Below are 222,670 nucleotides of genomic sequence, written 5' to 3'. Positions count from 1 at the left end.
AGCGCCATGCTTGTGCTGGGCGCGGGGCGCTCAGGGTAACTGCTATATTGCAGTAGGTCTTCCAACTGCTATAGTGCAGTTGTCGGCATCGCGTAGTTTTCACCAGCGAACTTCGCCGGCTGAGCGAACCTCAAGGAGACGCCATGAGCACGAAGTCGAAGGCGCTGGCCATTGTGCTTGCGTACGTAGTGGGGATGTTGCCCGGTTTGTTGGTTCCCGCTCAGGCGGCCGGGGCGGATGTCGTCAAGATGGGGTGGTATGGCTCCCCACGGATATGGGTCATTGCAAAGGCCTCGGGGTTGTTCGAGAAGAGCATGAACGCCGAGATCGAATGGCTGCAGTTTCCCTCCGGCGCCGCGGCGTTGACCGCTCTGGCGTCTCGGCAGGTAGACATCATTCGGATGGGGTCGTCTCCCACCGTGGCCGGAATCTCCCGCAAAGTGCCCATCGATGTCATTGCGGTCGCTGAACTTATCTCGACGTCGGAACGCTTGATCGCAAAGCAACCGATCTCTTCCGTGGCTGACCTCAGGGGCAAGCGTATCGCCTACCCGCCGGGCTCGACTGCCCATTACGCCTTGATGGCCGCGTTGAAGGTCAATAACGTGGCAGTCGATGAGGTCACCCTCATGAGCATGGTTCCCGGCGACATGCTCGCCGCGTGGCAGCGGGGGGACATCGATGCAGCTTACGTCTGGGGGCCTTTCACCCAGTCGATGGAGGCCTCCGGGGGGACCGAGATCCTCACTACTCAGCAATTGCAACCGCATGGTTATTCGATCTTCAATACCTTCGTGGTGCGCCGCGATTTTGCCCGGGAGCGGCCTGAGGCCGTCGTGGGTTTCCTGCGAGCGCTCCAGCAGGCCAACGAGATGTACAAGAGCGACGCGGACGGAGCGGTCCGGCTCGTGGCGAACCATCTGAACCAGAAGGAAGATCAGGTGCGCAGCACCCTGGAGGGCCTGTCCACGCCCGGCTATGCAGACCAGATGCAGATGCTGGCGGCCGGCGGCAGCGTCGTAACGGCGATGGCCGATACCGCCAGGTTCCTGAGCGATCTTGGCGAGATTCGTGCACGAGACGTTCCGGACAGTTTTGACTTCGCGATAAACCCGACGTTCATGCAGCGCGCGGCGGACCGGTAGGCCCTGTCATGGCAGCCGTGAAACGTCGCCCGATTGTCAGTGCCATCGCCATATCGGCGGTGCTGGTCGCATGGCTGGTGATAGGCGAAAAGGCGCTGGTCGATCCATTGTTGTTGCCCGGTCCGCGAGAAGTGCTCGACACGTCCGGCGAACTCTTGATCGAAGGTTACAGGCAGGTTCCGCTCTGGGAGCATATTGCAGTAAGCCTGGCCCGGGCGATGTCGGCATTCGTGGCCGCGACCCTGACCGGCATACCGCTGGGATTGCTGATGGGTCGGTCCAGCACACTCAACGCCATCTTCGATCCGTTCGTACAGTTCTTGCGGCCATTGCCCAAGCTGGCGCTCATTCCCCTGGTGATTGTCTGGTTTGGGATCGGCGAATTCTCGAAATTCCTGCTCATCTACCTGTCGACATTTCTGACCATCGTGGTCAGCGCGACCGCTGCAGTGCAGAGCGTGCCGGATGATCGCATCAAGGCTGCTCAGTCCTTGGGTGTGGATCGCCTGCAGCTGTTCCGCCACGTCATTCTTCCCAGCGCGCTTCCGGAGCTGTTTACCGGGGTGCGCGTGGCGGTGGGCATCGGCTGGACGACGCTCATCGCCGCCGAAATGATCGCTTCAAGCTCAGGCCTGGGCTGGATGGTGATCAATGCCAGTTCCTACTTGCGCACCGACGTGGTCCTGCTGGGAATCCTGCTGCTGGGCGGCGTCGGCTATCTGCTCGATCTGGGCCTGGTGGCGGTGCAGCGGCGAATGATCCATTGGGCAGGAAGGGGATGACCATGCAAGCGTACGCCGAATCGGGCAGCCCCAAGGTGGCGCTGCAGGATGTAGTCAAGACATATGTCGACGTCAAGCGGGCGCGGGAGACTCAGGCGGTGTCGGACTTTACCCTTTCCATACCAGCGGGCGAGTTCGTCTGCATCCTGGGGCCCAGCGGCTGCGGCAAGTCCACCGTACTCAATATGGTCGCCGGTTTCGAAGCCGTCACGTCAGGATCGATACACGTCGATGGCCAGCCCGTTTGCGGCCCGTCGTCCGAGCGCGGAATGGTGTTCCAGCGTCCGACCCTGTTCCCCTGGTTGAATGTCATGGACAACATCACCTTCGGGCCACGGATGGCGGGTGCGCAAGAGAGCGCCTATTCCGGCAAGGCCCAGCGTTATGTGGATCTGATGGGGCTCGGCGGATTCGAAAAGCACTATCCCTATGAGCTGTCTGGAGGGATGCAACAGCGGGTTGCCTTGGCGCGCACCTGGATCTCGGAGCCCGGGCTGATTCTCATGGATGAGCCGTTCGGCGCGCTGGATGCCCAGACTCGCCTGCTGATGCAGGAGCTGCTGCTTCAAGTCTGGGAAAGGCTCAGAACTACAGTCATCTTCATTACCCACGACATCGACGAGGCGTTGTTTCTGGCTGACCGGATAGTCGTGATGAGTGCCCGGCCTGGGCGCCTGATCGACGATATTCCTGTGTCGCTGGCAAGGCCTCGCCAGTACGAGTCCGTCATTCACGACAGAAGCTATATCGAGGCCAAGCAGCGCATTCTTCATCTGATAAGAGGCGAATCGCCGCAACGTGCCCCTGGGATCGCCTCTCCCGCCCACTTCGATTGAGCGTGTTATGCCCAAGACTATGACTCGTATGGATCTCTACGCCCGCCTGCTTGCCGACCGGGAACCACTGGCGCAGCGGTGTGAAGCGTTAAGCCGGCAATTGGGAATCCCGGACGGCCTCAAGGGCGCCATCGGTACGTCGGGCGCAAGCTCGGCGATGCCCGGTTCGATCCGGCAGGATGTGATGCAGGCCATGCAGGCCGCCGCGGGGTCGTCCGCATCGCCGCGCGTGCTGGGCGACGAGGTGCGGCGCCTGGTCAAATCTGTTTACGGCGACGAGTACGATGCCGCTGCAACGAACAGCTGCGAGGCATCGCTCGGCCTGGTTTATGATGCGCTGCTGACACCGCCCCAGATGGGCAGGGGAGAGCCATACCGGGCAAGGTGTATTGGCTTGCTCGAGCGGCACGCCGAGCATCAGTTGAGCTATGGCAGGCCTTTTCCACCGAAATTCAAGGAAGTCTTTGCGGACCGCGGCACGACGGCGGGTGAATTCGGCCTTGGGGGACGGCGGGCGATCAACACTGACGTCGTGATGGTGCCGATGGCGGGCGCCCGCTATGAATGCCACGGCCCGAAAATGTCGCCTTGCCCGTTGTTGATGAAAGCCGATGCACACGACACCATTGGCGCATTGGAGCGGGCGGCGCAGATTCATTCCGGCGACCTCGCCGGATTCGTGACCCTGGGCTATGACACCCCGGGTTATGGCTACGGCCACAGGCACGAGCAGGGCGGCAGCCTGATCCACACGGCAGTGGGTAAGCTGGCCGCCGATTACGGTGTGCCTTACGTGGTGGACAATGCCTGGGGGGTTCCCTTCATCGGCAGCGATCCGCGGCCTATCGGCGCGGATGTGATGCTCTACAGCATCGATAAAGTGTCGGGCGGGCCTACCAGCGGGCTCATCATCGGCCGCGAGTCGGCCATCGTGAATGTACGACGTGCCCTGGGTGTGCAGAGTGAACGCTTCGGAGCCGGATCCGCTCATGGCAAGGGCGCATACGCCAGCGCCGATCCCGGCAAGTTGTCATTGGCGGGGCTGGTCCAGGTGCTGCGAGTCTTGCGCGACGAGCCTGAAAGACTGACGGGCCCCATCGATATCACCCACCAGATCGTCGTCGACGAGTACGCACGGTTTCACTCGCGCCTGGGGCCGGGGGTTGTCATTACCAAGTCCTACAACCTGGGGGGCGTAGAGATCAACTACGAGGGTTCCTGGGATGATGGGGCGCCGGGCATCCCGATCTTCAGCAACGAAGACCGCATCGCGGGCGCGCAGGTGTTGGGGCACATGATGGCGAAGATGGGCGTGCTGCTGGTGCAATCGGAAGACGCCAATATTGTCCTGACTCCGGGCTTTGGAACGGTCGACGACTGCGGCCGGCTGGACGAGGGCCGTATGCGGCTCGTCGTCAGGTGCATTTTCGAGACGTTGGTGATGCTGCGTGAATGGGTCAACGAGCAGGTCCAGGCCCAGGCTGTCTGCGAACCGTCATAGCGACTTTGCGCGAAAGCACCGTCTCGTCGCTGGGCGGACGCGGTTCGGCGTCGCCGGCCCTGCTTCAGGGCCCGCCGACTTCCCGCTTTATCAGTTCCGCTATGGTGCGTTGGCGGGCGGCGGGCATGCGGTCCAGAATGCACGAAACACTCACGGCCAGGCGGGGATAGCCCGACCGGTCTCGCAGGGCCACGCCCACGCCCAGCACGCCGGGCACGGCCGCGTTGCCCACCGCCGACCAGCCACGGTCGCGCGTGGCCGCGACCAACAGGCTCATGTGCGCCGCCGTCATGTTTCCATAGGACCGCAACGCTTCACGATTCTGCTGGATAAGCGCTTCGGCCTCGGATTCCGGCAGTGCGGCGAGTAAAGCCAGGCCTGCGGCACCTACACCCAAGGGCTGTCGATGGCCGATCGTTACGGCCAGTACCTGCACCGGATAGTTCCCGATTTCACGATGCAGGCACAGCGAATCGGATCCTACTCGGCAGATCAGGAACGACGAATCGCCCGTCTGGTCGCTGATACGCCGCATTGCCGGCGCAAGCTGCGCCACCGATAACGCCTGTTCGTCGGGCGCTGACATTGAGTTCAGTGCTGCGCGATAGCGCCCGCTTTGCGGGTCGCGCAGCGCATAGCCTTCCTCGACCAACACGGAGATGTAGCGGTACACGCTGGTTCGCTGCATGTTGAGCGCGCGCGCGATGCCAGAAACGTCCAGGCCCTCTGGCGACTGCCGCAAGGCCGCCAGCATGCGCAAGCCGCGTCTCAGCGTGCTGGCGCCGCTGGTTTCGGGATCCATCTTGTTCATTATTTGCACACATTGCCTTTCGGGCAGGCGTCAGCAGGCCGATGATACGGAAGACGCTCAGTATAAGCGTCCGAATAATAAACAACTTAGGAGACTCTCATGCAATCTGTATTGCGACGCTTTTTCCGGCCGGCCGCACTGCTGCTGGCCGGCTTCGGGCTGGTGCAGGGAGCCCAGGCGGCCGGCGATTAGCCGCAGCGGCCGATCAACCTGGTCGTGGGCTATGCGGCGGGCGGCGCCACCGATATCGTGGCGCGCCTGATCGCGAAGTCGCTGTCCGATTCGCTGGGCCAGCCCGTCGTGGTGGAAAACCGCACCGGCGCCAACAGCAATATCGGCGCGGAAGTCGTCGCTCGATCCAAGCCGGATGGCTACACGCTATATGTGGGTTCGATCGCCAACACCATCAACCGCACGCTGTACGACAAACTCAACTACGACTTCAAGAAAGACTTCACGCCCGTCGCCTTGCTGGCGACCATTCCCAACATCCTGGTGGTGCATCCCAAGCTGCCCGTCAAGACGGTGCAGGAATACGTGGCGTACGCCAAGAGCAATCCCGGCAAGCTGACTTGCGCATCGTCAGGCAGCGGGTCGTCCATACACCTGTCGTGCGAGATCTTCAAAATGGCGACCGGTACCGACATCCTGCACGTTCCTTATCGTGGAAGCGGGCCTGCGGTCGCCGATTTGCTGGGCGGTCAGGTCGATTCGATGTTCGACAATCTTCCGTCGTCGTTGCCCCATGTCCAGGCCGACAAGCTGCGCGCGTTGGGAGTTACGTCGCCTGAAAGGGCGCCATTCGCGCCCGACGTGCCGACGATGGGCGAGTCCGGGCTGGACGGTTTCTCGGTGCAGTCATGGTTCGCCATCATGGCGCCCGCCGGCACGCCGGACGCTGTCGTGGGCAAGCTCAATCGGGCCATCAACGAGGGGCTGTCCGGCGACTCGCTGCGCGAAGCCTACAAGTCGGGCGGATTCGTCCTTCCGGCTGCACCGAATACGCCCGAGACGCTGCAGAAGCTCATCGACAGCGAGATCGCCAAGTGGGGCCAGGTGGTGACATCCGCCGGACTCAAAGTTCAATAGCCGGAGCAGCGCCTGTGTATCCCATCGATTTTTTCTTGCGGGCGGCCGCCAGATATCCAGACCATGTTGCACTGGATACGCCGGGCGGCGTCTGGACCTACCGGCGATTGCGCAGCGAGGTGCTGGCCCTGGCCGCCGCCTTCCAGGACATGGATCCGGCACCCCAGAGCCGCGTCGCCATCTGCGCCGGAAATTCGGCGGAACACGTAGTGGCGCTGCTTGCCGTGCTGGCTGCCGGCAAGACATGGGTGCCGCTGAACTACCGCAGCACGGCGCCGGAGATCGCGCGCATCATCGAGGCCACGGAGCCCGGCATCGTATGTACGGATCGCAAGGGCGCATCGCTCGTATCGGCCGTGCATACCGCGCATGTCGGCCTCGATGAGACCGAGGCAAGCCGCTCGCTGGCTGCCCTGCTGCAAGAATATGCGGGGCGGCAGCCTGTGCGCTGCGAGCCCGGGGTCGACGGTACGCAAGCCATCAAGTTCACGGGCGGCACGACCGGCCTGCCCAAGGGCGTGATGCAACCGTATCGCGCATGGACGGCCGTGATCGTCAACCAGATCCACGCCTGGCGACTGACCCAGGCAGACCGCTACGTCGTGGCGGCGCCGGTCACGCATGGGACCTCAACCTATCTCCTGCCTGTGCTGGCGCAAGGGGGTACCCACCTGTTCCTGGAGGAGGCATCGCCGGCGGTGATCACGGCAGCGTTTCGCGATCGGGGCGGCACATTGACGTTCATGCCGCCCACGCTGGTGTACATGGTCATGGCGCAGACCGGAGTCTCGCGCGCCGATTTTCCGCATCTGCGCAACCTGATCTACGGCGGAGCTCCCATGCCAGTGGACAAGTTCGAACAGGTACGCGAATTTTTCGGCCCGGTTGTAGGCGCCACTTATGGGCAGACCGAGTCGCCCCAGATCGTCACGGCCATTACTCCGGCAGAGCTGGACGATCCCGCCAACCTAGGATCGGTGGGCAGCGCCACGTGGTTCTCGGAATTCGCGATAAAGGATCGCGAGGGCAGGTTCTTGCCCGCCGGAGAAGCTGGAGAAGTCGTGGTACGGGGCGACCTGGTCATGTCGGGCTATTGGCGCCTTCCCGAAAAAACCGCCGAAACCATCGTTGACGGCTGGCTGCATACGGGCGACGTGGGCGTGGTCGATGAACGTGGCTACCTGTTCATCAAGGACCGGCTGCGCGACGTGATCATCACGGGGGGCTTCAACGTGTACCCCATCGATGTCGAGAATGCGCTGGCCCAGCATCCCGCCGTGTACGAGTGCTCGGTGTTCGGCATACCGGACGATAAGTGGGGCGAAGCCGTGCAGGCGGCCGTGCAATTCTACGATGGCGCCTCGGCAGACCCGCAAGCGCTCATGGCCTTCGTACGCGAGAAGCTCGGCCCCGTACATACACCAAAACACATCCACGTGTTCGATAGCCTGCCGCGATCTTCGGTTGGCAAGGTACTGAAGAACGTGGTTCGCGAGAACGTCATCAAGGAGACCGCATGACCCGCCCCGTCACCCGCCTGTGCGCCCACCATCTGGAGGGCATGTCGTATCGCGACGCCGATCTGGTTGAAGACCTGATCGGCAAAAAGACATTCACCGAAGTCATGTTTTCGCAGATCATGGGGCGGGAAGCGCGCCCCGTGGATCTGCGCATCGTCGATGCGGTGCTCATCACGCTGATGGAGCATGGCCTGACGCCCAGTGCCATTGCCACCCGCGTGGTCTACATGAGCGCGCCGGAAAACCTGCAGGGCGCGGTGGCGTCCGGCCTGATGGCAGTTGGCAGCAGCTTCGTGGGTACGATGGAAAACTGCTCGCAGCTGCTGGACGCCATTGTGAAAGCAGATGACCCGCAGGCAGAAGCGAAGGCCATCGCGCAAGCGCACCGTGCAGGCAAGAAGCCGCTGCCCGGATTCGGCCACCATTTGCACAAACCCGATGATCCGCGGTCCATCAAGCTGCTGGCGCTGGCGCGCGCAGAACCGGATCTGGACGGAAACTGGCTCGACGCGCTGGAACTGCTGGCGCGCACCGTAGATGAGGTTTACGGCCGACACATCACCATCAACGCGACGGGTGCGGTGGCGGCGTTGCTGGGCGAACTGGGGGTGCCTGCCAGCTTGATGCGGGGGTTTGCAGTGATCTCACGCGCCGCCGGTCTGGTGTCGCATGTGGCGGAAGAACAGCAATGTCCCTCGGGCCGGTTCATCTGGGAAACCATCGATCGCGAAATTCCCTATGTGGGCGCGGGCAAGTCGGCCCATTCGCACGGAGACTGACCATGGCGCACGACAATGCAGTGCGCCCGGTTGCGCTGGTTACGGGGGGCAGTGCCGGAATCGGGCGCGCCATCGTCGAACGCTTGCTGAATGACGGCTATGAGGTCGTGAATTTCGACCTGCGCGCGCCACCTGACGTCCTGCCTGGGGAAACTCACTGCGCCGTGGACCTTTCCGATGCACAGTCCACGCGCGATGCGGCGGCGGCGCTGTCATCCGGGCGGGACGTTCTGCGCCTGGTGAACAACGCGGGAACCGTTCGTCCCGCCTTGCTGGAAGACGCCACGCCTGAAGACCTCGCCATCGTCACCGCGTTGAACATTCAGGCCCCCTTGCTGCTGTTGCAGGGTTTGTTGCCTGCCATGCGCAGGCACCGGTTCGGCCGGGTGGTCAACATCGCGAGCAGGGCGGCCCTGGGCAAGGCCGAACGTACCGTCTATGCGGCCACCAAGGCCGGCATCTTGGGCATGACCCGCACCTGGGCACTCGAAACCGCGGCCGAAGGTATCACAGTCAATGCCGTGGGGCCGGGGCCTATCGCCACCGAGCTGTTTGAACGCGTGAATCCGCCCGGCTCACCGGCCACCCGTCGAATCCGGGCCAGCATTCCAGTGCAGCGCATGGGCACGCCTGGCGACGTTGCCCACGCCGTTGCTTCGCTGCTCGACGATCGTGCCGGCTTCATCACCGGCCAGGTGCTGTACGTATGCGGCGGGATGACCGTCGGGCTCGGGAATGCAGCATGAACCGCGCCGAAGACTCTCAGGCCAGCCTGCCCCCGGCCAGCTCGCGCCTCGCCGGCAAGGTGGCGCTGGTCGCAGGCGGCGGCTCTTGCGGACCGGGCTGGAGCATCGGCAAGGCCAGCTGCGCCACCCTGGCTCGCCACGGGGCCGTCGTCTGTGTACTGGACGCGCAGCGCGAGGCGGCCGACGACGCGCTGCAGGCCGTGCAGGCGCTGGGCGGCTCCGGAATGGCGCTGCAGGCAGACGTCACCGACCCCATCGCCATGGAAGCCGCCGTACAAGCCGTCATGGCGCGACATGGCCGGCTGGATATTCTGCAAGCCAATGCCGGAATCGGCAAAGTGGGCGGTCCGGAAGATATTGACCTGGCCGACTGGGAACGCATACAGAAAGTGAACGTCGACAGCCTGGTGATTGCCAGCCGTCTCGTGTTGCCCATCATGCGGGCGCAGGGGGGTGGAGCGATCGTGGCGGTATCGTCCGTGGCGGGTCTGCGGTACTTGGGATATCCGCATCTGGCCTACAACGTGACCAAGGCGGCGGTGATCCAGTTCGCGCGCATGATCGCGCAGCAGTATGCACCTCAGGGCATTCGCGCCAACACGGTGGTGCCCGGCCTGATCGATACGCCGCGGGTGCGTGCCAACGTGGCGCGCATGTTTTCCGACGACTTCGAACAGGCCAGGGCCGCGCGTGACCGCCAGGTGCCATTGGGCCGCATGGGCACACCCTGGGAGGTGGCCAATGCGGTGGCGTTCCTGGCGTCGGACGAGGCTTCTTATATCACCGGCACCGAGCTGGTGGTGGACGGCGGACTCATCGGCAAATATGCCTGAACTCACAGGCGGTCGCAGGCACTGCGAACCAGGCGCTCGACCACCGGGCCGACGCGCGCGGCATCGACATCGCGCCATTCATACGGGTGGGCTTCATCCATATAAGTGGATTGGCACATCTCGAGCTGTATGGCATGTATGTTTTTTTGTGGCTCGCCGTACTGTCGTGTGATGTAGCCGCCCTTGAACCGGCCGTTGAGCGCCCAGGTGTAGGGGGTCTGCTCGAGTTCGCGTCTTACGGCGGCTTCCATGGCCGGGTCGCAAGCGGCGCCGCTGGCCGTGCCTATGTTCAGGTCGGGCAGCTTCCCGTCGAACAGGCGGGGAATATGGCTCGCGATGGAATGGGCTTCCCAGAGCAAAACTTTGCCGTGTTGCGCCTTCAGCCGATCGAGCTCGGCGCGTAGCTTGTCGTGATAGGGCTGCCAGTAAGCGACCCGGCGTCGTTCGCGTTCGGGGGTGGCAATCGCCGTGCGCGCATCGCGGTACAGCGCAGTTCCCTGGAACGTATGGGTGGGGCACAGCCCCGTCTTGGCCTGGCCCGGATAAAGTTCTTGATCGTCCGGCGGACGGTTCAGGTCGACGACGTAACGTGAATAGCGGGCCCACAGGAAAGAGGCGCCCAGCAGGCGCCCGAACGCGTACAGCCGATCCAGGTGCCAGTCGGTATCGCCTGACTGCAAGGCCAGCTCGGTCATCGCGGGCTGCAGGTCGGGGGGAATCAGGCTGCCCAGATGGGGGATGGAAATCAGCAGCGGCGCCGTGCCTGCCTCGAAGTGATAGATGTCGCTCATGGTAGTTCCTGGTGGGCGCGCCGCAGCAACGGCACGCGCACTCGCTGGGCGAGTGTCTTATATGTCGGTCAGTATATTTCAGCCGCTGCGCGCCTGCACCTGTCCCGCCGGACGGGTTGATTATGTATTGATTGGTACTTAAATGCTTGACATGCGCAACGCAGAGCTATTAATGTATCGATCGATATATAAATAGTCGTTCGCGGGGTAATCCTGGGCGCGGCCCGACATCCGCGTCTTGCACATCTATTTATGTATCGAATGATCCTCATATGGGTCCGGTGCACCGCTCCGGACTCCAGATTCACTAGTGAGATTACGCAGCGTGACCACCATTTCATCTTCCGCACGCGAAGCCGGCTCGGCACCTTTGCCGTGGGCGGCACTCCTGGCGTTGGCCATGACCGGGTTTATCTGTATCGTCACCGAGACCATGCCGGCAGGCTTGCTACCGCAAATGGCGGCCGGACTCGGGATTTCCTCTGCATTGGCGGGGCAGTCGATCACGGCATACGCGGCAGGATCGCTACTGGCCGCCATACCCCTGACCATTGCCACTCGTTCTTGGCGACGGCGCAATGTGCTGCTGCTCGCCGTGGCAGGTTTTTTTGTGTTCAATTCGCTGACCACCTTGTCGACGGACTACCACCTGACTCTGGTGGCACGCTTCTTTGCCGGCGTTTCGGCGGGCCTCGCGTGGAGCCTGCTGGCCGCGTATGCGCGCCGCATGGTACCGCCGCACCAGCAAGGGCGGGCGCTGGCCGTTGCCATGATGGGCACGCCAGTGGCCCTCTCGCTGGGTGTGCCCATTGGTACATGGCTGGGAACGGCTACGGGCTGGCGCACGGCTTTCGCCATAATGTCGGGCCTTGCCCTGGTCCTGATGGCGTGGGTCCTGGCAAGCGTGCCTGACTATCCAGGGCAGTCCCGCAACCAGCAATTGGCATTGCGCAAGGTGCTCGTGACGCCGGGCGTCCGGCCCGTGCTCGCAGTCGTTGTCATGTGGATGCTGGCCCACAACCTGCTCTATACCTATATCGCGCCTTTTGTCGCACTGGCCGGGCTCGGACCGCAGGTAGACAGCGTGCTGCTGGTGTTCGGCCTCGCGGCCCTGGCGGCCATCGGGGCGGCGGGCCGTCTGGTTGACAGTCATCTGCGCATCTCGGTGTTGGCCAGCGTCGCGGTGTTCGGCGCCGTCGCGGTGCTGTTCCTTCATTACGGTCAAGAGCCTCTCGCCGTGTATATCGCCGTCGCAATCTGGGGCCTGACATTTGGCGGTGCGGCGACATTTCTGCAAACCGCCCTGGCGGATGCTGCCGGCGAAGGGGCTGACGTCGCGCTGGCCATGAACGTCGTGGTATGGAACGGTGCGATTGCCGGGGGCGGGGTAGCGGGGGGGGTGCTGCTCGATAAGTGGGGTCCAGGGGCGCTGCCGCCCGCCGTGGCGCTGCTTTCGTGCGCGGCGTTCCTCGTCGCCTGGCGCTCCGCCAACCATGGCTTCCAGCGCGGTCCGCGCCACAGCAACGTGCCTGCCGCCCCGCATCATTGAGCGTCGGATGGCCGGTTGTGGGAGTCGCTGTTTCCGCCGGCCTCCCATTGCCCAATCACGCGCAACGGGTTGCGGCATGCGGCAGGCTCATCACCTCAGGCAGAACTGCAGGATGGCGTCGGCGACCTCTTGTGAGGCCTCGCGCTGCGGGAAGTGGCCCACGCCGTCAATGACCCGCCGCTCATAGCGGCCCGTAAAAAAAGCCTCCCGCCCCTTGGAACTGTCGGGGTGGTTGCAGGTGTCGGCCCTACCGTGCAGCACCAGGGTGGGCACCGACAGCGTGGGTGCGGGGGTGAGTTGCGCTTCGTCAGCTTCATAGGCCGGGTCGCCCTCGGCGTAGCCCCAGCGATGGCGATAAGAGTGCAGAACGATCTCGGCCCAGTCCTCGCCCTGGAACGCCAGCGCGGCCTCGTCGAAATCGCTACGGGCGTACCAGCCGGCCGGCGACCAGGTGTCCCACATCTGCATGGCGAATGCCTCGCGTTCTTCTTGCACTACGCGCGCGCCGCGGGGCGTGGCCATGTACCAGTGGTACCAGTAGTTGCGGGCCTGCGCCAAGGAGAGCGCCTGGTCCGGATCGTTGGTGCCGTAGCCGACCGAAAGCATCACCAGGTGCGAGGCTACACCCGGACGCAGGCCGCAGGCGTTGGCAGCCGCCCGGGCGCCCCAGTCGTGGCCGATCAGGGCGGGCTGTTGCAACCCAAGTGCGTCGATGAAATCCAGCAGATCGCGTCCCAGCGCCGCCAACTGGCCGCTGCGCGGCGTGGCGCGGTCACGCAAGCGCGTCGGCGCGAATCCGCGCAATGCCGGCGCCAGCACCCGGTACCCTGCTGCGGCGATGGCGGGCGCCACGGATTTCCAGCATCTCGGGCTGTCCGGCCAGCCGTGCAGCAGGATGGCCGTCCGCTCCCCTTGCGGATTCCATTCCAGATAGGCAATGTCCAGCCGGTCGGTGAGGGCAAGGCGGTAATCGGTCATGAGTTTGTCCTGTAGGTAGGTGGAAGCAGCCCAGCATAGATGGACACGTCAACGCGATTCACGAATAATCTTTATAAAATTAGTGAAATTTCACGTCGAATGAGCACGCACCCCGCCACCCCCGACGCGGACGGGCCTCCGCTGGATACCGTGCTGCTGCGCACTTTCCTCGAAATCGTGGACAGCGGCAGTTTTGCCGCCGCGGCTGACCGCCTGGCGCTGACGCCCTCGGCCGTGAGCGGGCATATGCGGCGCCTGGAGCAGATCGCCGGGGCCCGGCTATTGGCTCGCACGACGCGCCGCCTGGAACTGACCCAGGCGGGGGACACCCTGTATGCCTGTGCCCGGAATATTCTCGATCTCGAGCGCGAGGCCCGCGCCAAGTTACGCGGTGCAAAGTTGCGTGGGCGGCTGCGGATCGGCGCCTCCGAGGATTTCGCGGGCGCCTGGCTTCCCCAAGTGCTGCAACGTTTCCGTCAGTGGCATCCCGAGGCGACCGTTGAACTGAAGGTCGGTATTACCGCGGATCTGCTGCGCCAACAGGAACGCGGCCGCCTGGACCTCGTCTTCGGCAAGCAATGCAGCCGGGTCGATGAAAGCGGAACATTGCTGTGGGAAGAACCGCTCGTCTGGGTCTATGCGGTAGATCATCCGCTGTGCGCCGCAAGTCCACTGCCGCTTGCCGTCTTCCCCGAGCCATGCGTGTATCGGGAGTCAGCCGTCACCGCGTTGGGCACGACGGCTCGCAGCTGGCGCATTGTCTTCGAAAGCAGCAGCATGGCAGGGTGCGTATCGGCCGCGCGCTCTGGCTTCGCCATCACAGTCGTCGCCGAAAGCCAGCGTAGAGACGGCTTGCGCGTCCTGGGCCGCGAAGACGGCTTGCCCGCGCTGCCGCAAGTTCGCTTCTACGCTTTCCAGGGTAAAGAGAACCCGGTCAGTACTGCCTTGATCGAAGCGGCCCGGCGCGCGGGGCAGGGCAAGTTCACGGGCCATGGCCTGAGGGATTGATGCCGGCAGAAGGCATTTGTCGGGGCGCGGCGGCCCAGCCGCCGGCTATAGTCTGTCATGGAAGCCACCGGGCGCTCGCGGACATCGCCACTGCATTGTCGCGGGGCAAGCGTTGCGGCCGTCATGGGGTTGACTGGCGAGTGACCCCAGTGGGCGTCATGTGCCGCGTCATCCACCAGAATAGCCACGCCACCAGGCTGATCGATGCGCCCAGCACACAAACCCCTTGCCAGCCCGCGCTGGCATAAGTCATGGTGCTGCCGATGGCGCCCAATCCACTGCCTGTCGCGTAGAACAACATGTAAAGGCCGACCAGCCGGCTGCGAGCCTCGGGACGCTCGCGGAAAATGAGGCTCTGGTTGGTGACATGCAGCGCCTGTGCGCCCATGTCCAGCAACACGATGCCTGTCATCAGCGCCCACAGCGACCAGGCCATCAGCGACAACGGCCACCAGGCCAGCAGCAGAAGGGCAAGCGCCCCGGCAGTGGTGCGTTGCGCATGCCCCTGGTCGGCCCATTGCCCGGCACGTGCGGCGGCGAGTGCGCCGATCACGCCGACCAGGCCGAAAGCGCCAACGACGGTCTGAGAGAAGTCATGGGGTGGCGCGCGCAATGGCAGCACCATCGCGCTCCAGAATGAATTGAGCGCGGCGAACATCAGCCAGGCCAGCACGCCGCGAACTTGCAGGGCCTTCTCGGTGCGCAGCAGCGTCACCATGGACGCCATGAGACACAGGTAGCTCGTGGCGCCGGATGCGGGCGGCAGGGCGGGCAGGCGCCGCCAAAGCGGCAGTGCAATCGCCAGCATCAACAGAGCGGCAGAGAAGTACACCCCGCGCCAGCCGGCCAGGTCGCTCACCACGCCCGCGAACACCCTGGCCAGCAACAGGCCGACGAACACGCCCCCCTGTGCCGCGCCGACCACGCGTCCCTGTTCTTGCGGCGCGGCTGCGCTGGCAGCGTAGGCAATCAGGCCCTGGGTCATGGCCGTGCCGAGCAGTCCCACCGCCAGCATGCCTGCCAGCAGCGTGGGCGTAGAGCGGGCCATGCCGACCGCGATCAGCGCCACCACCAGCGCCATCCATTGCAATGCTGCCAGACGGCGGCGATCCATCCTGTCGCCCAGCGGTACGAGAAGTATCAATGCCAGCGCGCAACCGGCCTGGGTGGCGGTCACCACTGCGCCGACCGCGGCATGACTGATACGGAAGTCCCGTGCCAATGCGTCCAGTAACGGCTGTGCGTAATAGACATTCGCCACGCTCAAGCCACTGGTGACGGCGAACAGCCAGACCATGCCTCGCGACATGATCGCCGGCCCCGAGCCGGCGTTGCGTGCCGGAGGTGGCATTGCTGCAGAATTTGCCTTCATGATCGCGATCCATCCAATCTAGTTTCAAAACAAAACCGGTTGAATGCTAGGTCATGTGGTTTTAAAATGCAACTAAATAGCGTGCAGCCGCCAGCCTGTCAGGAGACCCCATGCAGCCCCGCAAACCCTTGAGTGAGCAACATTGCCCTGTCGCACGATGCGTGGACTTGATCGGTGACCGCTGGTCGCTGCTCATCGTGCGCGATGCGTTCGACGGCGTGCGCCGATTCGGCGACTTCCAGCGCAGTCTGGGTATGGCCCGCAATATCCTGTCTGACCGGCTGCGCAAATTGGTCGAAGCGGGCATACTCGAAATGCGCGACGCATCTGACGGTTCCGCATACCAGGAGTACGCGTTGACGGCCAAGGGAGAAAATCTGTTTGCCATTGTGGTCGCGCTTCGGCAATGGGGGGAACAGCATCTGTTCATGCGCGGTGAGCGGCATTCCCTGCTCATCGATAAACGCACGGGCAAGCCCATTCCTCGCATGGTGCCGCTGGCGAAAGACGGCACCGTGTTGCAAGCCGCCATTACCGAAGTGCGCAAGGTCAGCTAGCAGGGCGGGGCGCTGGCATCGCTGGCCCCGCCGTGGCCCCGCTCATGGGCGCGGCGAGCGAGGTAGCTAGGCTGTCGATAGGGGCAGATTTTTGGACGCGGCCAGTGGGGCGCGGAATTCCAGCCATGAAAAAAGGGGCCCGGAGGCCCCTGTTTTCATGAATTCGCAGAATGCAACGCTTCTACGCATTCGAAGTTGGAGCGGGAGACGAGTCTCGAACTCGCGACCTCAACCTTGGCAAGGTTGCGCTCTACCAACTGAGCTACTCCCGCTTTGCTGAGCCCGTTCAAGGATTGGGCCGATCAGCGAAGACCGGCATCATAGCGGTTTTCCGCGGCTCGTGCAAACGGTGATCGGGCACCCGTTAATATGCAGGTTTCCAGCAACATTGGCAGTCCCATGCCGGATCGTTCCCAGGCCCAGCCCGACCCCCCCCTGACGCCCGCCGCGCGAGATCTGACGTCGCTCAATACCTTGGGCCTTGCATCGCAAGCCCGTGCCTTTGTTCGCTTGCGCTCCCTGGCGCAGCTCGAAGCGCTATCGGATCTGGCGGCCCGTTTTTCCAGCCTGCTCGTCTTGGGCGGCGGCAGCAACGTGGTGTTGCCGCCGCAGGTGGAAAGCCTCGTGGCGCACGTGGCGATTGGCGGTATACGCCTGATCGAAGCCCGGCCCGACGCGTGGATCATCGAGGCGGGGGCCGGGGAGAATTGGCACGGGTTTGTCAGCCGCTGCGTCGCCCAGGGCTGGGACGGGCTTGAAAACCTGGCACTGATTCCGGGCACGGTAGGCGCGGCCCCCGTGCAGAATATCGGCGCTTACGGCGTCGAGCTGGCCGACCGGTTTCTTGGGCTCACCGCCTGGAATGTGCGTCGGCGCCGGCTGGTCGAAATGGACCGGGCCAGTTGCCGCTACGGCTATCGCGACAGCATCTTCAAGCACGAGGACCCGGGCGGATGGGTCATTGTGTCAGTGCGCTTTGCGCTGCCGCGGCCCTGGCGCCCGGTGCTCGAATATCCCGACCTGCAGCGCCAGGCCGAGTTGAATGCCGGCACGCCCACCGCCAGCGCTGTGTACGACGCCGTATGCCGCATCCGGCAGTCCAAGCTGCCGGACCCGGCCATCATCGGCAATGCCGGCAGTTTCTTCAAAAATCCGTTGGTCGATGCCGACGTGCGCAATGCGCTCGCCGCCCTGCATCCGGGCATGGTCTCGTACGCGCAACCAGGCGGCCGCTACAAATTGGCCGCAGGCTGGCTGATCGATCAGTGTGGCTGGAAGGGCAAGAGCCTGGGGCCGGCCGGCGTGCACGACAGGCAGGCCCTGGTGCTGGTGAATCGCGGCGGTGCAAGCGCCCGGGACATCATGGCGCTTGCCGCCGCCATACAGCGCGATGTCGCGGCTCGCTTCCAGGTAGACCTGGAGCCCGAGCCGGTCGTGTGGCGCGATGCGGCCGTGCCCGACTCGTTGTCTGGTTAAAGGCCCAATACTGCCTGCATGTCGAACAGGCCGCTGCGATGGTTGCGCAGGAAGCGCGCCGCGCGCAAGGCGCCTTCGGCGTAGGTGCTGCGGCTGCTCGAGCGGTGGGTGATTTCGATGCGTTCGCCGGCGCCGCAGAAGTACACGGTATGGTCGCCTACGATGTCACCCCCGCGCACCACGGAAAATCCTATGGTGCCGGGCTTGCGCGGCCCGGTGTCGCCATGGCGTTCCCAGGTGGCTACGTCGGGCAGGGCCACATCCCAGGCCGACGCAATGGTTTCGCCCATCTTCAGGGCCGTGCCCGAGGGCGCGTCGACCTTGTTGCGATGATGCGCTTCAAACACCTCGACGTCGTAACCCGAATTCAGGATGCGCGCGGCAATGTCGAGCAACTTCAGCGTGGCGTTGACGCCCACGCTCATGTTGGGCGCGAACACAATGGCGGTTTTCTGTGCCGCCACTTCAATGGCGGCATGGCCGGCCGGATCGAAGCCGGTGGTGCCGATGACCATGTGCGTGCCATGCCGTACACACGCCTGCAGGTGCTGCAGTGTGGCGTCGGGGCGGGTGAAGTCGATCAGGCAGTCGGCGTCGGCCAGTACGTCGAGCTGGTCGGTAATGGCCACTCCGGTGTCACGGCCGAGAAAAGCACCGGCATCCTGGCCGATGGCGGCCGAGCCCGTGCGGGCCAGGGCCGCGGCCAGGGTAAGGTCGGTATGGTTGAGGACGGCTTCGATCAGCATGTGGCCCATACGGCCGCTGGCGCCGGCGATGGCGATGCGCATGATATTTCCTTGTTGCCGGTGATCAGCGCAGCGGTTCGGCTCCGCCGCCTGGCTGGCCGATGGAGCTGGGCTGCGTCAGCGGCGAATTGATCAGCAATTCACGCCGAGGCGGGGGCGTGGTGTCGGGTGGAGACTGTGCCTCGGGATTCTGGGCATCAGACGCGTCTGGTTGCTCCGTGCCCGATCCCGATGCGGGCAGCATGCCTGCGGGCGGGGTACCCAGGGGCGGCAGTTGCGCCGCGTCCGGCACCGCGGCCGGCACGCGGTCGGCGCCGGCCGCATCCTGGCGTGCGGTTTCGGCGTCGATGGCTTCGTCGGCTTTCTCTTGCGCGGGATTGCCCTGCGCATCGAGCTGGAACGGCTGCAGTTCAGGCTGCCGATCGCCTTCCCAGCGCACCAGGCGGTCGTTGTCGAACCACACGGTGAATTTTCGTTCTTGAGCTTCGCCGTATCCTGGCTTGAAGTAATAGGGATAGTCCCAGCGGTCGGCGTGCAGTACGCTGGTAAGCGTGGGGCTGCCCAGGGCGAATCGGACCTGCTCGCGCGTCATGCCCGGCTGCAGCAGCGCCACTTGTTCTTGGGTGATCCAGTTGCCTTGCTGTACGGGCGCCTTGTACGGAAAGCCCCATTTGTCGGATGTGCAGCCTGCCAGGGCAAGGGCAATCGTCGTCGTGGCGAGCGCGGTTTTCAGAAACCGGGTCGGAATACGTGCAATCATGGACTCCAGGCGCCCCTATCTAAATTAAAGCCGGTAAAACCGTTATCATAAAGGTTTCATAATGCGGGAGTTCCGCGGACAGCAAAAAAGGCGGTGCGCTGCCCCGGTTTCTGCCGCGATCCTGCCCATGCCACATGGCGTACGGAGAGCGATTACACCATGACTACCGACCAAAGCGAACTGAAGAACATGGGTTTGAAGGCGACCTTCCCCCGCCTGAAGATCCTGGATATCTTCCGTAAGGCCGACCTGCGCCACCTGAGCGCCGAAGATGTGTATCGCGCCCTTATCAGCGAAAACGTGGAAATCGGCCTGGCCACTGTCTATCGGGTACTTACCCAGTTTGAACAGGCTGGCATCCTGAGCCGCAGCCAGTTCGACAGCGGCAAGGCCGTGTTCGAACTTAACGACGGCGACCACCACGATCACCTCATCTGCACGAATTGCGGCAAGGTCGTCGAATTCTCGGACCCGGATATCGAGAAGCGCCAGCACAAGGTTGCAAAGGACAACAACTTCGTCCTGGAAAGCCATGCCATGGTGCTTTACGGTATCTGCAGCAACTGCCACAAACGTTGATCTGGCGCGTTCCGCCCGGAGGCGGAACGCCGTTTCCGCTTTCGGCAATGCGATTGGCGGCGCCAGCCGCCAGAGCACCTGCCATGACCCACTTGCGCGCGACGGCTCAGGCCGCCTTCATTGAGCGGCCGGGCCTATTCAGCGTGACGGTTCGGCCAGGGTGCCCAGCATTTCACGGGCGTGTTCGCGAGTGGTAGCTGTGATTTTTATGCCGCCCAGCATACGGGCGATTTCTTCGACCCGTTCATCCGCATCCAGTTCGGCTATGTGCGAACGCGTGGTGCCAGCGGTTTCGGTTTTGCTGACCCGGTATTGCGCCGTGCCGCAGGCCGCGACTTGCGGCAGGTGCGTCACGCACAACACCTGGTGTCGTTCGCCGAGTTCACGCAGCAGTTTGCCCACGGCCTCGGCCACGGCGCCGCCCACCCCGCTGTCGACTTCGTCGAAAATCAGCGTGGGCACGCGCGCGGCGCGGCTGGCAATAACCGAAAGCGCCAGGGAAATACGTGACAGTTCTCCGCCCGAGGCCACTTTGCCCAGCGGCCGGGGCGAGGTGCCCGCGTGGCCCGACACCAGGAATTCGACATGATCGTTGCCATGCCCGGAAGCGGGTCCGGGTGATACCACGGGTTCGAAACGGCCGCCTTGCATGGCCAGCGTCTGCATGGCCTGCGTGACCTGCTTGCCCAGGCTCTTGGCCACCTTGGCGCGCGCCGCCGACAGCTTGCTCGCAGCAAAGTCGTATTCTTTGGCGGCCGATTCGGCGCGGGCTCGCAGGGCGTGGACGTCGGCCGCCGCTTGCAGATCGGCGAGCTGTGCCTGCACGGTGGACCGCAGGGCGGGCAGGGCTTCGGGGTCGGTCTTGAATTTGCGCGCCGTGTCGAACACGGCGCTCATTCGCGCTTCGACATCGGCCAGGCGTTGCGGATCGAGCTCGACGCGGCTGACGTAATTGTTCAGGTCGGACACGGCCTCGGCAACGGCGATGCGGGCGGACTCGAGTTCGTCGGCCACGCCATGCAGGCCAGGGTCGTGCCTGAGCATCTGCTGCAAGCGGTGGTGCGCGGCGTTCAGGCGGTGCTGGGCAGAATCGACTTCGCCGTCCAGCGCTTCGAGTATTTGGGTCGCGCCATCGAGCAGGCCCTGCGCGTGCGCCAGGCGCGACTGTTCGGCCTGCAGGGCGTCCCACTCGTCGGGCTGCAATGCCAGCTGGTCGAGTTCGTCGGCCTGCCATTGCAGGCGTTCGCGTTCGGCGGCAAGGCCGGCGGCGTCTTTTTCGGCGATTTCGAGCTGGCGCGCCAGCGTTCGCCATTCTTTCCAGGCGTTGGCCACTGCCTGCCGCAGATCGCCATGCCCTCCGTGGGCGTCCAGCAGGTCGCGCTGCGCATCGGGCCGCATCAGGCTCTGGTGCGCGTGTTGCCCATGGATATCGACCAGGCAGTCGCCCAGTTCGCGCAACTGCGCCAGCGTGGCCGGCATGCCGTTGATATAGCCGCGGCTGCGCCCCTGTGCGTCGACCACTCGGCGCAGGGTCAGTTCGTCGCCGGCGTCGAGTTCACGCTCGGCCAGCCAGCCGCGCAGCGTGTCAGGCGTGTCGAACAGGGCAGTGATGTCGGCGCGGGCGGCGCCATCGCGCAGGACGCCGGCATCGGCGCGGCCTCCCAGCGCCAGGGCCAGCGCGTCGATCAAAATGGATTTGCCCGCGCCGGTCTCGCCCGAAAAAACCGTGAAGCCCGCGCCGAAATGAATCTCGGTCTGTTCGACGATGACGAAGTCGCGAATATGCAGGGTGCGCAGCATGTGTTGCCGTTACTCCACGCTGTCCGAAGCCTGGGGCATCAGGTTCCAGTGCAGCTTGCGACGCAGGGTCGAAAAGAAGCTGTAGCCTTCGGGGTGCACGAATCGTATGGTGTGCGGCGCACGCTGTACCGAGATGCGATCACCCGGTTGCAGGTCGGACCAGGTCTGCATGTCGAAATGCACGCTGGCGCCGATTTCGACCCGGCCCATGCCCGTGAGGGTCATGTTGAGCACGCCGCCGCCGGGGATGACGATGGGGCGGTTGGATAGGGTTTGCGGCGCCACGGGGACCAGCACCATGGCATCGAGGCCGGGATGCAGGATCGGCCCGTTGGCCGACAGGGCGTAGGCCGTGGATCCGGTGGGTGTGGCGATGATCAGGCCGTCGGCACGTTGTCCATACATGAATGCGCCGTCAAGCTCTACGCGTACTTCGATCATGCCGCCGCGGCCGGCGCGGTTGAGCACGACGTCGTTCAACGCGGGCGCCGTATACATGAGTTGGTCGCCTCGCCACACGCTGCCGACCAGCAGCATGCGGTCTTCGGCCTGGTAGTTGCCCTCGATGACCCGCGCGAGCGCGGTATGGGCCTCCTGGAGCGGGACGTCGGTGATGAAGCCCAGGCGGCCATGGTTGATGCCCACCAGCGGCACGCCGTACGGAGCCAGCGTGCGGGCGGCCCCCAGCACTGTGCCATCGCCGCCCATGACCACGGCCAGCGACGCCTCTTCGCCGATCTCTTTGAGGCTGGCAACCGGGTATTCGTGCACGCCGGTATTGCCGGCGGTATCGGTTTCAACCAGTACACGGCGGCCGGCCTGCACCAACATGTGGGCCAGCGCGCGCAGGGGCGCGTCCAGGCCGGTGTCCTGGTGTCTGCCTATCAGGGCGACGGTGGGAAAGTGCATGGCAAGAGAGGCGATAATTTCAAGTACAGCGGATTCGGCGATTATATGGGGGCCGCTTATTCTGCTGCGGGACAAAATCGCTCATTTCCAAAAGTTTCCCTACAATAGCCCATATGGATGATCGTGCACGCGCATTGCTGAAAGCGTTGATTGAACGCCACATCGCCGACGGACAACCGGTCGGTTCGCGTACGCTTTCAAAGGTTTTCGACCTGTCGCCAGCCACTATACGCAACGTCATGGCCGACCTCGAAGACCTGGGCCTGATCCACAGCCCGCATACCTCGGCCGGCCGGGTGCCCACGCCGCGCGGCTACCGCATGTTCGTGGATTCGCTGCTTGCGGTGCAGCCCTTCGAATTCCAGCACCAGCAGATCCCTTCGGCGTCGTTGTCGGCTACCGAGCCGTCCCGCGCCGTGAATGCCGCCGCAGCCCTGCTGTCCAACCTGACCCAGTTCGCCGGCGTGGTGCTCACGCCCAAGCGCGCCCAGGTATTCCGCCAGATCGAGTTCATTCGCCTGTCCGACAAGCGGGTGCTGCTCATCATCGTCACTCCCGACGGCGATGTGCAGAACCGCATTCTCACGGTACAGCGCGACTACTCCGAAGCCGAGCTCATCGAGGCGGGCAATTTCTTCAACGTGCATTTCGCAGGCAAGTCGTTTGACGCCGTGCGCCGCACCCTGACCACCGAATTGGCCCAGCTGCGTGAAGACATATCCCGCCTCATGCAGGCAGCCGTCGAGGCGGGCGCCGAAGCGGCGGAGGACGGTGACGACATGGTCATCTCGGGCGAGCGCAAGTTGCTCGACGTTACCGATATCGCGTCCGACATGGATCGCCTGCGCAAGATGTTCTCGCTTTTCGAGCAAAAAACCGACCTGCTCCAGCTGCTCGACACCTCGAGCCGCGCGCAGGGGGTGCAGATCTACATCGGGGGAGAATCCCAGTTGCTGCCCCTGGAAGAAGTCTCGGTCATTACCGCGCCGTACGGCGTCGACGGCCGGGTGATCGGCACCCTGGGCGTCATCGGCCCGACCCGCATGGCGTACGAGCGTGTCATTCCCATCGTCGACATTACCGCGCGCCTGCTGTCCAACGCGTTCAGCAACAACCAATGAATCTGTAGCGGGCCGGCCTTCTTCCGAAGCGCGCCCCAGAGGGGTATTTAGTGTTCCTACGCCTGTTCAAATATTTGTGGCCCGAGCGTTACCTGCCCGAACCGCACCAGGCGGATCCATTCGACGAGAACCCTGCCCCGCGTCCCATGGCCGGTACCGGCGTGGTACTGGTCAACCTGGGCACGCCCGAAACCGCCACCCCGCGCGATATCAGGCGTTACCTCGCGGCTTTCCTGTCCGATCCCCGCGTCATTGAAATCCCCCGCTACCTGTGGTTGCCCATCCTGCATGGCATCGTGCTGGCGCGCCGGCCGCGGCGACTGCAACCGCGGTACGAAGGCATCTGGATGAAAGGCGGCTCGCCATTGCTCGTGTACAGCCGCAGGCAGGCCGAAGCCGTGCAGCGCGCGCTCGCCCAGCGCGGCCACGATGTCCAGGTCGAGCTGGCCATGCGCTACGGCGAGCCCTCGATCGAGCGGGCCATCGTCAATCTGCGCAAGCAGGGCTGCGAGCGCATTCTCGCCGTCCCGCTGTACCCGCAGTATGCCGCGAGCACCACGGCCACCGTGGTCGATGCCGTGGCGGCCTATGTCGGCCGCCTGCGCGACCAGCCCGAGCTGCGGTTCATCAAGCGCTTCCATGACGATCCGGGATATATCGCAGCGCTGGCCGGCCGCATTTCCGCCTATTGGCAGGCGCACGGACGTCCGCAGAAGCTGGTCATGAGCTTTCACGGCCTGCCCCGCTATTCGATCGAGCTGGGCGATCCTTACTATCGTGACTGCCTGGACACGGCCCGCCTGCTGCGGGAAAAGCTGCAGCTGGCACCCGATCAGGTCGAGGTCACTTTCCAGAGCCGCTTCGGCGCGGCGCGCTGGCTCGAACCCTATACCGAACCCACCTTGAAAGCCATGGCGGCCGAGGGTGTTACCGACATCGACGTGGTGTGTCCGGGTTTCGTCGCCGACTGCCTGGAAACCCTCGAAGAAATCAGCCAGGAATGCCGCGACGCCTTCATAGCGGCCGGCGGGCGCCAGTTTCGCTACATTCCGGCGCTCAACGACGACCCCGCCTGGACCGACGCCCTGGCCGCATTGGTCGACAATCACTTACAAGGCTGGCCGACGCGCGGCCCGGCAACACGTAAACTGGATGCTGGCGTATCCGGCAGCACGGAACGCGGCGGCTGACCCCAGCCGATTCCGATCGACCTTTCAGGAGCCAGCACATGAATACTGACGTAAAACCGGGCGTAGGCACTTCTTCGGAACCTGGGCACGGCAACTTGAAAGAAGATCCCGTCGAGCGCGACCTCGACGAGGCGCTGGAAGATACCTTTCCGGCGAGCGATCCCATCGCCATCACACCCGACGACGATCCTCAGCGCGTGCCCGAGTCTCAGGTAGACGAGGCGCTCGAAGACACCTTCCCGGCCAGCGACCCCCCGTCGACGTCCCAGCCGAACAAAACCTGAGTTTTATCGCCGTCGCCTCTTGAAATCACCAGATCGGCCCCCACCCTCGGGGCCGACGCTATTGTTTTTTGGAGGAATTCCCAATGACGGCATCCCAAGAGCCTGTCGATCAAAGCCCCGAGTCCGGCGAGTCGCCGGCCGTGCCCGACACCGTTGAAGCCCTGCAGGCCGAGGTAGCCGCGCTGCGCGCAGAACTCGAGGCCGCCCAGGCCACCGTCACGGGGCAGCAGGATCAATTGCTGCGCGCCCATGCTGATGCCGAGAATGTGCGTCGTCGCGCGCAAGACGACGTCGCCAAGGCCCGCAAATTCGGCATAGAGTCCTTTGCCGAGAGCCTGGTTCCTGTGAAAGACAGCCTGGAGGCGGCCCTGGCGCAGCCCGACCAGACCCTGGATGCAATGCGCGAAGGTGTCGAGGTCACGCTCAGGCAGCTCACCGCAGCCTTCGAGCGCAACCTGCTGAAGGAAATCGCGCCCGCCCCCGGCGACAAGTTCGATCCGCACCTGCACCAGGCCATTTCTTCGGTGCCGTCCGAGCACCCGGCCAATACGGTCAGCCAGATGCTGCAGAAGGGCTATGTCATCGCCGACCGCGTGTTGCGTCCGGCCCTGGTCATGGTGTCCTCGGGCCAGGGCTGATAGCCATGTCCGGCCCCAGTGCCTTCGACCCGGCGCAGGTGTTCCAGGCGTTCCCCATGCAGCCGGTCGGCACCGCCGATTTCGATTCGTTGGTGGTGAACGCGCCCGGCGACGATCTGCGCTGCGTGTTCCTGTGGGGTCAGGATTGTTACAATTGTAATTTATTCAAGCAGGCAGCGCTATTGCACCGGCAGGCGCTGCTCGGCCTCGGCCTTACCTGGTTCGAGGCCGACGTCTATGCCGACGAGGCCCTGGGGCGCCGTTTTTCCCTGCATGGCGTGCCCACCTTTGTGCTGTTCCGGGGCGGGCGTCGTCTGGGGCGCATTACGGGCTGGCCCGGTCTGCCCCGATTTACCGAGGCTATCGAGCGGCTCTTGAAAAACCCGCCTGGCAGCCCCAGTTAGGCTGGGACTGAGTTTTTATCCCTGTATTCCACGGATCTATATCAAGGTATTCCACCATGAGCAAAATCATCGGCATCGACCTGGGCACGACCAACAGCTGCGTGGCTGTGATGGACGGCGGCCAGGTGAAGATCATCGAAAACGCCGAAGGCGCCCGTACCACGCCCTCTATCGTTGCCTACATGGACGACGGCGAGACCCTGGTGGGGGCTCCGGCCAAGCGGCAGGCGGTCACGAACCCCAAGAACACGCTGTACGCGGTGAAGCGCCTGATCGGCCGCAAGTTCGACGAAAAAGCGGTCCAGAAAGACATCGACCTGATGCCCTACAGCATCGTCAAGGCCGACAACGGCGACGCCTGGGTTGAAGCGCGCGGCAAGAAAATCGCGCCTCCGCAGGTGTCGGCCGACGTGCTGCGCAAGATGAAGAAAACCGCTGAAGACTATTTGGGCGAAGAGGTCACCGAAGCCGTGATCACCGTGCCCGCGTACTTCAACGACAGCCAGCGCCAGGCCACCAAAGACGCCGGCCGCATCGCCGGCCTGGAAGTCAAGCGCATCATCAACGAGCCCACCGCGGCAGCCCTGGCTTTCGGCCTGGACAAAACCGAGAAAGGCGACCGCAAGATTGCGGTCTATGACCTGGGCGGCGGCACGTTCGACGTCTCGATCATCGAAATCGCCGACGTCGATGGCGAAAAGCAGTTCGAAGTGCTGTCCACCAACGGCGATACCTTCCTGGGTGGCGAAGACTTCGACCAGCGCATCATCGACTACATCATCGGTGAGTTCAAGAAAGAGCAGGGCGTCGATCTTTCCAAAGACGTGCTTGCACTGCAACGCCTGAAAGAAGCCGCCGAAAAGGCCAAGATCGAACTGTCGTCGAGCCAGCAGACGGAAATCAATCTTCCGTACATCACGGCCGACGCGTCCGGGCCCAAGCACCTGAACCTGAAGATTACGCGCGCCAAGCTCGAAGCGCTGGTCGAAGAGCTCATCGACCGCACCATCGAACCCTGCCGCGTGGCCATCAAGGATGCCGGCGTGAAGGTGTCCGAGATCGACGACGTGATCCTGGTGGGTGGCATGACCCGCATGCCCAAGGTGCAGGAGAAGGTCAAGGAATTCTTCGGCAAGGATCCCCGCAAGGATGTGAACCCCGACGAAGCCGTGGCCGCCGGTGCCGCCATCCAGGGGTCGGTGCTGTCCGGAGACCGCAAGGACGTGCTGTTGCTCGACGTGACGCCGTTGTCGCTGGGTATCGAAACCCTGGGCGGCGTCATGACCAAGATGATCCAGAAGAACACCACGATCCCGACTCGTTTCTCGCAGACGTTCTCCACTGCCGACGACAACCAGCCGGCCGTGACGATCAAGGTGTTCCAGGGCGAGCGCGAAATTGCCGCGGGCAACAAGAGCCTGGGCGAATTCAACCTTGAAGGAATCCCGCCCGCGCCGCGTGGCATGCCGCAGATCGAGGTCACGTTCGACATCGACGCCAACGGCATTCTGCACGTGTCTGCCAAGGACAAGGGCACGGGCAAGGAAAACAAGATCACCATCAAGGCCAATTCCGGCTTGTCGGAAGAAGAGATCCAGCGCATGGTCAAGGACGCCGAGGCAAACGCCGACGAAGACCGCCGCGTTGCCGAACTCGCCCAGACTCGCAACCAGGCCGACGCGCTGGTGCACGCCACCCGCAAGTCGTTGACCGAGTATGGCGACAAGCTCGAGGCCTCCGAGAAAGAAGCCATCGAGAACGCCATCAAGGAACTGGAAGAGGTTCTGAAAGACGGTGACAAGGCCGCCATCGACGCCAAGGTCGAAGCCCTGTCCACGGCTTCGCAGAAACTGGGTGAAAAGATGTACGCCGACATGCAGGCAGCCCAGGGGGCGCAGCAGGCGGCCGACCAGGCAAAACCGGCGGACGAAAACGTGGTTGACGCCGACTTCAAGGAAGTCAAGCGCGATCAATAACGCATGGCCGTCTCATGACGCCTGAATGCGCCCGGTAGCACGGAAAATCCGGCTACCGGGCGGATTCGTTCAGCAGCTACAAGATATCTGGCTCTTCCCTGGGGCCCATCCATTATGGCAAAACGCGATTACTACGAAGTCCTCGGCGTGGCAAAGAACGCCTCGGACGATGAACTGAAAAAGGCCTACCGCAAGCTGGCCATGAAATATCATCCGGATCGCAATCCGGACAGCAAAGAAGCGGAAGAAAAGTTCAAAGAAATCAAGGAAGCCTACGAGGTCCTGAGCGATGAGCAGAAGCGCGCGGCCTACGACCGGTATGGCCACGCGGGCGTTGATCCCAACGCGGCGGGCATGGGCGGCGCGGGCATGGGAGGCGGCTTCGCCGATGCGTTCGGCGACATCTTCGGCGAAATCTTCGGCGGCGCAGGTGGCCGTCGGGGTGGCGCACAGGTGTATCGCGGTGCTGACCTGAAATATGGGTTGGAAATCACGCTCGAGCAGGCCGCGAACGGTTTCGACACCGAGATCCGCGTGCCCAGTTGGGAAAACTGCGATACCTGCCATGGCAGCGGTGCCAAGCCCGGCACGTCGCCCAAGACCTGCCGCACGTGCGGGGGCTCGGGCGCCGTGCGCATGCAGCAGGGCTTCTTCAGCGTGCAGCAGACCTGCCCCACTTGCCACGGCTCGGGCAAGGAAATCACCGATCCGTGCGCGTCCTGCGACGGCGTGGGTCGTATCCGCCGCAACAAGACCCTGCAGGTGAAGATTCCCGCCGGCATCGACGATGGCATGCGTATCCGGTCCAGCGGCAATGGCGAACCGGGCATCAACGGCGGCCCCCCGGGCGATCTATATGTCGAGATCCACATCAAGCCGCACAAGATCTTCCAGCGCGATGGCGACGATCTGCACTGCGAGCTGACGATCCCGTTCACCACCGCGGCGCTCGGCGGCGAACTGCAAGTGCCCACGCTGGGCGGCAAGGCCGAGATCACCATTCCGGAAGGCACGCAGTCGGGCAAGACCTTCCGCTTGCGTGGCAAAGGCATACGTGGAGTGCGAGCCAGCTATCCTGGCGATCTGTACTGCCACGTGGCCGTGGAAACGCCGGTGCGCCTGAGCGATGAGCAGAAAGCCATATTGCGGCAGTTCGAGGCTTCGCTGAACGACGGCGGTGACCGGCATTCGCCGCAGAGCAAGTCGTGGACCGATCGCGTGAAAGAGTTTTTCAGCTGAAGCGATCCCGGGGCCGATGACCCGTCGCCGGCATCCGCGCACGGTTTGCCCATGAACAAACCCCTGGCCGCGTTGGCGGCCAGGGGTTTGTTACTTGTGGAGCTGGCCGGTGAGGCGGCCGGCTCTCGTTCAGTTGGCGCCGGGCGGGTAGTCGAGTTCGCCAAAGGAATAGTCACCGCGGGCTTTCGCGTCCGCCAGTTCGGCTCGCACCTCCATGCGCGTCTTGCCGGAACGGGTGCTCAGTTGCGCGGGCGGGTAGTCTTCCTCGCCGCTCGTCACCAGGCCCGCGGCCCGGGCTTGCGCCAGTTCCGCCTGCACCTGCGCGTGGCTGGGGGCCTGGGCATCGACGTGACCGTACACGCCTTGATAAGGAATATTGTTGGGTTCGATATTGGGAGACGCGGCGTAGGCATTGGCGCCAAGCACGCCCATTGTGGCGAGTAGTACAGCAATCGGCAGTTTCATGATGGGACCTATTGGGTTGGATTCATTTGAGAACGGGCCCGGCGGCAGTCCGTCGTGTAGCGCGTTCCCGGTGACTGAATTCTGCGCCGGCGCAACCCTGGGATAAACCCTGATTTTCTGAAAATATTTTTCCACCAGACGGAGTAATCCGCCGGCTTTATTGATTTTGTTGGGTTTTTTGGCGCCTGACGGAGGTCTCCGTCACGGCATGGATGTGTCTGGCATTCCCGCGGCGCGCGCGTTTAATCGCAGGAACGAGGCGGCGGGACCAGACCCTAGCGCTCGGGTAAGGCTCAGTCCGCCTTGGCGCTGCCGCTCAGTGGGTCGCCGGCGTGCGCGCTCACCGCTGTACTGCGGTACTAGCCCAGTTGCTTGATCAGGCGCTGCGCGGCGGCGGCCGACGAGGCCGGATTCTGCCCCGTGATAAGCAGGCCATCCTGGACGACGTACGAAGCCCAATCCGGCCCCTTGGTGTATATGCCGCCCTTAGCCTTGAGCGCATCTTCCACCAGGAACGGCACGACCTCAGTCAGGCCTACTGCGTCTTCTTCGCTGTTGCTGAAACCCGTGACGTGCCTGCCTTCGACCAGCGGACGGCCCAGCGCTGTGGTGGCATGACGCAGAACCCCCGGGGCGTGGCACACCAGGCCCACCGGCTTGTCGGCGGCCAGGAAAGCCTCGATCAAGGCGATGGAGTCGCGGTCTTCGGCCAGATCCCACAGAGGGCCATGCCCCCCGGGATAGAACACCGCGTCGAAATCCGCCTGCGAGACGCCGTCCAGCCGCACGGTTGCAGCCAGCCGGGCGCGGGCATCGGGGTCGGACTCGAAGCGGCGGGTGTCCTCGGTCTGGAAGTCAGGTTCGTTGCTCTTCGGGTCCAGCGGCGGCTGGCCGCCCTGGGGCGAGGCCATCACGATCTCGGCACCGGCGGCCGTGAGCGCGTAATAGGGCGCGGCCAGCTCTTCGAGCCAGAAGCCGGTCTTGCGGCCGGTGTCGCCCAGCTGATCATGGGAGGTCAGAACGATGAGGACTTTCATGATTGATTCCTTCAGGTGGCCGCCGGACTACGGCTTTGCCTCCTTGGTGAAGTCCCCGGCGACAGCGGTACTGAACTGATCGGGGCGCAGGTACTTCTGCAGGGTCCGGTTGACGGTATCGGCCGTGAGTCCGGCGATCTTCTCGTCGACCTCCGCCGACCATTCAAAGGTACGGCCCCGTTTCAGGTAGCTGATCCAGGTAGATGCAAGCACGCTATCCTGCGCGCGCGCGAGTTTGCGATAGTTCAGCAGCGCGGCAATACCGTCTTTGACCTCTTCGTCGGTATAGCCGTCTTTCACCACGCGCGCCAGCTCTTCCGAGATGGCTTTTTCCAGGCGCTCGCGATTCTGCGGTGCATAGATCGCGTAGATGGTCCAGTCGGTGCTGGGCTCGAACGACGACACCGACAGGTTGCTGCGCACGTTGTACGACAAGCCATCGGTCTCGCGCACGCGATTCCAGAGGCGCGACGTCTCGGAGGTGCCCAGCAGGAAGTTCCCCAGATACAGCGCCGGAAAGTCGGCATCGGTGTCCTGCAGCTCGAGCGGCATGCGCGAGATGTAGAACGCGTTGGCTTTGTCCGGTGTATCGATGGTGAAGCGCTCGGCCTTGACTGCCCGGTAGGGGTCGCCGACGCGAGCGTAGGCGGGGGCCACTTTCCAGCCTTGCAGTCCGGTGGTCAGCGACTGCTTCACTGCGTCCGCATCGAAGTCGCCAACGGCCGAGAATTTGATGTGCCCGGCGCCATAGTAGCGCTCGTGGAAAGCGGTCAATGCATCCCGGTTCAGCTTTTCGGTTTCGGCCAGCGCCTCGTCGAAGGTGGGCACGTAGCGCACGTCGTCGGCAGGCCAGGGATTGTCGTGTCGAGCCAGCGCACGCGAGGCAAGGGCGGTGGGCTCGGTCATGGCGCTGCGAATGGACGTGAGGGCCTGCCGCTGATATTCCTCGACTTGCTCCGCCGGGAAGCTTGCATGCCGCACGACGTCAAGGACCAGCGCGATGAGCTCGGGCAGATGTTCACGCGTGGTGGACATGGACACGCTGAGGTCGGTGCCCGAGCCCTGGAACGACACCTGCGCCTGCAGCGCGTCGAAGCGGTCCTGGATGTCCTGGCGGGTCAGCTTGTCGGTGCCTCGGTCGAGCAGGTCGGCCACCGCGGCTGCGTTCATGCGTTGACCGCGCAAGGTATCGGCATCGCCGAACTGCACCAGCAGCTCGGCCTGCACGCGGCCGCCCCGGGTAGCTTTGGGAAGCAAGGCCAGTTGCACCCCCCCATTCGGCAAATCGAGCGTGCTGCGCTGGGTCAGTTTGTCGATGTTGTCGGGCGTGGGATCGAAGGCGTCGGCCTGCTTGAAATCTGCATCGCCCTGATAGTCTTTCAGCAAGGCGGCAAGGTCGGGCCGCTGCATGGCCGGGGCGCGCTGCGGCTTCTCGGTGGGGATATAGCGACCCTCGGTGCGGTTGCTGGCAACCAGGTAGGTCGTGGCGGCGCGCTGCACGTCTTCAAGCTTGGCTTCGCGCACCCGATCGCGCTGCAGGAAGAACAAGCGCCAGTCGCCCGCGGCGATGGCCTCGGACAAAGCCACGCCGATGCGTTCGGGGTCTGCGTACACCTGTTGCCAGGCGGTCAGCCATTTGCTGCGCGCGCGATCCAGTTCGGCTTGGGTGAAGGGATGCTTGCCGAGAGATTCCAGGGTTTCCGTCAACCGGGCCAGCGCCTTGTCCTGGTCCATGCCGGGCTGCAACTGCGCGCCAAACATGGCCAGGCCCGGGTCATGCTGATCCATGGTGAAGCCAAATACATCGGCCGCCAGCTTGGTGGGCACCAGGGCATGGTACAGCCGGCCTGACGGCGTGTCGGCCAGGATGGTGGTGGCGAGATCGAACGGTACGTAGTCGGGACTGCCGGCTGCCGGAATATGGTACATGGCGGCCACCAGCGGAGTGCCTCCCGCACGACGCAACGTGACGGCGCGTTCGCCATCCTGGACGGGCTCCACCGTGTATTCTGGCGGCAGCTCCCGTTTCGGCCGGGGCACCTTACCCAAGGTTTCTTCAATGGCCGCGAGCGCGCTCTGGGGGTCGAACTTGCCCGCCACGATCAGCACGGCGTTATCGGGCTGGTAGTACTGATGATAGAACGCCCTCAGCTGGGCAACGTCGACGTTTTCGACGTCCGAGCGTGCGCCTATGGTGGTCTTGCCATAGCTGTGCCACTGGTAGGCGGCCGCCTGCATCTTCTGCATCAGCACGCGGAAAGGGTTGTTCTCGCCGCTTTCCATTTCGTTGCGCACCACCGTCATCTCGGAATCGAGATCTTCTTTGGCGATGGTCGAATTGATCATGGCATCGGCCTGCCAGCCCAGATACCACTTGAGGGTTTCGGGGTTGGACGCGAAGCTGGCAAAGTAATTGGTACGGTCGGACGAGGTGGATCCGTTGGCCTGCAGGCCCCGGCGCGAGAACTCGCCCAGGGCGTTGCGCACGCTGGGCGTGCCCTTGAACAGCATGTGTTCCAGCAAGTGCGCCATGCCCGTCTGGCCATAATTTTCATGGCGCGATCCCACGAGGTAGGTCATGTTGACCGTGGTGGTCGGCTTCGAGGCATCGGGCGCCAGAAGTACGCGCAGCCCGTTTGACAAGCGGTATTCGGTGATGCCTTCTACCGAGCTGCCCTCGATAGCGCTCGCCGGCGCGGGCGCGGCGCCCGCCTGGAAAGCCAGGAAAGACGCGACAAGCAAAACGTTAAGGCGGGCCGTCAGGCCGGAAAGCGAAAAACGCATGGCATGTGTCCGTTTAGCAAGCGATTGTCGTTGGAGTGTATACGCACAGGAAGGTTCCGATTTGAACCGCTTCCCCGGCCAGGTGTAAGCTGTTCAACAAACCCAGCTGTCCCGGACGAAGAGCGCGACAGCCTGCAGCGGCCGCTTCGTCTGGCCCCGCGCGTCTTGCCGGCGGGGCGCCCCGATCGCGCGTTTGCGCCGGCAGTCTGCCGGCCGACCAACCGGAGAACTGACGGCCATGTTGACCGATCTTGTCACCCGCGCCCTGTCCCAGCTCGTGGGCGCAACACTCGACCAGGACCACATCAAAGGGCGTTTCCGTTATGCCTATGCCAGTGACGACGGGCAATTCGTAGCCATTCTGGGGCACGACCACACGACCTATGTCGTGGACGTGCCTTCCCGGCGATACTTCATGGAGCGCGCCGGCTCGCCGCGCGGCTTCATGGGTCACGTACTCGAAATGGAAAGTGCGGGGGCGTGGCGTCAGCGCTGTGCTACGCAGGTGCCGTTCGACCTGGACATGGACGGCAATGACATTTCATGGCGCCGCTGTCCCGGGCCTCCGGCGCGCTTCGCCGTGCGCGGCCGCGCACAAACGGCCCGGGCTAGGCAGTCAGCCTGAGGCGGCCGGACCTGGGCCGGCCAGATCAGGCCCCGGCCTGAGGTCCCGGTTTCCATCCACCGCGCTCTGCCACGGCGGGGCGGTTCCCCGGGCCGGCCTGGCGGTTCCACGCAGGCCGCATTCTTTGCGCGCCGCCTGCGGGGCGTCGCTACAATGCGCGGCATGGAAACCCTTCCGTCTTCTCCGTCCCTGGGCGGCTCCCTGGTTGATTGCACGCACGCGCGGCATGCCGAGGCCATTCTCGCCGTATTCAACGATGCCATCGTCAATACCACGGCCCTTTATGACTATCGGCCGCGCACGGCAGCGTCGATGCAGGCCTGGTTCCAGGCCAAGCAGGCAGGCGGGTTCCCGGTGGTGGGCTACGAAGACAGCGCGGGCCGGCTCATGGGGTTTGCCAGCTATGGCACCTTCCGGCCCTACCCCGCCAATAAGTACACCGTCGAGCATTCGGTGTATATCGACCAGCGTTTTCGTGGGCGAGGACTGGGCGAGGCGCTGATGCGCGTCATTGTCGACCGTGCCCGTCAGCAGGAGTTTCACGTCATGGTGGGCTGCATCGATGCCGGCAACGCGGCGAGCGTTCGCTTGCACGAAAAGCTGGGCTTCGTCCATGCCGGTACCCTCCGCGAGGCGGCATTCAAGTTCGGCCAGTGGCGCGACCTGGCTTTCTATCAGTTGACGCTCGAAACCCCGGCGCAGCCGGCCGACGGCTGAGCCGGCGCTATTTCGACAACAGGCGCATCGCCTGTTCGAGCCCGGCCACCGTGACGGGGTACATGCGTTGCTGCATGATGTCGCGCAACAGCGCGATCGACTGCCGGTACTGCCAGGATGCCGTGGGCTCGGGGTTCAGCCACACTGCCTTGGGCCAGGCATCAAGCAGGCGCCGCATCCATACGGCGCCCGACTCCTTGTTGTAGTGCTCGACCGAGCCGCCAGGCTGCAGGATCTCGTAGGGGCTCATGGTGGCGTCACCCACGATGATCAGCCGCCAATCGGGGTTGTACTTGCGCAGGATATCCCAGGTGTCGAAGCGTTCGTTCTGACGGCGGCTGTTGCTCTGCCACAGGCTTTCGTACGGGCAGTTGTGGAAGTAATAGACGTCGAGGTTGCGGAATTCGCTGCGCGCGGCCGAGAATAGTTCTTCGACCCGGGTAATGTGATCGTCCATGCTGCCGCCCACATCCAGCAGCATCAGCACCTTGACGGTATTGTGGCGTTCGGGCACCAGGCGCAGGTCCAGGTGGCCGGCGTTGCGCGCTGTGCTGGCGATGGTGTCGTCGAGGTCGAGCTCGAGATCGGCCCCTTCGCGCGCGAATCGTCGCAGACGGCGCAGCGCCACCTTGAAATTGCGGATGCCGAGCTCCAGGCGGTCGTCGTAGTCGCGGAACTGCCGCATGTCCCACACTTTGACCGCGCTGCGGTTGCCCGCCGAGTCGCCGCCCACCCGTATGCCTTCGGGATGGTATCCGCTGTTGCCGAAGGGCGACGTGCCGCCCGTGCCTATCCATTTGCTGCCGCCGGCGTGCCGTTCTTTCTGTTCTTCCAGGCGCTGCTTGAACAGCTCCATCAGCTTGTCCCATCCGTGGCGCTCGATGGCGGCCTTTTCTTCGGGGGTGAGGCTTTTCTCGAATTGCTTGATCAGCCAGTCGATGGGAATGTCTTTGCCCGCCGGCAGAGCGGCCTCTATGCCGCGGTAGTACGAGCCGAAGGCCGCGTCGTAGCGGTCGTACAGCGACTCGTCTTTGACCAGGGTGGCGCGCGCCAGGTAATAGAAACTGTCGAGCGTGGGCGCCATGACGCCGTGGCACAGGGCGTCGAGCAGCGTCAGGTATTCCTTGACCGAAACCGGCAGCTGGTGCGCGCGCAGGTGGTAGAAGAAATCAGTGAGCATGGCGGCCGGGCCCGCGCCTCAGCGGCGCACGTTGCTGCGCGTCATGGCTGCCAGGCGCTCCAGCAATTGCACGTCCTGTTCGTTTTTCAGCAGGGCGCCCGCCAGCATGGGCACTGCGCCCGCCGCGTGTGCGTCGATCTCTTCCGCGGTCGCACCTTCGGCCAGCAGCAGGCGCAGCCAGTCGAGCAGTTCTGACGTGGACGGCTTCTTCTTCAGGCCCGGCGCGTCGCGCAGGGCAAAAAAAGTATCGAGCGCGGCGCGCAGTACATCCTGCTTCAGGTCGGGAAAGTGCACGCCCACGATGTCGCGCATGGTTTCGCGGTCGGGGAACCGTATGTAATGGAAGAAACAGCGCCGCAAGAACGCGTCGGGCAGGTCTTTTTCATTGTTCGACGTAATGATGACCAGCGGCCGATGCCGTGCCACGATGGTCTGGCGCGTTTCGTACACATGGAATTCCATGCGGTCGAGTTCCCGCAGCAGATCGTTGGGGAATTCGATATCGGCCTTGTCGATTTCGTCGATGAGCAATACCACGGGTTCGGGCGCCTCGAACGCCTGCCAGAGCGTGCCCTGCACAATGTAGTTGCGGATATCGCGCACCTTCTCGTCGCCCAGCTGCGAGTCGCGCAGGCGCGAAACCGCATCGTATTCGTACAGGCCCTGGTGCGCCTTGGTGGTGGACTTGATATGCCATTGCATCAGCGGCCGGCCCAGCGCCAGCGCCACCTCTTCGGCCAGCATGGTCTTGCCGGTGCCGGGTTCGCCCTTGATGAGCAGCGGGCGCTGCAAGGTGAGGGCGGCGTTGACAGCCAGCTTGAGGTCATCGGTGGCGACGTAGCGATCGGTTCCATCGAAACGGGGTGCGGCAGGGCTCTGGGCAGCGGACATGGGCAATGGAATAAGTGGTGGGCAGAAGGGCGACGCAAGGGCAATGGGTATGGGTTCGGAACAATTATCGTACAATCGCAGGGTTTTGTAGCTGGGCATAGACCCGGCGCTCATCCTTAGCCCAGTTTTCAGCCTTACCAAGAGCCATTCCAATGAAGTTGAGAACCTCTCTGTCCGCGCTGGCCATGGTGGCGTCCTGTTCGGTCGTCGGTCAGGCGGCCGCTGCCGATGCGGCACCGGTCGGCAATGCCCAGAACGCCCGCGACAAAATCTCCATGTGCATCGGTTGCCATGGGATCAAGGGCTACAAAGCCAGCTTTCCCGAGATCTACCACGTTCCGATGATTGCCGGCCAAAACGCCAAATACATCGAAGCGGCCCTGCATGAGTACAAGAAAGGCGCGCGCAGCCATCCCACCATGGATGCCATCGCCGGCAGCCTGAGCGACCAGGATATCGCCGACCTGGCCGCGTACTACTCCAATCTCAAGTGATGCGAGGGCACATCATGAAACGCTATACGCTGACCCTCGCGGGCGCCATCCTGGCTGCGGCCGGCTGCGCCGCGCAGGCGCAAGACCTCGCCGCCGGCAAGGCGGTGTTCGACAAGTTCAACTGCGCGTCGTGCCACGGCGCCGATGCCAAGACCTCGGTCGATCCCTCCTACCCCATTCTGGCCGGCCAGCATGCCGACTACCTGGAGCAGGCGCTCAAATCGTACAAGCGCGGCGCCGCGGGTTCGGCGGCCACCGCCAACGTGCGCAAGAACCCGATCATGGGTGCATTCGCCGCGCAGCTGTCCGATCAGGACATCAGGCAAGTCTCCGCGTGGCTGGCCGCCCAGCCCAGCGACCTGGGCGTGCGCCGCTGAACGCCGCCCCAGGAAAAAACGCCCCGGCCGGGGCGTTTTTTTTTGCCGGCGCCAGGGATCAGCGTTCGGCGCGCTGGCGGATCAATTCGATGTAAGCGTCGCTGTCGAGCGGCGTGCCCAGGCGCTGGGCTTCCCATACGACCTGCCCCAGGCATTCCATGATTTCGTGTGCGGCGTGGTGGGCGTCGCTACGGCTGACCATCTTCTGGTAGGCGGCGCGGATGCCGCGCGGATGGTCGATGGACAACTGCTCGGCGATGGCCAGATGCATCGACAGGTGCAGAAATGGATTGGTGCGCCCCTGTTCGACAGGGAACTCGGCCGTCATGGCCTCGGGATGTTCCAGGTCGGGATGGTATTCGGGATGCTCGATGACCCAGTCGAGAGCCATGGATTCGAGCGGGGTGAGCACCTCGGAGTCTCGGTGTTTGCGCCAGGTGTCGATGAAGAATTCGCGGACCTGGTCACGGGATGGATTGAACATAGGGGGCGCGCGCGGGCCTGATAAGCGTGGGTGTCCTATTTTACCGCTGCCGCGCCAGGCGGCCGACCTGCCCCGAGGTCCGGCGCCGCGATGCCGGGGTGCCATGCCCCGGACAGGCGCAGGAGCCGGCGCCTGCCGCTCTCGATGATGGGCCGGCATGGCGAGGCCGGGGGGCGGCGCCGGCCCCCTCGAACTGGCTCCATGCCGGCGCAGGCAGGCGCAGGGCACGGGCGGGGGTTTCGGGCGCTGCGCGCCAATGCGATATAGAATTGGGGGTTGTCCGCCATCCGGCCCGGTTGCTGCGCGGTTTACCGTCCGCATCCGCGCCCCCGGTCAGGCGAGCGCGCAAAACCACCCGGAGCAACTGGAGCATTCATGTCCTACCAACATATCAAGGTTCCCGCAGGGGGCCAGAAAATCACGGTCAATGCCGACTACTCGTTGAACGTGCCCGACCAGGCCATCGTTCCGTACATCGAAGGTGATGGCACTGGCGCCGATATCACGCCCGTCATGATCAAGGTCGTGGACGCTGCCGTTCAGAAGGCCTACGGCGGCAAGCGCAAGATCCACTGGATGGAAGTCTATGCCGGTGAAAAAGCCACCAAGGTGTACGGCCCCGACGTGTGGTTGCCCGAAGAAACCCTGGATGCCGTGAAGGATTACGTCGTATCGATCAAGGGTCCCCTGACCACGCCCGTGGGCGGCGGCATCCGTTCGCTGAACGTGGCCCTGCGCCAGCAGCTCGATCTTTACGTCTGCCTGCGCCCGGTTCGCTATTTCAAGGGTGTGCCTTCGCCCGTGCGCGAACCCGAAAAGACCGACATGGTCATTTTCCGCGAGAACTCGGAAGACATCTATGCCGGTATCGAATACATGGCCGAGTCCGAGCAGGCCAAAGAGCTGATCCAGTACCTGCAGACCAAGCTGGGCGTCACCAAGATCCGTTTCCCGAATACGTCGTCCATCGGCATCAAGCCGGTGTCGCGCGAAGGCACCGAGCGCCTGGTGCGCAAGGCCATGCAGTACGCCATCGACAACGATCGCGCGTCCGTCACGCTGGTGCACAAGGGCAACATCATGAAGTTCACCGAAGGTGGCTTCCGTGATTGGGGCTATGAGCTGGCCCAGAAGGAATTCGGCGCCCAGCTCATCGATGGCGGCCCGTGGTGCAAGTTCAAGAATCCCAAGACTGGTCGCGAGATCATCGTCAAGGATTCGATCGCCGACGCGTTCCTGCAGCAGATCCTGCTGCGTCCGGCCGAATACGACGTCATCGCCACGCTGAACCTGAACGGCGACTACATCTCCGACGCGCTGGCCGCGCAAGTGGGCGGTATCGGTATCGCCCCGGGCGCCAACCTGTCCGACTCGGTCGCCATGTTCGAAGCCACGCACGGTACCGCTCCGAAGTATGCCGGCAAAGACTATGTCAACCCGGGTTCGGAAATCCTGTCCGCCGAAATGATGCTGCGTCACATGGGCTGGACGGAAGCGGCCGACCTGATCATTTCCAGCATGGAAAAATCGATTCTGTCCAAGCAAGTCACGTACGACTTCGCACGTCTGCTCGAAGGCGCCACGCAGGTGTCGTGCTCGGGCTTTGGCCAGGTCATGATCGACAACATGTAATGCCCAGGCCGCGCCAACTGGCGTCGGTTTAATCAAAAACCGCCTTCGGGCGGTTTTTTTTTGGCGCCCGATCCCGCCGGCGCCGCTGCCTTCCCCGCATAGATGCAGCGGCGAGCGGGCTCGGCCTGGCAGCTGCAATGGGCGAGACTCGCCGTGTAACGTCACTGTTGCGTCGGCGCCATAAATCCATAGTTAACAAAAGTGTCTTCAGTAACAGCACGTGCGCGCAATTCACCAATTTGTGGCGGGCGCCCGGCAGCGACGAAATATTTGGACTCCTTGTGTTGTTCCTGGTTTTGGTGGGGAGCCGGCGATTCCCTACCTTATGGCTTGGAACTGTTTCTAGGGCGGAAACAGGCGGCCATCACTTTTGATCGGGATAAGGAAATGAAACTAACAAAAACCTTGCTCGCCGGCGCAATTCTTGCCGGTATCGGCAGTACGGCCTATGCAGAAACGTCGGTGACCTTGTACGGCCTGATCGACGTCGGTATTACATATCAGCGCGGCAAAGTCGGCACCGATGACGTAAACCGCGGCCAGTATGGTGGCGACTATTATTCGCGTATCGGCATGACCGACGGCATCCAGAGCGGGTCGCGCTGGGGCTTGCGCGGCACGGAAGACCTGGGCGATGGCCTGCAGGCGGTGTTCGTGCTGGAAAGCGGCTTTGGCGCCAGCAACGGCAACAGCCGCCAGGGCGACCGCCTGTTCGGTCGTCAGGCCACCGTCGGCTTGCAAAGCGATGCCTGGGGTCGCCTGGACCTCGGCCGTCAGACCAACATCGCGTCGAAGTATTTCAGCGACATTGACCCGTTCTCGCTCAGCTACCTGAACTCGTCGATGGGCAGCGCGTTCAGCGCCGCCGATACGGTCCGCTACGACAACATGGTCATGTACCAGACCCCCAGCTGGAGTGGCTTCCAGGCCGGCGTGGGTTACTCGTTCTCGACCGACGACGTCGAAGGCCCCACCAACTTCGAAGACGGCGACAACAACCGCGCCATCACCGCGGGTATCCGTTATACCGGCGGCCCGCTGCAGGTGGCCTTCACGTACGACCAGCAGTTCCGCTACCCCAGTCAACCGCAGCCGCAGCAGTTCATCCTTGGCGCGGCCTATGACTTCGAAGTCGTGAAGCTGTCGCTGGCTTATGGACGCACCAAAGACGGCGTGTTCGTGGGCCAGGACTTCGACCTGGGCGGCGGCGCCTTCAACGACAACACGCCCGCACGTGGCCTGGGCGACACCAACGATCGATTCACCTGGGACGGCCTGAAGATCAATTCGTACCTGGTCGGCCTGAGCGCTCCCATCGGCGGCGCCAGCAACGTGTTCGCATCGTGGCAGCGCGCCGATCCCAATCAGGGGCTGGAAAAAATGGACATCTACAGCGTAGGCTACACCTACGACCTGTCCAAACGAACCAACCTGTATGCGGTGGGCTCATACGCCGACGGCTACGCTTTCGTCGAAGGCAACAAGATGACCACCGTCGGCGTGGGCTTGCGTCACCGCTTCTGATCAGGGTACGGGTTGCCCTTTTCCGAGCGGAGTCGGGGCGCCTTGTTCTTGGCCATCCACGGTGTGGGTGGCCTTTTTTATGGAAGGCGGGGCTATCTCGTAGGCCGGCCCGCCTCTTTCGGCGATGCGGTGGCGGTTGAGCGCCTGCGCCTGCGGCGTGGGTACCCAGTCGCCCCACAACTGCGCGGGAATATCGGCATGGGCCTGCGCGAGCGGCGCGACGAAAGTCGGCTGGTAGCCGCGCCGCTGCATTTCCTGCACCAGTTCGGCATGCCGCTTTGCAAGGTAGCCCAGCCGAGTATAGAAAAACAGCAGGTGCCCCTTGCCCAAGGTGTAGTCGTCGGCGCGGGGTATGGGCCCGCGCTGCCACGCCTTGCGGGCAAGTGCAAAGACGCGAGGCAATTCGCGATACTCGGCCACGAGGTGCTGGCGTGTCAGTTCCTGCACGGGAATGCAATTGATGCGGGTCATGTTGAAACGAAACTTTGGGTCAGGCGTATCTTAGCCCGGACGCATCCCGGGCAAATGCACTATAATGGTGCATTCAATCACATGTTTTCGCGCCGGCTTAGGGCATTCCCCTAGTGTGACATTCCCGTTCATGGTGCAGAATCCTCTTCCATGCAGGTGAGGAGACAAACAGCCCTTAAAGGGCGGCCGGCGGCACCGGTATAAAAAACTGGCAGTACCAATAAAAGCAAAATGCACAACGGCTGGCACCATTTCGTGCCAGCCGTTGTCGCTTACAGGGTCCGCTTCAGTGCAAATCCGCTTTTCAAAAGGTGCGTAACCGGATACTAATCTCGCATGCCGGAACGCCGCCCAACCATCCCCGCAGCCTATCGCCGCTATTGGCGGCGCAACCTGATTCTGATCGCCGTTCTGGCGAGCTGCTGGGCAGCACTGACGTTCCTGCCTGCCTTCTACGCGCGGGAGCTGCGCTTCGATTTCATCGGTTGGCCGTTCTCCTTCTGGATGGCCGCCTACGGGGCGCCGTTGCTGTATCTGGTCCTGATAGGCATCTACGCGCGGATCATGAATCGGGCCGACGAGCAGGCCCGGCGCGATGAAGAGCAGGGCGACTGATGCCTTTCAGCGGCGATAACCCTCGCGAATTCGATATCCGGCTACGGCGTATCTACGTCCTGTACACGGCGGGTTTCGCGCTGCTGATCGTCCTTCTGGCACTGGCCGAAGTGGCGGGCATGCCGCGCAACTGGATTGGCTACGCATTCCTGCTGGTGACCGTGAGCCTGTACGCGGGCATAGGCATCGTCTGCCGCACTTCCGATCAGGTGGAATACTACGTGGCGGGCCGGCGCGTGCCGGCCTTCTACAACGGCATGGCCACCGCGGCTGACTGGATGTCGGTGGCCTCGTTCATCGGCGTGGCAGGCACGCTATACCTGACGGGGTACGGCGGGCTGGCCTACATCATGGGCTGGACGGGCGGCTATGTGCTGGTCGCGCTGCTGCTGGCCCCCTATCTGCGCAAGTTCGGCCAGTACACCATTCCCGACTTCATGGGGGCGCGCTACGGCGGCAACCTGGCTCGCCTGGCGGGGGTGGCCTGTGCGGTGCTCTGCTCGTTCACATACCTGGTGGCGCAGATCTACGGGGTAGGCATCATCACGACCCGCATGACCGGCATATCGTTCGAGCTGGGCATTTTCGTGGCTTTGGGCGGGATGCTGGTGTGCTCGTTCCTGGGTGGCATGCGCGCCGTGACCTGGACCCAGGTGGGGCAGTACATCATTCTGGTGGTCGCCTATCTGGTGCCGGTCGTGTGGCTTTCGGTGAAGCATACCGGCATGCCGCTGCCGCAATTGTCGGCAGGCACGGTGCTGCAGCAGGTGACCGAGCGCGAAGCCCAGTTGGGCAAGGACGTGTCCGAATTGCAGGTGCGGCAGTTGTGGCAGGCTCGCGCCGATCAGATGACGCAGCGCCTGGAGGCCCTGCCTCAATCGTGGGCGCAGGAAAAAGACCGTCTGCGCAGCCAGCTGGCGCAATTGACAGCGGCCAACGCGCCCATGGTCGAGATTCGCACACTCGAGCGCGAACTCGAGACTTATCCGGCGAACGTCGAGGAGGCGCGCGCCGTGTGGTCGCAAGCCCGCGCTGTCTACGAAGCCCGCGGCTCTCCGCCCATACCGCATGCCGAACCATTTCCCGCCAAATCCGCGCAGGAGCGGCATGACATGCGGGTGAACTTCCTGGCACTGGTACTGTGCCTGATGCTGGGTACCGCCGGCATGCCGCACATTCTCATGCGGTCTTACACCACCCCATCGGTCATCGAGGCGCGGCGAGCTGTGTGCTGGTCGCTTCTGTTCATTCTGTTGTTGTATTTCATGGCGCCGGCATTGGCGCTGCTGGTGAAGTTCGAGGTTTATACCCAGGTGGTGGGCACCGACTTTGCGTCGCTGCCCAACTGGGTGCATGCCTGGAGCACGGTCGACATCAACTTGCTCCATCTGCTCGACGTGAATAGAGATGGCACGGTCCAATTGGGCGAAATAAGCATGGGCGCCGACGTGGTGGTGCTGGCCATGCCGGAGATCGGCGGACTGCCCTACGTCGTGTCGGGACTCGTTGCGGCAGGCGGGCTGGCTGCTGCGTTGTCCACCGCGGATGGGCTGCTGCTGACGCTGTCGAATTCCTTGTCGCACGACATGTGGTACCGGCTCGTGTCGCCGCGCATGACGGCGGCGCGCCGGGTCATGGTGTCCAAGATCCTGCTGCTGGCCGTGGCATTCGCGGCGGCCTGGGTGGCCGCCCGCAAGCCGGCGGACATTCTGTTCATGGTATCGGCGGCGTTCTCGTTCGCCGCATCGTCGTTCTTTCCGGCGCTGGTCATGGGAATCTTCTGGCGCCGCGCAAACAAATGGGGCGCCACGCTGGGCATGCTGGCGGGGCTGGTGGTCACCTTCGGCTATATGGCGCACGCCCACCCCTGGCTGCGCGAATGGGTGTTCGGCATCGACCGTGGCCAGCCGGTAGACCTGTGGTGGGGCATACAGCCCATCGCCGCGGGGGTGTTCGGAGCCCCGGTGGCATTTGCGACGATTATTGTGGTGTCGCTGCTGACGCCTGCTCCCGACCGCGCCACCACCATGCTGGTGCAATACCTGCGCGAGCCCGATGGCCCGCCCTCGGCCTCGTCCTGATCAGTGCGCCACCGACTTCGAAAACAGGTTCATCACCACCACACCGGCAATAATGAGCCCGATGCCCAGTATCGCTGGCCCATCGAGGTGCTGTTTGAAGAACAGCGCGCCCACCAATGAAATCAGCACAATGCCCACGCCCGACCAGATGGCGTAGGCAATGCCCACCGGAATCTCACGCAGGGTGAGCGCCAGGAAGTAGAACGCGACCGAATAGCCCGCCACCGTGATCACCGATGGCAGCAGCCGCGTGAAACCCTCTGCGCTTTTCAAGGCGCTGGTGGCAATGATCTCTGCCACAATGGCCAGGCCCAGGTATACCCATTTCATTCGCGGCGGCCTCCGCCTTGCCGCAATAACACCAGCAGCGCGCCCGCGCCGCCTTCGCGTTCTGGGGCCTCGGAAAACGCCATGACTTCGGTTTTTTGTACCAGCCAGGTGCGCACCTTGTCTTTCAAGACGGGTTCCAGCCCCTGCGAACCATAACCCTTGCCATGCACGATGCGCACGCAGCGTATGCCGTGTTCGAGGCATTCGTCGAGGAATGCCACCACCGCGTGGCGCGCCTGCCCGACCCGCAAGCCGTGCAGGTCGAGTTCGGCGCCGGCTGGCCACTGGCCCCTGCGCAGGTTGCGCGCGGTATCGGGCGCCGCGTCGGCACGAACGTAGGCCGTGCCTCCTTCGGACAGCAGGTGCGCTACATCGCCGCCGTCGGATACGCCCGCGTCGGCGCGCGCGGCGGTCTCGCCGACGGCGGCCGCCCGGCGCAAGGCCACCGCAGTGCTGGGCGCGGTGGGGGCGGGGGCCGGCGGCACGCGCCGGCCCGACGGCTTCAGCGGCGTGACAGACTGGAAGGCGCGCCGCAGTGCTGCGGGATCGTCGTCGGCCGGAACGCTGCCAGCCGCGCCGGCACCCACGGCCCGGGTGGGCCGTGCCGTTGGCTGCAAGGGCGCCGTGGACGGGCGAACGGCCTGCTTGAGCTGCTTGAGATCGGCCAGGCCGATTTTTTTACTGCGCATTCTCCAGCCACCGTTGCGCGTCGAGGGCGGCCATGCAGCCGGTACCCGCGCTGGTAATGGCCTGGCGGTAGACATGGTCCTGTACGTCGCCGGCGGCGAATACCCCGGGCACCGAGGTCATGGTGGCCATGCCGGACAAGCCGCTCTTGGTGATGATGTAGCCGTCTTTCATGTCGACCTGCCCCTCGAAGATGCCCGTATTGGGCTGGTGGCCGATGGCAATGAACGCGCCGGTGACGGCCAGGTCTTCTGTGGCGCCGGTTTCGGTGTGGCGCACCCGCACGCCGGTGACCCCGCTGTCGTCGCCCAGCACTTCTTCAAGGGTATGGAACAACTTGAGTTCCATATTGCCATTACTGACTTTGTCCATCAGCTTGTCGACCAGGATGGGCTCGGCGCGGAATTTGTCGCGGCGGTGGATCAGCGTGACCTTGCGGCAGATATTCGACAGGTACAGCGCTTCTTCGACGGCCGTGTTGCCCCCGCCGACGACCACGACGTCCTGGTTTCTGTAGAAAAACCCATCGCAGGTGGCGCAGCCGGACACGCCGCGGCCCATGAACGCCTCTTCGGAGGGCAGGCCCAGGTATTTGGCCGACGCGCCGGTGGCAATGATGAGGGCGTCGCACGTATAGACGTTGCCCGTGTCGCCGGTAAGCGTGAACGGACGGCGCGACAGGTCGACCTTGGCGATGTGGTCGAAAATGATGTCGGTGTTGAAGCGCTCGGCGTGCTGCTGGAAGCGCTGCATCAGGTCGGGGCCCTGCACGCCGGTGGCGTCGGCGGGCCAGTTGTCGACGTCGGTGGTGGTCATGAGCTGGCCGCCCTGGGCCAGGCCTGTAACAAGTACGGGCGCCAGATTGGCGCGCGCGGCATAGACTGCGGCGGTGTAACCGGCAGGGCCTGAACCGAGGATCAGGACTTTGGCGTGTTTGGGCGTGGACATGGTTAAGTATCTTTGGGTGGATGCCCAATTATAATGAGCCGCATGCCGCGTATTTCAACTGCCTCCCCGCGCGCCTCGCGCAACACCCGAAATGGCCCTTCGCCCCTGCAGACCCGCATTTCGGCTCTGCTGCGCGAAGCGCGCTGGATTCTGTTCGCCGCCCTGGCAGCATGGCTGACGCTGGTCCTTGCCACCTGGTCGCCTGCAGACCCCGGATGGTCGCACTCGGTGCCCGGCGGGGTCATCCATAACCGCGGCGGCACCCTGGGGGCCTACCTGTCCGACATCCTGCTGTACTTGTTCGGGTATTCCGCGTGGTGGTGGGTGGTGCTGCTGCTGCACCGCGTCCGGGCGGGCTATCGGCGGCTGGCCAGCCACCTGCGTGCGTCCGATGCCCGGCAGCCCGAAGTGCTGCCCCGGGTGCACTGGGAAGAGGGCATAGGCTTTTTTCTGGTGCTGGTGGGGTCGCTGGGCATCGAAGCCCTGCGCCTCTACAGCTTGGGCATGCATTTGCCCGGCGGCACCGATGGAGCCAGCGGAGCCGGCGGAGTCATAGGCCAGATGCTGGCCGCCGCCCTGTCCGAGGGCGTAGGCTTTACCGGAGGCACGTTGGCGCTGCTGGTGATGATGGCGGTGGGCCTCAGCCTGTTCTTCTCGTTTTCGTGGCTGCAGGTTGCCGAACGCGTGGGCATCTGGATAGAAAACCTGGCCCGCCGTGCGCGTGACTCGTACACCGCCCGCCAGGACCGCAAGGTCGGCCAAGTCGCGAAGGCCGTGCGTACCGAGCAGGTGGAAGCCAAGCACGAAAAGCTTACCCACGAACAACCCGTGCGCATCGAGCCCGCCATTACGGTGGTGCCGCGCTCCGACCGGGTCGAAAAGGAAAAGCAGCAGACGCTGTTCGCCCCGCCCGCCGGCGAGGGCGACCTGCCGGCCGTCAGCCTGCTCGACGCCCCTGCCGCCAACCAGGAAACGGTCTCGGCCGAAACCATCGAATTCACGTCGCGCCTGATCGAAAAGAAGCTCGCCGATTTCGGGGTGAACGTCACTGTGGTCGCGGCGCAGGCAGGGCCGGTGATCACGCGCTACGAAATCGAGCCCGCCACCGGCGTGAAGGGCAGCCAGATCGTCAATCTGGCCAAAGACCTGGCGCGCGCGCTCAGCCTGGTCAGCATCCGGGTGGTGGAAACCATACCGGGCAAGAACCTCATGGGACTCGAGCTGCCCAATCCGCGCCGGCAGATGGTGAAGCTGTCCGAGATCCTCGGCTCACAAACCTACCACGCCAGCCATTCCATCGTGACCATGGCGCTGGGCAAAGACATCGCCGGCAACCCGGTGGTGGCCGACCTGGCCAAGATGCCTCACCTGCTGGTCGCCGGCACGACCGGTTCCGGCAAGTCGGTTGGCATCAACGCGATGATCCTTTCCCTGCTCTACAAGGCGGGCCCCGCCGAAACCCGGCTCATACTCATCGATCCGAAGATGCTCGAAATGAGCGTCTACGAAGGCATTCCGCATCTGCTGGCGCCGGTGGTCACCGACATGCGCCATGCTGCCAATGCGCTGAACTGGTGCGTTGGCGAAATGGAAAAGCGCTATCGCCTGATGAGCAAGATGGGGGTGCGCAACCTGGCGGGGTACAACGCCAAGATCCGCGATGCCATCAAGCGCGAAGAACCCATACCGAATCCGTTCTCGCTGACGCCCGACCAGCCCGAGCCCCTGACCACGCTGCCCACCATCGTCGTGGTCATCGACGAGCTGGCCGACCTGATGATGGTCGTGGGCAAGAAAATCGAAGAACTGATCGCCCGCCTCGCGCAAAAGGCCCGCGCGGCCGGCATACACCTTATTCTGGCCACCCAGCGGCCCAGCGTCGACGTGATTACCGGCCTGATCAAGGCCAACATTCCCACGCGCATCGCGTTCCAGGTGTCGTCGAAGATCGATTCCCGCACCATCCTCGACCAGATGGGCGCCGAAACCCTGCTCGGGCAGGGCGACATGCTGTACATGCCGCCCGGCACTGGTCTTCCGGTTCGGGTGCACGGGGCATTCGTCTCCGACGATGAGGTGCACCGCGTGGTCGAACATCTGAAAGCCCAGGGCGAACCCAACTACGTCGAGGGATTGCTCGAAGGCGCCCTCGAAGGCGAAACGGGCGACGGCGTGGGCAGTGTCACGGGCATGACCGACACGGAAAGCGATCCCATGTACGACCAGGCGTGCGAGGTCGTGCTGAAGCATCGCCGCGCGTCGATTTCGCTGGTCCAGCGGCATCTGCGCATTGGTTACAACCGCGCGGCCCGGTTACTTGAGCAAATGGAACAATCGGGTATGGTGTCGGCGATGCAATCGAACGGCAACCGCGAGATCCTGGTGCCATCCAAAGAGGAAGCCTGATGCCTGTGCTACGCCGGCTGGCCGCCACGGCCGCCTTGTTTCTGCTCTGCCCCATGGCTGCCCTGGCCGCCGACGCGCGTGGCCAGCTGAAGGCCTTCGTATCGGAAATCAAGAGTGCCACCGGCAACTTTACGCAGTCGACCACCGGGCCTCAGGGCGTCGCCCAACGGCCGCAGAGCGGAACCTTCGCCTTTCAGAGGCCCGGCAAATTCAAGTGGGCGGTAAGCCAGCCATACGAACAATTGGTCGTGTCCGACGGACAGCAACTGTTTCAGTACGATCCCGACCTGGCCCAGGTCACGACGCGCAAGGTCGACCAGGCCATCGGCACCTCGCCGGCCGCCATCCTTTTCGGGTCGGGCGACCTGGAGCAGGCGTTCGAAGTGAGCGCGCTGCCCGCTCGCGAGGGCCTGGAATGGTTGCGCGCCAAGCCGCGCAATGCCGACGCGGGCTTCGCACAGGTCGACATCGGCATGAAGGGCAATCTGCCGGCACGCGTGGAACTGCTCGATGCTTTCGGGCAGACGACGCGGGTCGAACTATCGGGCATCCAGGCCAACCCGGCCTTGCCCGCCGCCGAGTTCCAGTTCACTGCACCCGCGGGGGTGGACGTGGTGAAGATGTAGCCGTCGGCCGCATCTCTGCCTGGCTATGCTTGATTCCTACCGGACTGTAATCGGGCGCGTGCGCAGCATGGCTTGCCGCGCGTCGATGGCTGCAACATGATTCCATCGCACGTTCCCCAGCACGCTCATCCCGAAATTGTCAGGCTTGCCCGCCTGGTCGAACATATCGACATCCCCGGCCCTGCCGGCACGGTGCGCTGGCAGCGCCTGGGGCAGGGGAGTCCGTTGGTGCTGCTGCATGGAGGGCACGGAAGCTGGCTGCACTGGTTGCGCAACATCGAGGCCCTGGCGCGGCACCACACGGTCTGGGTGCCCAATATGCCCGGTTATCTGCATTCCGCCGACGTACCGCCGCCCGTCGGGGGCGATGATCTGGTGCCTTTGCTCGACGGGTTGCAGGCCACGCTCGACTCGGCGGTCGGGGCAAGTACGCCCATCGACCTGGCAGGGTTTTCGTTCGGAGGCCTGGTGGCGTCGCGCCTGGCAGCGCAGCGCCCGCTGGTGCGGCGATTGGCGCTGCTGGGCTCGGGCGGGCACGGCACGCCGCGCCCCCGCGAACTCGACCTGCGCCAGTGGCGCAACGCGAACCCCGGCGAGCAGCGCGACATACTGCGCCACAACCTGCACGAGCTGATGCTTTACGACCGCGAAGCCGACGAGCTCGCGCTGGACGTACACGAGATCAGTTGCCTGGCCACGCGTTTCCGCAGCCGCACGGCCTCTCAGGGCGGCGGCATGGTGCACGCGCTGCGCGAGTACGATGGGCCAGTGCTGCTGATATGGGGTGAGCAGGACGTCACGGCCCACGCCCGGCAAGTGGCGCCCGCCATTGCCGCCCAGGGCCCCGATCGCGAATGGCGCGTTGTGCCGCAGGCGGGGCATTGGGTGCAATACGAGGCCGCCAGCACGGTCAACGATCTGTTGGCGCGCTGGTATTCCGGCCTGCCGCTGTCGTAAAAGGCGATGCGGCGTCACGGTTCGGCCGGGCGCCGCGGTCCGGGGCGCTACGGCTTTTTGTACGCCACGCAATCGACTTCGACTTTCGCGTCGATCACCAGACGCGATTCCACGCACGCCCGGGCCGGCGGATGCGCGCCGAACGCTTCCTTGAAAACCTTGTTGAACGCGGCGAAGTCACGCGGGTCGTCCAGCCAGACGCCGCAACGCACCACGTGCTCGGGGCCGTAGCCGGCCTCGCGCAGAATCGCCAGCACATTGTCGATCGCCGCGCGGGATTGCGCCGTGATGCCGCCTTCGACGATCTCTCCGTCGTACATGGGCACCTGGCCCGACACGTACAGCCAGCCATCGGCCTGCACGGCTCGAGCAAAGGGCATGTGCTGACCGCCCTGGCCAGTGCCCCCGGCTACGCCATAACGGGTGATGCCGTTCGCGTCGGCAGTGGGTGTCGTGCTCATGAATACTCCTTCCTGGAACGGGTGGGCTAGGAAAACGCGTGGAAGCCGGGTCGCAGGTCGCCGGCGCGCGGCAGCCAGCGCCCCGCGCGCGCGCCAGTCGGGTGGCCTCCCTGGTATGACAGGGCGCCGTTGACCCAGACTGCCGCGATACCCTCGGCGGGCAGTTGCGGATCGGCGAAGGTGGCTCGGTCGGTCACGAGGGCAGGGTCGAACAGCACCAGGTCGGCATGATGTCCGGCGCGTACCAGACCGCGGTCCTGCAGTCCGAAGCGCGCCGCGGACAGTCCCGTCATCTTGTGGACCGCCTGCTCCAGTGGAAACAGGCCCAGCTCGCGGCTGTAGTGCCCCAATACGCGCGGAAATGCGCCCCACAGGCGTGGGTGAGGCAAGGGATCATTGGGCAGCCCGTCGGATCCCACCATGGTCAGGCGGTGCGACAGGATGCGCCGGACATCCTCTTCATGCATGCCGTGATACACCGCACCGGCCGGTTGCAGGCGGCGCGCCGCCTCGCTCAGCGATACGCCCCATTGCGCGGCGATGGCGGCCAGTTTCCGGCCGGCCATGTCAGGGTGCGGCTCCGACCACGTGATATCGATGTCGAACTCGTGGGTGACCTGCTTCAGGTCCAGGGTGGACGAGCTGGCGGAATATGGGTAGCAATCGCATCCCACCGGCAAGTGGCGTTCGGCATTTTCCAGGCTTGTCAGCACTTCATGGCTGCGGCCCCAGTTGCCCGCGCCCGCGCATTTGAGGTGCGACACGATCACCGGCACGCGTGCATGCCCGGCAATGTCGTAGGCTTCCTGCATGGCCTGGAGAATCTCCGCGAACTCTGAGCGCAGGTGCGTGGTGTACAGGGCCCCGAACGCGTCGAGCTCTTCGGCCAGCGCCTGGACTTCCGATGTGTCGGCGTGCTGCGCCGAAGCGTACGCCAGACCGGTGCTGAGTCCGAGTGCGCCTTGTTCGAGGGCGTCACGCAGCTGCGCCCGCATGGCGGCGATTTCAGTATCGGTGGCGCGACGATCCAGCCGGTCCATGTGATTGCTGCGCAGGGCGGTATGGCCCACCAGTGCGGCCACGTTCACCGTGGGCCGCGCGGCATTCACCGCCTGTGCGTAGGCCGCAAAGCTCGGGTACTGAAAGTCCTGCCGGCCGCCAAGCAGATTCATGGGGTCGGGAGGATCGCCGCGCAGTGTGACCGGGGCGGCGCTGATCCCGCAATTGCCCACGACCACCGTGGTCACCCCCTGCGACAGTTTGGGCAGCATGTCGGGAGTGCGGATGACATTCGTGTCGTCGTGCGTATGCACATCGATGAAGCCGGGTGCGAGCGCCATGCCGCGGCCGTCGACACGTTCGCGCGCGTCCGCGCCTTGCAGGTCGCCGATCGCGGCGATGCGTCCGGCGGTCAGGGCCACATCGGCGACGAAGCCGGCGGCACCGCTGCCGTCCAGCACTCGCGCGCCGCCGATCAGGGTGTCGTACATGCGTCAGTCTCCAAGCGGCAGGCGGTTCGGTCCGCCGCGGTATTCATCGAGGGCGAGCTTGATGCGCCGCAGCCGCTCGCGGGTGGTGTCCTGGCGCGCCAGGGCAAGTTCGGTCGAGAGGATGTCGATGGCCAGCAGCATGGCATAGCGCGATGACGACGGCTTGAAGATGAAATCCGTTTCGGCTGTACGGATGGGCAGTACGACATCGGCCATATCCGCCAGGGGCGACGCCGGATCAGTGAGGGACACCATCCGGGCACCGTATTGCCTGACGATGCGCGACGCGGCCAGAATTTCAGGCGTCAATCCCGAGGTCGACAACACCACTACGACATCGCGTTCGTCGAGCGTTGCGGCGATCATGCGCAGCAGGACCGCGTCGCTGTAGGCGGCCACCGGATAGCCCAGCCGCACGAGCCGCGATTGCAGTTCCTGTGAAAGCACGGCCGATGCGCCGCCCATGCCGAACACATACGTCATACGCGCATCGTGCACAATGGCGGCGGCTCGCTCGAACAGCGCCTCGGTAAAGAGCGGCAGGTGCTCGCGCAGCGTGGACTCGATGTCGGCATAGAGTCTGGCGTAGAAGGTGCTTTCCTCGGGCGTGGACGGGTCCAGGAAACGTTCGCCCACGGCACTGGCCTGTGCCAGCTTCAGTTTCAGGTCCCGGGTGTCATCGCAACCGACCGAGCGCGCAAATCGCGAGATGGTTGCAATGCTCACGCCGGCCTTGGCGGCAAGCTGGTCTACCGTGGCGCCTGCGGCCGCCGCGATATCGTCCAATATGGCGTCGGCCACCTTGCGTTCGGTGGCGCTGAGGGCGTCGCGGCAGCTGCGGATCTGGTAGACGATGTCAAGCGGGGTCGGCCGGGCGGAAGCGCTCTTGCCGGGTCGGGGTGGGGTGGTCATGATTTGATCTCATCCAGGCGGATACAGGCGGCGTAGTGCCCTTCGCCCAGGTCGCGGGCCACGGGCACGGCGGCGCCGCACGCCTCGGCCGCGTGCGGGCAGCGAGTACGAAACACACAACCCGATGGCGGATCGAGCGGGCTCGGGATCTCGCCCTTGAGCAGAATGCGGGAACGGGGGGCTCGCGGATCGGGCACCGGGGCGGCCGAGAGCAGGGCCTGGGTATACGGGTGGCGCGGATTATCGTACACGCGGCGCGTGGGACCGCGTTCCATGACGCGCCCCAGGTACATCACCACCACCTCGTCGCACAAATAGTCCACGACGGCCAGGTCGTGCGCCACGAACAGCATGGTCAGGCCCAGGTCACGCTGCAGGTCCTGCAGCAGATTCAGTACTTGAGCCTGCACCGAGACGTCGAGCGCCGAAACGGGCTCATCGGCCACGATGAATTCCGGCTCGACGGCCAGCGCCCGTGCAATGCCGATGCGCTGGCGCTGCCCGCCGGAGAACTCATGCGGATATCGCCTGCGCTGGTCGGCGTGCAGGCCCACGCGCTCGAGCAGTTCACCGATGCGGGCGCCGCGGTTTTCGCGAGCCAGGCCATGCGTGTCCAGTGCCTCGCCCAGGATCTCGCCCACCGACATTCGCGGGTTCAGGCTGGCGTAGGGGTCCTGGAACACGATCTGCATGCGCCGCCGCCACGGCAGCATGCGGGACTCGTCCAGCGTGGTCAGGTCAGTTCCATCGAACTCGATGCGGCCCGCGGTCGGCGGGAACAGGCGCAGCAAGGCACGGCCAGTCGTGGTCTTGCCCGAGCCCGACTCGCCAACCAGGCCGACGATGGACCGGCGGGGCACATCGAAACTGACGTCCTCCACGGCGCGCACCACTTGGCCTCGCCGGGCCGGCCCGACAGGAAAGTGCACCGTCAGGCCCTGCACCCGCAGCAACGGATGAGTTGAGCGAATATGGGTCATAGGGGCGATACCTTGATGCAGCGTGCCGAGTGCGCGGCACGCACCGGGGCCAAGGGAGGAACGTCGCGCAGACAGGCCGCTTCCGCCAGCGTGCAGCGTGGGGCAAAGGTGCATCCTGGCGGCAGGGCGAGTACGCTGGGCACGTTGCCGGGGATAGGCTGCAGTCGCTGGCGGGACGCCAGCAGGGCGGCCGTGGGTATGCACGACAACAGGCCGCGCGTGTACGGATGGGCAGGATGATCAAAGAGTTCGTGCACCCCAGCGTCTTCTACCACCCGGCCGGCGTACATCACGGCGACGCGGTGCGCGATCTCGGCCACCACGCCCAGGTTATGGGTCACAAACAGGATGCTCATGCCGGATTCGGCCTGCAGCCGTCGCAGCAAGTCCAGGATCTGCGCCTGCACCGTCACGTCCAGCGCAGTCGTGGGCTCGTCGGCGATCAGCACCGATGGATTGCACGCCAGGGCCAGCGCAATCATGACCCGCTGGCGCATGCCCCCCGACATCTGGTGCGGATACTCGTGCACGCGGCGGGCCGCTGCCGGTATTTCGACGCGTTCCAGCATTTCACGCGCCCGCTCCAGCGCGGCCGCGTGCGATCCGCCCTCGTGCTGCAGCACCGCTTCAGCGATCTGGTCACCCACTGTGTAGAGTGGGTTGAGGCTGGTCATGGGCTCCTGGAAGATCATGGCGATTTCTGCGCCGCGTATGCGCCGCAGCGTGTTCTGCGACACGCGCGTGAGGTCGTGCACGGTGCCGCGGCGGTCGCGAAACCGGATGCTGCCGCCCTCGATGCGCCCTGCCGGCTTGGGCAGCAGGCCCATGATGGAAAGGCTGGTCACGGATTTCCCTGACCCCGATTCGCCCACCAGGGCGAGCGTTTCACCGCGCGCCAGGTCGAACGTGACGCCGTCCACCGATTTGGCCACGCCTTCCCGGCCGTGGAACCAGGTTTTCAGGCCCTCGACGGTGAGGATGACGTCACGCGGCGGTCCCGGGGTGGGGATGTACTGTTGATGGTCCATGGGTTGTGCGCCCTACAGTTCGTTGCGCAGACGCGGATCAAGCACGTCGCGCAGGCCATCGCCGACGAGTTGCAGCGACAACACCGACAGGACGATGGCAATGCCCGGAAACACCATGATCCAATCGGCCGAGCCCATGTACTGCTGTCCGGCGTTGATCATGGTGCCCCAGGTGGGGATGTCCGGCGATACGCCCACGCCCAGGAAGGACAGGCCAGCCTCGGCCAGGATGGCATAAGCGAAGATGAACGTTCCCTGCACCAGCAGGGGCGACATCAGATTGCGCAGCACGTGCACGGTGACGATGCGCCAGGTCGGCACGCCCAAGGCGCGCGCGGCCTCGACGAACGGCAGTTCGCGAATCACCAGAGTGGAGGCCCGGACGACGCGCGCCAGCCGCGGCGCATAGACGATGCCGAGCGCGATGACCACGTTCAACAGCGACGGACCCAGGGCGGCCACCAGCGCGATGGCCAGCAGAATGTCCGGAAAGGCCATCATGGCATCGATCAGGCGAGATACGACTTTGTCTGCGCCGCGGAAGAACCCGGCGGTCAGACCCAGGGCAATGCCCAGCACGCCCGCCAGCAGCACCACCATGAAGCCTACCAGCAGGGACAGCCGACCTCCGTGAATGACCCGGCTGAAGACGTCGCGGCCGAAGTCGTCCGTGCCGAACCAGTGCGCCGCGCCGGGCGCTTGAAGGCGATTCATGATGGACAGCTTATAGGGGTCGAACGGGCTGATCCACGGGGCCAGCAGGGCGGCCAGCACCAGCAGCGCCAGCACCACCAGGCTGATCAGCACCGTCTTGCGGGCGGCCAGCAGGCGCAGGATCTGCCAGCGTTCGCCGCCGGCCGAAGAGGGGATTGTAGTGGCCATGTCAGTACCGGACTCTGGGGTCGACCAGCAGATACAGCAGGTCGATGAACAAGTTGATCAAGACATAAATCGCGGCGATGACGAGCAGCGCTCCCTGGATGACGGGGTAATCGCGCCGCAGCACGGCCGACACCACCAGATTGCCCACGCCGGGCAGGCCGAACACCGTCTCGGTCACCACGGCGCCGCTGACCAGCAGTGCGGTCGTCAAGCCCAGCACCGTCAGGATGGGGATCAGCGCGTTGCGGACGGCGTGCTTCAGAATGACTTTGACTTCGGGCAGTCCCTTGGCGCGCGCGGTACGCACATAATCGTCGCGCAGCACGTCCAGCATGCTGGCGCGGATGAAGCGCGTGATGAGCGCCGAGTTCACCAGCCCCAGCACGATGGCCGGCAGTATCAGGTGCGAAAGGCGGGTGGCGATGCTGGCGTCGGGGCCGCCGTAGCCCGCCACGGGCAGCCAGCCCAGCTTCACCGAGAACAACTGCATCAACAAGAGCCCGAGCCAGAAACTCGGCACACTCGACGTGAACATCGAGAAGCTCAGTACCGACTGGTCCAGCGCGGTGCCGCGCCGCACCGCCGACAGAATGCCCACGGGCACGGCGATGGCGCTGGCGATCAGCAGCGACATCAGCGTCAGCCAGAATGTCGGCTCGGCGCGATCGGCCAGGGCCGAGATGACGGGCTGATCCAGGAAGATCGACTGGCCCAGGTCGCCGCGGGCAAGCTGGCCAAGCCAGGTGGCATATTGCATGGGCAGTGGCTGGTCCAGCCCCAGGCGGGCGCGCAGCGTGTCGATATCCTGCTGGCTGGCCTGCGGGCCCAGCATGACGGCCGCGGGATCGCCGGGAGTCAGCCGCAGGATGACGAACGCGATGGTGGCCACGATGAACATCACCGCAACCAGCCCCACCAATCGGTTCAACAAATAGCGCAGCACGGTTCGATCCTTTCAGCGAGGCAATGCATCAGCGGGCGGCCTTCCAAGCATTCCAGAAGTAAGGCCAGGGCGAAGGCTGCACCCCTTGCAGTGCGCTTGACTTGGCCGCCAGCGAATTGAAGTCGCCCACCTTGATGAACGGAACTTCGTCGTACACGGCCTGCTGGACGTCGGCCCAGAGCTTGACCCGCTCGTCCTGCGTGCGTGCTTGATTGAATGCATCCAGCACCTGATTCCGGCGCGGGGTGTCCCACCAGCCGGGCGCGTCCCTGGAGGGGAAGTCGATCAGGGCGGGTTCGGGCAGGAAGGGGCTATGGGTAATGAAAATGTCCCAAAGGGCGGGGTCCTGGCGGCGCTGCGTCAGCGTCGCCCAGTCCACGACCTGCATGTCCACCTTGAACCCGGCGGCTTTCAGATATTCCGCCGCGACCAGCGCCATTTTGTAATGAAATTCGTATTGCTGGCTGGTCAGGATGCGGATGGTGCGGTCTTGCACCTGCGCCTCGTCCAGCAGTTTTCTTGCGCCGGCGGCATCGCCCTGGTTATAGACCTTTGCGCCCAGGCTCGTGGCCCAAGGATAGCCTTCCGGATACAGGTCGCCGTTCAGGCTGTAGAAGTCTTTGTTGCCGAACGCCGCGTACAACATGTCTTCTTCGTTGAGCGCACGCTGTACCGCCTGGCGCGCGGGCAGGCTCGACATGATGCCCTGCCGCGTGTTCAGCACCAGGCGGGGCCAGCCGAAAGGCTTGAGCAGCTGGGGTTCCGAGCGGCCGTTCTTCAATTTGGCTATCGACTCCACCGGCAGCGCGTCAACGTAGTCGTACTGGCCCGCCACCGCGCTTTCCACGCGCGTGTTGGCATTGGTGACGGGGGCGAACCGGATCTCGTCCAGGTACTGCTTGCGTGCACCGCCATAGCCATTCGGCTCGCCGGCGAGCGGCTGGTAAGCCTCGAAGCACGCAAGCTGGATGTACTGATCGGGCACGCGCGCCTTCAATTGATAGGGCCCGGTGCCCACGAACTCTTTCAGGGGCGTGGCCAGTTTTTCCTGCGGCATGATGACGGCCGCGCTGTTGTTCATGGCCAGCAGGGCGGTCAGCGGTGCATAGGGTTGCTTCAGCGAGATGCGCACCGTGTGGGCGTCCGGCGCGTCGATCGCGCTGATGAGCTTGGCCGCCTGCTTGCCGCGCGATGCCGTTTCCGTCCAGCGCTTCAGCGACGCGACCGCGTCAGCGGCGTCCATAGTGGAACCGTCATGGAACGTGATGCCCTGGCGCAATGCGATGGTGTAGGTCAGTCCGTCTTCGCTGATACTCGGCAACTCGGCGGCCAGCAGCGGCGTGGTGTTCCACTCTGCGTCGAAGGTATACAGCGTCTCGAAGATGTGCTGCGTCAGTATGCCGACCAGGTCGGCCGAGCTGGCCATGGGGTCCAGGGTGGGCGGCTCGCCGATGGTCGCTACCGTGATGGTGCCGCCCTTCACCGGGGTGGCGCCTGCTGCGGGAAGCGCCAGTGCGGTCAGGCCGATGACGCCAGCCGCGAGCGTGCTGCGCAAGGTGGCGCGGCGCCGGAAAGTACAGAAGTTCATGAGTCTGTCTCCAGTGGGTCTACAACGTGCCGTGGCAATCAGAAGCAGGTGGGCGCCACGCCGGTGATGCGGTACTGTTCATCTACCAGAAGCACCTGCCTCCATTTATCGAAGGTCAGGCACGGGTGGGATATGTCAAAGGCGATCATGTCGCCGACCAGGATGTCGTCGCCATCGCCGATGTCCATGAAAGCGTGCTGGTCCATCATGCTGCGCAATTGCCAATGCGGCGGGGCAGGCAAGGGGGCCACACTGCCCGGGCGGTAGTGCGCGGCGGGAACGGGCAGGCCGGCGTCGAATGCCGCATCGCGCTTGCCCATCGCGATAATCGCGCGCCCGGCCTCGGGCACCGACTGGACGTAGGCCCACACCTGCAAGGCGGGCACCAGGCCCGGCTCCATGCCTCGCGCCACCGGGTTTTGTGCGGCAATGCGTTCGGCCGCGCTGCGGTAGATTCCTACGTCGTGTGACAGATAACAGCCCGGGCGCAGCACCACTTCGAGCGGCATGCCGATATCCGCCGCGGCGAACTCCTCGGCGACCACATCGAACCACGCCGACCCGGCGCCAGAAAGCAGTGCCGGGCCGTCCTGGCGCAGCCGCCCCTGCCCGGCCAGCGCGGCCAGCGTACCGGTCGCGCGGCGCAGGAAATCGCGGATGCTGGCTTCATCCTGCAGTACGCCTTCGTAGAGTTCTATGCCAGCCAGCGACAGTGCCTGCGGCCAGCGTGCGATTTCGGCCAGCAAGGCCTGCAGTTGAGCGCTGTCGCGCACGCCGGTGCGGCCTCCGGCGACGCCCAGTTCAACCAGCACCGGCAGGCGCAGTCCCCGGCTCGAGAAGAATGCGCCCAGCCGGGCCGCGTTCGCGGCCGAATCCACCAGACAGAAGAAGCTGAACTCCGGATCGCGCAGCAACCCGGCGATGATGGCCATATTGGCCTTGCCGAGTAACTGGTTGGCCATCAGCACCGTTCTGATGCCATGTCGATACGCGGCCATGGTCTGAGGCGCCGTCGCCAGTGCAATGCCCCAGGCGCCGCCCTGGAGCTGGCGGTGAAAGAGCGCGGGGCTCATGGTGGTCTTGCCGTGAGGCGCCAGCTTCACTCGGTAGGCCTGCATGAACTGCTGCATCCATTGCAGGTTATGGTTCATGCGGTGTTCGTACAGCACGGCGGCCGGCAGGCTGACATCTTCCCTCAGCAGGTTCCAGTTCAGCTCAGCCACACGATTCACGGGCCATCCCTGCGGAAAAGCGCCCAACCCTTTGCCGTCAGCATCCAGCAGTAGCTGACCGGGAAGCGGAGGTGGCAGAGATTCCATAATGGGCCTCGTGAAAATAATTACCGAAAAAGTTTTACCGACGCATTATCCTGAAAATAATTTACAAATAGCAGTTGGGGCTTACCCGTATGCCCGCGAGGCAGGCGCCTTTCCGGCCGGTGCCGGCTGGCATGGTGTAATGGTTGCTTTGGCCGCTACGCGGCTTGTGCTGATTTCGCCGACATGAGCTCCGATCTGTTCGCCGCCGATCCCGCGCACCGGCCCTATGTGCCGCTGGCCGAGCGTCTACGTCCCCGCACGCTGTCCGATGTGGTCGGCCAGTCCCATCTTCTGGGGCCCGACAAGCCGCTGCGCGTGGCGTTCGAGTCTGGCCGGCCTCATTCCATGATTTTCTGGGGGCCACCCGGCGTGGGCAAAACCACGCTCGCGCGCTTGATGGCCGACGGATTCGACGCGCAATTCATTGCCATCTCGGCGGTACTGGGCGGCGTCAAGGACATCCGGGATGCCGTGGTAACCGCCCAGGTGGCGCAGGGGCAGGGCCGTCGCACCATTCTGTTTGTCGACGAGGTCCATCGGTTCAACAAATCGCAGCAGGACGCCTTCCTGCCCTATGTTGAAAGCGGCCTCTTCACGTTCATCGGGGCCACGACCGAAAACCCGTCGTTCGAAGTGAACTCGGCGCTGTTGTCCAGGGCGCGGGTTTATGTTCTGCAGTCGCTCAGCGCCGAGGAACTGCAGCAATTGGTGGATCGCGCCGTCCAGGCGCTGAACGAAGGGCGCACCGAAGAGCCCCTGGTGCGCTTTACCGACGATGCGCGCGAACAGCTGGCCGCCTGGGCCGATGGCGACGCCCGGCGGTTGATCAGTGCGGTCGAGGTGGTGGCAGAATCGGCCCAGTCTGCCGGGCGCGCCGCCATCGATGCAGAATGGCTCGAAACTTCGCTGTCGCAGAATCTGAGGCGCTTCGACAAGGGCGGCGACGCGTTCTACGACCAGATCAGCGCCTTGCACAAGGCGGTGCGTGGCTCTGACCCCGACGCCGCGCTGTATTGGTTCGCCCGCATGCTCGACGGCGGTGCCGATCCCAAATACATGGCACGCCGGCTGGTGCGCATGGCTATCGAAGACATCGGCCTGGCCGATCCCCGCGCGACCGAGCTCGCCATTCATGGCGCCGACATCTATGAGCGCCTCGGTTCGCCCGAAGGCGAACTGGCGCTGGCACAGGCCCTGGTGTACATGGCCTGCGCCGCCAAATCGAACGCCGTGTACAACGCCTATAACGCAGCGCGCAAATTCGCGGGCGAGCATGGCAGTGCCCCTGTGCCTCTGCACCTGCGCAACGCCCCCACCAAACTGATGAAGCAGCTGGGGCATGGCCGAGCCTACCGCTACGCGCATGACGAGCCTCATGGCTATGCAGCAGGCGAGCAATATTTTCCCGATGGCGTCAAAGCCACGTTCTATCGCCCGACCGATCGCGGGCTGGAGGCTAAAATCCAGCAAAAGCTGGCTTTCCTGCGCGACCTCGATGCCCAGGAACGCGCCCGGAAACGATAGCTGCGCGCCGGCCGCTCCCTCGTCAACCTGATTCCATCTTCCATGCTAGATCCCATACTGCTGCGCAAAGACCTGCAAACCGTCGTCGGCCGACTCAACAGCCGTGGTGTCGAATTCGACACGGCCCGGTTCAACGAACTCGAATCGCGCCGCAAGGCGGTGCAGACCGAAACCGAGTCGCTGCAGGCGCGTCGCAATGCACTTGCCAAGCAAATCGGCCAGCTCAAGGCGCAAGGCCAGGACGCTTCGGCGGTGATGGCTGAATCGCAGGCCATACCGGGCCGCCTGAAGCAGCTCGAAGAAGACCTGGCATCAGTGCAGCAGTCGCTGAACGACATGCTGATGGCTGTGCCCAATCTGCCGCATGCGAGCGTGCCCGTCGGCGAATCGGCCGACGACAACCTCGAGGTGCGCCGCTGGCTGCCGGGCCAGCCTGCGGCCGATGGCAATCCCCAGCCGCTGGCTTTCGAGCCGAAAGACCACGTGGCGCTTGGCGAACCCCTGGGCCTGGATTTCGACACGGCCGCCAAGCTGTCGGGCGCCCGTTTCTCGTTCATGCGCGGCCCCATGGCGCGTCTGCATCGCGCGCTGGCGCAGTTCATGCTCGATCTGCAGACCGAGCAGCATGGCTACACCGAGTGCTACACGCCGTACATCGTCAACAGTTCCACCCTGTATGGCACCGGCCAGCTGCCCAAGTTCAAGGACGATATGTTCTTCGTCACCAAGGGGGGCGACGATGACGATCCCAAGGTGGATGAGCGCGGCAATGTGCTGGCGCGGGAAGATCAATACCTGATCTCGACGTCCGAGATCACCCTGACCAGCGTAGCCCGCGACAGCATCATTGCCGAAGCCGACCTGCCTTTGCGGCTCACCGCCCATACGCCTTGCTTCCGGTCCGAAGCGGGCAGCGGGGGGCGCGATACACGCGGCATGATCCGGCAGCATCAGTTCGACAAAGTCGAAATGGTGCAGATCACCCATCCCGACGCGTCCTACCAGGCGCTCGAAGACATGGTGGGCCATGCCGAGCATGTGCTGCAACTGCTGGAACTGCCTTATCGGGTCGTGCTGCTGTGCACCGGCGACATGGGCTTCGGCGCGGCCAAGACCTACGATCTCGAAGTCTGGCTGCCTGCGCAGAACACCTGGCGCGAGATCTCCTCGGTGTCGAACTGCGAAACCTTCCAGGCGCGCCGCATGCAGGCCCGGTACCGGGCGGCGCAGGGCAAGCCCGACTATGTGCATACCCTCAACGGATCGGGGCTGGCCGTGGGCCGGGCGCTTGTAGCGGTGCTTGAAAATCACCAGCAGGCCGACGGCAGTGTGGTCATACCCAAGGTGCTGCAGCCCTACATGGGTGGGCTCACCCTGTTGCAGCCTTGATCACGCAGTTGTCCCCCGGAGCCGCGAGGCTCCATTTTTTTTGACGTCAGGCCGACGCCAGGAAACTTTCGTCACTCCGGTAACGTCATATTGGCGTCTTGTTAACAGACTATGCTGCGCGTCAATGCTCAGTCTTTGATGTCAGCAAATGTGTTCGCGTAAAAAAGGGCCGCATCTTTAGGGCACAATATGCGCCGTACTCGCAGCAGTTGTCGTCAATGATTGGGGAGATGATTTGACATGAGTTCCAGGATGATCGGTGATTTTCGCGTGCGTTGTGATGTCGTTGAAGACGGCCCACAAGGGTTTCAGGTCCGTATCTGGACCCGCCGCGTTGGGGGGAATGCCCCCGAGAAGAGCTGGACGGTACCCGGCCAGCAACCGTTCGCAACCCGCTCCGAGGCCGAGCAGCACAGTCTGCAGGTGTTCGAGGGCATCAACGGAGTGCGTTTCAATGGTGAACCTGAATTTGCGCATACGTCCGCATAATGGCTGGTGGCGCGCGCCCAGCCCTGCGCGGCGCATGCCCCTGCCTGTGCCGTCGCGGGGGGCACCCGCCAAGGACTGACGTGGGCGGTCTAGACCGCATAATCGGCTGCTGCCGGCGCAGCCGCTCGGGCGACGAATCCTAGCGCGGCCGGTCAGAACGCAGAAAGGGCGGCATATGCCGCCCTTTCTGCATCCGCCGACCGGCCCGGTCAGCGCCTGTGGTTATGATGGCCCTTATGGCCATGTTTGCCATGCTTTTTGTACTTGTGCTTGTGCTTGTGGTGACCGTCGCGGCCGCCGTAGTAATACACCGGCGCAGGGTGCACATAATGGGGCCGATAAACCGGAGCCGGCTGGTAGTACACCCGCGGCGGGGGCGTCACGTAGACGGGTTGGGGCGCCACGTAAACGGGCGCCGGGTAAATCACCCCGGGTATGCCGATGGAAATGCCGACGTCTACGCGGGCCATGGCCGAGCTTGCCATCAGCAGCCCCGCGGCGCTCAAGCCCGTGATCAACCATTTTTTCATGGATACCTGCCTTGCTGCGTACACAGCCGTATTGGATAACGACCTCATTGTCGGTGTTTTCCCTGCAACAGTCGTGTACAGGGGTACGGCAATGGCGACAAACCGCAACATTAGCGCCCTGGCGCGTCGGCTGGAATGCTGTGCTGCACCAATTTTGTGTCCCTCGGAGAGACTTGGTCCTGAAATCGGCTGAAACCGGGTTGCGCGTCCACCTCATCAGGTCGGACGTTACATTTGCACACCAAGGCGCATACCCGGCCTGCCGAGGGACGGGGCGGCGGTCTACGCACCCGGCGTTTGCCGATATACTTGACTGATGCAGAATTCTATCCACGATCTCAAGCCCGGCTATTACTGGTACACCATGGCGAATGACCCCTTGGCGGTCATTCACATCCATGCTGACGGCGGCGCAACGCTGATGGGCACCGATTTCCGCATGGAAGCCCAAGGAGTAGCGCAGATGATTCAACAAGGCGAGCGCTTCTTCTGGATCGAGCCTCCTGCCGTCTGAAACGTGCCAGACGGTGTGCAGCCGGGCGTGACGCAGACGACTGCGTCCGGCGGGCTAGCCTGGTGTAGGCTGGCCGATCAGTTCGAACACGCCGTTTATAACGAACTGCACGCCCACGCATATCAATAAAAAGCCCATGACACGGGCCACGGCGTCGATGCCGGATGCCCCCAGCACATGGAAGATCCGCTCTGCGCTGCGCAGGCAAATCCAGAACAGCAAAGCCAAGAGGATCGCTACTGTGATCACCGCCAGGTGGTGAATGATCTGGAGACCCTCGCCCTGGCTGTGCAGGGCCGACGTGCCGCTGACGATCAGCGCGATGGTTCCGGGGCCCGCTGTTCCCGGCATGGCCAACGGAATGAAGGCAATGTCGCGCGGTTTTGGACGTTGCGAGCCCCGTGGTGTCTCGAGTGCCAGGCTGGGTGCATCCGGAGCCATATCGAGCTGGACGTCGGCCTCGCTCTGACTGGGAAACAGCATGCCGAATCCGATGTAGGCCACGATGAGGCCACCGGCGATGCGCAAACCGGGTATCGAAATGCCCAGGCCCGACATGATGACATTGCCCGCATAGAAGCACACCAGCAGAATGACGGCCACGTAGAGCGTGGCACGGTCGATCTGGTGATTGCGTTCTTCGGTGGTGTAGCCTTTGCTCAGGGCCAGAAGCAAAGTGGTGCTGGCCAGCGGATTTGCCACGGGTAGCAATGCCACCAGTCCCAACCCGACGTACTTGAGATATTCGAGCAGCAAGCGAGCTCCTGGTGAAATTCCGTAGCAGGCCCGCGCGGGGCCGTGGCGGCTTCGGCATGTGTGGATCGTAGCACCGGAATCCCATGGGGAACATGCCGCCAGCGCGCCGCTGCGGTTAGCATTGCGGTCACCTGTCATTAAGTATCCGCATCCAAATGGCCAACCACGAATCGCGCGACTCGCCCTGGGCGGTGTTCATCGTGTTCCTGCGCCTGGGCCTTACGTCATTCGGCGGTCCGGTGGCGCACCTGGGTTATTTCCACGCCGAATTCGTGAAGCGGCGTGCCTGGGTGGGCGACCGTGCCTATGCCGATCTGGTGGCGCTGTGCCAGTTCCTGCCCGGGCCCGCCAGCAGCCAGGTCGGTATGGCGCTGGGGCTGGCGCGCGCCGGGTATCCAGGCGCGTTGGCCGCCTGGGCGGGCTTTACCTTGCCGTCCGCCGTACTGCTGGTGCTGGCGGCGCTGGGCATATCGCACTTTGGACAGTCCTTGCCTCTGGGCATACTGCACGGCCTGAAGATCGCGGCGGTGGCGGTGGTGGCCCTGGCCGTGTGGGCCATGGCGCGCACGCTGTGCGCCGAGCGGCGCAGTTTCAGCATCATGGTGGCCGCCGCCTGTGCGGCGACGCTTCTCCCTTACGCAGTGACGCAGGTGGTCATTCTGAGTCTGGCGGGTGTAGCGGGCCGCCTGTGGCTGGCGCAGCCCGACCAGGCCGCCGCGCAGGCGCTTTCCGTGCCCATCGGCCGTCGTGCCGGCGCGGGCTGGCTGTTGCTGTTCGCCGGACTGCTCATTGCGCTTCCGCTGGCTGCCGCCGCGTATCCCAGCCACGTCCTGGAGCTGATCGACGCGTTCTACCGCGCGGGCGCGCTGGTGTTCGGCGGCGGCCATGTCGTACTGCCGTTGCTGCAGGCGGAGGTGGTGGCGCCGGGCTGGGTCGACGCGGGTACGTTCCTGGCTGGCTACGGCGCGGCGCAGGCGGTGCCGGGGCCATTGTTCACATTTGCAGCGTTCCTGGGCGCATCGCTGCAGGGCCAGCCTACCGGCTGGCTGGGCGGCGCATTGTGCCTGGTCGCCATTTTCGTGCCGTCGTTCCTGCTGGTCGCGGGGGCCTTGCCCTATTGGAGTGTTCTGCAGCAGGGCCGGCATACCCGCGCAATGCTGGCGGGGGTGAACGCCGCGGTGGTGGGGCTGCTTGCCGCGGCCCTGTACGACCCTGTCTGGACCAGCGCCATACAGCGGCCCGTCGACTATGCGCTGGCGCTGGTGGCTGTGGCGGCGCTTGCGGCCTGGAAGCTGCCTGCCTGGGCCGTGGTGGCGGGCTGTGCCGTGCTGGGCGGACTGTCCGGGGCGTGGATGGGGTAGCCCGCCGGTGGTGCGCGGCGGCTACGCGGCAGTATTGCGCGGGAAATACAGGCACACGCATAGTCCGGGTTCTGCATTGCGCAGCTCGACTCGTCCACCGTGCAGACGCGCGATCGCCATGACGGTCGCCAGTCCGAGTCCGTAGCCCGGCACATGATGATGCGCGCGATAAAAGCGTTCGCCGATGCGCCCCATCTTTTCGGCAGGTATGCCGGGCCCGTTGTCGCTGACGGTCAAGCGCACTTCTTCGGCCGAATGGCTGGTCTCGATACGGATACGCGCCTGGGCGCCGGCGTATTTCAATGCGTTGTCCACCAACGTGGCAATGGCGCCTGCCAACAGATCCGGATCTCCTGACAAATCGGCAGGACCGTCGCCGGCATAAGTGAGAACCGCTAGCCTGTCGTCGGCGACCGCCTCGTACAGTTCGGCGACATCGCGGGCCACGGCGTCCAATGACACGGGTTCGAAACGCTGTCTGCGCGTGCCCGATTCGAGTTCTGCAATCTGCAGCAGCTTTTCCGACACTTTCACCAGGTCTTCGAGTTCGGCCGACAGGCCATCGACGCGCATCCGGATATCGGCGCGTGCGTCACGCTCCCAGTCGATGCTGCGCAGGCGCGCCAGCATGCGCGTCAGCGGCGTGCGCAATTGGTGGGCTACCGCGTCCGACACATTGCGTACGCCGCTCATCAGGACCTCGATACGGTCCAGCATGCGATTGATGTCGCGCGACAGCAATGCAAACTCGTCCTGCCGGGGGTGCGCGGGAATGCGCTGCCCCAGCTCGCCGGCGCCTATCTGCGCGGCCGTACGGCGGATGACCTCGACGCGGCCTTGCAGCACGCGCCGGAATATCGCGGCTCCCAGCAGAATCAGCAGCGCGATGACACCCGTGGCCACCAGGCTGACTTTACGGATCAGTGCGGTCAGGTCGTAAAGATCGCGCAGATCGTGCCCGATGATCAAAGTCGATCCGTCGGGCAGTTTGCGCGCCACCAGGTAGCCATGCACCGGCATGCCGCGCAGCATTACCGAGCGCATCACGCCGCTGCCGTTCAGCGGGGCATCCGACGGGTCCCATGCAATATTGCCCACCAGCATGCGGCCCAGGGGGTCCAGCAGCATGAACATCTCGGTATCGGTGTTGACGTGGTCTGCCATCTCGAGCGCGATCTCGCGTTGCAGGCCCGCCAGGCCGCTACGTTCGAAGTGCGCATTCATGCGTTGCGCGGTGATCTGGACCTGCCGCGAAAACTGCGATTCAAGAATCCTCACGCTCTGGAAGTAGACGAACATCAGCGACAGCAGCGACGTCAGGAGTGCCAGGATGCTGTAGTTCAACGTCAGCCGAAAGGCCACCGAACTCCAGATGGCCCGCAGCCAACGCACCATGCGGCTTATCATTTCGGATCCGGCGCTTCGGTGCCTTGCGCCGACAACCTGTAGCCGACCCCGCGCACTGTATGGATCAGCGGGGTTTCGCCTTCCGCATCGATCTTCTGGCGCAGCCGGCTGATATGCACATCGATCACGTTGGTCTGCGGATCGTAGTGATAGCCCCATACGGTCGCCAGCAACATCGTGCGCGTCAGCACCTGGTCGGCGTTGTTCATCATGTAGGCCAGCAGCTTGTATTCGCGGGGCTGCAACGCAATGCGCCGATTGCCGCGCGTGACCGTGCCGCTCACCAGGTCGAGTGCCAGGTCGGCCACTGCCAGTTGGCGCTGATCGTAGCCCGGCGAAGAACGCCGGATCAGCGCCTCGACGCGCGCGGCCAGCTCCGGAAAGGCAAATGGCTTGGTCAGGTAGTCGTCGCCGCCGGCCTTGAGGCCCCTGACTCGCTCGTCGAGGGCCGTGAGGGCGCTCAGCACCAATACGGGGGTTTTGCGGCCCAACGCGCGCAATGACCACAGAATCGAGAGCCCGTCGACGTCGTTGGGCAACATTCGGTCAAGAATGATGGCATCCCAGTGCTCTGATGTGGCTCTCTGCAACGCCGTAGGTCCGTCCATGCAGATCACGGGGTCGTAGCCCAGTTCTTTGAGCCCGTTGGCGATGTAGCGGGCATTGTCGGCATCGTCTTCCACGATCAGGCACCGCCACATGTCAATCTCCCAAGGCCTGGCCCATAGCCGCGCATTCTAGCGCAGCACTGCGCACCGGCTGGATGTGGCATGCGTGCACATTACGAATAATTAATGATCCCGTAATCCCCCGTTCGCGTTCGCGTGCGTACCATCGACGGGGTGATGAATGTACAGACGTCGATCCCTCCCATGACCTGCGCGGGCGCCCCTGCGCTGCAGCCCGCCGATTTCGCCGTGCTGGCCGACTTTCGCCACGAGCTGCGTCGATTCGCCCTCTACAGCGAAGCCCAGGCGCAGGCAAACGGGCTCGCGCCGCAGCAGCATCAGGCGCTGCTGGCCATCAAGGCTGGCGAGAAAGCATTGACGGTCACGGACCTGGGGCGGCAGCTGTGCATCAAACCGCACAGTGCCGCGGAGCTGGTAAGCCGGCTGGTGCACATGGGCATGCTGGCCCGGCAGCCTGATCCGCAGGACGGGCGCCGCGTGCTGCTGCGCCTGACCCCGCAGGCCGAGAACACCCTCGACGCGCTGGCGGCCGCGCACCTGCAGCAATTGCAGAATATCCGCCCCCTGCTGCGGGGCCTGCTGGAAAAATTCGGCGGTTCGCCCGCTGCCGCCACCCGCGGCGAATAAGTGTTGCCGCGGTTATCGGCCCGCTTGCCATCATCCGCGCGTGCTCCAGCCGCCTGGCCGCCTATTTCTGTTCGACCAGATTGGACAGGGCGTTGCCCAGTTCCTGGACCGCGCCTCCTACGCCTTCGGCCACGCCCTTGGCGCTGACGCCGATGGCATTGGCCAGGCCTCCCACCATCCGCATCGAGATGCTGTCGTCCAGAGAGAACTTGGGGTCGTCCAGGTTACCGGTCAAGGTGAAATCGAAGGAGACCTCGCCCTTGCGGTTTTCCAGCGCCGCCAGGACCGCCTTGCGCGGCAGCGACGCCAGGGAGTCGCCCTGGCCCCCGAACTTCAGGTTGCGCAGTTCAAGATGCCCGCTGGCGTTCAATTGGCGCTTTTCCACCCGGGTACGCATGTCCAGGTCGACGGTGCCGCCCGCCATGGTGGTGCCCGCGCCTTTGTACAGATATGGGGCTAGCACCGGCACCGCTACTCCCGACAGGCGCGTGCGCACGTCGGCGTCACGGCTGGCGGCCGACAGCCAACCCTCGACCTGCACGTTGCCCGTGTGCGACTTGGCGGGCGCACGGCCAATGACCTGCAATTGGGTCCGTTCGTTGCGCTTGGGAAAATACAGCGGCCCGATATCGGCCTGCATGCGGTCGAGCGTGATCTTGTGCGCCGGCTTGGAGATGACGGCATCGTAATAGTCCACTTCGCCATTGCGCAGCGTCGCCATGCCGATCTGGGTTTCCCAGCGTTCCGATGGGTCTTTGCCTTCGGCGGCGCTTTCCTGCCGCTTTTCGCGGGCGCGCGCCGAAAGCGTGGGCAGCAGTTCCAGGCCATCGGAAGTGCGGCGCACCGACAGGTAATAATCTTCGACGATGAGCTTGTCGAGCACCAGGCGGCGAGAGAACAGGCTGCGCCAGTCGGGGGTGCACACGATGCGGCTCGCGCGCAGCGTCTGCTTGGCGGGCCAGCCATCCGGGGCGCCAAGTGTCACGTCGTGCAGCACGACTTCGGTCAGTCCGACATCGATGCGAGCGGCTTGCCCGCTGGAACCCATGAAGTCGACGATACGCGCTTCGACGACGCGGGCGGCGAGGTGCATACCCAAGGCTCCGGCCGCCGCCAGGGCGAGCAGACACGCCAGGGTCACCAGCAGGATTTTCTTGCTTCGTGGGGTCATGGTGGTCGCCAGTGCAGTAGGGCCTGCCCGGGCAGGATTTCGCCGGGGATGCCAATAATACTAATCGCTTGAGCAGGGCTTGCGTTGCGACGCCAGCAAATTTCACGCCACGGGCTGGCCTGGTGCGCCGTCTACCGGGCGCGCGCGCAGGCGACGCGAAGGCGGCATGTGCAGGGGCGTAAAGCGGGGGGAGTGTGCGGGTGGCCTTGCCTCGTGGGCGGCCAGAAATGGCGGAGAGGGTGGGATTCGAACCCACGGTACGGGGATACCGTACGCCTGATTTCGAGTCAGGTACATTCGACCACTCTGCCACCTCTCCGGGTGTCCGTTTTCCTGGCCGGGTATGCACCCGGTGGGACGTTGCCTGCGGCGCGGGCGCCGTGGTCGTCTGGCAGACGTCTGGACCTTCGCTTGCCAAAAAAGCGAAGACCGCAACTATATCAGAAAATTTCCCGGCCAGGTGCATGGCCGATATCGCCCCGCGCCACAGCCCCGGCTGCGGCAAGCCCTGGCTGCATGTGGGGGCGCCTCTCGCGTGCCCACGCGCGGCGGCTACACTTGAGCCCGGTCTTCCCATGCGGGCACGGCCCGACCCAGACAGGAGAAACGCATGCTCAAAGGAAAAGTTGCAGTCGTTACCGGTTCCACCAGCGGCATCGGGCTCGGGATCGCCGCCGCATTCGCGCAGCAGGGCGCCAATGTCGTGCTGAACGGGTTTGGCGATGCCGCCCAGATCGAAAAGCTGCGTACCGATATGGCCAGCCAGTACGGGGTGCAGGTGCTATACGATGGCGCGGACCTGTCGCGCGGAGCTGCAGTGCGCCAGATGATTGATGGCGCGGTGCAATCCCTGGGGCGTATCGATATTCTGGTCAACAACGCCGGCATCCAGCACACCGCCCTGATCGAGGATTTTCCCGTAGAGAAATGGGACGCCATCCTTGCCTTGAACCTGTCCGCCGTGTTCCATGGCAGCGCCGCGGCGCTGCCGCATATGAAAAAGCAGGGCTGGGGGCGCATCATCAACATTGCGTCTGCGCACGGCCTGGTCGGCTCGGCCAGCAAGTCCGCCTATGTCGCGGCGAAACACGGCGTCGTGGGCCTTACCAAAGTCACCGCGCTCGAAACCGCCGGCACGGGGGTAACCGCGAACGCCATTTGCCCCGGCTGGGTACGCACCGCCCTGGTCGAGAAGCAGATTTCGGCGCTGGCCGAACAACAGCACATCGACCAGGACGCGGCGGCGCGCGATCTGCTCAGCGAGAAGCAGCCCTCGCTGCAGTTCGTGACGCCCGAGCAACTCGGGGGCACCGCGGTTTACCTGGCCTCGGACGCGGCCGCTCAGGTCACCGGCACGACGATCTCGGTGGACGGCGGCTGGACGGCCCGCTGATCCCGCAACCCATCAACCCGCCTTACCAATCAAGGAACCCTGCAACATGTTGTTCTTGCTTTCGCCCGCCAAGAAACTGGACTACGACACCCCCGTCCACATCGAGCAGCACACACAGCCTCTGTTCGTGGACCAGGCTGCGGCGTTGATCAAGGATCTTAAGAAGCTTTCGGCGGACGACGTGGCCGGGTTGATGAGCCTGAGCCCCGCATTGGCCGAACTGAATGTGGGCCGCTACGCTGCCTGGACGCGCAAGTTCACGCAGCACAATGCCCGGCAGGCCGTGCTGGCTTTCAATGGCGATGTGTATGAAGGGCTGCAGGCCGACACGCTGTCCGCGGCCCGGCTCGAATGGGCGCAAGAGCACGTCGCCATCCTCAGCGGCCTGTACGGCGTCCTGCGTCCTCTCGACCTGATGCAGCCGTACCGCCTTGAAATGGGCACGCGGCTCGCCACCGCGAAAGGCAAGAACCTGTACGAATATTGGGGAAGCACCATCGCCGACTACCTGAACGAGCGTCTCGCCTCCCGGAAGTCGCCCGTGGTGGTGAACCTGGCTTCGGAAGAGTATTTCAAGGCGGTCGACCAGAAGGTGCTGAAGGCGCGCGTGGTGCAATGCGTGTTTCAGGACTGGAAAAACGGCGCATGGAAAGTAATCAGCTTTCACGCCAAGCGAGCCCGCGGCCTGATGGCGCGCTTTGCCATCGAGCACAAGGTGGGCAAGCCCGAGGGCCTGCAGAAGTTCGATAGCGAAGGCTATGCCTACGACGCTGCCGCTTCGTCGGCCGACAAGCTGGTGTTTCGTCGCAAGGCCTGAGCACGCGCTCATGTCCGCCGGGCTGCGCACCTTCCTGGTCTTCTCGCTGGGATACCTGGTCTCTTATTTATTTCGTGGCGTCAATATTGGCTTCGGCCCATACCTGACCGACGAGCTCAACCTGTCGGCCGGCGATCTCGGCACGCTGACCAGTCTGTATTTTCTTGGGTTCGCCCTGATGCAGGTCCCGGCCGGGTTGTTCCTGGACACGTGGGGCCCAAGGCGCGTCAACGCATTGATGCTTCTGGTGGCCGCCCTGGGCACCCTGGTGTACGGCCTGGCGGACAGCCTTGCGGGGTTGATGGCAGGCCGCCTGCTCATTGGCGCCGGGGTGTGCGTGTGCCTGGGTGCGGCCTTCCAGGCACTGGCGCAGAATTTCCCCTTGGCTCGCCTGCCGCTGGTCAACGGGCTGGTGATGGCCGTGGGTGGGCTGGGCGGGGTGCTGGTTGGCTCCCCGCTGTCCTGGTTGCTGGCTCGCAGCTCGTGGCAGTCGGTCAGTGTGGCGCTGGCTTTTCTTACGCTCGCCGTGGCTGCGCTGATCTGGTTCGGCGCGCCTCGTGAAGCGGTGCGTCAACGCGCCGTGCCGGGGCTGGGCGAACAGTGGCGGGGCACCTGGGCATTGCTGTGCGATGCGCATTTCTGGCGGCTGGTGTCTTTGCCCGTCATGACAGGTGGAGCGTTCTACGGAGTGCAGTCGTTGTGGGTGCGTCCGTATCTCACGGACGTAAACGGCCTGAGCGCGGCGCACGCAGCGGGCCTGGTGTCCTTGATGGGCATTGCCATGATGGCCGGCAACGTCGGCCTGGGCGGACTGGCCCGGCGCATGGAACGCATGGGGCTGGGCCTATATGGTTTCGGCGGCGCCTGCATGGTCCTGTTCCTGCTGACCCAGGCGCTCATCATGGCGCAGGCTCCCATACCGCTGGGGGTGCTGTGGGCCTGTTATGGGGCCTTCGGCTCGGCGAATATCCTGGTCTACGCGCTGCTGGCCGGCGAGTTTCCCCGTGAGTTGCTGGGGCGGGTGGCATCCACCACCAACCTGCTGATGTTCCTGACCATCTTCCTGTGCCAGGTGGGCGTGGGCTGGATCGTCGATCTGTGGCCGCTCAACGCCGGCGCCTATCCGCCGCGGGCGCATCTGGCGGCCTGGGGCGTGGTGCTGGTGCTGCAGGTGGCGGCCGCGGCCTGGTATTTCTGGCCCGCGCGTCCGCGCCGCGCACCTGTGACGGAAGGCTCGGTTTAAACAGGCGCGGCCCGCCGTTGCCGCGGGCGTGACACCCGTTCAAGCCGCCGCCCCGGCCCCGCCCAAGCCGCGGCCCTGACTCCACTCAAGCCGCGGCTGCGACGGGACGGCTGCGCGGTGGATCGGCCACCGAGGCCAGTTCGCGCCGTATCTGCGTCGATGCCCGCAACATCTGCTTCAGCGGGTACGCCAGCGAGGCCAGTTCCCCCTCGGTGTCGAAATGGGTGGGCAGGTCCACAGGCGCCGGGCTGTCGTCGTCCAGCATGTCCACGATGCCGACCAGGGCCTGGCGCATGGGCTCGGGCCACGCTTTCAAGTTGGCCAGTATCGGCACCGCCGCGGTGATCTGCGACGCCATGATGTGATTCTGAATCAGCAGATTATTGAATTCCGGCACATTCAGCTGGTGTGAGCGCGGCTCGCTCATCATGCGGTAGAACGCCTCGGCGAAATTGCTGAAGGCGATGTGCACGTGTTTGCGAGCCAGCCGCCATGCAAGGTCGGCCTCAGCGATCGACGGCGCGTCGTCTGGCAGGGCCGCGCCCTGGGCCGATGCCTGCATGGCCTGGGCGTACCGCAGTCCGGTACGCAGGTATTCACGGTTCGCGTTCGTGGCTGCGCGCGCCAGCGGTTTCAGGTAGCGCGCTTCCCACCAGGGCAGCACATAGCTGCATACCAGCGCGATGGCGCAGCCCAATGCCGTATCCAGCGCGCGCTCGCCTATCACTTCCATGGAAATGGTGCCGGGGGCCACGAAGTGGAACACCAGTACCACGAACAGGGTGTTGAACACGGCACTGCCCATGTAGTTCAACTGCAGCAGGCTGTTGCCCATGATGCAGGCGATGAGCAGCGCCCCGAACAGCACCTCGGGGCGAGTGGTCAGGGTAAAGAGCGCCAGGGCGAGCATGCACCCGACCAGTGTGCCTATCAGCCGGAAGCCATTGCGCTGGCGGGTCAGTGCAAAGCCCGGCTTCATGATGATGATGATGGTCAGCAATACCCAATAGCTGTGGGATTCCGAGACCTGCGGCGTGGCCCACTGAGAGATCAGCCCCATGGCAATGGCTGCCGCCAGGGTCACGCGCACCGCATAGCGAAAATAGGGCGAGTCGCTACGCAGGTTGCTGGTCAGCATGCCCAGGCGCAATTCCTGGCGCGACATGAACTGCGTCAACGACTTGTCGATCAGCACGGCACTGGTGGGCTCGGCATCCGGGCGCGCCTCGGTGTGGGCCGCCAGCTTGCCCACAATGCGTGCCGCATTGCGCAGGCGGCGCAGCACCTGCACGATCAAGGCCAGCATTTCCGGGTCCTGTTCGGCCATTCCGTGATTGCGAAACTGCTCGATCTCGTACTCGATTGCGCGCAGTTCGGCCTTGGTGCTGCTGCGGTAATGCACCGCCTTGCCGCGCGACACGTCCAGCGCAATGCGGTTGAGCTCCAGCGACATCTTGGCCAGCGCGTCGCGCATGAACATCAGGCAGTCGTGGCCGGCAAGGCCGCGCCGTAGTGTGGCGTAATCGGTATGCGTGGCCACCAGCGTGTCCAGCAACTGCAGCATGTCCACGAACAGGTTCCACAGCATCAGCCGTTCGCCGTCGCGCCAGCCGCGCCCGCGAGGCAGAGTGCGCAGCAATGTCGCGCGCGGCCTGGTGTTTCTCCGTCATGACCGACTGCGACTGGATCAGCGCGGGGTAGATGTCGTCCAGATCGGTGGTTTCGTCATAAAAGCGGCTGCGCGCCGCCATGTAGTCGGCAGTGGCGAACAGCGCCACCGACATGGCCTGGCGCTCTTCGCGCAGCCAGAGGATACGGCTGAAGGCCAGGCTGAACGCCAGGTAGAACAGGGCGCCGCCGAGCGTGGCCGCCGAGTGCACCAGCACCTGATCAGGGGCCAGCGGGGAATGCATGGTCAGCGTCATGATGAGCAGGCCTGCGAAGCCGATCAGGCCGCCGCGCTTGCCGAACACCGAGAACATGGAAAACACGAAGCACTGCGCAATGATCACCAACCAAAGCAGCAACGGGTATGTGGACGCGGCGCCCGTGACCGTGACGGCCGTGGTGGCCAGCGCGACTCCACCCAGCATTTCGTTGGTGCGGTGCCGCTGAGGCCCGCCGGGCTGGTCGATGATGGCCAGGCATTGCGCCCCGAATGTGGCGACCAGTCCGATACTGTAGTGCCCCATCACGCCGCCCAGCACCATCACCGGCAACAGCATGCCTACGCCTTGCCGCACGCCTCCGAAGAAGTAGTGGCTGTAGAGAAAGCGGGGAATGCTGGCGATGCGCAGGTCCATGAGCGGCCAATTTCGGGTGCGGACGCCCAAGTATAGAAACATGTACGGATGTTGGGGCCGGATCGGGGCGGCGGCGCTGGCCGAGGGTCGATTTGCTACTGATGCCGCAACGCGGTAAATTCCCTGTCTTGCGCCGGCCTGCCTATCCGAAGCCGGCGCCCAGGCCGACGGGCTGCCCGGGCTACATTCCGGGGGCTGCGCGCCAGTAACAATTGCCGTTTGGCCGCGTCACAAGCGTGTGTTGCCAAGGCTTCCATTTCGACCTCCAGCGTCCCCCAGGGGCGTTTGCGCTGCGTTCCCGACGAACGTGTGCCGGGTCGGCAGGGTGTCCGGGTGGCGAGTCTCCGTGAGTCTCAAAGCGCCAGATCATGCTGTCGGTTTCGGTCCGGGTTCAGTTGCCGCCGTATCCGGGCGTGCAACGATCAGGAAAACAGGGCCGGTACTGAAAGGAATACAACATGGAAACCATAGGCGCCGATATCGTCGTGCGCTGCCTGGCCGAAGAAGGCGTCGAGCACGTTTTCGGCTATCCCGGCGGCGCGGTGCTGTACATCTACGACGCGATTTTCAAGCAAGACAAATTCCAGCATATCCTGGTTCGTCACGAGCAGGCCGCCGTGCACGCTGCCGATGCGTATTCGCGCGCGTCGCAGAAAGTCGGTGTGTGCCTGGTCACCAGCGGCCCGGGCGTCACCAATGCCGTCACCGGCATCGCCACGGCCTACATGGACTCCATCCCCATGGTCATCATCAGCGGGCAGGTGCCCACTGCGGCCATCGGTGAAGACGCTTTCCAGGAATGCGACACGGTGGGCATCACCCGGCCGTGCGTCAAGCACAACTTCCTCGTTCGCGACGTCAAGGACCTGGCCGAAACCATGCGCCGGGCGTTCTACATCGCGCGCACGGGGCGGCCCGGTCCGGTGCTGGTAGACATCCCCAAAGACGTCACCTTGCAGCCCTGCAAGTACGTGGCGCCCAAGGGCGAGATCACCATGCGCTCTTATGCGCCAGTCAACAAGGGGCACCAGGGCCAGATCAAGAAGGCCGTGCAGATGCTGCTGGCCGCCGAGCGCCCCATGATCTACGCCGGAGGCGGAGTCATTCTGTCTGACGCCTCGGCCGAACTTCGCCAGGTCGCCGAACAGCTGGGTGCACCGTGCACCACCACCCTGATGGGCCTTGGCGGCATGGCCGGCACCAGCCGCCAGTACGTCGGCATGCCCGGCATGCACGGCACCTACGAAGCCAACATGGCCATGCAGCACTGTGACGTGCTGCTGGCAGTGGGCGCGCGCTTCGACGACCGCGTCATCGGCAATCCGCGTCACTTCGCCCAGAACGCGCGCAAGATCATCCATATCGACATCGACCCGTCGTCCATTTCGAAACGCGTGCGCGTCGACGTGCCCATCGTCGGCAACGTCAAAGACGTGCTGGCCGACTTCATCGCCCAGTACGATGCCGCGCGGGCCGACTCCAAGCCGGCGTCGCTCGAAAAATGGTGGCAGCAGATCGAAGCCTGGCGCGGCAAGGAATGCCTGAAGTACGCCAACTCCGACGAAGTCATCAAGCCGCAGTATGTCGTCGAGAAACTCTGGGAAGTCACCGGCGGCGATGCCTTCGTCACGTCCGACGTGGGGCAGCACCAGATGTGGGCGGCGCAGTATTACAAGTTCGACAAGCCGCGGCGCTGGATCAATTCCGGCGGACTGGGCACCATGGGCGTGGGCCTGCCCTACGCCATGGGGGTGCAGATGGCCAATCCGGGGGCCGACATCGCCGTCATTACCGGCGAAGCGTCCATCCAGATGAACATCCAGGAACTCTCCACCTGCCATCAGTACCACCTGACGCCCAAGATCATCTGCCTGAACAACCGATTCCTGGGCATGGTGCGGCAGTGGCAGCAGATCGACTACGGCTCGCGCTATTCCGAGTCATACATGGATTCTCTGCCCGATTTCGTCAAGGTGGCCGAGGCCTACGGGCACGTGGGCCTGCGTATCGAGCGCCCCGCCGACGTCGAGCCGGCCCTGCGCGAAGCATTCAAGAAGCACAAGGATCGCCTGGTCTTCCTGGACTTCATCACCGACCGCACCGAGAACGTGTGGCCCATGGTGAAGGCCGGCCGCGGGCTGACCGAGATGCTGCTCGGTTCCGAAGACCTGTAAGGAGGCGACCATGAAACATGTGATTTCCGTGCTCATGGAAAACGAACCCGGCGCGCTGTCGCGCGTGGTCGGCTTGTTTTCGGCTCGCGGCTACAACATCGAAACGCTGACGGTGGCGCCCACCGAAGATTCCACGCTGTCGCGGCTTACCGTCGTCACGGTCGGCTCTGATGAAGTGATCGAACAGATCACCAAGCATCTGAACCGCCTGGTGGACGTGGTCAAGGTGGTCGACCTCACGGAAGGTTCCCACATCGAGCGCGAGCTCATGCTGATCAAGGTGCGCGCCGTAGGCAAGGAACGCGAAGAAATGAAGCGCATGGCCGACATTTTCCGTGGCCGCATCATCGACGTCACCGACAAGTCCTACACCATTGAGCTGACCGGCGTGCAGGAAAAAGTCCAGGCGTTCATCGACGCCCTGGACCGCAGCGCCATCCTGGAAACCGTGCGCACCGGCGTGTCCGGTATCGGGCGCGGCGAACGGATCCTGAAGCTCTAACGGCCTGCCGGCCTGCATCAAACCAACCCAGAAACATTACCGAATCGCATAATCCGGAGCACACGACATGAAAGTTTTTTACGACAAAGACTGCGACCTCTCTCTCGTCAAGGGCAAGACCGTTGCCATCATCGGCTACGGCTCGCAAGGGCACGCCCACGCGCTGAACCTGCATGACTCGGGCGTGAAGGTCGTGGTCGGCCTGCGCAAGGACGGCGCCTCGTGGAACAAGGCCGCCAACGCCGGCCTCGAAGTGAAGGAAGTCGCCGAAGCCGTCAAGGCCGCCGACGTGGTCATGATGCTGCTGCCCGACGAAAACATCGCTTCGGTGTATCGCAACGAAGTGCACGCCAACATCAAGGCTGGCGCCGCGCTGGCTTTCGCGCACGGCTTCAACGTGCACTATGGCCAGGTCGTGCCGCGCGACGATATCGACGTCATCATGATCGCGCCCAAGGCTCCCGGCCACACGGTGCGCTCGACCTACAGCCAGGGCGGCGGCGTGCCCCACCTGGTGGCCGTCTACCAGGACAAGTCGGGTTCGGCCCGCGATGTGGCCCTGTCGTATGCCAGCGCCAACGGCGGCGGCCGTGCCGGCATCATCGAAACCAACTTCCGTGAAGAAACCGAGACCGACCTGTTCGGCGAACAGGCCGTGCTGTGCGGCGGTACCGTCGAGCTGATCAAGGCGGGTTTCGATACGCTGGTGGAAGCCGGCTATGCGCCTGAAATGGCGTACTTCGAATGCCTGCACGAGCTGAAGCTGATCGTTGACCTGATCTACGAAGGCGGCATCGCCAACATGAACTATTCCATCTCGAACAACGCCGAATTCGGCGAATACGAGACCGGCCCCAAGATCGTTACCGAACAGACCCGCCAAGCCATGCGCGAAGCCCTAGTCGCGATCCAGACCGGTGAATATGCCAAGAAGTTCATCCTGGAAAACGCGGCCGGCGCACCTACGCTGACCTCGCGCCGTCGCATCAACGCCGAATCGCAGATAGAGCAGGTGGGTGGCAAGCTGCGCGCCATGATGCCCTGGATCGCCGCGAACAAGCTGGTGGACAAGTCGAAGAACTAAGGCTTGCGCAACCGGTGTGTCCGGCGCTACGGCTCCGGCACATCGTCCCAGGCCGACGCGCGCATGCGCGCGTTGTGTTCAAGGCATCCCCTTGGGGATGCCTTTTTGCTTCCATGGCCGGGCCGGCAGTGTTTTGTGCCACACGCGCTGTCCCGCGCTGCGTCGCCGGACGCCTGTCCGACGGCGCGCACCCCGGCCGCGCAATGGCTCTCGGGTCGAAGCCACCCAGGTCTCGCACGGCGCTCTTTCCTGCCGGGTTGTCGGCGCAGCATGGCGCGTGACGACGCGCGTTGGGTGCTGCCAGCACCCGGGCCCGAGTCTTGCAGCGCAGTGCCGTTCGGCTTGTCTGGCGTTGCCTCGTGCGCTTGCCAGCGCCGCATCCGCCCTGGATGAGTTAACCTTTCAGTAATCCGTCGCCATATTCCGTGACTATGCCAAATTTCTCCATGCGCAATTCCGAGAATCGCCACCGCAGCATCTATCTGCTGCCCAACGCGTTCACCACCGCGGCACTGTTTGCCGGCTTTTACGCCGTCGTGCAGGCCATGAACGGCCGATTCGAGGTGGCCGCCATTGCCATTTTCGTGGCGCTGGTGCTTGATGGCATGGATGGCCGCGTTGCCCGGCTCACCAACACCCAGTCTGCATTCGGCGAGCAGTACGACTCCCTGTCGGACATGACATCTTTCGGCGTGGCGCCCGCGCTGGTCATGTACGAGTGGATACTCAACGACCTGGGCCGCTGGGGGTGGCTGGCTGCGTTCGTCTATGTGGCGGGGGCGGCGTTGCGGCTGGCGAGGTTCAACACCAATATCGGCGTTGTCGACAAACGTTATTTCCAGGGGCTGCCCAGCCCCGCGGCGGCCGCGCTGGTGGCCGGTTTCGTCTGGCTGGCCATCGACAACAAGCTTCCCATGAGCGAACAGACCATGGCGTGGGTGGGTTTCTGCCTGACCATGTATGCCGGCGTGACCATGGTGTCCAACGCATCGTTCTTCAGCGGCAAGAGCTTCGCCCTGGGCCGCAGTGTGCCGTTCTGGGGCATTCTGCTCGTCGTGGCGGTGTTCGTCTTCGTGTCGAGCGACCCCCCGGTCGTGCTGTTCGGCCTGTTCGTGCTGTACGGCCTGTCGGGCTGGATCATCATGGCATGGCGCTGGAATCGCGCGCGAACCCGGCGGCAGCAGCAAGACCGCCGCACGGGCCCCTGAAAGACCGGCTGCCCGCGACCCCCCGGGCGGCAGCTACCAGAAGCGCCGTTCCTCGTCGTACATGGGGTCGGGCCCCGGATGAAAGCGGGTGACCCGCTGGCCATCGTGCCCCATGTACACGTACATCAGCGAATTCCATACGCCCGATTGCAGGTAGCGGTATGACCACACCACCTGCCGCACGCTGGGCAACCCCACCTCGTCGATTTCCGCGGGGGGGCCGAATTCGCAGCGCACCTGGTCGGGCGTCCACGTGCCCGTGGCCAGCACCTTGAAGTGGGCATCGGTCAGCAGGGGCACCACCTGGTCTATGCGGCCGTCCGGGCCCACGTTGGCCCCCCAGGCATATTGCCCGTAGGGTTGCTGCGTCCAGATGACGCGTTCGCCGCCGTTGGGCAGCGGGCAGGCGAAGTTGGGGCGCCCGAGCTGGGCAGCCACCTCGGTCATGGGCGTTCCCGGGGCCACATGGGCCGGATTGGCACAGGCTGCCAGGGTGGCAATGGCGGCCACCGCGGCCGCGCGGCCCGCCAGGCGGGTCAGGACAGGAAACATGCCGGTTCTCCGGTAAGCCGGCGGGGCCGGCGCGCCTGGCACGCACAGTGCCAGGCCAATAGGGTGATTCTAGCGAATCAGTTATAATCGCTGTCTGATTTGCCCGGCTATCTGCAATGGCCGGGCAAATTAGTATGTTGCCTCGCAGGGAAATCCCTGCGTCGGGCCTGCCTTGAGGGCATGTCCGGACCCACGGCCGTGCTGCAACACGGCGGCGGTCAGCCAGCATGGCAGTAGCAATCGCAGTACCCGAACAAACCCGCATTACCCCAAGCATCACGGTTTTTTGCCGTTTTTTTTAACCACGGCTGGGCGCCTCGGCCCTGCCGCAAGTCTCAAGAGGTCATTCATGTCCGTAGCTGACATCAAAAAAGCCGACATCGTCGCGCAATTTCAACGTGCCCAGGGCGACACCGGTTCCCCCGAAGTCCAGGTGGCTCTGCTCACCGCTCGCATCAACGAACTGACCGGTCACTTCAAAGAACACATGAAGGACCACCACTCGCGCCGCGGTCTGCTGCGCATGGTCAGCCGTCGCCGCAAATTGCTCGACTACCTCAAGGGCCGCAATCCCGACTCGTACCGCGCACTGATCGAAAAACTCGGTCTGCGCAAGTGATCGACGGGGCAGGCTCCCCATGACGCAACCGTGGCCGGTGCGACGTTCTGTCGCGGCGGCCACGGTTTTTCATTTGTAAGGAATCCTCGTCATGTTCAATAAAGTGACCAAATCGTTCCAATACGGCCAGCACACGGTCGTACTGGAAACGGGCGAAATCGCCCGCCAGGCCTCTGGCGCCGTGCTGGTGTCGGTTGACGACACCGTGGTGCTGGCCACCGTTGTTGCCGCCAAGAAGGCCAAGCCCGGCCAGACGTTCTTCCCGCTCACCGTCGACTACATCGAGAAAACCTACGCCGCGGGCCGCATCCCCGGCGGGTTCTTCAAGCGCGAAGGCAAGCCTTCCGAAAAAGAAACGCTCACGTCGCGCCTCATCGACCGCCCGTTGCGTCCGCTGTTTCCCGAGGCGTTCTACAACGAAGTGCAGGTCGTGCTGCACACGGTCTCGGTCAATCCTGAAATCGACCCCGACATCCCGGCCATGATCGGCGCTTCGGCCGCCCTGGCAATTTCCGGTATTCCGTTCAACGGCCCCATCGGCGCCGCTCGTATCGGTTATATCGATGGCCAGTACGTGCTGAACCCCACCGCCACGCAGCTGAAGTCCTCGCAAATGGACCTCGTCGTGGCCGGTACCGAGAATGCCGTGCTGATGGTCGAGTCCGAGGCCAAGCAACTGTCCGAAGAAGTCATGCTCGGCGGCGTGGTTTATGGCCACGAGCAAATGCAGGCGGCCATCAACGCCATTCACGAACTGGTGCGTGAAGCCGGCAAGCCCGAATGGGACTGGCAGCCCGAAGCCAAGAACGAAGCCCTGATCGCCGCCGTGACGGCCGTCGCGCAAGACAAGCTCGCCGCGGCCTACCAGGTGCGCCAGAAGCAGGCCCGCACCGCGCAACTGCGCGAGGTCTACGCCGAAGTGCACGCCAAGCTGGCCGAACAGGCCGCTGCCGCCGGCCAGGACGCTCCCGACTCGGTCACGGTCGACAACATCCTGTTCGATCTCGAGGCGCGCATCGTGCGCGGCCAGATCCTGAACGGCGAGCCCCGCATCGACGGCCGCGACACCCGCACCGTGCGCCCCATCAGCGTGCGCCTGGGCGTATTGCCGCGTGCTCACGGCAGCGCGTTGTTCACCCGTGGCGAAACCCAGGCGCTGGTCGTGGCCACGCTGGGCACCAAGCAAGATGAGCAGATCATCGACGCGCTCATGGGCGAATATCGCGACCGCTTCATGCTGCACTACAACATGCCGCCTTTCGCCACCGGCGAAACCGGCCGCATCGGCGTGCCCAAGCGGCGCGAAATCGGGCACGGCCGCCTCGCCAAGCGCGCGCTGGTATCGCTGCTGCCGCCGCACGACGAGTTCCAGTACACCATCCGCCTGGTTTCCGAAATCACCGAATCCAACGGCTCGTCGTCCATGGCCTCCGTCTGCGGCGGTTCCCTGGCCATGATGGACGCAGGCGTGCCCCTGCAGGATCACGTTGCTGGCGTTGCCATGGGCCTGATCCTCGACGAAGGCAAGTTCGCCGTCCTGACCGACATCCTGGGCGACGAAGATCACCTGGGCGACATGGATTTCAAGGTGGCCGGCACGCAGAAGGGCATCACCGCCCTGCAAATGGACATCAAGATCCAGGGCATCACCAAGGAAATCATGCAGGTGGCGCTGGCGCAGGCCCGCGAAGGTCGCCTGCACATTCTTGACAAGATGCGTGAAGCCCTCGACGGCTCGCGTGGCGAGCTCTCGGCTTTCGCGCCGCGCATGCTCACCATCAAGATCAACCCCGAGAAGATCCGCGACGTCATCGGCAAGGGTGGCGCCACCATCCGTTCCCTGACCGAAGAAACGGGCACCCAGATCGACATCTCCGATGATGGCACCATCGTCATCGCCAGTGTCGACGAATCCCAGGCGAAGGAAGCGCAGCGCCGCATCGTCGAACTCACGGCCGACGTCGAGGTCGGGCAGGTATACGACGGCTCCGTACTGCGCCTGCTCGATTTCGGCGCCATCGTGCAGGTGCTGCCCGGCCGTGATGGCCTGCTGCACATTTCCGAGATCGCCAACTATCGCATCGCCAATATCAACGATGTGCTCAAGGTCGGCCAGCAGGTCCGCGTCAAGGTCATCGAGGCCGACGACAAGGGTCGCCTGCGCCTGTCGGTCAAGGCCATCGGCGGCATCGAGCAGCAACAGGCTGGCGGCGCCGAAGCCGCCCCGCAGACGGAACCGCAACCCGAGTAAGCTTTGCGGTTCTTGAAGCAGAAAACGGCACCGAAAGGTGCCGTTTTTGTTTATCTACGGTAAATTCTGGACGCGCCGGCGCGAGCCGCGCATTCACGACGGAGACCGCATTGATCGGCACAGGGCGCACGCACGCATGAACAGGCTACGCTTGGCTTATCGAGCCGCGACCGCGTGCGCGCTGTTGGGCCTGGCATCGGCATGTGTCTCTCAGCCCCCGGCGGTGGGCCCGCGCAGCGAAGACATGTCCATGGACCAGCTGGCCCAGACCGACTTCAACCGTACCGTAACGCTGGAGATCCGCGACAACCTCAACAGCTTGTACAGCCTGCTCGATAAACTCTACAGGCGTAATCCGCGCGAGTGGCAGAAGGCCGGCCTGGCCGATCACGCCACCGCCGTGGCCCGGGTGCGCGGCTGGATCGCCAGCGGTACGCCGCCCCCTGGCCTGCATGGCTTGCGCGACATCCAGATCCTTGCCGTATCGCTGGACCCTGCCTATTCGCGCGATCGCGTCGCGGCGTTCATCTACGGACTGGCCGATACCCTGATTGCGGCCCATAACGGCAAGACGCGCATGTACCTTTCCGATGTGCTGGATGCGCAGCATATCTACAATGCCGCGCGCAACGTCGAGGCCGCCGCATGGCTGCTGGCCTCTCGCCGCGACGGCCGGGGCGAGCCTCTGCTGCTCGCCAACGAAATGTCTGCCTCGGGCACCAACCTGAGCTTCGAGCGGGAATTCGGCGCCATCATCGGCCGGCTGGACCTCATCGCCAATCTGCTCGGCGAAAACGCCCGTCGCGTGGGTATCAACTACGCGCAGGGGCTGTTGTTCTTCAATTTCCTGCCGGTGCGGTAGCGCCCGGGCGCCCTGTGCAGGCCCGACTGCCCGCCGCGCATGGTGTTTCTGCAAGGGGCGCGGCAGTAGCATAATGAACCCCCCATTTCGGCTTCCACAGGACCAAACCGTGATCGATCTTGCCGCCATACAGGCTGCCCGCGCCCGCTTGCAGGGGCAGGTGCAAAAAACGCCGTTCACGCATTCACGTACGCTGTCCGACATCCTCGGGGCCGAAGTGTGGTTGAAATTCGAGAACCTGCAGTTCACCGCGTCGTTCAAAGAACGCGGCGCGCTCAACCGCATGCTGGCGCTCAGCCCGCAAGAGCGTGAGCAAGGCGTCATCGCCGTGTCGGCCGGCAATCACGCGCAGGGGGTCGCCTATCATGCGCAGCGCATGGGCGTGCCTGCGGTGATCGTCATGCCGCGCTTTACGCCTACCGTGAAGGTGGCCAACACGCGCCGCTTCGGCGCCACCGTCGTGCTGCAGGGCGATACTTTTGATGACGCCAAGGCGCATGGATACCGACTGGCGCGTGAACGCGGATTGGTCATGATCCACCCTTATGACGATGAGGCTGTCATCGCAGGGCAGGGCACCGTGGCGCTGGAGATGCTGGAAGACCAGCCCGAGCTCGACACACTGGTGGTCGCCATCGGGGGGGGCGGGCTGATCAGCGGAATCGCCACGGCCGCGCGCGCCATCAGGCCGGGCATCGAGATCGTGGGCGTGCAGACCGAACGTTTCCCATCCATGTACGCCGCCATGCAGGGCATCGACATGACGCCGGGCCAATACACCATAGCCGAAGGGATTGCGGTCAAGTCGCCCGGACTGATCACCCAGGACATCGTGCGCGGCATGGTCGACCGTATCGAGCTCGTCAGCGAAGCGGACATCGAACATGCCATCGTGGTGCTGCTGGAAATCGAAAAAACCGTGGTCGAAGGGGCGGGGGCGGCGGGGCTGGCGGCCTTGCTGCGCGATCAGGCCGCCGGCACGGGCCGCTTTCGCGGCAAGCGCGTCGCGCTCGTGCTTACCGGGGGCAACATCGACCCGTTGATGCTGGGCGAACTGATCGAGCGGGGCATGGTGCGCGCGGGCCGGCTGGCGCGCATCCGGGTCGACCTGCGCGACCTGCCCGGTGCCCTGGCGCACGCCACCAAGCTCATCGCCGACGCGCAGGCCAATATCACCGAAGTCCACCATCAGCGTGCGTTCACGTCATTGCCGGTGCGCAACGTCGAAGTGGACTTCGTGCTGCAGACCCGCGGCCCCGACCATATCGAAGAAGTGATCGCCGTGCTCAACCAGGCCGGCTTCGCGGCCAGCAATCACGATCACTGATCCGGCCGCAACGCCTGCCGGCCCGGCATCGGCCGAAGGCTACAGCCCGTCGCGGGCCACCAGGGCCTTCAATCGGTACAGGCGTTCCCGATGCAGCGTGTCTGCCAGCGGCTCCGGATCGCGACCCAGGCCGACGTAGTCGGCCGGCACGCCTCGGATGGCATCGCGTAGCCGTGCGGCGTCGTCTTGCCACCATTGCGACAGCAGCCGGTCGGGGTTCCAGGCCTCCAGCCCCTGGCGGCGCAGTTCCGATCGATTGAAATCCTTCAGGTTCCAGGTGGCCACGAGCACTTGCGGGGGCTGCTGCAGCCCGCAGCGGGCGCGCCGTGCCAGCCCCGCCGCGATGACATGAAAGTCCTTGGGGTCGCTGTAGCGCAGCACGCTCTCGTAAGCCTGCAGGTCCGCTTCGGCCGCGTGGGGGAAGGCCTGATTCATTTCGGCCCACTGCGCGGTCAGGACTTCGGGCGGGATGGCCCACAGCCGGGCCGCATTGCGACGCCATTCCTCACCGATGCGCTCGCTCCAGACGGGCTGATAAACCCGTGCAGCGGCCAGCCGCAGCAGCAGGCGTCGCAAGATGCCCGACATCAGAACGCAGGCGTCCAGCACGACAAACGGAGGGGGAGTCAGGGAAACAGGGGTCACGGCGCCGACACTGTAGCAGGAACCCGCCCCCTAATTCTGGTAACAATAAATTGCGGGGACAGCGCAGTCACCCACCTCCTCGGCACAGAAATGAGCCACCGCCAGACGATAAAGCTGCAGGCTGCAGGTAGGCGGCATTTGGGCACTTATAGATTTGTTGCATCTATTAGGGAAAACCGCCTTGAGGCCCTATTTCGCTTCAAGTAGTTTGCGCGGGTAATCCCTAATCGGGGCAGTGTATCCGGGGCAAATGGCAGCCGCGTGTCGCCGATGCGTCACCCTGCGCAACTGCAAGAAATGAGTCACGGGAGAGTATTTGTGGACATACCCAGCTTTATTCAGTCTCGCCCCATCATCGCGCATACTCCCCTCGAGAATGGCCTGGTCTTCAAGCAGATGACCGGACACGAGGGGTTGTCGCAGCTGTTCGAGTTCGATGTCGAACTCTTGGCCAACAGTTTCAACCTGGACCTGAAACAGCTGCTCGGCAAGCCGCTTACGCTGGAAATTGCCACGGCCATGCAGCCCCGTTACCTGAGCGGGCAGATCGTGCGCTGTGTCATGGTGGGACGCGAAAGCAGCACGTCGCGCAACTATATCTACAAAGTCACGGTAAAACCCTGGCTCTGGTATCTGACGCAGACGTCCGACAACAAGATCTTCCAGCAGAAAACGGTGCCCGACATCGTCAAGGAAGTGCTCGGCGAATATGGCTACCCGTTCGAAATGAAGCTGACGGGCAGCTACCGGTCCTGGGAATACTGCGTGCAATACCAGGAGACCGACTTTGCATTCGTGAGCCGCCTGCTGGAACACGAGGGCATCTATTACTACTTCAAGCATGAAAAAGGCCAGCACACCCTGGTCATGACAGATGACATTGCCCTGCATGCCCCCGTGCCGGGCTACGAGTCGATTCCGTACTACGGCCCGGACCGTGTTTCAACGCCGCAGGAAGAATACATCTCGATGTGGGAGATCTCGGCCCAGGTCACGCCGGATGGCTATGCGACGGTGGACTACGATTTCACCAAGCCCGGTGCAAGCCTGGACGCGGTCTCGAAGCGGTCCGGCGGGTCCGAACCCGGCAATCTGGAAGTGTTTGAATGGCAGGGCGGTTTTCAAGAGGCGCAGCATGGCGAACAATACGCGCGCGTGCGCCTCGAAGAACTGCAGAGCAGCCAGGAACAGGACATGGGCGCCAGCAACGCGCGCGGCCTGGCGCCGGGGCACCTGTTCACGCTGCGCAACCATCCTCGCAAGGCCGAGAACCGTGAATACCTGGTGGTGTCGGCCAATTACCGAATGAGCGTGGGCGGGTATTCGACCAGTAGCGGCTCCGAGGAGTTCTACGAAGCCTCGTTTTCGGCCCTCCCTTCCAGCGTGCAGTATCGCGCACCGCGTGTCACGCCGATTCCGCGCACCCACGGTCCGCAGACCGCGCGCGTGGTGGGACCGGCCGGCAAAGAGATCTGGACCGATAAATACGGCCGCATCAAGATCCAGTTTCACTGGGACCGCTACGGCCAGAAGAATGAAAGCAGCTCATGCTGGGTGCGCGTGTCCAGCCCGTGGGCGGGTGGGGGATTCGGCGGCTTGCAGCTTCCACGCATCAACGACGAGGTGGTGGTCGACTTCATCGGAGGGTGCCCGGACCGGCCCCTGGTGCTCGGGCGTGTCTATAACGCCAACAACATGCCGCCGGTGGAGCTGCCGGCCAGCGCGACTCAAAGCGGATTCCGCAGCCAGTCGGTCTATGGCGACCCGTCCATGTGCAACAAGATGATCTTCGAAGATGCGCTGGGCTGCGAATTGGTGCACATGCGGGCCCAGAAGGATATGTGTGACGAGGTGGTGAACAACCACAATCACACGGTGGGCGCGAACTACAGCGTGGATGTCTGCGGCCATTACAGCATTCGTGCGGGATCCCTGGGCGTGGAAATTGCCAAGACCACCAGCCTGACGCACAAAGGCCAGACCACCGTCAATATGAAGGCCTATGACCGAACCATCGAAGGACCGGTCATTACGAGCACGACGGGCGATGTCCAGCAAGGCGTGAAAGGGTTGTTGACGCAGCGGCAGGAAGGCGACCAGTCGCTCACGGAAATTGGCAACGTCGCGCATTCTTTGCAGGGCAACTACGGGTCGGTGCATACCGGCAATTTCAAGAAAGTCATTATCGGCAACGTCGGCTGAGCAGTCTTCGTGAAGGCAAAATGAATGTCTAAACCCGACCTTAACGAGCTGACCCAGGACCTGGTCGCGTTCCAGAAGAAGGATCCTGACGGTCCGGAATTTCCGACCCCGCAGAATGTGCGCGACTTCGCCAGCGACAAAGGGGTGGACCTCGCCGGGAAGGACGGCACGATCGAGGGAATGACCAAGTCATTCTCCGGCAGTGAGGGAATCTCGGTCTTCGGCAAAGAGCTCACCGGCACCATGGCGGCGCCGGTGTCCCCCGAGCTGGCCGCGCAGGCGCAGGCGGCCGCCGTCAACGCGGCGGCGGGCGGTTCCCTGATGGGCGCCGGTATCGAAATCCAGGGGCCATTGAAGGCCACCGTGCATGACAAGGTCGAACTGACATTCCAGGATTCGTACCTGAAGAACACCCAGGGCAATACGCTCTACACGCACATTGGCGATGTCACCATCAAGGCGACCGACGTGCGTCTGACGGCTTCGGCCATCACCATTGACGCCAAAGTCGAAGAACGCAATACGGTCGACACCCGCAAGGAGTCCTACCGCTATGCCTTCAATCTGGGTTTCGGCACATACAGTACGCTGAGCACGCCGACCTCGAACAACGCCGCCACGCTGATGAGCCTGGACTTCAGTGGGGTCAACACCAGTGCGGCGGCGCTGCGTTTCGGGTTGGCCTGGAAAATGACGCACAAGGGCAGCTGGCGAGTGGGCGTGAAGGGCTTCACATTGAGCGACAAGGGCACCTCCGAAGAACGCCAGGCCAACCTGGTGGTTACCGGGGTGGGCTTTCTGATGGTGTTGCTGTGACGCTGGGCCGAGCGCGGCATCGTATGTACAGGTCGAGGTTCAGAACATGACAGGTCCTTCCAGCCCCGTGCTGCTTCCCGATTCGGTCGCCGCGGCGGCCGTGGCCGAGACGCGTCAGTACTTCCAGACCCAGGGCGACAACCTTCGGCTGCCCGAGCTGGAAAAGTTCATCAAACAGAAGGTTATCGAATATGGAGCCGACCCCGTCACGGCGGCGTCGTCCGCGCGCACGGTCAATGTGCTGGCCACCCAGAATCCGGCGAACGCGCAGGGAGCTGCCGAGCATGTGGTCGGCGCGACCATCGCCGATCCGGCACTGGGCAGCGCCAAAATCCGCGACAACGTGCTCAAGGACGTCGAACAACGCGGCGGTGTGGAAAAACTGAGTCCAACCGAGCAGAAGGCGATAGCGTACGAGCATGCGAGCCAGGGCCTGAAGGACGCCGGTGTGGCCGACACGCGGTCGTACCAGGATGTTCAGACCAGAATTCACCAGTACATCGACCAGGGTGTCAGTCCGGATCTGGCGGCCAGCGCGGCTGCGGCGCCGGCGCTGGCTCGGGGCATGCCGCAGGCCGACTCGTTTTCGATCTTTGGCTACCTGACCATGCTGGTGCACGGCCAGGTCGAATACACATTCAAGAATACCGAGACCCTGAAGGTGGCCAACAGCGCCATACATGGTCATCTGGGCAATACCACTTACCAGATGGTGGGTCATAACTTCCTGGTGCAGTGCGGCACGATTCAGACTTCGTCCACCGGCGAGAACGTGCGCGCGCACTCGGGCGCGGCAATCGGCGATTACAAATCGCAGTACAAGGCGCTCATGGGGGCCTCGGTGGGCCTGTATCTGGGCGCGGCGAAATATGGCGGACGCTGGCTGATCCTGGCGGGCATGTTGCGCGCCTATACGGGAATCCGCGTCTACCTGGCGGGTACGGATTCCGACGTCGTCAAAAACAATATTTCCATCGAAGAAGGGCGCGACCACCGGGTGACGCTGCTTTCCCTGACCAGCGCTGGCATCGTCCGCGCATCCTCGAATTCCAAGAAGATCAAATGACGCTGCCATTCAACATCCTTCCGGATTCGGACGCCGCGCGCGCCGTGCAGGAAGTCTCCCTGCTCGACCTGACCCGCGACAACATTGCGCAGCAGATTGCGCCGGTCCTGAAGCGATACGGAGTCGATGAGGTCACCGGAGCGGCCGTGGCAGAAACCGCCAATCAGCTCGCGGCGAATAACTCCGCGGTAGACCTGCAGTCATTGGCAGAAGGCCTGGTGGGCACCGCGGTGGGAGATCCGCGTGTGGCGGGCGAACAGGCTCGGCTGGCCGTTGAAAGGCGCAAGGGGCTGAGCCAGCCGGAGTTGCGACAATATGCCGTGGAAGCCGCCGGCGAGCAGGCCGCCAGGGCCGGCGCCGACAGTGCTTTCGCCCAGCAACGGGCCCAGGAAGCGCTGACGCAGGGCGCATCGCCGGCGATGGCCGCCCAGGCCGGCGCGGCGGCAGCGGCTACCCAGGCCGCCGCCAATAATCCCAGCCCCAGTGGGTTGGAAATCTTCGGATATCTCAAGGCGCTGGTGCAGGGCATCGTGGTGGAAACCAATCTCAGCGATGAGTACAAGACGGTCACCAACGACACCCTGTGGGACATCGGCGATGCCCTGGTCCAGGCCACCAGTCAGACATTGACTATCAATTGCACGAACTATCACGCGCATGCCGACCACGACATCAGCCGGCGCACTTTTGCGATCAACGCCTATCTGGGCGGCTACCGCATGACGTCCCCGAACCCCTGGACGATCACCGGCTTCGGCGTGCATGGTTCGATCGGCACGGGCAGCTTCTACGGACGCATCCTTTCCAATGGCTGGAACAAGTACACGTACGCGGCGGGAGACGTCTACGCGTCGCTCATCACCACCGGCGAAAGCAAGCGCACCCGTAAAGTCATAAAACGTCTCATGAAACGGACACTCATCGATATCCGCTCGCATGCCAAGACGATCTTCATGGGCGGCGGCGGAGGGGGAGGGGGTGGAGCCAGTGGTGGCGGAGCCAGTGGTGGCGGAGCCGGCGGCGGTGCTGGCGGCGGTGGTGCTGGCGGCGGTGGTGGTGGCGGCTCGGCATGAAAATCATCAAACCGATGCGATTGATGGTCATGCCCCGACCCTATCGCTGGCGTAATGGCAAATATCTGGCGGTGACCGTCGCGGCCTTGGTCAAGCACGAGGGCGAGCACATTTCGATTCAACCCGAACACACTCTGGTGCACGATATCCTGCCAGAGCTCGATGCGGACGAGATGCTGGACTTCGTGATGCCCAAGCCCAATGCCGAGTACCTGGTCAGCGGCATGGCGTATACGGCGCACCAGGACGACAAGACGCAGTGCATGGTCAGCGTGAAGGTGGCCGACAAGCGCAAAGATGCCGTGATCTTTGGCGAGCGCTACTGGATCGACAATCGCATTTCGGCGCCCCAGGCCTTCGAGGCTATTCCACTGACCTGGAGCAACTCATACGGCGGCCCGGGTCACCCGGCAAACCCCTTGGGCACCGGATTGGAGGCCCAAGCGGTCAACGGTACCCGGGCCATCCGCCTGCCGAATATGGAATCTCCGGTCGATCGCATCCGAACGCGCGGGCAGATGGCCGAGCCGTGGAACTTCGGTCAGGTGCGCATCGATTGGCCGCTGCGCCAGAGCAAAATGGGCTCGTTCGACGAAGAATGGGTCCGGAAAGTGGGGGCGGGCTTTTTTGACGACATGGATCCTTCGCTGTTCAACGCCGCTTCGGAAGACCAGGTGTGGAAGGATCGCGACTGCCTGCCGCCGCAGGCGCCATTCGAAATCTGGAACATGCATCCCGAGCTGCATTGCTGGTCCGGGCGGCTGCCTGCCCTGCGCGCCCGGTGCTTTATCAGGCGCCGTGGCTCGGCAGATGCGCTGGACGAAGTGCCGCTGCGGCCGACCACTGTGTGGTTCGTGCCGCACCGGTGCAACTACGTGCTGCTTTTCCACGGGCATATTCCCATCTACGAAGACGACGCTTACGACGTGAGCGCCATCATGGCCGCAATCGAGCGCGACGGTCACGAGCGGCCGCTGGGCCACTACGCTCAGGTCTTCCAGCAGCGGTCCGACGTGAAGACGGCGGCGTTGCATGCTCTGCGCGACGAAGAGCTGATGCCGGCCGACATTCTGGCGCCATGGTTCGAGAACGTGACGCTCGATCAGCATGCCATGCTGTCGAAGCTGGCCGACCAGATAGCCCGGCACAGCGAGGCCTACCCCGCGGGCGAGTTTGTCGGCCCCGTCAAGCCACTCACATTGAGCGATCTGCCCGCCATTGCGGAACAGAACCAGCGCATGCACGACGAGCTCAACCGCGAGCAACGCGAAGCGCTGCGAAACACGCTCGATGAATCCAGGCAGGCTACCGCGGGCGCGCCTGCCAGCGAGGATGCCAAGTTGGTGAACCGGCTGGCGGCAGGCCTGGACTTAGATATGGACGATGGCGCGAGAAAAATCCCCGTCAGTGGCCCGCCAGATGTCAGCCCCATGTTGCAGAGCGTGAAGCCGCTGGCGAGCCGTCGGCTTGCGCGTCGCATTTTCGAGGAGTCCGGCGGCTCGGACGCCGCGCGCGACATGTACGAGTTCAGCAAGCGCTCGGTGCGCAAGATGTACCTGTATTCGGTCCACTACCAAGAGGGCGTGGCCCGGGTCGGACCTCATCGCGCCGTTCAGCTGCGCGAGCGCGTGCTCTTGAAATACCGGTTGAACAAGTCTCTGCGCAATATGGACCTGACCGGCGCGGATCTGTCGGGCATGGACCTCTCGGGCGCCGATTTTTCTGAAAGCTGGCTCGAGAAGGTCGACTTTTCGAACACCAATCTCTCCGGCGCCATTTTCAACGAAACGGTACTGGCGCGCGGGCAGTTCTCGGATACCAACCTTGCCGGTGCCACGCTGCAACAGTCCAACATCAGCGACGCTCAGTTCGAACGCACGTCGTTCCAGGGGGCTCGCCTGGACAATCTGATCTGCGAAACCAAAGTCGTCTTTGAACACTGCAATTTCAATGGCAGTGTCTGCAAAGGGTTCTCGACCGACGAAACCGAATTCAGGCAGTGTTCGTTACAGGACGCTAAATTGACGGACCTGTCGCTCACGGCGGCACGTTTCGTTGACTGCCAGTTCGATCGCGCGAAGCTGGACAAAGTGAGTTTCGACGGTTCTCTCATCGAGAACACGAGCATGACCGGTGTCTCGATCCTCAATTCGGCCTGCTTGAACACCGTCTTTCGCAATGTACGGATCGAAGAATCCGCGCTGGCGAAAACCGTGTTCACCGAAGATGTCGTATTTCAGAATTGCAGGCTCGAGCGCAATCAGCTGCGGCAATGCCTGTTCCGGGAAGTGCGCTTTGACGGTGTCAGCTTCGAGGGCTCGCTATTCGAGCAGTGCGATTTCTCGCTGGCACGGCTGCAGAAATGCAACCTGCGCGGCATTGCGACGCCGCAGTCGATTTTCACTCGCGCCAGCTTCGACATGGCAGACCTGTCGCACAGCAATCTCATGCAGGGCAACTTCGCCAAGGCAAGTTTCGTGGGAGCCAACCTGAGCCGTTGCAATCTTTTCCGGGCCGACATGTCGGAAACCCTGGTTGATGCGTCCACCCTGAGCGCTGACGCCTATGTGCGACGCACACGCCTGGCCCCGTACCGCGACGGCGTGCCGGGCAAGGAGCAGCGGCCATGAGCAAAGAGTTGGTGCTCAGCAAGGCACACACCCTTGAGACCCTGCAGGATCTCAGCCTCGCTGGCGAGGAATTCACAGGCGACACGCTGAGCGGGCTGGTGTTTGTGCGCGTCAATTTCAATTCGGTTCGGCTGACGGACTGCAAGATGCAAGAGTGCTTCTTCGTGGAATGTTCATTCAAGAACCTTCAAGCCACGGGCACCGATTTCACGAATTCCCAGTTCACGTCATGCGACCTCGCCGAAGCTGTATTGCAGGGTTGCCGGTTCGAGAAAGCCAGTTTCAACGAATGCGCATTACGTCACGCGCGCCTGGCCGATTGCACATTTGAAGACCTGGGCCTCATCGATTCCGACGCACGCAATGCGGTGTTTCGCGGGCAGAACCTGACAGGCGCGAATATCGTGGGCAGCCAGCTGGCGGGCGCCGACTTTACAGCGGCCGATCTGTCGAAGTCCATTTTTCACGAGCTGGATCTGCGCGAGCTCATGCTGCGCGATGCCAAGCTGAAAGATGTTTCTTTCTCGAGCTGTGACCTGTCGGGCCAGGACTTCTCGGGGCAGGATCTCTCGGGCGCTCAGTTCAATGAAGCGCGGCTCGTAGACGTTGATTTTTCCGATTGCCGGCTGGTGATGTGCAACTACAGCGATGCGACGCTGGCGCGGGTGAATTTCCTCGATGCTGATGTGCGCAACAGCTTGTTCGTGAATGCCTCGGTGGAATCGTCGGTGTTCAGTGCGGCTGTGATCAGCCAATCGTTGTGGAACGGGGCGCTGGTACAACAGTCGAACTTCGGAGGCGCGACGATGGACATGTGCGTTTTCCAAAGAGCGACATTCGAAAAATGCCATTTCGCGGGCAGTGATATGCAGTACTCGGATTTTTCATACGCGCGTCTGAGCCAGTGCAACCTGGACGACGTTACCTTGAACCAGACCAGATTTCATCGGGCGCTGACCGATTCCGATTCCATCAAGACGCGCGTGGGCGCGATCGAGAAGGACGAGGAACTGTTCGATGCCGAAATCTGGAGCGCCTCAACCTAGGAGAAACATCATGCCATTCTGGGGATGCATGGGAACCGGCCGCAGCATCGGCCTGGGCCCTTACGTGACGGGTGTGTCGAAGAACGACATGCTCAGCTGCATGAAGCTGCCTACCACCAATATCTTCATCCAGAACAAGCCCGCGCATAACCTGTTTTCGGTCGCCCCGCTCACCATAGACCTGCCGTCAGGCATTCTGGGGCTTGCCACCGGCACGCTGTTCATGCTGGGAGCCACGATTGCGCTGTTCTCTTTCACAGTCATCGCCTGCGGCGGCTTTGTGATTCGCTGGCTCTGCCTGGCGCTCCAGAACTTCTGGAACACCCTGGGCATGTACCTGAAGATGGATCAGAAAAAAGTCCTGGTTCTGGCCGCCTGACGCCGCTGAGTTCTGCTGATGGCTTACTACAGGTGGTCAACCTTGCTTGGCGTACTGTTCATGGCCCTGTCTGCCACGGGCTTGGCGCTATACCTGTTGCTGCTGATCTTCGCAAACGCGTTCTTCGGCAACGACGCCATGTTCTACACCATAGGCGGACTGTTCTTCGTGGGCTATGTACTGTTCAAGGTGCGTGGCGGCGTCATGGACGGGCTGGCGCTGCAAGTCAGGCGGTATGGCTTGGAGACCACCGCGACCGTCCTGGCTTCCGAGCAGGTGGGCTCAGAAGAAGTCTCCGATAGCCAGATCGGCGATTGGTACGAACTCAAGCTGCGCGTCGACGCCAGCCCGCATGGCGAGCCTCCTTTCATGGCCTATGTAGACCAGCTTTTCCGGCCCGAGGCGGCCGATGCGCTGGTTCCAGGCAGCGTGCTTCCGGTTCGATATGCCTCCGATACCGGGCTGACCGTCGTCACCAGCTCTCACGCCTACGGGCGGCTGGGCAGCGGCTCGTTCCGGCTGTTTGGGCGCCTGCGCAGGCCTGTCCCGACCTAGCGGCCCGCCCGTGCCACGGCAGCGCGGCCGGCTCGCGCGGCGCCGGCCCCGCGCTAGGGCCTGCGCTGGTAATACACCAGCGCATAAACCGCGATGTTGCCTATCACCAGCGCGGCCGCCAGGGCGATCTGCATGGGGCGGGTGAGGCCGTCGGGGTAGATGAAGCTCCAGACGTAGTGTTCGATAAAACCCCCTGAATAGCCTTCCTGGCCCGCCAGGCGGCGAAACCTGTTTTCCAGCGGGGTCAGCGGGCAGATCCATCCCACACTCATCACGGCGGCGCCCCAGGCCAGCGCGGCGAGGTGCACGGGCATCCACCAGGTTTTCCACAGCACCAGGAGGCCCCCGAGGGCCGCGAACAGGATGAACAGGGCATGCCCCAGCAAAACGAGGTCAGCCAATATGCGGTAGATCACGTTCAGGCCTGCCCATGGAGGTTGGCGCGGCGCTGTCGCGGCTAGCGCCGGCCTCGGGCGCGCGCGTCGTCGGCGGTGCGGCGTTTGCGCAGGAACATCGCCAGCAGCCAGGCGCCCAGCAATACGGACGCAGCCGTGCCCACGATCAGGCCGATATGCTGGTTCTGCTGCATGGCTCCTACGCCGCGGGCCGCCAGGTAGCCGGGCGCCAACATCAGAGGCAGCCAGGCGATGGCAGACAATACATTGGCGATCTGGAATCGCACCGGATGCATGCCCATGATGCCCGCCACGGTCGGGATCGTGGAGCGGATCGGCCCCAGGAAGCGCCCGATCAGGACCGAAGCGAAGCCGTAGCGATGGAAGAACAGGCGTGCGCGTGCCACGGCAGTGCGTTGCGTGGAGAATGGCCAGCGACGCAGCATGCCGGTGCCCATCCAGCGGCCGAGCAGATACGACAGGGCATCGCCCACGATGGCGCCCGCGATGCCCCAGATCAGAATGCTCCAGGGTGAAAGCGTGCCGGTACCGATCAGGCCGCCGGTCAGGAGCAACAGGGCTGTCGCCGGGATGAACAGGCCCACAATAATGAGCGATTCACCCAGGGTCAGCAGGAAAGTGATGGGGCCCGCCCATTCCTGGTTGGTCTGAATGAATTGGCCGATGCTATCTAGATAAGCGTCCATGCTCGATGGTTGGTAGGCAGACGCTGGGCATGTTAACGCACGCACCGCCGTTCAGGGCGGCTGTAGCGATGCGAGAGATGCGGGTATGTAACGGAAATCTGCGCCCGTCGCGTACTCGCGGGCCCCGCAGCCCGGGCAAGCGGCCCGGGCGCTGCGGCGTTACGCCTGGCCGGCGTCGATCAATGCTTGCGCAGCATCGTGTCGCGCGCCTGCTCGGCCCGGGACGCCCCGATGGCCGTCTCCACCTTCTTGACCTCTTCGGGGGGCGGCAGCACGGCGGGCAGGCCCAGAGCCTCGATCCACAGCTCGCGCGTCCACCCTTTGGTGTGGTACAGGTGATGATGCTCGTCCTGTTCGACGGCCTCGTAGGCCTGTTTCAGCACCTTGACCTGGTTGCCGCCGGTCTTCTCGGCCAACATGCCTATCAGTTCCCAGTTGAGGTGGTCTTTGGTCTCGGCCAGCACTACGCATTCGGCGGCCACCAGCTGCGCGGCTGCCGGGTCGCCTTGTGACTTGGCCAGTTCGATGGCCTGAACCAGGGATTGCCCATGGTGGGCGACGATTTCCCTCGAGGGCAACTGGGCTTCGGGGTCCAGTCCCAGCTGTTCAAAGACCGTGAGCAATACCTGGCGGTGCGTGGTGGTCTCTTCCAGATACCCTTCCCATTCTTCCTTCAGGTCTTCATTCAGGGCACAGCTGATTGCGGCTTCATAAACCTGGATGCCCCCCATTTCGGTTTCCAGAGCCTGGTAGAGCAGGTCGGTGATTTGGTCGGGGTTGCCTGTTTGCGCTTTGGCCATTTGTTTCTCCAGAGGTTGGGGTCGCCCTGCGAAAATCGGGCAGCGGCCACGTTAAGCAAGCGGCATGCCTGAGCGTCGGCCGAGCCGCTGCGGCAGGGCGGCAAGAAACTCGCGAGGCGGCGTTTCCTTCGATTCCGCACGGGAGAGCCAGGGCTTCAGTGGCGCCCGCCGGAGCCGGAAAACTGGTGATCTGTTCTGGAATGGGGGCCCGGAACACGGCTATCCAGGGACAGCGCGTGCAAGCGCGACATCGGACTTCTGTGGAAGTCAGTGGCCTGGCGTTTTTTGTCGGGCCCGTTCCCGCAAGCGCCGCGGCGCCAGGCTGTTCCCCGCGCGGGGGCACATGGGCGGGTTGTCGGTGTGTTTATCGATCACCCGGCACCGGCATTGAAAAACCCGCGGTACCGGGTTCGTCCGCGGGCCTTGGTTCATCGAGCCGCCTGAAGAGGCAGCCTGGTCTGGTGCACCCACCCGGAATCGAACCGGGACGCCTTGCGGCGAGGGATTTTAAGTCCCTTGCGTCTACCAATTTCGCCATGGGTGCGGAGTGTGTCCCGCGGGGCGGGCGAACAAGTCGGGCATTGTACAGGACCTGTTCTCGCGCACCCCTGCTGCTCCAAAGGCCGGCGATCGGCCCTGATGCGGACTCAGGCTAGAAATTTCATTATGACTTGAATGACCGTGGCGTTGATCAGGTCCACAAAGAATGCGCCGCACAAAGGAACAATCAGGAACGCCTTGTGCGACGGCCCGTACATATTGGTGATGGCCTGCATGTTTGCAACGGCAGTGGGGGTGGCTCCCATGCCGAAGCCGCAATGCCCTGCGGCCAGGACAGCCGCATCGTAGTTCTTCCCCATGGCGCGAAACGTCACGAAGGCTGCATAGAGCGCCATGGTCAGCGTCTGGGCACCCAATATCACGACCAGCGGGCCAGCCAGGTCCGTCAACTGCCACAGTTGCAGGGACAGCAGCGCCATGGCCAGGTAAAGGGACAACGAAGCATTGCCGAAAACGTCGATCGCACGATCGAAGATCTCCACCTTGAAGAGCGCCTCGAGCACGTTTCGCAGAATGACTCCGCCAGCCAGTGCCCAGACAAAGGTCGGGAGTTCAAACCACGTGCCTTTGCTGAAGCCCGTCATGAGCTCCGAAAACGCCAGGCATGCCGCAAACATTCCCAAGGTCGAAATTGCGTTGTCGGCGGTAATCAGCCGGACGCGATGCGGATGTTCGAACTGAATGAATTCGTCCGGGTCCGTTGCCGGGGTGGCGTCGCGCTCTGCAATTTGCTGGCTGCTGCGCGCAACGGCAAGGTGGTGACGATTGATCAGCACCTTGGCCAGCGGCCCGCCGATAATGCCGCCTATGATCAGGCCGAATGTGGCACTGGCCATGCCAAGCGCGAGCGCGCCCGGGATGCCGTGCTCGACTTCCAGTATGGTGCCCCATGCGCCGGCCGTCCCGTGGCCGCCCGTCAGCGCGATGGAGCCGGCAATCAGACCGATCAAGGGCTCGACTCCCATCAACGTGGCCAGGCCTATGCCTACGGCATCCTGGATCACGATGAAGGTGCCCACCACGATCAGAAACAGCACCAGGCCGAAGCCTCCTTCGCGAAGCTTGGCGAAGTTCGCGCTCAGGCCTATCGAAATAAAAAAGATCAGCATGAAGCTGTTCTGCAACTCGCCGCTGGTGGAAAGGCTGACACCCCAGACCTGATAGGCCAGCATGGACAGCAGCGCTGCAAGCAGGCCACCCGCCACGGGCTCGGGGATGTTGTATCGCTTCAGGAATGCGATCTTGTTGACCAGGAACCGGCCGAACAAGAGCACGATCACCGCTGCAATCAGCGTGTAGAAAGCGTTGAATGCGATTTCCATTTCGGTCCTTGCGCGTCATTTGGGCGGCGTGCCTGCAACACCACAAAAAACCCGCAGCGTTGGGGCGGTGCGGGTCTTGGAGCAAGCAGGGCGGGCGAGGGCAGTGGCGGAAGCGGTGGGATTCGAACCCACGAAGGGCGCAAACCCTTGCCGGTTTTCAAGACCGGTGCCTTCAACCGCTCGGCCACGCTTCCGTCTTGCGTCAGCGGTATGGTACCGCGACAGAGAAGTCCGGGCCGTGGACGATGACGCCGCAAGCCCGGTTTGGATCTTCCGTAAAGGGCGCCATAATAATCTATTTGAGCCAGGAGGCGAGTCATGCGAGCTGTAGAAATATCCCAACCCGGCGGCCCCGAGGTACTGGTGCCCGCAAATCGTCCCATGCCCGAGCCGGGTCCGGGTGAGGTGCTGATCAAGGTCGCGGCCGCCGGCATCAACCGGCCCGATGTCTTTCAGCGCAAGGGGAACTACGCTCCGCCTCCGGGCGCGTCCGACCTGCCGGGCCTGGAAGTCGCCGGCGAAATCGTCGGCGGCGACGTCGCGGCGGCGGGCTACGCTGTGGGCGACAAGGTATGCGCGCTGGTGGCGGGCGGCGGCTATGCCGAATACTGTGTGGCGCCGGCGGTGCAGTGCCTGCCCATTCCGCGCGGCCTGACCGAAATCGAGGCGGCTGGCCTGCCTGAAACCTATTTCACGGTATGGAGCAACGTGTTCGACCGCGGGGCGCTGCAGAAGGGTGAGTCCCTGCTGGTCCACGGCGGCGCAAGCGGCATCGGAACCACGGCCATCCAGCTCGCACGCGCAATGGGCAATACCGTGTATGCCACCGTGGGTAGCGACGAGCGAGCCCGCGCGGTCGAAACACTGGGCGCCGCCCGCGGCATCAACTACAAGACGCAGGACTTCGTGCAGGAAGTGCGCGACGCCACGGGCGGTGCGGGCGTCAATGTCATTCTCGACATGGTCGCGGGCGAATACATCAATCGCAACATGAAGTGCCTGGCCGACGACGGCCGCATCGTGATCATTGCGTTGCTGGGCGGCGCGCGCGCCGAGATTGATTGCAACCAGATCCTGCGCCGCCGCCTGACCATCACCGGTTCCACACTGCGGCCGCGGCCGGTCGCCTTCAAGGGGGCCATTGCCCAGGCCCTGCGGCAGCATGCCTGGCCGTTGCTGGAAGAGGGCAGCATCAAGCCGATCGTGCACGCCACCTTTCCGTTGGAACAGGCCGCCGCCGCCCATGCCATGATGGAAGCCGGCGAAAACATCGGCAAGATCATCCTGACGGTGTAACAGCAGCGGCCAAGGTGCAGCGGGATCCGGGGCAAACAGGATACAATCTTTGGTTTGACCCGGATTTCGTCTGGGCCTACCCCCATACACTGTTGCGCCATGACCTCTGTTGAAGACCGCGCCCGTCTCGTGCTGGGCAACTGGAAGATGCACGGCAGCCTGGCTGAAAACGCCGCGCTGCTTGACGCCCTGCGTAAGGCCGATCCGGCGTCGCACTGCGAAATCGGTATCTGCGTGCCATTTCCGTACCTGGCACAGGCCGCCGATGCCCTGACTGGCAGCGCCATCACGTGGGGCGCCCAGGACGTCAGCGCGCACGTCAAGGGCGCCTACACCGGCGAAGTCTCGGGCGCCATGTTGCAGGAATTCGGCTGCCGCTGGACTCTCGTGGGGCATTCCGAGCGCCGCAGCCTGCATGGCGAGTCCGACCAGACGGTGGCCGACAAGGCCCGCGCCGCACTCGATGCCGGCCTTACCCCGGTGGTATGCGTGGGCGAATCGCTCGCCGACCGCGAAGGCGGCAACACCTTGGGCGTCATCGAACGCCAGCTCGAGCCTGTTCTGGCCCTGGGCGCCGACGCCCTGTCGCGCATGGTGCTGGCCTACGAACCTGTCTGGGCCATTGGCACCGGGCGTACCGCCACCCCCGAGCAGGCCCAGGAAGTCCACGGCGCCATTCGTGTCGCCCTGCGTGGCCTGGGTGCCGGGCAGGTGCGAGTGCTGTACGGCGGCAGTGTCAAGGCGGCCAATGCTGCCACCCTGTTTGCCATGCCCGACATCGATGGCGCCCTCGTGGGCGGTGCATCGCTGGTGGCCGAAGAATTCTTGCGCATCGCCGCAGCCTAAGTTTCCCCGGAGTCTTCAATGTCTATGACCCTCACAATCTTGCTGGTCGTACAGGTGCTGTCCGCCCTGGCGATCATCGTCCTGGTCCTGCTGCAGCAGGGCAAGGGCGCCGACATGGGCTCGGCGTTCGGCAGCGGTTCTGCCGGCAGCCTGTTCGGCGCCACCGGGGCGGCCAACTTCCTGTCCCGCACCACCAAATGGGCGGCAGTGGTGTTCTTTGCCAGCACCCTTGGCTTGGCGTATCTCAGCCACAAGAGCACGCAGCCGTCCAGCACCATGGATTCAGGCGTGATGCAGGGCTTCCCGGCCGATCGTTCCATACCGCAGGTTCCTGGCGCGGGTAGCGATGGTGGTGCCTCGGTGCCCCAGACCGCGCCGGCCCAGCCTGATGCTTCCGTGCCCCAGGTGCCAGGCGCCGCATCGCAACCGCCCGCCGCGCCGGCCCAGCCGGCTGCTCCGGCCCCCTCCGCGGGCGAAACGCCCGCGGCCGCGCCCCAACCCGACTCGCCCAAGCCGGCCCAATAAGCGTCGAGCGCGATCCGAAAAAAACCCGCAAGGCCGGATGGCGTTGCGGTTTTTTTTTGCCGTTGTTGCAGGCAGGGCCGGCGCGGCGCGACGCGGGTCAGGCAGCGGCAGATACCTGCGCCAGCAGTTCGGGCAAGTCGCGCATGTCGTGAAAAACCTGCGCCACTCCGGCCTGCAGCAACGCCTGGGTGCCGTCATGCCCCGGGCCACCCGGGCTGTAACCGAACACGGTGGCGCCCGCGGCAACGCCGGCGGTAGCGCCGGTTACCGTGTCTTCCACCACGGCGCACCGCTCCGGGGCCACGCCCAGCGCTTTCGCCGCCTGCAAGTACACATCAGGCGCCGGTTTGTTGCGCGACAGCGCCTGGCCGCTGAAATAGCGGCCTTTGAAATAGTCGTACAGGCCGATCTTGCGCAGCTGTAGTTCGATCTTAGTGAAGTCGGCTCCCGACGCCACGGCGATACGCCCGTCCAGCGTTTCATGCAGCGATCGCACAGCATGCGCGGCGCCTTCGATCGCCTGAAGGTCGGCTTCCAGCGCCAGGTTGCGGCGGGTGCGGAAGGCGTCCAGCCATTCGGGCGTCAGCGCGAAACCGGTGCGCGCATGGATCAATGGCGCTTCGTCACTGACCGTCTTGCCCACGAAGGTGCGCAACGCTTCGTCCGGGGTGATCGGCCAGCCCAGCTCGCCCAGCATGGCTGCCAGGACGCGGGCAGTAATGGGTTCGGAATCGACCAGCACGCCGTCGCAATCGAAAAGAACGGCATCGAAACGTAAAGCACTCATGGATGTGTCGGGAAAAAATGACAGACCCGCCAGTGTACTGGGCCGCCGTTTGCGTTCAGGCAGGCAGCAGGCTGGAACCTGGCAACTATCGTGATAGAATATCGGACTTTGCTGGGGCGCTCGCTAAAACGGCGTCCTGACAAGACAGCGCGATAAGCGCTAGATGTACCCAGCCGACGTGGTGGAATTGGTAGACACGCTATCTTGAGGGGGTAGTGGCGAAAGCTGTGCGAGTTCGAGTCTCGCCGTCGGCACCAGGTTACCGGGGTTCGCCCCGCTGCATAGAGAGCCCGCATTTCTCCAACAAGAACGCGGGCTTTTTGTTGCCTGACGTTCTGGTTGACCCCAAACGTCCGATAGCGCCTGACTCGCGCTTCGAATATTTCCAACCCACTCGAAACACCCTTGAATCATCCGGAGTGTCGCGAGAGGATTTAATCGACGCGGCGGTCAGGAATGCAATACCCCAGCGCCGACCTGCACCCGCCCCGGAACTGCTTCTCGCCTTGGCTTAAGCCTGCTCGGCCAGCCAATCGACCAGCACGTCCACGGCATTCATGAAATCGTCGATGTCCATGGCTTCATGCGGGTTGTGGCTGCCGTTTGCATTGCGCACGAACAGCAGGCCGATGGGCACCCCCGCTTCATTGAACACGGCGGCATCATGCGATGCCGGGCTGGCCAGGGGCATTGAAGCAATGCCGCGTGCCTGCGCCAGCGCCGCCAGCCGACGCCGAATGGCGGAATCGGCCAGCGCCACCGGCGCCTGGGTGCGTCGACCCAAGTCGAACTTCACACCACACTGTTGTTCCAGGGTGGCGACGATCCGCAGCACGGTGTCGTGCAGTTGGGCCAGGTGGCCGGAATCGTAGGCCCGCACATCCAGGCTGAAATTCACGCGGCCGGAAACCTTGGTCATGGCTTCGTTGGCCGGGTCAGTATGAAACCGTCCGACGGTGAACGCCATCGGCTGGGCGCGGCTTTCCCAGTCCCGCCATACCGCGTCCAGCTCGGCGACGAAACGGGTGCCGGCCACCAGCGCGTCCTGGCGAAAGCGGCGCGGCAGGCCCACGTGCGCCGTCTCGCCCGAGATCGTGATGTCGGGATACCGGAAATTACCCGGTATGCCGGTGCCTATGCCCAGGCACGCGCCCGCCTCGACCAAGCTGGGGGCCTGTTCGATATGGACTTCCATGAAAGTCCTGATGTGTGCGGCATCAAGACGGGGCGGCCGGTCGAGCAGGGCGGCCGGGTCGCCGCCGTACTGCCTCATGTGGTGTGCCAGCGTTTGCTGCGTATCGACGCGGCGGCATTCCAGCGCCTCTGCCGTCAAGCGTCCCAGCGCGGCGCGGCTGCCGATGTAAGAAGTCTGGAACCACGCGCTCTCTTCGGCGCGCACGCCCATGACGGTAATGTCGCAAGGCGGTGTGATGCCGCGGGTACGCAAGATGAAGACCGCCGCCAGGCCTGCCACCACGCCGGCGGCGCCGTCGAAGTTGCCGCCTTGCTCCACCGAGTCCAGATGGGACCCGATCAAGATGCCAGGGGCGCCGGGATCGCGCCCCGGCAAGGTCATGTAGGTGTTCAGGGCGGCGTCGTGGCCGAGGCGCAGCCCCAGGCGCTGCGCCTCCCCGGCGAGGTAGTCGTGGGCATATTGCTCGCCTTCGCCGTACGATGCGCGCGTGACGCCAGCAACCGGATCGGCCGTGTGCGTCGCGAGCGCATCGAACCATCGAACCACGTGTTCGCGGGCGGCGGCCCGCGCGGGGTCAGTCAGGGGCTCCATGACTACTGCAGCTGCACGCCGGAGTCTTTAATGACCTTGCCCCATTTTTCGGTCTCTTTCTCGGCATAGTCGGCCATGGCCTGGGGCGGCCCGCCGATCACTTCGTCGGTTCCCAGTTTGATCAACTGCTCGCGCACGGACGGATCGTTCAGCAGTTCATTGAACATGGCCGTCAGTTTTTCGGCGATCTCAGGGGGCGTGCCCGGCGGAGCGACCAGGCCGCCCCAGGCGACCCCTTCGAACCCCGGAAGTTTGCTTTCCGCGACGGTCGGCAGGTCGGGAAACGATGGCGAGCGCTGCAGGCTGGTGACGGCGAGGGCCCTCAGTTTGCCCGAACGGATATGCGGGCTGATGCTGGTGGTGTTGTCGAACAGGGCGTCGACCACGCCTGCCATAACGTCGGTCGTGGCTTGCGGACTGCCTCGATAGGGCACGTGCAGCAGCTTGATGTCCGAGGTGCTGGCCAGCAGTTCGCCAGTCAGGTGGCCCGACGTGCCCTGGCCCGGCGAGGCAAAGGTCACTTTGCCCGGGTTCGCCTTGGCGTATGCGATGAATTCATCCAGGGTCTTGACAGGCAGCGACGGGTTGACCGCGAGCACGTTCGCAACCTTCATCACGTAGGCCACGGGCACAAGCGCCTGGGGGTCATAGGGAAGCTCTTTGAACGCGCTGCGGTTGATGGCCAGCGTGACGTTATTGGCATACCCGATGGTGTAGCCATCGGGCGCTGCGCGATACACCGCCGAGATGCCCGGAATGCCCGAGCCGCCGGGCCGGTTCTCGACGATGAAGCTCTGCTGGAAGCGCTCCTGCGCCTTTTGCGCCAGAAAGCGCATCAAGGTGTCGGGCGTGCCGCCCGGGGCAGACGGCACGATCATGGTGATCGCGCGCTCCGGAAACGCGGCGTGAGCCGAAAACGAAGCCAGGGCGAGAGTCGCGGTGGCGGCTGCCGCGAGCCGGAGTATGGGTGGAAAAAATGACGCCATCGTGCGTTCCCCTAGAAAATCTGTTGTTTGAGCCGTCAAATTTTGGCGTTCGATGGTTCTGAATCATTCGAATCGCTTTATGATGATACACAACACTCGTTGATATTCGCACCGTAAATATGACCACCTCGGGTATGCCCTGCATCCGGCGCCGCGTTGCGTTCGCCACGTTCAATACCGAATCCGTCAGCTTTCTGCCGGTTTACTGCACGGTCCAGGATTTCGAACATGTCGCCCTGCGGGGGGCGGACATCGTCGAGCGCTTGCGTGGCACCAATACCGTACCGGGCGGAGCGATCGAAGTCTTCGAATCCGCGGATATCGAGGTGCTGCCGCTGGTGCACACCCTGTTGGGGGCGCTGGGCCCGGTGACGGATGAAGCGGTCGAGTTCTATACCGACGAAATCTGCCAGGGGTTGCGCGCCCAGGCGGGTTCGCTGGACGGGGTCATGCTCTATCTGCATGGGGCATGCGCCGCAGATGCTTATCCGGACGTGGAGCGTTACATCATCGAGCGTGTGCGGCAGGTGATCGGGCCGGACATGCCCCTGGTTGTTGCGCTCGATTACCACGGCAATATCGACGGGGACACCTTGGCGCAAGCCGATGCTGCCTTTGCGTATCACAAGTCTCCGCACATCGACATGGGCGACACGGGGCGGCGCGCGGCCGGCTGCCTGGCGAAGATACTGGCGGGAGAAATCCGGCCGGAGATGGCCGTGATCAAGCCCGGCGTGCTGGTACCCAGCATTTTCAGCGCAACGAATCTCGAACCGCTTGCCAGCCTGATCGCTGCGGCGCGCCGCTACGAAGCCGAAAGCGACGTCTATGTCGATATCTCGATTCTGGCGGGCTTCTCTTATGCCGACGCGCACAACACCGGGTTTTCGGTGGTGTGCGTGCTGGACGGTCCGGCTGCCCGCGCGGCGGAAATAGCCCGACGCTTCGCCGGCGATATTCATCAGCAACGGCACACGCTGTACAGACCTTTGCAGGTCTACACCCTTGAACCTGCGCTGGATCGCGTGGTGCAAGGCTTGCCTACTGCGACCCGCCCTTATTTGCTGCTTGAACACGCGGACCGCATGAACGATTCCACCTATATATTGGCGGCCGTACTGGAACGGGGCCTGAAGAATGTCGCGGTGCCTTATTTGCTGGACCCCGCTGCCGCGCAGGCAGCCTTTCAGGCCGGGCCGGGCGCCGAGATCACTGTGCAATTGGGCGCGCTCAGCTCGGCCAAGGCTGGCCCCCGCCTGACCGTGCGTGCCCTCGTTGAGCGCGCCGGACCAATTTCTTACCGGGTGACAGGCAACTACCAGCGCGGTATGCCCGTAGACCTGGGCATGACGGCCCTGTTGCGTGTCGATGGGGTATCAATCAGCGTGGTCAGCCATTTCGCGTTTGCGGTGGATGGCGATCCGTTCTATCTGTTCGACCAGAAGCCGGAAGATTTCGATGTGATCGTGTTGCGTTCGAAAACGCATTTCCGCGATTTTTATGAGCCGCGCGTTCAAGAGATCATCATTGTCGATACGCCCGACTACGGCCCTGCGGATCTTACTTTGCTGGATTACCAGCGGCTGGACCGTCGCGGTGTCTATCCGTTTGACGACGTTGCCGGCCCGTTCGGTTGACGGGCGGCAGCGGGGCGGGCGCCTCGGCGCCCTTGCCCGGCGGCGCGTAGGCGCCCAGACTGTTCAACTGGCCCTCGGTGGCCTCGAGGGCTTCTACGGCTTCCTTGCCCTCCAGGGCCAGCAACTGTTGCGCCAGCGCTTCCGCCGCCAGAATGCCGGTGCTGATCGACGGGAAGAACGACGGGCTTTCTACCGAGAAAAGCACGGAGCAGTCTGCCCTCAGCGCCAGGGGCGACAATGAGCTGTCGGTCAGCGCCACTATCCTGCAGCCCGTGCTGGCCGCGGCCTCGGCGACCTGCAGGGCTTCCTGTGAATAAGGCGCGAAGCTGATCACCAGCAGCACATCATCCTGGGCCATGCCACGCAATTCCATTTCGAGCGTGCCTGCCTCGGCGCGCATCAGCTGCACGCGGGTGCGGAACAGGCGGCACAAATAATGGAATGCGAAGGCGATGGGAAAGCAGGCTCTGAACCCCGCCACGTGCACGATCTTGGCGCGGTGCAGAACCCGTGCCGCGGCAGCAATGTCTTTCGACGCATGCGTACGCAGCGACTCGAGATTCTGGTATTGCGTCTGAACGTTGTCGTCGAGAAGGCCCGGTGTGCTGGCGGTGGCCACCAGCTTGCGCGCGCGCGCGGCATAGGGAAGGTGCCCGTTGCGCAGTTCATCGACAAACAATGCACGCAGCGATTGCCAGCCGTCGAATCCCAGTCGTTGCGCCAGCCTGACGAGGGTGGCGGGCTGCACGCCGGTACGCACCGCGATGGCGCGCATCGACGTGATAGGCACTTCGTTGGGATTGTCGATCAGGTAGCGAAGCGCCTGCTGGTACTGGGGGCTGAACCCGCCGACATGGTCGCGGCAGAATTGATTGAACTCGGCCAGTGTCTTGAGGGCAGGTGCTTGCGGTGATGACATAGGCGTAATAGGGATGGTCTTGCGGCGCTGGCGATGGGCTCAGGGGCTGGCGGGTGCGGCACAGCGGAATACGGCATGACCCCGAAGGCTCTGGCACTTAGAGCCGTTGAGTTTATACCGGCCTGTGCGTTGCGCAGCTGGCCCGCACGCCGCAATGCGCGTCTATTCGGCGGAACTGGCGTATATCCGGGGTGGCGACTTCGCAGCTATAGTGCAGCCTCAATGAAGGGAGTCAGCATGTACAACGATTATTCGGCGATTGGAAATTTCTTGGGATCCGTCGTCGCCTTTTCATTTCTCTGGAGCTTTGCTGCCTGGATCGCGTGCGCCGGATTCGCCGCTTTCCTGGCATCGGAAAAAGGCCGTTGCGGATTTTGTTGGTTCGTCTGGGGGGCGCTGTTCGGGCCGCTCGCGCTGCTTGCCACGGTGGGGCTTCCCACGATTGCCCCGGCCCGGACAGGGGCTGCGGAACAGACGCTGCATGCTGGCGCCGCAGATGTAGCGGCAGGCCAATATGTGGCAGGGATAAAGAAGCCCGGTGCCGGCCTGGCGGCGGTGTTGATCTTGATCGTCGTCGCTGCCGCCTATTTCGTGGGCGCCTGATACGTCGGCCACGGTGGCCGGAATGGGGCGCGCATACCGTCGCGGCAGGGAAAAAACGCAACACCTGCAAAAGCCCTGTGGAATGGCTTTCTATTGGAATAGGATCGTAATAAACTGAAGCAACCTCAACGAGCGCCAGATCTTCTGCGGGGAGAACACCGTGAACTATCTGCTAGAGAACATCAACACCAGCCTCGCTCGTGCTGCCGAGTTGACCTCCGATCCAGCCATGCTGCGGGTGCTCAAGACGATCAAGAAGCAGGCCGCCGAATTGGCCGAGGCTTCCGAGCAGGGTAAGAGCGCCCCACCGATCGCAGATGAACGCCGTTCGCATCGCCCTGCCGAAGGGCTGGGGCGGCGGGACGGGTAGGGCACAGCGGGCCGGCGCAAGCCGGTTCGCCGGGCATGCCGACCCGTGCGTTGCGCACGCGAGTCCGCACGAGCTGGTTGCCAACCCCGGCATCCTGCAACACAATGGCATGGCCTCTACGTACACCCGGAACCCATGTCTCTTTCATCGCATCTACGCTGCGGCGCGGCGCTGTTCCTTCTGGCCTTGATTTCCGGCTGCTCCAGCGGGCAGGGAACGTCCAGCCGGCTGTTCAACGAATGCACCTGGAATCGCAGCGCTTGCATGTATGAGGGCTCGTACGAAGACGACGAAGAAGCCTATGCCGAAGAGGAAGCGCGGCGCCTGAACAAGGCCCAGGTCATCAGGCTGCGTTCAGGCAACTGAGACCTGTGAGCGCGCCGCGGGCTCAGTCGTGCGGATGCACCGGGCGTGACGCGCCGCATTGCCAACAGGTTGAGAACTGCGGTTCGAGCCATTCATTGCAGTGTCCGCAGTGCCAATGGGCGCGCTGGCGCCAGGCTTCGTCTGCCCGACCTTCGATGATGCGCAGGGCAGCGTCTTTGTCGGCTTCGTTCTCCAGCCACAGGTTGGGGCCGCATTCGAAAACCGGAATGTCCCCTGCGCCGCCTTGCAGGTATTGGCCCGTCAGATGACAGGCGATGCCAGCCTGTTGCAACAGGTTTGCCCAGTGCTGTCCCATCAGCATATCGGGCGCGCGAGTCAGTCGTATCATCGAAGTCTCCGGATCTCGGACAGGTCATCATAAGGTTTATCGGCGCCACGCACCGCCGCGTTCGGTCGCGACTGCGGCGGGCGTACACTGGTTGCATCGCTGTCACGCGCCGTGTGCTGCATGGCATTGCCGCCGGCCTTCCCTTGGAGCATTCCATGAACAGTATCAAGATCGAATTTGTATCCGACGTGGCGTGCCCCTGGTGTGCAGTCGGCCTGGGCGGACTGCTCCAGGCGATGGACCGCATCGGGCCGGGCGCCGATTTCCACCTCAGCATTCAGCCCTTCGAACTGAACCCCGATATGCCGAAGGGGGGTCAGAACACGGGCGAGCGACTGATGAAAAAGTACGGCTTCGACGAGGCGCGCCTGCAGGAGAACCGCAAGCTGATCGCCGAGCGCGCAGCGGCCGCGGGCATGCCCATGCGGCAGACCGACGATAGCCGCTCGTACAACACTTTTGACGCGCATCGCCTGCTTCATTGGGCGGGGACCCTCGGCCAGGCGCAGCAGGTGGCATTGAAGCGCAGCCTGCTCAAGACCTACCATTACGACAACTTTGATACCGGCGAGACGGTAGTACTCGTGCAGGCGGCCGAAGCCGCGGGGCTGGATGCCGGCGCCGCGCGCGAAGTGCTCGAGTCAGGTCGCTACGCCGATGAGGTCCGCCTGGCGCAGGCGAAGTGGCGTGAACTCGGCGTGTCTTCTGTGCCGTCGGTCATCATCAACGATAAGTATCTGGTGTCGGGAGGGCAGCCCGCCGAGGTGTTCGAGCAGGCGCTGCGCCAAGTGGTGAGCGAATCCTGAAGGGGCCGCCATGCCCTCGGGCCGGATCACGGCGCGCCGCGCGCCGGGCTTCGTGGTCGTCGGCTTGCCGCACCGGCCAATGTACTGGCCCGGGCTAGACCTGCCATGCGATGCTGGGCACCGTGACCAAGGCACTTTCCCGCGCGTGGGCCCCTTGCTGTAAATGCGCCACCAGGTCGAGCGTCGTAGACCGCCGCGTGAGCATCATGCAGGTGGCCTGCGTCGCTGGCACGCGGGTAGCGTGCCAACAGCCGGGCGCCATGCACAGGCCCATGCCCGGGGGTACAAAGAAGGCAGCCGCGGTGTCGAGATCGGGTGCGCCGTCGTCCTGGCTGCGCGCCACGATATGGACGATGGTTCCGATAAGCGGCACGATGGCTTGCTGGGTGCGCAGATGCACTTCAAGCTGGGTGACCGGCCCGGTATTGCGGTAATTGACCCACAGGATTTCCGGCTGCCCGTCCGGACCGGCGTCGAACAAGTGCTCGCGCCAGAAGTCCGTCGCGGGGTTGGTATACGCGGGAACGCCGCCGTCGGCAGGGTAGGGCTTGCCCAGGACCCAACCGTAGGGAGCGAACGCTTCTGCCGACAAAGGCAACGCCTGGAGCTGATACATAGACTGGCCAAGAAACAGAGTTGGCCCGATTACACCCCATTTTGAGGCCAGCTCGCCAGCCTCGCCGATCAGGGCATGCCGCCGGCACGTGGCCGCAGCCGCCCTGGTCGTTGCGGCGCCTCCACGTCATTGCCGTCGCGGGGCAGGCATGCCTGCCCCGCCTGTGCCTCTATAACGTGGCCTCGGTGCCCAGGATGGCTGTGGACTGGCTGGACAACGTGCCACCGTTGCCATGGACCAGGGCCGTCTGTGCGCCGGCCACTTGCCGTTCTCCGCACTGCCCGCGCAGCTGCCGTACCGCCTCGATGGTGATGAACATGCCGTACATGCCCGGGTGCACGCACGACAGCCCGCCGCCATTGGTGTTCACCGGCAGCCGGCCACCCGGGGCCAGCGCGCCGCCGCTGACGAACGCGCCGCCTTCGCCCTTCTGGCAGAACCCCAGGTCTTCCAGAAAAAGAATAGGGTTGATGGTGAAGGCGTCGTAGAGCTCGACCACATCGATTTCGCCCGCGTGCAGCCCGGCCATGGCGTAGGCTGCGGCGCCCGACTGGGTGGCGGCCGTGACGGTAAGGTCTTCCATGGACGAGATCTGCCGATTCCAGCAAGCCGTGCCGCTGCCCAGTACAAAGACCGGCTTGTTCGGCAGGTCGCGGGCGCGGTCGGCTCGGACCAGGACGTACGCGCCCGCGCCATCAGTGACCAGGCAGCTGTCGCGCACGGTCAACGGGTCGGACACCATGCGCGAGTTCAGGACATCCTCGATGCTGAGCGGATCGCGCATGAACGCTTCGGGATTCAGTCGGGCCCACTGGCGGGCCGCCACTGCGACTTCGGCCAGCTGCTCACGGGTGGTGCCGTATTGGTGCATGTGGCGCGCCGCGGCCAGCGCGTATGAACTGAGCGGGTTCAGCGCGTGATAGGGCGCCTCGTAGGGCTGCGGATCGAGCTTGCGACGCGCATTGCCGATTTCGGCGCGATTCAGCGTGGAGGTGCGCTGCGTGCTCCCGTAGCAGACCAAAACAGCCTTGCACTGTCCGCTCGCCAGCGCCAGGAGGGCGGGCATCAGATGAGCCACGAAGCTGGAGCCGCCTATCATGGTGTTGTCGATAAAACTGGGGCGGATCCCCAGGTGCTCGATCACGGGCATCGCCCACATGGTGGAGGCCACGCTGGCCGTGGCCAGGCCGTCGATGTCCTGCATGGTCAGGCCGGCGTCGGCGACGGCGCGATGCGCCGCCTGCGCCAGGATTTCCATTTCGGTGTAGCCGTGGGCTTCGCCCAGGCCGGCGTGGCCCACGCCCACGATGGCGGCCGAGCCCCGCAGTTTGGGATCAATCATCAGCGGTCTCCGGCGGGGGTGAAGATGACGGACTTGCCGCCGGCGCTGTCGGCGACGCTGGCCTGCACCGCCATGCCGATGGCCACGGCGTCGGGGGCCAGGCCTTCGACGCGGGACATCAGCCGTACGCCTTCTTCCAGATCGACGAGCGCTACGTTGTAGTCGCCGCCGTGTTCGGGTTTGCGGCGGACCACCGTCGTGGAATACACCGTGCCCCTGCCGCTTGGCGTCATCCATGCCAGCCGGTCCGAACCGCAATGTGGGCAGAGCATGCGCGGATAGAACACGGCCCGGGCACAAGTCTCGCAACGTTGAATCTGGAACCGGCCCTGTTCGAGCTGGTCGTGGAAGGTTTTTTCGGGTCCAACCGGGTGGACTGCCGTGGACTGGGACATGAATGGGTTTCCTTCAATGACGAACTGAGCGATTGTGCGACGACGGCCCGGCGGGGCCAATCTTGATTTCGCTTAGGGGGGCTTTTGCTGCGCTTAACCGGGCCTGCGCCGGACAGGCGGGTGTCGCGGGCTGCCTGGGGCGGACAAGCCTTCTCGCAGCGCCGCAAAAACTGGCGCATCCCGGGCGGTCTTTCAGCGGGTTACAGGGAGCCTAGGACCGCCCGGCGCATTTGCGCATACTCAAATTCAATCGGCGAGCGGAAGGCGACCATCATCGGGTTCATCCCACAGGAGTCCTCCGATGCATGCACTGTCTCTCCAAAGCTGGCTCGATTCGCCGCAGGGCTACGGCCGCGTTTCTCGTTTTCTGCACTGGGGCATGGCAGGCTTGTTTGCCTGGCAGTTCCTCGGGTCGGCCCTGCATGCCTGGGATCGCGAAGCGGACATCACGCGCGGCGTGTGGGGCTCGCACAAATCAGTGGGCTTGGTATTGATGGCTCTCGTGGTGCTGCGGTTGGCCTGGGCAGCACATAGCCGCTCGAAGAGGCCGACGGGCAGCGGGCGAACCCGGCAGTTGGCGCGTCTGGGACATGCGGCGCTCTACCTGCTGATGATAGGTGTCCCGCTGGTCGCACTGCTGCGCGCTTACGGGCGCGGCAAGGGTCTGGCCGCGTTCGGGCTGCCTTTGCTGGAAGCCAGCGGCCGCGAGGTGCCGTCGCTGATCAATCTGGGGAACTTCCTGCACGGCAGCCTTGGCTGGATTCTGGCGCTTGCCGCGGCGGGTCACATTGCCATGGTTGCCGTTCACCGTTACATCTTGCGCGATGCAACGGCCGCCCGCATGCTCGGTCGCTGAGTGCCGCTGGGCACAGCGCTTGCGGAAGCGCTGGGCCCGCATTCGCGGGCGTGCCACTTAGCGGGAGACCTTCCATGTTTGCACACAACAAGCGATTGCAGTACACCGTCCGCGTACGCGAGAGCAACCCAGGGCTGGCAAACCTGTTGCTCGAGCAGTTCGGCGGCCCCCAAGGCGAACTCGCGGCTGCATGTCGCTACTTCACTCAAGCCTTGGGCGAGGACGATCCGGGCCGTAAAGACATGCTGTTCGACATTGCCACCGAAGAACTCAGCCACCTCGAGGTGATCGGCACGCTGGTCGCCATGCTCAACAAGGGCGCCAAGGGCAAGCTGGCCGAAGCCACGGAATCCGAGGCCGAGCTCTACCGCAGCCTGCAGGGAGCCGGGAACGATTCGCACGTCACGCAGGTGCTTTATGGCGGCGGCCCCGCGCTGGTGAACTCCGGCGGACAGCTATGGAACGCCGGCTACATCGACACCATCGGCGAACCGTCCGCCGACTTGCGTTCGAACATTGCCGCGGAAGCGCGCGCCAAGATTGTCTACGAACGGCTCATCAATGTGACCGATGATCCCGGCGTAAAAGAAGCGTTGGGCTTCCTGATGACCCGCGAAGTGGCCCACCAGCTTTCGTTCGAGAAGGCCTTGTACTCGATGCAGCCCAACTTCCCGCCGGGCAAGCTGCCGGGCGACCCGCGTTTCGCGCGCACGTACTTCGACATGTCGCAGGGCGAAGGCGATATGCGCGGCTCGTGGAACAGCGATGCGAACTTCGATGTCATCTCCGACCGCGACCAGCAGTGTGCGGTTGACGGCGGCGACGGGCTGGCGAACGTCGGGCTGGCCAAGGATGAGCTGGACGCGCTGCAGGCCATGGCGACGCGCACGACGTCCATGCCGGACGCCGATCCCATGACCGGGGCCGACCTGGGCAGTGGTGTCGACGGCACCCAGCCGGCGCCCAAATCGAAGTCCAAGACGAAGTCCTGAGTGCGGGAACCCGGCCCCCCGGGGCCGGAGGTCTGGCGGCGGCGGTAGCGCTCAGCGTTTGGCCGCACGCTCGGCGTTGTCGGCGCGCAGCATGTACCGGCATGTGACGGCGCGCATGTTATTCGAGCCAGTCCGCCCTCGCGAACGCTTCTTACAGGATGCGTTCGCACACCTGTCGGGTCTCTGTGCCTCCCTCCAATGCCGCCACGCCGGTGACCCGTTCGCCTTGCGCCCTGCCTTTCCTGGATGGCTGGGGCTACGCAGTGTTGATGCCTTCTGCAGAGGGCAGCGGGTATAGCGATTGCTACCTGCAAGGTTCGATTCCCAGCAACCCACGGAGACCACTCATGGCTGCCAAGACCCTGCAAGACCTGTTCATTCACGAACTATCCGACATATACAGTGCCGAGAAACAACTGGCCAAGGCCCTGCCCAAACTGGCTCGCGCTGCAACCAACCCCAAGCTTGCCGAAGCATTTCAGGCGCACCTGGAGGAGACCCACGGCCAGATCGAGCGCATCGACCAGGTGGTCGAGCTATGCGAGATCAAGCTCAAACGCATCAAATGCGCCGCCATGGAGGGGCTGGTGGAAGAAGGCAAGGAAGTGATCGACGAAATCCCCAAGGGCCCGGTGTTGGACGCCGCGCTGATCGCGGCGGCGCAGAAGGTGGAACATTACGAAATTGCAAGCTATGGCACTTTGTGCACCTTCGCCCGGCGTGCAGGCTTCAAGGACGCGGAAAAGCTGCTGTACCAGACCTTGCAGGAAGAAAAGGCGACGGACGAAAAGCTGACCATGCTGGCTGAAAGCGAAACCAATCCTGTGGCACAGCAAAAGGGCAAATAGGCTCGATTCAAAATACCCGCAGCCATTGCCAGGCGTCCTGCAGGCGGCACCAGCCGCGAACCAGGGGGCCTGGCAGCCAGGCGGGAACGGTATTGCATAGCTCGTCTATGACGAGTCCTTCGGCCCGCATGGCTTGCACCTGTTGTGCGCTTGCACGGAACGTCAGGTCCCAGCGTGGGTGCACCGTAATCGAATAGCGTTTCTTCATGGGAGCGCAGGCGGGTGTGACGCCGTTGCGGAGCAATCTCCGTGCCATGGAGAGAAAAATGGGGCGCCGAGGCGCCCCTTCTGTCGATCGTGGGTCGGGTTTATTCTTCGGTCAGGTGTTCCGGGTCGATCCGGGCGGGCTGGTTGCGATTGAAAAGCAAGGTGATGCCCCACATCACCACCCCCAGCGCCAGCAGCCAGCCGGCCACCTGGTACTGGATGGGATCTCGGCCGGTCAGCGGTGTGACCATGAAGAGGCAGGCCGCTGCGCCCAGGCAGGCGAGTACGGTATTGGCGCGAAAGTGGGAATGTTCGACGCGATCGCGCCGCAGCACGAGTACGGCGATATTCACGAATGCGAATACTCCCAGAAGCAGCAGGGCGGTGGTGCCCCCCAGCGCGCTGATGGCATTCGAACTGCTGGCCGATACGAGCACGATCAGCCCGAGAGCCAGCGCCGTGGTGAACAGGATGGCAGCCCAGGGGGTACGCGTCCGCGTGTGGACCGCCGCGAGGAACCTGGGCAACACACCTTGCCGCGACATACCGTAAAGCAGGCGGCTCGCCATCATCATGTTGATCAGTGCCGAGTTGGCCACCGCGAACATCGAGATGATCGGCATGATGGTGTCTACGGGCAGATTGGGAGCAGCGCGCTCCACGACCAGCACGAGCGGGGTCGAACTGGCCGCCAGTTCACCGACCGGGATCAGAGCCACGGCGCAGATCGATACCAGCACATAGATCACGGCCGTGATCCCAAGGCCCGTCAGCATGACTTTGGGAAAGATTCGATGCGGGGCGTGAGTTTCTTCGGCCATGTTCACCGAGTCCTCAAACCCCACCATGGCGAAAAATGCCAGCGCCGTGGCCGACGTCACCGCCAGGAACACGCTTTTGTCCTCAGGCGTATCGAAGGCGATCACGCGAGAGAAGTCAGCCTGGCCGCCCGCGATCGCGTAGAAGCCCAGCACAATGACGAGCAGCAGTCCGCTGAGTTCAACCAGCGTGAGCACTACGTTGGTCTTGACGCTTTCGGACACGCCGCGGAAGTTGATGAACATCACCAGCAGCATGAAGCCCAGCGCACCCAGCGTCACCATGATCGGATCGCCGTCGAAGCCCATCGCGGCAAAGAGATTGGAAGAAAAGGCCCTCGAAGCGGTGGCGGCGGAAGTCAGTCCCGAGCACATGACGGTGAAGCAGACAATAAAGGTCAGGAAGTGCACGCCGAACGCTTTGTGCACATACAGCGCCGCGCCGGCCGCACGCGGATACTTGGTGACAAGCTCGAGGTAAGAGAAGGCGGTAAGCAGCGCGATCAGGAAGGCGACGAGGAACGGCGCCCAGGCGGCCCCTCCGACTTCCGCGGCGACCTGGCCTGTCAGGGCGTAGATGCCCGTGCCCAGAATATCGCCCACGATGAACAGTAGCAGCAGCTTCGGCCCCAGAACCCGCTTCAAGGGGGTTTGGTCGAGGCTCTCCTGGTTCGACATGCTTCTCTCCTCATGTTTTCGTAGGAGGCAAGTATGTGCCAGTTGCGTGCCGTTAGTCGCCCGCCACTGTGTCACGGAAGATAACCAAATTTTTCATCCGGCCGGCGTTCAGTTCCGCTTCTTCCACCCAGGATTTCGCCGCCATTGGATTGCTCCGGATAAGCCGGGTACGCGAATTGCTGTGACAAGCGGACTTTCCGGCTTCAGGAAAGCCAGACAACCCGCACGCGAGACGCGTGTCGCAACGGAGGCCTTATGAAATTAAGCACACTGACACTCAGTATGATGGCGGCCGGCAGCATGCTGGTGGCCGGCGGCAGCCTGGCGCAGCAAGCGCCCGCTACCCCCGCGCCCGCCGCACAAGGTGCGGCCCAGCAGGAGCGCCAGAACCAGGCGCAGCAGCCTGGCGCGACGCCGATGCAGGATGCCGCCCAGCAGGGCCAGGCCAGAGCACAACAACAGAAAGACGCTGCTGGCGACCAGCTCGATGGCGACGACAAAGACTTTCTGGAGAACGCTGCGCAGTCGGGACATGCCGAGATCGAGGGCAGCAAGATGGCGCAGGAAAAGTCGAAGAATCCGGATGTGAAAGCCTTCGCCGACAAGATGATCCAGGACCACACCAAAGTCGGCGAAGAGTTGGCTGAGCTGGCCAAGTCCAAGGGCTACACGCCTCCGACCGACCCGTCTCTGCTGATGAAGGCCAAGCTCAAGACCCTGAGCCTGACTGACGATGGCTTCGATGAAATGTACATGGACCACATCGGCGTGGCCGCGCACGAAGACGCCGTCAAGTTGTTCGAGGAAGCCGCTCAGGACGCGAAGGACCCGGAAATCAAGGCGTTCGCGCAGAAGACGCTCCCGGCCTTGCAGGAGCACCTGTCCATGGCCAAGAAGCTTCAAGAGCAAGTGAAGGCGCGAAAGTAACCCAGCCTTCCCGAAGCTGACGGCGGCCGGGCCGGGCTGTTCAGGCCTGCCCGGCCGCTTTTCCGCGTACTTCTACGCCGGCATCGGCTTCGACGTAGCGGATGATCTCGGTCATGTCGGCCTGATCCCCGAATTTGTCGCGCGTGGCATTCAGCAGCTGACGCACGGCCTCGCCCACACGCAAGGGCACGCCCAGGCGTTCGCTCGTCTCAAGGCAAAGACGTACATCTTTCGCCGACAGGCCGATGGCGAAGCCGAAATCGAATCTTCTACTGAGCACGTATTTCGGTATTTTGTCTTCCGACGCATTGCTGCGCCCGGAACCTGCGTTGATCACCTGCACCATGGTGTCCGGGTCCAGCCCGGCCTTGACACCCAAGGCCAGCGTTTCGGACGTGATCGCAAGGGCAGTGACCGACACCAGATTGTTGATCACTTTCATCGTCTGGGCCATGCCGGCACGCGGGCCCACGTAGAGTGGTTGCCCCAGAACCTCCAGCACGGGAAGCACGGCCTGATAGGCGTCATCGGCACCCGCCACCATCAGGGCCAGCGAGCCCTTCTGAGCACCTGCCACGCCGCCGCTGACGGGACAGTCGATCAGTGTGATGCCGCGCTGCTGCAATCCGGCGGCCAGGGCTTCCGCCGCTTCGGGGCCGGACGTGGACAGGTCTATGACGGTCTCGACTTCGGAGCCGTGCACGAGGCCCTCTGCGCCCAGACCTACCTCGGTGACGACCTGTGGCAAGGGAAGGGACAGCAGCACCGTCCGGGCGGCGTCGGCCACACCGCGCGGGCTGCTCGCCGCACGCGCGCCCTCGGCTACCAGCGAGGCGACCGCCTGCTGATTCGGATCGTATATCACCACGTCATAGCCGGCTTGCAACAGGCGGGTGGTCATGGGAGCGCCCATGCGGCCGATGCCGACGAATCCCAGGGTGTCTTTGCGTTTTTCGTTCATGGTTGCCGTATTCCAAAAGCACGGTTTAGGCGGCTGTCCAGCCGCCATCGATGGGAAGCACTGCACCGGTGATGTCGGCGGCGGCCTCGCCGCAGAGAAAGCCGATCAGCGCGGCGACGTTGCGCGCGGCGACGAAGCGGCCGGTGGGGTGGCGCCCCGCCAGATAGTCGTGTTGAGCCTGCTCCTCGCTGATTCCGCGCTCCCGCGCGAGCCCCGCAATGCGAGCCTCGATCGCAGGGGTGGGCGCCGTGCCAGGGGCCACTGCATTGCAGGTGATGCCGTGCGGGGCAGTTTCGACGGCCAGCGCCCGCGTCATGCCCAGGAGAGCGGTCTTGGTCGTGATGTAGCCGACCCGGTTTGGCGTGGCGCGGGCACCATAGACAGACGAGAGGTTGATGATGCGACCCCACCCGCGCACGCGCATGCCGGGGATGCAAAGGCGCGACAGGTGGAAGGCGGCCGACAGGTTGACCGCCAGCGCTTCGTCCCAATGGTCGCGAGGCAGGGCTTCCGCGGGCGCAAAATGGCGCACGACGGCATTGTTCACCAGAATATCGATACCGCCGAAGGCGTCATGCGCGGCTTCCGTCAGGGCTTCGATCTGGTCTACGTCGGCCAGGTCTGCGGCTCGCAGCAATACGTCGACGCCGTGCCGCCGGGCGAGTTCGGTCCGCACGCGGCGGGCCGAAGCATCGTCATGCAGGCTGTGCAGCATGATGCGTGAGCCGGCCGCGGCAAGCTGTCCGGCAATAGCCAGGCCCAGGCCGGATGTCGAGCCGGTGATCAAGGCGCAGCGGTCGCGCAGACTGAAGTCATTCATGCGAGTTGCAAGGGCGCGACATCCAGCCGAGCGACCTTGCCCTGCAGCGCTGGGCTGGCGGCCGGATAGCGGTGCATCACCAGAGGGTCGTGGCCGGGCACGATATGGTCCGGACTGTCGGCCAGTTGGCGCACGATGCGATGCCCTTCGAGCATGTCGCCCACGTTGTACACCGCGGGAAATGGCACTCCATGGTCGATATTGCCATACAGGTGAGTGGCATCGGATGCCAGGACGACCCAGCCGCGTCGCGTCCAGACGCGAACGACCTGCAGCCCGGCCGTGTGGCCGCCTACCAGATGCAGCGTCAGGCCGGGCGCCAAATCGGCCTGGCCCTGGTGAAATTGCACGCGCCCCGCATAAAGAGTGCGGACGAACGCGACGATATCTTCAACGTAATAGGGGTGGCGCAAGGTGCCGTGGCACATACAGCGGCCGGTGGCATAAGCAGGCTCGGCGTTCTGGATATGAAACATAGCGGCAGGGAAATCATTCAGCGTGCCGGCGTGGTCGTAGTGCAAGTGCGTGATGATGACATCGCGCACTTGCGCGGCGTCGATGTCCAGCAGCCCCAGGCCGTCGGCCGGGCGCATCAGCAGTTCGCGTCCGCGTTGCCTTGCCGAATCGGCATCGAAGCCGGTATCGATGACGTAGCATTCATCGTCCCGGCGTGCCACCCAGATGTAGTAGTCGAGGTCTGAATCGGCATCGTGGAAATCAACGCTGCCCAGGTAGTTGTCTGCCGGGCGGCGCCCGCCGTGGCGCGCATAGCGCACGGCGTACACCTCGAAAGGGGTGGGAGCGGTGGTCAAGGGCTGTCTCCTGGAACCGGGTGCTGTCCGCGGGTATGTTTATGCTTGGTAGGATTGTATTATAGTATTAGCAGGCAAAGCAAAGCCCGGCCGCGTGAAGCGTGCCGGGCTGATCGGGTCGAACCCGGCTACTCGGCGGTGGCGGCCTGAGTTTCCCGCAGAATCTTGATTGCCACGCGGGCCGCGCTGCGTACATGAAGGCTGCCTGCCTTGCGTGCCGCGCGTCCATCGCGCGCGGCCAGGGCTTCGAGCAGCGCCCCAAGTTCGGCAAGGCTTTTCTTGGCGCGGCCCGGCGCCTGCATGGACGTGGATCGCAGCAGCATGACCCGCGAATTCAACAGCCGCAACGTGGTGGTCAGGGCTTCGTTGCCGGCCCCGTCCAGCAGTTGTTGGTAGAAATGATTCTTGGCCGCGAGCTGCTCCAGTGAGCCGCCCTGTGCGAAGGCGCGCTTGAGTGCCTGGAACGCGGACTGGAGCGACTTCAACTGGTCATCCGTCGCGCGTTCGGCGAATAGCTGGCAGGCCAGGCCCTCGAGCTCTTCGCGTACCTGATAAATGCCTTCGGCCTGCTCCGGCAAGAGGCGGTCGACCACCGGCCCTCGATGGGGAATGACGTGGATCAGCCCTTCGGACTCGAGCTGGCGCAGGGCTTCGCGCACCAGCGTGCGGCTCACCCCCGTCATTTCGCAAAGCTCGCGCTCGGGCAGGCGTTCGCCCGGCTGGAACCGGCCCACCAGGATGGCGTTGCGGATGCTCTCGGTCACACTATGGCGCAGCACAGAAGCGGCGCGGGGAACTTTGAAGTCGGCAGGGAGCTCGGCAGCGTTCATGCGATAGATGGCGTAGTGGCGGTCGGATTCAGTGTACTGGCTGGCCGCATTTTAGCGGGAGTTCGCGGCCGGCCATTGTTTTACGGGGGCGCTCCCGGTACGTATCCGTTGCCGGGAGAATGATTGGGTCGGTAAAAAAACGATTATTCAATCATACAATCTGTTTATAATACCGAAAAATCAGCCGCGTCAGCTCTGGGATCGAAGCTGGCAGCGTCGGCAGCGCCACGCATGAGCGTGGCCCAGGAGACAACATCCATGCAGGCAGGCAATGTGTCCGGTATCTCTCAAGCCTTGGCACGGTTCGTCGCGGACTGCCGCTGGGAAGACATACCTGAGCCCGTGCGCCACCAGGCCCGCAGGTCGCTGATGAATTACTTCGCGGTGGCCATGGCCGGTTCGGCAGATCCCACGCTGGATATCGCGGTCAATGTCTATGGGCGATTCGCGGCCGATCGGCAGGCTGGGCTGGTCGGGCGTTCCGAGCGCATGGATCTGCTCAATGCCGCGGCTCTGAACGCGATGGCCGCGAACGTCTATGACTATGACGACACCCATCAGCCCACCATCATTCACCCGACCGCGCCCGTTGCGCCCGCGCTTTTCGCGCTGGCGCAGGCGCGGCCGATGAGCGGCGAGCAACTGATGCTGGCGTTTGTGCTGGGCGTGGAAGCCGAATGCCGCATCGGCCTGGCCGTGTCGCCCGGCCATTATTCGCGTGGCTGGCACATTACCTCTACCTGCGGGGTCTTCGGCGCAGCGATGGCAGCAGGGCGGCATTTGGGCCTTGGGCCGCAACAGCTGGCATGGGCGCTGGGCTCGGCGGCGGCGCAGGCAGGCGGGCTGGTTGAAACGCTGGGCACCATGTCCAAGAGCGTCAGCGTGGGCAACGCCGCCCGAAATGGGTTGTTGGCGGCGCTCTTGGCGCAAGAGGGCTTTGCCGGACCGGACACTCCGTTGGAAGGCGCGCGCGGCTTTCTCAGGGTCACCTGCGATCAGCCAGATTTCGACGCTATAACGCGCGATCTGGGCGAACACTGGCAGCTGGCGTGCAACACCTATAAGCCATACCCCTGCGGTGTCGTGCTCAACCCGGTTATTGATGGGTGCCTGGAGCTGGCTTCAGACGCGCGGGTGGTCGAGGCCGGGCTGGGAGATATTGAGCGCGTCATCCTGACCGGGCACCCGCTGTTGCGGCAACGCACCGACCGTCCCGCGGTCACCACGGGCCGTGCATCCCAGGTGAGCGCCCAGCATGCGGTGGCCGTGTCGCTGACGCGCGGGCGTGCCGGCCTGCAGGAGTTCGACGATGCCTCGGTGCAAGACCCGGCCGTCATGGCTCTCGGGCAGAAAGTAGAGATTCACGATGATCCAGGCTTTTCCGTCGATGCGGCACAAGTCCGGTTGGTCTGGAGAAATGGTCGCGAGCTGACGCACCTGGTGGAAGCCGCTCGCGGATCCGCGGCGCGCCCTTTAAGCGATGGCGAACTGGAACACAAGCTGCGCGCGTTGTCGCTCGCGAGCCGGCCGGGTTGGGACCCCGCACCGCTGATCGATGCCGTTTGGCGCATGGATACCCTGCCCGATGTGACGCAGGTGATGGCTCTGGCCGTGAAGGCCTGATTTCGAAGCTCCCCGATGAGCCTGCGGCGCGCTATCGCGTTGCGGCTCGGAGGGCCATGAAAAGCAATATAACGAGGAGACATAGATCATGTGGCAACACTATCTGCGGGTGGCGACGGCGGCGTTGACGGGTGTGGCGTTATCGGCGGCCGCCCATGCCGCCTTTCCCGAGAAGGCCGTGCGCATCGTGGTGCCCTTCGCCGCCGGAGGCGGAGTGGACGCGTTGACGCGTCCGTTTGCGCAGGAACTGGGTGCAGAGCTTGGGCAGACCGTCGTGGTAGAGAACAAGCCCAGCGCCACGGGCCAGACGGGCGCGGCGGAAGTGGCTCGGGCTGCGCCGGACGGCTATACCTTGCTGCTCAGTTCCGCCGCCTTCGGCACGACGCCGGCTTTTTACCCGCAGGCGCCATACCACCCGATCAACGATTTCGCGCCGATCACCATACTGGCCGCGGCGCCGCAAGTCGTGGTGACCAGCAAGAAGTTCAAGGGCAAGAGCATCGAGGACCTCTTGCGCATGGCCAAGGCGGGTGAGCCCATCAACGTCGCGCTCAGCGGCATTACCGGCATGCAGGCGTTGGCGACTGAAATGATCGCCGCCCAGGCGGGCGTGACATTCACCAAGGTTCCATACAAAGGCGCGGGCGCAGCTTTCAAGGATCTGCTGAGCGGCGAGGTCGACGTGATGGTCGACAACCCGGCGTCTTCGTTGCCCCATGTGCGTGCAGGCAGCCTGAATCTGATCGCGACGACAGGCGCGAAACGCATGGCCACCTTGCCCGATACCCCCACGGTGGCCGAGACCCTGCCCGGCGTCGAGGCCCGCAATTGGTTCATTCTGGCGGCCCCCGCAGGCACGCCACCGGAGGTGATCGAGGTGCTCAGCCGCGCCGCCGTCAAGGTGGCGGGCGGGCCAGTGATGCAACGTTTTTTCGAACGAGACGGTACCGAGGTGGTGGCGAATTCACCTCAAGAGGCCGAGCAATACCTGCGCGACGAAATCGCCAAGTGGGGAAAGATCGTCAAAGAGCGCAACCTGCAGCCCTGAAATCAAGCGGAGCAAGACATGGGAAGACTGGACGGCAAGATCGCGGTCGTGACCGGCGCCGCGGGCGGTATAGGCAAGGAAATCGCGCTGGCATTTTCGCGCGAAGGCGCTTCGGTCGCCATGCTGGACAACAACCTGTCCTTGCTGCAGCAGGCGGTGGCGACAGTGCCCGGCGCCAGCCTGCTGCAGTGCGATGTGTCGGACCGGGCGGCCGTGTGCGCGGCGATCGACGGATATGTCGTGCAGGCAGGGGGGCTGGACATACTGGTCAACAACGCCGCGTACTTCCACTACGGCTTGCTGACCGACATGCCGGAGCCGGTGGTCGACAAGATGATAGACGTGGGCCTGAAAGGCGCCCTGTGGTGCCTGCAGGCCGCCACGCCGCACCTGGTGGCGCGCGGCGGTGGGGCGGTCATCAATCTGTCATCTGTCGCGGTTTCGGTGGCGATCAAGAATGCCTCGGTGTACAGCTGCATCAAGGGCGCGCTCGACACGTTGACGCGCCAGCAGGCTGTTGAACTTGGGCCTCAACGCATACGCGTGAACGCGCTGGCCCCGGGGCCTGTGGTCACGCCAGGCGCAAGCTCGGTGATAGACGCCCAGGGATGGGAGACCCGCCGGGCGCGCACGCCGTTGCGCCGGTTGGCCGAAGCGACGGATATCGGCGCCGCGGCTGTCTTCCTGGCCTCGGACGAAGCCGCGTCCGTCGCCGGCGTGACGCTGAAGATCGATGGGGCCATGACAGTCATGGGCTACTGACGCGAGGCCGGATTCCCGTGTTCGACTCCAAAGTCATACCGGTCGCCAGCGCCGCGGATCAATTGACCCGAGACGGGCTGGCCGAGCACCGTTTCGGTGTAAGTGCCATGGCGCGAGCCCGGCTCTGCCTGCTGGACTACCTATCGTGCGCACTCGAGGCGCTGCCGCTGCCCTGGAGCGAACAGGCCGCGGCCCTGGCCCGGCCTGCCGCCGGCGGAGCGCACGTGATCGGCCGCGCCGGCCCGCGGCAACCGGACGCGGCCGCGTTTGCCAATGCCGTCGCCGGACACGGACTGGTGCGCGAAGACATGCACGCTGGCAGCGTGGCGCACCTGGGCGTGGTGGTGTGGCCAATGGCGCTGGCGGTCGCGCAGCAGCAGCGGGTGACCGGGCAACAGTTGCTGCATGCCGCCGTGGTCGGATATGAGGTCGGGGCGCGGCTGGGGCGGGCCATCATCACCCCTGCGCTCGCTCGCCTGTTCCGGCCCACCGGACTGGTCGGCCCTTTCGCTGCCACGATAGTGGGCGCGCGACTCTATGGACTGGACGCGACCCGCACGCGCCATGCGCTGGCGCTTGCCGGCAACTGCTGCGCAGGCCTGAACGAATGGGCGCATACCGGAGGCAGCGAGATGTATTTTCATCCCGGCTTCGCCGTGCGTAATGCCTGGGCCTGCCTGGAACTGGCGCGCTGCGGCGCGCAGGGTTCAGCGACCATTCTGGAAGGCGATGCCGGCTTCTTTCACGCCTACGCGCGTGCGCCCATGCCAGGGGGCGTGCGACTGTTCGCGGACGGAACGGTTGAAATCGAATACGTCTTCAACAAACCTGCGCCTGCCTGCAATTTTGCCCAGACACCGTGCCAGGCGGCCTTGATGGCGGTGCGTGAAGCCCAGGGCCGCCGCATCGTCGAGGTGTGCGTCGAGACTACCCAGGCTGCGGTGTCATACCCCGGTTGCGCCGCTGCCGGGCCATTCCAGTACGCCCTGCAGGCCAAGATGAGCATCCCGTTCGGCGTGGCAGCCACGCTCGCCCGAGGCGCCATCTCCGAAAGCAACTACCAGGATCTGCACGATCCCGAGATCGCCCGGCTGGTGGCCGTCACGACGATTCGCGCCGACGCCGGCTACAGCGCCGCGTTCCCGGCTCGCCAGGGGGCCCGAGTGAGGCTGCAGCTGGAGGACGGCAACAGCGTCAGCGTCGCGCTGGACGATGTCGTGGCGGCGGATGAGGCGTTGATTCGTACCCGATTCCGGCAGGCCGCAGAAACGGTGCTGGACGCCGGCACAGTGGCGCGGATCGAAACGCTGGTCGATGAGTTCGAAGAAGTTGCCGACGCGGGCGAACTGCCGCGCCTGTGCGCGGCGCGTGCGGACTGACTCTACAGCAAGGAAGCAGATATGACCGAACTGCAAATTCATCTGGAAGCATTCCTGCAGTCGCTGGCTGCGGGGCTGCTCGTAGGCGGCATCTACGGCCTGATGTGCGTAGGCCTCGCGATGATCTTCGGGATCATGCGCGTGATCAACTTTGCCCAGGGCGACTTCATGATGCTCGGCATGTATGTCACCTATTTTTTCTTCGTGCTGCTGGCCGGCCTTGGCATGGCGGGGTCGATGCTGAACCCCTATGTGTCCATGCTGCTGGCCCTGCCCGTGATGTATTGCGTGGGCTACCTGGTGCACCGCCTGCTGATATCCCGCGTCACCGGCGGCAGGACGGCCAGCCTCGAGGGCGAGGGCCATTATGCGCAGCTGATCCTGACTCTGGGCATTGCACTCGTGCTGCAGAACGGCGCCATGATGCTGTTCGGCCCGGAGCTCGAATCCATACGCACACCGCTGTCGAGCAGCGCCTGGGAAATCGGGCCGCTATGGGGCGACTTCGTCAGCGTCTTCGTCAATAAGGGGCGGGGCATTGCCGCGCTGATTTCCGTCGCGGCCATCGTGGCACTGGCGATGGCAGTGGGTCATAGCCGCCTGGGCAAGTCGCTGCGGGCGGCCGCCGACAACCCGGTCGCCGCGTCGTATATGGGTATCGATGTCGACGGCGCCTATCGCATCGCATTCGCCCTGGGAACCTGCATCACGGCTCTGGCCGGCGGTCTCCTGGCCACCAATTACCCCTTTCATCCCTTCGTCGGGCTGGAGTTCGTCATCGTGATGTATGCCGGTGTCGTGCTGGGCGGCATAGGCAGCATCCTGGGCGCGTTCTGGGGAGGCATGGTCATCGGCCTGGTCCAGCAGTTGTCCAGCCTGGTGTTGCCCACGCAGTTGCAGAACGCAGCCATCTTCGTTTTCTTTCTGCTGATCGTCATTCTCCGGCCGCAGGGATTCTTCGGCCGCGTCGCGGAGCGGACCTGATGAAATCGATGCGCACATTCCTGATCATGCTGGCGGCTGGGGCCGCCTACCTGGGCGCAGCGCTGCTGGTCGACAACTCCTATCACCAGCTCATCTTCACGCTGGTGCTGGTGTGGGCATGCTTCGGCCTGTCGTGGAACATGCTGAGCGGCTACACCGGGCTGGTGTCGTTCGGCCACGCCGCGTTCTTCGGCCTGGGCGCCTATGCGGCGGTGCTGGGACAGATCAATCTGGGCCTGTCGCCATGGCTGATGATCCCGCTGTCGGGAGTCATCGGGGCAGTAGCGGGCCTGCTGGTGGGATTGCCCACGTTCCGGCTGCGCGGGCACTACTTCGCGCTGGCCATGCTGGCCTATCCGCTTGCCCTGCTGTATGTCTTCGAGTGGCTGGGATACCAGGAAGTGACGTTTCCCATGGTGCGCGACCATCCCGCGCGGTATATGCAGTTCTCGAACCCCTGGCTGTATACCGTGGTGGCCATGGCGATGCTGCTGTTGTTCGTGATGCTGACCCGTTATGTCGAGCGCACCCGCTTCGGCATGGCGCTCATTGCCATCAAGCAGAACGAAGCGGCAGCCGAGGCGGCAGGCATCGATACGCTGCGTTGGAAACTCAAGGCGATCGCGCTCAGCGGCGCAATCGCGGGCGCTACGGGCGCGTTCTATGCCGTGGTGCTGCTGGTGGTGACTCCCATATCCGTGTTCGGCATGCTGGTGTCGGCGCAGGCGTTGACAGTCACGATGTTCGGCGGCGTGGGCACGGTGTGGGGGCCCATCATCGGCGCGGCGATTCTGATTCCCCTGGGCGAAATCCTGCACGCCGAACTGGGTGCCGCGTACCCCGGTATCCAGGGTGTGATCCTCGGCATTGCCATCATCGTGGTGATCCTCGCGGCCCCGGAAGGGGTTTTCTGGAAGACCCGTGACTTCTTACTGCGGCGCGGTGCATTGCGGCAACCGCAAGCAAACGCACAGGCGCGAGCAGAGCATGGCGCCGAGCCATATCCGACGGCAGATGTACTCGCCGCCACCGCAGCGGCGCCGATGCCGCGGCGCCGCCCAGCCAGCGACGAGGTGGTGCTCGATGTACAGGGCCTGTCCCGCAGCTTCGGCGGACTGAAGGCGGTGCACAACGTCAGCTTCCAGGTGCGCAAGGGAATGATCCTGGGCATCATCGGGCCGAACGGCGCCGGCAAGACTACCCTGTTCAATCTGTTGAACGGCTTCCTGAAACCCGACACGGGGCAGGTGGTATTCAAGGGCGTCGACATGGCGGGCCGCAAGCCTCATGTGCTTTGCGCGGCAGGGGTGGGGCGCACTTTCCAGGTCATGCGTCCGTTCATGCGGCTGACCGTGGCGCAGAACGTCAGGATTGGCGCCTACGTGAAGGCCCGCAGCGAATCCGAGGCCGAGGCGCTGGCCGCGCAGGCCATCGAACGCGTCGGCCTGGCCGACTGTGCCGATCGTGTCGCTTCTGTGCTGACGACGCGCCAGCTCCGTCTGATGGAGCTGGCCCGCGCGGTCGCGGGCCAGCCCGAGCTGCTGCTGCTGGACGAGACGCTGGCAGGCCTGGGGCAGGGTGAGGTCGACGATGTGGTCGCCGCAATACGCAGCCTGTCGGCAGAGGGCATCACGATCGTCATCATCGAACACACCATGCAGGCCATGGTGAGGCTGGTCGACGAGTTCGTTGTGCTCGATCACGGTGTGGTGCTCGCCACGGGCGATCCCCAGTCCATTACGCAGGACACGCGGGTGGTCGAGGCCTACCTGGGCAAGAAATGGAGCGCGAAAAATGCTGCTTGAAATCGACAGCCTGGTGGCCGGTTATTCGGCCTTGCCGGTGCTCAACGGCATATCGGTCAAGGTGCGCGAGGGCGAGTTCGTGTCTATCGTCGGCCCCAACGGCGCCGGCAAGAGCACCTTGTTCAAGACGGTTTCCGGCACTGTGGCCACGATGTCCGGGGCCATCCGATACGACGGCAAGGACTTGCTGGCCGTGCCGGCTTCACAACGGCCCCATCTGGGCATTGCCCACGTGCCGGAAGGTCGTCAGGTCTTCGCGTCGATGACTGTGCTCGAAAACCTGGAAATGGGCGCCTATACCGCATCCGGCCGCCGCGACTGGGAACGCAATCTGGCCCGCATCTACGAGTGGTTTCCCGTGCTCAAGCAGCGGGCCCGTCAACTGGCCGGCACATTGTCCGGAGGCGAGCAACAGATGGTGGCCATCGGGCGCGGCCTCGCATCGTCGCCCCGTTTGCTGATGCTGGACGAACCTTCCATGGGCTTGTCGCCCGCGATCGCGGATTTCATCTTTGATCGCCTGATAGACATACGCCGCGAGGCCAGGCTGACCATTCTGCTTGTAGAGCAGCGCGTCGCCGAGGCGCTGCAGTTTGCCGATCACGGCTACGTGCTCGAAACCGGGCGCGTGGTTCTGGAAGGCACCCACGAAACGTTGCAGGCGGACGACCGGGTCCGTCGCGCGTATCTCGGCATGTAAGCCGGCAAGAACCGCCGCGCAAGCGGACAAGAGGAGACAATCATGAACATCCGATCGATAAAGTACCTGGCGTTGGCGGCCGCCTTGGCGGGCTGGCTGTCGTCGGGCGCAGGCCCCGCCAGTGCTGCAGAACCCGCGCCGGTGAGTGTGGGTCTGATCGCGCCCATGTCGGGCATTTATGCGCGCCCCGGCCAGGTGATGCGCATGGGTGCGGAAATGGCCGTGAAAGATATCAATGCGCAGGGCGGCATCAAGGCCCTGGGCGGCGCCAAGCTGAAACTGGTGGTAGTGGATTCGGGCGACTCAACCGAGAAGGCGAAGAGCGCCGCCCAGCGCATGGTGGCGGATTTTCCTGACCTGGTCGCGGGCACCGGCGCCTATCTGAGCTCTTTCACGCTCGCCGTGACCGAAGTGACCGAACGCGCGCGCCTGCCGATGCTGACCCTTTCGTATTCCGACCAGATCACGGCACGCGGATTCAAGTACATCTTTCAGACTTCGGCCACCGCCGGGCGCCAGGCCGACCTGGCCTTGCCGATGATTCTGGACCTGGCGGAAAAGGCCTCGGGCAAGCGTCCCAAGACCGTGGCCATTATTACCGACAACACCGCCGCATCGCTTTCATCGGTAAAAGCCATGAAAGACGGGCTGCTGGCCAAGAACAAGCTGGAGCTGGTCGTCGATGAGACGTTCACTCCACCGCTTTCCGATGCCTCGTCGCTGATTCAGCGGGTACGGTCGCGTCGGCCGGATCTGGTGTTCTTCTTGCCCACCGTGATCTCCGACGCAAAACTCATACTCGAGAAGATGAACGAGACCAACGTGCGCGTGCCTGTGATTTCGTTTGGCATCGCCATTGCAGAACCGGATGTGCTCAATACGGTCAGCCCGCAACTGATCAACGGCGTGATGTCCGCTGTGGCCAACTGGGGGGCCAAGGGTCAAGAGGCGCTGATCCAGCGCATGAAGGCCGAATACAACGAGCCCTGGATGACCCAGAACGCCATTTCGACCTACGGCGACATGTGGATCATCAAAGCCGCACTGGAGAAGGCCGGCAAGGCCGATCGCGAGTCCGTGGCGCAGGCCATGCGTACCCTGGATGAGGGCAAGACCCCATATTTCCCGGGCGGCGAACTCAAGTTCGATGAAGCCGGGCATCGGGTCGGTGCAACGCTGACTGTGATCCAGTGGCAGGACGGCGTGCCCGTCACGGTGTTTCCGGAAGATGTGGCCATCGCGCAACCGATCTGGCCGGGCAAGCAATAAAAACGTGCGCGGGGCGAGCCCGCGCACATCGCATACCGTCTAGAGAGAATATTGAATTATTGTATTATTGAATTTGACGAGCCGCTTGCGCCGCAGGCAAAAGGAATCAGCATGGAAAACAATGATCAGTTCGAGCAAGGCCTGGACAACCGCAGAAGGGTGCTGGGAGCCGCGCACGTCGACAAATCGTGGGCGGCGGCCGACGATTTCAACAGGCCGATGCAGAAGCTCGTCACTGAGTACTGCTGGGGCGAGATCTGGGGCGACCCGACACTGTCTTTCAAGACGCGCAGCATGTTGAACCTGGCCATACTCACCGCCATGAGCCAGCATCACGAGCTTGCCGCGCACGTCAAGGGCGCACTGCGGAATGGCGTCACAAAAGACGAAATCCGCGCCGTGCTGATGCAGGCTTCGGTGTACTGCGGCGTTCCGGTCGGCCTGGGTGCCTTCCGCGTCGCATCGCAGGCGATCAGCGCCTACGAGGCAGAAGCCGCCAACGCCTAGGGTGCTGTCATGGCTCAACAGGATCGGGTGGGTTTTATCGGGCTGGGCAATATGGGGGGGCGCATGACGCGCCGCCTGGTGGGTGCCGGCATCGCCGTCTGTGGTTATGACACCGATGCGAGCCGGGCTGCCGCCGCAGGGGCGCAATCCGCAAGCTCGCTTCGCGAGGCGGTGGACTACGCCGATGTCGTGCTGCTGTCCCTGCCCGATAGCCGGGTGGTCGAGGCCGTGGTGGAGGCGCCGCAGGGCCTCCTGGACTTGTGCCGCCCCGGGCAGGTGATCGTCGATCTGAGCACGGCTGCGGCCAGTTCCACCCAGCGGCTGGCCGGGCTGTTTGCGCAACGCGACGTGCAGTTCATTGACGCGGGCGTCTCGGGCGGCGCCGCCGCCGCCGAGCAAGGCAAGCTGACGCTCATGGTGGGCGGCGACGCCGGCACGGTGGAATCCTTGCAGTGGGTGTTCGCGCCCTTCAGCAGCAAAGTGCTCCACATGGGCGCCAGCGGCGCCGGGCACGCCACCAAGCTGTTGAATAATTTTCTCAATGCCGTGAGTCTGGCCGCGACCGCGGAGGTCATGGTTGCCGGCAAGCAGGCCGGCCTGGATCTGCATCGCTTGCTGGAAGTGCTCAACAGCAGCAGCGGCGTCAACTTCGCCACGCTGAACCGTTTCCCTCACATCGTCGATGGAAACTATCTCGAGGGCGGGCTCACCAGCAAGCTAATGACCAAAGATGTCGTGCTGTACGTGGACATGGCCCGCGAGCTGGGCGTGGCGTCGCTGAATGCGGCTGGTCCGCTGTCGTGCTTTGGCCTGGCCACGGCCCTGGGCTACGGAGACCAGATCAGTAATCGTGTCGTGGACGCCATCGGTGATGTAAGCGGTGGCGTCCGTCTGAAGACTTGAAAGCAGGAGACTATCCAATGAAAGTGTTTCATGGCAGGGCAGAAGGCAAGGTTTCGGAACAACGCAGTTCAACGTTCACCGGGGTGGTGTGGGGTGACCCCATCATGCCGACGACGGACAACGTCACGATCAATTCGGTGTTCTTCTCGCCCGGAGCGCGTACCTATTGGCACACGCACGAGTTGGGCCAGATTCTGCAGGTCACGGCCGGACGCGGCTGGATCTGTGCCGAGGGCCAACCGGCGCAGTCGATCCGGCAGGGCGATGTGGTCTGGATTCCGCCCAACGAGCGCCACTGGCATGGTGCGGCCGCCGACACTTACATGATTCACGTGGCCACCTCGATCGGCGCCAGCAACTGGCAGGAAGAAGTCTCTGAGCAGGACTACGCCAGCAGTACTGGCGCGGCCGGCTGAAGGGGGGCCACGATGATTGTCGAGCTACGCGTCTACCACTGCGCGCCGGGCCGTCTGCCCGCCCTGCACGAGCGCTTCACCACCTCCACGCTGGGCTTCTTCAAGAAGCATGGCATCGAACCAATCGGTTTCTGGACCACGCTTGCCGGACCCACGAACCAGTCGCTCACCTATCTGCTGAAGTGGGATAGCCTGGCCGAGCGCGAACAGAAGTGGAACGCCTTTCAGTCGGACCCCGAATGGATCGAGAAGCGGGCGGCCAGCGAAGCAGAGAAAATCATCGTCGAACGGATCGAGAACCAGTTCCTGGCGCCCACCGCCTACTCGGCCTTGAAATAATCCCCGCCAGACGGCAACGGCGCTCAGTCGGGCGCCTGTTCCGCCAACTCGCGCCGCAGTTCTCGCTTGAGCACCTTGCCCGACGGGTTGCGGGGCAGGCTGTCGCGCAGCACGAGTTTCTTGGGCAACGTCGAGACCTTTTCTGCTCAGTTCACGTCCTCGTCGCTGCAGGCGCTGGGCGAAGATCTGCGCGAGCGATGCCGCGAAGCCAGCCGCTCGATTTCGGGCGGTGCGGCCGTGGCATTCTGACTCGGCTGCGGGTACGCCAATTGCGTCCATTGCCCCGCAGTGGGCTGTGACATCGCGCGCGTTGAAGGCGGGCCAGGCAAAACCCAATTGCGCCGCGCGGCTTATCAGAGTATCCATAGCGGTAACGACAGTTGAGACAACCCGCCGATAGCTGGTGGACCGGGCGGCACAGCCCGGCGACCCAGCCGGTCGGCGGAACCCGCCCTGGCAGCTTGCCCGGCGGACTAAGCCAGGAGGGGCTTATGGCAGTGGTGTACGTAGAGTTCGAACGGGCGCGTGCCGCAAAGGCGCGTGCCGCCTCCAGGGCGATTCACTCACGCGGCCGCGTGCCGCGAGGCGACCCCGGCCGCAAAGTCTTCTGGGGGTGTATGGCCGTGGCGCCGCTTGCAGGACTGGCGGCACCGCTGTGGGCGGTGCCGCAATTGGGCGAGCCATACGGCTGGGCGCTGGCGGGAACGGGCCTCCTCGGTTGTGTGCTGATGCTGTTCCGACTGGCCATGCACGAGGCCGACAGAGCGCGCGACGTCTGCTGAAGCGGCGCGCCGCCCTGCGGCGCACGAACGCCCGGCCGGTGACGGTCCGGGCTTATTTTCCATAGCAGTCTCGTCAGCACTCCTGGGCGCGAAGCGGCAGGCTTGCGGCGACGCCTTGGTGTTACGTATACTTGTACTGTCATCAATACAACAGATCAGGAGACAAGCCGATGTACGGACTTATACGCGTGGCCGCTGCGTGCGGCATAGCCGGAGCGCTGGCGTTGCCGCTGTCGGCCGCATGGGCGCAAAGCAACGCTATCAAACTCGTGGTTGGCGCTCCTCCTGGGGGCACTACCGACACCGTGGCGCGCAGCATCGCGCAGCACATGGGGAAAGATCTCAAGCGCACCGTGCTGGTCGAGAACAAGCCGGGGGCCGGCGGCAATATCGCGGCCGACTACGTGGCCAAGAGCAACCCCGACGGCAACACTCTGCTGGTGACGTTCACCAGTTTCTCGATCAACGCGTCGCTATACCGCAACCTGCCATTCGATCCCGTACGCGATTTCACGCCCATCAGCATGCTGGCCAATGTGCCCAGCGTGCTGGTCACGCGCAAGGATTTTCCGGCCCAATCCATGGCCGAGTTCGTAACGCTGGTGCAGGCCAATCCGGGTAAATACACCATGGCGTTGGGCGCCATCGGCTCGTCGCTGCACCTGGCGGGCGAACGTATGAAAATGCTCACCGGCATGGATATTCTCAATGTGCCGTACAAAGGCACCGCCCCCGCGATCACCGATCTGCTTGGGGGGCAGGTCGACATGATGTTCGCCAGTTCGCTCAATGCGATGCCCTCCATCAAGAGTGGGGCGCTCAAGGCGCTGGGCGTCAGCAGCCCGAAACCACTGGCTCAGTTCCCCGGTGTGCCCCCTATCGGCGATACCATCAAGGGTTTCGAGTCCAATGCATGGTTCGCCCTCTTCGGCCCGGCCAAACTGCCCGCAGACACGCTTGCCACGCTCAATGCCGCGGCGCGCAAGGCGGTCGATACGCCTGAGTTTCGTCAACTGCTCGAGCGGGAAGCCGCCACCGCGGTCAGCAGCAGCCCGGAAGAACTGGACGCGTTCGTGCGCCAGGACATCGAGCGGTACGCCGAGATCGTGAAATACACGGGCGCCACCGTCGACTGATCCCCTCACTGGAGCCTCACGTGTCCGACAGCCCGCTTCCGCTTTACCACAAGGTGTACCTGCTGCTGAAGCAGCGGCTGTGGGCAGGCGGCTTTGCCTATGAGGTCGCCATGCCGGGCGAGAACGCACTGGCCGCCGAATATGGGGTGTCGCGCCTGACTATCCGGCGTTCACTCGACCTGCTCGAGGCCGAAGGCCTGATCGAGCGTCGGCAGGGCAGGGGCACGTATGCCGCGCGACCCACGGCAGTGCCGGTGGCCCAGCAGGGTTCCGACCTCGACGGCCTCATGGCGCATCTTGCCCGCATGGGCATGCAGACCCAGGTGCGATTGATCGAGCTCGACACCTTGCCGGCCACCGGTCAGCTTGCCGCCCGCCTTGAGCTTGCGGCAGGCAGCCTGGTACAGCGTTCCGTGCGGGTACGCAGTCACCACGGGTTGCCGTTCTCGCACCTGACCACCTTCGTGCCCGACGAGATCGGCTGCCGTATCCGGCGAGAAGACCTCGCGTCGAAACCCTTGCTCGCGATTTTTCGCGATCTGGACGTGAGGGTGGCCGGCGCGGAGCAGGCCATTTCCGCGGTGCTGGCCGAGCCTGGGGTGGCGGAATTGCTCGACGTGCCGGTGGGGGCGGCGTTGCTTTCCCTGCATCGCCTGGTTCGCGACACGTCTGGGCGGCCGGTGGAATGGCTGCAGGCGCAATACCGTCCTGACCGCTACGAATACCGTATGAACATGCAGGCTCACGACATGCCTGGCCAGCCAACATGGCTGCCTGCGGCGACGCCTGTCGGCGAATGCGCATGATGGAGGTCTTGTCGTGACTGCACAGACACTCGCCCAGAAGCTGCTGGCCGCCGCGGCCGGCCGCGACACGGTGCGCATTGGCGATATCGTGACATGCAAGGTGGATCTCGCCATGTTCCATGACTCCAGCGGTCCTCGCCGGCTCAAGCCCATGCTCGAGGAACTGGGTACCGGGCTGTGGGACCGCTCCAAAGTCGTGCTGGTGCTGGACCACTATGTGCCCGAGGCCGATGACGAATCGCGCCGTATCGTGCGCATTGCACGCGAATGGGCGCTCGAACAGGCGCTTCCGCACGTCTATGACTCGGTAGGCATCTGCCACGTCGTCGTGCCTGAACACGGGCACATCAGGCCGGGCATGTTCTGCGTGGGCGGCGATTCGCATTCGCCCACGGGCGGCGCCTTCGGCGCGTACATGTTCGGAGTGGGCAGTACCGAAATGCTGGGCGTGGTGGCCAGCGGCGAAATCTGGATGCGCGTCCCCGAGACGCTGATGATGCGCTGGAACGGGCGTCTGGGCCCGGGCCTGAGCGCGAAGGACATGATGCTGCACATGATCGGCCGCCTGGGCATGAATGGCGGCCGCTATCAAGCCGTCGAGTTCTGTGGCGAGGCGGTTCGGGCGCTGTCCATGCAAGAGCGCATGACCCTGTCGAACATGTCGGCGGAACTGGGCGCGCAGGCAGGGCTGGTGGCGCCCGATCAAACGACCGAACAATATTTGCGCCAGGCGGGCGTGACCGGCCTGGACGTTGCGCACTGGCAGTCCGATCCGGGCGCTCCTGCGCACTTGCATGAATTCGATGCCGCCGCATTGGCGCCCCAGGTCGCGGCGCCGCACAGCCCGGCTAACGCATCCGACGTACAGGCATACGAGAATGTGCCGGTGCAGGTCGCGTACATAGGCGCCTGCACGGGCGCCAAGCTTGACGATCTGCGCGCTGCCGCGCGCGTCCTGCAGGGCCGCAAGGTGGCAGCGGGCGTCAGCTTGATGGTCGCTCCCGCCAGTCAACGCGATCAGGCCGCGGCCCATCAGGAAGGCATATTGCCCGAATTGCTGCAGGCCGGCGCCACGCTGTTGCCGACGTCGTGCGGAGCCTGTTCCGGCTATGGCGGCTCTATTCCCGAAGGCGTCAACGTCATCGCAACCACTGCCCGGAATTTCAAGGGACGTATGGGCGCATCTACGGCCCAGGTCTACCTGGCATCGCCGTACACGGTCGCCGCCTCGGCGCTGACTGGTCAAATCACCGATCCGCGCGAGTTTCTGGCATGACTATCACTCACACAGTCTGGCGCGTGGGCGACGACATCGACACCGACCAGTTGGCCCCCGGCGCCTACATGAAATTCAGCATCGACGAAATCGCTCGTCATTGCCTCGAAGGCATTCGGCCCGAATTCGCGGCCCGGGTGAGGGCGGGCGACGTGTTGGTGGCGGGTCGCAATTTCGGCATCGGATCTTCTCGCGAACAGGCCGCCGCGGCGCTCGTGCAGCTTGGCGTGCACGCCGTCATCGCGCCCAGCTTCAGCGGACTGTACTTTCGCAACGCGTTCAATGTGGGATTGCTGCTTCTGACTTGCGATCGCGCGGGCGAAATCTCCGAACGGGAGCAGGTCGCGATCGATCTGCCCAATTGCCGGATCCACCGATCCGACGGAACGTCCCTGACGTGCGACCCGGTACCGCCCTTTCTGCTCGACATGGTGCGGGCGGGGGGCCTGTTGCCTCAGTTGAAGCGCCGCCTGGCCGATGGTTCGCTCACTCGTCACCCCCTGAGTGCATGATGTCCGAACGTACATTGAAGAATCGTCTCGCCTCCGGCCCCGCCTTGCTGGCGCCGGGCGTCTACGACGCACTGTCGGCACTCGTCGCCGAGCAGGCCGGCTTCGACGCGCTATATCTGTCGGGCGCCTCAATCGCCTATTCGCGTCTGGGCCGTTCCGACGTCGGGCTCACCACCTATACCGAGGTCGAAGACGTCCTGGCGCGCATAACCGAACGGGTAAGCCGTCCGGTTATCGTGGATGGCGACACGGGGTTTGGCAATGCGCTGAACGTCCAGCGCACGGTGCGCGGTTTCGAGCGCGCGGGTGCGACCATGATCCAGCTGGAAGACCAGGGTTTCCCCAAGCGCTGCGGACACCTGGCGGGCAAATCGGTGGTGCCGGCCGCTGAGATGTGCGGCAAACTGCGCGCGGCCCTGGATGCACGCCAGTCCGATGCCACCCTGATTCTGGCCCGCACCGACGCGCTGGCCGTCGAGGGCCTCGACGCCGCGTTCGACCGCGCCGAGCGTTATCTGGAATGCGGCGTCGACGCAATTTTCATCGAAGCGCTGCGCTCACCCGCGCAACTGGATGCCGCCTGCGAGCGATTCGCATCGCGTGTGCCCTTGCTGGCCAATATGGTCGAAGGCGGCCAGACCCCGATCGAGAGCGCCGATGCGCTGGCGGCCCGCGGCTTTCGCATCGTCATATTCCCGGGCGGCACGGCGCGCGCCGTGGCGCATACGCTGCAAGGCTATTACGCAAGTTTGCGGCAGCACGGCACGACCGTGCCCTGGCGCGACCACATGCTGGATTTCGACCAGCTCAATGCCGTCATCGGTACACCCGCTTTGATGGATGTGGCGAGCCGATACGACTGACGCCCGGTCGCGCCCACATGCGTGGACCCGCGGGCAGCGCCGCGCCGCTAGGGGCCTTCCGGCAAATCTTGGGTCGACGGATTGCCGCGCGGCAGCCAGTGCCAGAAGACGGCGGCGCCAGCCAGGCCGAACGCGCCCATCGCGGCCACGGCAGCTGCCAGCGAGACCAGCGCAGTGATGGCCGACAGCAGCACGGGCCCCATGCTGCTGCCGAGGTCGGCCATGAGCCGCCAGATTCCCAGGAATTCGGTGCGGCCTACTTTGGGCGCCGAGTCGGCCCCCAAGGTCATGACAATGCCCGACCCGATGCCGTTACCCATGCCCAGCAGCATGGATACCGCAATGAACCCAACCAGGCCCGTGGTCAGCGAAGTGCCGATCAGCGCGAAACCCATCAGCAGGGTGCAAGGCACCGCCACCCATAGCCTTCCACGCCGGTCCATCAGCGTGCCGGCCGGATAGAACACCGACATGTCGATAGCGGCCACCAGGCCGTAGATGATCGACGTGGCGGTGGCGCTGATGCCCAGGTGGTCGGCCCAGAGGGGAATGACGACCTGGCGTGAGCTGCGTACGGCGCTGACCAGCAGGATGCCGAGGCCCAGCGTCAGGAAGACTCGCAGGTGGCCGCGCGCGACATCCAGCATCCTCGGCTTGGCCTGCGTCGCGGCATCGCGGCGCTCGGGAGGCGTCATGTCGGGAGCAAAGCGGGCGATCAAACCCGCGCCTGCCATGGCGATGATCGCGATCCAGTACGCGCCTTGCAGCCCCATGAAGTGAATCAGTGCCGCGCCGGCGAACGGCCCGGCGAACACGCCGATCCGCATGGTGCCTGCCAATGTCGACAGTGCGCGGGCGCGCATGTGCAAGGGTACGGCGTCGATCATGTAGCTTTGCCGGGCAAGCATGAACACAGACGAAGCCATGCCGATAAAGAAAACGCCCACGGCCAGCATGAGGGCATTGAGGGCGAAGATGCACAACAGGAGCGCCAGCACGCTCAGTGTTGCGGCCCCCATCATCGATTTGCGTTCCCCATGTCGGGACGTGATCATGGCGGCCGGTATGTTGCTCACCAGCGAGCCGATGCCGATCAATGCCACGATCAGGCCCGAGGTGGCTACCGAGGCATCGAGTTCGCGCGCGGTCAGGGCGATGACGGGCAGGATGGCGCCGTTGCTGACGCCGTAGAGGACGGACGGGCCGAATGCCGGGACGGCGATGGTCCTGAAGCTGAATGGGGCGTCGCGGTTCGGCACGGAGCTGCTGATCAAGGTGAAGCCTGGCCCATTATTCTAGCGCCGCACGCGCTGCTTGCCGGCGGGGGCATTGCCAGCTATCTTTGTGGCATGACGCCTCCTCCAGCCACCGGCGCGGGTCCATTCTTCATTGTGCAGAACATGGGTTCGGGCCGCGTCGACGCGCGCGAGGCGCAGGCGACGATCCGCCAGGTCCTGGACGAGGCCGGCCGCACGTACGAACTGATTGCCGTCCGCGAAGGCCGCCAGCTACCTGCTGCGGCTCGATCCGCGGTCGACCAGGCCCGTAGTCAGGCAGGGTCCGTGGTTGCCGTGGGGGGCGACGGCACGCTCAGCGCGGTCGCACAGGAAGTGCTCGCCACGGGATTACCCTTCGGCATCCTGCCGCAGGGCACTTTCAACTATTTCGGTCGCACCTATGGCATCTCGCAAGACACCGAGGCGGCGACTCGCGCACTGATCGCGGCCACGCCGCAGCCGGTGCAGGTCGGGCTGCTGAACGGCCGCCTGTTCCTGATCAATGCCAGCCTTGGGCTGTATCCCCAGTTGCTCGAAGATCGTGAAGCATATAAGCAGCGTTATGGCCGCCGGCGGGTGGTGGCCGTCTGGTCGGCGCTGGTGACGCTGGCCCGGGCGCATCGCCAGCTCACACTCCAGCTCGAACACGAAGGGCAGACCCGCCAGCTGCGAACGCCCACCATTGTGGTGGGTAACAATGCCCTGCAGTTGCACCAGATCGGCATTGACGAGGCCGATGAGCTCGAGCGGGGCCGGCTGGTGGCCATGGGTACCAGGCCGGTGGGTACGCTGGCGCTATATGGGTTGTTGCTGCGCGGCATGCTCAGTCGGCTTGGAGAGGCCGACAACGTATTCAGCTTCGGGTTCGACCAGCTCACCGTGCGGGTGGGGCGGGGCCGCCGGCGGGTCAAGGTTGCGCTGGACGGCGAAATCACCTGGGTCCAGACCCCGCTCGAGTTTTCCGTTTCGCCGCAGCCGCTGCATTTGCTGGTGCCGCCCGAGCCGCTGCGCGCGGATCCCGAATGACCCGGCTGTTGCACATCTCGGACACCCACTTCGGGTGCGAAGACCATGCGGTGGTCCAGGGGCTCCTGCGGATGGCGCATCGCCTCGAGCCTGAATTGGTGCTGCTGGGTGGCGATGTCACGCAGCGCGCCCGGCGCGCCCAGTTCGCATCCGCGCGGCGTTTCGTTCAGGCGCTGCAGCGGCCCGTGCTGGCCGTACCCGGCAATCACGACCTTCCTCTCTATAACCTGGTTGCTCGCCTGTTCGACCCCTATCGCGGCTACCGTCGGGCGCTCGGCGCCAACCTTGAGCCGGTGGTCGAAACGGATCGTCTGCTGGTCATCGGCGTCAATTCCACAAGGCCCGCCCGTCACAAGAATGGGCAGGTGACGGCCGGACAGATACGCCGGGTCGCACAACGCCTGCGCGCCTCGAATCCCGAAAGCCTGCGGGTGGTCCTGTTGCATCATCCTGTCAGGGCGGTCGTCGAAAGCGACAAGGCCAATCTGCTCATCGGCCGCGAAATCGCGGTGCCGGCCTGGGTTGATGCTGGCGCCGACCTGATCCTCGGCGGGCACATCCATTTGCCTTATGTGATTCCCGTTCATGGCGCGGCCGACCCGGTGCCACGGCGTGCCTGGGCCATTCAGGCCGGCACGGCGGTGTCGCGGCGACTGCGCGGCGGGGTGCCCAACTCGGTGAATGTGATCGAGTACCCGCCCGACAGGGCCGTGCGCGCCTGTTCGGTGCAGCGCTGGGACTACGCCGGCGATTCCGGCGAGTTCCGCTGTGTCGCCGAGCAGCCGCTGGAATTGCAGCACACTGGCTGAAGCCGCGTGCCGCATCCCGGCGCCACCGGGGCGGCGCGCCCGCGGATGCTGCATAGGGGGGCGGTGCATGCGGTCCCGGCCTCGCGTGATCCCGGGGGCGCAGCCGGCGTTCCGACCGCCCCGCTGCCGCAAGGCGATCGGCCGGGCATGCCGCCCCCGATGGTCCCGCTCGTGTATAACGATCCGTCTCACCACGGCCAGCGCTTATGGAACTTCTCGTCAACTGGATCGCCACCCATCCGTTCCTGGTGTTCCTTGCCGTTCCCGGCATGGCGGGAATGGCAGCCTGGGGCCTGGGTCGTCGCCTCGAACGGCGCGGTACCCCATGTCAGCCGCGAACGTGGTGGCTCCTGTCTGCCACGGCGGGCGCCATATTTGCCGCATTCGCCATCACGACCGCGCGCCACGTTGCCATGATCGACATCGACAACCTGCTCGCCTCAGGGCTCAGTCTTTCCATGCCGCCCGCGCTCCTCTGGATGCTGTCCTGGTTCACGCACTTGGGCGACAGGGAGTTTCTCACGCTCATTGCGGTCGGAATGACGGGCGGGCTGTTGTGGCGGCGGCAGTGGCGTCTGGCGCTTGCCTGCGCCGTCATCACCGGCGGGGCCGGGGCCCTGAACCAGCTTTTCAAGCATCTGTTCAAGCGGGTGCGTCCCGAGCATGCGCATGGCTATATCCATGCCGACGGCTGGAGTTTCCCCAGTGGCCACGCCACCGCCTCGCTGGCTGTCTACGGATTTGCCTGTTACCTGGCGATGCGGGCCTTGCCGGCCGCGTGGCGCACCCCGTGCCTGGCCGGCGTTGCGGCGCTCGTCGCCGCCATCGGCGTCAGCCGAGTGTTGCTGCAGGTGCATTTTCTCAGTGATGTCGCGGCCGGCTTTGCGTTCAGCCTTGCCTGGTTCGCCCTGTGCATGGCGGTGGCCGGCTCGATGGGCACAATCAGGTCCCGCAGATAGCCAGCAGCACCTGGCGCAGCACGGCGGTGTCGTAGCGCGGTGGAAGGGCGCCCAGGGCCGCGTGGGGCGACCCCGCTCTGTAGGTGGCACCCGCGGCGTCTGCCGCGCGGCACAGGTCGGCCGACTCGGCGGCCGGCAAAGGGCGCAGATTCCACAATAATTTGCCGCGGATATCCGCGCCCACTTCGCCGTCGCTGAATCGCTCGAGTGTCCGGTCAATCTCGCGTCGAGCCGGCAACGCCAGTACCAGCAGGTCCGATTCCCGCAGCACCTCTCGCGCCGACGTCGCCAGAGTGGCGATTCCGCGAAAGGGCTCGCACAGCGCCTCGGCGACATCGAACACCGTCAGCGTCGCCTGGGGTGGGGCGGATGCAAGTATGCAGCGTGCGGCCTTGCTGCCGGCCTCGCCCAGGCCTACCACCCCGATCCGTATCAAGGGCGGCCTCATGGCGCCGGCACCGCCCAGGTGCTCACGATGTGCGCGACGGGCTCCTCTGCATTTTCTCCGTGCAGGATCACTTCGCCGGCGGCCAGGCGTCCGACCTTCAAGAGCCGGGCTTCGGCCACCACGGCGCCCGCCGGGCTTTTGCGCAAGAAGTTGATAGTGAGGCTCGCCGTCACCGCGTTGGGCTGCCCGGTCGCGCCGACCACGGCGGCATACAGCGCCAGATCGGCCAAGCCCATCAGCATGGGGCCCGCGACGATCCCGCCCAGCCGCTGGTGAGCGTCGCGTGCCGGCAGAACGGCTCGAGCAGTCCCATAGCCGATGTCGGTAACCTGCACTCCCAATATGCCGGCAAACGGATGCTGATCCGCCAGGAGGCGCTCGAACTCGGCCACGCTGATGCGCGCCACAGCGGTAGGGCGTGTCATCAGCGTTGCTCCAGAGTGGTGCAGTAACGGTCCAGCAAGACTTCGGCGCGCTGGCCCAGCGACTTGACCCGACGCGTGTGAAACAGCAGCAACAGGCCCATCAGATAGGTGAATACCTGCATCTGCTCGACGGCGATCGTCTCGGTCGGCCATTGCTTGGCCGCGCGCAGACCCAGGCCCAGCTGGTCCACGCAAGTGCCCAGGCGCGCGTTCAGCCGGTCATCGGTGTCGCGCCCCAGGCCGCGCGGTCCCAGACCCTGGAACAGGTACATGCCCAGTGCGAACTCCGTGGGACGTTCGGCGTAATACCGGAAAAAGGCCGTCGTGACCCGTCGAGCGGCGCCCAAGGGGTCTCCAGCCAGGGCGTGGGTCAGTCGCTCATGCAGCTTGGCCAGTGAACGATCCAGCAATTCGGCATAGATCGCCTCTTTGCCATCGAACCAGGGGTAGATCGCTCCCGTGGTGCAGCCGGCCTCTTTGGCGATCGCGCGTACCGTGGTCTGTTCCAGTCCATCGCGTTGGAAGACACGTTGCGCGGCCTCCAGAATGAGCTGCCTGCGCAAGGCGACGAAATGTTGCGCGCGGGACGTAGGAGTGGGTTTCATCACTGGGGTCGAATAGCAGTGTGTCGATTTAATAACACTGTTATTGATGACGCAAGCACCCGTGCGGTACAGCTTCCGCGGCCCGCACGCCAAATGTATCCACGGGGTGCGCCGTGTTTCGAGTGGTATGAGCCGTTACAGGCGCCGGGTGCCGCCAATGCCCGCTCAACGTAAGCTGGCTGCTTACAAAACCGCATGAATACGCGCTTCCCGGCCGCTTCAGGGTAAACGCGTAGGCGTTTCTACCCATCTCGGTGCAATGTTGCGTGATACCAACAGCATGGGCGGCCAACTCGCACTTTTCTGGGCACGGCCATAGCCAGTGCCGGGGTTTTTTGATGCAATAGCGTCAACTTCCCTTCGCGGAGTTAGGGGGGCGGCAGGCTGATGCAAGCGTTGCTGCTCTTGTCACTCAAATCAACGGAGATTTCTTAAATGAAAAAGACTCTGCTCGCTGCCGCCCTGCTCGCCGGTTTCGCCGGTGTGGCCCAGGCAGAAACCTCGGTGACGCTGTACGGCATCATCGACACCGGTATCGGCTACAACAAGGTCAAGGGCGACGGTTTTGACGGCAGCCGTTTCGGCATGATCAATGGCGTGCAGAACGGTTCGCGCTGGGGCCTGCGTGGCACCGAAGATCTGGGTGACGGCCTGCAAGCCGTGTTCCAACTCGAAAGCGGCTTCAACTCGGGCAACGGCAACTCCGCTCAAGGCGGTCGCCTGTTCGGTCGTCAAGCCACGGTCGGTCTGCAAAGCGAAAGCTGGGGCCGTCTGGACCTCGGTCGTCAAACCAACATCGCGTCGAAGTACTTCGGCTCGATCGATCCGTTCGGCGCCGGCTTTGGCCAAGCCAACATCGGCGTGGCTCTGAGCGCTGCCAACACCGTTCGCTACGACAACATGGTCATGTACCAGACCCCGTCGTACAGCGGCTTCCAGTTTGGCGTCGGCTACTCGTTCAACGCTGACGACAACTCCGGCAGCTCCTACCGCACCAACGACAACACGCGCGCCATCACCACCGGTCTGCGTTACGTCAACGGCCCGCTGAACGTCGCTCTGTCGTACGACCAGCTGAACGCTCCTCACGTTGATGACGAAAGCGCCACCCCGCGCATGTACGCCATCGGCGCTTCGTACGACTTCGAAGTCGTGAAGCTGGCCCTGGCCTACGCTCGCACCACCGACGGCTGGTTCGCCGGCCAAGGCGTTGCCAGCGAAGCTGGTAACATCAACTTCGGCAGCAACGCTTTCGAAGACGGCTTCCGTGCCAATTCGTACATGGTTGGCCTGACCGCCCCCATCGGCGGCGCTTCGAAGCTGTTCGGTTCGTGGCAAATGGTTGATCCCAACAACTCCGACCTGACCGGCGGCGACGAGACGATGAACGTCTTCTCGTTGGGCTACACCTACGACCTGTCCAAGCGTACCAACCTGTACGCCTACGGTTCGTACGCCAAGAACTACGCGTTCCTGGACGACGTGAAGAGCACCGCTGTTGGTATCGGTGTCCGTCACCGCTTCTAATCGTCTGTGAGGCGCAAGCCTCGCTGCGATTCGCAAGCACGCATGCGGCCTCGCCGCATGCTGAAAAGCCACCTTTCGGGGTGGCTTTTTTTATTCTGCAAAAGGTCAATCAACCCTGGTTTCCGGCGAGGCTGGTTCAGCGGATAGTCACTTGGCAAATGCTACAATCTGAAGGTTTGCGCATTTGACGGACGCCAGAATGAACTTGCAACAGTATTTTCCCGTCCTGCTGTTTATCGTGGTGGCTACCCTCATCGGGTTTGCGCTGCTGACAGCGGGGTCGCTCCTGGGGCCGCGGCGTCCTTACGCCGAGAAACTCTCGCCCTACGAATGTGGTTTCGAAGCCTTCGACGATGCTCGAATGAAGTTCGACGTGCGCTACTACCTGGTGGCCATCCTCTTCATTCTCTTCGATCTTGAAATCGCCTTCCTGTTTCCCTGGGCCATCGCGCAGGGCACCGTGGGTCTGGTCGGTTTCTGGTCCGTCATGGTCTTCCTGGCCGTGCTGACGGTGGGCTTCATCTACGAATGGAAAAAGGGCGCGCTCGACTGGGAATAACCCACGTCATTTCGCACGCTATCAGAGACCAATATGGCTATAGACGGCATCCTCAAGCAAGGTTTCATCACTACCAGTGCCGACAAGTTCCTCAACTGGGCAAAAACGGGCTCGATGTGGCCCATGACGTTCGGTCTGGCCTGTTGCGCGGTCGAGATGATGCACGCCGGCGCGGCGCGCTACGACCTCGATCAGTTCGGCATTATTTTCCGGCCCAGTCCGCGTCAATCCGACCTCATGATCGTGGCCGGCACGCTTTGCAACAAAATGGCGCCGGCGCTGCGCAAGGTCTACGATCAGATGCCGGAGCCCCGCTGGGTGGTGTCCATGGGCTCCTGCGCCAACGGTGGCGGCTATTACCACTATTCGTACTCGGTGGTGCGTGGCTGTGACCGCATCGTGCCTGTCGACGTCTACGTGCCGGGCTGTCCGCCCACCGCCGAAGCGCTGGTCTACGGGCTGCTGCAGATGCAGAACAAAATCCGCCTGACCAACACCATTGCCCGCTGACGCGCCGTGCAGGGTGCCAAATGGCGCCCGCCGCACCGCCAGCATATCGGTTCACCAAAGCAATCATGACGATGACCAGGCTCGAAACCCTGAAACATAATCTGCAGGCCGCGCTGGGCGCTGATGTCGCCCTCGTCGAGGCGCTCGGCGAGCTCACGCTCGAGGTGCCGGCCGACCAATGGCTGTCCGTGTGCAACAAGCTGCGCACCGAAGCCGGCCTGCGCTTCGAAACCTGCATCGACCTGTGCGGCGTCGACTACCTTACCTGGGGCAACGGTACGCGCCAGGGCACCGAAGAAAAGGTGGCCGGCGTGCAGCGCACCCGCTATGCGGTGGTCGTGCACCTGTTGTCCATCGAGCACAACTGGCGGCTGCGCGTGCGCACGTGGGCGCCCGACGACGATTTCCCCATGGTGGGCTCGCTGGTTGAATGCTGGCCCGGCGTGAATTGGTTCGAGCGTGAAGCCTTCGACCTGTTCGGCATCGTCTTCGAAGGCCACCCCGACCTGCGGCGCATTCTCACCGACTACGGCTTCATCGGCCATCCCTTCCGCAAAGACTTCCCGCTGTCGGGTACCGTCGAAATGCGCTACGACCCCGAACAAAGCCGCGTCATCTACCAGCCGGTCACCATCGACCCGCGCGAAATCACCCCACGTGTCGTACGTGAAGACTCCTACGGCATGGGGCGCTAAATCATGGCAGAAATCAAGAACTACACCCTGAACTTCGGCCCGCAGCACCCCGCCGCACACGGAGTGCTGCGTCTGGTCCTCGAGCTCGACGGCGAAGTCATCCAGCGTGCCGACCCCCATATCGGGCTGCTGCACCGCGCCACCGAAAAGCTGGCCGAACACAAGACCTACATCCAGGCGCTCCCCTACATGGACCGTCTCGATTACGTGTCCATGATGTGCAATGAGCACGCCTATGTCATGGCCATCGAGAAGCTCTTGGGCATCGAGCCGCCGTTGCGCGCGCAATATATCCGCGTCATGTTCGACGAGATCACGCGCGTGCTCAACCATCTGATGTCGCTGGGCTCGCACGCGCTCGACGTCGGCGCCATGGCGGTGTTCCTGTACGCTTTCCGCGAGCGCGAAGACTTGATGGACTGCTACGAGGCCGTGTCGGGCGCGCGCATGCATGCAGCCTACTACCGGCCGGGCGGCGTCTATCGCGACCTGCCCGACTCCATGCCGCAGTACGGCGAGGCCAGCAAGTACCGCGGCGACAAGGAACTGCGCCTGATGAATGACGCGCGGTCGGGATCGCTGCTCGATTTCATCGAGGATTTCACCAACCGCTTCCCGGCCTGTGTCGACGAGTACGAGACCCTGCTTACCGACAACCGCATCTGGAAGCAGCGGCTGGTGGGCATCGGCGTGGTCGATCCCGAACGCGCCAAGGCCCTGGGCTTTACGGCCCCATGCTGCGGGGTTCGGGCGTTGCCTGGGACCTGCGCAAGATGCAGCCCTACGAAGTCTACGACCTGGTCGAATTCGACGTGCCGGTGGGCGTCAACGGCGACTGCTACGACCGATACCTGGTGCGCATCGCCGAGATGCGCGAAAGCAATCGCATCATCCGCCAGTGTGTCGAATGGCTACGCAACAATCCCGGTCCGGTCATGATCGAGAACCACAAGGTCGCACCGCCCAGCCGCACCAGCATGAAAACCAACATGGAAGAGCTCATCCATCACTTCAAGCTCTTCTCCGAGGGGTTTCATGTGCCGCCGGGCGAAGCCTTTTCGTCCATCGAGCATCCCAAGGGTGAGTTCGGCATCTACCTGGTGTCCGACGGCGCCAACAAGCCGTACCGCCTGAAGATTCGCGCGCCCGGCTTCGCCCATTTGCAGTCGCTCGACGAAATGTCGCGCGGCCACATGATCGCCGATGCCGTCACCATCATCGGCACGCAGGACATCGTTTTCGGCGAGATCGACCGCTGAGCTATCAGCCCGAACGCCCCGCATAACCCGGATTCAAACTATGCTGCTTTCCGAACAGGCCTACCAGAAAATCGATCGGGAACTCGCGAAGTTCCCGGCCGACCAGCGGCAGTCGGCCATCATGGCCTCGCTGGCCATTGCCCAGGACGAAAAAGGCTGGCTGGCGCCCGAAGTCCTCGAAGACGTGGCCAACTATATCGGCGTCCCGCCCATCGCGGTCCAGGAAGTCGCCACCTTCTACAACATGTTCGACACCCGCCCGGTCGGCAAGCACAAGATCGCGGTGTGCACGAACCTGCCCTGTGCGTTGCGCGATGGCGAGAAGGCCGGCGACTACCTCAAGCGTAAGCTGGGCATCGATTACCGCGAAACCACGCCCGACGGCCAGTTCACGCTGGTCGAGGGCGAATGCATGGGCGCCTGCGGCGATTCCCCCGTGCTGATCGTGAACAACAAGCATATGTGCGTGCGCATGACCGAAGATAAGCTCGACGCGTTGCTCCAGGGCCTGCAAGGCCGGGCCGAAGGAGAATCGGCATGAGCGCACTCGACCTGTACGCCCGTCTGGGGCAGGGCCTTGATCCCAACCCGGCCAACGATCTGGCCACCTCCATGTGCCTGCATGGCCGCCATATGGGGCCGCAGATCCTGGCCGATCTCGACGGCAGCAACTGGCACCTGCAAGACTATGTGAAGCGCGGCGGCTACGAGGCGCTGCGCAAGATCCTGTCCACCGGCATGAAGCCCGAGGACGTCATTGCCGAAGTCAAGGCGTCCGGCTTGCGCGGCCGCGGTGGCGCGGGCTTTCCCACGGGGCTCAAATGGAGCTTCATGCCCCGCGCATTTCCGGGGCAGAAGTACCTGGTGTGCAACTCCGACGAAGGCGAGCCGGGCACCTTCAAAGACCGCGATATCCTGCGTTTCAATCCGCACATCGTAATCGAAGGCATGGCGATCGCCGCATATGCCATGGGCATCAGCGTGGGCTACAACTATATCCACGGCGAAATCTTCGAAGTCTATGAACGCTTCGAAGAGGCCCTGGAAGAAGCGCGCGCAGCCGGTTTCCTTGGCGACAAGATCCTGGGCTCCGATTTCAGCTTCCAGCTTCACGCGTTCCATGGCTATGGCGCGTACATCTGCGGCGAAGAAACCGCATTGCTCGAGTCGCTCGAGGGCAAGAAAGGGCAGCCTCGCTTCAAGCCGCCGTTTCCGGCCAGCTTCGGCCTGTACGGCAAGCCCACCACGATCAACAATACGGAAACCTTTGCCGCGGTGCCATGGATCATCCGTAATGGCGGGCAGGCCTACCTGGAAGTCGGCAAGCCCAACAACGGCGGCACCAAGGTGTTCTCGATCACCGGCGACGTCGAGCGCCCTGGCAACTATGAAATACCCATGGGTACGCCGTTCGCCCAGCTGCTTGAACTGGCTGGCGGCATGCGCGGCGGCCGGAAACTGAAGGCCGTCATCCCCGGTGGATCCAGCGCCCCGGTGCTGCCCGCCGACATCATGATGGACACCACCATGGACTACGACTCCATCGCCAAGGCGGGGTCGATGCTCGGGTCGGGCGCGGTCATCGTCATGGACGAGACGCGCTGCATGGTGAAGTCGCTGCTGCGCCTTTCGTATTTCTACTACGAAGAAAGCTGCGGCCAGTGCACGCCGTGCCGCGAAGGCACCGGCTGGTTGTACCGCATGGTCAATCGCATCGAACATGGCCAGGGTCGCCCCGAAGACCTCGACCTCCTCGACAACGTGGCGGGCAACATCATGGGTCGCACCATTTGCGCCCTGGGTGATGCCGCCGCGATGCCGGTGCGTGGTTTCCTAAAGCATTTTCGCGACGAATTCGCGCACCACATCGAGCACAAGTCGTGTGTGGTCCCGCAATATCTGTAGGTCTCAGGAACAGCAATGGTTGAATTAACCGTCGACGGCAATCAGGTCGAAGTCCCCGAGGGCAGCATGGTGATGCATGCCGCCCAGAAGCTGGGCCTGTACGTGCCCCATTTCTGCTACCACAAGAAACTGTCCATTGCGGCCAACTGCCGCATGTGCCTGGTTGAAGTGGAAAAAGCGCCCAAGGCGCTGCCCGCGTGCGCCACGCCTGCCACCAACGGCATGGTGGTGCACACCTGCTCTGAAAAAGCCAAGGCCGCCCAGAAGTCGGTCATGGAATTCCTGCTGATCAATCACCCGCTCGATTGCCCCATCTGCGATCAGGGCGGGGAATGCCAGCTGCAGGATCTCGCCGTCGGCTATGGAGGCTCGACGTCGCGTTATCGCGAAGAGAAGCGCGTGGTCTTTCACAAAGACCTCGGCCCGCTGGTTTCGGCCGAGGAAATGACCCGTTGCATACATTGCACACGCTGTGTGCGATTCGGCCAGGAAATCGCCGGCGTCATGGAACTCGGCATGCTGGGCCGCGGCGAGCATTCGGAAATCACCACTTTCGTGGGCCGCTCGGTCGAGTCCGAACTGTCGGGCAACATGATCGACCTCTGTCCCGTGGGTGCGCTGACTTCCAAGCCATTCCGCTACACGGCGCGCACCTGGGAACTCGCGCGGCGCCGCAGCATCAGCCCGCACGACAGCCTGGGCGCCAATCTGGTCGTCCAGGTCAAGGGCGACCGCGTCATGCGTGTCGTGCCCTACGAAGACGAGTCGATCAACGAATGCTGGATCAGCGATCGCGACCGTTTCTCGTACGAAGGCCTGAGCAGTGAAGACCGCCTGGCGGTCCCCATGATCAAGAACGCCGACGGTCAATGGCAGGAAGCCTCGTGGGCGGATGCCCTGCAGGCTGTAGCACAAGGCCTGTCCCGCGTGCGGGACAGCCATGGCGGTGGCCAGATCGGCGCGTTGGCGGCCGAATACGCCACGACCGAAGAGTTCGCCCTGCTGGGCCGCCTGGTGCGGTCGCTGGGTTCCGAGAATATCGACTTCCGCCTGCGGCAGACCGATCCCTCCTTCGATGCCGCCTTGTCGGGCGCGCCGTGGCTGGGCATGCCCGTGGCCGATCTCGATGCGCTCGATCGCGTACTGGTGGTCGGGTCTTTCCTGCGTAAAGATCATCCCCTGATGACCCAACGCCTGCGTCAGGCGGCCAAGCGCGGCACGCAGATCCTGCTGGTCGACAGCGCTGCCGACGATCCGCTGCTGCCGGTGGCCGGGCGCATCACGGTGGCTCCGTCCGGTCTGGCCCAGGCGCTGGCGCAGGTCGCCGTTGCGCTGGCGCAGGCCAAGGAACAGCCGGTCCCGGCCGAGTTCGCCGGCATTGCCGTCGACGAAGGCGCGAAACTCATTGCCGCCAGCCTGGCTTCCGGCTCCAATTCGGCCGTCCTGATGGGCAATATGGCCGTCGCTTCCCCGCAGGCGTCGCTGCTGGCGGCGAACGCCAGCCTCGTGGCCAACCTCGCCGGTGCCCGCTTCGGTTTCCTCACCTCCGGCGGCAACACGGTCGGCGGCTACCTGGCTGGCGCCGTACCGGGGCAGGGCGGCAAGACTGCCGCTGCCATGCTGGCCGATCCGCTGAAGGCCTATATCGTGCTGCATGCCGAGCCCGCGCTCGATGCCGACAACGGCCCGCAGGCCGTGGCTGCGCTGCGTGCTGCCGAATTCGCCGTGGCGCTCACTCCCTATGCTTCGGCGGCGCAAGACTGGGCCGATGTCATGCTTCCCGTTGCACCGTTTACCGAAACCTCCGGCACTTTCGTCAACGCGCAAGGCCTGGCGCAGAGCTTCAAGGGCACGGTAGCCCCGTTGGGTCAGACCCGTCCGGCCTGGAAGGTGTTGCGTGTGCTGGGCAATGTGTTGCAGTTGCAAGGCTTCGACGACGAAACCTCCGAGTCGGTGCGTGATACCGCGCTGGCCGGTGGTATCGAAAGCCGTCTGTCCAACGATATCAAGGCTGCGCCTGGCCTCGGTCGTACCCCCACTGGTCTGGAGCGCGTGGCTGACGTGCCGATCTATCGCACCGATGCCATCGTGCGCCGCTCGGGTCCGCTGCAGGATGCCCCGGCGTCAGAGCCCCCGATGGCGCGCATGAACGGCGCCACCTTGGCGGCCCTGGGTCTCGCCGCAGGCATCAAGGTGCGAGTCGCCGGCGCCACGGGCTCCGTCGAACTCGAAACCGTGCAGGACGATGCCGTTGCCGATCGTGCGGTTCGCATTTCGGCGGCATTCGAGCAGACAGCGGCCCTGGGCAGCGCATTCGGTGAACTCAGCGTGGAGCGTGCCTGACATGGAATGGCTCAATATTCTTGAAGGCCACGGTCAGGCTCTTCTCGGTCCGACCGCATGGCTGGTGCTCTGGACCATTGCCAAGATCCTCATCATTGCAGTGCCCATCATCCTGTGCGTGGCGTATCTCACGTACTGGGAACGCAAGATGATCGGCGCGATGCACGTCCGGCTGGGACCCACCCGGGTGGGCTTCCGTGGCCTGCTGCAGCCCTTTGCCGACGTTTTCAAGCTGCTTACCAAAGAAGTGGTGGTGCCCTCGCAGGCCAACAAGGTCCTGTTCGTGGTGGCGCCTGTCGTGACGCTGATGCCGGCGCTGGCCGCCTGGGCGGTCGTGCCCTTCGGCCCGGAAGTCGTCCTCGCCGACATCAACGCTGGCCTGCTGTACGTCATGGCCATCACTTCGGTCGGTGTGTACGGAGTCATCGTGGCCGGCTGGGCTTCCAACTCCAAGTACGCCTTCCTGGGCGCGCTGCGTGCTTCGGCGCAAATGCTGTCGTACGAACTGGCCATCGGCTTCGTGCTGGTGACGGTGCTGCTGGTGTCCGGCAGCCTGAACATGACCGAGATCGTGCTGGTCCAGACGCGCGGGTGGTTCGCCGACCACGGCCTCACGTTCCTGTCCTGGAACTGGCTGCCGCTGCTGCCCTTGTTCGTCATCTATGTGATATCGGCGGTTGCCGAAACGAACCGGCACCCGTTCGACGTGGTCGAGGGTGAATCCGAAATCGTGGCCGGCCACATGGTCGAGTATTCGGGCATGGCGTTCGCGCTGTTCTTCCTGGGCGAGTACGCCAACATGATCCTGCTGTCCTGCTTGGCGGCCATCATGTTCCTGGGCGGCTGGACTTCGCCGGTCGACATCGCGCCGCTGAACTGGATCCCGGGCTGGATCTGGCTGGGCATCAAGACGTTCTTCGTGGTCTCGCTGTTCGTTTGGTTCCGCGCGTCGTTTCCGCGCTACCGCTACGACCAGATCATGCGTTTGGGCTGGAAGATTTTCATTCCGCTGACCGGTGTGTGGCTGGTCGTCGTGGCGATCTGGATGCAGACGCCCTGGAACATTTGGCGCTGATGCGCCAAGCAGAGGCAGGATATGGAAGCGATCAAAGATTTTTTCGGCAGCCTGATGCTGGCCGAACTGCTCAAGGGCATGCGCCTGACGGGCAAGTACTTCTTCAAGCGCAAGGTCACCTTGCGCTATCCGATGGAAAAAACGCCGACTTCGGCGCGTTTCCGCGGCTTGCACGCCTTGCGCCGCTACCCCAATGGGGAAGAGCGCTGCATCGCCTGCAAGTTGTGCGAAGCCGTCTGCCCGGCGCTGGCCATCACCATCGAATCGGACCAGCGTGACGACGGCACCCGCCGCACCACGCGATACGACATCGACCTGACCAAGTGCATTTTCTGCGGCTTCTGTGAAGAAAGCTGCCCTGTGGACTCGATCGTGGAAACCCATATCCACGAGTACCACGGCGAAAAGCGCGGCGACCTTTATTTCACCAAAGACATGCTGCTCGCCGTTGGCGACCGCTACGAAGCCGACATCGCCCGCCGCCGGGCCGAAGACGCGCCATACCGCTGACGCCCAAGGTCTGACCCATGACATTTACCACTGTCCTGTTCTACATACTGGCCGCCGTGCTGGTGATTGCCGCGTTCCGCGTCATCACTGCGCGCAGCCCGGTCACTGCCGTACTGCACCTGATCCTGGCGTTCGCCAACGCGGCCATGCTCTGGATGCTGCTGGGCGCCGAATTCCTGGCCCTGCTGCTGGTGCTGGTCTATGTCGGCGCCGTGATGGTGCTGTTCCTGTTCGTCGTCATGATGCTCGACATACGCATCGACTCGCTGCGTGGCGGCCTGAAGACCTATCTGCCCCTGGGGCTGGTCATCGGCGCCGTGCTGGTGGTCGAGATGTCGTTCGTGCTAGGAGCCACCTGGTACGGCGCCGGTCCGCAGGCACCGGTGGCGGGTGATTACAACAACACTCGCGTGCTCGGCGAGGTGATGTACACGCAGTACGTCTACGCCGTTCAGGTGGGCGCCGCGTTGCTGCTGGTCGGCATGGTGGCTGCGATTGCGCTGACCCTGCGCCGCCGTCGCGACGCCAAGTACAACGATCCGGCCGCCGCGGTGCGCGTACGCGCGAAAGACCGCTTCCGCCTCGTGAGCATGCCTGCGCAGAGTGATCGCGCCCAGGGCCGTGTGGCCAGGCCGTCCGACGACGCCCAAGGAGCAAAATAATGACGTTGACGCTGGCCCATTATCTGGTGCTGGGGGCGATCCTGTTCGCCATCGGCATCTTCGGCATCTTCCTGAACCGCCGCAACCTGATCATCCTGCTGATGTCCATCGAGCTCGTGCTGCTGGCCGTCAACATGAATTTCGTGGCGTTTTCCAGCTGGTTCGGCGACACAGCCGGGCAAGTGTTCGTGTTTTTCATCCTGACCGTGGCGGCCGCCGAGGCCGCCATCGGGCTGGCGATTCTGGTGCTGCTGTTCCGCAACCTGAACACGATCAACGTTGACGATCTCGATCGCCTGAAGGGCTGACGGGGTATTGGAAGAAAATGTCTAGTTCACCCAACCTGTACTTGTTGATCGCGCTGGCACCATTGGCCGGCGCGATTCTTGCCGGGCTGTTCGGCACCGGGTTCCTGGGCCGACCCATCGGGCGCCGCGCGTCGCATGTCATCACCATCCTGGGCGTGCTCATCGCCACGGTGGGTTCGATCATCGTGCTGATCGACGTGCTCAACGGCCATACCTATGATGGCACCGTGTACACCTGGAGCCTCATCGGCCAGACCAAACTCGAGATCGGCTTCCTGATCGATCCGCTGTCGGCCATGATGATGGTGGTCGTGACCTCGGTGTCACTGATGGTGCACATCTATACCATCGGCTACATGGCCGATGACCCCGGCTACCAGCGCTTTTTCGCCTACATCTCGCTGTTCACGTTTTCGATGCTGATGCTGGTCATGTCCAACAACATGGTCCAGTTGTTCTTCGGCTGGGAGGCCGTGGGCCTGGTGTCGTACCTGCTGATCGGCTTCTGGTATACGCGGCCCACCGCCATCTTCGCCAATATGAAGGCGTTCCTGATCAACCGGGTGGGCGACTTCGGCTTCGTGCTGGGCATCGGGCTGCTGTTCGCCTACGCGGGCTCCATGCACTACGGCGACGTCTTTGCCCAGGCCGACAGGCTGGCCGGCGAGACTTTGCCCGGCACCGACTGGATGCTGCTCACGGTAGCGTGCATCTGCCTGTTCATTGGCGCCATGGGCAAATCGGCGCAGGTGCCGCTGCATGCATGGCTGCCTGATTCCATGGAAGGTCCCACGCCGATTTCGGCGCTGATCCACGCTGCCACCATGGTGACAGCCGGCATCTTCATGGTGGCTCGCTTTTCGCCCCTGTTCGAACTGTCCGATACGGCGCTGTCGTTCGTCATCGTGATAGGCGCGATCGGCGCACTGTTCCTGGGCATACTGGGCATCATCCAGAACGACATCAAGCGCGTCGTGGCTTATTCGACCCTGTCGCAACTGGGCTACATGACCGTTGCACTGGGCGCATCGGCATACTCGGTGGCGATTTTCCACCTGATGACCCACGCCTTCTTCAAGGCGCTGCTGTTCCTGGGCGCGGGTTCGGTCATCATCGGCATGCACCACGATCAGGACATCCGCAACATGGGCGGCCTGCGCAAGTACATGCCCATTACCTGGATCACGTTCCTGCTGGGCACGCTGGCCCTGGTGGGTACGCCGTTCTTCTCGGGCTTTTATTCCAAGGAGCACATCATCGAAGCGGCCGGCGCGGCCGGGGTGTGGGGCGCCAGTTTCGCCTATTACGCCACGTTGATCGGCGTATTCGTCACGTCGCTGTATTCGTTCCGCGTCTATTTCCTGGTGTTCCACGGCAAGGAGCGCTTCGATGCGCACGGCCATGACGCGCATGGCGGTCATGCACACGACGATCACGGGCACCATGGCGGCACGCCGCATGAGTCGCCGTGGGTCGTGACGCTGCCGCTGGTGCTGCTGGCCATCCCGTCCGTCATCATCGGCGCACTGGTGGTCGACCCCATGCTCTTCGGTGGCTTCTTCAACGGCGTGATCACGGTGTTGCCGCAGCATCCCGCCATGGCCGAGCTGACCGAGAAGTGGCATGGTTGGGTGGCGTACGGCCTGCATGCCTTCCAGACGCTGCCGTTCTGGCTGGTGGTGGCCGGTGCCGTGATTTCCTGGTACTGCTACCTGGTCAATCCCAAGGTTCCCGCGGCCATCAAGTCCAGCCTGTCCGGCGTGTACAAGCTGCTCGACAACAAGTACTACGTCGACTGGGTGAATGAGCAGATCATCGCGCGCGGCGCGCGCTGCCTGGGTCACGGACTCTGGCAAACCGGCGACCGTGGCCTGATCGATGGCCTGCTGGTCAACGGCAGCGCCCGCGTGGTGGGCTGGGTGGCCGCAGTCAGCCGCCATATCCAGTCGGGCTTCATCTATCACTACGCGTTCGCGATGATCATCGGCATCATGGCGCTGATTACTTTCTTTGTGCTGATTCCCCAATGACGGCAAGCGACATGGCATCCAACACTTTTCCCTGGCTTACGCTTGCGATCTTTGTTCCGGTCGTATTCGGCCTGCTGGTGCTGGCTCTGGGCCGCGATGATCGTCCCGGGCTGACGCGCGGACTGTCGCTGGCCGGCGCGCTGGTCGGCTTTGCAGTCACCATTCCGCTGTACACCGGTTTCGACTCCACGACGGCGGCCATGCAGTTCGTCGAGCAGGCCCCCTGGATCGAGGCGTTCAACGTCAACTACCACCTGGGTATCGACGGTATCTCGCTGTGGTTCGTGCTGCTGACGGCGTTCATCACCATCATCGTGGTGCTGGCGGGCTGGGAAATTATCACCAGCCGCGTCTCGCAATACATGGCGGCATTCCTGATCCTGTCGGGCCTGATGGTCGGCGTATTCGCCGCGCTCGACGGCATGCTGTTCTATGTATTCTTCGAAGCCACGCTGATCCCGATGTACATCATCATCGGCGTATGGGGCGGGCCCAACCGAGTCTATGCGGCCTTCAAATTCTTCCTGTACACGCTGCTGGGTTCGCTGCTGACCCTGGTCGCTTTCATCTACCTCTGGAATGCGTCGGGCGGTTCGTTCGATATCCTGACCTGGCACCAGGTGAAGCTGGGCCAGACGCCGCAGATACTGATCTTCCTGGCGCTGCTGGCGGCTTTCGCGGTGAAGGTTCCCATGTGGCCGGTGCATACCTGGCTGCCGGACGCCCACGTCGAGGCCCCCACCGGCGGGTCGGTGGTGCTGGCGGCCATCATGCTCAAGCTGGGCGCCTACGGGTTCCTGCGGTTTTCGCTGCCCATCGCGCCCGACGCCTCGCACAGTCTGGCGGGCATGATGATCGCGTTGTCGCTCATCGCCGTCATCTATATCGGCCTGGTCGCCATCGTCCAGGACGACATGAAGAAGCTGGTGGCCTACTCGTCGGTCGCCCACATGGGCTTCGTGACGCTAGGTTTCTTCATCTTCAATACGGCGGGCGTCGAAGGCGCCATCGTGCAGATGATCTCGCACGGATTCGTTTCCGGCGCGATGTTCCTCTGCATCGGCGTGCTGTATGACCGCATGCACACGCGGCGCATCGCCGACTATGGCGGCGTCATCAATGTCATGCCGCGGTTCGTCACGTTCTTCGTGCTGTTCTCGATGGCCAACGCAGGTCTGCCGGCCACCAGCGGTTTCGTGGGCGAATTCATGGTCATCATGGGCGCGGTCGAGCACAACTTCTGGATCGGCCTGCTGGCTGCCACGGCGCTCATCCTGGGCGCCTCGTATTCCTTGTGGATGGTCAAGCGGGTGGCTTTCGGCGACATCACCAACGACCACGTGCGCGAGCTCACCGACGTCAACGGCCGGGAATTCCTCATCCTGGGCGCGATGGCGATTGCCGTGTTGTTCATGGGCATCTATCCCAAGCCCTTTACCGACGTCATGCATGTCTCGGTTCAGGCCTTGCTGCAACACGTTGCCGTCTCGAAACTGTAAGACTGAACCATGATGCAATCTCAAATCGATTTCGCCCTGGCCACACCCGAGATCCTATTGCTGGTTTTCGGTCTGGCGATCCTGCTCATCGACGCCTTCAGCACCAACCCCGAGCGCAAGCCGGCATTCGTGCTGAGCTTGCTCGCCCTGGGCGTGCTGACTGTGGTTTCGCTGGTGCAGTGGAATAACGGCACCGTGGGCCGCACCTTCAACGGCCTCTATGTTGCCGACAACCTGTCGCACTTGCTGAAGGTGGCTTCGTATATCGCCGTGGCAGCCACGCTGATCTATGGGCGGGTCTACGTGCATTCGCGCGACATGCTGCGCGGCGGCGAGCTCTACGTGCTGACCCTGATGGCCCTGTTGGGCCAGATGGTCATGATCTCGGCAGGCAACCTGATCTCGGTGTATCTGGGCCTCGAGCTCATGTCCCTGGCGCTGTATGCGCTGATCGCGCTGCGCCGCGATGATGTCGTGGCTACCGAAGCTGCCATGAAGTACTTCGTGCTGGGGGCTCTGGCCTCTGGTTTCCTGTTGTATGGCATGTCCATGGTGTACGGCGCGACCGGGCAACTGGATATTGCCGAAATTGCCAAGGTGGTCGGAGCCGGCGAACAGCAAAACCTGGCGCTGGTGTTCGGCGTGGTATTCCTGGTGGCCGGGCTGGCGTTCAAGCTGGGCGCAGTTCCGTTCCACATGTGGGTGCCCGATGTCTACCAGGGCTCGCCTACCGCGGTCACGCTGATCCTGGGCGCCGCGCCCAAGCTGGCGGCGTTCGCGATCACGCTGCGCCTCTTGGTGGAAGGTCTGCACGATCTGGCCGCCGATTGGCAACCCATGCTGATGATTCTTGCCGTGCTCTCGCTGGGCATAGGCAACCTCACGGCGATTGCGCAAACCAATTTCAAGCGCATGCTGGCGTACTCCACGATATCCCACGTGGGCTTTGTACTGCTGGGCCTGATGTCGGGCGCGGTGGAAGGGCGGCCCGACGCCTCGGCGCACGCGTACGGGGCGGCCTTGTTCTACATGCTCATCTATGTGCTGACCACGCTGGGCACCTTCGGCATGATCCTGTTGCTGTCGCGCCAGGGCTTCGAGTGCGAACAGATCAATGACCTGAAAGGCCTGAACCGCCGCAGCCCGTGGCACGCCGCGATCCTGCTGCTGCTGATGTTCTCGCTGACCGGCATCCCGCCGATGGTCGGGTTCTACGCCAAGCTGGCCGTCCTGCAAGTGCTGGTCAACGCGGGGCACGTGGCGCTGGCCGTCATCGCCGTGTTGTTCTCCCTGATTGGCGCCTTCTATTACCTGCGGGTGGTCAAGGTGGTGTACTTCGACGATCCGGTTGCGGAGGTGGGCCCGGTCTCGGCGCCTTACGCGCCCCGTGGCGTGCTGTCGCTGAACGGCGCGCTTATCCTGGTGCTGGGCATCCTGCCGGGCGGTTTGATGGCGCTTTGTGTGCACGCCATTCAAACATCGCTGGGCTTGTAGCAGGGCGGGGCATGAACCAGACTCTTGCCGTCTGGCTATTGATCGCGCTGGCGCTGGTCAGCGCGAATCTGCCGTTCCTTACCGAGCGCGTACTGGCCGTTGTGCCCTGGAAGCAGGATACCAAACCGTTCTGGCTGCGCATGGCCGAGTTGCTGGTGTATTACGGATTGGTCATTGCCCTGGGGTATGCCTTCGAAGCTGCGCTGGGCAATTCCTTTGCCCAGGGCTGGGAGTTCTACGCCATCACGCTGAGCCTGTATCTGGTGCTGGGATACCCCGGCTTCGTGTACCGGTATCTGTTCAAGCGGCATCCGTCCTTGCGATCCTGACACCCGTTGCTTATGAAGCGCCTGCACGCAGGCGCTTTTTTTTGCCTGCGCCACGCCACGGCGTTGTAAATCGGCATTGGGTGGGATGGATTCAGGTAGCTGTCAGTCCATAGGTCCACAATGTAGCCCCATTAAAGAATAAGAATCGTTGTTGTTTTCATTAATGGAGAAGAATGTTGAGATCCCTGGATTCGTATTCGATGAATACGCTGGCGTCGTCGCTTGCAGCCGCTATGGTTGCTCCGGCGTTCTTGGTGTCTATCCCCGCCGACGCACAGACCTCGGTGCCGCAGCTTTCCCCGGTGCAGGTGGAGGGAGAGGCATCGCCGTACGACGTGCAGGTGTCCAGGTCTCCCAAAATGACGGCTCCGCTGGTGGATACGCCGCGCACCGTGCAAGTCGTGCCGCAGCAGGTGATCCAGGACCAGGCCGCGACGTCCCTGCAAGACGTGTTGCGCAATTCGCCCGGGATCACGTTCGGTGCGGGTGAGGGAGGACGCGCGGGGGGCGACCTGCCCATCATCCGCGGCCAGAACTCGGCCGGCAGCATTTTCGTCGATGGCGTGCGCGACACCAGCACGCAGACCCGCGATACCTTCAACCTGGAGCAGGTGGAAATCATCAAGGGGCCGGATTCGGTGTATTCGGGCCGGGGTGGGGCCGGGGGCAGCATCAATCTTGTGACGAAGAAGCCGAAGGGCGACGATTTCGCGGAGGGCAGCCTACAGGCAGGCACCGACAACAACTACCGGGCCACGGTGGACGGCAACTGGCGCCTGGGTGATCAGGCGGCGTTCCGATTGAACCTGATGGGTAACAAGGGCGACGTACCGGGGCGCGACAGCGCCGTGGACTTCGAACGATGGGGCGTGGCCCCGTCGCTGACCCTGGGCCTGGGCACGCCCACGCGAATTACGCTGAGCTTCCAGCATTACCAGGACGACAGCATGCCCGATTATTCGATTCCTTACGACCCGGAATCGGGGCAGCCGGTGACCGAGACGCGCGGCGTCAGTCGTAAGACCTTCTATGGGCTGACGGGCCGCGATTTCATGCGGCAGCGTGACGACACCGGCACGCTGGATATCCAGCACGATATATCCGACCGACTGCAGCTGCGCAACGTGACGCGCTATACGCGCGCCACCATGGATTTTGCCGCCACCAACCCGGACGACAGCAAAGGCAACGTGGTAAACGGCCTGGTCTACCGTGGCCTGAAATCGGGCTACTTTGCCACGAAGACGTTTACCAACCAGACCGACCTGACGGGCGAGTTCAGCACGGGCAGCCTGACGCACAACTTCGACGTCGGGTTTGAATACACCAACGTGGTCCAGGACAAGGACGGCTACGACGAGCTGGGCAAGCCCGGCAACAGCACGAATTGTTCGACGGCTCCCATGGCAGGCTCGCCCTGGTGCACGTCGTTGTGGAACGCCGATCCGCATACCTATTACCCGGGCCGACTTCAGCGCCGTGATGATCCGGCCACGTACACGACCAACACCCTGGCCGTGTACGGCTTTGACACGATCAAGTTCAACGAGCAGTGGCAGGCCAGCGTGGGACTGCGCTGGGACAACTACAAGATCAGCGGCAGAAACATCGCCCCGGGCCGCGGCGCACCGGCCGGTGCACCCAACTACAACGCCAGCCGGGAAGACAATCTGTTCAATTACCAGTTGGGGCTGGCATACAAGCCGCTTCCCAACGGCACGATCTATGCCACCTTCGGTACGTCGTCGACCCCATCGTCCGTGGCCGGCAGTAACGTCAATGATGTCGTGTCATCAGACAGCGCGAATCTCGAGCCCGAAAAGAGCCGCACCGTCGAACTGGGAACCAAGTGGCAGGTGTTCGACGATCGCCTGATGCTGACCGCCGCCCTGTTTCAGGATGTGCGCAAGAACACCAATGTGGCCGTTTCCGCCACCGAGAGCGAGCAGGTGGGCAAGGCCAAGGTACGCGGAATCGAACTGGGCTTTTCCGGCAGCATCACGCCCAAATGGAATGTATTCGGCGGCTATACGTTCATGGACAGCGAACTGGTCGAAGGCGCCTTCGGCAGTGGTGCAGTCGGGCAGGATCTGCCCAACACGCCCCGCAACGCTTTCAGCCTGTGGACCACGTATAAGGTGCTTCCGCGGCTGACGGTGGGCGGCGGCGCCTATTACATGGACAAGGTCTATGGCAACTCGGACTCCGGCCGCAACGCTGACGGCTCGCCCAAGGCGCGGTGGGTGCCGTCGTACTGGCGTTTCGATGCAATGGCGGCCTATCAGTTCAATGACCACCTGAGCGCACAGCTGAACGTCGTCAATCTGTTCGACGAAACCTACTACACCCGGGCCTATGCTTCACACTATGCGGCGCTGGGTACAGGGCGCGCCGCGATGCTGACCGTTAACGTCAAGTACTGAGGCGGCAGGCCACGCCCAACGGGCGTGGTCAGCTCTCGAACCAGTTCAGCACGCCGTCCAGGCCCGCCACATTCAGGGCGTACGGGGTCTGCTCGCGCACGATGGGCTTGGCTCGGTAGGCCACGGCATAACGGGCAGCGCCCAGCATTTTCAGGTCGTTGGCGCCATCGCCCAGCGCAATGGTCTGCTCGGGTGTGGCACCGTGCGCCTGAGCAAAGGCTCGCAAGTGGGCCAGCTTGGCGTCGGCGTCGAGGATGTCGCCCAGCACCTTGCCCGTGAGTACGCCATCGCGAATTTCGAGCGTGTTGGCATGGGCGCTGTCGAGTTGCAGGCGCTCGCGCAGTCGTTCGGTGAAGAACGTGAAGCCACCGGATACCAGCAGCACCTTCAAACCCGCGGCCCGTGCCGTGGATATGAGGCGTTCTGCGCCGGGGTTCAGCCGCAATTTGTCGCTGTACACCTGATCCAGTGCGGTGGCTGGCGTGCCTGCGAGCAGTGCCACGCGGCGCCGGAGGCTTTCGGCGAAGTCTTTGATTTCGCCGCGCATGGCCGCCTCGGTGATCTGCGCCACCTGTTGCTTGACGCCGACCACGCCCGCGATCTCATCGATGCATTCGATGTTGATCAGGGTCGAGTCCATGTCCATGGCCAGCACCTTGCACTGCGACAGGCGTGCACCGGCCTGCACGTAGGCGGTGTCCACTCCATGCTGTTCTCCCCATTGGGTGACTTGCGCGCGCGTCGTGGCGTCGTGCTCGGCGTCGAGCAGCCGGGCTGCGGTGGCCCCCAGTTGCACGACACCCTGGGCCTGGGCCAGCGCGGCCAACTGCTCGGTCTGGGCGGCGGTCAGGCCGGGAGATTGGATGACTAGGTGGTAGGAAGACATAGGGTCTGCAGGAAGGCGGTGTCGGCGGGATGTTACTTCAGTGTACGCAGCACGGCACGCACGGCGTCGGCTCGCGCGGCAACCTGCGGAGCCTTGAACTCGATGCGCAGCTTGTCCTGCCCGGCCAGTTTGATGTGTCGCTGCTTCTGTACCAATTCGATAATGCGCAGCGGATCCACGGTGGCCTTGGGACCGAACTGCAGCGAAGCCTGGGTTTCGCTGGCATCGATCTTGACGATACCCAGCGGCTGGGCTGCGAGGCGAAGCCGATGTGTGGAGAGCAGGACCTGGGCGGGCTCGGGCAGCTTGCCGAAGCGGTCTATCAGTTCTTCCTGGATGCGGATGAGGTCGTCTTCGTCGGCCGCGTGTGCCAGCCGCTTGTAGATGCCCAGACGCGCGTGCACGTCGGCGCAATACTCGGCGGGCAACAGGGCAGGCGCGTGGAGGTTGACCTCGCAGGCGAAGTTGAAGGGCGCGTCCATATCGGGCTCTTCGCCGGCCTTGAGCGCGCGCACTGCCTCGTTGAGCATCTCGCTGTACATCGAAAAGCCGATTTCATGGATATTGCCCGATTGCGATTCGCCCAGCACCTCGCCGGTGCCGCGGATTTCGAGGTCGTGCATGGCCAGGTAGAAGCCCGAGCCGAGTTCTTCCATGGCCTGGATCGCTTCAAGCCGCTTTTTGGCATTGGACGTGATGGCATCTTCGCCGGGCGTGAGCAGATAGGCGTACGCCTGGTGGTGGGAGCGGCCCACGCGGCCCCGCAACTGGTGCAGCTGGGCCAGGCCGAAGCGGTCGGCGCGATGGATCACAATGGTGTTGGCCGAAGGAACGTCGATGCCGGTCTCGATGATGGTGGTGCACAGCAGCACATTGAAGCGTTGCTGGTAGAAGCCCTTCATGACCTGTTCGAGTTCGCGCTCGGGCATCTGGCCGTGGGCGACGGCAATGCGCGCTTCGGGCACCAGTTCTTCCAGACGGGCACGCCGGTTGTGGATGGTCTCGACTTCGTTGTGCAGAAAATAGGCCTGGCCGCCGCGCTTGAGCTCGCGCAGCAGTGCCTCGCGGATGGTGCTGGCGTCTTCGCGCCGCACGAACGTCTTGATGGCCAGGCGCTTTTGCGGCGCGGTGGCGATCACGGAAAAGTCGCGTATGCCTTCCAGCGACATGCCCAGCGTGCGCGGAATGGGCGTGGCGGTCAGGGTGAGTACGTCGACCTCGGCGCGCAAGGCTTTCAAGGCCTCTTTCTGACGTACGCCGAAACGATGTTCTTCATCGATGATCACGAGGCCCAGGCGCTTGAACCGCACATCCTTGGACAGGATCTTGTGCGTGCCGATGACGATATCGACGCGTCCGTCATTGATGCCTTGAACGGCCTCAGTCACTTCCTTCGAGGACCGGAACCGGGACAGTTCCACCACCCGCACGGGCCAGTCGGCGAAGCGGTCGGCAAATGTCTGCGCATGCTGCTCCGCCAGCAGGGTGGTGGGGCACAGCAGCGCCACCTGTTTGCCGTTGGCCACGGCCAGGAAGGCGGCGCGAAGCGCCACTTCGGTCTTACCGAAGCCCACGTCGCCGCAGACGAGCCTGTCCATTGGACGGCCGGAGGTCATGTCGGCGATGACGGCCTGGATTGCGGCCTGCTGGTCGACGGTTTCCTCGAAGCCGAAGCCTTCGGCAAATGCCTCGTAATCATTGAGCGGCAGCTTGAACGTATAGCCTTCGCGCGCCGCGCGTTGCGCATAGAGCGCAAGCAGTTCGGCAGCCGTGTCGCGCACCTGGCGGGCAGCCTTGCGGCGCGCCTTGTCCCACTGGCCGGAGCCCAATTGGTGCAGCGGCGCGGCATCGGGGTCTGCGCCGCTGTAGCGAGTAATGACATGCAGCTGCGATACGGGCACGTACAGGGTGCTGCCGTTTGCATATTCGAGATGCAGGAATTCCATCTCGCCCTGGCCCATGTCCATGTTGACCAGGCCGTGATAACGGCCGATGCCGTGCTGCGCGTGGACGACCGGGTCGCCCTCGCGCAACTCGGACAGGTCGCGCACCATGGCCTCGACGTTGCTGGCATGTTCCTGGTCGCGCCGCCTGCGGCGCGGCGCCCCGGCATGCCCGGGGTACAGGTCGTTTTCGGTGAGAAATGTCAGTCCCGCTGCCGGGATGCCAAAGCCGGTGGTCAGGGGCGCGGCGCCGAGTCCGAATGCGGCCTGCGATGCCAGGAACGCCTGGATGCTCTCGGGCTGCAAATCGGGCGCGAGACCGAATTCGGCCAGCATCTGAGCCAGGGTCTCGCGGCGGCCCGCCGAATCGGCGCACAGCAGCACGCGCGCATCGCCGCGCGCGAGCAGGGCGCGCAGGCGAGCCACCGGGTCTTCGGCGCGGCGGCTGACGCTTACGTCCGGAATGGCGCTGAAGTCCGGGTGGGGGCCATTTTCGGTCAGTGCCAGCCTGGCGAAGGCCTTGAAGCGCCCGTATAGACCTTCGGCGTCGAGAAACAGGGTGTTGGGCGGCAGCACCGGGCGTTCGCGGTCGCTTTTCAGAAAGCTGTAGCGGCTGGCCGTGTCATGGGCGAACCGCTGCACGGCGTCGTCGATGTCGCCGATCGTGACGGCGATGGCGTCATTCGGCAGGTAATCGAACAGCGTGGCGGTTTCGTCGAAAAACAGCGGCAGATAATATTCAACCCCCGCGAACGCGATGCCGTTGCCGATGTCTTTGTAGGGCAGGGCGCGCGACGGATCGCCTTCGAATACCTCGCGAAAGCGCGCGCGGAAGCGGTTGCGGGCCGCTTCGTCCATGGGAAACTCGCGGCCCGGCAGCAGTTCCACTTCGCGCACCGGGTACAGGCTGCGCTGCGTGTCGACGTCGAAGCTGCGGATGGATTCGATCTCATCGTCGAAGAGGTCCAGCCGGTATGGCACTGCGGAACCCATGGGGAACAAGTCGATCAACCCCCCGCGCAGGCAGAATTCGCCGGGCGCGGTGACCTGGGTGACGTGACTGTAGTTCGCCAGGGTCAGTTGCGCGCGCAGTGCAGCTTCGTCGAGCCGGTCTTTCTGCTTGAACGAGAACGTGTAGGCGGCCAGGAACGCGGGGGGCGCGAGCCGGTAAAGCGCCGTGGTCACGGGCACCAGCAGTACGTCGACCGCGTCCTGCATCAGCGCGTGCAGCGTGTGCAGACGCGCCGATACCAGGTCCTGGTGCGGAGAAAAGGCGTCGTAAGGCAGCGTTTCCCAGTCGGGCAACTGGCGCACGCGCAACTCTGGACCGAACTGCGGAATCTCGTCGGCAAGGCGCTGAGCCTCGAGCGGAGCCGCGGTCAGGATGATGAGCGGGCGACCCGACTGGCGAGCCAGGTCGGCCAGCAGAAAGGCATCGGCCGAGCCGGGAGGGCGCGGCTGGGCGTAGCGGGCGCCGGGCTTCAGGGCGGACAGCGTGGCAGCGGTGGCGGGGAGTCGCGGCGTCGCGTCTGGGAGAGAGGAATCGGGCATCAGGAGGAAGATTATAAAATCTCTTGGACATGACTGATTCCTTGATAGCCATCGTGCCCGCCGCCGGCGTGGGCCAGCGTGCCGGCCTGCCCGGCGCGCCCTCTGTGCCGAAGCAATATCGCATGCTGGCTGGGCAGCCCATGCTGCGCCGCGCCGTCTCGGCCCTGCTGGCTGACGCGCGCATCGCGCAGGTGCGGGTGGCCGTCTCGGCGGACGACGAGCGCGCCGGCGCGGCGCTGGCCGGCCTGCCGCGTACGATATGCCGCGCCTGCGGCGGACCGACGCGCGCGGATACCGTGGCCGCCGCGCTCGCAGACAGCGGCGCGGCCGACCACGACTGGGTGCTGGTGCACGACGCGGCGCGGCCTGGCTTGCCCGCCGCGACGCTGGCGCGCCTGATCGACGCCTGTCTTGACGACCCGGTGGGGGGCCTCTTGGCGCTGCCTGTGGCCGATACGGTGAAATCGGGTGGCCCTCGCGCAGTGGCCACGTTGGATCGCGACGGCCTGTGGCTGGCGCAGACGCCGCAGATGTTCCGCGCCGGCGTGCTGCGCGCCGCGCTGCACGAGGCCAGAGCGGCCGGCGCGACGGTCACCGACGAAGCCTCGGCCGTCGAGGCCGCCGGCCATGCGCCGCTGCTGGTGCCGGGCAGCCTGCGCAATTTCAAGGTCACCTGGCCCGATGATTTCGAACTGATGGAAAAATGGCTATGAACTTTCCCTTACGCGTGGGCCAGGGCTACGACGTGCACGCCCTGGTCGAGGACCGACCGCTGATCATCGGCGGCGTGACCATTCCCCACACACATGGCCTGCAGGGGCATTCCGATGCCGATGTGCTGCTGCACGCGGTCACCGACGCTCTGCTGGGCGCAGCGGGTCTGGGGGACATCGGGCGCCATTTTCCGGATACCGATCCCGCGTACCGCGGCGCCGACAGCCGCGTGCTGCTGCGCGAGGCCGTCGGCAAGGTGCGGGCTGCGGGCTGGACCGCCGTCAACATCGACGCCACGGTGCACGCGCAAGCACCCAAGATCGGGCCTCATGCGCCGGCCATGGTCGCCAATATCGCGGCCGACGTCGGGCTGGCCGCCACGGACGTGAACATCAAGGCCAAGACCAACGAGGGCCTGGGCTACCTGGGACGCAAGGAAGGAATCGCAGCCACCGTGGTGGTGCTGTTGGCGCGCGATGGGGCGGCGTAGGGCGAGGAAGCCTTCACCGAGTCGGGAATGGCAGAGCCCGGCACCGCCCAGGACGCCGGGCATTCGGACGGGCGCCACGGCTTGGCCGGGCGCCCGGGCTGACGCGTTTATTTGCCTTGGGCAGCCAGCGACAGCGCGGCGGCGTTCACCACCGATGCGATACGCCCCACGTCGCGCAGCTGCTCGACGCTAAGGCCGTCATTCTTCAGATTCTCGTAGTGCGATTGCACGCAGAAGTGGCACTTTCCGACGATGGAGGCGGCCAGAGCAAACAGTTCGAAGCGCTTCTTGTCGACGCCGCCGTGCGTGGCGTAGGCGTTCATGCGCAGTTGCGCAGGCAGGCTCTTCAACTGGGCGTCGCCCGTCATCTCGACGTACGGGTACCACATGTTGTTCATGCCCATCAGGGCGGACGCGGTCAGGGCGGCATTGGCGTCGGTTTCCGACAGCCCGCTCTTGAATGCCTCGACCAGTACCGGGCTGCGCGCGGCGAAGGCGGCCGACAGGGCCGCGCCCACGGCGTCTTCAGGCGCCAGGGTCGAACGCGCGATGACACCATCCAGATTCAGGCGGATATCTTTGGCCCAATCCGGCAGTTGTTCTTTGATTGCTGAAAGAAATTCCATAGTTTTTACCTATAATCTGGAGCAGGAAAGGCCCGGACGAGCCGGGCCAGGGGTATTACAGCGTCGCGCCGCCAAGCGTGCGGTTGCACGGGCACAGTTCATCGGTTTGCAGACCGTCGAGCAGGCGCAGCACTTCTTCGGGGTTGCGGCCGACGTTCAGGTTGTTCACCGAGACTGCTGGATGGTGTTGTCGGGGTCGACAATGAACGTGGCACGGTAAGCCACGCCTTCGTTCTTGTCGCGCACGCCGAGCTGGTCGACCAGCGAACCGGTGGTATCGCCGAACTGGTAATGACCCAGCTTGTTCAGATCGGGGTGCTCGCGGCGCCATGCCAGCTTGACGAATTCGTTGTCCGTGGAACCGCCCAGCAGGACGGCGTCGCGGTCTTCGAAATCTTTGGCCAGCTTGTTGAAGCCGACGATTTCGGTGGGGCAGACGAACGTGAAGTCTTTCGGGTAGAAGTAGATCACCTTCCACTTGCCGGGGAAGGAGCTTTCGGTGATGTCTTCGAACGCCGAAACACCGTTTTCTTCGTGCTGGTTGAAGCCGGGCTTGACGCCGGTGACCTTGAAGGGCTCGAGTTTGTCGCCAACAGTTTTCATGAATGCTCCCGTAGTTGTTGGGTGAAATAAGGCATGGCCTCAAACCCTAAATTGTACGCTATTGACTATCGCTGTCTAATTGATAATTTCTAAAACGCGCTTTGGGGATCTCTATCCTTGCGGTGAGTCCACCGCCCGTGCGAGGCAGCATTTTCAAGGAGCCGCCCACGTGCTTGAGCAGGCGCTCGACAATGGCCAAACCCAGCCCCGCGCCGCTCACGCCGGTGCGCGCCGCTTCGCCACGCGAGAAGGGCCGCAGCAGGCGGTCGACCTCTTCGGGAGCGATGCCGGGGCCGCGGTCGGACACTTCGATGACCAGGGTATTGCCTTCGGCATGCAGGTTCATGTTCAGATGCGCCTGGCCATCGGTGGAGCGCCCGTACCGGCGGGCGTTCTCGAGCAGGTTGCTGACCACGCGTTTGAGGTCCAGCGCGGTGATGCGCGCGCGCAGGCCGGGCTCGAGCGAGGCATTCAGCTCGCCGCCCATTGATGCGGTATGGCTGCGTTCGCGTTCGTACAGGTCGGCCAGTACGGCAGAGATGTCGGTGGCCATCTGAGGCAACGTGCCGGCCGGACGCGCGTATTCCATCAGCTGGCCGATGCTGTGGTCGATCTGGCCGAGATCTTCGTCGATGGCCTGGCGTGCGTCTTCCGACACGCCGCTCATTTCGATTTCCAGGCGCATGCGCGCCAGCGGCGTACGCAGGTCGTGCGAAATGCCCGCCAGCATGAGCTCGCGGTCGGCCTCGGTCTGCCGCAGGTCTTTCGCCATGCGATTGAAGGACGCGTTGAGGTCGCGGATTTCCAGTGGGCCCTGTTCGGGCAGGGGCGCCGGGGTTTCGCCGCGGGACAATACTTGCGCCGCGCGCGCCAGGCGCGAAAGCGGCCGGTTCACGAAACCCACGCTGACGGCCGCACCCACGAGCGAAAGCAATAGCGCGGTCGCGCCCCAGCCCAGCCATTCTATGCCGCCTGTCAGGCCGATCTGCTCGCGCTCGAATACCAGCCAGTAGAGATCCTGGTTGATCTGGAAACTGACCCAGAAGCCCGGTACCTGGTTGACCCCCCAGGAAATCTGCGTTTCGGGGCCGAAGCGGGAACGAATGTGCTGGGCGACCCGCTGCCAATAGTTGTCATCGGGCAGCGCTTCGGTGAAATCGGTGACCTCGCGGGGATAGACCTGGATGCCTTCATTGGTGGCCAGGTCAAGCAGCAGCTTGCTGCGTTCGGCGTCGTTCGAGTAAATGAGCGCCGTGCGCGTAATGTTGACCGCCGTGATGACGCGCTGCGCCATCTGGTTGGCGCGCGGGCCGAGCTCCATGCTGAAGAACACCTGCAACCAGGCGCCCAGGCTGACCAGCATCAATGCGGCGAGCAGGAGGAACGTGCGCCCGAACAGCCCCAGCCTGAGACGGGATGTCAGGTTACGGAAGATCTTGCGCAAGCTGGGCATGAGACGACGCTCTTGCCCGGATCGGGCAGGATGATCAGCCGCCGCCATCCGGAACGAACACGTAGCCCAGGCCCCATACCGTCTGGATGAACACCGGCTTGGACGGATTGGGTTCGATCAGCTTGCGCAGACGCGAGATTTGCACGTCCAGGCTGCGGTCGAAAGCTTCGTATTCGCGGCCGCGAGCCAGTTCCATGAGCTTGTCGCGGGACAGGGGGATCTTGGGGTGGCGGGCAAAAACCTTGAGCACCGAGAATTCGCCCGTGGTGATGGGCACCTGTTCGCCGTTGCGCGTGAGCGTGCGGGTGGACAGGTTGAGCACGTATGGCCCGAAAGCGATGGACTCGTTTTCCTGGCTGGGCGCGCCGGGGTGCTCTTCCGTGCCGCGGCGTCGCAGGATCGCGTTGATGCGCGCCAGCAGTTCGCGGGGATTGAACGGTTTCGACAGGTAGTCGTCGGCGCCCATTTCGAGGCCCACGATGCGGTCGATTTCTTCGGCCTTGGCCGTAAGCATGATGATGGGCGTATTGTCGTGGCCCCCACGCAGGCGGCGGCAGATGGACAGGCCGTCTTCGCCTGGCAGCATCAGGTCGAGCACGAGCAGGTCGAAGTGCTCGCGCTGCCACAGCTTGCCCATTTCTTTGGCGTCTTCGGCGACGAAGACGTTGAACCCTTGTTCCGACAAGTAGCGGCGCAGCAGATCGCGCAGGCGCGGGTCGTCGTCGACGACGAGGATCTTGCGGATGGGATTTGTGTTTTGCGTGTTCATGGCCGGAAATGTAACAGTGACGAGAACCAGCGGCTAGTGGGTATTCACAAGATATTACACATTGCGCGCAACGGTTGAAAACCCCGCGCGATCGGCACCTGCGGCCAGTTTCGTACAATCACCGCCTATGGAATTGAACCTGCTGGCCCTTGAGACCTCTTCCTCGCGTTGCGGGGTGGCTCTGTTGCGCGACACATCCGGCGGGCCGGTGGTCTGCGCACTCGAGCACGAAGGGTCGCAGGAGCACGCTGAACGGCTGTTGCCCATGGCCGGAGAATTGCTGGCCAGCGCGGGGTTGACCCCGGCCGATCTGCACGCCGTGGCCTTCGGCCAGGGGCCGGGTGGGTTCACCGGTCTGCGTGTGGCTTGCGGCGTGGCTCAGGGCATGGCGCTGGCGCTGCAGGTGCCCGTGGTGCCCGTGGTGTCGCACCTGGCAGTGGCCGACGATGCCGGGGCGCGGCCGGGCGACCTGGTGCTGGTCGCCCTCGATGCCCGCATGAACGAAGTCTACCTGGCCGCCTATGAACTGAGCGCGGATGCCGTCCAGCCCTGGCGGGTGCGGCAGGCGCCGCTGCTGATCGCGGCGGGAGAAGCTGTAGACTGGGCGGCCCACCACGTTCCTGCGCTGATGGCCGGCGGCAAGCCCGGCGCGGCAGTACGGGCGGCGGGCGATGCCTGGGATGTCTATGCCGACGATATGGTGGTGCCGCAGGGGTGGCAGCGCGCATCGGCCCTGCGTCCCAGCGCCGAAGCGGTGGCACGTCTGGCGCGCCTTGCGTGGCGGCGCAGCGAAGCGGTGGAGCCGGAATCGGCTGCGCCGCTGTATGTGCGCGACAAGGTGGCCTTCACCACCGCCGAACGCGAACGCGGGCAGGGCGGCAATCCGAAGGCGGCCCCAGCGCGGCTGCAGGCTGCGGTGCTGAGCCCCATGACGGCAGCCGACCTGGACGATGTGGCCGCACTCGAGGCCCAGGTGCAGGCATTTCCCTGGACGCGCGGCAATTTCGCCGATGCCCTGTCCGCAGGCTACGAAGCACGTGTGTTGCGGCAGGGCGGTGAGCTTGCCGGGTTCTGCGTGCTCATGCTGGCGCCCGACGTGGCGCATCTGCTGGTTATCGCGGTGAAGCGGTCGTTGCATCGCCAAGGGCTCGGCAGCCAGCTGGTCGAATGGTGCATACAGCGCGCGCGGCAGCATGGGCTGGCCGCGGTGCTTCTGGAAGTGCGGCCTTCGAACCATTCGGCGCTGGCCTTTTACGAACAGCTGGGTTTCCAGCGCATCGGCGTACGTCGGGATTATTATCCGGCGGGCAAGGGCGCGCGCGAGGATGCGCTGGTCATGCAGAAGCCCCTCGGGGACACCGCATGACGCCGGCCGATTGCCTGCCTCCGGCGCCGCGCGTCAATGCGCTGCAGAAGTTCTGGCTGCGCGAAATCGGCATCGAGAAAACCTGGCTGCCAGCCGCCGCCGCGGAGCAGGCGCCCGCCGCTGCCCCGTCTGGCCAGGCCCATCCCGTTGTGGGCATGGCGGAAATCCCGGCGGCCGATGTGGCACAGCCTGCGCAGGCTGTGCCAACGCCCGAGCCCGCTGCAGCTCAGCCTGCACCGGCGCCCCCGCGCGCGGCGCCGCGGCCGGCGGCCGATCTGCCATCCGTTGCAGGGGCTTCCACCCCGCCGGCCACGCAGCCCGTGGTGCCGGCGCATGATTTCGATGCGCTGCGCGAGCAGGTACTGAGCTGTACCGCCTGCGGGCTTTGCCATGGCCGCAGGCATGCGGTGTTCGGCATGGGCGGGCAGCCGGCGCGCTGGCTGGTGGTGGGCGAGGCGCCAGGCGAACAGGAAGACCGCCAGGGGCAGCCGTTCGTGGGCCGGTCGGGCCAATTGCTCGATGCCATGCTGGCGTCGGTGGGGCTCAGCCGCGAAAAAGACGTGTTCATTGCCAACGTCATCAAATGCCGGCCGCCGGGCAATCGGAATCCCCGTCCCGAAGAAGTGGCGGCCTGCAGCCCTTATCTGATGCGCCAGATCGAGCTGCTCAGGCCCGAGCGCATTCTCGTGCTGGGCCGCTTTGCCGCGCAGACGCTGCTGGGCACCGACGCCACCATCGGCAGCCTGCGGGGCCGCAGCCACACCCTTGCGACGGCCGACGGTCGCAATATCCCGCTGGTGGTCAGCTACCACCCGGCCTATCTGCTGCGCAGTCCAGCCGAAAAGGCGCGCGCCTGGCAGGATCTGCGCCTGGCCATGCAGCTGGGCTGAGCGCCGCTGGCCCGTCCGGCCGAGGGGCCGGCGCGCTAGTGCGGCGTCTTCAACGCCTGGCCATGGCCTTCCTGGCCGATAAGATCGCGCAGCGCCGGATCGGCCTTCAGGTTGCGGCGGCTCCAGCGCATGAAGATCAGCATCAGCACGGTGACCAGCAGTCCGAACAGCACGATGATGGTGTTGATGGACATGTCCAGCCAAAGCAGCACGGTATAAGTGGCCACCATCACCAGAATATTGAGTTGCTCGTTGAAGTTCTGGACCGCGATGGAGTGGCCGGCTGACAGCAGTACGTGCCCGCGATGCTGCAGCAGAGCATTCATGGGCACCACGAAGAAGCCCGCGAGCGCGCCGGTGATCAGCAGCAGGGTATAGACGCTCCAGGTGGAATGCACCAGCGGCATCAGCAGTACCACCAGCCCCATGGCCGCGCCCACGGGCAGAACCGACAGTGCCTTTCGCAGCGGAATTCGCCCCGCCAGGATGGAGCCGGCCACCGTGCCCAGGGCGGCCACGCCCATCAGGATCGAGGCCTCGTCGAGCCGGTAGCCCAGGTGGCGACGTCCCCATTCGATGACGATGAGCTGCAGCACCGCGCCGGCGCCCCAGAACAGCGTGGTGACGGCAAGCGAGATCTGGCCGAGCTTGTCATGCCACAGCACCCGCACGTAGCTGGCAAATGTGATGGTCAGGCGGACGGGGTTCTTCTGCTGCGGGGGATAGCGGACATTCGTCTTGGGAATCAGCAGGTTGCACAGGGCGGCCAGCAGGTAGACGAAGGCGATGACCAGAATGGCGGCCTCGGCCGGCGTGTGCACAAGCCCGCCGATGAAGGGGTGCTCGAGCAACAGCTTCGAGGCCGTGGGGGAAATCAGCACGCCGCCCAGCACGGTGCCAAGAATGATGGAAATGACCGTAAGGCCTTCGATCCAGCTGTTGCCCTTGACCAGCATTTCGGGAGGCAGCATTTCGGTGACGATGCCGTACTTGGCGGGGGAATAGGCCGCCGCACCGACGCCCACCAGTCCGTATGCCAGGCACACCAGGTAGGTCTGGTTCTCCGGCGATACGCCCAGGTTGGCGTACATGAACATCAGCAGGCAGCCGGACACCTTGAGCGCGTTGGTGGCGAACATCACCCGCCCTTTGGGGAAGGAGTCGGCCAGGGCGCCCACGAACGCCGCCAGCACCACATAGGCGAGTGCGAACGACCACTTCATGACCGGGGCCATCCAGTCGGGGCCATGCAGTTCCAGTATCAAGGCGATGGCCGCGATGAACAGCGCGTTGTCCGCCAGGGACGAGAAGGCCTGCGCAGCCATGACTAGATAGAACCCGCGTTTCAAAAGTGCTTCCTCGGTGGCGGCCGGCCAGAACCGGCGGCGTTGAAAACGTGTGTCGTATGGAAAAAAGTGTCAGCGAGTATAGCGTCCGAGCCGCCGCGCGCGGATTTTTAAGTGCGCGCGGCCCCGTGCCCCGCCCCGGGCGCGGCCCACTGCCTGGGGTATCATACGATCCGCATCCCTGGTCCCGCGGGACCGTCTGCAATTGGTACGGCAGGTCCGTTCAACGCCTTTCGTTCAACCCTACCCGTCCGTCATCGTACTGTGCGCCTGACTCAACTAAAACTCGCCGGCTTCAAATCGTTCGTCGATCCCACGGTCATTCCCGTTCCCAGCCAGTTGGTGGGCGTGGTGGGGCCCAACGGTTGCGGCAAGTCGAATATTATCGACGCGGTGCGGTGGGTGCTGGGCGAGGCCAAGGCGTCCGAGCTGCGCGGCGAGTCCATGCAGGACGTCATTTTCAACGGCTCCGGCAACCGCAAGCCGGCGGCGAGGGCCTCGGTCGAGATGGTGTTCGACAACAGCGAGGGCAGGGCCGCCGGCCAATGGAGCACCTATTCCGAAATCGCGGTCAGACGCGTTCTGACGCGCGACGGCACCAGCAGCTATTACGTCAACAACCAGCAGGTGCGACGCCGCGACATTCACGATATCTTCCTTGGGACGGGCCTGGGGGCGCGGGGCTACGCCATCATCGGGCAGGGCATGATCAACCGCCTGATCGAGGCGCGTCCCGAAGAACTGCGCGTGTTTCTCGAAGAGGCCGCCGGGGTGTCGAGGTATAAAGAACGCCGCCGCGAAACCGAAAATCGCCTGTCCGACACGCGCGAGAACCTGACTCGGGTGGAAGATATTCTGCGCGAGCTCGGCGCCCAGGTCGAAAAGCTCGAGGCCCAGGCCGAAGTGGCCCGCCAGTACCGCGAATTGCAGGCCGACGGCGAAAAGAAGCAGTTCGCGCTGTGGCTGCTGAAAGAAACCGGCGCGCGCGACGAACGCCAGCGCAAAAGCCAGGAAATGGCCCAGGCGCAGAACAACCTCGAAGCCGCCATCGCCAGCCTGCGCTCGGGCGAGGCCGAGCTCGAGTCGCGCCGGCAGGCCCATTACGCCGCCAGCGATGCGGTGCACGCGGCCCAGGGCCAGCTGTATGAGGCGAATGCCCAGGTCAGCCGGCTGGAAGCCGAGATCCGCCACGTCGTCGATTCACGCAACCGACTGCAGGCGCGGCGCGACCAGCTCCAGCAACAGATTACCGAGTGGGACGCGCAGCAGACCCATTGCGTCGAGCAGATCGCCCAGGCTGAAGACGACCTGGCCGCCGGTGCCGCTCGCACCGAAGAGGCGCGGGCCCTGGCCGAGGATGCCCAGGCGGCCTTGCCAGCAATCGAAAGCAAGGTGCGCGACGCAGCAGCCTCGCGCGACGAGATGCGCAGTTCACTGGCGCGCGTCGAACAGAACCTGGCCCTGGTCGCACAGACTCAACGCGACGCGGATCGCCAGCTGCAGAATCTCGAGCAGCGCCGCGAGCGCCTGCAGCAGGAACTGCGCGATCTGCATGCGCCCGACCCCGCGCGGCTGGAACAATTGGCCGGCGATCGCGCCCAGGGCGAAGATCAGCTGGAAGAGGCCCAGCGCGAGCTGGCCCTCCTGGAGGCCCGGGTGCCCGAAGCCGACGCCGAGCGCAGTCGTGCCCAGGCCGCCGCGCAGCAGGAGGCCCAGAACCTGGCACGCCTGGAAGCGCGGCTGGCAGCACTGGTGAAGCTGCAGGAAGACGTGCAGAAGCAGGGCGCGCTCGAGCCCTGGCTCGCCAAGCATGAGCTGACCGGTCTGGGTCGGTTGTGGCAGAAGCTGCACATCGAACCGGGCTGGGAAAACGCGCTTGAAGCCGTGCTGCGCGAGCGCATGGCGGCGCTCGAAGTGCGCAACCTCGACTGGGCGCGCGCCTTTGCCGACGACGCGCCGCCCGCCCGCCTGGCGTTTTATCAGGTGCCGGCCGCCGCGCCGGCACCCGCCGCCCCGCAGGGGCTTACGCCCTTGTCGAGCCTGCTGCGCATCACGGATCCCGACCTGCGCACGTTGCTCAACAGCTGGCTGGGCAATGTCTATACCGCTGCCGATGTGGCCCAGGCCATGGCGGCACGCGCCACGCTGCCGCCCGGCGGCGCCTTCGTCGTCAAGACGGGACATCTGGTCGACGCTCACAGTGTGCGCTTCTATGCGCCCGATTCCGAACAGGCGGGCCTGCTGGCACGCCAGCAGGAAATCGAGAACCTGCAGCGCGAAATCAAGGCCCAGCAACTGATCGCCGATCAGGCGCGTGCCGCCGTCGCGCGGGCAGAGGCAGCGTGGCAGCAGGTGTCGCAGGCAGTGGCCCCGGCACGCCAGCGTGTCGCCGAGGTCACCCGCCGCGTGCACGACATCCAGCTCGAGCACTCCCGCCTGCAGCAGCAGGCCGAGCAATCGGGCGAGCGCGCCGCCCGCCTGCGCCAGGACCTCGAGGAAATCTCCGCGCACGAAGAGGATCTGCGCGCCACGCGTGAAGAAGCCGAAGCGCGTTTCGAGGCGCTCGACGCTGAACTCGCAGAACACCAGTCACGGTTTGCCGATGCCGAGATCGCCGGCGAAGACCTGGCGGCCCAGGCCGAGGGGGCGCGCGCCCGTTTGCGCGAACTGGAAAGAGCCGCTCAGGAAGCTGAGTTCGCCGAGCGCGCCGCGCATTCCCGCATCGCCGACCTGCAGCGCAACCGCCAGCTGGCCGCCGAGCAAAGCCAGCGCGCCGCTGCCGAGCTCGAACAACTGCAGGCCGACCTGGCCGAACTCGACGCCTCGGCGTCGCAGGCTGGGCTGCAGGACGCGCTAGAGGCCCGCGCGGAGCGCGAAGAGGCCTTGTCGCGCGCCCGTCAGGAACTCGACAACCTGTCGGCTTTGCTGCGCGGTGCCGATGAAGAGCGCATGCAGCAAGAGCGGGCGCTCGAGCCTCTGCGCGCGCGCATCACCGAATTGCAGTTGCAGGAGCAGGCCGCGCGTCTGGCCGAAGAGCAGTTCAGCGAGCAGCTCACGGCCCGGGAGGTCGACCGTGAAGCGCTGGCCCGGGAACTGGCGGCCATGCCCGACGAATGGCGGCGCGCCAATTGGCTGCAGTCCGAAGTGGGGCGCATCTCGCGGCAGATCGATTCACTGGGCTCGGTCAACCTGGCCGCGCTCGACGAACTCAACGCGTCGCGCGAACGCAAAGAATTCCTCGATTCACAGCAGCAGGACCTGCTCACCGCCATCGACACGCTGGAAGACGCCATACGCAAGATCGACCGCGAAACGCGCGAATTGCTGCAGGCTACCTTCGATACGGTCAACGGGCACTTTGGCGAGCTGTTCCCCAGGCTGTTCGGCGGCGGCGAAGCCAAGCTGAGCATGACCGGCGACGAAATTCTCGACGCCGGCGTTCAGGTCATGGCCCAGCCCCCGGGCAAGCGCAACAGCACCATCCACCTTCTGTCCGGTGGCGAAAAGGCCTTGACCGCCACGGCACTGGTGTTCGCGCTGTTCAAGCTGAATCCCGCACCGTTCTGCCTGCTCGACGAAGTCGATGCGCCGCTGGACGATGCCAATACCGAGCGTTACGCGAACCTGGTCAGCAGCATGAGTGAGCAGACCCAATTCCTGTTCATCTCGCATAACAAGATTGCCATGCAAATGGCCAAACAATTGATCGGCGTTACCATGCAAGAGCAGGGCGTATCGCGTATCGTTGCCGTTGACATTGATTCGGCCGTGCAAATGGCCGCCGAAGCCGCATAAACCAACTATGAAAGGCGCTGTTCATGCAGTGCAGGGTTAACACATGAGCGACTTGCAGATCGGGCTGATTGCCCTGGGTGTGCTGCTGATTTTGTTGGTGCTGGGTTTCAACTGGTGGCAGGACCGCCGGGCGCGCAATCGCATGCAGGCGCATTTCCCGACCTCCGACCAGGACCCGTTGCTGGGCGCCCACGAAGGCCGGCCGCCGGTTTCCGAGGCCCAGCGCCGCGAACCCGGCATGAACTTTTCGGCCTCGTCTGCGCCGGCCGTCGAGGCGGGCGCCGATGCCGACGACACCGAAGAGCCGGATGCCGGCTGCGAGATCGTCATCGAAATCAACTTCGGCGAGCCCGTGCGCGGCGCCGACCTGCTGCCGCACGTGCAGGGGCTGCGCCAAGTGGGGCGTAAGCCGCTGCGGGTCTTTGCGACTACCGACTCCGGCCGGCATCGTGCCCATGTGCACGCCGGCGAGTCCTATGCGTCGCTGCAGCTGGCCGTCCTGCTGGCCAACCGCAGCGGCCCCCTGACCGCCATCGAATGGTCGCAGGCGTGGGCCCGTGCCCAAGACCTGGCCGAGCGATTCGAAGCCACCATCGAAGGGCCTGACCAGCAGCTGGTGCTCGAACGCGCCGCCAAGCTCGATGACGTGTGCGCCGCGCTCGATACGCAGGTGGGCCTGACCTTGTTGCTGGGCTCGCCGCGCTCGGCCGCCGAGATCGTCGGCGTGGCCCGCGAGCTGGGCTTTGCTCCGCACGGGCCCCGCCTGGCATGGCTGGCCGATACCGGTGTGCCGCGGTTTTCCTTGTCGCGTGGCGACGGGGCGGCTTTCGATGACGGCATGTCTCCGGTGGAACAACTGTTGCTGCTGCTCGACGTTCCCTGCACGCCTGCCGATCCGCGCGCCTTCGGCCGCATGGTCGACGTGGGCCGCGACCTGGCCGCGCGCCTTAACGCCGAGCTGGTCGACGACCAGGGCAAACCGTTGCTCGACGGGGCCGCGACCGTGATTGACGAGCGGCTGCAGGTTTTGTTCGGCCAGCTGGATCAGGCAGGCCTGCCGGCGGGCAGCCCGCGCGCGCAAAAGGTATTTGCCTGATGGCTGCAGGCGCAGGAGCAGACCGGGCGGCCAGGCGCGCGGCCGAACTTCGCACTGAAATCGAGCAGCACAACGTGCACTATTACGTGCACGACGCTCCCACCATCACCGACGCTGAGTACGACGCGCTGTTGCGCGAACTGCTGCAGCTCGAAACCGAGTATCCCGAGCTGGTGACCCCTGAGTCACCTACGCAGCGGGTGGGTGCGGCGCCGCTGTCCGCGTTTGGAAGCGTGCGCCACGCCGTGCCCATGTTGTCGCTGGGTAATGCTTTCGACCCGGAAGAAGTCCACGCTTTCGACCGCCGCATTGCCGATACGCTGCGCGGGGCTGGATTGCTGGCGCCGGACCAGCACCCCGAATATTTCTGCGAACAGAAGCTGGACGGCCTGGCCATCAGCCTGCGCTATGAAGACGGACGCCTGGTGCAGGCCGCCACGCGCGGTGATGGCCAGACCGGGGAAGACGTCACCGCAAATGTGCGCACGATACGCGCCGTGCCGCTGCGCCTGAAGGGCGAGCCGCCGCGCGTGCTGGAGGTGCGCGGCGAAGTGCTGATGAACCGGGCCGACTTCGAGCGGCTGAACCGCAGTCAGGCCTCCCGGGACGAAAAGGTTTTCGTCAACCCGCGCAATGCCGCGGCGGGCAGCCTGAGGCAGCTCGATCCGCGCATCACGGCGCAACGTCCCCTGCGGTTCTTTGCGTACAGCTGGGGCGAAGTCGATGGCCTGCCGGGCCGCCAGGCGGGGCGGTTTGCCGAGCCGGCGCCCGGCGCGCGGCATCAATCCACGCTGCCGCATGACACCCACGGCGCCATGCTGGACTGGCTTGCCGAGCTGGGCCTGCCGGTCAATACACGTCACAATCGCCGCGTGTCGGGAGCCGAAGGCCTCTTGGCCTATTACGAGCAGGTGGGCCGAGATCGAACCGGCCTGCCGTACGACATCGATGGTGTCGTGTACAAAGTCAATTCCCTGCCGGCCCAGAAGGTGCTGGGCTTCGTGGCCCGAGCGCCGCGCTTTGCGCTGGCTCACAAGTTTCCGGCCGAAGAGGCCAGCACGCGGCTGCTCGATATCGAGGTGCAGGTCGGTCGTACGGGCGCCATTACCCCGGTCGCGCGGCTGCAGCCGGTATTCGTGGGCGGGGTCACCGTCACCAACGCCACCCTGCACAACGAAGACGAAATCCGCCGCAAGGACGTGCGCATCGGAGACACGGTCATTGTGCGCCGCGCGGGCGACGTGATTCCGGAAGTGGTCGGGCCGGTGCCCGACAAGCGGCCGTCCGACGCGCGGGAATTCGTGATGCCCACGTCTTGTCCGGTCTGCGGCTCTGCCATCGAGCGCACCGAAGACGAAGCCATCGCCCGTTGCACGGGCGGCCTTTTCTGTGCCGCCCAACGCAAGCAGACCCTGTTGCACGCCGCCGGCCGAAAGGCGCTCGACATCGACGGCCTCGGTGAGAAACTGGTAGACCAGCTGGTGGAAAGCGGACGCGTGAAATCGCTGGCCGATCTGTACAGCCTTACCGGGTTCGAGCTGGCGGCGCTGGAGCGCATGGGCAAGAAGTCGGCCGACAACCTCGTGACGGCCATCGACAAAGCGCGTACGCCCACGCTGGGGCGCCTGCTGTTCGCCCTGGGCATTCGCCACGTGGGCGAAACCACCGCCCGCGACGTCGCCCGCCATTTCGGCAGCATCGAAAGCATCATGCAGGCCGACGAAGACGCCCTGGCCGGCGCTCCTGACGTCGGACCGGTGGTGGCCGGCTCCATCAGGCGCTTTTTCGCCGAGCCTCACAATCGCGAAATCATCGAATTGCTCAAGGCGCAGGGCGTGCATCCCGTGGCCGAAGCCGGCCCCGAGGGCGATTCCCTGGCCGGCAAGACCTTCGTCCTGACGGGTACGATGCCCACCTGGACGCGGGACGAGGCCACTCGCTACATCCTGGCCGCAGGTGGCAAGGTGAGCGGGTCGGTGTCCCGAAAAACCGCCTACGTGGTGGCGGGTGATGATGCAGGCAGCAAGCTGGCCAAGGCGCAGGAACTCGGCGTGCCCGTGCTCGACGAAGACGGACTGAAGGCCCTGCTCGGCATGTAGTCGGCGCATGGGCCCGTCGGGCGCGATGGCGGCCTGTCCAGGGCAAGCGCCTGCGAAGCCCTTGTCCGGGGCCGACCGGCCGCACCGTGCCGCGCAGCACTGGCCCGCCGGCCCCTGCAATGAAAAGCCCCCGCTCGAGGGCGGGGGCCTGGTGGGGCAGCGGCAGGGCCTGCCGCAAGTTCACCGGCTTACTTGATGGTAGCTTTCTCGCGCAGCTCTTTCTGGTAATCGGCCAGCTTCTGCTGACGCAGCATTTCCTCGAGCTGCGGGCGTACCTGGTCGAGCGGCGGGAATTCCACCGGGCGCAGGTCTTCGACTTCGATGATGTGCCAGCCGAACTGCGTCTGCACCGGCTTGTCGGCCAGTTGGCCCTTCTTCAGCCCGTTGACCGTATCGGCAAAGGGCTTGACGTAGTTGCTGGGCGCGGCCCAGCCCAGGTCGCCGCCATTGGCGGCGCTGCCCGGATCTTTCGAGTTTTTCTTGGCCAGCTCGGCGAACTTGGACTTGTCGCGCTTGATCTGCGCCAGCAGGTCGTTGGCGGCCTTTTCGTCCTCGACCAGGATGTGGCGGACCTTGTATTCGTTCTGGCTGGCCTGCTGCTGCTTGATCTTGTCGTACTCGGCCTGGATCTGCTGATCGGTGACCGGGTGCTTTTGCAGGTATTCGGCCATCAGGGCGCGAACCAGGATGCCTTGGCGGGCCAGCTCGATTTCGGTCTGTACGTCAGGCTGCTTGGCGATGCCGTCTTTCTCAGCCGCCTGCACGAAAATCTGACGATTGATCATTTCTTGCTTGACCTGCTCGCGCAGTTGCGGCGAGTCGGTGGCGCCCTGGCTGACCAGCAGCTTCACGAATTGATCCAGGCTTTGCTGAGTAATGGCCTTGCCGTTGACCGTGGCGGCGTTCTGCGCAAAAACAGGCAAGGCGACCGCGCAAGCCGCGGCCAGCATCACGATGCGTTTCATGGGTTTCCTTTAGGAGTCTGACTTTGGGGCTTGGGCGTCGAGCGCAAGCGCATGGATGGGATGGGGGATCAAATCGTGCAAAAGATCATACACCAGGCGATGGCGCGCCACGGGTGCCAGGCCGGCGAATCGGGCCGCGACGATATGCACATGATAGTGACCGGCGCCGCCTTGCGCGCCGGCATGGCCGGCGTGCAGGTGGGAGTCGTCGCGTATGTCGAGCGTAACGGGTTCGAGCGCCGCCAGGCGGCTGCGGATCAGGCCGATGCGGTCGGTGGAGTCGAGCATGGTGTCGGGCATGGTCAGTCCTGGCCAGCGTCGTTGCCGGCGTCGGGTTGCCGCGGCTGTTGCATGTGGCGGCCCAGCCAGAGAGACTGCCCGATGACGAAGGCCAGCAACAGCCCCATCAGGCCGAACACCTTGAAGTTCACCCACTGCGATTCGGTGAATTGCCCGGAAAACGCAACGTACAGGTTGATGGCGCCTGCGGCCAGGAAGAACAGCGCCCAGCTCAGGTTGAGCTTGTCCCAGGCGGCATCCGGCAGTTCGATCTGGCTACCCAGCAGTTTGCGCATGAGATTGCGCCGGAACAGCAGCCTGGCCCCGAGCAGGGCAGCGCCGAACAGCCAGTACAGCACCGTGGGCTTCCATTTAATGAAGACGTCGCTATGCAACCACAGCGTGGCCCCGCCAAAGATGACAATGACGGACAGGTTGATCCAGTGGGTGGCTTCGATGCGTTTGCGCCTGGCGCGCAGCCAGACGAACTGGGCCACGGACGCGGCGATGGCCACTGCCGTGGCAGTGTAGATATCGGTGTACCGGTACGCGATGAAGAAAAGAATCAGCGGGAACAGGTCGAACAGGAATTTCTTCATTCAGTCTTCAAGCGGTTCGAATTTGAGCGACAGTGAATTGATGCAGTAGCGCAGCCCGGTGGGTTCGGGGCCGTCCGGGAATACATGGCCCAGGTGGGCATCGCAGATGTTGCACAGGACTTCGGTGCGGATCATGCCATGTGAGGTGTCGCGCTCTTCGCGGACGTGGGCCGGGTCGAGCGGCTCGAAATAGCTGGGCCAGCCGCAACCGGCGTCGAACTTGGTGTCGGAGGCGAACAGCGCCGTGCCGCAACCCACGCAACGATAGATGCCGTGTGTGGTGGTGTTCCAGTAGCGGCCGGTGAACGGCCTTTCTGTGCCTTTCTCGCGCGCCACGGCGTATTCTTCGGGAGTCAGCAGGGCGCGCCATTCGGCGTCGGATTTGCGTACTTTTTCCATATGCACTCTTGGAGTCCGATCCCGGAAATGGTTCGGGCATAATCCCGCTCCATGTTAATCGAGTTTGACCAGGCCGTTGTGGCCACGCAGCAGTCGCAGGCGCTGAAGGGGGTCAGCCTGACCCTCACGCAGCGTCGCATCGGTGTGGTCGGCCCCAACGGCGCGGGCAAGAGTACCCTGGCCAAGCTGCTGAACGGACTGGTCCTGCCCACCACGGGGCAGGTGCGGGTCGACGGCCTGGACACCCGGCGCGACCTGAAGGCCGTACGGCGCAAGGTCGGGTTCGTGTTCCAGAACCCCGAAAACCAGATTGTCTATCCGATTGTGCGCGAAGACCTGGCTTTCGGGCTGAAGCCCTTGCGGCTGGCCGCAGCCGATTGCGCGACGCGCGTCGAGGCCAGCCTGCGCTCGCTGGGCATCGCCCACCTCGCCGACCGGGCCAGCCACACCTTGTCGGGCGGCGAATGCCAGCTGGTGGCGCTGGCATCGGTGCTCGTCATGCAGCCCGCGCTGGTGGTGTTCGACGAGCCCACCACCCAGCTCGACCTGCGCAACCGCAACCGGGTCGCCGGGGCAATCGCAGCCCTCGATCGGCCCGCGCTGGTGGTCACCCACGACCTCGACATGCTGGCCGACTTCGACCGGGTTCTCGTGGTGGTCGACGGGCAGGTCGCCGCAGACGATGCGCCCGCGCCGGCCCTGCGCTGGTATCGCGAGCACTGCGCATGATGCTCGAACCGCTGTATATCAATCGGAACGGCCCGCTGCACCGGCTGCCGGCCACGCTCAAGCTGGCCGTACTGATGGCGGCGGGGCTGGGGCTGTTCGCCGTGCACGATGTGCGATGGCTGGGGCTGGCCGCCTGCCTGTCGGCCGCCCTGGTGGCCATGACCGGAGCCGGCGGCGCGCGCCTGTGGCGGCAAGTCCGTGGATGGTTATGGATACTGGCGGCCATCGGGTTGTTCGCGGTGGTGTTCCAGGGTTGGCTGGCTGCCGCCGAAGTGCTGCTGCGCATCTGCGCGCTGGTGGCGCTGGCGCTGGCGGTCACGCTTTCGACTCGCAGCTCGGATCTCATCGCCGTTTGCGAAAGGGCCTTGTCGCCGCTGCAGCGCCTGGGCATGCTCGACGCGGGCAAGGTGGCGCTCGCGCTGGCCTTGGCCCTGCGCTTTGTGCCCGAGATCTGGCGCCATTACCTCGAGATCCGCGAAGCCCAGGCCGCGCGAGGGCTTGACCGGCATCCCTTGGCCTTGATCGTGCCCTTGATCGTGCGTACGCTCAAGCGCGCCGATCAGGTGGCGCAGGCCATCGATGCGCGCAGCTAGGCGCGCTTTTTTTATACGTGTGTTTCCGGGAAACTTTCCATGAAAACCCAAGACCTCGTGCTCGTCGCCCTGTTCGCCGCGTTGATCGTCGTGCTGAGCCTGATGCCGCCGATCCCCCTGCCGGCAGTGCCCGTCCCGATCACTCTGCAGACACTGGGCGCCATGCTCGCCGGCGCGATGCTGGGGCCCGTGCGCGGCGGCCTGGCCTGCCTCTTGTATCTCTTGCTGGCCGCCATCGGGCTGCCGGTGCTTCCCGGAGGGCGTGGCGGGCTGGGGGTATTTCTTGGTCCCACAGGGGGATTTCTGATCGGCATGGTGGCGGGCGCCTGCGTGACCGGCTGGCTGGCGCGCCGCGCTGCCCGCGCCTCTCGTCCATCGGTGGTGGTTGCCGGGTACCTGGCGGCCTGCATCGTGGGCGGCATTGCGACGGTGTACGCCGTGGGAGTGCCCTGGCTGGCGGCGGTGACCGGGATGGCACCCGGCAAAGCGGCCTGGGCGGTGGCGGCCTTCCTGCCGGGCGACCTGCTGAAAGCCGCCGTGGCCGCCTGGGTTGCATGGCGTGTCGAAAGAGTTTGGCCGGTGCTCCGGGAATCCCCTTAATGACGCCCGCAATCAAGTTCGGCACCATTTGTTAATGTCGAACGCGTTTGATTTTTGCAACACAAACTAGGGTAGTTACGGGGTTTAATTTAAAAGGTATTTGATACACTTCAAGCCCTAATATTCGTTTTTCTGTATGACGTTCAACCGGACTCGACCTCCCCGCATGGGGGCATAACAAGAGTCCCCACAGGAGACAACAACATGACGCGCAAGCATTTCGGCTTGTCAACGGCCGCTGCCGCCGTTGCCCTGAGCCTGCCGCTCATTGCCGGCGCACAGGTCAAGGTCGGTGTGACGCTCGCCAGCACCGGACCCGCCGCCTCGCTGGGCATCCCCGAGCGCAATACCGTTGCACTGCTGCCCACTGAAGTGGCCGGCCAGAAAATCGAATGGATCGTGCTCGACGACGCCACCGACACGACCCAGGCCGTCAAGAACTCGCGCAAGCTGGTTTCCGACGACAAGGTCGATGTCCTGGTGGGCACTTCGATCACGCCGGGCTCTCTGGCCATGGTCGACGTCGCGGCCGAGGCAAAGGTGCCCATGATCAGCGTCGCCGCCAGCGCCAAGATCGTGGAGCCGGTTGACGACAAGCGCCGCTGGGTATTCAAGACGCCGCAGAACGACGCCCTGATGGCCAGCGCCCTGGCCGATGCAATGGTGAAGGCAAAGGTCAAGACGCTGGGCTTCATCGGCTTTGCCGACGCGTATGGCGACAGCTGGCTGGCCGTCATGCGCGATGCGATCAAGGGCAAGGGCATCGAGATTACCGCCGTGGAAAAATACGGCCGCACGGACACCAGCGTGACCGGGCAGGTGCTCAAGCTGGTGGGGGCCAAACCCGATGCCGTGCTGATCGCCGGGGCCGGCACGCCGTCTGCCTTGCCGCAGAAAGAACTGCGCGCGCGCAACTACCAGGGCACGATCTACCAGACCCATGGCGCCGCCAACAATGACGTGCTGCGCGTCTGCGGTAAAGACTGCGAGGGCATGCTCCTGCCGGCCGGCCCGCTGCTGGTGGCCGACCAGCTGCCGGACAGCAATCCGGTCAAGCAGTCGGCCCTGACTTACACGAAGGCCTATGAGGGCAAGCACGGCGAAGGTTCGACCAACACGTTCGGCGGCCATATGTGGGACGCCGGCCAGTTGATCGTCACCGCCGTGCCCGTGGCGCTCAAGACCGGCGCCAAGCCCGGTACGCCCGAATTCCGCGCCGCCATGCGCGACGCCATCGAAGGCGTCAAGGACCTGGCCGCTTCCCAAGGTGTATTCAACATGAGCCCCACCGACCACGCGGGCCTGGACGATCGTTCGCGCGTCATGGTCAAGGTGGAAAAGGGCAAGTGGGTCTACCAGCCCGATCTGTAATTCATGCCGCCGGCGCGGCAGCTCACACCCGCCGGCATCTTCACGCACCGGCCGCAAGGCCGGTGTGTCGCATTCGAAGGATTGCCGGCCACGCACACCGGCGATGCCCAGGCTCCCCTTGAGGTAGTGGTTCGATGGATTTCACGATAGCGCTCATCCTGTTGCAGGACGGCATCGTCAATGGCGCCATCTATGCGTTGCTGGGCATGGCCCTGGTGCTGGTATTTACAGTCACCCGGGTCATTTTCATCCCGCAGGGAGAGTTCGTGGCCTTCGGCGCGCTGACCCTGGCTATGCTGGTCAATGGGCGCATGCCGGGCACGGCCTACCTGCTTCCTCTGCTGGGCGGAATTGTGCTGTTGATGGAGGTGCTGCGGGCGGTGCGCACCGGGGCCTGGGCAGCTTTGCCCAAAGTGCTGCTCAGCTGCGTGGCCTTGCCGCTTGCGCTGCTCTGGCTGACGGCAGCGTACGTGGGCGACGCCAATTCGCTCTGGCTGAACATGCTGCTGACCCTGGCCCTCATCATCCCGATGGGGCCCATGGTGTATCGCATCGTGTATCAGCCTCTGGCCGAGGCTTCGGTGCTGGTGTTGCTGATCGTCTCGGTGGCCGTGCACTTCGCCCTGATGGGGCTGGCGCTGGTGTTCTTCGGCGCCGAGGGCTGGCGCACGCCGGCCTTCGTCACTGGCCAGGTCAACCTGGGCCCGGCCACCTGGTCGGCGCAGAGCCTGTTCGTTGTGGGCACCTGCGCACTGCTCATCGTTGCGCTCTGGATATTTTTCGGCAAGACCCTGTATGGGCGGGCTTTGCGGGCCACGGCGGTCAACCGCCGCGGGGCACGGCTGGTCGGCATCAGCACGACGATGTCGGGGAGCCTGACCTTCACCCTGGCCGTCGCCATCGGCGCCATGTCAGGCATGCTGATCGCGCCGATCACCACCGTCTACTACGACACCGGGTTCCTCATCGGATTGAAAGGCTTCGTCGGCGCCATTATCGGCGGACTGGCGAGCTATCCGGTGGCGGCACTGGGCGCGCTGCTGGTCGGCGTACTGGAAGCCTACTCATCGTTCTGGGCCAGCGCCTATAAGGAAGTCATTGTGTTTACGCTGATCATCCCGGTCCTGATCTGGCGGTCGTTCGGCAGCCACCATGCGGACGACGAGGAATAGGCGCCATGAACCGCATTCTGCTTATTGCATTCGTCGTACTGCTGGCCGCTCTGCCGCTCTTGCCGGCGACTCCGGAATTCTGGATCACTCAGCTCAACTACATCGGCCTGGCCGCCATGGTGGCGCTGGGACTGGTGTTGCTGACGGGGGTGGGGGGCCTGACTTCATTCGGCCAGGCCGCCTTCGTGGGCGTGGGGGCCTACACCACCGCGGTGCTGACCAGCCAATATGGATTCTCGCCTTGGCTTGCCCTGCCGGTAGGCCTGCTGCTGACCGCGGTCGTAGCCTATCTGCTGGGCATCCTCACATTGCGCCTGTCCGGCCATTACCTTCCGTTGGGCACGATTGCGTGGGGCCTGTCGTTGTACTACCTGTTCGGCAACCTTGACTGGCTGGGCAAGCACGACGGCATCGCCGGCCTCGAGCCCATCAGCGTGTTCGGCTACTCGCTGGCCAGCGGACGCAACATTTACTATCTGATCTGGATATGCCTGCTGCTGGCGCTGTGGGCCACCAGCAACCTGCTGGATTCGCGCCCCGGGCGCGCCATCCGCGCGCTCAAGAGCGGGGCGGGCATGGCCGAGTCGATGGGGGTCAACACCGCCGCCTACAAGGTCGTGATCTTCGTCTGGGCTGCGCTGCTGGCGTGCCTTTCGGGTTGGATCTACGCGCACATGCAGCGCGCCGTCAGCCCCAGCCCGTTCGGCCTGAACTACGGTATCGAATACCTGTTCATGGCCGTGGTGGGCGGCGCGGGCCATGTGTGGGGCGCCGTGGTGGGTTCGGCAGTGATACTGGGCCTGAAAGACCAGCTGCAGAACCTGCTGCCGCGTTTCCTGAATACGGACGCCAACTTCGAGCTCATCGTCTTCGGCGTGCTGATGATCCTGATGCTGCAATACGCGGCCAGCGGCCTGTGGCCGATCTTCTCGGCGACCTGGGCACGCCTGACCGGCACTGCCGGCTCGCGGCGCAATCTTGCTCCGCCGCCTGCCGCTGAGGTGTTGCCGCAGCGCGAGAGGCCAGCGGCCGGCGAGCTCGTGCTCGAAGTGGACAATGTCCGCAAGGAGTTCGGCGGTCTGGTCGCCGTCAACGACATTTCTTTCAAAGTGCGGGCTGGTGAGATCGTGGGCCTGATCGGGCCGAACGGCGCGGGCAAGAGCACCACCTTCAACCTGATCAGCGGCGTGCTGCCCGCGACGCGCGGCCAGGTACGATTCCTCGGCCAACGCATCGACGGCCAGACGGCACGCGAGATCGCCCGTCGTGGCGTGGGCCGCACGTTCCAGCACGTGCAGCTGCTGCCCGGCATGTCGGTGCTGGAAAACGTGGCCCTGGGCGCGCACATGCGGGCCGACGTGGGCGTGATGGCCGGCGCTTTGCATGTTGAGCGCGGCAATGAGGCGCGCCTGCTGCACGAAGCCGCGACCCAGTTGCAGCGTGTGGGGCTGGGCGATTACCTGTATGAGCAGGCGGGCAACCTGGCGCTGGGGCAGCAACGCATTCTCGAAATCGCGCGCGCATTGGCCAGCGACCCCGTGCTGCTGCTGCTGGACGAACCGGCTGCAGGGCTGCGCTACAAGGAAAAGCAGGAACTCGGACAGGTGTTGCAGCAACTGCGTGCCGAGGGCATGAGTATTTTGCTGGTGGAACACGACATGGATTTCGTGATGCGCCTTACCAATCACCTGGTAGTGATGGACTTCGGCACCAAACTGGCCGAAGGCGTGCCTGCCGAGGTACAACAGAATCCCGCCGTGCTCGAGGCTTACCTGGGTGGCATCGATGACGATCTGCCCGAAGCCACGCCGACGGTGCCGACCTCCGGGAGCGCGCAATGAACCAGGACGCCATTCTCGACGTGCGTGGACTCTGCACCCGCTACGGCAAAGTGGGGGCGCTCAACGAAGCCACACTAAGTGTGGCCCCGGGCAGCATCGTGACGGTGATCGGTGCCAACGGTGCGGGCAAGTCCACCATGCTCAATTCCATGATGGGCGCTTTGCCTTCCACCGGCCATACGTCCGGCGTTGTACATTTCGCGGGTGCCGACGTGTCGGGCTGGACGGTCGAGCGCCGCGTCGCCGCGGGCATGTCGCTGGTTCCGGAACGCCGCGAACTCTTCGGCAGCATGTCCGTGGAAGACAACCTGCTGCTGGGCGGCTTTCGCCGCTATCGGGCGCGCGAGAGCGGCTGGCAGTCTACGCTGGAAGAAGTGTTTGATCTGTTTCCGCGCCTGCGCGAGCGGCGCCGGCAAGAGGCCGGCACGCTGTCCGGCGGCGAACGGCAGATGCTGGCAGTGGGCCGCGCCCTGATGGCCAAGCCGCGCCTGCTGATGCTGGACGAACCGAGCCTGGGCCTGGCCCCGCGTATTGTGCGCGAGATCTTCCATATCATCGCGCGCTTGCGCGAGACGGGCGTGGCGATTCTGCTGGTTGAACAGAACGCGCGCGCCGCGCTGCAGGTGGCCGACTATGGCTATGTGCTCGAGACAGGCGAAGTCATCCTGCACGGCCCGGCGCGCGAACTGGCCGGCAACCCGCGCGTCATAGAGAGTTATCTGGGGCTGGGCAAGGGCGCGTAGCGCGGGCCCGGCTGGCGCCGTGCCGGCCGCGTTTTGCGATGGGGCTTACCTTACGCCGGCGCGCGCATAGTCCATGTACAGCCGGTGCGCCCGCCGCGCCGCCGGCCCGTAGGGCAGCTCGCGCGCTTCGACACGGTTCACGTGCACCACCTTGCCGTAATTGCCGGTGGAAAACACCTCATCGGCCGTTTCGATGTCAGCGCGCGTCAATGGGCGTTCCTGGACGTCCACGCCATCGGCACGCAGCAGGGCAAGCACCCGCTGGCGGGTAATGCCATTCAGGAACGTGCCATTGTCGGCTGGCGTGTGCACCACACCGTCTTTGGCAATCCATAGATTCGCGGTGGCGAACTCGGCCACATTGCCGTCGCCGTCGAGCATGATGGCGCTGTCGTATCCCTGATCCATTGCTTCGCGGATGGCGCGCTGGCTGTTCGGATACAGGCACGACGCCTTGGCATCGGTGGGCGCCATATTCGACCAGGCGCGCGCGTAGCGCGAGAAGCAGGCCGAGAAACCCTGCTCGCCAGGCATGGCGCTCTTGAACACATGCAATACGAACTGGGTCCGGGTTGCATCGGGCAGCAGGAATCCGTCGGCGCAAAAAAACATGGGCTTGATATACAGGGCCTCGCCAGCCGGAAAGCGGGCCACGGCCTGCAGGCAGAGGACTTGCACCTCTTCCCAGCTCAACTGCGGCTGCATCAGCATTTTTTGGGCCGATCGCACTACGCGCTGGCAGTGCAGATCCAGATCGGGAGTCAGGCCGTCGAAGGCGCGAGCCCCGTCGAACACCATGCTGGCCATCCAGAATGCATGATCGGCCGGGCCCAGCAGCTTGGGGTTGTCAGTGGTCCATTGGCCATCGTGCCAGTAGAGCGCATCCATGTCGGATTTCCTTGAGTCTGTACGGGTGCCGCCTTGCGCGCGGCCCGCACAGCATACACCCGGCTGCTAGAGCCGTGCCTCGACCCGGCCGGCCACCTCGGCGGGCACCCACTTTTTCCACACCTCGGGGTACGTGCGCAGGAAATAAAGGGCGGCATCGTCCGGTTCGGCGCCCTGGTTTTCGAGCCACCCCAGGGTGTCGTCGATGGCGGCATCCGGCACGCTGACTTTCTCGAAGAACGCGTGCAACTGCGGCGCCTTGCGCGCGAAGTCGGCGTTCAGCCCGGTGACCACTTTATTGCGCTTGAATTCGGTGGGCACGGGGTTGGCGCACTGCGGATCGGTCATGCACGTATAGGCAGCCTGATCGAATGCAGGCAATTCCAGTTTGACCAGATCGAGCGATCCGACCAGTGCGGTGGGCGTCCAGTAATAGAACACGATGTCGCGCTTGCGCTTGTACGCCGACACGATGGCCGCTTTCTGCGCCGCGCCGGAGCCTGGCGCGAACATGTTGTATTGGTCTTCCAGATTCAGGGCCTTCAGCAGGTTGGCGTTCAGCGTGCCGCATGCCCAGCCTGCCGGGCAGCCGTAGATGCGGCCGCGAGCCGGGTCTTCGGGGTCGGTGAAGGTCTTCACATAGTTGGCCAGGTCGGCGGCATTCTTGAGGTCGGGATGCCGTTCGGCCGTATAGCGGGGGATATACCAGCCTTCGCCCGCGTCGAACACGTGGCCGGCTGCCAGCACTTTGCCTGACTTCAAGGCCTTGTCCCACGCCACTTCGATTTGCCCCGGCCATACCTCGGGCGTCACCTCGACGTCGCCGCGCTGCAGCGCCGCCAGCATGGCCAGGGTTTCGCCGATTTCCACCGCCGTGCTGCAGCCGTAGCCGTGCTCGACAATGAAATGCTCGATGCCGGCCAGCACTAGGTTGGATTCCCAGTTCAGGCCGCTGAAGCGCACCGGCGCATCGACTTCGCACTGGACAGCGGCGGCCGAGCGCGCGGGCGTGGCGCACAGCAGCAGGGCGGCGGCGGCCAGGGCCGGCAAGAATCTCGAGAGGGCTTGCAACATGCGCATCGACGGATCTCCGTAACGTCTGTGTGAACGGGGGCCCCGAAGGCCTTCCAGTATCATAAAGACAAAATCACGGATCCCTTGCAATGCGGCGCGAAAGTTTATCTCCTGACACGGCCGCGCGTGTGCGTCGGCGCCGTCAGCGTGCCGCCAGGTCCGCCGTGTCGCGCCGCGCGTCGGTTCGGCACCTGCTGCGTGCCGGCCAATTGCGCGAAAGCATGGCGCTTACCGCACCGCCTTCGGTGCGCACGGCGGTGATTGCGGGCATGCAGGCCGCCCTGGCGGTGTTGCTGGCGCTTACCAGCGCCCACCTGTCGCCTTGGCCGCACCTGGTGGGGTTTCCGGCTCTGGGCGCGCTCGCGGCCTTGTTTGGACGATACTCCACGCTCGACCAGCGCCGCCGCATCGTGCTGATCTGCGGTGCGGCGCTGACCGCTGGCGTCTTGCTGCCCAGCCTGGCGTCGCTGGCCGGCGCCACGCCGGCCATGATGATCCTGGTGCTGGCGATGTTGGCCGGAGCCGCCACGCTGGCCGTGTCGGTGTGGAACCTGGGTGGACCGGGCGCGGTCATCTTCGTATTTGCGATTGGCGCCGTGATGGCGCCGGTGGATACCTTGGGTGACGTGGCGGCGCGTACCCTGGGCACGGCTTGGGGCGCTGCCCTGGCATGGGCCATATGCGCACTGACCGATCGCTTGCGTCCCGGGCCGGTGCCGGCGCTCGCGGCACCCCCGGCAGATCCACTGACACTGCAGCTGGCGGTCGCGGGGCGCATCAGTGTGGGTTGCGGCGCGGCCGCGTTCGTCGCCTACGCGGCCGGCTGGCACTACCCGGCCTGGGCGGCCATCGGCGCGGCTGCCGTCATGCAGGGGAGCCATCTGCACATCACCATGAATCGGGCGCTGCAAAGAATGGCCGGCACGGTGGTGGGCGCCTGCATCGTGTGGGCGATTCTGGCGCAGCAACCCGGGTTCTGGGCGGTGGTGGCGGCCATCGTGATTTTCCAGTTCATCACTGAAGTGATCATCGGCTACAACTACGCGCTGGGCCAGATCACCGTGACGCCCATGGCGCTGCTGATGACACACCTGGCTTCACCGGTGCAGCATGCCAACATGCCGGTGGAGCGGGTGCTGGACACAATTGTCGGCGCCGCGCTGGGCATTGTGCTGGCCCTGGTGTTTTCGTCGCTGCGCGACCGCCGCCACCTGGCCCGCCGCCGCGGGGCCAAGCGGCGCCCGCGCTAGGCCGTCGTCGATTGCGGCCTGGCGAGCCGTCGCGCGCGGTACGCCTGCCATTCGCCCACGATGCCGCGACGGAACGCCAGCACGCAGATGATGAAAATCAGCCCGATGACGATGGTGACCGACTCGCCGAGCCGCAGGAACCAGCCGACGCCGGTGAGATCGGCCATGAACCGGCCGAAGTCTCCCACCTTGTTTTCCAGCAGCACCACGATGAATGCGCCCAGGATGGGGCCCACCAGCGTACCCATGCCGCCGATCAGCGTCATCAGGATCACCAGCCCCGACATCTGCCATGTCGCGTCGGACAGGGTGGCCGACACAAATACCAGAGTCTTGGTCGCGCCAGCCAGTCCGGCGATGGCGGCCGAGAGTACGAAGGCCAGCAGCTTGAAGCGGTCGACCTCGTAGCCCAGCGACAGGGTGCGCGGCTCGTTCTCGCGCAGCGCCTGCAGGACCTGGCCGAATGGCGAATGCACGGTCCGCCAGACGATGAAATAGCCGATCGCGAAGATGCCCATCACCAGGTAGTACAGGTTCAGGTCGTTGCTGAGGTCGATGAAGCCGAGCAGGGTGCCGCGCGGCACGCGTTGCAGGCCATCTTCGCCGCCAGTGAAGTGCGCCTGCAGGAAAAAGAAGAACACCATCTGCGCCAGTGCGAGCGTGATCATGGCAAAGTAAATGCCGCTGCGGCGGATCGCCAGCAGCCCCATCACCAGGCCCAGCAAAGCCGCCACGCCGGTGCCGAACAACAGCCCGAGTTCGGTGGGAAAGCCCCACACCTTGAGGGCATGCCCGGTGGCATACGCGGCGCTGCCCAGGAACGCCGCGTGACCGAACGAGAGCAGGCCGGTGTAGCCCAGCAGCAGGTTGAAGGCGCAGGCGAACAATGCATAACACATCACCTTCATCGCGAAGATGGGATACACGCCCACGAACGGCAGTATGGCCACGACGATGCCCGCCGCCGCGTAGATGAGCAATTGGCGATTCATTTTTCTTTCCCGAACAGCCCGGCGGGGCGTAGCAACAGGACGATGGCCATGATGATGAACACCACGGTGCTGGACGCTTCGGGCCAGAAAACCTTGGTCAGGCCTTCGATCACCCCCAGCCCCAGGCCTGTGACGATGGCACCGAGTATGGAACCCATGCCGCCTATGACCACCACCGCGAACACCACGATAATCAGGTTCGAACCCATCAGCGGCGAGATCTGCAGCACCGGTGCGGCGAGCACGCCGGCAAAGCCCGCGAGGGCGACCCCGAATCCGTAGGTAAGGGTCACCATGCGCGGTACGTTCACGCCGAACGCTTCAACCAGCCGGGGGTTCTCGGTGCCGGCACGCAGCAGGGCGCCCAGTCGGGTGCGTTCAATGATGAACCAGGTGACCAGGCATACCGTGATCGATGCCACCACGACCCAGGCGCGATAGTTGGGCAGGATCATGAAGCCGAGGTTGGTGGCGCCACGCAGGGCGTCCGGCGTCGGATAGGGTTGGCCCGAGACGCCATAAACACTGCGGAACAGGCCTTCGATCAGCAGGGTCAGGCCAAAGGTGAGCAGCAGGCCGTACAGGTGGTCCAGCTTGTACAGATGCTTGAGCAGCAGCTTCTCGATCACAATGCCGAACAGGCCCACGATCACGGGCGCCAGGAGCAGCATCACCCAGTAGTTCAGGCCCAGATACGAAAGCCCCATCCAGGCGACGAACGCGCCCAGCATATAGAGCGATCCATGGGCGAAATTGATGACGTTCAGCAGCCCGAAGATAACCGCCAAACCAAGCGACAGCATGGCGTAGAACGACCCGTTGACCAAGCCGAGCAGCAGTTGCCCGAGCAAGGCCTGTATGGGTATGCCGAAGAGGTCAGTCATGTGGAATGAATCCTGCGCATTCGGGTAGAGGCGTGCATTGCGCAATGGCGCCCGTCCGGATGGGCCCGGGCGCCATGTGCGGCATCAGCGGATTACTTCTTGAAGACGTTGCAGGTCGACTCGGAAGGCTTGGTGTAGACCTCGTCGCCCGGCAAAGTGGCCACGACCTTGTAATAGTCCCACGGCCCCTTGGATTCTTCCGGCGTCTTCACCTGCATCAGATACATGTCGTGAACCATGCGGCCGTCTTCGCGCACGTAGCCGTTCGTGGCGAAGAAGTCGTTTATCTTCGTCGACTTCATCCACTTCATGAGCGTGTCGGCGTCGTCGGTGCCGGTTTCTTTCACGCCTTTCAGGTAGAACGACACGGAGGAATAGTCGCCCGCCTGCAGCATCGAGGGTTTGCGTCCGACCTTTTCTTCGAAACGCTTGGCCCAGGCACGCGACTCATCCGAGCTGTCCCAATACCAACCCGTGGTCAGATACATGCCTTGCGTGGTGTTGAGACCCAGCGAATGCACATCGTTGATGAACACGAGCAAGCCGGCCATCTTCATGGTCTGGGTCACCCCGAACTCGTTGGCTGCCTTGATCGAGTTGATTGTGTCGCCGCCCGCATTCGCCAGACCGAGGATCTGCGCGCCCGAGGCTTGCGCCTGCAGCAGGAATGACGAGAAGTCGGCGGTGGCCAGCGGCGCGCGCACCGCGCCTTTGACCTCGCCGCCATTGGCCTTGATCACGGCGATGGTGTCGCGTTCGAGCGCATGGCCGAAGGCGTAGTCGGCGGTCAGGAAGAACCAGCTCTTGCCGCCATTTTTCACGACGGCCGAGCCCGTGCCACGCGCCAGCGCCACGGTATCGTAGGCGTAGTGCACGGTGTAGGGCGTGCATTGCGCATTGGTCAGGTCCGAGGCGCCCGGGCCAATGGCGATATAGGGTTTTTTCTTTTCGGCCGCAACGGCAGCCATGGCCAGGTTGGCCGATGAGTTCGTGCCCCCGATCAGTACATCCAGGCCTTCCTGGTCGAACCATTGGCGCGCGCGGCTGGAAGCAATGTCGGCCTTGTTCTGGTGATCGGCCGTGACGAGCTCGATTTTCTTGCCGTCGATGTTGCCGCCGGCGTCGGCGATGGCCATGCGGATGGCCTCGACCCCGGCTGGCCCGTCGATATCGGAATAGACGCCGGACATGTCTGTGATGAAACCGATGCGGATGACGTCGCCGGAGATGCCTTGCGCGTGGGCGGGTAGCCCTGCAAATCCCAGGCCGGCCAGGGCCAGTGCGGCAGTGATGTGATGCAGCTTCATGGGATGACTCCTTGCTTCTCTTTTGGGGGGCCGCGGGCGCGGCGGATGACAGGATTCCTAGACGCCCAGCAATTCGTTGAGCGTCTCCTGTTTCTCTTGAAGTTCGCCGGCTTCGAATTGCTCGACGATCTGGCCGTGTTCCATGACGTAGAAGCGGTCAGACAAAGGGGCGGCGAACCGGAAGTTCTGTTCGACCATGACAATGGTGTAGCCGCGTTGTTTCAGTGCCGTGATCATGCGAGCCAGCGCCTGCACGATGACCGGCGCCAGGCCTTCGGAAATTTCGTCGAGCAGCAGCAGGTTGGCGCCGGTGCGCAGAATGCGTGCCACGGCCAGCATCTGCTGCTCGCCGCCCGACAGGCGCGTGCCGGGCGAATTGCGGCGCTCGTGCAGGTTGGGAAACATGTCGTAGATCTCGGCCAGCGACATGCCGCCGCCCAGCGCCCCGCCCACCGGCGGGGGCAGCAGCAGATTCTCTTCGCACGACAGGCTGGCGAAGATTCCGCGTTCTTCGGGGCAGTAACCCACGCCCAGATGCGCAATCTTGTAGGTGGGCAATCCGATGGCTTCCGTGCCATGAATCCGTACCGAGCCCTTGCGCGCGCCCGTCAGGCCGAGCACCGCGCGCAAGGTCGTGGTACGGCCCGCGCCGTTGCGCCCGAGCAGTGTCACCACTTCCCCCTGCGCAACCGACATGTCCACGCCGTGCAGAATGTGGGATTCGCCGTACCAGGCCTGCAGGCCGGAAATTTCCAGTGCGGGGGTGCTCATGCATGTGCTCCTTGAAGTTCCCCCTCGGTCGTGCCCATATACGCCTGCATCACGGCAGGATGGTGCGACACTTCGGCATAAGTTCCTTCGGCCAGCACCGCGCCGCGCGCCAGCACGGTAATGGTGTCGGCGATGGAAGACACGACGTTCATATTGTGTTCCACCATCAGAATGGTGCGGCCAGCGCCCACGCGCTTGATCAGTTGCGTGACGCGGTCGACATCTTCGTGGCCCATGCCCTGCGTCGGCTCGTCGAGCAGCATCAGCTCGGGTTCCATGGCAAGGGTGGTGGCAATCTCGAGCGCACGCTTGCGCCCGTAGGGAAGATTGATGGTGATCTCGTCGGCGAAGGCGCCGAGATCGACTTGGTCGAGCAGCTCGCGCGCCTGCGGATTGAGCCGGTCCAGGCCCTTCTCGCTGCGCCAGAAATGGAATGATTGGCCGGTTTTGCGCTGCAGGCCGATGCGCACGTTTTCTAGCACGGTAAGGTGCGGAAACACGGCGGAAATCTGGAAAGAACGAATGATGCCGCGCCGGGCAATCTGCGCAGGGCGTTCACCCGTGATGTCGTGGCCATTGAAGAGTATGCGGCCCGACGTGGGCGCCAGGAATTTGGTCAGCAGATTGAAGCAGGTTGTCTTGCCCGCGCCGTTGGGCCCGATGAGTGCGTGGATCTGTCCGCGCTTGACGCGCAGGTCTACACCATTGACGGCTACGAAGCCGCGAAATTCTTTCGTCAGGCCTTTTGTCTCCAGGATAACGTCATCCATGTTCGCGGCGCCAGCCTTGTATTTTTTTGTAGAGTTGCCGGCGAGTATGCGCACCTATCCCCCAAAATTCCATGAGGGTTTTTCATAGGTAATGCGATTCGATCTCACAGATTGTCGGCCAGCCGACATTGCGCGGCAGGATCCCTTACTGCGGCAGGGTTTTTGCCTTGAATTCGCAAAGATCCGAGATGCCGCACTGCGGGCATTTCGGCTTGCGCGCCACGCAGATATAACGGCCGTGCAGTATCAGCCAGTGATGCGCATCCTGAAGATATTCGGGCGGCACGAATTTCACGAGCTTGGCTTCCACCTCGAGCACGTTTTTGCCGGGGGCGATGCCGGTGCGATTCGAGACGCGGAAGATATGCGTGTCGACCGCCATCGCCGGTTGGCCGAACGCAGTATTGAGCACCACGTTCGCCGTTTTGCGGCCCACGCCGGGCAGCGCTTCAAGCGCTTCGCGCGTTTGCGGCACTTGGCCGCCGTGGCGTTCAATCAGCAGCTCGCAGGTCGCGATGGCGTTCTTCGCTTTGGTGCGATACAGCCCGATGGTCTTGATGTATTCGGCCAGCCCTTCCACACCCAGCTCCAACATGGCTTCGGGCGTGCCGTACCGAGGAAAAAACTTGCGCGTTGCGAGGTTGACCGACCGATCAGTGGCCTGCGCCGACAGCAGTACTGCAATCAGCAGCTGAAAGGGCGTTTCGTATTCCAGTTCGGTGGTCGGGTTCGGGTTGGCCGCCTGCAGGCGGGCAAAAATGGCGCGTCGTTTGGCGGCGTTCATGTAGAGGGAGCAGTGCGGCGCGCGCGGGCGCGCGCCAGGGCGGCTTCGATCGCCGCGCGTTTGCGTTCATCATTCGGCTGGGCGACAGCCGGGCGGGGTTCGTCTTCGGTTTCCGCCGGCGCTGCCATCAGGCGCGCATTGGCGGCGGTTTCGCGCGCCACGCGCGCCTGGCGGGCCTGGTGGCGCTGGCGGCTGATCTGCGCGTCGGCGGGTGTCCAGTCGCGTTGCGCCGGCACCATCTCGATACAGTCGACCGGACAGGGCGCCACGCACAGGTCGCAGCCCGTGCACCAGTCGGCCAGCACGGTATGCATGCGTTTATTGGCGCCCACGATGGCGTCGACGGGGCAGGCGCGGATGCACAGGGTGCAGCCGATGCAATGCGCTTCGTCGATGCGCGCCAGCGTCAGCGGCGCCGGCGTTCCCCGCGAGGTATCCAGAGGCAGCCGGGCGGTGCCCAGCAGCTGCGCAAGCGCGGCGATGCCTGCGTCGCCGCCGGGCGGACAGCGGTTGATAGGTGCGGCGTCGTCGGCGATGGCCTGCGCGTAAGGGCGGCAGCCGTCGTATCCGCATTTGGTGCACTGGGTCTGGGGCAGCAGTGCGTCGATGCGGTCGGCAAGGGAAAGACGGGACATGGCGGATGAAACAAAAACGGGCCGGGACGGCCCGCCTGCGCCAGCACTAGTTCTGGCGGATGAATGCCGCGATTTTAGGACAGATCATCTCGCGCCAGCGGCGGCCCGAGAAAATGCCGTAGTGGCCGCAGCCCGGCGCAGTGTAGTGAGATTTACGCGCGGCCGGTATCCCGCTGCACAAATCGATGGCCGCGCGGGTCTGACCCTGCCCGGATATATCGTCGAGTTCACCCTCGATGGTCAGCAGCCCGACCTGCTTGATGTCGGCCGGCCGCACCGGCCGGCCGTCGACCTTCCAGGTGCCGTTTGGCAATTGGAATTCCTGGAAGACCACCCGGATGGTGTCCAGATAGAACTCGGCCGGCATGTCGAGGACGGCGTTGTACTCATCGTAGAAGCGACGATGAGCGGCCGCGTCGCTGTCATCGCCGCGCAGCAGGTTCAGGTAGAAATCGTAATGCGACTGCAGGTGTCGGTCGGGGTTCATGGCCATGAACCCCGCGTGCTGCAGGAAGCCCGGATAGACCCGCCGGCCCGCGCCGGGGTAGCGCGCGGGCACGGTGTCGATCAGTTGCCGCTCGAACCACGAGTGCGGCTTGGTGGTGGCCAGGCGGTTCACTTGCGTGGGCGATTGGCGCGGATCGATAGGGCCGCCCATCATCACCATGCTGCGCGGTTGCAGCGGGTCGTTCTGCGAGGCCATCAGGGAAATGGCCGCCAGCACCGGGACCGTCGGCTGGCATACGGACACGACATGGACGTCGGGCCCCAGGTGGCGGATGAAGTCCTGGACGTACCGCACGTAGTCATCCAGATGGAATGGCCCCTGCGCTACCGGCACCATGCGTGCATCGAGCCAGTCGGTGACGTATACCTCGTGGGCGGGCAGCAGGGCACGGACGGTGTCCCGCAGCAACGTGGCATGGTGGCCCGAGAGCGGGGCCACGAGCAGCACGCGGGGGTCGGAACGCCGCGCCGCGCGCCGGAAATGAAGCAGGCGGCAGAATGGCTTCTCGAGCGCTACCGTCTCGGTGACCGCCACCGTGCCACCGCCGATCCGGGTGGACGGCAGGTTCCAGGCGGGTTTCTGGTATTCCTTGCCCAGCCGATGCATGAGTTCACAGCTGGCCGCCAGTTGGCGCGACAGCGGCGTGTAGGCCAGCGGGCTGAAGGGGCTGGAGAACAGCTGCGAGCTGGCGTCCGTGAAAGCCGCGAAGGGCGTCAGGAAGGCGCGCTGCAGTTCGTGCAGGTGATACAGCATATTTGGCAGGTTCCAGGCGGACGACGGTCGGATTATTACGGACGCGTGTAAGGATATATCCAAACTGTCTAGGAATCCGGTACCAATCGGCTCATGTCTGTTGTGAAAAAACGACCGCCGCACGCCCGGCGCGGGGGCCTACCAGTAGTTTTCAACCGCAAGATTGCCCGGAATTCCGCGCCGGCCCGGCGCGAAACCGCGCTCGGCGAGGAGCTTGCGCGCGTCGGCCAGCATGGCGGGGTTGCCGCAGAGCATGACTTTCGAGTGCTGCGGGTCGAGCGCGGCGCCCGCCATCTGTTCGAGCCGCCCGTCGGCGATCAGGGTGGTCAGGCGTGCCTGCGGGGTGCCCGGCAGGGCGGTGCGAGTGGCCACGGGCAGGTAGACCAGCTGGCCCGGGTCATGATCGGAATCCGGCCCGAAGCCGGGTCGTTCACGCCACTGCAGGATTTCGTCGCGGTAAGCCAGTTCGCTGGCCGTGCGCACCCCGTGCACCAGGAAGATGCGCTGGTATGCCTGCCATGTGGCAGGGTCGCGCAGCATGGACAGGTAGGCCGACAGGCCCGTGCCCGTGGCCAGCAGCCAAAGGTCGCCCCCAGGCGCGAAGCGATCGATGGTCAGGAAGCCGTACGGGTTTTTTTCGATATACAGAGCGTCGCCTGGCTGCAGCCTTGCCATGCGCGGGCTGAACAAGCCCTCGGGAACCACGATGGAGTAGAACTCGAGGCCTTCCTCGTGGGGGGCGGATACCATCGAATATGCGCGCCACACGGTAGGTGGCGCATCGGGGGCGTCGGTTTCCGGCAGGCCCACGCGCGCGAACTGCCCCGCCTTGAATTCAAAGGCGGGATCGCGCGTGACGCGTACCGAGAACAACTTGCCCGGGACCCAGGTCTGGAAATGGGTGACTGTCTGGCGTGTGTACTTGGTATCGGTCATCAGGGTGGCGGGAAGGGCACGGCGGGCCGGCCCGCTATCGCTCGAGGTGTTTCAGTTTGTCTTGCACGCCGTTCCATTCGTCGGCATCGGGCATGGGCTTCTTGGCCCGGCTGATCGGCGCGAATTCAGGCGTCAGTTCAGCGTTCAGGGCGATGAACTGGACCTGGTCGGCAGGCACGTCTTCTTCGGCGTAGATGGCGTTGGCCGGGCATTCTGGTATGCAGACGGCGCAATCGATGCATTCGTCAGGGTCGATGACCAGAAAGTTCGGGCCCTCACGGAAACAGTCTACGGGGCACACGTCGACACAATCGGTGTACTTGCATTTGATACAGTTTTCGGTAACGACGTGGGTCATTCAGGACTCCGGCAAGCGACAGCTTTTTAACCTTTGCAGGATTTTACCCAATGCGGGTGGGTGGGGCGACCATAACCCTGGGCGCGGTAGTGGGGGCAGGCCCAGGATTCGACTCGTGCTTATGCTATGGTGTGACGAAATGAACCGCGCCCGCATCGCGCCACTATGATAATTACATCGCTGCTCGACACCGACCTGTACAAGTTCAGCATGATGCAAGTGGTATTGCATCATTTTCCGGCCGCCCAGGTCGAATACCGATACAAGTGCCGCACCCCAGGTGTGAACCTTCAGCCCTATCTCGATGAGATCCGGTCCGAAGTGCACGCATTGTGCCAGTTGCGCTTCACTGACGAAGAACTGCAGTACCTGGGTAACTTGCGCTTTATCAAAAGCGACTTCGTGGATTTCCTGCGCCTGTTCCACATGCCCGAACGGTGCATCCATATCGGCGAAGGCGAATTGCCCGGCGAGATCTCCATTACCGTCCAGGGCCCCTGGCTGCACACCATACTGTTCGAAATCCCGGTGCTGGCCATCGTGAACGAAGTCTATTTCCGCAACACGCGTCGCCATCCCGACTGGGAAGAAGGCCGGCAGCGGCTCCAGTCCAAGATGCATCTGGTGCTGGACGACCCCGCGCTGGCCGATTTCCGCGTGGCCGAATATGGCACGCGGCGGCGGTTTTCCAAGGCGTGGCACCAGGAAATCGTGTCCACCATGAAGGCGCAGATGGGCGAGCATTTCGCGGGCACGAGCAATGTGCTGCTCGCCATGCAGCACAACGTGCTGCCGCTTGGCACCATGGGCCACGAGTATCTGCAGGCCTGCCAGGCGCTGGGCCCCCGCCTGCGCGACTCGCAGGTGTTCGCGCTGGAGGTCTGGGCCAAGGAATACCGCGGCGATCTCGGCATCGCACTATCCGACGTCTACGGCATGGATGCGTTCCTGCGCGATTTCGACATGTATTTCTGCAAGCTCTTCGACGGCGCCCGGCACGATTCGGGCGATCCGTTCGTATGGGGCGAGCGGCTGCTCGAGCACTATCGGAACAACCGGGTGGATCCTCGAGCCAAGACGCTCGTGTTTTCCGATTCGCTGACCTTTCCGCGGGCCATCGAGCTGGCGCGGCAGTTCGCCGGCCGCTGCAAGGTATCGTTCGGCATCGGCACCAACCTGACCAACGATCTGGGGCATGAGCCGCTGCAGATCGTCATGAAAATGGTTCGTTGCAATGGGCAGCCCGTGGCCAAGGTCTCTGACGCCCCCGAGAAAACCATGTGCGACGACCCCGCGTATCTGGCCTACCTGCGGCAAGTCTTCCAGCTGCCGCCCGCCTGAAGGGCCGGGCGGCTCGATTTCTACCAACCATCTCTATTCAGGGGATTTACTGATGAGCAGTATTCAACGCGTCAACGTGGAAAAGCGGCTGTCCGACATGGCCGTGTACAACGGCGTGGCCTACCTGGCCGGCCAGGTGCCCGACGACGCCACGCTGGACATGGCCGCGCAGACCCGCCAGGTGCTGGCCACGATCGATCGCCTTCTGGCTGAAGCGGGTACCGACAAGTCCAAGATCCTGATGGCGCAGATTTTCGTTGCCAACATGAAAGAGTTCGACGCCATGAACCAGGCATGGGACGAATGGGTCTCGGCGGGCAATGCGCCACCGCGTGCCACCGTGGAAGCGCGACTGGCCAATCCTGACTACAAGGTCGAAATCGTTGTCACGGCCGCCGTCAACTGAGCATCACCGGGCGACGGCTTCAATATGGCGCTGCTGTTCTGAAGCGGCACCGTCACTGTCGCGGTGACTCGCGCGGCGGCTGGCCCGCCGACGCGACCCAGCCCCGAAACGAGAACGCGGCGTAAAACAGCGCGACGTCGGTAAAGCCGGCGTCGCGCAACAAGGCCTCTTCTTCGGCGACCGGCAACAAGTGCAGGCGCGCCGCCATGCCGGCGGCCGAGCCCTGCGCCCGCACCCTGTCGTTCCCCTCACGATCGGCGAACAATGCCGAGCGCGCCAGCCATGGCAGCGGGCTTCCTCCAGGTGCGCTGTGATGAGCCATCACCAGGCGAGCGCCGGGCCTGAGCCTTCGGTGGAGTTCCTGCAGAGTGCGCTTTCGTTCGGCGGGTTCCAGGAAATGCAGCGTCAGCAGGCAGACGGCTCCATCGTGCAAGCGCAGGGGCGCGGCGTCGATGATCCCTTCCACCAGTTCGACCCGGTCGGCGCAGGGTTCCAGCGCACGCCTTGCCAGCGCCAGCATAGCCGCTGATGGATCTACCCCGGTGAACCGCCACTCGGGCTGCATGACGGCCAGCGCGTGGAGTTCCATGCCGCCTCCCGCCCCCAGCACCAGTACCTGCGCGTTCCTCGGGGCGTGCTCGCCCAGCAATAGTCCGGTCATTCGATGCAGATCGGCCAGACCCGGCACTTTGCGCGCGGTCTCGTCCGCGTAGTGGATCACCCGGCTGGCGTCGGAAAAGGGCAGGGCGGGCCTGGACATGGGATTGGACAGGTCTGAAGAGCAATGAGGGTGGTGCCTGGGTGATCGGGGCATGGCGGCGGCATAACCCACAGAGTGGCGCAGCCTCTGCGAGTCGCGGCCCAGCGGCGGCACAGGATTTCAAGTATCCTCAAAAGATACATAACGGCGCGACGGCTGTCAATCGCGCGGGGCTCTGCGCGATAAATGGTGTACAGCGCAGGCAGGCACGCCACTTGCAGAGGGATAGCGCGGCCGCTGGGCCGCAACCACAATCACAAGGAGCACGCCATGGGTACTATCCTGCTGATCATCTTGATTCTGCTGCTAATCGGGGCTTTTCCAAGCTGGCCGTACAGCCGGGGCTGGGGATACTACCCAAGCGGTTTGCTGGGCATCGTGGTGATTGTGCTGATCGTCATGCTGCTGACCGGCAGGCTATAGCGTCAGTCTTCGCCCGCGAGCAGGGTGGCGGCCAGAAGGCCGCCCAATTCGGCGCAACGCTGCTCTGCTTCACTGCCTAGCAGCTTCGGTGCCTCGATGTCGGCAGGCGTCTGGGCGCCATTGCGTTCGATGAGCGGCGGGGCTGCCGGGCGCAGCCTCCACCCCGTGCAGATGCGTTCCGCCTGGCGGGCCGCCCCGGTGCCGTCGGTGCCCGCGCTGATGGCCAGCGCGTAAGGGCGCCCCTCTATGTGATCCAGCGCGCCGTAGTAGCAGCGGTCGAAGAATTCTTTCATCTCGCCGGTGAGACTGGCCAGGTTCTCGGGGGCACAAAACAGGTAGCCGTCGGCCCGTAGCAGATCGGCCGGCTGCACCGTGCCGGCCGCCCGCAATTCCACTTGCAGCCGACCGGGCAGTTCTAGCGCCTGCGCCGTGGCGCGCGCGCCGCCGGCCATGGCGGCGCTCATCTGCCGCGCGGCGCCCGTGCGCGAATGCCAGACGATGAGCAGGCGTTTCATGGCAACTCGGTCGCGTCAGGGCGCGCACGGCGGGCAAGCGGGTTCTGGCGGTAATACGCCTGCAATAGACCAAACCATTCCGGCAGGCTTGCCGCGAGGGGTTCCGGGTCGACAAAAAAATGTTCCGAGCTGACAGCAAAAAATTCGGCTTCGTCGGTGGCCGCGTATGGGTCGAGCGGCAGTTGGCTGTACCAGGGGTCGGCGTCGGGGCTTTCCGGGTCTATGTGGCTCGGAATGGCCGCTTCGACCGCCTCCAGCGCGGCGGTGTAGCGATCCAGCGAATCTTCCAGCACCCGCCGCCACGCGCGCGGCTGCAGATCCGGATGCGCGCCCAGTCCGGGCATGCCGTCGGCGTGGCCCGATGCTAGGTCCAGTTTGTGAGCGAACTCGTGAATCACCACATTGAATGCGCCCGCACGCGGCAGCGTGTCCGCCCAGGAAAGGATCACTGGCCCGCCTTCCCAGGCTTCTCCGGCGGCGGCCTCTTCGTATTCGTGAACGATGCCCAGGTCATCCTGGTGCACACGAGGAATCGAGAAGCCCTCCGGGTACACGATGATCTCGTCCCAGCCCTCATACAAATCCGGCGAAAGGTTCAGGATAGGCAGCGCCGCCTGGGCCGCGATCGACAGTCGCATGAAATCGTCGGGTTGCAGGCCGCGAGCCCCGTTGAGGTTCTTGCTGGCCAGCAGCCATGCCGCGCGCGCCAGCAGCTGATCCCGCTCGGCCGCGTCGAGCACCTCCAGAAAAGGGTGGGCGTGCAATACGCGGCCCCACAGTTCGGGGGCGATGCGCGCCTGCACCTGCGCCACCGCCGAAGCGGCAGCGCCCCGGCCCCTCAGCCATCGCAACATAACTCTCGGTTCCTTGTTCATGCCCGCCGCGTGAGCTTCGCGGCACTTGCGCTTAGTGTAGAGTGTAGGAAAATCTTGCTTTTTGCCGGCCAGGCTCGTGCGCGATGTCCGTAACTACAGATACCGATGCGTTGTCGCCGTTCGACGACTCCTGGCGCGAGCTGGCAGGCGCCGGGCTCGACGCGGATGCCCCTCAGCAGATCGATCGGGCGGTGGCCTGGGCCACGCCGCAGTTCGCAGGCCAGCGTACGCCGACTGGCGAGGCCATGGCCTGCCATGCCGCCGGTGCGGTGCGCATCCTTGCCGGCCTGCAGACGGATGTCGCCACACGGGTGGCGGCTTTGCTCGCCGCACTGCCCGTCGATCTATCCCAGCCTGCACCGCCGTTGCGCAGCGATCCTATCGCCGTGGAGTTCGGCGCCGAAGTCGGCCGGCTGGTGCAGGGCGCTCGCGCCCTGCTGCGCCTGGGCATGGTGGCTCGCCAGGCGAGCGACAGCGAGGCCGACAGCGTCGACCAGAAGGAAATGCAGCGCAAGATGCTGCTTGCGATGGCGGCCGACCTGCGCATTGTGCTGATGCGCCTGGCTTCGCGCCTGCAGACGCTGCGGTGGCATGCCGAATCCAAGTCGCCCTGCTCGCGCGCCTTTGCCCAGGAAACCCTGGATCTGTATGCGCCTTTGGCCAACCGGCTGGGTATCTGGCAGATCAAATGGGAAATGGAAGACCTGGCATTCCGCTTTCTCGAGCCCGACCGTTATAAGCAGATCGCGCGCCTGCTCGAGGAAAAGCGAGTGGAGCGCGAGGCCTTCATCGCCGACGCCATCGAACGGGTGCAGTCCGCGCTGGCCCGGGCGGGCATCGCGGCAGACGTGAGCGGGCGTCCCAAGCATATCTACAGCATCTGGAACAAGATGCGCCTCAAGGGGCTCGAGTTCTCGCAGCTCTACGACCTGCGCGCCTTGCGCATCATCGTCGACGATGTGCGGGCCTGCTATACCGCGCTGGGCCTGGTGCACGATATGTGGTCCCCGCTGGGCGAGGAGTTCGACGACTACATATCCCGGCCCAAGCCCAACGGCTACCGCTCGTTGCACACCGTCGTGGCCGATTCCGACGGCAGGCCATTCGAGATCCAGATCCGCACGCGCGGCATGCACCAGTTCGCTGAGTACGGCATGGCCGCGCACTGGCGCTACAAAGAAGCCGGCAGCAAGGGCGGGCAGGTGGCCGCATCCAGCGAATACGACCGCCAGCTGTCCTGGATGCGCCAGTTGCTGGCCTGGAATACCGACATGGAGGCGGGCGGCGGGGCTAAAGTCGCTCCCGCCCGCGCGCCTCGTGACGAGCGGATTTACGTGCTGACGCCGCAGGCCCGCGTCATTGAACTGCCTGCGGGCGCCACGCCGGTCGATTTCGCCTATCACCTGCATACCGACCTCGGGCACCGCTGCCGCGGCGCGCGCGTCGACGGGCAGATGGTCCCCCTGCAGACCCATCTTGCTACCGGCCAGACGGTCGAGATCATCGCTGCCAAATCGGGCGGTCCGTCGCGAGACTGGCTCAACCCGCAACTGGGCTTTCTGGCCAGTCCGCGGGCGCGTGCCAAGGTCCGCATGTGGTTCAACGCCATCGAGCTGCAGCAACGCATCACCGCCGGGCAGGCGCTCGTCGAAAAAGAGTTGCAGCGCCTGGGCAAGACGGCCGTCAACCTTGAGCAGCTGGCGCAGAACCTGGGGTTCGCCCGCGCCGACGACCTGTACGTGGCGGCGGCCAAAGACGAATTCAGCCTGCGCCAGATCGACGCCGCATTCCAGCAGCCGGCCCCGGAACCCGAGCCCGAGGCCGCCGACCTGGCCAATGCGCACAGCGTCGACAGTGCTGCCCGAAGCGGCAAGAGCGGGGTGCTGGTGGTGGGCGTCGACTCGCTGCTGACCCAATTGGCACGCTGCTGCCGGCCGGCCCCGCCCGATGCGATTGCCGGCTTCGTCACACGTGGCCGCGGCGTATCCATTCATCGAACCGGCTGCCGCAGCTATCAGGCGCTGGCCGCGCGCGAACCGGAGCGCGTCATCGACGTGGCCTGGGGCGAGACGTCCGAAACGTTCTATCCGGTGGATATCAGCGTGCGCGCCCATGATCGTTCCGGCCTGCTGCGCGACCTTTCCGAGGTATTCGCGCGCCAGCGCCTGAACGTCGTGGGCGTCAACACGCAAAGCCGGCAGTCGCTGGCGCACATGATCTTCACCGTAGAGGTGCGCGGGGGCGATTCACTGAGCAAGGCATTGGCGGCGCTGTCCGAGGTGCCGGGCGTGACCACGGCGGGCCGTCATTGAGCGGGGCGGGGGCGCCGCGGGGCACGCCGGTCCGGCTACGGTGTGCGGCCGTCGCACGCTGACGCGGGCGGGGGTGTGCCGACCGCTGGTAGGAAGGCGCCGGGTTCTCGCCTACACTCGGTCTTTTACCCCGTCGGGATTCATCACATGGATACGCGTAGCTGGCTGCAAACCCTGATCGGCATGGATACCACCAGCCGAAACTCCAACCTGGGGCTGATCGAGACCGTGCGCGACAGCCTCAGATCCCAGGGCGTGCCAGCCTGGCTGGCCTGCAATTCGGACGGCAGCAAGGCCAATCTGTTTGCCACGCTGCCCGCCAGCGACGGCGGTGAGCAAGGCGGCATCGTGTTGTCGGGTCATACCGATGTCGTACCCGTAGACGGCCAAGCCTGGTCGACCGACCCCTTCACACTCACTGAGTCCGATGGGCGGCTGTACGGCCGCGGGGCCTGCGACATGAAGGGTTTCATTGCCACTTCACTGGCGCTGGTGCCCGAGTTCCTGGCGATGCCGCGCAAGAAGCCCATACACCTGGCCTTTTCCTATGACGAAGAAATAGGCTGCGTGGGTGCGCCCGTCATGCTGGCCGAAATGCGCGAGCGGGGCATCCGGCCCGACGGTTGCGTCGTGGGCGAGCCCACGGGCATGCAGGTGGTGGTGGCGCACAAGGGGATCAACCTGTTCAGTTGCTGTGTGCAGGGCAGGGCGGCGCATTCGTCGCTGACCCCGCGTGGCTGCAACGCGATCGAGTATGCCGCGCGCCTGATCTGCCGCATCCGCGAGCTGGCGGATGCCTTCAAGGCAAACGGACCATACGACGAGTTCTTCGACGTTCCTTATTCCACCCTGACCACCAACCTCATCCAGGGCGGGATCGCGGTCAACACCATACCCGAGCGTTGCGAGTTTTCATATGAATTCCGCAATCTGCCCGGCATGCCGCCCGAAAACATACAGGCGGAAGTCGAACGCTATGTGCAGGAAACCCTGCTGCCGGCCATGCGCGCCGAGTTCGACGGGGCACGCATCGATATCAAGGCAGGCGCCATGGCGCCCGGCCTCGAGGCCTCGGAAGAGGCTGCCATCACCGAGCTTGTCCGGGCGCTGACCCACGACCGCGCCACGCGCAAGGTGGCCTACGGTACCGAGGCAGGACTGTTCCAGAATCTGGGAGTGCCCACCGTCGTATGCGGCCCCGGCCACATCGAACAGGCGCACAAACCCGACGAATACGTCGCGCTCGACCAACTGGAAGCCTGCGAAAAGTTCCTGCGCCGCCTGGGGGCGTCGCTGGCATAGCATCATTTCACCCCGGCCCGGGGGTGTGGCTTCATGCTCGGGTAAAATGGTCGGTTGCGTAGCGGGCTATGCGGCAGACGATGTGTTGGCCGCCGGCCCAGGAGAAACTGGTGAATTCTTACGACCTTCCAGATGCCCAGGGCCATTTCGGCCCGTACGGCGGCGTGTTCGTTGCCGAAACGCTGATGCATGCGCTCGACGAATTGCGTACGGCGTACGACCGTTCCCGCCTCGATCCCAAGTTCATCGAAGAGCTCAACTACGAGCTCGCGCATTTCGTGGGACGGCCCAGCCCCCTCTACCACGCTGCGCGCTGGTCGCGCGAACTGGGTGGCGCGCAGATCTGGCTCAAGCGCGAAGATCTCAACCATACCGGCGCGCACAAAATCAACAACTGCATCGGGCAGGCGCTGCTGGCTCGCCACATGGGCAAGCCGCGGGTCATTGCCGAGACCGGCGCGGGTCAGCATGGCGTGGCCACCGCCACGGTCGCGGCGCGGTATGGCATGGAATGCGTGGTCTACATGGGCAGCGAAGATGTCCGGCGCCAGGCTTCCAACGTGTACCGCATGAAATTGCTGGGCGCCACGGTGGTGCCGGTCGAGTCGGGCTCGCGCACGCTGAAAGACGCGCTCAACGAAGCCATGCGCGACTGGGTCACCAATATCGAAAACACCTTCTACATCATCGGCACGGTGGCGGGGCCCGACCCCTATCCGCGCATGGTGCGCGATTTCCAGGCCGTCATCGGCCAGGAATGTATCGAGCAGATGCCCAAAGACGCAGGCCGCCAGCCAGATTACGTGGTGGCTTCGGTCGGGGGCGGTTCGAACGCGATGGGTATTTTCTACCCCTATATCCCCTACGAACAGGTGCAACTCGTGGGTGTGGAAGCGGCGGGCGAAGGCATGGACAGCGGCCGCCACGCGGCGTCGCTGGCCGCGGGCCAGGTCGGGGTGCTGCACGGCAATCGCACCTACGTCATGCAGAACGCCGACGGCCAGGTCCAGGAAACCCATTCCGTGTCCGCCGGGCTTGATTACCCCGGCGTGGGCCCCGAACACGCCTGGCTGAAAGACAGCGGACGCGCACAGTACGTGGGCATTACCGACGAAGAGGCGCTGACCGCCTTCCACGACTGCTGCCGCATCGAAGGCATCATGCCGGCGCTCGAGTCTTCGCACGCCATTGCGCAGGCGGTGAAAATGGCGCCCACCTTGCCGCAGGACAAGATCATTCTGGTCAATTTGTCGGGCCGCGGCGACAAAGACATGCATACCGTCGCCGAACGCGCGGGCATACAGTTCTGACACCATGACAACCCCCAACGATCGCATCGCTGCGGCGTTTTCCCGAGTGGCCGAATCCGGCCGCTCTGCCGCGCTGATTCCCTATATTGCCGCCGGCGATCCCGCGCCGCAGGCCACGGTGCCGCTGATGCACGCGCTGGTGCAGGCCGGCGCCGACATCGTCGAGCTTGGCGTACCGTTCTCCGATCCCATGGCGGACGGCCCGGTCATCCAGCGGGCCGCCGAGCGCGCCATTGCCCAGGGCGTAGGTTTGCGCCGGGTGCTGGAACTGGTGGCCGAGTTTCGCAGCAAGGACGCCACCACCCCAGTCGTGCTGATGGGCTATGCCAATCCCATTGAACGCATGGGGCAGCAGAATTTCGTGCAATCCGCCCGGCAGGCGGGCGTCGACGGCGTGCTGGTGGTCGACTATCCGCCCGAAGAGATCGACGAATTCGCCGCGCAGCTCGATGCCAACGGCATCGCGCCGATTTTCCTGCTAGCACCCACGTCCACCGATGCGCGCATCCAGGCTATTGCCAACATCGCGCGCGGCTACGTGTATTACGTCTCGCTGAAAGGCGTGACTGGCTCGGGCAGTCTGAATACCGACGACGTCGCGGCACGGCTGGCGCTGATCCGCAAGCACGTAAGTATTCCTGTCGGAGTCGGTTTCGGCATCCGTGACGCGGCCAGCGCACAGAATATTGCGCGCGTCGCCGACGCCGTCGTCATCGGCAGCAAGCTGATCGAAACCATGGAGCAGGCTGCAGCCACCGCGCCTGCCGGCAAGCAGAACGAGGTCGCCATCGACGCCGCCAGCCAGTGGCTGGCAGGTATCAGGCAGGCGCTCGATCAAGTCAAACGAGGCAGCTCGCAGGCCTGAAGCCGCCGCGCGTTGCCCACTACGGAAGAAAGACCATGAGCTGGATCGAAAAACTCCTGCCGCCGCGTATCAACAAATCGAACGACAGCGGGGCGCGCCGCGTTCCCGAAGGCCTGTGGGTGAAGTGCCCGTCCTGCGAGTCGGTGCTCTACAACGAAGACCTGGCCGCGAACCTGCACGTATGCCCCAAGTGCGATCACCATATGCGCATCGGCTCGCGTGCCCGGATCGATTCGCTGCTCGATGTCGAGGGCCGCGTCGAGATCGGCCAGAACACGCGTTCGGTCGATTCGCTGAAGTTCAAGGACACGCGCAAGTATCCCGAGCGCGTCCAGGAAGCCATCAAGCAGACGGGCGAAACCGACGCGCTGGTGGTGATGAGCGGTTCGATTCGCGGGGTGCCCGCCGTGGTGGCCTGCTTCGAATTCGAGTTCATGGGCGGGTCAATGGGATCGGTGGTGGGTGAACGCTTCGCCCGCGGCGCCCAGGCAGCCCTGGACAACAAGACGCCGTTCATCTGTGTGGCCGCTTCGGGCGGCGCCCGCATGCAGGAAAGCCTGTTGTCGCTGATGCAGATGGCCAAGACCAACGCGATGCTGACGCGCCTGTCCGCCGCAGGGCTGCCCTTCATCAGCGTGCTGACCGACCCCACCATGGGCGGGGTGTCGGCCAGCTTCGCTTTCATGGGCGATGTGGTGATTGCCGAACCCAAGGCGCTGATCGGATTCGCCGGGCCGCGGGTCATCGAACAGACGGTGCGCGAGAAGCTGCCCGAAGGCTTCCAGCGAGCCGAGTTCCTGTTGCAAAAAGGCGCGATCGACATGGTGGTCGACCGCCGCCAGTTGCGTGAAGAAATCGCCCGGCTGCTGGCTTTGCTGACCGATCAGCCGGCGGACGTCGTCGCGGCCTGATAGCGCCAAGCCATGCTGGCGCTTGCGTCAGCTTTGCGGGCCGGCTGATTCAGCCGGCCTGTGGCTTTTCGGCCCCATCATGGCCGTTTGGCTTGGCCGGGTCGCAAGGGCGGGGGGATTTTCTGCTATGTTTACTGGTGCTTGAAAAAAACAGGAGCATTCATGCTGAAGCGCAATAATAAAAATCCACGGGCAGGCTTGGCCGCCCTGGTTTTGGCAGGTCTGGCATGTTCGGTGCAGGCCCAGGAATCGACCCAGGGCGGTATCGGGCTGCACTATGGCGTGGGCGACAAGTACCAGCGCGCCGAACTGGTGTATGAAACGCCCAGTATGGAACTCTACCGGTTTGGCGGAAACTGGGGTCGGCTCGACCTCACCGGCGAATTCGGGGTCGCCTACTGGTGGGCCAACGGATCTCGCTCGCCCAGCAACGTGTGGCAGTTCAATGCCATTCCCATGTTTCGCTGGTGGATGACCGAACGCTTCTACGTCGAGGCCGGCATCGGCGCCACGGCGTTTACCAGCACCAAGTTCGCCGACGAAAGGATCAGCACGGCCTTCCAGTTCGGTGATCACCTGGGCCTGGGTTTCATGGTCACTCCGAACAACCGCCTCGGACTGCGTTACTCGCATTTCTCGAACGCCAGCATCAAGCGACCCAATCCGGGCCTGGACGTCGTCCAGCTCACCTACTCGTACCAGTTCTGATCCGCAACCGCGCCTTGGCGGCCTTCGGGCCCCAGGCGTGGTGGTCCTTGACCGGCTGCGAGACATCCCTGCCGCAGGTCCGGCCGGGAAGGCACGACGGCCATGGCCGGCCGGGTGCAGCCTGGCAGACCCCTCCCGCCCGGTCCGGCCTCGCCCAGGCCACTCGGCTCGAGCCGAACCCGGGCAGGGCCACGGTCATCTTTTTACTGGCCCAGAGGGCCCATCCGCGAGCCCATGCTGCCCGATCTCGTTTCCCTGGCCCTGTTGCGCCATGCTGTGGAAAGCCGCAGCCTGTCGAAGGCGGCCGAGCGCATGCATATCACGCTGTCTGCGGCCAGCCGGCGCATATCTCTGCTGGAACACCAGTTCGGCATCGAATTCTTCGGGCGGCCGCCCGGTGGCGGCATCGAACCCACGCCGGCAGGCATCATCGTGGCGCGGGGGGTCGACAAGGTGATGCACGAAATCGAACGGGTGCAGCATGAGCTGGCCGATTACGTAGGCGGCATACGGGGCTGCGTGCGCCTGTTCGTGAACACTACTGCCATGGCTCAGGGCTTGCCGCAGGAACTGGCGCGTTTCGGTGTTTCGCGCCCTCAGGTCAAGGTTGAGGTCTGTGAACGGCGCAGCGCCGACATTCCCGGTTATATCCACGAAGGCGCGGGTGACATCGGCATTGTCATGGAAGGTGCGGTGCTCGAAGGGCTGGATGTCTACCCTTACAAGGTCGACCGCCTCTGCATCATCGTGCCGCAGGATCATCCCTTGCAGGCCGAGCGCGTGCCGTTCCAGGACTTGCTCGACTACGACTTCATCGGGTTGGACACCAATGCCTTGCAGACCGACCGCATGCTGTCGGCGGCTACCGTGCACGGCAAGAACCTGAGGCTGCGCGCGCAGACGCAGAGCTTCGAGGCTTTATGCCGCATGGTCGAGGCGGGCCTGGGCATAGGCATGCTGTCCAGCGCGGCCGCGGTCAGTTATGTGCCCAGCCTGCGCATCCGCATGATCGAGGTCAGCGACCCCTGGGTGGAACGCAAGATCCTGCTCTGCGTACGGCCCGGCGAGATCGACGCGCCCACGCAGGAACTGCTGACTTTCCTGGCCGGATCCCAACCAGCCCGGGCGCCCGGCGCGGCGGTCTGATGCCCCTTCGAATCCTGCTAATGGCGATTGATGAAATCGCACTTGCCGGCCGTATTGCCGTCTATATACTGCTTGCAACGGCAACGATCCGGTCCCGCACCGCGTAGGCACTTGCGTCAACTGCGTGCAGGCGCTGCGGATGACTTCCGGGCTGACCCTGTACGCGGGACAGGCGGCCGGCCCCACTCGGCCGGGTGGGTGCGTTTCTACACCATGCGTTGATATACAGGCGGGTTGAATCCCCGCCGGCCGCTTGTCGCGCCTGCAACTTGTCGCGCCTGCAGAATGAAGAAAGGAGGAGGCATGACCGCGATTGCGCGGCGAGCCCGCCTTCGAAGGCAATGTGGTCCGGTTCAACCAGAAACCGCCGCGATGAGACAACCGGACGCCGGGCGTCGGCCCGCGTTCATTTTCTACCGACGAGTGAAGCCATGACGACGCAGACACCGCCATATCGCAGGAACGAGAATTTTGAAAAAGGATTGGAGATCCGCGAGCAATTGCTGGGCAAAGCGAAGATCGACGCCGCGGTGTGGGGCGCCGACGCGTTCAATCAGCCCATGCAGCAACTGGCCACGGAATATTGCTGGGGCGAAATCTGGGGTCGTCCCGGCTTGCCGCGCAAAGTGCGCAGTCTGTTGAACATCGCAATGCTGAGTGCGCTGAATCGGTCGAAAGAACTCGAACTGCACGTGCGCGCTGCGCTGGGCAATGATTGTTCGCCAGAAGAAATTCAGGAAACGCTGCTGCAGGCCGCCGTTTATGCCGGCGTGCCCGCTGGCGTAGAAGGTTTCCGCGTCGCCACGCCCGTTATCCGCCAGTACCTGGAACAGCGCCAGGAGGCGCAGCCATGACCGTCGCCACGCAGCCACCGAAGATCGCTTTCCCAGGTATGTATTGCCGCGCACCTTCGACAATGGAATCGCCAACGCCTTGATGCGCAAGGATGTGCGCCTGTGCATGGAAATGGCCGAGGAACTGCAGGTGCCGCTCTGGGTGGGCACGGCCGTCGACCGACTCTCGAAGCAGACGGTGCTGCAGGTCGGCCCGGACGAAGTCCACGTCCATCGTGAAGACCCTGGAGCAATGGGTCGGTGTACAGGTGGGCGCGACCCCCGGCGAGGCTGGAGCGGCACCCCATGCGTGACGACGGCCGGGCATTGGTACCCACTGTCTGATATGCCCCTTTGATATCCGCCTTGGATATCCAACTTTGATTGCCACCGTTTGACCCCCGCCAGCGAGGAGACATGAAGAACGACACAGTAGGTTTTATTGGTTTGGGCAATATGGGTCGACCCATGGCGCGCCGCCTGATCGATGCCGGCAGAGACGTGCTTGTGTACGACATCGACAGCCGCGCGGCAGACGAGCTGGTGCGGCTGGGCGCCAGATCGGCCGCGTCTATCCCGGAAGTGGCGGACGGCGCCGCCACGGTGCTGCTGAGCCTGCCCGCGCCGCCCATGGTGCAGGAAGTGGCGGCACGGCTGACCACGGGGTCGGCGGTCAAGCGCGTGGTCGATTTCTCGACCATCGGCCCCGCGGCTGCGTCGAGCGCAGCCGCGGTACTTCGAGAACGCGGTATTGCCTACGTCGATGCGCCCGTCAGTGGCGGTGTGCCTGGGGCGCGTGCAGGCACACTGGCTGTGATGGTGTCGTGCCCAGCGGAAGAGTTCGATGACGTGCAGGCTCTGCTGGGCACGTTCGGCAAGCTCTTCCATGTGGGCGAGAAGGCCGGGCAGGCGCAGACCATGAAACTGGCCAACAACCTGCTGTCGGCCGCCGCGATTGCCATTTCGTCCGAAGCGATGGCCATGGGGGTCAAGAGCGGGCTCGATCCGCGTGTGATGCTCGACATCATCAATGCCGGATCGGGCCGCAACAGCGCCACCCAGGACAAGTTTCCGCGGGCGGTGCTGCCGGGCACATTCGATTATGGCTTCGGCACCGGCTTGGCCTACAAGGACGTGCGCCTGTGCATCGACGAGGCCGAGCAGTTGGGCGTGCCCATGGTGGTGGGCGCCGCCGTACGGCAGATGCTGGCCATCACGAATTCCGTCTACGGAGCAGGTTCGGACTACACGTCGGTGTGCCGGGTGGTCGAATCGTGGGCCGGGGTCGAAGTGCGGGCTTGATCCTGTAACGCCGATTTGAATCGAGGCGGAAACCGGATATCGAAAGTGGGCCGCCGTGTTCGAGAAGTCGGGCGCGCGCGGCGACTGACGACGGCCGCTCTGGCGCAGCCGGTCACGATGCAAGATCCGGGCCGCAACAAACGGCGCTTACGCAGGCAGGAGGTAATGCACGAGCCGTTCGCGATGCCGCGCCGGCACGGCGACCGGTCGGCGCGAGGCCGGGTCGACATAGGCGTGGGTAAAGATTCCGCTGGCATGGCTGGCCGCGCCCTGTGCGGTAAACACCCCCAGGTGATAAGTGATGCTGCTGCCGCCGATGCGGTGGATTCGCAGTCCGATCTCGACCGGGGTGGGAAACGATACTGGCTTGAAATACTGGCACTGCGTACTCACCACCAGACCGATGGCGCCTCGGGACGTGCTTCCGGCCAGGCCTTCGGCGATCAGCATGCCGTTCACGGCGGTGTCGAACCACGAGTAGTACACCACATTGTTGACATGGCCGTAGACGTCGTTGTCCATCCAGCGCGTGGCAATGTGGGTGAAGTGCCGGTAGGCTTCTCGGCCTTCGGCGATCAGCCGGTCGGTCATGCAGGCTCCGTGATTTGCCGTGGGACGCCGACAGCGGCGCGCCGATTCGTTCAGCTGCGAGTCTACCGCGACGCGCGGTCCGAACCGGCCTCTGCGCGGCAGGCGCCAAGAAAAACGCCGGCGCGAGGCCGGCGTTTTCAGCGGCGGCCTTGCGGCCGCGCGTTCAGGGGCGCTGCGTTTCCACCTGCACCAGCGGCGCATTGGAAACCGGCGCCACTGGCTTGCGCTCGCGACCCAGACGCACCGGAGCGTGGCTGGCGGCAATGCGCTGCTGCGTCTGCGCCAGGCGTTCGGGGTCGGTTTCGACCCACTTCAGCCCGGTGGCGCTGACCACTTCGTGCAAGGCCTGGCTCGAGGTGGCAGGCACGGCCGCGGGCACCACGATGGGTTGCGCAACGGGAGCACTTTCAGTGGCAGGCTCGGCGGCGGCCGGGGTGGCAGCCGCGGTTTGAGCCGGCGCCGCTTCGACAGGCTTCGGTTCCGGAGCGGCCTCGGTCACTGCCGGAACCGGCGTGGCCGGCACGTCAGCTTCCACCGGCGTGGCTGCGGCGGGCGTCACGACAGGCGCTTCGGCCGCAGGGGCGTCAGCGGCGGGCGCTGCAGCCGCAGGCGTTTCCACGGCCGGGACGTCCTCGGCGCGCACTTCAGCGGCCGGGGCTTCGGTGGCCGCGGCTTCGGTGGCTGGGACTTCGGCCGCCAGATTTTCAGCCACAGGCTCCCCGCCGGCAGGGGCAT

The 222,670-nt window shown here is 64.2% G+C and carries 218 protein-coding genes, 5 tRNA genes and 5 pseudogenes (2 of these 228 running past the window's edge); 139 read left to right on the top strand and 89 right to left on the bottom strand.

Translation table 11 applies throughout. The annotated features are described in order from the left end of the window. From ACV17W_RS08220 to ACV17W_RS08200, 5 genes are all read left to right on the top strand, one after another. Positions 1-39, top strand: the 3' portion of a protein-coding gene (locus ACV17W_RS08220; RefSeq protein WP_462595932.1) for a GntR family transcriptional regulator. The gene continues 696 nt to the left of window position 1, outside the view; only the last 39 of its 735 coding nucleotides appear in the window; its start codon lies beyond the left edge, outside the window; the stop codon is at positions 37-39. 104 nt (positions 40-143) lie between these two features. Continuing rightward, positions 144-1,145, top strand: a complete 1,002-nt coding sequence (locus tag ACV17W_RS08215) for a taurine ABC transporter substrate-binding protein (protein WP_462595931.1) — start codon at positions 144-146, stop codon at positions 1,143-1,145. 8 nt (positions 1,146-1,153) lie between these two features. After that, positions 1,154-1,927, top strand: coding sequence for an ABC transporter permease (locus ACV17W_RS08210; protein WP_462595930.1), 774 nt, complete (start codon positions 1,154-1,156; stop codon positions 1,925-1,927). 2 nt (positions 1,928-1,929) lie between these two features. Next, positions 1,930-2,763 carry an ABC transporter ATP-binding protein gene (locus ACV17W_RS08205; RefSeq protein WP_462595929.1) on the top strand — a complete coding sequence of 278 codons (834 nt, stop codon included), beginning with the start codon at positions 1,930-1,932 and terminating at the stop codon, positions 2,761-2,763. A gap of 7 nt (positions 2,764-2,770) precedes the next feature. Beyond that, positions 2,771-4,264: a PLP-dependent aminotransferase family protein gene (locus ACV17W_RS08200; RefSeq protein ID WP_462595928.1), complete on the top strand. Its 1,494-nt coding sequence runs from the start codon at positions 2,771-2,773 to the stop codon at positions 4,262-4,264. Between the two features lie 64 nt (positions 4,265-4,328). On the opposite strand, the gene ACV17W_RS08195 is transcribed toward ACV17W_RS08200, so the two are convergent. Continuing rightward, positions 4,329-5,075 (bottom strand): IclR family transcriptional regulator, encoded by a 747-nt coding sequence (locus ACV17W_RS08195; RefSeq protein WP_462595927.1) that lies wholly within the window; start codon positions 5,073-5,075, stop codon positions 4,329-4,331. A 192-nt stretch (positions 5,076-5,267) separates the two neighbouring features. On the opposite strand from ACV17W_RS08195, the pseudogene ACV17W_RS08190 reads away from it, so the two are divergent. The 5 genes and pseudogenes from ACV17W_RS08190 to ACV17W_RS08170 form a co-directional block, all read left to right on the top strand. Beyond that, positions 5,268-6,164: pseudogene (locus tag ACV17W_RS08190) on the top strand (Bug family tripartite tricarboxylate transporter substrate binding protein); the annotation flags it as partial. A 14-nt stretch (positions 6,165-6,178) separates the two neighbouring features. After that, positions 6,179-7,684 (top strand): class I adenylate-forming enzyme family protein, encoded by a 1,506-nt coding sequence (locus ACV17W_RS08185; RefSeq protein WP_462595926.1) that lies wholly within the window; start codon positions 6,179-6,181, stop codon positions 7,682-7,684. Then, entirely contained in the window at positions 7,681-8,463 is a 783-nt protein-coding gene (locus ACV17W_RS08180; protein WP_462595925.1) for a citryl-CoA lyase, read from the top strand. The genes ACV17W_RS08185 and ACV17W_RS08180 overlap by 4 nt, the downstream gene beginning before the upstream one ends. Positions 8,464-8,465: 2 nt before the next feature. Further along, complete coding sequence (locus tag ACV17W_RS08175; protein WP_462595924.1) at positions 8,466-9,209, top strand: SDR family oxidoreductase; 744 nt, start codon at positions 8,466-8,468, stop codon at positions 9,207-9,209. Further along, positions 9,206-10,042, top strand: coding sequence for an SDR family NAD(P)-dependent oxidoreductase (locus tag ACV17W_RS08170; protein WP_462595923.1), 837 nt, complete (start codon positions 9,206-9,208; stop codon positions 10,040-10,042). Before ACV17W_RS08175 ends, ACV17W_RS08170 begins: the two co-directional genes overlap by 4 nt. 2 nt (positions 10,043-10,044) lie before the next feature. Here ACV17W_RS08170 and hutG read toward each other — a convergent pair whose 3' ends face one another. Further along, a complete protein-coding gene (gene hutG, locus ACV17W_RS08165) occupies positions 10,045-10,833 on the bottom strand; it encodes an N-formylglutamate deformylase (protein WP_462595922.1) in 789 nt (262 codons plus the stop codon). Between the two features lie 400 nt (positions 10,834-11,233). Between hutG and ACV17W_RS08160 the strand changes: the two genes are divergently transcribed. After that, positions 11,234-12,382, top strand: a complete 1,149-nt coding sequence (locus ACV17W_RS08160) for an MFS transporter (protein ID WP_462595921.1) — start codon at positions 11,234-11,236, stop codon at positions 12,380-12,382. Between the two features lie 90 nt (positions 12,383-12,472). Here ACV17W_RS08160 and ACV17W_RS08155 read toward each other — a convergent pair whose 3' ends face one another. Beyond that, positions 12,473-13,360 carry an alpha/beta fold hydrolase gene (locus ACV17W_RS08155; protein WP_462595920.1) on the bottom strand — a complete coding sequence of 296 codons (888 nt, stop codon included), beginning with the start codon at positions 13,358-13,360 and terminating at the stop codon, positions 12,473-12,475. A 99-nt stretch (positions 13,361-13,459) separates the two neighbouring features. Here ACV17W_RS08155 and ACV17W_RS08150 point away from each other — a divergent pair, with 99 nt between their 5' ends. Beyond that, positions 13,460-14,368 (top strand): LysR substrate-binding domain-containing protein, encoded by a 909-nt coding sequence (locus ACV17W_RS08150; RefSeq protein WP_462595919.1) that lies wholly within the window; start codon positions 13,460-13,462, stop codon positions 14,366-14,368. A 121-nt stretch (positions 14,369-14,489) separates the two neighbouring features. Here ACV17W_RS08150 and ACV17W_RS08145 read toward each other — a convergent pair whose 3' ends face one another. After that, positions 14,490-15,719 (bottom strand): MFS transporter, encoded by a 1,230-nt coding sequence (locus ACV17W_RS08145; protein ID WP_462596498.1) that lies wholly within the window; start codon positions 15,717-15,719, stop codon positions 14,490-14,492. Between the two features lie 131 nt (positions 15,720-15,850). On the opposite strand from ACV17W_RS08145, the gene ACV17W_RS08140 reads away from it, so the two are divergent. Beyond that, positions 15,851-16,297 carry a winged helix-turn-helix transcriptional regulator gene (locus ACV17W_RS08140; RefSeq protein WP_462595918.1) on the top strand — a complete coding sequence of 149 codons (447 nt, stop codon included), beginning with the start codon at positions 15,851-15,853 and terminating at the stop codon, positions 16,295-16,297. A 196-nt stretch (positions 16,298-16,493) separates the two neighbouring features. Here the strand turns inward: ACV17W_RS08140 and ACV17W_RS08135 are convergent. Further along, positions 16,494-16,569: transfer RNA gene (locus ACV17W_RS08135), tRNA-Gly, on the bottom strand. Between the two features lie 127 nt (positions 16,570-16,696). Here ACV17W_RS08135 and murB point away from each other — a divergent pair. Beyond that, entirely contained in the window at positions 16,697-17,773 is a 1,077-nt protein-coding gene (murB, locus tag ACV17W_RS08130; protein WP_462595917.1) for a UDP-N-acetylmuramate dehydrogenase, read from the top strand. On the opposite strand, the gene dapB is transcribed toward murB, so the two are convergent. Together dapB and ACV17W_RS08120 are read right to left on the bottom strand one after the other, a co-directional pair. Then, a complete protein-coding gene (gene dapB, locus ACV17W_RS08125) occupies positions 17,770-18,561 on the bottom strand; it encodes a 4-hydroxy-tetrahydrodipicolinate reductase (protein ID WP_462595916.1) in 792 nt (263 codons plus the stop codon). The genes murB and dapB overlap by 4 nt on opposite strands. Positions 18,562-18,772: 211 nt before the next feature. Further along, positions 18,773-19,279, bottom strand: a pseudogene (locus ACV17W_RS08120) (outer membrane protein assembly factor BamE); the annotation flags it as partial. A gap of 159 nt (positions 19,280-19,438) precedes the next feature. On the opposite strand from ACV17W_RS08120, the gene fur reads away from it, so the two are divergent. Continuing rightward, positions 19,439-19,858, top strand: coding sequence for a ferric iron uptake transcriptional regulator (fur, locus tag ACV17W_RS08115; RefSeq protein WP_462595915.1), 420 nt, complete (start codon positions 19,439-19,441; stop codon positions 19,856-19,858). Between the two features lie 138 nt (positions 19,859-19,996). On the opposite strand, the gene recN is transcribed toward fur, so the two are convergent. Beyond that, on the bottom strand, positions 19,997-21,658 hold the full coding sequence (gene recN, locus ACV17W_RS08110; RefSeq protein WP_462595914.1) for a DNA repair protein RecN: 1,662 nt from the start codon (positions 21,656-21,658) through the stop codon (positions 19,997-19,999). 9 nt (positions 21,659-21,667) lie between these two features. Further along, positions 21,668-22,567, bottom strand: coding sequence for an NAD kinase (locus tag ACV17W_RS08105; protein WP_462595913.1), 900 nt, complete (start codon positions 22,565-22,567; stop codon positions 21,668-21,670). 113 nt (positions 22,568-22,680) lie between these two features. Here ACV17W_RS08105 and hrcA point away from each other — a divergent pair, with 113 nt between their 5' ends. From hrcA to dnaJ, 7 genes are all read left to right on the top strand, one after another. Further along, a complete protein-coding gene (gene hrcA / locus ACV17W_RS08100; RefSeq protein WP_462595912.1) occupies positions 22,681-23,688 on the top strand; it encodes a heat-inducible transcriptional repressor HrcA in 1,008 nt (335 codons plus the stop codon). Positions 23,689-23,738: 50 nt separating this feature from the next. Continuing rightward, on the top strand, positions 23,739-24,878 hold the full coding sequence (hemH, locus tag ACV17W_RS08095) for a ferrochelatase (RefSeq protein ID WP_462595911.1): 1,140 nt from the start codon (positions 23,739-23,741) through the stop codon (positions 24,876-24,878). Positions 24,879-24,916: 38 nt separating this feature from the next. Continuing rightward, positions 24,917-25,162, top strand: coding sequence for a hypothetical protein (locus ACV17W_RS08090; RefSeq protein ID WP_462595910.1), 246 nt, complete (start codon positions 24,917-24,919; stop codon positions 25,160-25,162). A gap of 83 nt (positions 25,163-25,245) precedes the next feature. Next, a complete protein-coding gene (grpE, locus tag ACV17W_RS08085) occupies positions 25,246-25,800 on the top strand; it encodes a nucleotide exchange factor GrpE (RefSeq protein WP_462595909.1) in 555 nt (184 codons plus the stop codon). Positions 25,801-25,805: 5 nt separating this feature from the next. Next, positions 25,806-26,204 (top strand): thioredoxin family protein, encoded by a 399-nt coding sequence (locus ACV17W_RS08080; protein ID WP_462595908.1) that lies wholly within the window; start codon positions 25,806-25,808, stop codon positions 26,202-26,204. A 56-nt stretch (positions 26,205-26,260) separates the two neighbouring features. After that, on the top strand, positions 26,261-28,180 hold the full coding sequence (dnaK, locus tag ACV17W_RS08075; RefSeq protein WP_462595907.1) for a molecular chaperone DnaK: 1,920 nt from the start codon (positions 26,261-26,263) through the stop codon (positions 28,178-28,180). Between the two features lie 114 nt (positions 28,181-28,294). Then, positions 28,295-29,419 carry a molecular chaperone DnaJ gene (dnaJ, locus tag ACV17W_RS08070; protein ID WP_462595906.1) on the top strand — a complete coding sequence of 375 codons (1,125 nt, stop codon included), beginning with the start codon at positions 28,295-28,297 and terminating at the stop codon, positions 29,417-29,419. 129 nt (positions 29,420-29,548) lie between these two features. Here dnaJ and ACV17W_RS08065 read toward each other — a convergent pair whose 3' ends face one another. From ACV17W_RS08065 to ACV17W_RS08055, 3 genes are all read right to left on the bottom strand, one after another. Then, positions 29,549-29,884, bottom strand: coding sequence for a DUF4148 domain-containing protein (locus tag ACV17W_RS08065; RefSeq protein ID WP_462595905.1), 336 nt, complete (start codon positions 29,882-29,884; stop codon positions 29,549-29,551). 359 nt (positions 29,885-30,243) lie between these two features. Further along, complete coding sequence (locus ACV17W_RS08060; protein WP_462595904.1) at positions 30,244-30,921, bottom strand: type 1 glutamine amidotransferase domain-containing protein; 678 nt, start codon at positions 30,919-30,921, stop codon at positions 30,244-30,246. 27 nt (positions 30,922-30,948) lie between these two features. Beyond that, on the bottom strand, positions 30,949-33,705 hold the full coding sequence (locus ACV17W_RS08055; RefSeq protein ID WP_462595903.1) for a M16 family metallopeptidase: 2,757 nt from the start codon (positions 33,703-33,705) through the stop codon (positions 30,949-30,951). 238 nt (positions 33,706-33,943) lie between these two features. Here ACV17W_RS08055 and ACV17W_RS08050 point away from each other — a divergent pair, with 238 nt between their 5' ends. Continuing rightward, complete coding sequence (locus ACV17W_RS08050) at positions 33,944-34,330, top strand: hypothetical protein (protein WP_462595902.1); 387 nt, start codon at positions 33,944-33,946, stop codon at positions 34,328-34,330. Positions 34,331-34,492: 162 nt separating this feature from the next. After that, positions 34,493-35,047, top strand: a complete 555-nt coding sequence (locus ACV17W_RS08045) for an N-acetyltransferase family protein (protein ID WP_462595901.1) — start codon at positions 34,493-34,495, stop codon at positions 35,045-35,047. A gap of 7 nt (positions 35,048-35,054) precedes the next feature. Here ACV17W_RS08045 and ACV17W_RS08040 read toward each other — a convergent pair whose 3' ends face one another. Together ACV17W_RS08040 and ACV17W_RS08035 are read right to left on the bottom strand one after the other, a co-directional pair. Next, entirely contained in the window at positions 35,055-36,227 is a 1,173-nt protein-coding gene (locus ACV17W_RS08040) for a vWA domain-containing protein (protein ID WP_462595899.1), read from the bottom strand. Positions 36,228-36,245: 18 nt separating this feature from the next. Next, positions 36,246-37,118 carry an AAA family ATPase gene (locus ACV17W_RS08035; protein ID WP_462595897.1) on the bottom strand — a complete coding sequence of 291 codons (873 nt, stop codon included), beginning with the start codon at positions 37,116-37,118 and terminating at the stop codon, positions 36,246-36,248. Between the two features lie 152 nt (positions 37,119-37,270). Between ACV17W_RS08035 and ACV17W_RS08030 the strand changes: the two genes are divergently transcribed. Then, positions 37,271-37,612: a c-type cytochrome gene (locus tag ACV17W_RS08030; protein WP_462595896.1), complete on the top strand. Its 342-nt coding sequence runs from the start codon at positions 37,271-37,273 to the stop codon at positions 37,610-37,612. Between the two features lie 14 nt (positions 37,613-37,626). Then, complete coding sequence (locus ACV17W_RS08025) at positions 37,627-37,989, top strand: c-type cytochrome (RefSeq protein WP_462595895.1); 363 nt, start codon at positions 37,627-37,629, stop codon at positions 37,987-37,989. Between the two features lie 58 nt (positions 37,990-38,047). Here ACV17W_RS08025 and ACV17W_RS08020 read toward each other — a convergent pair whose 3' ends face one another. Beyond that, positions 38,048-38,473, bottom strand: a complete 426-nt coding sequence (locus tag ACV17W_RS08020) for a DUF1841 family protein (RefSeq protein WP_462595894.1) — start codon at positions 38,471-38,473, stop codon at positions 38,048-38,050. Positions 38,474-38,848: 375 nt separating this feature from the next. Here ACV17W_RS08020 and icd point away from each other — a divergent pair, with 375 nt between their 5' ends. Both icd and ACV17W_RS08010 read left to right on the top strand, forming a co-directional pair. Further along, positions 38,849-40,105 (top strand): NADP-dependent isocitrate dehydrogenase, encoded by a 1,257-nt coding sequence (gene icd / locus ACV17W_RS08015; protein WP_462595893.1) that lies wholly within the window; start codon positions 38,849-38,851, stop codon positions 40,103-40,105. 387 nt (positions 40,106-40,492) lie between these two features. Further along, positions 40,493-41,629: a porin gene (locus ACV17W_RS08010; protein WP_462595892.1), complete on the top strand. Its 1,137-nt coding sequence runs from the start codon at positions 40,493-40,495 to the stop codon at positions 41,627-41,629. On the opposite strand, the gene ACV17W_RS08005 is transcribed toward ACV17W_RS08010, so the two are convergent. Then, on the bottom strand, positions 41,630-42,100 hold the full coding sequence (locus ACV17W_RS08005) for a pyrimidine dimer DNA glycosylase/endonuclease V (RefSeq protein WP_462595891.1): 471 nt from the start codon (positions 42,098-42,100) through the stop codon (positions 41,630-41,632). It abuts the gene before it with no gap. A 336-nt stretch (positions 42,101-42,436) separates the two neighbouring features. On the opposite strand from ACV17W_RS08005, the gene ACV17W_RS08000 reads away from it, so the two are divergent. Beyond that, complete coding sequence (locus tag ACV17W_RS08000; RefSeq protein ID WP_462595890.1) at positions 42,437-42,715, top strand: DUF4212 domain-containing protein; 279 nt, start codon at positions 42,437-42,439, stop codon at positions 42,713-42,715. Then, on the top strand, positions 42,715-44,796 hold the full coding sequence (locus ACV17W_RS07995) for a sodium:solute symporter family protein (protein ID WP_462595889.1): 2,082 nt from the start codon (positions 42,715-42,717) through the stop codon (positions 44,794-44,796). Before ACV17W_RS08000 ends, ACV17W_RS07995 begins: the two co-directional genes overlap by 1 nt. On the opposite strand, the gene ACV17W_RS07990 is transcribed toward ACV17W_RS07995, so the two are convergent. From ACV17W_RS07990 to trxB, 3 genes are read right to left on the bottom strand one after another with little or no spacing between them, the layout of a single operon-like run. Further along, positions 44,797-45,126: an SMR family transporter gene (locus ACV17W_RS07990; RefSeq protein WP_462595888.1), complete on the bottom strand. Its 330-nt coding sequence runs from the start codon at positions 45,124-45,126 to the stop codon at positions 44,797-44,799. Next, positions 45,123-45,815, bottom strand: coding sequence for a Smr/MutS family protein (locus tag ACV17W_RS07985; RefSeq protein WP_462595887.1), 693 nt, complete (start codon positions 45,813-45,815; stop codon positions 45,123-45,125). Before ACV17W_RS07985 ends, ACV17W_RS07990 begins: the two co-directional genes overlap by 4 nt. After that, a complete protein-coding gene (gene trxB, locus ACV17W_RS07980; protein ID WP_462595886.1) occupies positions 45,805-46,761 on the bottom strand; it encodes a thioredoxin-disulfide reductase in 957 nt (318 codons plus the stop codon). Before trxB ends, ACV17W_RS07985 begins: the two co-directional genes overlap by 11 nt. Positions 46,762-46,803: 42 nt before the next feature. On the opposite strand from trxB, the gene ACV17W_RS07975 reads away from it, so the two are divergent. The 3 genes from ACV17W_RS07975 to ACV17W_RS07965 all read left to right on the top strand — a co-directional run bounded on the left by ACV17W_RS07975 (position 46,804) and on the right by ACV17W_RS07965 (position 50,750). Next, positions 46,804-49,167, top strand: a complete 2,364-nt coding sequence (locus ACV17W_RS07975; protein WP_462595885.1) for a DNA translocase FtsK — start codon at positions 46,804-46,806, stop codon at positions 49,165-49,167. Further along, positions 49,167-49,793 carry an outer membrane lipoprotein chaperone LolA gene (gene lolA, locus ACV17W_RS07970; protein WP_462595884.1) on the top strand — a complete coding sequence of 209 codons (627 nt, stop codon included), beginning with the start codon at positions 49,167-49,169 and terminating at the stop codon, positions 49,791-49,793. The genes ACV17W_RS07975 and lolA overlap by 1 nt, the downstream gene beginning before the upstream one ends. Positions 49,794-49,889: 96 nt before the next feature. Continuing rightward, positions 49,890-50,750: an alpha/beta fold hydrolase gene (locus tag ACV17W_RS07965; RefSeq protein ID WP_462595883.1), complete on the top strand. Its 861-nt coding sequence runs from the start codon at positions 49,890-49,892 to the stop codon at positions 50,748-50,750. Positions 50,751-50,797: 47 nt separating this feature from the next. On the opposite strand, the gene ACV17W_RS07960 is transcribed toward ACV17W_RS07965, so the two are convergent. The 9 genes from ACV17W_RS07960 to ACV17W_RS07920 are packed head-to-tail and all read right to left on the bottom strand — an operon-like array spanning position 50,798 to position 60,353. Then, complete coding sequence (locus tag ACV17W_RS07960; RefSeq protein WP_462595882.1) at positions 50,798-51,211, bottom strand: RidA family protein; 414 nt, start codon at positions 51,209-51,211, stop codon at positions 50,798-50,800. Between the two features lie 26 nt (positions 51,212-51,237). Next, the gene (locus tag ACV17W_RS07955) at positions 51,238-52,701 is read right to left on the bottom strand and encodes an N-acyl-D-amino-acid deacylase family protein (protein ID WP_462595881.1); all 1,464 of its coding nucleotides are present in this window, start codon (positions 52,699-52,701) and stop codon (positions 51,238-51,240) included. Positions 52,702-52,704: 3 nt separating this feature from the next. Continuing rightward, positions 52,705-53,613 (bottom strand): MurR/RpiR family transcriptional regulator, encoded by a 909-nt coding sequence (locus tag ACV17W_RS07950; RefSeq protein ID WP_462595880.1) that lies wholly within the window; start codon positions 53,611-53,613, stop codon positions 52,705-52,707. Next, positions 53,610-54,593, bottom strand: coding sequence for an ABC transporter ATP-binding protein (locus ACV17W_RS07945; protein ID WP_462595879.1), 984 nt, complete (start codon positions 54,591-54,593; stop codon positions 53,610-53,612). The genes ACV17W_RS07950 and ACV17W_RS07945 overlap by 4 nt, the downstream gene beginning before the upstream one ends. After that, complete coding sequence (locus tag ACV17W_RS07940; protein ID WP_462595878.1) at positions 54,590-55,621, bottom strand: ABC transporter ATP-binding protein; 1,032 nt, start codon at positions 55,619-55,621, stop codon at positions 54,590-54,592. The genes ACV17W_RS07945 and ACV17W_RS07940 overlap by 4 nt, the downstream gene beginning before the upstream one ends. Positions 55,622-55,633: 12 nt before the next feature. Further along, positions 55,634-56,503 (bottom strand): ABC transporter permease, encoded by an 870-nt coding sequence (locus ACV17W_RS07935; RefSeq protein WP_462595877.1) that lies wholly within the window; start codon positions 56,501-56,503, stop codon positions 55,634-55,636. Between the two features lies 1 nt (position 56,504). Next, positions 56,505-57,446, bottom strand: coding sequence for an ABC transporter permease (locus ACV17W_RS07930; protein WP_462595876.1), 942 nt, complete (start codon positions 57,444-57,446; stop codon positions 56,505-56,507). A gap of 28 nt (positions 57,447-57,474) precedes the next feature. Next, on the bottom strand, positions 57,475-59,034 hold the full coding sequence (locus ACV17W_RS07925) for an ABC transporter substrate-binding protein (RefSeq protein WP_462595875.1): 1,560 nt from the start codon (positions 59,032-59,034) through the stop codon (positions 57,475-57,477). A 38-nt stretch (positions 59,035-59,072) separates the two neighbouring features. Next, entirely contained in the window at positions 59,073-60,353 is a 1,281-nt protein-coding gene (locus ACV17W_RS07920; RefSeq protein ID WP_462595874.1) for an amino acid deaminase, read from the bottom strand. Position 60,354: 1 nt separating this feature from the next. Here ACV17W_RS07920 and ACV17W_RS07915 point away from each other — a divergent pair, with 1 nt between their 5' ends. The 4 genes from ACV17W_RS07915 to ACV17W_RS07900 all read left to right on the top strand — a co-directional run bounded on the left by ACV17W_RS07915 (position 60,355) and on the right by ACV17W_RS07900 (position 63,755). Further along, the gene (locus ACV17W_RS07915; RefSeq protein WP_462595873.1) at positions 60,355-60,540 is read left to right on the top strand and encodes a hypothetical protein; all 186 of its coding nucleotides are present in this window, start codon (positions 60,355-60,357) and stop codon (positions 60,538-60,540) included. Continuing rightward, positions 60,537-61,877 carry a replication-associated recombination protein A gene (locus tag ACV17W_RS07910; protein ID WP_462595872.1) on the top strand — a complete coding sequence of 447 codons (1,341 nt, stop codon included), beginning with the start codon at positions 60,537-60,539 and terminating at the stop codon, positions 61,875-61,877. Before ACV17W_RS07915 ends, ACV17W_RS07910 begins: the two co-directional genes overlap by 4 nt. A 42-nt stretch (positions 61,878-61,919) precedes the next feature. Then, positions 61,920-63,266: a serine--tRNA ligase gene (gene serS / locus ACV17W_RS07905; protein WP_462595871.1), complete on the top strand. Its 1,347-nt coding sequence runs from the start codon at positions 61,920-61,922 to the stop codon at positions 63,264-63,266. 240 nt (positions 63,267-63,506) lie between these two features. After that, a complete protein-coding gene (locus ACV17W_RS07900; RefSeq protein ID WP_462595870.1) occupies positions 63,507-63,755 on the top strand; it encodes a hypothetical protein in 249 nt (82 codons plus the stop codon). A gap of 209 nt (positions 63,756-63,964) precedes the next feature. Here ACV17W_RS07900 and ACV17W_RS07895 read toward each other — a convergent pair whose 3' ends face one another. Next, positions 63,965-64,285, bottom strand: a complete 321-nt coding sequence (locus tag ACV17W_RS07895; protein ID WP_462595869.1) for a virulence factor — start codon at positions 64,283-64,285, stop codon at positions 63,965-63,967. Positions 64,286-64,601: 316 nt separating this feature from the next. On the opposite strand from ACV17W_RS07895, the gene ACV17W_RS07890 reads away from it, so the two are divergent. Continuing rightward, entirely contained in the window at positions 64,602-64,799 is a 198-nt protein-coding gene (locus tag ACV17W_RS07890) for a hypothetical protein (RefSeq protein ID WP_462595868.1), read from the top strand. A gap of 54 nt (positions 64,800-64,853) precedes the next feature. On the opposite strand, the gene ACV17W_RS07885 is transcribed toward ACV17W_RS07890, so the two are convergent. Beyond that, positions 64,854-65,555: a MarC family NAAT transporter gene (locus ACV17W_RS07885; protein ID WP_462595867.1), complete on the bottom strand. Its 702-nt coding sequence runs from the start codon at positions 65,553-65,555 to the stop codon at positions 64,854-64,856. 155 nt (positions 65,556-65,710) lie between these two features. Here ACV17W_RS07885 and chrA point away from each other — a divergent pair, with 155 nt between their 5' ends. Beyond that, complete coding sequence (gene chrA, locus ACV17W_RS07880; protein ID WP_462595866.1) at positions 65,711-66,916, top strand: chromate efflux transporter; 1,206 nt, start codon at positions 65,711-65,713, stop codon at positions 66,914-66,916. A gap of 21 nt (positions 66,917-66,937) precedes the next feature. Here chrA and ACV17W_RS07875 read toward each other — a convergent pair whose 3' ends face one another. Further along, on the bottom strand, positions 66,938-68,311 hold the full coding sequence (locus ACV17W_RS07875) for a sensor histidine kinase (protein WP_462595865.1): 1,374 nt from the start codon (positions 68,309-68,311) through the stop codon (positions 66,938-66,940). Between the two features lie 8 nt (positions 68,312-68,319). After that, complete coding sequence (locus tag ACV17W_RS07870; protein WP_462595864.1) at positions 68,320-69,024, bottom strand: response regulator transcription factor; 705 nt, start codon at positions 69,022-69,024, stop codon at positions 68,320-68,322. 171 nt (positions 69,025-69,195) lie between these two features. Between ACV17W_RS07870 and ACV17W_RS07865 the strand changes: the two genes are divergently transcribed. Further along, the gene (locus ACV17W_RS07865; protein WP_462596497.1) at positions 69,196-69,639 is read left to right on the top strand and encodes a MarR family winged helix-turn-helix transcriptional regulator; all 444 of its coding nucleotides are present in this window, start codon (positions 69,196-69,198) and stop codon (positions 69,637-69,639) included. Positions 69,640-69,700: 61 nt separating this feature from the next. Here ACV17W_RS07865 and ACV17W_RS07860 read toward each other — a convergent pair whose 3' ends face one another. Both ACV17W_RS07860 and ACV17W_RS07855 read right to left on the bottom strand, forming a co-directional pair. Next, a complete protein-coding gene (locus ACV17W_RS07860) occupies positions 69,701-70,810 on the bottom strand; it encodes a DUF748 domain-containing protein (protein WP_462595863.1) in 1,110 nt (369 codons plus the stop codon). Positions 70,811-71,038: 228 nt separating this feature from the next. Beyond that, a tRNA-Ser gene (locus ACV17W_RS07855) sits at positions 71,039-71,129 on the bottom strand. 291 nt (positions 71,130-71,420) lie between these two features. Between ACV17W_RS07855 and ACV17W_RS07850 the strand changes: the two genes are divergently transcribed. The 3 genes from ACV17W_RS07850 to ACV17W_RS07840 are packed head-to-tail and all read left to right on the top strand — an operon-like array spanning position 71,421 to position 74,263. Further along, positions 71,421-72,203: a 3-hydroxybutyrate dehydrogenase gene (locus ACV17W_RS07850; protein WP_462595862.1), complete on the top strand. Its 783-nt coding sequence runs from the start codon at positions 71,421-71,423 to the stop codon at positions 72,201-72,203. A 46-nt stretch (positions 72,204-72,249) separates the two neighbouring features. Next, entirely contained in the window at positions 72,250-73,020 is a 771-nt protein-coding gene (gene yaaA / locus ACV17W_RS07845) for a peroxide stress protein YaaA (protein ID WP_462595861.1), read from the top strand. 10 nt (positions 73,021-73,030) lie between these two features. Further along, a complete protein-coding gene (locus ACV17W_RS07840; RefSeq protein WP_462595860.1) occupies positions 73,031-74,263 on the top strand; it encodes an MFS transporter in 1,233 nt (410 codons plus the stop codon). Between the two features lie 85 nt (positions 74,264-74,348). Here ACV17W_RS07840 and ACV17W_RS07835 read toward each other — a convergent pair. Beyond that, positions 74,349-76,566: pseudogene (locus ACV17W_RS07835) on the bottom strand (FUSC family protein). Positions 76,567-77,024: 458 nt separating this feature from the next. On the opposite strand from ACV17W_RS07835, the gene ACV17W_RS07830 reads away from it, so the two are divergent. The 4 genes from ACV17W_RS07830 to pssA all read left to right on the top strand — a co-directional run bounded on the left by ACV17W_RS07830 (position 77,025) and on the right by pssA (position 81,534). Beyond that, positions 77,025-78,740, top strand: a complete 1,716-nt coding sequence (locus ACV17W_RS07830; RefSeq protein WP_462595859.1) for an acetolactate synthase 3 catalytic subunit — start codon at positions 77,025-77,027, stop codon at positions 78,738-78,740. 10 nt (positions 78,741-78,750) lie between these two features. Next, positions 78,751-79,242, top strand: coding sequence for an acetolactate synthase small subunit (gene ilvN / locus ACV17W_RS07825; RefSeq protein ID WP_462595858.1), 492 nt, complete (start codon positions 78,751-78,753; stop codon positions 79,240-79,242). Between the two features lie 67 nt (positions 79,243-79,309). Next, complete coding sequence (gene ilvC / locus ACV17W_RS07820) at positions 79,310-80,326, top strand: ketol-acid reductoisomerase (RefSeq protein ID WP_462595857.1); 1,017 nt, start codon at positions 79,310-79,312, stop codon at positions 80,324-80,326. A 431-nt stretch (positions 80,327-80,757) separates the two neighbouring features. After that, positions 80,758-81,534, top strand: a complete 777-nt coding sequence (gene pssA, locus ACV17W_RS07815) for a CDP-diacylglycerol--serine O-phosphatidyltransferase (RefSeq protein ID WP_462596496.1) — start codon at positions 80,758-80,760, stop codon at positions 81,532-81,534. 33 nt (positions 81,535-81,567) lie between these two features. Here the strand turns inward: pssA and ACV17W_RS07810 are convergent, their stop codons facing one another. After that, positions 81,568-82,086, bottom strand: coding sequence for a hypothetical protein (locus ACV17W_RS07810; protein WP_462595855.1), 519 nt, complete (start codon positions 82,084-82,086; stop codon positions 81,568-81,570). A 349-nt stretch (positions 82,087-82,435) separates the two neighbouring features. Between ACV17W_RS07810 and rpsO the strand changes: the two genes are divergently transcribed. The 4 genes from rpsO to ACV17W_RS07790 all read left to right on the top strand — a co-directional run bounded on the left by rpsO (position 82,436) and on the right by ACV17W_RS07790 (position 87,145). Further along, positions 82,436-82,705 (top strand): 30S ribosomal protein S15, encoded by a 270-nt coding sequence (rpsO, locus tag ACV17W_RS07805; RefSeq protein WP_012248532.1) that lies wholly within the window; start codon positions 82,436-82,438, stop codon positions 82,703-82,705. A 91-nt stretch (positions 82,706-82,796) separates the two neighbouring features. Further along, positions 82,797-84,956, top strand: coding sequence for a polyribonucleotide nucleotidyltransferase (pnp, locus tag ACV17W_RS07800; protein ID WP_462595854.1), 2,160 nt, complete (start codon positions 82,797-82,799; stop codon positions 84,954-84,956). 136 nt (positions 84,957-85,092) lie between these two features. Beyond that, positions 85,093-85,818: a hypothetical protein gene (locus tag ACV17W_RS07795; RefSeq protein WP_462595853.1), complete on the top strand. Its 726-nt coding sequence runs from the start codon at positions 85,093-85,095 to the stop codon at positions 85,816-85,818. Positions 85,819-85,927: 109 nt separating this feature from the next. Continuing rightward, complete coding sequence (locus ACV17W_RS07790) at positions 85,928-87,145, top strand: threonine ammonia-lyase (protein WP_462595852.1); 1,218 nt, start codon at positions 85,928-85,930, stop codon at positions 87,143-87,145. Positions 87,146-87,184: 39 nt separating this feature from the next. Here the strand turns inward: ACV17W_RS07790 and ACV17W_RS07785 are convergent, their stop codons facing one another. Beyond that, positions 87,185-87,733, bottom strand: coding sequence for a PIN domain-containing protein (locus tag ACV17W_RS07785; RefSeq protein ID WP_462596495.1), 549 nt, complete (start codon positions 87,731-87,733; stop codon positions 87,185-87,187). Positions 87,734-88,108: 375 nt separating this feature from the next. Between ACV17W_RS07785 and ACV17W_RS07780 the strand changes: the two genes are divergently transcribed. Genes ACV17W_RS07780 through ACV17W_RS07745 form a run of 8 tightly spaced genes read left to right on the top strand, consistent with a single transcriptional unit; the run spans position 88,109 to position 97,557 of the window. Next, positions 88,109-89,992: a type VI secretion system Vgr family protein gene (locus ACV17W_RS07780; RefSeq protein WP_462595850.1), complete on the top strand. Its 1,884-nt coding sequence runs from the start codon at positions 88,109-88,111 to the stop codon at positions 89,990-89,992. Between the two features lie 24 nt (positions 89,993-90,016). Beyond that, positions 90,017-90,808, top strand: coding sequence for a hypothetical protein (locus ACV17W_RS07775; protein WP_462595849.1), 792 nt, complete (start codon positions 90,017-90,019; stop codon positions 90,806-90,808). A 46-nt stretch (positions 90,809-90,854) separates the two neighbouring features. Next, positions 90,855-91,874: a hypothetical protein gene (locus ACV17W_RS07770; protein ID WP_462595848.1), complete on the top strand. Its 1,020-nt coding sequence runs from the start codon at positions 90,855-90,857 to the stop codon at positions 91,872-91,874. Then, positions 91,871-92,947, top strand: coding sequence for a hypothetical protein (locus ACV17W_RS07765; RefSeq protein ID WP_462595847.1), 1,077 nt, complete (start codon positions 91,871-91,873; stop codon positions 92,945-92,947). The genes ACV17W_RS07770 and ACV17W_RS07765 overlap by 4 nt, the downstream gene beginning before the upstream one ends. Next, positions 92,944-95,577, top strand: coding sequence for a DUF2169 family type VI secretion system accessory protein (locus ACV17W_RS07760; RefSeq protein WP_462595846.1), 2,634 nt, complete (start codon positions 92,944-92,946; stop codon positions 95,575-95,577). Before ACV17W_RS07765 ends, ACV17W_RS07760 begins: the two co-directional genes overlap by 4 nt. Then, entirely contained in the window at positions 95,574-96,623 is a 1,050-nt protein-coding gene (locus ACV17W_RS07755; RefSeq protein ID WP_462595845.1) for a pentapeptide repeat-containing protein, read from the top strand. The genes ACV17W_RS07760 and ACV17W_RS07755 overlap by 4 nt, the downstream gene beginning before the upstream one ends. Positions 96,624-96,633: 10 nt before the next feature. Beyond that, positions 96,634-97,002: a PAAR domain-containing protein gene (locus tag ACV17W_RS07750; RefSeq protein WP_462595844.1), complete on the top strand. Its 369-nt coding sequence runs from the start codon at positions 96,634-96,636 to the stop codon at positions 97,000-97,002. A gap of 18 nt (positions 97,003-97,020) precedes the next feature. Beyond that, positions 97,021-97,557 carry a hypothetical protein gene (locus ACV17W_RS07745; protein ID WP_462595843.1) on the top strand — a complete coding sequence of 179 codons (537 nt, stop codon included), beginning with the start codon at positions 97,021-97,023 and terminating at the stop codon, positions 97,555-97,557. A gap of 53 nt (positions 97,558-97,610) precedes the next feature. On the opposite strand, the gene ACV17W_RS07740 is transcribed toward ACV17W_RS07745, so the two are convergent. The 6 genes from ACV17W_RS07740 to ACV17W_RS07715 form a co-directional block, all read right to left on the bottom strand. Further along, entirely contained in the window at positions 97,611-97,973 is a 363-nt protein-coding gene (locus ACV17W_RS07740; protein WP_462595842.1) for a DUF2784 domain-containing protein, read from the bottom strand. 41 nt (positions 97,974-98,014) lie between these two features. Next, positions 98,015-98,659, bottom strand: coding sequence for a DedA family protein (locus ACV17W_RS07735; protein ID WP_462595841.1), 645 nt, complete (start codon positions 98,657-98,659; stop codon positions 98,015-98,017). A gap of 179 nt (positions 98,660-98,838) precedes the next feature. Beyond that, complete coding sequence (locus ACV17W_RS07730) at positions 98,839-99,459, bottom strand: ferritin-like domain-containing protein (RefSeq protein WP_462595839.1); 621 nt, start codon at positions 99,457-99,459, stop codon at positions 98,839-98,841. 459 nt (positions 99,460-99,918) lie between these two features. Continuing rightward, positions 99,919-100,003: transfer RNA gene (locus tag ACV17W_RS07725), tRNA-Leu, on the bottom strand. A 103-nt stretch (positions 100,004-100,106) separates the two neighbouring features. Further along, positions 100,107-101,342, bottom strand: a complete 1,236-nt coding sequence (gene gltS, locus ACV17W_RS07720; RefSeq protein ID WP_462595838.1) for a sodium/glutamate symporter — start codon at positions 101,340-101,342, stop codon at positions 100,107-100,109. A 104-nt stretch (positions 101,343-101,446) separates the two neighbouring features. Further along, positions 101,447-101,536, bottom strand: a tRNA-Ser gene (locus ACV17W_RS07715). A 124-nt stretch (positions 101,537-101,660) separates the two neighbouring features. Between ACV17W_RS07715 and ACV17W_RS07710 the strand changes: the two genes are divergently transcribed. The 3 genes from ACV17W_RS07710 to secG all read left to right on the top strand — a co-directional run bounded on the left by ACV17W_RS07710 (position 101,661) and on the right by secG (position 104,009). Beyond that, positions 101,661-102,638: an NAD(P)H-quinone oxidoreductase gene (locus ACV17W_RS07710; RefSeq protein WP_462595837.1), complete on the top strand. Its 978-nt coding sequence runs from the start codon at positions 101,661-101,663 to the stop codon at positions 102,636-102,638. A gap of 99 nt (positions 102,639-102,737) precedes the next feature. Next, positions 102,738-103,484, top strand: coding sequence for a triose-phosphate isomerase (gene tpiA, locus ACV17W_RS07705; RefSeq protein ID WP_462595836.1), 747 nt, complete (start codon positions 102,738-102,740; stop codon positions 103,482-103,484). Between the two features lie 18 nt (positions 103,485-103,502). After that, positions 103,503-104,009 carry a preprotein translocase subunit SecG gene (gene secG, locus ACV17W_RS07700; protein WP_462595835.1) on the top strand — a complete coding sequence of 169 codons (507 nt, stop codon included), beginning with the start codon at positions 103,503-103,505 and terminating at the stop codon, positions 104,007-104,009. 97 nt (positions 104,010-104,106) lie between these two features. On the opposite strand, the gene ACV17W_RS07695 is transcribed toward secG, so the two are convergent. Beyond that, a complete protein-coding gene (locus ACV17W_RS07695) occupies positions 104,107-104,796 on the bottom strand; it encodes an HAD family hydrolase (RefSeq protein WP_462595834.1) in 690 nt (229 codons plus the stop codon). 172 nt (positions 104,797-104,968) lie between these two features. Between ACV17W_RS07695 and ACV17W_RS07690 the strand changes: the two genes are divergently transcribed. Continuing rightward, a tRNA-Leu gene (locus tag ACV17W_RS07690) sits at positions 104,969-105,053 on the top strand. A gap of 254 nt (positions 105,054-105,307) precedes the next feature. Here the strand turns inward: ACV17W_RS07690 and ACV17W_RS07685 are convergent. Further along, the gene (locus ACV17W_RS07685; protein WP_462595833.1) at positions 105,308-106,582 is read right to left on the bottom strand and encodes a hydantoinase/carbamoylase family amidase; all 1,275 of its coding nucleotides are present in this window, start codon (positions 106,580-106,582) and stop codon (positions 105,308-105,310) included. Positions 106,583-106,584: 2 nt separating this feature from the next. Then, entirely contained in the window at positions 106,585-107,568 is a 984-nt protein-coding gene (locus tag ACV17W_RS07680; RefSeq protein ID WP_462595832.1) for a Bug family tripartite tricarboxylate transporter substrate binding protein, read from the bottom strand. Positions 107,569-107,687: 119 nt separating this feature from the next. Here ACV17W_RS07680 and ACV17W_RS07675 point away from each other — a divergent pair, with 119 nt between their 5' ends. Continuing rightward, positions 107,688-109,205 (top strand): M81 family metallopeptidase, encoded by a 1,518-nt coding sequence (locus ACV17W_RS07675; protein ID WP_462595831.1) that lies wholly within the window; start codon positions 107,688-107,690, stop codon positions 109,203-109,205. On the opposite strand, the gene ACV17W_RS07670 is transcribed toward ACV17W_RS07675, so the two are convergent. Continuing rightward, positions 109,129-110,124 carry a MurR/RpiR family transcriptional regulator gene (locus ACV17W_RS07670; RefSeq protein ID WP_462595830.1) on the bottom strand — a complete coding sequence of 332 codons (996 nt, stop codon included), beginning with the start codon at positions 110,122-110,124 and terminating at the stop codon, positions 109,129-109,131. The genes ACV17W_RS07675 and ACV17W_RS07670 overlap by 77 nt on opposite strands. Positions 110,125-110,361: 237 nt before the next feature. On the opposite strand from ACV17W_RS07670, the gene ACV17W_RS07665 reads away from it, so the two are divergent. From ACV17W_RS07665 to ACV17W_RS07655, 3 genes are all read left to right on the top strand, one after another. After that, positions 110,362-110,727, top strand: coding sequence for a hypothetical protein (locus tag ACV17W_RS07665; protein WP_462595829.1), 366 nt, complete (start codon positions 110,362-110,364; stop codon positions 110,725-110,727). A gap of 160 nt (positions 110,728-110,887) precedes the next feature. Then, a complete protein-coding gene (locus tag ACV17W_RS07660; RefSeq protein ID WP_462595828.1) occupies positions 110,888-111,097 on the top strand; it encodes a hypothetical protein in 210 nt (69 codons plus the stop codon). A 135-nt stretch (positions 111,098-111,232) separates the two neighbouring features. Beyond that, on the top strand, positions 111,233-111,463 hold the full coding sequence (locus tag ACV17W_RS07655; protein ID WP_462595827.1) for a hypothetical protein: 231 nt from the start codon (positions 111,233-111,235) through the stop codon (positions 111,461-111,463). Between the two features lie 22 nt (positions 111,464-111,485). Here ACV17W_RS07655 and ACV17W_RS07650 read toward each other — a convergent pair whose 3' ends face one another. Further along, positions 111,486-111,812, bottom strand: a complete 327-nt coding sequence (locus ACV17W_RS07650; protein ID WP_462595826.1) for a putative signal transducing protein — start codon at positions 111,810-111,812, stop codon at positions 111,486-111,488. Positions 111,813-111,967: 155 nt separating this feature from the next. Here ACV17W_RS07650 and ACV17W_RS07645 point away from each other — a divergent pair, with 155 nt between their 5' ends. Beyond that, positions 111,968-112,618 (top strand): DsbA family oxidoreductase, encoded by a 651-nt coding sequence (locus tag ACV17W_RS07645; protein ID WP_462595825.1) that lies wholly within the window; start codon positions 111,968-111,970, stop codon positions 112,616-112,618. A 94-nt stretch (positions 112,619-112,712) separates the two neighbouring features. Here ACV17W_RS07645 and ACV17W_RS07640 read toward each other — a convergent pair whose 3' ends face one another. The 3 genes from ACV17W_RS07640 to ACV17W_RS07630 form a co-directional block, all read right to left on the bottom strand. Continuing rightward, complete coding sequence (locus ACV17W_RS07640) at positions 112,713-113,234, bottom strand: ureidoglycolate lyase (protein WP_462595824.1); 522 nt, start codon at positions 113,232-113,234, stop codon at positions 112,713-112,715. A 169-nt stretch (positions 113,235-113,403) separates the two neighbouring features. Next, entirely contained in the window at positions 113,404-114,576 is a 1,173-nt protein-coding gene (locus tag ACV17W_RS07635) for a thiolase (protein ID WP_462595823.1), read from the bottom strand. After that, a complete protein-coding gene (locus ACV17W_RS07630; RefSeq protein ID WP_462595822.1) occupies positions 114,576-114,971 on the bottom strand; it encodes a Zn-ribbon domain-containing OB-fold protein in 396 nt (131 codons plus the stop codon). Before ACV17W_RS07630 ends, ACV17W_RS07635 begins: the two co-directional genes overlap by 1 nt. A gap of 301 nt (positions 114,972-115,272) precedes the next feature. Here ACV17W_RS07630 and ACV17W_RS07625 point away from each other — a divergent pair, with 301 nt between their 5' ends. The 3 genes from ACV17W_RS07625 (at position 115,273) to ACV17W_RS07615 (ending at position 117,667) form a co-directional block, all read left to right on the top strand. Beyond that, positions 115,273-115,827: a cytochrome b gene (locus ACV17W_RS07625; protein WP_462595821.1), complete on the top strand. Its 555-nt coding sequence runs from the start codon at positions 115,273-115,275 to the stop codon at positions 115,825-115,827. A 74-nt stretch (positions 115,828-115,901) separates the two neighbouring features. Then, positions 115,902-116,819, top strand: a complete 918-nt coding sequence (locus tag ACV17W_RS07620) for a manganese catalase family protein (protein WP_462595820.1) — start codon at positions 115,902-115,904, stop codon at positions 116,817-116,819. 347 nt (positions 116,820-117,166) lie between these two features. Then, positions 117,167-117,667, top strand: a complete 501-nt coding sequence (locus ACV17W_RS07615) for a YciE/YciF ferroxidase family protein (protein WP_462595819.1) — start codon at positions 117,167-117,169, stop codon at positions 117,665-117,667. A gap of 7 nt (positions 117,668-117,674) precedes the next feature. Here ACV17W_RS07615 and ACV17W_RS07610 read toward each other — a convergent pair whose 3' ends face one another. Beyond that, on the bottom strand, positions 117,675-117,875 hold the full coding sequence (locus ACV17W_RS07610; protein WP_462595817.1) for a hypothetical protein: 201 nt from the start codon (positions 117,873-117,875) through the stop codon (positions 117,675-117,677). Positions 117,876-117,975: 100 nt separating this feature from the next. Continuing rightward, on the bottom strand, positions 117,976-119,370 hold the full coding sequence (locus ACV17W_RS07605) for an APC family permease (RefSeq protein ID WP_462595816.1): 1,395 nt from the start codon (positions 119,368-119,370) through the stop codon (positions 117,976-117,978). Positions 119,371-119,625: 255 nt separating this feature from the next. Between ACV17W_RS07605 and ACV17W_RS07600 the strand changes: the two genes are divergently transcribed. After that, positions 119,626-120,297, top strand: a complete 672-nt coding sequence (locus ACV17W_RS07600) for a DUF4142 domain-containing protein (protein WP_462595815.1) — start codon at positions 119,626-119,628, stop codon at positions 120,295-120,297. A 40-nt stretch (positions 120,298-120,337) separates the two neighbouring features. Here the strand turns inward: ACV17W_RS07600 and ACV17W_RS07595 are convergent, their stop codons facing one another. The 4 genes from ACV17W_RS07595 to ACV17W_RS07580 form a co-directional block, all read right to left on the bottom strand. Continuing rightward, positions 120,338-121,258, bottom strand: coding sequence for an NAD(P)-dependent oxidoreductase (locus tag ACV17W_RS07595; RefSeq protein WP_462595814.1), 921 nt, complete (start codon positions 121,256-121,258; stop codon positions 120,338-120,340). Positions 121,259-121,283: 25 nt separating this feature from the next. Next, entirely contained in the window at positions 121,284-122,078 is a 795-nt protein-coding gene (locus tag ACV17W_RS07590; RefSeq protein WP_462595813.1) for an SDR family oxidoreductase, read from the bottom strand. Continuing rightward, positions 122,075-122,890 (bottom strand): N-acyl homoserine lactonase family protein, encoded by an 816-nt coding sequence (locus ACV17W_RS07585; protein ID WP_462595812.1) that lies wholly within the window; start codon positions 122,888-122,890, stop codon positions 122,075-122,077. Before ACV17W_RS07585 ends, ACV17W_RS07590 begins: the two co-directional genes overlap by 4 nt. 128 nt (positions 122,891-123,018) lie before the next feature. After that, positions 123,019-123,720: a GntR family transcriptional regulator gene (locus ACV17W_RS07580; protein ID WP_462595811.1), complete on the bottom strand. Its 702-nt coding sequence runs from the start codon at positions 123,718-123,720 to the stop codon at positions 123,019-123,021. Between the two features lie 258 nt (positions 123,721-123,978). On the opposite strand from ACV17W_RS07580, the gene ACV17W_RS07575 reads away from it, so the two are divergent. The 19 genes from ACV17W_RS07575 (at position 123,979) to ACV17W_RS07485 (ending at position 140,830) form a co-directional block, all read left to right on the top strand. Further along, positions 123,979-125,343 (top strand): MmgE/PrpD family protein, encoded by a 1,365-nt coding sequence (locus ACV17W_RS07575; RefSeq protein ID WP_462595810.1) that lies wholly within the window; start codon positions 123,979-123,981, stop codon positions 125,341-125,343. Between the two features lie 88 nt (positions 125,344-125,431). Further along, positions 125,432-126,391, top strand: a complete 960-nt coding sequence (locus ACV17W_RS07570) for a tripartite tricarboxylate transporter substrate-binding protein (protein WP_462595809.1) — start codon at positions 125,432-125,434, stop codon at positions 126,389-126,391. A gap of 18 nt (positions 126,392-126,409) precedes the next feature. Further along, positions 126,410-127,153: an SDR family NAD(P)-dependent oxidoreductase gene (locus ACV17W_RS07565; protein WP_462595808.1), complete on the top strand. Its 744-nt coding sequence runs from the start codon at positions 126,410-126,412 to the stop codon at positions 127,151-127,153. 17 nt (positions 127,154-127,170) lie between these two features. Further along, the gene (locus ACV17W_RS07560) at positions 127,171-128,532 is read left to right on the top strand and encodes an MmgE/PrpD family protein (RefSeq protein ID WP_462595807.1); all 1,362 of its coding nucleotides are present in this window, start codon (positions 127,171-127,173) and stop codon (positions 128,530-128,532) included. Positions 128,533-128,553: 21 nt separating this feature from the next. Continuing rightward, on the top strand, positions 128,554-129,516 hold the full coding sequence (locus tag ACV17W_RS07555; protein WP_462595806.1) for a branched-chain amino acid ABC transporter permease: 963 nt from the start codon (positions 128,554-128,556) through the stop codon (positions 129,514-129,516). Then, entirely contained in the window at positions 129,516-131,321 is a 1,806-nt protein-coding gene (locus tag ACV17W_RS07550; protein WP_462595805.1) for a branched-chain amino acid ABC transporter ATP-binding protein/permease, read from the top strand. Before ACV17W_RS07555 ends, ACV17W_RS07550 begins: the two co-directional genes overlap by 1 nt. After that, on the top strand, positions 131,314-132,021 hold the full coding sequence (locus ACV17W_RS07545) for an ABC transporter ATP-binding protein (protein ID WP_462596494.1): 708 nt from the start codon (positions 131,314-131,316) through the stop codon (positions 132,019-132,021). The genes ACV17W_RS07550 and ACV17W_RS07545 overlap by 8 nt, the downstream gene beginning before the upstream one ends. A 42-nt stretch (positions 132,022-132,063) precedes the next feature. Continuing rightward, positions 132,064-133,290, top strand: coding sequence for an ABC transporter substrate-binding protein (locus tag ACV17W_RS07540; RefSeq protein ID WP_462595804.1), 1,227 nt, complete (start codon positions 132,064-132,066; stop codon positions 133,288-133,290). A gap of 111 nt (positions 133,291-133,401) precedes the next feature. Beyond that, positions 133,402-133,797 (top strand): carboxymuconolactone decarboxylase family protein, encoded by a 396-nt coding sequence (locus tag ACV17W_RS07535; RefSeq protein ID WP_462595803.1) that lies wholly within the window; start codon positions 133,402-133,404, stop codon positions 133,795-133,797. Positions 133,798-133,806: 9 nt separating this feature from the next. Beyond that, complete coding sequence (locus ACV17W_RS07530; protein ID WP_462595802.1) at positions 133,807-134,700, top strand: NAD(P)-dependent oxidoreductase; 894 nt, start codon at positions 133,807-133,809, stop codon at positions 134,698-134,700. Between the two features lie 17 nt (positions 134,701-134,717). Next, positions 134,718-135,116 (top strand): cupin domain-containing protein, encoded by a 399-nt coding sequence (locus tag ACV17W_RS07525; RefSeq protein WP_462595801.1) that lies wholly within the window; start codon positions 134,718-134,720, stop codon positions 135,114-135,116. Between the two features lie 12 nt (positions 135,117-135,128). Further along, positions 135,129-135,455: an NIPSNAP family protein gene (locus ACV17W_RS07520; RefSeq protein WP_462595800.1), complete on the top strand. Its 327-nt coding sequence runs from the start codon at positions 135,129-135,131 to the stop codon at positions 135,453-135,455. A gap of 66 nt (positions 135,456-135,521) precedes the next feature. Further along, positions 135,522-135,704 (top strand): hypothetical protein, encoded by a 183-nt coding sequence (locus tag ACV17W_RS07515; protein ID WP_462595799.1) that lies wholly within the window; start codon positions 135,522-135,524, stop codon positions 135,702-135,704. Positions 135,705-135,946: 242 nt separating this feature from the next. Next, positions 135,947-136,237, top strand: a complete 291-nt coding sequence (locus tag ACV17W_RS07510) for a hypothetical protein (RefSeq protein ID WP_462595798.1) — start codon at positions 135,947-135,949, stop codon at positions 136,235-136,237. 170 nt (positions 136,238-136,407) lie between these two features. Continuing rightward, positions 136,408-137,373: a Bug family tripartite tricarboxylate transporter substrate binding protein gene (locus tag ACV17W_RS07505; protein WP_462595797.1), complete on the top strand. Its 966-nt coding sequence runs from the start codon at positions 136,408-136,410 to the stop codon at positions 137,371-137,373. Positions 137,374-137,393: 20 nt separating this feature from the next. Further along, positions 137,394-138,179, top strand: coding sequence for a GntR family transcriptional regulator (locus tag ACV17W_RS07500; protein ID WP_462595796.1), 786 nt, complete (start codon positions 137,394-137,396; stop codon positions 138,177-138,179). 13 nt (positions 138,180-138,192) lie between these two features. After that, entirely contained in the window at positions 138,193-139,455 is a 1,263-nt protein-coding gene (locus tag ACV17W_RS07495; RefSeq protein WP_462595795.1) for a 3-isopropylmalate dehydratase large subunit, read from the top strand. After that, positions 139,452-139,967, top strand: a complete 516-nt coding sequence (locus tag ACV17W_RS07490) for a LeuD/DmdB family oxidoreductase small subunit (RefSeq protein WP_462595794.1) — start codon at positions 139,452-139,454, stop codon at positions 139,965-139,967. The genes ACV17W_RS07495 and ACV17W_RS07490 overlap by 4 nt, the downstream gene beginning before the upstream one ends. Then, positions 139,967-140,830 carry an isocitrate lyase/PEP mutase family protein gene (locus tag ACV17W_RS07485; RefSeq protein WP_462595793.1) on the top strand — a complete coding sequence of 288 codons (864 nt, stop codon included), beginning with the start codon at positions 139,967-139,969 and terminating at the stop codon, positions 140,828-140,830. The genes ACV17W_RS07490 and ACV17W_RS07485 overlap by 1 nt, the downstream gene beginning before the upstream one ends. Before the next feature lie 47 nt (positions 140,831-140,877). Here the strand turns inward: ACV17W_RS07485 and ACV17W_RS07480 are convergent, their stop codons facing one another. Then, the gene (locus ACV17W_RS07480; protein WP_462595792.1) at positions 140,878-142,104 is read right to left on the bottom strand and encodes an MFS transporter; all 1,227 of its coding nucleotides are present in this window, start codon (positions 142,102-142,104) and stop codon (positions 140,878-140,880) included. Between the two features lie 75 nt (positions 142,105-142,179). Between ACV17W_RS07480 and ACV17W_RS07475 the strand changes: the two genes are divergently transcribed. The 3 genes from ACV17W_RS07475 to ACV17W_RS07465 all read left to right on the top strand — a co-directional run bounded on the left by ACV17W_RS07475 (position 142,180) and on the right by ACV17W_RS07465 (position 144,901). Then, positions 142,180-143,133, top strand: coding sequence for a diacylglycerol/lipid kinase family protein (locus tag ACV17W_RS07475; RefSeq protein ID WP_462595791.1), 954 nt, complete (start codon positions 142,180-142,182; stop codon positions 143,131-143,133). After that, positions 143,130-143,942, top strand: coding sequence for a metallophosphoesterase family protein (locus tag ACV17W_RS07470; protein ID WP_462595790.1), 813 nt, complete (start codon positions 143,130-143,132; stop codon positions 143,940-143,942). Before ACV17W_RS07475 ends, ACV17W_RS07470 begins: the two co-directional genes overlap by 4 nt. Positions 143,943-144,148: 206 nt before the next feature. Further along, positions 144,149-144,901, top strand: coding sequence for a phosphatase PAP2 family protein (locus ACV17W_RS07465; protein ID WP_462595789.1), 753 nt, complete (start codon positions 144,149-144,151; stop codon positions 144,899-144,901). Here the strand turns inward: ACV17W_RS07465 and ACV17W_RS07460 are convergent. From ACV17W_RS07460 to ACV17W_RS07450, 3 genes are read right to left on the bottom strand one after another with little or no spacing between them, the layout of a single operon-like run. Beyond that, the gene (locus tag ACV17W_RS07460) at positions 144,885-145,349 is read right to left on the bottom strand and encodes an NAD(P)-binding domain-containing protein (RefSeq protein ID WP_462595788.1); all 465 of its coding nucleotides are present in this window, start codon (positions 145,347-145,349) and stop codon (positions 144,885-144,887) included. The two genes, ACV17W_RS07465 and ACV17W_RS07460, sit on opposite strands and share 17 nt — an antisense overlap. Then, complete coding sequence (locus tag ACV17W_RS07455) at positions 145,346-145,774, bottom strand: PaaI family thioesterase (RefSeq protein WP_462595787.1); 429 nt, start codon at positions 145,772-145,774, stop codon at positions 145,346-145,348. The genes ACV17W_RS07460 and ACV17W_RS07455 overlap by 4 nt, the downstream gene beginning before the upstream one ends. Beyond that, positions 145,774-146,379: a TetR/AcrR family transcriptional regulator gene (locus ACV17W_RS07450; protein WP_462595786.1), complete on the bottom strand. Its 606-nt coding sequence runs from the start codon at positions 146,377-146,379 to the stop codon at positions 145,774-145,776. The genes ACV17W_RS07455 and ACV17W_RS07450 overlap by 1 nt, the downstream gene beginning before the upstream one ends. Positions 146,380-146,814: 435 nt before the next feature. On the opposite strand from ACV17W_RS07450, the gene ACV17W_RS07445 reads away from it, so the two are divergent. The 17 genes and pseudogenes from ACV17W_RS07445 to ACV17W_RS07365 all read left to right on the top strand — a co-directional run bounded on the left by ACV17W_RS07445 (position 146,815) and on the right by ACV17W_RS07365 (position 165,507). Beyond that, complete coding sequence (locus ACV17W_RS07445; protein ID WP_462595785.1) at positions 146,815-147,906, top strand: porin; 1,092 nt, start codon at positions 146,815-146,817, stop codon at positions 147,904-147,906. Positions 147,907-148,105: 199 nt separating this feature from the next. Further along, positions 148,106-148,465, top strand: a complete 360-nt coding sequence (locus ACV17W_RS07440) for an NADH-quinone oxidoreductase subunit A (protein WP_462595784.1) — start codon at positions 148,106-148,108, stop codon at positions 148,463-148,465. A 33-nt stretch (positions 148,466-148,498) separates the two neighbouring features. Continuing rightward, positions 148,499-148,975, top strand: coding sequence for a NuoB/complex I 20 kDa subunit family protein (locus tag ACV17W_RS07435; RefSeq protein WP_006217960.1), 477 nt, complete (start codon positions 148,499-148,501; stop codon positions 148,973-148,975). Between the two features lie 65 nt (positions 148,976-149,040). After that, entirely contained in the window at positions 149,041-149,670 is a 630-nt protein-coding gene (locus tag ACV17W_RS07430; RefSeq protein WP_462595783.1) for an NADH-quinone oxidoreductase subunit C, read from the top strand. Between the two features lie 3 nt (positions 149,671-149,673). Next, positions 149,674-150,929 (top strand): annotated as a pseudogene (locus ACV17W_RS07425) (NADH-quinone oxidoreductase subunit D). A gap of 40 nt (positions 150,930-150,969) precedes the next feature. Then, positions 150,970-151,470 carry an NADH-quinone oxidoreductase subunit NuoE gene (nuoE, locus tag ACV17W_RS07420; protein ID WP_462595782.1) on the top strand — a complete coding sequence of 167 codons (501 nt, stop codon included), beginning with the start codon at positions 150,970-150,972 and terminating at the stop codon, positions 151,468-151,470. Beyond that, on the top strand, positions 151,467-152,834 hold the full coding sequence (gene nuoF, locus ACV17W_RS07415) for an NADH-quinone oxidoreductase subunit NuoF (protein ID WP_462595781.1): 1,368 nt from the start codon (positions 151,467-151,469) through the stop codon (positions 152,832-152,834). Before nuoE ends, nuoF begins: the two co-directional genes overlap by 4 nt. A gap of 15 nt (positions 152,835-152,849) precedes the next feature. Beyond that, positions 152,850-155,177 (top strand): NADH-quinone oxidoreductase subunit NuoG, encoded by a 2,328-nt coding sequence (nuoG, locus tag ACV17W_RS07410; RefSeq protein ID WP_462595780.1) that lies wholly within the window; start codon positions 152,850-152,852, stop codon positions 155,175-155,177. A 1-nt stretch (position 155,178) separates the two neighbouring features. Next, complete coding sequence (gene nuoH / locus ACV17W_RS07405; protein ID WP_462595779.1) at positions 155,179-156,252, top strand: NADH-quinone oxidoreductase subunit NuoH; 1,074 nt, start codon at positions 155,179-155,181, stop codon at positions 156,250-156,252. Between the two features lie 21 nt (positions 156,253-156,273). Beyond that, positions 156,274-156,762 carry an NADH-quinone oxidoreductase subunit NuoI gene (gene nuoI, locus ACV17W_RS07400; protein ID WP_462595778.1) on the top strand — a complete coding sequence of 163 codons (489 nt, stop codon included), beginning with the start codon at positions 156,274-156,276 and terminating at the stop codon, positions 156,760-156,762. A 17-nt stretch (positions 156,763-156,779) separates the two neighbouring features. Next, a complete protein-coding gene (locus tag ACV17W_RS07395) occupies positions 156,780-157,424 on the top strand; it encodes an NADH-quinone oxidoreductase subunit J (protein ID WP_462595777.1) in 645 nt (214 codons plus the stop codon). Beyond that, positions 157,424-157,732, top strand: coding sequence for an NADH-quinone oxidoreductase subunit NuoK (gene nuoK / locus ACV17W_RS07390; RefSeq protein ID WP_026640290.1), 309 nt, complete (start codon positions 157,424-157,426; stop codon positions 157,730-157,732). Before ACV17W_RS07395 ends, nuoK begins: the two co-directional genes overlap by 1 nt. 17 nt (positions 157,733-157,749) lie before the next feature. Beyond that, positions 157,750-159,762 carry an NADH-quinone oxidoreductase subunit L gene (gene nuoL / locus ACV17W_RS07385; protein ID WP_462595776.1) on the top strand — a complete coding sequence of 671 codons (2,013 nt, stop codon included), beginning with the start codon at positions 157,750-157,752 and terminating at the stop codon, positions 159,760-159,762. Then, a complete protein-coding gene (locus ACV17W_RS07380) occupies positions 159,759-161,261 on the top strand; it encodes an NADH-quinone oxidoreductase subunit M (protein ID WP_462595775.1) in 1,503 nt (500 codons plus the stop codon). Before nuoL ends, ACV17W_RS07380 begins: the two co-directional genes overlap by 4 nt. Before the next feature lie 9 nt (positions 161,262-161,270). Further along, positions 161,271-162,755 carry an NADH-quinone oxidoreductase subunit NuoN gene (gene nuoN / locus ACV17W_RS07375; RefSeq protein WP_462595773.1) on the top strand — a complete coding sequence of 495 codons (1,485 nt, stop codon included), beginning with the start codon at positions 161,271-161,273 and terminating at the stop codon, positions 162,753-162,755. An 11-nt stretch (positions 162,756-162,766) separates the two neighbouring features. Continuing rightward, on the top strand, positions 162,767-163,084 hold the full coding sequence (locus ACV17W_RS07370) for a DUF2818 family protein (RefSeq protein WP_462595772.1): 318 nt from the start codon (positions 162,767-162,769) through the stop codon (positions 163,082-163,084). A gap of 173 nt (positions 163,085-163,257) precedes the next feature. Further along, entirely contained in the window at positions 163,258-165,507 is a 2,250-nt protein-coding gene (locus tag ACV17W_RS07365; protein WP_462595771.1) for a TonB-dependent receptor, read from the top strand. Positions 165,508-165,535: 28 nt separating this feature from the next. On the opposite strand, the gene serB is transcribed toward ACV17W_RS07365, so the two are convergent. Both serB and mfd read right to left on the bottom strand, forming a co-directional pair. Next, the gene (serB, locus tag ACV17W_RS07360; protein WP_462595770.1) at positions 165,536-166,393 is read right to left on the bottom strand and encodes a phosphoserine phosphatase SerB; all 858 of its coding nucleotides are present in this window, start codon (positions 166,391-166,393) and stop codon (positions 165,536-165,538) included. Between the two features lie 32 nt (positions 166,394-166,425). Next, entirely contained in the window at positions 166,426-169,887 is a 3,462-nt protein-coding gene (gene mfd, locus ACV17W_RS07355) for a transcription-repair coupling factor (RefSeq protein ID WP_462595769.1), read from the bottom strand. 29 nt (positions 169,888-169,916) lie between these two features. On the opposite strand from mfd, the gene ispD reads away from it, so the two are divergent. Continuing rightward, the gene (ispD, locus tag ACV17W_RS07350; protein WP_462595768.1) at positions 169,917-170,600 is read left to right on the top strand and encodes a 2-C-methyl-D-erythritol 4-phosphate cytidylyltransferase; all 684 of its coding nucleotides are present in this window, start codon (positions 169,917-169,919) and stop codon (positions 170,598-170,600) included. Continuing rightward, entirely contained in the window at positions 170,597-171,091 is a 495-nt protein-coding gene (gene ispF, locus ACV17W_RS07345; RefSeq protein ID WP_462595767.1) for a 2-C-methyl-D-erythritol 2,4-cyclodiphosphate synthase, read from the top strand. Before ispD ends, ispF begins: the two co-directional genes overlap by 4 nt. 107 nt (positions 171,092-171,198) lie before the next feature. Here ispF and ACV17W_RS07340 read toward each other — a convergent pair whose 3' ends face one another. From ACV17W_RS07340 to risA, 4 genes and pseudogenes are all read right to left on the bottom strand, one after another. After that, positions 171,199-171,717 carry a carboxymuconolactone decarboxylase family protein gene (locus ACV17W_RS07340; protein ID WP_462595766.1) on the bottom strand — a complete coding sequence of 173 codons (519 nt, stop codon included), beginning with the start codon at positions 171,715-171,717 and terminating at the stop codon, positions 171,199-171,201. Between the two features lie 55 nt (positions 171,718-171,772). Next, positions 171,773-172,320: pseudogene (locus ACV17W_RS07335) on the bottom strand (peroxiredoxin). A 58-nt stretch (positions 172,321-172,378) separates the two neighbouring features. Continuing rightward, the gene (gene risS, locus ACV17W_RS07330) at positions 172,379-173,773 is read right to left on the bottom strand and encodes a sensor histidine kinase RisS (protein WP_462595765.1); all 1,395 of its coding nucleotides are present in this window, start codon (positions 173,771-173,773) and stop codon (positions 172,379-172,381) included. 34 nt (positions 173,774-173,807) lie between these two features. Beyond that, positions 173,808-174,542, bottom strand: coding sequence for a response regulator transcription factor RisA (gene risA, locus ACV17W_RS07325; protein ID WP_026640303.1), 735 nt, complete (start codon positions 174,540-174,542; stop codon positions 173,808-173,810). 127 nt (positions 174,543-174,669) lie between these two features. On the opposite strand from risA, the gene tsaB reads away from it, so the two are divergent. Together tsaB and ACV17W_RS07315 are read left to right on the top strand one after the other, a co-directional pair. Then, on the top strand, positions 174,670-175,908 hold the full coding sequence (gene tsaB / locus ACV17W_RS07320) for a tRNA (adenosine(37)-N6)-threonylcarbamoyltransferase complex dimerization subunit type 1 TsaB (protein ID WP_462595764.1): 1,239 nt from the start codon (positions 174,670-174,672) through the stop codon (positions 175,906-175,908). Then, positions 175,905-176,798, top strand: a complete 894-nt coding sequence (locus ACV17W_RS07315; RefSeq protein WP_462595763.1) for a uracil-DNA glycosylase — start codon at positions 175,905-175,907, stop codon at positions 176,796-176,798. The genes tsaB and ACV17W_RS07315 overlap by 4 nt, the downstream gene beginning before the upstream one ends. Before the next feature lie 35 nt (positions 176,799-176,833). On the opposite strand, the gene lplT is transcribed toward ACV17W_RS07315, so the two are convergent. Beyond that, positions 176,834-178,147: a lysophospholipid transporter LplT gene (gene lplT, locus ACV17W_RS07310; protein ID WP_462595762.1), complete on the bottom strand. Its 1,314-nt coding sequence runs from the start codon at positions 178,145-178,147 to the stop codon at positions 176,834-176,836. Between the two features lie 261 nt (positions 178,148-178,408). Between lplT and smc the strand changes: the two genes are divergently transcribed. From smc to ligA, 3 genes are read left to right on the top strand one after another with little or no spacing between them, the layout of a single operon-like run. After that, the gene (gene smc, locus ACV17W_RS07305) at positions 178,409-181,939 is read left to right on the top strand and encodes a chromosome segregation protein SMC (RefSeq protein WP_462595761.1); all 3,531 of its coding nucleotides are present in this window, start codon (positions 178,409-178,411) and stop codon (positions 181,937-181,939) included. Between the two features lie 43 nt (positions 181,940-181,982). Continuing rightward, positions 181,983-183,035 (top strand): cell division protein ZipA C-terminal FtsZ-binding domain-containing protein, encoded by a 1,053-nt coding sequence (locus ACV17W_RS07300; RefSeq protein WP_462595760.1) that lies wholly within the window; start codon positions 181,983-181,985, stop codon positions 183,033-183,035. Further along, positions 183,035-185,134: an NAD-dependent DNA ligase LigA gene (gene ligA / locus ACV17W_RS07295; protein WP_462595759.1), complete on the top strand. Its 2,100-nt coding sequence runs from the start codon at positions 183,035-183,037 to the stop codon at positions 185,132-185,134. Before ACV17W_RS07300 ends, ligA begins: the two co-directional genes overlap by 1 nt. 188 nt (positions 185,135-185,322) lie before the next feature. Here the strand turns inward: ligA and ACV17W_RS07290 are convergent, their stop codons facing one another. From ACV17W_RS07290 to msrB, 4 genes are read right to left on the bottom strand one after another with little or no spacing between them, the layout of a single operon-like run. Further along, the gene (locus ACV17W_RS07290; protein ID WP_462595758.1) at positions 185,323-186,099 is read right to left on the bottom strand and encodes a peptidylprolyl isomerase; all 777 of its coding nucleotides are present in this window, start codon (positions 186,097-186,099) and stop codon (positions 185,323-185,325) included. Between the two features lie 9 nt (positions 186,100-186,108). Continuing rightward, positions 186,109-186,387, bottom strand: a complete 279-nt coding sequence (locus ACV17W_RS07285; RefSeq protein ID WP_462596493.1) for a BolA family protein — start codon at positions 186,385-186,387, stop codon at positions 186,109-186,111. 14 nt (positions 186,388-186,401) lie between these two features. Further along, positions 186,402-186,977: a septation protein A gene (locus tag ACV17W_RS07280; RefSeq protein WP_462595757.1), complete on the bottom strand. Its 576-nt coding sequence runs from the start codon at positions 186,975-186,977 to the stop codon at positions 186,402-186,404. Beyond that, positions 186,978-187,376, bottom strand: a complete 399-nt coding sequence (msrB, locus tag ACV17W_RS07275; protein ID WP_462595756.1) for a peptide-methionine (R)-S-oxide reductase MsrB — start codon at positions 187,374-187,376, stop codon at positions 186,978-186,980. A 51-nt stretch (positions 187,377-187,427) separates the two neighbouring features. Between msrB and ACV17W_RS07270 the strand changes: the two genes are divergently transcribed. The 7 genes from ACV17W_RS07270 (at position 187,428) to ACV17W_RS07240 (ending at position 194,425) form a co-directional block, all read left to right on the top strand. Beyond that, the gene (locus ACV17W_RS07270) at positions 187,428-188,105 is read left to right on the top strand and encodes an energy-coupling factor ABC transporter ATP-binding protein (RefSeq protein WP_462595755.1); all 678 of its coding nucleotides are present in this window, start codon (positions 187,428-187,430) and stop codon (positions 188,103-188,105) included. Beyond that, positions 188,105-188,698: an energy-coupling factor transporter transmembrane component T family protein gene (locus tag ACV17W_RS07265; RefSeq protein ID WP_462596492.1), complete on the top strand. Its 594-nt coding sequence runs from the start codon at positions 188,105-188,107 to the stop codon at positions 188,696-188,698. Before ACV17W_RS07270 ends, ACV17W_RS07265 begins: the two co-directional genes overlap by 1 nt. Before the next feature lie 39 nt (positions 188,699-188,737). Next, the gene (locus ACV17W_RS07260) at positions 188,738-189,298 is read left to right on the top strand and encodes a biotin transporter BioY (protein WP_462595754.1); all 561 of its coding nucleotides are present in this window, start codon (positions 188,738-188,740) and stop codon (positions 189,296-189,298) included. 204 nt (positions 189,299-189,502) lie between these two features. Further along, positions 189,503-190,669, top strand: coding sequence for an ABC transporter substrate-binding protein (locus ACV17W_RS07255; RefSeq protein WP_462595753.1), 1,167 nt, complete (start codon positions 189,503-189,505; stop codon positions 190,667-190,669). A 134-nt stretch (positions 190,670-190,803) separates the two neighbouring features. Continuing rightward, positions 190,804-191,841 carry a branched-chain amino acid ABC transporter permease gene (locus ACV17W_RS07250; RefSeq protein ID WP_462595752.1) on the top strand — a complete coding sequence of 346 codons (1,038 nt, stop codon included), beginning with the start codon at positions 190,804-190,806 and terminating at the stop codon, positions 191,839-191,841. 5 nt (positions 191,842-191,846) lie between these two features. Beyond that, positions 191,847-193,682 (top strand): branched-chain amino acid ABC transporter ATP-binding protein/permease, encoded by a 1,836-nt coding sequence (locus ACV17W_RS07245; protein ID WP_462595751.1) that lies wholly within the window; start codon positions 191,847-191,849, stop codon positions 193,680-193,682. Beyond that, positions 193,679-194,425: an ABC transporter ATP-binding protein gene (locus ACV17W_RS07240; RefSeq protein ID WP_462595750.1), complete on the top strand. Its 747-nt coding sequence runs from the start codon at positions 193,679-193,681 to the stop codon at positions 194,423-194,425. The genes ACV17W_RS07245 and ACV17W_RS07240 overlap by 4 nt, the downstream gene beginning before the upstream one ends. A 45-nt stretch (positions 194,426-194,470) precedes the next feature. On the opposite strand, the gene ACV17W_RS07235 is transcribed toward ACV17W_RS07240, so the two are convergent. Further along, a complete protein-coding gene (locus tag ACV17W_RS07235) occupies positions 194,471-195,313 on the bottom strand; it encodes a branched-chain amino acid aminotransferase (protein WP_462595749.1) in 843 nt (280 codons plus the stop codon). Positions 195,314-195,379: 66 nt separating this feature from the next. After that, positions 195,380-196,393 (bottom strand): ABC transporter substrate-binding protein, encoded by a 1,014-nt coding sequence (locus ACV17W_RS07230; RefSeq protein ID WP_462595748.1) that lies wholly within the window; start codon positions 196,391-196,393, stop codon positions 195,380-195,382. A gap of 215 nt (positions 196,394-196,608) precedes the next feature. Here ACV17W_RS07230 and ACV17W_RS07225 point away from each other — a divergent pair, with 215 nt between their 5' ends. Next, positions 196,609-197,637, top strand: a complete 1,029-nt coding sequence (locus ACV17W_RS07225) for an FUSC family protein (RefSeq protein ID WP_462595747.1) — start codon at positions 196,609-196,611, stop codon at positions 197,635-197,637. Here ACV17W_RS07225 and ACV17W_RS07220 read toward each other — a convergent pair. The 10 genes from ACV17W_RS07220 to fdxA form a co-directional block, all read right to left on the bottom strand. After that, a complete protein-coding gene (locus ACV17W_RS07220) occupies positions 197,634-198,629 on the bottom strand; it encodes a branched-chain amino acid ABC transporter permease (RefSeq protein ID WP_462595746.1) in 996 nt (331 codons plus the stop codon). The genes ACV17W_RS07225 and ACV17W_RS07220 overlap by 4 nt on opposite strands. After that, positions 198,626-199,513, bottom strand: coding sequence for a branched-chain amino acid ABC transporter permease (locus tag ACV17W_RS07215; RefSeq protein ID WP_462595745.1), 888 nt, complete (start codon positions 199,511-199,513; stop codon positions 198,626-198,628). Before ACV17W_RS07215 ends, ACV17W_RS07220 begins: the two co-directional genes overlap by 4 nt. A 92-nt stretch (positions 199,514-199,605) precedes the next feature. Then, positions 199,606-200,820: an ABC transporter substrate-binding protein gene (locus tag ACV17W_RS07210; RefSeq protein WP_462595744.1), complete on the bottom strand. Its 1,215-nt coding sequence runs from the start codon at positions 200,818-200,820 to the stop codon at positions 199,606-199,608. A gap of 57 nt (positions 200,821-200,877) precedes the next feature. Continuing rightward, positions 200,878-201,591, bottom strand: coding sequence for an ABC transporter ATP-binding protein (locus ACV17W_RS07205; protein ID WP_462595743.1), 714 nt, complete (start codon positions 201,589-201,591; stop codon positions 200,878-200,880). Continuing rightward, positions 201,588-202,361 (bottom strand): ABC transporter ATP-binding protein, encoded by a 774-nt coding sequence (locus ACV17W_RS07200; protein WP_462595742.1) that lies wholly within the window; start codon positions 202,359-202,361, stop codon positions 201,588-201,590. The genes ACV17W_RS07205 and ACV17W_RS07200 overlap by 4 nt, the downstream gene beginning before the upstream one ends. A gap of 145 nt (positions 202,362-202,506) precedes the next feature. Next, positions 202,507-203,145, bottom strand: a complete 639-nt coding sequence (gene nth / locus ACV17W_RS07195) for an endonuclease III (RefSeq protein WP_462595741.1) — start codon at positions 203,143-203,145, stop codon at positions 202,507-202,509. Then, complete coding sequence (gene rsxB / locus ACV17W_RS07190; protein WP_462595740.1) at positions 203,142-203,780, bottom strand: electron transport complex subunit RsxB; 639 nt, start codon at positions 203,778-203,780, stop codon at positions 203,142-203,144. Before rsxB ends, nth begins: the two co-directional genes overlap by 4 nt. Before the next feature lie 46 nt (positions 203,781-203,826). After that, positions 203,827-205,041, bottom strand: coding sequence for a polyhydroxyalkanoate depolymerase (locus ACV17W_RS07185; RefSeq protein WP_462595739.1), 1,215 nt, complete (start codon positions 205,039-205,041; stop codon positions 203,827-203,829). Between the two features lie 138 nt (positions 205,042-205,179). Beyond that, positions 205,180-205,977, bottom strand: coding sequence for a ferredoxin--NADP reductase (locus ACV17W_RS07180; protein ID WP_462595738.1), 798 nt, complete (start codon positions 205,975-205,977; stop codon positions 205,180-205,182). 34 nt (positions 205,978-206,011) lie between these two features. Further along, a complete protein-coding gene (gene fdxA, locus ACV17W_RS07175; RefSeq protein ID WP_462595737.1) occupies positions 206,012-206,335 on the bottom strand; it encodes a ferredoxin FdxA in 324 nt (107 codons plus the stop codon). A 165-nt stretch (positions 206,336-206,500) separates the two neighbouring features. Between fdxA and pncB the strand changes: the two genes are divergently transcribed. After that, on the top strand, positions 206,501-207,676 hold the full coding sequence (gene pncB, locus ACV17W_RS07170; RefSeq protein WP_462595736.1) for a nicotinate phosphoribosyltransferase: 1,176 nt from the start codon (positions 206,501-206,503) through the stop codon (positions 207,674-207,676). 52 nt (positions 207,677-207,728) lie between these two features. Continuing rightward, positions 207,729-208,082 (top strand): RidA family protein, encoded by a 354-nt coding sequence (locus ACV17W_RS07165; protein WP_462595735.1) that lies wholly within the window; start codon positions 207,729-207,731, stop codon positions 208,080-208,082. Positions 208,083-208,134: 52 nt separating this feature from the next. On the opposite strand, the gene ACV17W_RS07160 is transcribed toward ACV17W_RS07165, so the two are convergent. After that, positions 208,135-208,842, bottom strand: coding sequence for a class I SAM-dependent methyltransferase (locus ACV17W_RS07160; RefSeq protein WP_462595734.1), 708 nt, complete (start codon positions 208,840-208,842; stop codon positions 208,135-208,137). A gap of 270 nt (positions 208,843-209,112) precedes the next feature. On the opposite strand from ACV17W_RS07160, the gene ACV17W_RS07155 reads away from it, so the two are divergent. Next, positions 209,113-209,265 (top strand): DUF3309 domain-containing protein, encoded by a 153-nt coding sequence (locus ACV17W_RS07155; protein WP_012248655.1) that lies wholly within the window; start codon positions 209,113-209,115, stop codon positions 209,263-209,265. 2 nt (positions 209,266-209,267) lie between these two features. On the opposite strand, the gene ACV17W_RS07150 is transcribed toward ACV17W_RS07155, so the two are convergent. Together ACV17W_RS07150 and ACV17W_RS07145 are read right to left on the bottom strand one after the other, a co-directional pair. Then, positions 209,268-209,780: a flavodoxin family protein gene (locus ACV17W_RS07150; protein WP_462595733.1), complete on the bottom strand. Its 513-nt coding sequence runs from the start codon at positions 209,778-209,780 to the stop codon at positions 209,268-209,270. Further along, entirely contained in the window at positions 209,777-210,634 is an 858-nt protein-coding gene (locus tag ACV17W_RS07145; protein ID WP_462595732.1) for a M90 family metallopeptidase, read from the bottom strand. The genes ACV17W_RS07150 and ACV17W_RS07145 overlap by 4 nt, the downstream gene beginning before the upstream one ends. 104 nt (positions 210,635-210,738) lie before the next feature. Between ACV17W_RS07145 and ACV17W_RS07140 the strand changes: the two genes are divergently transcribed. The 10 genes from ACV17W_RS07140 to ACV17W_RS07095 all read left to right on the top strand — a co-directional run bounded on the left by ACV17W_RS07140 (position 210,739) and on the right by ACV17W_RS07095 (position 221,344). Further along, positions 210,739-212,967 carry a RelA/SpoT family protein gene (locus tag ACV17W_RS07140; protein WP_462595731.1) on the top strand — a complete coding sequence of 743 codons (2,229 nt, stop codon included), beginning with the start codon at positions 210,739-210,741 and terminating at the stop codon, positions 212,965-212,967. Between the two features lie 147 nt (positions 212,968-213,114). Next, the gene (gene argE, locus ACV17W_RS07135) at positions 213,115-214,269 is read left to right on the top strand and encodes an acetylornithine deacetylase (RefSeq protein ID WP_462595730.1); all 1,155 of its coding nucleotides are present in this window, start codon (positions 213,115-213,117) and stop codon (positions 214,267-214,269) included. An 80-nt stretch (positions 214,270-214,349) separates the two neighbouring features. Further along, positions 214,350-215,579 (top strand): tryptophan synthase subunit beta, encoded by a 1,230-nt coding sequence (trpB, locus tag ACV17W_RS07130; RefSeq protein ID WP_462596491.1) that lies wholly within the window; start codon positions 214,350-214,352, stop codon positions 215,577-215,579. Between the two features lie 4 nt (positions 215,580-215,583). Next, positions 215,584-216,444 (top strand): tryptophan synthase subunit alpha, encoded by an 861-nt coding sequence (gene trpA / locus ACV17W_RS07125; RefSeq protein ID WP_462595729.1) that lies wholly within the window; start codon positions 215,584-215,586, stop codon positions 216,442-216,444. A gap of 35 nt (positions 216,445-216,479) precedes the next feature. Then, the gene (gene accD, locus ACV17W_RS07120; protein WP_462595728.1) at positions 216,480-217,355 is read left to right on the top strand and encodes an acetyl-CoA carboxylase, carboxyltransferase subunit beta; all 876 of its coding nucleotides are present in this window, start codon (positions 216,480-216,482) and stop codon (positions 217,353-217,355) included. A 162-nt stretch (positions 217,356-217,517) separates the two neighbouring features. Further along, entirely contained in the window at positions 217,518-218,063 is a 546-nt protein-coding gene (locus ACV17W_RS07115) for an acyloxyacyl hydrolase (RefSeq protein WP_462595727.1), read from the top strand. Positions 218,064-218,297: 234 nt separating this feature from the next. Next, positions 218,298-219,209 carry a LysR family transcriptional regulator gene (locus tag ACV17W_RS07110; protein ID WP_462595726.1) on the top strand — a complete coding sequence of 304 codons (912 nt, stop codon included), beginning with the start codon at positions 218,298-218,300 and terminating at the stop codon, positions 219,207-219,209. 431 nt (positions 219,210-219,640) lie between these two features. After that, the gene (locus ACV17W_RS07105) at positions 219,641-220,063 is read left to right on the top strand and encodes a carboxymuconolactone decarboxylase family protein (protein WP_462595725.1); all 423 of its coding nucleotides are present in this window, start codon (positions 219,641-219,643) and stop codon (positions 220,061-220,063) included. 43 nt (positions 220,064-220,106) lie between these two features. Beyond that, positions 220,107-220,400 (top strand): NAD-binding protein, encoded by a 294-nt coding sequence (locus ACV17W_RS07100; RefSeq protein WP_462595724.1) that lies wholly within the window; start codon positions 220,107-220,109, stop codon positions 220,398-220,400. 59 nt (positions 220,401-220,459) lie between these two features. Then, positions 220,460-221,344 (top strand): NAD(P)-dependent oxidoreductase, encoded by an 885-nt coding sequence (locus ACV17W_RS07095; protein ID WP_462595723.1) that lies wholly within the window; start codon positions 220,460-220,462, stop codon positions 221,342-221,344. 147 nt (positions 221,345-221,491) lie between these two features. On the opposite strand, the gene ACV17W_RS07090 is transcribed toward ACV17W_RS07095, so the two are convergent. Beyond that, positions 221,492-221,935, bottom strand: a complete 444-nt coding sequence (locus ACV17W_RS07090; RefSeq protein ID WP_462595722.1) for an acyl-CoA thioesterase — start codon at positions 221,933-221,935, stop codon at positions 221,492-221,494. 163 nt (positions 221,936-222,098) lie between these two features. After that, on the bottom strand, positions 222,099-222,670 hold the end of the coding sequence (locus tag ACV17W_RS07085) for an Rne/Rng family ribonuclease (RefSeq protein WP_462595721.1). It continues 2,590 nt past the right edge of the window; the window shows 572 of its 3,162 coding nt (coding positions 2,591-3,162); the start codon falls outside the window, past its right edge; its stop codon occupies positions 222,099-222,101.

Source organism: Bordetella sp. MIP270_01_BMS, assembly GCF_054958705.1.
This window is presented reverse-complemented; position numbering and strand designations above follow the sequence as displayed.

Bases quoted from the DNA above. Each gene is read 5' to 3' on its own strand.
- ACV17W_RS08215 (WP_462595931.1), top strand. From the start codon at position 144: ATGAGCACGAAGTCGAAGGCGCTGGCCATTGTGCTTGCGTACGTAGTG.
- ACV17W_RS08210 (WP_462595930.1), top strand. From the start codon at position 1,154: ATGGCAGCCGTGAAACGTCGCCCGATTGTCAGTGCCATCGCCATATCG.
- ACV17W_RS08205 (WP_462595929.1), top strand. From the start codon at position 1,930: ATGCAAGCGTACGCCGAATCGGGCAGCCCCAAGGTGGCGCTGCAGGAT.
- ACV17W_RS08200 (WP_462595928.1), top strand. From the start codon at position 2,771: ATGCCCAAGACTATGACTCGTATGGATCTCTACGCCCGCCTGCTTGCC.
- ACV17W_RS08195 (WP_462595927.1), bottom strand. From the start codon at position 5,075: ATGAACAAGATGGATCCCGAAACCAGCGGCGCCAGCACGCTGAGACGC.
- ACV17W_RS08180 (WP_462595925.1), top strand. From the start codon at position 7,681: ATGACCCGCCCCGTCACCCGCCTGTGCGCCCACCATCTGGAGGGCATG.
- ACV17W_RS08175 (WP_462595924.1), top strand. From the start codon at position 8,466: ATGGCGCACGACAATGCAGTGCGCCCGGTTGCGCTGGTTACGGGGGGC.
- ACV17W_RS08170 (WP_462595923.1), top strand. From the start codon at position 9,206: ATGAACCGCGCCGAAGACTCTCAGGCCAGCCTGCCCCCGGCCAGCTCG.
- hutG (WP_462595922.1), bottom strand. From the start codon at position 10,833: ATGAGCGACATCTATCACTTCGAGGCAGGCACGGCGCCGCTGCTGATT.
- ACV17W_RS08160 (WP_462595921.1), top strand. From the start codon at position 11,234: ATGACCGGGTTTATCTGTATCGTCACCGAGACCATGCCGGCAGGCTTG.
- ACV17W_RS08155 (WP_462595920.1), bottom strand. From the start codon at position 13,360: ATGACCGATTACCGCCTTGCCCTCACCGACCGGCTGGACATTGCCTAT.
- ACV17W_RS08150 (WP_462595919.1), top strand. From the start codon at position 13,460: ATGAGCACGCACCCCGCCACCCCCGACGCGGACGGGCCTCCGCTGGAT.
- ACV17W_RS08145 (WP_462596498.1), bottom strand. From the start codon at position 15,719: ATGCCACCTCCGGCACGCAACGCCGGCTCGGGGCCGGCGATCATGTCG.
- ACV17W_RS08140 (WP_462595918.1), top strand. From the start codon at position 15,851: ATGCAGCCCCGCAAACCCTTGAGTGAGCAACATTGCCCTGTCGCACGA.
- murB (WP_462595917.1), top strand. From the start codon at position 16,697: ATGCCGGATCGTTCCCAGGCCCAGCCCGACCCCCCCCTGACGCCCGCC.
- dapB (WP_462595916.1), bottom strand. From the start codon at position 18,561: ATGCGCATCGCCATCGCCGGCGCCAGCGGCCGTATGGGCCACATGCTG.
- fur (WP_462595915.1), top strand. From the start codon at position 19,439: ATGACTACCGACCAAAGCGAACTGAAGAACATGGGTTTGAAGGCGACC.
- recN (WP_462595914.1), bottom strand. From the start codon at position 21,658: ATGCTGCGCACCCTGCATATTCGCGACTTCGTCATCGTCGAACAGACC.
- ACV17W_RS08105 (WP_462595913.1), bottom strand. From the start codon at position 22,567: ATGCACTTTCCCACCGTCGCCCTGATAGGCAGACACCAGGACACCGGC.
- hrcA (WP_462595912.1), top strand. From the start codon at position 22,681: ATGGATGATCGTGCACGCGCATTGCTGAAAGCGTTGATTGAACGCCAC.
- ACV17W_RS08090 (WP_462595910.1), top strand. From the start codon at position 24,917: ATGAATACTGACGTAAAACCGGGCGTAGGCACTTCTTCGGAACCTGGG.
- grpE (WP_462595909.1), top strand. From the start codon at position 25,246: ATGACGGCATCCCAAGAGCCTGTCGATCAAAGCCCCGAGTCCGGCGAG.
- ACV17W_RS08080 (WP_462595908.1), top strand. From the start codon at position 25,806: ATGTCCGGCCCCAGTGCCTTCGACCCGGCGCAGGTGTTCCAGGCGTTC.
- dnaK (WP_462595907.1), top strand. From the start codon at position 26,261: ATGAGCAAAATCATCGGCATCGACCTGGGCACGACCAACAGCTGCGTG.
- dnaJ (WP_462595906.1), top strand. From the start codon at position 28,295: ATGGCAAAACGCGATTACTACGAAGTCCTCGGCGTGGCAAAGAACGCC.
- ACV17W_RS08065 (WP_462595905.1), bottom strand. From the start codon at position 29,884: ATGAAACTGCCGATTGCTGTACTACTCGCCACAATGGGCGTGCTTGGC.
- ACV17W_RS08060 (WP_462595904.1), bottom strand. From the start codon at position 30,921: ATGAAAGTCCTCATCGTTCTGACCTCCCATGATCAGCTGGGCGACACC.
- ACV17W_RS08055 (WP_462595903.1), bottom strand. From the start codon at position 33,705: ATGCGTTTTTCGCTTTCCGGCCTGACGGCCCGCCTTAACGTTTTGCTT.
- ACV17W_RS08050 (WP_462595902.1), top strand. From the start codon at position 33,944: ATGTTGACCGATCTTGTCACCCGCGCCCTGTCCCAGCTCGTGGGCGCA.
- ACV17W_RS08045 (WP_462595901.1), top strand. From the start codon at position 34,493: ATGGAAACCCTTCCGTCTTCTCCGTCCCTGGGCGGCTCCCTGGTTGAT.
- ACV17W_RS08040 (WP_462595899.1), bottom strand. From the start codon at position 36,227: ATGCTCACTGATTTCTTCTACCACCTGCGCGCGCACCAGCTGCCGGTT.
- ACV17W_RS08035 (WP_462595897.1), bottom strand. From the start codon at position 37,118: ATGTCCGCTGCCCAGAGCCCTGCCGCACCCCGTTTCGATGGAACCGAT.
- ACV17W_RS08030 (WP_462595896.1), top strand. From the start codon at position 37,271: ATGAAGTTGAGAACCTCTCTGTCCGCGCTGGCCATGGTGGCGTCCTGT.
- ACV17W_RS08025 (WP_462595895.1), top strand. From the start codon at position 37,627: ATGAAACGCTATACGCTGACCCTCGCGGGCGCCATCCTGGCTGCGGCC.
- ACV17W_RS08020 (WP_462595894.1), bottom strand. From the start codon at position 38,473: ATGTTCAATCCATCCCGTGACCAGGTCCGCGAATTCTTCATCGACACC.
- icd (WP_462595893.1), top strand. From the start codon at position 38,849: ATGTCCTACCAACATATCAAGGTTCCCGCAGGGGGCCAGAAAATCACG.
- ACV17W_RS08010 (WP_462595892.1), top strand. From the start codon at position 40,493: ATGAAACTAACAAAAACCTTGCTCGCCGGCGCAATTCTTGCCGGTATC.
- ACV17W_RS08005 (WP_462595891.1), bottom strand. From the start codon at position 42,100: ATGACCCGCATCAATTGCATTCCCGTGCAGGAACTGACACGCCAGCAC.
- ACV17W_RS08000 (WP_462595890.1), top strand. From the start codon at position 42,437: ATGCCGGAACGCCGCCCAACCATCCCCGCAGCCTATCGCCGCTATTGG.
- ACV17W_RS07995 (WP_462595889.1), top strand. From the start codon at position 42,715: ATGCCTTTCAGCGGCGATAACCCTCGCGAATTCGATATCCGGCTACGG.
- ACV17W_RS07990 (WP_462595888.1), bottom strand. From the start codon at position 45,126: ATGAAATGGGTATACCTGGGCCTGGCCATTGTGGCAGAGATCATTGCC.
- ACV17W_RS07985 (WP_462595887.1), bottom strand. From the start codon at position 45,815: ATGCGCAGTAAAAAAATCGGCCTGGCCGATCTCAAGCAGCTCAAGCAG.
- trxB (WP_462595886.1), bottom strand. From the start codon at position 46,761: ATGTCCACGCCCAAACACGCCAAAGTCCTGATCCTCGGTTCAGGCCCT.
- ACV17W_RS07975 (WP_462595885.1), top strand. From the start codon at position 46,804: ATGCCGCGTATTTCAACTGCCTCCCCGCGCGCCTCGCGCAACACCCGA.
- lolA (WP_462595884.1), top strand. From the start codon at position 49,167: ATGCCTGTGCTACGCCGGCTGGCCGCCACGGCCGCCTTGTTTCTGCTC.
- ACV17W_RS07965 (WP_462595883.1), top strand. From the start codon at position 49,890: ATGATTCCATCGCACGTTCCCCAGCACGCTCATCCCGAAATTGTCAGG.
- ACV17W_RS07960 (WP_462595882.1), bottom strand. From the start codon at position 51,211: ATGAGCACGACACCCACTGCCGACGCGAACGGCATCACCCGTTATGGC.
- ACV17W_RS07955 (WP_462595881.1), bottom strand. From the start codon at position 52,701: ATGTACGACACCCTGATCGGCGGCGCGCGAGTGCTGGACGGCAGCGGT.
- ACV17W_RS07950 (WP_462595880.1), bottom strand. From the start codon at position 53,613: ATGACCACCCCACCCCGACCCGGCAAGAGCGCTTCCGCCCGGCCGACC.
- ACV17W_RS07945 (WP_462595879.1), bottom strand. From the start codon at position 54,593: ATGACCCATATTCGCTCAACTCATCCGTTGCTGCGGGTGCAGGGCCTG.
- ACV17W_RS07940 (WP_462595878.1), bottom strand. From the start codon at position 55,621: ATGGACCATCAACAGTACATCCCCACCCCGGGACCGCCGCGTGACGTC.
- ACV17W_RS07935 (WP_462595877.1), bottom strand. From the start codon at position 56,503: ATGGCCACTACAATCCCCTCTTCGGCCGGCGGCGAACGCTGGCAGATC.
- ACV17W_RS07925 (WP_462595875.1), bottom strand. From the start codon at position 59,034: ATGAACTTCTGTACTTTCCGGCGCCGCGCCACCTTGCGCAGCACGCTC.
- ACV17W_RS07920 (WP_462595874.1), bottom strand. From the start codon at position 60,353: ATGGAATCTCTGCCACCTCCGCTTCCCGGTCAGCTACTGCTGGATGCT.
- ACV17W_RS07915 (WP_462595873.1), top strand. From the start codon at position 60,355: ATGGGCCTCGTGAAAATAATTACCGAAAAAGTTTTACCGACGCATTAT.
- ACV17W_RS07910 (WP_462595872.1), top strand. From the start codon at position 60,537: ATGAGCTCCGATCTGTTCGCCGCCGATCCCGCGCACCGGCCCTATGTG.
- serS (WP_462595871.1), top strand. From the start codon at position 61,920: ATGCTAGATCCCATACTGCTGCGCAAAGACCTGCAAACCGTCGTCGGC.
- ACV17W_RS07900 (WP_462595870.1), top strand. From the start codon at position 63,507: ATGAGTTCCAGGATGATCGGTGATTTTCGCGTGCGTTGTGATGTCGTT.
- ACV17W_RS07895 (WP_462595869.1), bottom strand. From the start codon at position 64,285: ATGAAAAAATGGTTGATCACGGGCTTGAGCGCCGCGGGGCTGCTGATG.
- ACV17W_RS07890 (WP_462595868.1), top strand. From the start codon at position 64,602: ATGCAGAATTCTATCCACGATCTCAAGCCCGGCTATTACTGGTACACC.
- chrA (WP_462595866.1), top strand. From the start codon at position 65,711: ATGGCCAACCACGAATCGCGCGACTCGCCCTGGGCGGTGTTCATCGTG.
- ACV17W_RS07875 (WP_462595865.1), bottom strand. From the start codon at position 68,311: ATGGTGCGTTGGCTGCGGGCCATCTGGAGTTCGGTGGCCTTTCGGCTG.
- ACV17W_RS07870 (WP_462595864.1), bottom strand. From the start codon at position 69,024: ATGTGGCGGTGCCTGATCGTGGAAGACGATGCCGACAATGCCCGCTAC.
- ACV17W_RS07865 (WP_462596497.1), top strand. From the start codon at position 69,196: ATGACCTGCGCGGGCGCCCCTGCGCTGCAGCCCGCCGATTTCGCCGTG.
- ACV17W_RS07860 (WP_462595863.1), bottom strand. From the start codon at position 70,810: ATGACCCCACGAAGCAAGAAAATCCTGCTGGTGACCCTGGCGTGTCTG.
- ACV17W_RS07850 (WP_462595862.1), top strand. From the start codon at position 71,421: ATGCTCAAAGGAAAAGTTGCAGTCGTTACCGGTTCCACCAGCGGCATC.
- yaaA (WP_462595861.1), top strand. From the start codon at position 72,250: ATGTTGTTCTTGCTTTCGCCCGCCAAGAAACTGGACTACGACACCCCC.
- ACV17W_RS07840 (WP_462595860.1), top strand. From the start codon at position 73,031: ATGTCCGCCGGGCTGCGCACCTTCCTGGTCTTCTCGCTGGGATACCTG.
- ACV17W_RS07830 (WP_462595859.1), top strand. From the start codon at position 77,025: ATGGAAACCATAGGCGCCGATATCGTCGTGCGCTGCCTGGCCGAAGAA.
- ilvN (WP_462595858.1), top strand. From the start codon at position 78,751: ATGAAACATGTGATTTCCGTGCTCATGGAAAACGAACCCGGCGCGCTG.
- ilvC (WP_462595857.1), top strand. From the start codon at position 79,310: ATGAAAGTTTTTTACGACAAAGACTGCGACCTCTCTCTCGTCAAGGGC.
- pssA (WP_462596496.1), top strand. From the start codon at position 80,758: ATGCCAAATTTCTCCATGCGCAATTCCGAGAATCGCCACCGCAGCATC.
- ACV17W_RS07810 (WP_462595855.1), bottom strand. From the start codon at position 82,086: ATGTTTCCTGTCCTGACCCGCCTGGCGGGCCGCGCGGCCGCGGTGGCC.
- rpsO (WP_012248532.1), top strand. From the start codon at position 82,436: ATGTCCGTAGCTGACATCAAAAAAGCCGACATCGTCGCGCAATTTCAA.
- pnp (WP_462595854.1), top strand. From the start codon at position 82,797: ATGTTCAATAAAGTGACCAAATCGTTCCAATACGGCCAGCACACGGTC.
- ACV17W_RS07795 (WP_462595853.1), top strand. From the start codon at position 85,093: ATGAACAGGCTACGCTTGGCTTATCGAGCCGCGACCGCGTGCGCGCTG.
- ACV17W_RS07785 (WP_462596495.1), bottom strand. From the start codon at position 87,733: ATGTCGGGCATCTTGCGACGCCTGCTGCTGCGGCTGGCCGCTGCACGG.
- ACV17W_RS07775 (WP_462595849.1), top strand. From the start codon at position 90,017: ATGTCTAAACCCGACCTTAACGAGCTGACCCAGGACCTGGTCGCGTTC.
- ACV17W_RS07770 (WP_462595848.1), top strand. From the start codon at position 90,855: ATGACAGGTCCTTCCAGCCCCGTGCTGCTTCCCGATTCGGTCGCCGCG.
- ACV17W_RS07765 (WP_462595847.1), top strand. From the start codon at position 91,871: ATGACGCTGCCATTCAACATCCTTCCGGATTCGGACGCCGCGCGCGCC.
- ACV17W_RS07760 (WP_462595846.1), top strand. From the start codon at position 92,944: ATGAAAATCATCAAACCGATGCGATTGATGGTCATGCCCCGACCCTAT.
- ACV17W_RS07755 (WP_462595845.1), top strand. From the start codon at position 95,574: ATGAGCAAAGAGTTGGTGCTCAGCAAGGCACACACCCTTGAGACCCTG.
- ACV17W_RS07750 (WP_462595844.1), top strand. From the start codon at position 96,634: ATGCCATTCTGGGGATGCATGGGAACCGGCCGCAGCATCGGCCTGGGC.
- ACV17W_RS07745 (WP_462595843.1), top strand. From the start codon at position 97,021: ATGGCTTACTACAGGTGGTCAACCTTGCTTGGCGTACTGTTCATGGCC.
- ACV17W_RS07735 (WP_462595841.1), bottom strand. From the start codon at position 98,659: ATGGACGCTTATCTAGATAGCATCGGCCAATTCATTCAGACCAACCAG.
- ACV17W_RS07730 (WP_462595839.1), bottom strand. From the start codon at position 99,459: ATGGCCAAAGCGCAAACAGGCAACCCCGACCAAATCACCGACCTGCTC.
- gltS (WP_462595838.1), bottom strand. From the start codon at position 101,342: ATGGAAATCGCATTCAACGCTTTCTACACGCTGATTGCAGCGGTGATC.
- ACV17W_RS07710 (WP_462595837.1), top strand. From the start codon at position 101,661: ATGCGAGCTGTAGAAATATCCCAACCCGGCGGCCCCGAGGTACTGGTG.
- tpiA (WP_462595836.1), top strand. From the start codon at position 102,738: ATGACCTCTGTTGAAGACCGCGCCCGTCTCGTGCTGGGCAACTGGAAG.
- secG (WP_462595835.1), top strand. From the start codon at position 103,503: ATGTCTATGACCCTCACAATCTTGCTGGTCGTACAGGTGCTGTCCGCC.
- ACV17W_RS07695 (WP_462595834.1), bottom strand. From the start codon at position 104,796: ATGAGTGCTTTACGTTTCGATGCCGTTCTTTTCGATTGCGACGGCGTG.
- ACV17W_RS07685 (WP_462595833.1), bottom strand. From the start codon at position 106,582: ATGGAGCCCCTGACTGACCCCGCGCGGGCCGCCGCCCGCGAACACGTG.
- ACV17W_RS07680 (WP_462595832.1), bottom strand. From the start codon at position 107,568: ATGGCGTCATTTTTTCCACCCATACTCCGGCTCGCGGCAGCCGCCACC.
- ACV17W_RS07675 (WP_462595831.1), top strand. From the start codon at position 107,688: ATGACCACCTCGGGTATGCCCTGCATCCGGCGCCGCGTTGCGTTCGCC.
- ACV17W_RS07670 (WP_462595830.1), bottom strand. From the start codon at position 110,124: ATGTCATCACCGCAAGCACCTGCCCTCAAGACACTGGCCGAGTTCAAT.
- ACV17W_RS07665 (WP_462595829.1), top strand. From the start codon at position 110,362: ATGTACAACGATTATTCGGCGATTGGAAATTTCTTGGGATCCGTCGTC.
- ACV17W_RS07655 (WP_462595827.1), top strand. From the start codon at position 111,233: ATGTCTCTTTCATCGCATCTACGCTGCGGCGCGGCGCTGTTCCTTCTG.
- ACV17W_RS07650 (WP_462595826.1), bottom strand. From the start codon at position 111,812: ATGATACGACTGACTCGCGCGCCCGATATGCTGATGGGACAGCACTGG.
- ACV17W_RS07645 (WP_462595825.1), top strand. From the start codon at position 111,968: ATGAACAGTATCAAGATCGAATTTGTATCCGACGTGGCGTGCCCCTGG.
- ACV17W_RS07640 (WP_462595824.1), bottom strand. From the start codon at position 113,234: ATGTATCAGCTCCAGGCGTTGCCTTTGTCGGCAGAAGCGTTCGCTCCC.
- ACV17W_RS07635 (WP_462595823.1), bottom strand. From the start codon at position 114,576: ATGATTGATCCCAAACTGCGGGGCTCGGCCGCCATCGTGGGCGTGGGC.
- ACV17W_RS07630 (WP_462595822.1), bottom strand. From the start codon at position 114,971: ATGTCCCAGTCCACGGCAGTCCACCCGGTTGGACCCGAAAAAACCTTC.
- ACV17W_RS07625 (WP_462595821.1), top strand. From the start codon at position 115,273: ATGCATGCACTGTCTCTCCAAAGCTGGCTCGATTCGCCGCAGGGCTAC.
- ACV17W_RS07620 (WP_462595820.1), top strand. From the start codon at position 115,902: ATGTTTGCACACAACAAGCGATTGCAGTACACCGTCCGCGTACGCGAG.
- ACV17W_RS07615 (WP_462595819.1), top strand. From the start codon at position 117,167: ATGGCTGCCAAGACCCTGCAAGACCTGTTCATTCACGAACTATCCGAC.
- ACV17W_RS07610 (WP_462595817.1), bottom strand. From the start codon at position 117,875: ATGAAGAAACGCTATTCGATTACGGTGCACCCACGCTGGGACCTGACG.
- ACV17W_RS07605 (WP_462595816.1), bottom strand. From the start codon at position 119,370: ATGTCGAACCAGGAGAGCCTCGACCAAACCCCCTTGAAGCGGGTTCTG.
- ACV17W_RS07600 (WP_462595815.1), top strand. From the start codon at position 119,626: ATGAAATTAAGCACACTGACACTCAGTATGATGGCGGCCGGCAGCATG.
- ACV17W_RS07595 (WP_462595814.1), bottom strand. From the start codon at position 121,258: ATGAACGAAAAACGCAAAGACACCCTGGGATTCGTCGGCATCGGCCGC.
- ACV17W_RS07590 (WP_462595813.1), bottom strand. From the start codon at position 122,078: ATGAATGACTTCAGTCTGCGCGACCGCTGCGCCTTGATCACCGGCTCG.
- ACV17W_RS07580 (WP_462595811.1), bottom strand. From the start codon at position 123,720: ATGAACGCTGCCGAGCTCCCTGCCGACTTCAAAGTTCCCCGCGCCGCT.
- ACV17W_RS07575 (WP_462595810.1), top strand. From the start codon at position 123,979: ATGCAGGCAGGCAATGTGTCCGGTATCTCTCAAGCCTTGGCACGGTTC.
- ACV17W_RS07570 (WP_462595809.1), top strand. From the start codon at position 125,432: ATGTGGCAACACTATCTGCGGGTGGCGACGGCGGCGTTGACGGGTGTG.
- ACV17W_RS07565 (WP_462595808.1), top strand. From the start codon at position 126,410: ATGGGAAGACTGGACGGCAAGATCGCGGTCGTGACCGGCGCCGCGGGC.
- ACV17W_RS07555 (WP_462595806.1), top strand. From the start codon at position 128,554: ATGACCGAACTGCAAATTCATCTGGAAGCATTCCTGCAGTCGCTGGCT.
- ACV17W_RS07550 (WP_462595805.1), top strand. From the start codon at position 129,516: ATGAAATCGATGCGCACATTCCTGATCATGCTGGCGGCTGGGGCCGCC.
- ACV17W_RS07540 (WP_462595804.1), top strand. From the start codon at position 132,064: ATGAACATCCGATCGATAAAGTACCTGGCGTTGGCGGCCGCCTTGGCG.
- ACV17W_RS07535 (WP_462595803.1), top strand. From the start codon at position 133,402: ATGGAAAACAATGATCAGTTCGAGCAAGGCCTGGACAACCGCAGAAGG.
- ACV17W_RS07530 (WP_462595802.1), top strand. From the start codon at position 133,807: ATGGCTCAACAGGATCGGGTGGGTTTTATCGGGCTGGGCAATATGGGG.
- ACV17W_RS07525 (WP_462595801.1), top strand. From the start codon at position 134,718: ATGAAAGTGTTTCATGGCAGGGCAGAAGGCAAGGTTTCGGAACAACGC.
- ACV17W_RS07520 (WP_462595800.1), top strand. From the start codon at position 135,129: ATGATTGTCGAGCTACGCGTCTACCACTGCGCGCCGGGCCGTCTGCCC.
- ACV17W_RS07510 (WP_462595798.1), top strand. From the start codon at position 135,947: ATGGCAGTGGTGTACGTAGAGTTCGAACGGGCGCGTGCCGCAAAGGCG.
- ACV17W_RS07505 (WP_462595797.1), top strand. From the start codon at position 136,408: ATGTACGGACTTATACGCGTGGCCGCTGCGTGCGGCATAGCCGGAGCG.
- ACV17W_RS07490 (WP_462595794.1), top strand. From the start codon at position 139,452: ATGACTATCACTCACACAGTCTGGCGCGTGGGCGACGACATCGACACC.
- ACV17W_RS07485 (WP_462595793.1), top strand. From the start codon at position 139,967: ATGTCCGAACGTACATTGAAGAATCGTCTCGCCTCCGGCCCCGCCTTG.
- ACV17W_RS07475 (WP_462595791.1), top strand. From the start codon at position 142,180: ATGACGCCTCCTCCAGCCACCGGCGCGGGTCCATTCTTCATTGTGCAG.
- ACV17W_RS07470 (WP_462595790.1), top strand. From the start codon at position 143,130: ATGACCCGGCTGTTGCACATCTCGGACACCCACTTCGGGTGCGAAGAC.
- ACV17W_RS07465 (WP_462595789.1), top strand. From the start codon at position 144,149: ATGGAACTTCTCGTCAACTGGATCGCCACCCATCCGTTCCTGGTGTTC.
- ACV17W_RS07460 (WP_462595788.1), bottom strand. From the start codon at position 145,349: ATGAGGCCGCCCTTGATACGGATCGGGGTGGTAGGCCTGGGCGAGGCC.
- ACV17W_RS07455 (WP_462595787.1), bottom strand. From the start codon at position 145,774: ATGACACGCCCTACCGCTGTGGCGCGCATCAGCGTGGCCGAGTTCGAG.
- ACV17W_RS07450 (WP_462595786.1), bottom strand. From the start codon at position 146,379: ATGAAACCCACTCCTACGTCCCGCGCGCAACATTTCGTCGCCTTGCGC.
- ACV17W_RS07445 (WP_462595785.1), top strand. From the start codon at position 146,815: ATGAAAAAGACTCTGCTCGCTGCCGCCCTGCTCGCCGGTTTCGCCGGT.
- ACV17W_RS07440 (WP_462595784.1), top strand. From the start codon at position 148,106: ATGAACTTGCAACAGTATTTTCCCGTCCTGCTGTTTATCGTGGTGGCT.
- ACV17W_RS07435 (WP_006217960.1), top strand. From the start codon at position 148,499: ATGGCTATAGACGGCATCCTCAAGCAAGGTTTCATCACTACCAGTGCC.
- ACV17W_RS07430 (WP_462595783.1), top strand. From the start codon at position 149,041: ATGACGATGACCAGGCTCGAAACCCTGAAACATAATCTGCAGGCCGCG.
- nuoE (WP_462595782.1), top strand. From the start codon at position 150,970: ATGCTGCTTTCCGAACAGGCCTACCAGAAAATCGATCGGGAACTCGCG.
- nuoF (WP_462595781.1), top strand. From the start codon at position 151,467: ATGAGCGCACTCGACCTGTACGCCCGTCTGGGGCAGGGCCTTGATCCC.
- nuoG (WP_462595780.1), top strand. From the start codon at position 152,850: ATGGTTGAATTAACCGTCGACGGCAATCAGGTCGAAGTCCCCGAGGGC.
- nuoH (WP_462595779.1), top strand. From the start codon at position 155,179: ATGGAATGGCTCAATATTCTTGAAGGCCACGGTCAGGCTCTTCTCGGT.
- nuoI (WP_462595778.1), top strand. From the start codon at position 156,274: ATGGAAGCGATCAAAGATTTTTTCGGCAGCCTGATGCTGGCCGAACTG.
- ACV17W_RS07395 (WP_462595777.1), top strand. From the start codon at position 156,780: ATGACATTTACCACTGTCCTGTTCTACATACTGGCCGCCGTGCTGGTG.
- nuoK (WP_026640290.1), top strand. From the start codon at position 157,424: ATGACGTTGACGCTGGCCCATTATCTGGTGCTGGGGGCGATCCTGTTC.
- nuoL (WP_462595776.1), top strand. From the start codon at position 157,750: ATGTCTAGTTCACCCAACCTGTACTTGTTGATCGCGCTGGCACCATTG.
- ACV17W_RS07380 (WP_462595775.1), top strand. From the start codon at position 159,759: ATGACGGCAAGCGACATGGCATCCAACACTTTTCCCTGGCTTACGCTT.
- nuoN (WP_462595773.1), top strand. From the start codon at position 161,271: ATGATGCAATCTCAAATCGATTTCGCCCTGGCCACACCCGAGATCCTA.
- ACV17W_RS07370 (WP_462595772.1), top strand. From the start codon at position 162,767: ATGAACCAGACTCTTGCCGTCTGGCTATTGATCGCGCTGGCGCTGGTC.
- ACV17W_RS07365 (WP_462595771.1), top strand. From the start codon at position 163,258: ATGTTGAGATCCCTGGATTCGTATTCGATGAATACGCTGGCGTCGTCG.
- serB (WP_462595770.1), bottom strand. From the start codon at position 166,393: ATGTCTTCCTACCACCTAGTCATCCAATCTCCCGGCCTGACCGCCGCC.
- mfd (WP_462595769.1), bottom strand. From the start codon at position 169,887: ATGCCCGATTCCTCTCTCCCAGACGCGACGCCGCGACTCCCCGCCACC.
- ispD (WP_462595768.1), top strand. From the start codon at position 169,917: ATGACTGATTCCTTGATAGCCATCGTGCCCGCCGCCGGCGTGGGCCAG.
- ispF (WP_462595767.1), top strand. From the start codon at position 170,597: ATGAACTTTCCCTTACGCGTGGGCCAGGGCTACGACGTGCACGCCCTG.
- ACV17W_RS07340 (WP_462595766.1), bottom strand. From the start codon at position 171,717: ATGGAATTTCTTTCAGCAATCAAAGAACAACTGCCGGATTGGGCCAAA.
- risS (WP_462595765.1), bottom strand. From the start codon at position 173,773: ATGCCCAGCTTGCGCAAGATCTTCCGTAACCTGACATCCCGTCTCAGG.
- risA (WP_026640303.1), bottom strand. From the start codon at position 174,542: ATGAACACGCAAAACACAAATCCCATCCGCAAGATCCTCGTCGTCGAC.
- tsaB (WP_462595764.1), top strand. From the start codon at position 174,670: ATGGAATTGAACCTGCTGGCCCTTGAGACCTCTTCCTCGCGTTGCGGG.
- ACV17W_RS07315 (WP_462595763.1), top strand. From the start codon at position 175,905: ATGACGCCGGCCGATTGCCTGCCTCCGGCGCCGCGCGTCAATGCGCTG.
- ACV17W_RS07300 (WP_462595760.1), top strand. From the start codon at position 181,983: ATGAGCGACTTGCAGATCGGGCTGATTGCCCTGGGTGTGCTGCTGATT.
- ligA (WP_462595759.1), top strand. From the start codon at position 183,035: ATGGCTGCAGGCGCAGGAGCAGACCGGGCGGCCAGGCGCGCGGCCGAA.
- ACV17W_RS07290 (WP_462595758.1), bottom strand. From the start codon at position 186,099: ATGAAACGCATCGTGATGCTGGCCGCGGCTTGCGCGGTCGCCTTGCCT.
- ACV17W_RS07285 (WP_462596493.1), bottom strand. From the start codon at position 186,387: ATGCTCGACTCCACCGACCGCATCGGCCTGATCCGCAGCCGCCTGGCG.
- ACV17W_RS07280 (WP_462595757.1), bottom strand. From the start codon at position 186,977: ATGAAGAAATTCCTGTTCGACCTGTTCCCGCTGATTCTTTTCTTCATC.
- msrB (WP_462595756.1), bottom strand. From the start codon at position 187,376: ATGGAAAAAGTACGCAAATCCGACGCCGAATGGCGCGCCCTGCTGACT.
- ACV17W_RS07270 (WP_462595755.1), top strand. From the start codon at position 187,428: ATGTTAATCGAGTTTGACCAGGCCGTTGTGGCCACGCAGCAGTCGCAG.
- ACV17W_RS07265 (WP_462596492.1), top strand. From the start codon at position 188,105: ATGCTCGAACCGCTGTATATCAATCGGAACGGCCCGCTGCACCGGCTG.
- ACV17W_RS07260 (WP_462595754.1), top strand. From the start codon at position 188,738: ATGAAAACCCAAGACCTCGTGCTCGTCGCCCTGTTCGCCGCGTTGATC.
- ACV17W_RS07255 (WP_462595753.1), top strand. From the start codon at position 189,503: ATGACGCGCAAGCATTTCGGCTTGTCAACGGCCGCTGCCGCCGTTGCC.
- ACV17W_RS07250 (WP_462595752.1), top strand. From the start codon at position 190,804: ATGGATTTCACGATAGCGCTCATCCTGTTGCAGGACGGCATCGTCAAT.
- ACV17W_RS07245 (WP_462595751.1), top strand. From the start codon at position 191,847: ATGAACCGCATTCTGCTTATTGCATTCGTCGTACTGCTGGCCGCTCTG.
- ACV17W_RS07240 (WP_462595750.1), top strand. From the start codon at position 193,679: ATGAACCAGGACGCCATTCTCGACGTGCGTGGACTCTGCACCCGCTAC.
- ACV17W_RS07235 (WP_462595749.1), bottom strand. From the start codon at position 195,313: ATGGATGCGCTCTACTGGCACGATGGCCAATGGACCACTGACAACCCC.
- ACV17W_RS07230 (WP_462595748.1), bottom strand. From the start codon at position 196,393: ATGCGCATGTTGCAAGCCCTCTCGAGATTCTTGCCGGCCCTGGCCGCC.
- ACV17W_RS07225 (WP_462595747.1), top strand. From the start codon at position 196,609: ATGGCGCTTACCGCACCGCCTTCGGTGCGCACGGCGGTGATTGCGGGC.
- ACV17W_RS07220 (WP_462595746.1), bottom strand. From the start codon at position 198,629: ATGAATCGCCAATTGCTCATCTACGCGGCGGCGGGCATCGTCGTGGCC.
- ACV17W_RS07215 (WP_462595745.1), bottom strand. From the start codon at position 199,513: ATGACTGACCTCTTCGGCATACCCATACAGGCCTTGCTCGGGCAACTG.
- ACV17W_RS07210 (WP_462595744.1), bottom strand. From the start codon at position 200,820: ATGAAGCTGCATCACATCACTGCCGCACTGGCCCTGGCCGGCCTGGGA.
- ACV17W_RS07205 (WP_462595743.1), bottom strand. From the start codon at position 201,591: ATGAGCACCCCCGCACTGGAAATTTCCGGCCTGCAGGCCTGGTACGGC.
- ACV17W_RS07200 (WP_462595742.1), bottom strand. From the start codon at position 202,361: ATGGATGACGTTATCCTGGAGACAAAAGGCCTGACGAAAGAATTTCGC.
- nth (WP_462595741.1), bottom strand. From the start codon at position 203,145: ATGAACGCCGCCAAACGACGCGCCATTTTTGCCCGCCTGCAGGCGGCC.
- rsxB (WP_462595740.1), bottom strand. From the start codon at position 203,780: ATGTCCCGTCTTTCCCTTGCCGACCGCATCGACGCACTGCTGCCCCAG.
- ACV17W_RS07185 (WP_462595739.1), bottom strand. From the start codon at position 205,041: ATGCTGTATCACCTGCACGAACTGCAGCGCGCCTTCCTGACGCCCTTC.
- ACV17W_RS07180 (WP_462595738.1), bottom strand. From the start codon at position 205,977: ATGACCGATACCAAGTACACACGCCAGACAGTCACCCATTTCCAGACC.
- fdxA (WP_462595737.1), bottom strand. From the start codon at position 206,335: ATGACCCACGTCGTTACCGAAAACTGTATCAAATGCAAGTACACCGAT.
- pncB (WP_462595736.1), top strand. From the start codon at position 206,501: ATGATAATTACATCGCTGCTCGACACCGACCTGTACAAGTTCAGCATG.
- ACV17W_RS07165 (WP_462595735.1), top strand. From the start codon at position 207,729: ATGAGCAGTATTCAACGCGTCAACGTGGAAAAGCGGCTGTCCGACATG.
- ACV17W_RS07160 (WP_462595734.1), bottom strand. From the start codon at position 208,842: ATGTCCAGGCCCGCCCTGCCCTTTTCCGACGCCAGCCGGGTGATCCAC.
- ACV17W_RS07155 (WP_012248655.1), top strand. From the start codon at position 209,113: ATGGGTACTATCCTGCTGATCATCTTGATTCTGCTGCTAATCGGGGCT.
- ACV17W_RS07150 (WP_462595733.1), bottom strand. From the start codon at position 209,780: ATGAAACGCCTGCTCATCGTCTGGCATTCGCGCACGGGCGCCGCGCGG.
- ACV17W_RS07145 (WP_462595732.1), bottom strand. From the start codon at position 210,634: ATGTTGCGATGGCTGAGGGGCCGGGGCGCTGCCGCTTCGGCGGTGGCG.
- ACV17W_RS07140 (WP_462595731.1), top strand. From the start codon at position 210,739: ATGTCCGTAACTACAGATACCGATGCGTTGTCGCCGTTCGACGACTCC.
- argE (WP_462595730.1), top strand. From the start codon at position 213,115: ATGGATACGCGTAGCTGGCTGCAAACCCTGATCGGCATGGATACCACC.
- trpB (WP_462596491.1), top strand. From the start codon at position 214,350: ATGTGTTGGCCGCCGGCCCAGGAGAAACTGGTGAATTCTTACGACCTT.
- trpA (WP_462595729.1), top strand. From the start codon at position 215,584: ATGACAACCCCCAACGATCGCATCGCTGCGGCGTTTTCCCGAGTGGCC.
- accD (WP_462595728.1), top strand. From the start codon at position 216,480: ATGAGCTGGATCGAAAAACTCCTGCCGCCGCGTATCAACAAATCGAAC.
- ACV17W_RS07115 (WP_462595727.1), top strand. From the start codon at position 217,518: ATGCTGAAGCGCAATAATAAAAATCCACGGGCAGGCTTGGCCGCCCTG.
- ACV17W_RS07110 (WP_462595726.1), top strand. From the start codon at position 218,298: ATGCTGCCCGATCTCGTTTCCCTGGCCCTGTTGCGCCATGCTGTGGAA.
- ACV17W_RS07105 (WP_462595725.1), top strand. From the start codon at position 219,641: ATGACGACGCAGACACCGCCATATCGCAGGAACGAGAATTTTGAAAAA.
- ACV17W_RS07095 (WP_462595723.1), top strand. From the start codon at position 220,460: ATGAAGAACGACACAGTAGGTTTTATTGGTTTGGGCAATATGGGTCGA.
- ACV17W_RS07090 (WP_462595722.1), bottom strand. From the start codon at position 221,935: ATGACCGACCGGCTGATCGCCGAAGGCCGAGAAGCCTACCGGCACTTC.